This is a genomic window from Monashia sp. NPDC004114, assembly GCF_053603855.1.
Genome location: NZ_JBSGGK010000001.1, coordinates 115,045 through 345,730 on the forward strand (window position 1 = coordinate 115,045; position 230,686 = coordinate 345,730).

194 protein-coding genes, 2 tRNA genes and 3 pseudogenes (1 of these 199 cut by a window edge) are annotated in these 230,686 nt (G+C 68.1%); 78 read left to right on the top strand and 121 right to left on the bottom strand.

Annotation, left to right across the window (positions count from 1 at the left end; all coding sequences use genetic code 11):
* The first annotated feature begins 168 nt into the window (after positions 1-168).
* Positions 169-1,788 (top strand): S53 family peptidase, encoded by a 1,620-nt coding sequence (locus ACWEOW_RS00465; RefSeq protein ID WP_452267177.1) that lies wholly within the window; start codon positions 169-171, stop codon positions 1,786-1,788.
* A gap of 51 nt (positions 1,789-1,839) precedes the next feature.
* Positions 1,840-2,223 carry a VOC family protein gene (locus ACWEOW_RS00470; RefSeq protein WP_452267178.1) on the top strand — a complete coding sequence of 128 codons (384 nt, stop codon included), beginning with the start codon at positions 1,840-1,842 and terminating at the stop codon, positions 2,221-2,223.
* Between the two features lie 26 nt (positions 2,224-2,249).
* On the opposite strand, the gene ACWEOW_RS00475 is transcribed toward ACWEOW_RS00470, so the two are convergent.
* The 4 genes from ACWEOW_RS00475 to ACWEOW_RS00490 form a co-directional block, all read right to left on the bottom strand.
* Complete coding sequence (locus ACWEOW_RS00475) at positions 2,250-3,596, bottom strand: NAD-dependent succinate-semialdehyde dehydrogenase (RefSeq protein WP_452267179.1); 1,347 nt, start codon at positions 3,594-3,596, stop codon at positions 2,250-2,252.
* A 225-nt stretch (positions 3,597-3,821) separates the two neighbouring features.
* Positions 3,822-4,709, bottom strand: coding sequence for a class I SAM-dependent methyltransferase (locus ACWEOW_RS00480; RefSeq protein WP_452267597.1), 888 nt, complete (start codon positions 4,707-4,709; stop codon positions 3,822-3,824).
* Between the two features lie 378 nt (positions 4,710-5,087).
* Entirely contained in the window at positions 5,088-5,339 is a 252-nt protein-coding gene (locus ACWEOW_RS00485) for a type II toxin-antitoxin system RelE family toxin (RefSeq protein ID WP_452267180.1), read from the bottom strand.
* Entirely contained in the window at positions 5,336-5,605 is a 270-nt protein-coding gene (locus ACWEOW_RS00490) for a hypothetical protein (RefSeq protein ID WP_452267181.1), read from the bottom strand. The genes ACWEOW_RS00485 and ACWEOW_RS00490 overlap by 4 nt, the downstream gene beginning before the upstream one ends.
* 186 nt (positions 5,606-5,791) lie before the next feature.
* Between ACWEOW_RS00490 and ACWEOW_RS00495 the strand changes: the two genes are divergently transcribed.
* The gene (locus ACWEOW_RS00495) at positions 5,792-6,652 is read left to right on the top strand and encodes an NAD(+)/NADH kinase (RefSeq protein WP_452267182.1); all 861 of its coding nucleotides are present in this window, start codon (positions 5,792-5,794) and stop codon (positions 6,650-6,652) included.
* Between the two features lie 74 nt (positions 6,653-6,726).
* On the opposite strand, the gene ACWEOW_RS00500 is transcribed toward ACWEOW_RS00495, so the two are convergent.
* The 3 genes from ACWEOW_RS00500 to ACWEOW_RS00510 form a co-directional block, all read right to left on the bottom strand.
* Entirely contained in the window at positions 6,727-9,141 is a 2,415-nt protein-coding gene (locus tag ACWEOW_RS00500; RefSeq protein WP_452267598.1) for a LuxR C-terminal-related transcriptional regulator, read from the bottom strand.
* 234 nt (positions 9,142-9,375) lie between these two features.
* Positions 9,376-11,688: an ATP-binding protein gene (locus ACWEOW_RS00505; protein WP_452267183.1), complete on the bottom strand. Its 2,313-nt coding sequence runs from the start codon at positions 11,686-11,688 to the stop codon at positions 9,376-9,378.
* Positions 11,689-12,000: 312 nt separating this feature from the next.
* The gene (locus tag ACWEOW_RS00510; protein ID WP_452267184.1) at positions 12,001-12,282 is read right to left on the bottom strand and encodes a hypothetical protein; all 282 of its coding nucleotides are present in this window, start codon (positions 12,280-12,282) and stop codon (positions 12,001-12,003) included.
* 354 nt (positions 12,283-12,636) lie between these two features.
* On the opposite strand from ACWEOW_RS00510, the gene ACWEOW_RS00515 reads away from it, so the two are divergent.
* Together ACWEOW_RS00515 and ACWEOW_RS00520 are read left to right on the top strand one after the other, a co-directional pair.
* Positions 12,637-12,780 carry a hypothetical protein gene (locus ACWEOW_RS00515; RefSeq protein WP_452267185.1) on the top strand — a complete coding sequence of 48 codons (144 nt, stop codon included), beginning with the start codon at positions 12,637-12,639 and terminating at the stop codon, positions 12,778-12,780.
* A gap of 201 nt (positions 12,781-12,981) precedes the next feature.
* Positions 12,982-13,263, top strand: a complete 282-nt coding sequence (locus ACWEOW_RS00520; RefSeq protein ID WP_452267186.1) for a DUF6916 family protein — start codon at positions 12,982-12,984, stop codon at positions 13,261-13,263.
* On the opposite strand, the gene ACWEOW_RS00525 is transcribed toward ACWEOW_RS00520, so the two are convergent.
* The 7 genes from ACWEOW_RS00525 to ACWEOW_RS00555 form a co-directional block, all read right to left on the bottom strand.
* Positions 13,256-13,732: a GNAT family N-acetyltransferase gene (locus tag ACWEOW_RS00525; protein WP_452267187.1), complete on the bottom strand. Its 477-nt coding sequence runs from the start codon at positions 13,730-13,732 to the stop codon at positions 13,256-13,258. The genes ACWEOW_RS00520 and ACWEOW_RS00525 overlap by 8 nt on opposite strands.
* Positions 13,732-14,250, bottom strand: coding sequence for a phage tail protein (locus ACWEOW_RS00530; RefSeq protein WP_452267188.1), 519 nt, complete (start codon positions 14,248-14,250; stop codon positions 13,732-13,734). Before ACWEOW_RS00530 ends, ACWEOW_RS00525 begins: the two co-directional genes overlap by 1 nt.
* A gap of 11 nt (positions 14,251-14,261) precedes the next feature.
* Positions 14,262-14,771 carry a phage tail protein gene (locus ACWEOW_RS00535; protein WP_452267189.1) on the bottom strand — a complete coding sequence of 170 codons (510 nt, stop codon included), beginning with the start codon at positions 14,769-14,771 and terminating at the stop codon, positions 14,262-14,264.
* A 15-nt stretch (positions 14,772-14,786) separates the two neighbouring features.
* A complete protein-coding gene (locus tag ACWEOW_RS00540; protein ID WP_452267190.1) occupies positions 14,787-15,299 on the bottom strand; it encodes a phage tail protein in 513 nt (170 codons plus the stop codon).
* A 38-nt stretch (positions 15,300-15,337) separates the two neighbouring features.
* The gene (locus tag ACWEOW_RS00545) at positions 15,338-22,288 is read right to left on the bottom strand and encodes an Ig-like domain-containing protein (protein ID WP_452267191.1); all 6,951 of its coding nucleotides are present in this window, start codon (positions 22,286-22,288) and stop codon (positions 15,338-15,340) included.
* A gap of 416 nt (positions 22,289-22,704) precedes the next feature.
* Positions 22,705-32,043: a toxin TcdB middle/N-terminal domain-containing protein gene (locus ACWEOW_RS00550; protein ID WP_452267192.1), complete on the bottom strand. Its 9,339-nt coding sequence runs from the start codon at positions 32,041-32,043 to the stop codon at positions 22,705-22,707.
* 1,266 nt (positions 32,044-33,309) lie between these two features.
* The gene (locus ACWEOW_RS00555) at positions 33,310-34,368 is read right to left on the bottom strand and encodes an FAD-dependent oxidoreductase (RefSeq protein ID WP_452267193.1); all 1,059 of its coding nucleotides are present in this window, start codon (positions 34,366-34,368) and stop codon (positions 33,310-33,312) included.
* Positions 34,369-34,613: 245 nt separating this feature from the next.
* On the opposite strand from ACWEOW_RS00555, the gene ACWEOW_RS00560 reads away from it, so the two are divergent.
* Positions 34,614-35,153, top strand: coding sequence for an endonuclease V (locus tag ACWEOW_RS00560; protein ID WP_452267194.1), 540 nt, complete (start codon positions 34,614-34,616; stop codon positions 35,151-35,153).
* A gap of 68 nt (positions 35,154-35,221) precedes the next feature.
* Here ACWEOW_RS00560 and ACWEOW_RS00565 read toward each other — a convergent pair whose 3' ends face one another.
* Both ACWEOW_RS00565 and ACWEOW_RS00570 read right to left on the bottom strand, forming a co-directional pair.
* The gene (locus ACWEOW_RS00565; RefSeq protein WP_452267195.1) at positions 35,222-35,443 is read right to left on the bottom strand and encodes a Txe/YoeB family addiction module toxin; all 222 of its coding nucleotides are present in this window, start codon (positions 35,441-35,443) and stop codon (positions 35,222-35,224) included.
* Between the two features lie 258 nt (positions 35,444-35,701).
* Positions 35,702-36,430, bottom strand: a complete 729-nt coding sequence (locus ACWEOW_RS00570; RefSeq protein ID WP_452267196.1) for an alpha/beta hydrolase family protein — start codon at positions 36,428-36,430, stop codon at positions 35,702-35,704.
* Positions 36,431-36,593: 163 nt separating this feature from the next.
* Here ACWEOW_RS00570 and ACWEOW_RS00575 point away from each other — a divergent pair, with 163 nt between their 5' ends.
* Entirely contained in the window at positions 36,594-37,010 is a 417-nt protein-coding gene (locus tag ACWEOW_RS00575) for a hypothetical protein (protein ID WP_452267197.1), read from the top strand.
* Between the two features lie 108 nt (positions 37,011-37,118).
* Here the strand turns inward: ACWEOW_RS00575 and ACWEOW_RS00580 are convergent, their stop codons facing one another.
* The 8 genes from ACWEOW_RS00580 to ACWEOW_RS00615 form a co-directional block, all read right to left on the bottom strand.
* Positions 37,119-37,940 carry an alpha/beta fold hydrolase gene (locus ACWEOW_RS00580; RefSeq protein ID WP_452267198.1) on the bottom strand — a complete coding sequence of 274 codons (822 nt, stop codon included), beginning with the start codon at positions 37,938-37,940 and terminating at the stop codon, positions 37,119-37,121.
* Positions 37,937-39,391, bottom strand: coding sequence for an aldehyde dehydrogenase (locus ACWEOW_RS00585; protein ID WP_452267199.1), 1,455 nt, complete (start codon positions 39,389-39,391; stop codon positions 37,937-37,939). The genes ACWEOW_RS00580 and ACWEOW_RS00585 overlap by 4 nt, the downstream gene beginning before the upstream one ends.
* A 27-nt stretch (positions 39,392-39,418) precedes the next feature.
* Complete coding sequence (locus tag ACWEOW_RS00590) at positions 39,419-39,634, bottom strand: 2-hydroxymuconate tautomerase (protein WP_452267200.1); 216 nt, start codon at positions 39,632-39,634, stop codon at positions 39,419-39,421.
* A 2-nt stretch (positions 39,635-39,636) separates the two neighbouring features.
* Positions 39,637-40,443, bottom strand: a complete 807-nt coding sequence (locus tag ACWEOW_RS00595) for a 2-keto-4-pentenoate hydratase (RefSeq protein ID WP_452267201.1) — start codon at positions 40,441-40,443, stop codon at positions 39,637-39,639.
* Positions 40,443-41,591: a 4-hydroxy-2-oxovalerate aldolase gene (gene dmpG, locus ACWEOW_RS00600; RefSeq protein ID WP_452267202.1), complete on the bottom strand. Its 1,149-nt coding sequence runs from the start codon at positions 41,589-41,591 to the stop codon at positions 40,443-40,445. Before dmpG ends, ACWEOW_RS00595 begins: the two co-directional genes overlap by 1 nt.
* A 3-nt stretch (positions 41,592-41,594) precedes the next feature.
* On the bottom strand, positions 41,595-42,617 hold the full coding sequence (locus ACWEOW_RS00605) for an acetaldehyde dehydrogenase (acetylating) (protein WP_452267203.1): 1,023 nt from the start codon (positions 42,615-42,617) through the stop codon (positions 41,595-41,597).
* Between the two features lie 4 nt (positions 42,618-42,621).
* On the bottom strand, positions 42,622-43,425 hold the full coding sequence (locus tag ACWEOW_RS00610) for a 2-keto-4-pentenoate hydratase (protein ID WP_452267204.1): 804 nt from the start codon (positions 43,423-43,425) through the stop codon (positions 42,622-42,624).
* Positions 43,426-43,578: 153 nt separating this feature from the next.
* A complete protein-coding gene (locus ACWEOW_RS00615) occupies positions 43,579-44,388 on the bottom strand; it encodes an IclR family transcriptional regulator (protein WP_452267205.1) in 810 nt (269 codons plus the stop codon).
* Positions 44,389-44,452: 64 nt separating this feature from the next.
* Here ACWEOW_RS00615 and ACWEOW_RS00620 point away from each other — a divergent pair, with 64 nt between their 5' ends.
* Positions 44,453-45,241 (top strand): IclR family transcriptional regulator, encoded by a 789-nt coding sequence (locus ACWEOW_RS00620; protein WP_452267206.1) that lies wholly within the window; start codon positions 44,453-44,455, stop codon positions 45,239-45,241.
* Positions 45,242-45,393: 152 nt separating this feature from the next.
* Here ACWEOW_RS00620 and ACWEOW_RS00625 read toward each other — a convergent pair whose 3' ends face one another.
* From ACWEOW_RS00625 to ACWEOW_RS00665, 9 genes are all read right to left on the bottom strand, one after another.
* On the bottom strand, positions 45,394-46,473 hold the full coding sequence (locus tag ACWEOW_RS00625; protein WP_452267207.1) for a 2Fe-2S iron-sulfur cluster-binding protein: 1,080 nt from the start codon (positions 46,471-46,473) through the stop codon (positions 45,394-45,396).
* 123 nt (positions 46,474-46,596) lie between these two features.
* Complete coding sequence (locus ACWEOW_RS00630; RefSeq protein WP_452267208.1) at positions 46,597-46,923, bottom strand: phenol hydroxylase subunit P4; 327 nt, start codon at positions 46,921-46,923, stop codon at positions 46,597-46,599.
* A gap of 12 nt (positions 46,924-46,935) precedes the next feature.
* A complete protein-coding gene (locus ACWEOW_RS00635; RefSeq protein WP_452267209.1) occupies positions 46,936-48,483 on the bottom strand; it encodes a YHS domain-containing protein in 1,548 nt (515 codons plus the stop codon).
* A 25-nt stretch (positions 48,484-48,508) separates the two neighbouring features.
* Positions 48,509-48,847, bottom strand: a complete 339-nt coding sequence (locus ACWEOW_RS00640; protein WP_452267210.1) for an MmoB/DmpM family protein — start codon at positions 48,845-48,847, stop codon at positions 48,509-48,511.
* 1 nt (position 48,848) lies between these two features.
* Positions 48,849-49,856: a hypothetical protein gene (locus tag ACWEOW_RS00645; RefSeq protein WP_452267211.1), complete on the bottom strand. Its 1,008-nt coding sequence runs from the start codon at positions 49,854-49,856 to the stop codon at positions 48,849-48,851.
* A gap of 150 nt (positions 49,857-50,006) precedes the next feature.
* On the bottom strand, positions 50,007-50,450 hold the full coding sequence (locus tag ACWEOW_RS00650; protein WP_452267212.1) for a hypothetical protein: 444 nt from the start codon (positions 50,448-50,450) through the stop codon (positions 50,007-50,009).
* Between the two features lie 70 nt (positions 50,451-50,520).
* Entirely contained in the window at positions 50,521-50,970 is a 450-nt protein-coding gene (locus ACWEOW_RS00655) for a GlcG/HbpS family heme-binding protein (protein WP_452267213.1), read from the bottom strand.
* Entirely contained in the window at positions 50,967-51,884 is a 918-nt protein-coding gene (locus tag ACWEOW_RS00660) for a catechol 2,3-dioxygenase (protein WP_452267214.1), read from the bottom strand. The genes ACWEOW_RS00655 and ACWEOW_RS00660 overlap by 4 nt, the downstream gene beginning before the upstream one ends.
* A 2-nt stretch (positions 51,885-51,886) precedes the next feature.
* The gene (locus tag ACWEOW_RS00665) at positions 51,887-52,258 is read right to left on the bottom strand and encodes a 2Fe-2S iron-sulfur cluster-binding protein (protein ID WP_452267215.1); all 372 of its coding nucleotides are present in this window, start codon (positions 52,256-52,258) and stop codon (positions 51,887-51,889) included.
* Between the two features lie 319 nt (positions 52,259-52,577).
* On the opposite strand from ACWEOW_RS00665, the gene ACWEOW_RS00670 reads away from it, so the two are divergent.
* Positions 52,578-52,880 (top strand): hypothetical protein, encoded by a 303-nt coding sequence (locus ACWEOW_RS00670; RefSeq protein ID WP_452267216.1) that lies wholly within the window; start codon positions 52,578-52,580, stop codon positions 52,878-52,880.
* A 78-nt stretch (positions 52,881-52,958) separates the two neighbouring features.
* Here ACWEOW_RS00670 and ACWEOW_RS00675 read toward each other — a convergent pair whose 3' ends face one another.
* From ACWEOW_RS00675 to ACWEOW_RS00720, 10 genes are all read right to left on the bottom strand, one after another.
* The gene (locus ACWEOW_RS00675) at positions 52,959-53,393 is read right to left on the bottom strand and encodes a flavin reductase family protein (RefSeq protein ID WP_452267217.1); all 435 of its coding nucleotides are present in this window, start codon (positions 53,391-53,393) and stop codon (positions 52,959-52,961) included.
* A 71-nt stretch (positions 53,394-53,464) separates the two neighbouring features.
* Positions 53,465-53,938: an aromatase/cyclase gene (locus tag ACWEOW_RS00680; protein WP_452267218.1), complete on the bottom strand. Its 474-nt coding sequence runs from the start codon at positions 53,936-53,938 to the stop codon at positions 53,465-53,467.
* A 4-nt stretch (positions 53,939-53,942) separates the two neighbouring features.
* A complete protein-coding gene (locus ACWEOW_RS00685; RefSeq protein WP_452267219.1) occupies positions 53,943-55,205 on the bottom strand; it encodes an aspartate aminotransferase family protein in 1,263 nt (420 codons plus the stop codon).
* Positions 55,202-56,260, bottom strand: a complete 1,059-nt coding sequence (locus ACWEOW_RS00690) for an SDR family oxidoreductase (protein ID WP_452267220.1) — start codon at positions 56,258-56,260, stop codon at positions 55,202-55,204. The genes ACWEOW_RS00685 and ACWEOW_RS00690 overlap by 4 nt, the downstream gene beginning before the upstream one ends.
* Positions 56,261-56,271: 11 nt before the next feature.
* Positions 56,272-57,405 carry a hypothetical protein gene (locus tag ACWEOW_RS00695; RefSeq protein ID WP_452267221.1) on the bottom strand — a complete coding sequence of 378 codons (1,134 nt, stop codon included), beginning with the start codon at positions 57,403-57,405 and terminating at the stop codon, positions 56,272-56,274.
* Between the two features lie 256 nt (positions 57,406-57,661).
* Entirely contained in the window at positions 57,662-58,354 is a 693-nt protein-coding gene (locus ACWEOW_RS00700) for a DUF899 domain-containing protein (protein WP_452267222.1), read from the bottom strand.
* A gap of 156 nt (positions 58,355-58,510) precedes the next feature.
* A complete protein-coding gene (locus ACWEOW_RS00705; protein WP_452267223.1) occupies positions 58,511-58,942 on the bottom strand; it encodes a DUF309 domain-containing protein in 432 nt (143 codons plus the stop codon).
* Positions 58,943-58,972: 30 nt separating this feature from the next.
* Positions 58,973-59,464, bottom strand: a complete 492-nt coding sequence (locus tag ACWEOW_RS00710) for an adenosine-specific kinase (RefSeq protein ID WP_452267224.1) — start codon at positions 59,462-59,464, stop codon at positions 58,973-58,975.
* A gap of 244 nt (positions 59,465-59,708) precedes the next feature.
* The gene (locus tag ACWEOW_RS00715; RefSeq protein WP_452267225.1) at positions 59,709-60,572 is read right to left on the bottom strand and encodes an ABC transporter permease; all 864 of its coding nucleotides are present in this window, start codon (positions 60,570-60,572) and stop codon (positions 59,709-59,711) included.
* A gap of 20 nt (positions 60,573-60,592) precedes the next feature.
* On the bottom strand, positions 60,593-61,552 hold the full coding sequence (locus ACWEOW_RS00720; RefSeq protein WP_452267226.1) for an ATP-binding cassette domain-containing protein: 960 nt from the start codon (positions 61,550-61,552) through the stop codon (positions 60,593-60,595).
* Between the two features lie 175 nt (positions 61,553-61,727).
* On the opposite strand from ACWEOW_RS00720, the gene sigJ reads away from it, so the two are divergent.
* The 7 genes from sigJ (at position 61,728) to speB (ending at position 71,632) form a co-directional block, all read left to right on the top strand.
* Positions 61,728-62,615: an RNA polymerase sigma factor SigJ gene (gene sigJ, locus ACWEOW_RS00725; RefSeq protein ID WP_452267227.1), complete on the top strand. Its 888-nt coding sequence runs from the start codon at positions 61,728-61,730 to the stop codon at positions 62,613-62,615.
* A gap of 54 nt (positions 62,616-62,669) precedes the next feature.
* Complete coding sequence (locus tag ACWEOW_RS00730) at positions 62,670-65,276, top strand: ATP-binding protein (protein WP_452267228.1); 2,607 nt, start codon at positions 62,670-62,672, stop codon at positions 65,274-65,276.
* A 145-nt stretch (positions 65,277-65,421) separates the two neighbouring features.
* Complete coding sequence (locus ACWEOW_RS00735; protein WP_452267229.1) at positions 65,422-66,690, top strand: MFS transporter; 1,269 nt, start codon at positions 65,422-65,424, stop codon at positions 66,688-66,690.
* Between the two features lie 1,149 nt (positions 66,691-67,839).
* Positions 67,840-68,433, top strand: a complete 594-nt coding sequence (locus ACWEOW_RS00740) for an RNA polymerase sigma factor (protein ID WP_452267230.1) — start codon at positions 67,840-67,842, stop codon at positions 68,431-68,433.
* A complete protein-coding gene (locus ACWEOW_RS00745) occupies positions 68,420-69,001 on the top strand; it encodes an anti-sigma factor (RefSeq protein ID WP_452267231.1) in 582 nt (193 codons plus the stop codon). Before ACWEOW_RS00740 ends, ACWEOW_RS00745 begins: the two co-directional genes overlap by 14 nt.
* Positions 69,002-69,314: 313 nt before the next feature.
* Complete coding sequence (locus ACWEOW_RS00750) at positions 69,315-70,265, top strand: CHRD domain-containing protein (protein ID WP_452267232.1); 951 nt, start codon at positions 69,315-69,317, stop codon at positions 70,263-70,265.
* Positions 70,266-70,567: 302 nt separating this feature from the next.
* Entirely contained in the window at positions 70,568-71,632 is a 1,065-nt protein-coding gene (speB, locus tag ACWEOW_RS00755) for an agmatinase (protein WP_452267233.1), read from the top strand.
* A 95-nt stretch (positions 71,633-71,727) separates the two neighbouring features.
* Here speB and ACWEOW_RS00760 read toward each other — a convergent pair whose 3' ends face one another.
* The 4 genes from ACWEOW_RS00760 to lysA form a co-directional block, all read right to left on the bottom strand.
* Positions 71,728-73,089, bottom strand: a complete 1,362-nt coding sequence (locus ACWEOW_RS00760) for a pyridoxal phosphate-dependent decarboxylase family protein (RefSeq protein WP_452267234.1) — start codon at positions 73,087-73,089, stop codon at positions 71,728-71,730.
* A 49-nt stretch (positions 73,090-73,138) separates the two neighbouring features.
* Positions 73,139-74,059 carry a universal stress protein gene (locus ACWEOW_RS00765; protein ID WP_452267235.1) on the bottom strand — a complete coding sequence of 307 codons (921 nt, stop codon included), beginning with the start codon at positions 74,057-74,059 and terminating at the stop codon, positions 73,139-73,141.
* Positions 74,056-75,501, bottom strand: a complete 1,446-nt coding sequence (locus tag ACWEOW_RS00770) for an amino acid permease (RefSeq protein ID WP_452267236.1) — start codon at positions 75,499-75,501, stop codon at positions 74,056-74,058. The genes ACWEOW_RS00765 and ACWEOW_RS00770 overlap by 4 nt, the downstream gene beginning before the upstream one ends.
* A gap of 115 nt (positions 75,502-75,616) precedes the next feature.
* Positions 75,617-76,876 carry a diaminopimelate decarboxylase gene (gene lysA / locus ACWEOW_RS00775; RefSeq protein WP_452267237.1) on the bottom strand — a complete coding sequence of 420 codons (1,260 nt, stop codon included), beginning with the start codon at positions 76,874-76,876 and terminating at the stop codon, positions 75,617-75,619.
* A gap of 205 nt (positions 76,877-77,081) precedes the next feature.
* Between lysA and ACWEOW_RS00780 the strand changes: the two genes are divergently transcribed.
* Positions 77,082-78,788 carry an amidase gene (locus tag ACWEOW_RS00780; protein ID WP_452267238.1) on the top strand — a complete coding sequence of 569 codons (1,707 nt, stop codon included), beginning with the start codon at positions 77,082-77,084 and terminating at the stop codon, positions 78,786-78,788.
* Positions 78,789-79,114: 326 nt separating this feature from the next.
* Here ACWEOW_RS00780 and ACWEOW_RS00785 read toward each other — a convergent pair whose 3' ends face one another.
* Positions 79,115-81,775: a GH92 family glycosyl hydrolase gene (locus tag ACWEOW_RS00785; RefSeq protein ID WP_452267239.1), complete on the bottom strand. Its 2,661-nt coding sequence runs from the start codon at positions 81,773-81,775 to the stop codon at positions 79,115-79,117.
* A 416-nt stretch (positions 81,776-82,191) separates the two neighbouring features.
* Positions 82,192-82,407 carry a hypothetical protein gene (locus ACWEOW_RS00790; protein ID WP_452267240.1) on the bottom strand — a complete coding sequence of 72 codons (216 nt, stop codon included), beginning with the start codon at positions 82,405-82,407 and terminating at the stop codon, positions 82,192-82,194.
* Positions 82,408-82,598: 191 nt separating this feature from the next.
* Here ACWEOW_RS00790 and ACWEOW_RS00795 point away from each other — a divergent pair, with 191 nt between their 5' ends.
* The 7 genes from ACWEOW_RS00795 (at position 82,599) to ACWEOW_RS00825 (ending at position 94,250) form a co-directional block, all read left to right on the top strand.
* Positions 82,599-83,990 (top strand): serine hydrolase domain-containing protein, encoded by a 1,392-nt coding sequence (locus ACWEOW_RS00795; protein WP_452267241.1) that lies wholly within the window; start codon positions 82,599-82,601, stop codon positions 83,988-83,990.
* The gene (locus ACWEOW_RS00800; protein WP_452267242.1) at positions 83,987-85,147 is read left to right on the top strand and encodes a dipeptidase; all 1,161 of its coding nucleotides are present in this window, start codon (positions 83,987-83,989) and stop codon (positions 85,145-85,147) included. The genes ACWEOW_RS00795 and ACWEOW_RS00800 overlap by 4 nt, the downstream gene beginning before the upstream one ends.
* Positions 85,123-87,195 carry a dipeptide ABC transporter ATP-binding protein gene (locus ACWEOW_RS00805; RefSeq protein WP_452267243.1) on the top strand — a complete coding sequence of 691 codons (2,073 nt, stop codon included), beginning with the start codon at positions 85,123-85,125 and terminating at the stop codon, positions 87,193-87,195. The genes ACWEOW_RS00800 and ACWEOW_RS00805 overlap by 25 nt, the downstream gene beginning before the upstream one ends.
* The gene (locus ACWEOW_RS00810) at positions 87,192-88,142 is read left to right on the top strand and encodes an ABC transporter permease (RefSeq protein ID WP_452267244.1); all 951 of its coding nucleotides are present in this window, start codon (positions 87,192-87,194) and stop codon (positions 88,140-88,142) included. Before ACWEOW_RS00805 ends, ACWEOW_RS00810 begins: the two co-directional genes overlap by 4 nt.
* The gene (locus ACWEOW_RS00815) at positions 88,139-89,047 is read left to right on the top strand and encodes an ABC transporter permease (protein WP_452267245.1); all 909 of its coding nucleotides are present in this window, start codon (positions 88,139-88,141) and stop codon (positions 89,045-89,047) included. Before ACWEOW_RS00810 ends, ACWEOW_RS00815 begins: the two co-directional genes overlap by 4 nt.
* A gap of 135 nt (positions 89,048-89,182) precedes the next feature.
* Entirely contained in the window at positions 89,183-91,054 is a 1,872-nt protein-coding gene (locus ACWEOW_RS00820; RefSeq protein ID WP_452267246.1) for an ABC transporter substrate-binding protein, read from the top strand.
* 37 nt (positions 91,055-91,091) lie between these two features.
* On the top strand, positions 91,092-94,250 hold the full coding sequence (locus ACWEOW_RS00825; RefSeq protein ID WP_452267247.1) for a prolyl oligopeptidase family serine peptidase: 3,159 nt from the start codon (positions 91,092-91,094) through the stop codon (positions 94,248-94,250).
* A gap of 30 nt (positions 94,251-94,280) precedes the next feature.
* Here the strand turns inward: ACWEOW_RS00825 and ACWEOW_RS00830 are convergent, their stop codons facing one another.
* The 6 genes from ACWEOW_RS00830 to larA all read right to left on the bottom strand — a co-directional run bounded on the left by ACWEOW_RS00830 (position 94,281) and on the right by larA (position 102,448).
* Positions 94,281-95,951 carry a helix-turn-helix domain-containing protein gene (locus tag ACWEOW_RS00830; RefSeq protein WP_452267599.1) on the bottom strand — a complete coding sequence of 557 codons (1,671 nt, stop codon included), beginning with the start codon at positions 95,949-95,951 and terminating at the stop codon, positions 94,281-94,283.
* Positions 95,952-96,045: 94 nt separating this feature from the next.
* Complete coding sequence (gene menC, locus ACWEOW_RS00835) at positions 96,046-97,152, bottom strand: o-succinylbenzoate synthase (RefSeq protein WP_452267248.1); 1,107 nt, start codon at positions 97,150-97,152, stop codon at positions 96,046-96,048.
* Entirely contained in the window at positions 97,149-98,042 is an 894-nt protein-coding gene (locus tag ACWEOW_RS00840) for a GNAT family N-acetyltransferase (RefSeq protein WP_452267249.1), read from the bottom strand. Before ACWEOW_RS00840 ends, menC begins: the two co-directional genes overlap by 4 nt.
* Positions 98,039-99,067: a M20 family metallopeptidase gene (locus ACWEOW_RS00845; RefSeq protein WP_452267250.1), complete on the bottom strand. Its 1,029-nt coding sequence runs from the start codon at positions 99,065-99,067 to the stop codon at positions 98,039-98,041. The genes ACWEOW_RS00840 and ACWEOW_RS00845 overlap by 4 nt, the downstream gene beginning before the upstream one ends.
* Positions 99,068-99,805: 738 nt before the next feature.
* A complete protein-coding gene (locus ACWEOW_RS00850; RefSeq protein WP_452267251.1) occupies positions 99,806-100,699 on the bottom strand; it encodes a hypothetical protein in 894 nt (297 codons plus the stop codon).
* 432 nt (positions 100,700-101,131) lie between these two features.
* Positions 101,132-102,448 (bottom strand): nickel-dependent lactate racemase, encoded by a 1,317-nt coding sequence (larA, locus tag ACWEOW_RS00855; protein WP_452267252.1) that lies wholly within the window; start codon positions 102,446-102,448, stop codon positions 101,132-101,134.
* A 64-nt stretch (positions 102,449-102,512) separates the two neighbouring features.
* Between larA and ACWEOW_RS00860 the strand changes: the two genes are divergently transcribed.
* A complete protein-coding gene (locus ACWEOW_RS00860; RefSeq protein ID WP_452267600.1) occupies positions 102,513-103,481 on the top strand; it encodes a zinc-dependent alcohol dehydrogenase in 969 nt (322 codons plus the stop codon).
* 183 nt (positions 103,482-103,664) lie between these two features.
* On the top strand, positions 103,665-104,774 hold the full coding sequence (locus ACWEOW_RS00865; RefSeq protein ID WP_452267253.1) for a glycerate kinase: 1,110 nt from the start codon (positions 103,665-103,667) through the stop codon (positions 104,772-104,774).
* 55 nt (positions 104,775-104,829) lie between these two features.
* On the opposite strand, the gene ACWEOW_RS00870 is transcribed toward ACWEOW_RS00865, so the two are convergent.
* From ACWEOW_RS00870 to ACWEOW_RS00945, 16 genes are all read right to left on the bottom strand, one after another.
* Positions 104,830-106,029, bottom strand: coding sequence for an NAD(P)/FAD-dependent oxidoreductase (locus ACWEOW_RS00870; protein WP_452267254.1), 1,200 nt, complete (start codon positions 106,027-106,029; stop codon positions 104,830-104,832).
* Position 106,030: 1 nt separating this feature from the next.
* Positions 106,031-106,225 (bottom strand): ferredoxin, encoded by a 195-nt coding sequence (locus tag ACWEOW_RS00875; protein WP_452267255.1) that lies wholly within the window; start codon positions 106,223-106,225, stop codon positions 106,031-106,033.
* Between the two features lie 19 nt (positions 106,226-106,244).
* Positions 106,245-108,158: an ABC transporter permease gene (locus tag ACWEOW_RS00880; protein WP_452267256.1), complete on the bottom strand. Its 1,914-nt coding sequence runs from the start codon at positions 108,156-108,158 to the stop codon at positions 106,245-106,247.
* A 3-nt stretch (positions 108,159-108,161) separates the two neighbouring features.
* On the bottom strand, positions 108,162-109,310 hold the full coding sequence (locus tag ACWEOW_RS00885; protein WP_452267257.1) for an ABC transporter ATP-binding protein: 1,149 nt from the start codon (positions 109,308-109,310) through the stop codon (positions 108,162-108,164).
* A 131-nt stretch (positions 109,311-109,441) separates the two neighbouring features.
* The gene (locus ACWEOW_RS00890) at positions 109,442-110,518 is read right to left on the bottom strand and encodes an ABC transporter substrate-binding protein (RefSeq protein WP_452267258.1); all 1,077 of its coding nucleotides are present in this window, start codon (positions 110,516-110,518) and stop codon (positions 109,442-109,444) included.
* Between the two features lie 126 nt (positions 110,519-110,644).
* Positions 110,645-111,529 carry an SMP-30/gluconolactonase/LRE family protein gene (locus ACWEOW_RS00895; protein WP_452267259.1) on the bottom strand — a complete coding sequence of 295 codons (885 nt, stop codon included), beginning with the start codon at positions 111,527-111,529 and terminating at the stop codon, positions 110,645-110,647.
* 253 nt (positions 111,530-111,782) lie between these two features.
* Positions 111,783-113,225, bottom strand: a complete 1,443-nt coding sequence (gene aldA, locus ACWEOW_RS00900) for an aldehyde dehydrogenase (protein ID WP_452267260.1) — start codon at positions 113,223-113,225, stop codon at positions 111,783-111,785.
* A 33-nt stretch (positions 113,226-113,258) separates the two neighbouring features.
* Complete coding sequence (locus ACWEOW_RS00905) at positions 113,259-114,083, bottom strand: amidohydrolase family protein (RefSeq protein ID WP_452267261.1); 825 nt, start codon at positions 114,081-114,083, stop codon at positions 113,259-113,261.
* A 12-nt stretch (positions 114,084-114,095) separates the two neighbouring features.
* Positions 114,096-114,443, bottom strand: a complete 348-nt coding sequence (locus ACWEOW_RS00910) for a Rieske (2Fe-2S) protein (RefSeq protein ID WP_452267262.1) — start codon at positions 114,441-114,443, stop codon at positions 114,096-114,098.
* An 11-nt stretch (positions 114,444-114,454) separates the two neighbouring features.
* Positions 114,455-115,609: an amidohydrolase family protein gene (locus ACWEOW_RS00915; protein WP_452267263.1), complete on the bottom strand. Its 1,155-nt coding sequence runs from the start codon at positions 115,607-115,609 to the stop codon at positions 114,455-114,457.
* Positions 115,610-115,678: 69 nt separating this feature from the next.
* Entirely contained in the window at positions 115,679-117,181 is a 1,503-nt protein-coding gene (gene tcuA, locus ACWEOW_RS00920) for an FAD-dependent tricarballylate dehydrogenase TcuA (RefSeq protein ID WP_452267264.1), read from the bottom strand.
* A gap of 61 nt (positions 117,182-117,242) precedes the next feature.
* The gene (locus ACWEOW_RS00925) at positions 117,243-118,694 is read right to left on the bottom strand and encodes an aldehyde dehydrogenase family protein (protein ID WP_452267265.1); all 1,452 of its coding nucleotides are present in this window, start codon (positions 118,692-118,694) and stop codon (positions 117,243-117,245) included.
* Positions 118,687-120,045, bottom strand: a complete 1,359-nt coding sequence (locus ACWEOW_RS00930) for an MmgE/PrpD family protein (RefSeq protein WP_452267266.1) — start codon at positions 120,043-120,045, stop codon at positions 118,687-118,689. Before ACWEOW_RS00930 ends, ACWEOW_RS00925 begins: the two co-directional genes overlap by 8 nt.
* 14 nt (positions 120,046-120,059) lie before the next feature.
* Positions 120,060-121,667, bottom strand: a complete 1,608-nt coding sequence (locus ACWEOW_RS00935) for a thiamine pyrophosphate-binding protein (RefSeq protein WP_452267267.1) — start codon at positions 121,665-121,667, stop codon at positions 120,060-120,062.
* Between the two features lie 75 nt (positions 121,668-121,742).
* Positions 121,743-122,630, bottom strand: coding sequence for a 2-hydroxy-3-oxopropionate reductase (locus ACWEOW_RS00940; protein ID WP_452267268.1), 888 nt, complete (start codon positions 122,628-122,630; stop codon positions 121,743-121,745).
* The gene (locus ACWEOW_RS00945; RefSeq protein ID WP_452267269.1) at positions 122,627-123,469 is read right to left on the bottom strand and encodes a hydroxypyruvate isomerase family protein; all 843 of its coding nucleotides are present in this window, start codon (positions 123,467-123,469) and stop codon (positions 122,627-122,629) included. Before ACWEOW_RS00945 ends, ACWEOW_RS00940 begins: the two co-directional genes overlap by 4 nt.
* A gap of 285 nt (positions 123,470-123,754) precedes the next feature.
* Here ACWEOW_RS00945 and ACWEOW_RS00950 point away from each other — a divergent pair, with 285 nt between their 5' ends.
* Positions 123,755-124,393 carry a nitroreductase family protein gene (locus tag ACWEOW_RS00950; RefSeq protein WP_452267270.1) on the top strand — a complete coding sequence of 213 codons (639 nt, stop codon included), beginning with the start codon at positions 123,755-123,757 and terminating at the stop codon, positions 124,391-124,393.
* Positions 124,394-124,488: 95 nt separating this feature from the next.
* Here ACWEOW_RS00950 and ACWEOW_RS00955 read toward each other — a convergent pair whose 3' ends face one another.
* The 9 genes from ACWEOW_RS00955 to ACWEOW_RS00995 all read right to left on the bottom strand — a co-directional run bounded on the left by ACWEOW_RS00955 (position 124,489) and on the right by ACWEOW_RS00995 (position 132,839).
* Positions 124,489-124,836 carry a Rieske (2Fe-2S) protein gene (locus ACWEOW_RS00955; protein WP_452267262.1) on the bottom strand — a complete coding sequence of 116 codons (348 nt, stop codon included), beginning with the start codon at positions 124,834-124,836 and terminating at the stop codon, positions 124,489-124,491.
* Positions 124,837-124,847: 11 nt separating this feature from the next.
* Positions 124,848-125,954 carry an amidohydrolase family protein gene (locus tag ACWEOW_RS00960; protein ID WP_452267271.1) on the bottom strand — a complete coding sequence of 369 codons (1,107 nt, stop codon included), beginning with the start codon at positions 125,952-125,954 and terminating at the stop codon, positions 124,848-124,850.
* An 81-nt stretch (positions 125,955-126,035) separates the two neighbouring features.
* A complete protein-coding gene (locus tag ACWEOW_RS00965; RefSeq protein WP_452267272.1) occupies positions 126,036-127,190 on the bottom strand; it encodes an amidohydrolase family protein in 1,155 nt (384 codons plus the stop codon).
* A gap of 109 nt (positions 127,191-127,299) precedes the next feature.
* Entirely contained in the window at positions 127,300-127,536 is a 237-nt protein-coding gene (locus ACWEOW_RS00970; protein WP_452267273.1) for a hypothetical protein, read from the bottom strand.
* A gap of 73 nt (positions 127,537-127,609) precedes the next feature.
* A complete protein-coding gene (locus ACWEOW_RS00975) occupies positions 127,610-128,617 on the bottom strand; it encodes a peptidyl-alpha-hydroxyglycine alpha-amidating lyase family protein (protein ID WP_452267274.1) in 1,008 nt (335 codons plus the stop codon).
* Positions 128,618-128,652: 35 nt separating this feature from the next.
* Positions 128,653-129,486, bottom strand: coding sequence for an SDR family NAD(P)-dependent oxidoreductase (locus tag ACWEOW_RS00980; RefSeq protein WP_452267275.1), 834 nt, complete (start codon positions 129,484-129,486; stop codon positions 128,653-128,655).
* Between the two features lie 133 nt (positions 129,487-129,619).
* Positions 129,620-130,660: a hypothetical protein gene (locus tag ACWEOW_RS00985; RefSeq protein WP_452267276.1), complete on the bottom strand. Its 1,041-nt coding sequence runs from the start codon at positions 130,658-130,660 to the stop codon at positions 129,620-129,622.
* On the bottom strand, positions 130,657-131,883 hold the full coding sequence (fdhA, locus tag ACWEOW_RS00990; RefSeq protein WP_452267277.1) for a formaldehyde dehydrogenase, glutathione-independent: 1,227 nt from the start codon (positions 131,881-131,883) through the stop codon (positions 130,657-130,659). Before fdhA ends, ACWEOW_RS00985 begins: the two co-directional genes overlap by 4 nt.
* Before the next feature lie 266 nt (positions 131,884-132,149).
* Positions 132,150-132,839, bottom strand: a complete 690-nt coding sequence (locus ACWEOW_RS00995) for a GntR family transcriptional regulator (RefSeq protein ID WP_452267278.1) — start codon at positions 132,837-132,839, stop codon at positions 132,150-132,152.
* A 365-nt stretch (positions 132,840-133,204) separates the two neighbouring features.
* Here ACWEOW_RS00995 and ACWEOW_RS01000 point away from each other — a divergent pair, with 365 nt between their 5' ends.
* The 3 genes from ACWEOW_RS01000 to tcuB all read left to right on the top strand — a co-directional run bounded on the left by ACWEOW_RS01000 (position 133,205) and on the right by tcuB (position 136,742).
* A complete protein-coding gene (locus tag ACWEOW_RS01000) occupies positions 133,205-133,903 on the top strand; it encodes a GntR family transcriptional regulator (RefSeq protein WP_452267279.1) in 699 nt (232 codons plus the stop codon).
* 275 nt (positions 133,904-134,178) lie between these two features.
* Positions 134,179-135,612, top strand: a complete 1,434-nt coding sequence (gene tcuA / locus ACWEOW_RS01005; protein ID WP_452267280.1) for an FAD-dependent tricarballylate dehydrogenase TcuA — start codon at positions 134,179-134,181, stop codon at positions 135,610-135,612.
* Positions 135,609-136,742, top strand: coding sequence for a tricarballylate utilization 4Fe-4S protein TcuB (gene tcuB, locus ACWEOW_RS01010; RefSeq protein WP_452267281.1), 1,134 nt, complete (start codon positions 135,609-135,611; stop codon positions 136,740-136,742). The genes tcuA (ACWEOW_RS01005) and tcuB overlap by 4 nt, the downstream gene beginning before the upstream one ends.
* 24 nt (positions 136,743-136,766) lie before the next feature.
* Here the strand turns inward: tcuB and ACWEOW_RS01015 are convergent, their stop codons facing one another.
* Together ACWEOW_RS01015 and ACWEOW_RS01020 are read right to left on the bottom strand one after the other, a co-directional pair.
* Positions 136,767-138,152: an MmgE/PrpD family protein gene (locus ACWEOW_RS01015; RefSeq protein ID WP_452267282.1), complete on the bottom strand. Its 1,386-nt coding sequence runs from the start codon at positions 138,150-138,152 to the stop codon at positions 136,767-136,769.
* 5 nt (positions 138,153-138,157) lie between these two features.
* Complete coding sequence (locus ACWEOW_RS01020) at positions 138,158-138,805, bottom strand: nitroreductase family protein (RefSeq protein ID WP_452267283.1); 648 nt, start codon at positions 138,803-138,805, stop codon at positions 138,158-138,160.
* A gap of 309 nt (positions 138,806-139,114) precedes the next feature.
* Between ACWEOW_RS01020 and ACWEOW_RS01025 the strand changes: the two genes are divergently transcribed.
* The 10 genes from ACWEOW_RS01025 (at position 139,115) to ACWEOW_RS01070 (ending at position 152,088) form a co-directional block, all read left to right on the top strand.
* On the top strand, positions 139,115-140,158 hold the full coding sequence (locus ACWEOW_RS01025) for an ABC transporter substrate-binding protein (protein ID WP_452267284.1): 1,044 nt from the start codon (positions 139,115-139,117) through the stop codon (positions 140,156-140,158).
* 113 nt (positions 140,159-140,271) lie between these two features.
* Entirely contained in the window at positions 140,272-141,645 is a 1,374-nt protein-coding gene (locus tag ACWEOW_RS01030) for an MFS transporter (RefSeq protein ID WP_452267285.1), read from the top strand.
* Between the two features lie 210 nt (positions 141,646-141,855).
* Positions 141,856-143,520 (top strand): amidase, encoded by a 1,665-nt coding sequence (locus ACWEOW_RS01035; RefSeq protein WP_452267286.1) that lies wholly within the window; start codon positions 141,856-141,858, stop codon positions 143,518-143,520.
* A 954-nt stretch (positions 143,521-144,474) separates the two neighbouring features.
* On the top strand, positions 144,475-144,981 hold the full coding sequence (locus ACWEOW_RS01040; protein WP_452267287.1) for a hypothetical protein: 507 nt from the start codon (positions 144,475-144,477) through the stop codon (positions 144,979-144,981).
* Between the two features lie 247 nt (positions 144,982-145,228).
* Positions 145,229-145,882 (top strand): C40 family peptidase, encoded by a 654-nt coding sequence (locus ACWEOW_RS01045; RefSeq protein WP_452267288.1) that lies wholly within the window; start codon positions 145,229-145,231, stop codon positions 145,880-145,882.
* On the top strand, positions 145,879-146,043 hold the full coding sequence (locus ACWEOW_RS01050; RefSeq protein WP_452267289.1) for a hypothetical protein: 165 nt from the start codon (positions 145,879-145,881) through the stop codon (positions 146,041-146,043). The genes ACWEOW_RS01045 and ACWEOW_RS01050 overlap by 4 nt, the downstream gene beginning before the upstream one ends.
* 719 nt (positions 146,044-146,762) lie before the next feature.
* Entirely contained in the window at positions 146,763-149,048 is a 2,286-nt protein-coding gene (locus ACWEOW_RS01055) for a cutinase family protein (protein ID WP_452267290.1), read from the top strand.
* Between the two features lie 320 nt (positions 149,049-149,368).
* Positions 149,369-150,112 carry a GntR family transcriptional regulator gene (locus ACWEOW_RS01060; RefSeq protein ID WP_452267601.1) on the top strand — a complete coding sequence of 248 codons (744 nt, stop codon included), beginning with the start codon at positions 149,369-149,371 and terminating at the stop codon, positions 150,110-150,112.
* Between the two features lie 359 nt (positions 150,113-150,471).
* On the top strand, positions 150,472-150,672 hold the full coding sequence (locus ACWEOW_RS01065) for a helix-turn-helix transcriptional regulator (RefSeq protein ID WP_452267291.1): 201 nt from the start codon (positions 150,472-150,474) through the stop codon (positions 150,670-150,672).
* A gap of 735 nt (positions 150,673-151,407) precedes the next feature.
* Positions 151,408-152,088: a tyrosine-type recombinase/integrase gene (locus ACWEOW_RS01070; RefSeq protein WP_452267602.1), complete on the top strand. Its 681-nt coding sequence runs from the start codon at positions 151,408-151,410 to the stop codon at positions 152,086-152,088.
* Positions 152,089-152,227: 139 nt separating this feature from the next.
* Here ACWEOW_RS01070 and ACWEOW_RS01075 read toward each other — a convergent pair.
* Positions 152,228-152,303 (bottom strand) — tRNA-OTHER (locus ACWEOW_RS01075).
* Between the two features lie 189 nt (positions 152,304-152,492).
* Positions 152,493-153,744 (bottom strand): annotated as a pseudogene (locus ACWEOW_RS01080) (IS256 family transposase).
* A gap of 848 nt (positions 153,745-154,592) precedes the next feature.
* Between ACWEOW_RS01080 and ACWEOW_RS01085 the strand changes: the two are divergent.
* The 5 genes from ACWEOW_RS01085 to ACWEOW_RS01105 all read left to right on the top strand — a co-directional run bounded on the left by ACWEOW_RS01085 (position 154,593) and on the right by ACWEOW_RS01105 (position 159,838).
* A complete protein-coding gene (locus tag ACWEOW_RS01085; RefSeq protein WP_452267292.1) occupies positions 154,593-155,438 on the top strand; it encodes a class I SAM-dependent methyltransferase in 846 nt (281 codons plus the stop codon).
* 300 nt (positions 155,439-155,738) lie between these two features.
* Positions 155,739-156,935, top strand: a complete 1,197-nt coding sequence (locus ACWEOW_RS01090; protein ID WP_452267293.1) for a hypothetical protein — start codon at positions 155,739-155,741, stop codon at positions 156,933-156,935.
* The gene (locus tag ACWEOW_RS01095) at positions 156,932-157,855 is read left to right on the top strand and encodes a hypothetical protein (RefSeq protein ID WP_452267294.1); all 924 of its coding nucleotides are present in this window, start codon (positions 156,932-156,934) and stop codon (positions 157,853-157,855) included. The genes ACWEOW_RS01090 and ACWEOW_RS01095 overlap by 4 nt, the downstream gene beginning before the upstream one ends.
* A 206-nt stretch (positions 157,856-158,061) precedes the next feature.
* A complete protein-coding gene (locus ACWEOW_RS01100) occupies positions 158,062-158,919 on the top strand; it encodes a hypothetical protein (RefSeq protein ID WP_452267295.1) in 858 nt (285 codons plus the stop codon).
* Positions 158,906-159,838: a radical SAM protein gene (locus ACWEOW_RS01105; RefSeq protein ID WP_452267296.1), complete on the top strand. Its 933-nt coding sequence runs from the start codon at positions 158,906-158,908 to the stop codon at positions 159,836-159,838. Before ACWEOW_RS01100 ends, ACWEOW_RS01105 begins: the two co-directional genes overlap by 14 nt.
* Here the strand turns inward: ACWEOW_RS01105 and ACWEOW_RS01110 are convergent.
* Positions 159,829-160,857 (bottom strand): hypothetical protein, encoded by a 1,029-nt coding sequence (locus tag ACWEOW_RS01110; protein ID WP_452267297.1) that lies wholly within the window; start codon positions 160,855-160,857, stop codon positions 159,829-159,831. The genes ACWEOW_RS01105 and ACWEOW_RS01110 overlap by 10 nt on opposite strands.
* Positions 160,858-161,010: 153 nt before the next feature.
* Here ACWEOW_RS01110 and ACWEOW_RS01115 point away from each other — a divergent pair, with 153 nt between their 5' ends.
* Entirely contained in the window at positions 161,011-161,541 is a 531-nt protein-coding gene (locus ACWEOW_RS01115; protein WP_452267298.1) for a DUF5680 domain-containing protein, read from the top strand.
* Positions 161,538-162,110, top strand: a complete 573-nt coding sequence (locus ACWEOW_RS01120) for a uridine kinase family protein (protein ID WP_452267299.1) — start codon at positions 161,538-161,540, stop codon at positions 162,108-162,110. The genes ACWEOW_RS01115 and ACWEOW_RS01120 overlap by 4 nt, the downstream gene beginning before the upstream one ends.
* 436 nt (positions 162,111-162,546) lie before the next feature.
* On the opposite strand, the gene ACWEOW_RS01125 is transcribed toward ACWEOW_RS01120, so the two are convergent.
* Positions 162,547-163,371: an alpha/beta fold hydrolase gene (locus tag ACWEOW_RS01125; protein ID WP_452267300.1), complete on the bottom strand. Its 825-nt coding sequence runs from the start codon at positions 163,369-163,371 to the stop codon at positions 162,547-162,549.
* Between the two features lie 261 nt (positions 163,372-163,632).
* Positions 163,633-164,919, bottom strand: coding sequence for an epoxide hydrolase family protein (locus tag ACWEOW_RS01130; protein WP_452267301.1), 1,287 nt, complete (start codon positions 164,917-164,919; stop codon positions 163,633-163,635).
* Positions 164,920-165,334: 415 nt separating this feature from the next.
* On the opposite strand from ACWEOW_RS01130, the gene ACWEOW_RS01135 reads away from it, so the two are divergent.
* From ACWEOW_RS01135 to ACWEOW_RS01160, 6 genes are all read left to right on the top strand, one after another.
* Positions 165,335-165,910 carry a DUF308 domain-containing protein gene (locus tag ACWEOW_RS01135; RefSeq protein ID WP_452267302.1) on the top strand — a complete coding sequence of 192 codons (576 nt, stop codon included), beginning with the start codon at positions 165,335-165,337 and terminating at the stop codon, positions 165,908-165,910.
* A gap of 552 nt (positions 165,911-166,462) precedes the next feature.
* Positions 166,463-169,210: a helix-turn-helix transcriptional regulator gene (locus ACWEOW_RS01140; protein WP_452267303.1), complete on the top strand. Its 2,748-nt coding sequence runs from the start codon at positions 166,463-166,465 to the stop codon at positions 169,208-169,210.
* Between the two features lie 144 nt (positions 169,211-169,354).
* Positions 169,355-169,804 (top strand): Dps family protein, encoded by a 450-nt coding sequence (locus tag ACWEOW_RS01145; protein ID WP_452267304.1) that lies wholly within the window; start codon positions 169,355-169,357, stop codon positions 169,802-169,804.
* 72 nt (positions 169,805-169,876) lie between these two features.
* Positions 169,877-172,690 carry a helix-turn-helix transcriptional regulator gene (locus tag ACWEOW_RS01150; RefSeq protein WP_452267305.1) on the top strand — a complete coding sequence of 938 codons (2,814 nt, stop codon included), beginning with the start codon at positions 169,877-169,879 and terminating at the stop codon, positions 172,688-172,690.
* A gap of 477 nt (positions 172,691-173,167) precedes the next feature.
* Entirely contained in the window at positions 173,168-173,581 is a 414-nt protein-coding gene (locus ACWEOW_RS01155; RefSeq protein WP_452267306.1) for an FAD-dependent oxidoreductase, read from the top strand.
* Complete coding sequence (locus ACWEOW_RS01160) at positions 173,578-174,336, top strand: SDR family oxidoreductase (RefSeq protein ID WP_452267307.1); 759 nt, start codon at positions 173,578-173,580, stop codon at positions 174,334-174,336. The genes ACWEOW_RS01155 and ACWEOW_RS01160 overlap by 4 nt, the downstream gene beginning before the upstream one ends.
* Before the next feature lie 16 nt (positions 174,337-174,352).
* Here ACWEOW_RS01160 and ACWEOW_RS01165 read toward each other — a convergent pair whose 3' ends face one another.
* A complete protein-coding gene (locus ACWEOW_RS01165) occupies positions 174,353-174,754 on the bottom strand; it encodes a nuclear transport factor 2 family protein (RefSeq protein WP_452267308.1) in 402 nt (133 codons plus the stop codon).
* On the bottom strand, positions 174,751-174,888 hold the full coding sequence (locus ACWEOW_RS01170; RefSeq protein WP_452267309.1) for a hypothetical protein: 138 nt from the start codon (positions 174,886-174,888) through the stop codon (positions 174,751-174,753). The genes ACWEOW_RS01165 and ACWEOW_RS01170 overlap by 4 nt, the downstream gene beginning before the upstream one ends.
* Before the next feature lie 276 nt (positions 174,889-175,164).
* Here ACWEOW_RS01170 and ACWEOW_RS01175 point away from each other — a divergent pair, with 276 nt between their 5' ends.
* Positions 175,165-175,485: a muconolactone Delta-isomerase family protein gene (locus ACWEOW_RS01175; protein ID WP_452267310.1), complete on the top strand. Its 321-nt coding sequence runs from the start codon at positions 175,165-175,167 to the stop codon at positions 175,483-175,485.
* Between the two features lie 104 nt (positions 175,486-175,589).
* Positions 175,590-175,775 carry a muconolactone Delta-isomerase family protein gene (locus tag ACWEOW_RS01180; RefSeq protein WP_452267311.1) on the top strand — a complete coding sequence of 62 codons (186 nt, stop codon included), beginning with the start codon at positions 175,590-175,592 and terminating at the stop codon, positions 175,773-175,775.
* A gap of 264 nt (positions 175,776-176,039) precedes the next feature.
* Here the strand turns inward: ACWEOW_RS01180 and ACWEOW_RS01185 are convergent, their stop codons facing one another.
* Positions 176,040-176,888 (bottom strand): alpha/beta fold hydrolase, encoded by an 849-nt coding sequence (locus ACWEOW_RS01185; RefSeq protein ID WP_452267312.1) that lies wholly within the window; start codon positions 176,886-176,888, stop codon positions 176,040-176,042.
* 246 nt (positions 176,889-177,134) lie between these two features.
* On the opposite strand from ACWEOW_RS01185, the gene ACWEOW_RS01190 reads away from it, so the two are divergent.
* Together ACWEOW_RS01190 and ACWEOW_RS01195 are read left to right on the top strand one after the other, a co-directional pair.
* A complete protein-coding gene (locus ACWEOW_RS01190; RefSeq protein WP_452267313.1) occupies positions 177,135-177,950 on the top strand; it encodes a hypothetical protein in 816 nt (271 codons plus the stop codon).
* A gap of 67 nt (positions 177,951-178,017) precedes the next feature.
* Positions 178,018-178,581, top strand: a complete 564-nt coding sequence (locus tag ACWEOW_RS01195) for a peroxiredoxin family protein (RefSeq protein ID WP_452267314.1) — start codon at positions 178,018-178,020, stop codon at positions 178,579-178,581.
* A gap of 128 nt (positions 178,582-178,709) precedes the next feature.
* Here ACWEOW_RS01195 and ACWEOW_RS01200 read toward each other — a convergent pair whose 3' ends face one another.
* The gene (locus tag ACWEOW_RS01200; protein WP_452267315.1) at positions 178,710-178,973 is read right to left on the bottom strand and encodes a three-helix bundle dimerization domain-containing protein; all 264 of its coding nucleotides are present in this window, start codon (positions 178,971-178,973) and stop codon (positions 178,710-178,712) included.
* Between the two features lie 194 nt (positions 178,974-179,167).
* Positions 179,168-179,839: an alpha/beta hydrolase gene (locus ACWEOW_RS01205; RefSeq protein WP_452267316.1), complete on the bottom strand. Its 672-nt coding sequence runs from the start codon at positions 179,837-179,839 to the stop codon at positions 179,168-179,170.
* A gap of 647 nt (positions 179,840-180,486) precedes the next feature.
* On the opposite strand from ACWEOW_RS01205, the gene ACWEOW_RS01210 reads away from it, so the two are divergent.
* Positions 180,487-180,645, top strand: coding sequence for a hypothetical protein (locus tag ACWEOW_RS01210; protein WP_452267317.1), 159 nt, complete (start codon positions 180,487-180,489; stop codon positions 180,643-180,645).
* A gap of 386 nt (positions 180,646-181,031) precedes the next feature.
* On the opposite strand, the gene ACWEOW_RS01215 is transcribed toward ACWEOW_RS01210, so the two are convergent.
* From ACWEOW_RS01215 to ACWEOW_RS01235, 5 genes are all read right to left on the bottom strand, one after another.
* Positions 181,032-181,628, bottom strand: coding sequence for a hypothetical protein (locus ACWEOW_RS01215; RefSeq protein WP_452267318.1), 597 nt, complete (start codon positions 181,626-181,628; stop codon positions 181,032-181,034).
* Positions 181,625-182,116 (bottom strand): sigma-70 family RNA polymerase sigma factor, encoded by a 492-nt coding sequence (locus tag ACWEOW_RS01220; protein ID WP_452267319.1) that lies wholly within the window; start codon positions 182,114-182,116, stop codon positions 181,625-181,627. Before ACWEOW_RS01220 ends, ACWEOW_RS01215 begins: the two co-directional genes overlap by 4 nt.
* A 303-nt stretch (positions 182,117-182,419) precedes the next feature.
* Positions 182,420-183,286, bottom strand: coding sequence for an alpha/beta fold hydrolase (locus ACWEOW_RS01225; protein ID WP_452267320.1), 867 nt, complete (start codon positions 183,284-183,286; stop codon positions 182,420-182,422).
* Between the two features lie 186 nt (positions 183,287-183,472).
* A complete protein-coding gene (locus ACWEOW_RS01230) occupies positions 183,473-184,342 on the bottom strand; it encodes an alpha/beta fold hydrolase (protein WP_452267321.1) in 870 nt (289 codons plus the stop codon).
* 794 nt (positions 184,343-185,136) lie between these two features.
* Positions 185,137-185,913 (bottom strand): SDR family oxidoreductase, encoded by a 777-nt coding sequence (locus ACWEOW_RS01235; protein WP_452267322.1) that lies wholly within the window; start codon positions 185,911-185,913, stop codon positions 185,137-185,139.
* 378 nt (positions 185,914-186,291) lie between these two features.
* Between ACWEOW_RS01235 and ACWEOW_RS01240 the strand changes: the two genes are divergently transcribed.
* Positions 186,292-187,248 carry an alpha/beta hydrolase gene (locus ACWEOW_RS01240; RefSeq protein WP_452267323.1) on the top strand — a complete coding sequence of 319 codons (957 nt, stop codon included), beginning with the start codon at positions 186,292-186,294 and terminating at the stop codon, positions 187,246-187,248.
* A gap of 35 nt (positions 187,249-187,283) precedes the next feature.
* On the opposite strand, the gene ACWEOW_RS01245 is transcribed toward ACWEOW_RS01240, so the two are convergent.
* A complete protein-coding gene (locus tag ACWEOW_RS01245) occupies positions 187,284-190,262 on the bottom strand; it encodes an ATP-binding protein (RefSeq protein ID WP_452267324.1) in 2,979 nt (992 codons plus the stop codon).
* 20 nt (positions 190,263-190,282) lie between these two features.
* Here ACWEOW_RS01245 and ACWEOW_RS01250 point away from each other — a divergent pair, with 20 nt between their 5' ends.
* The 3 genes from ACWEOW_RS01250 to ACWEOW_RS01260 all read left to right on the top strand — a co-directional run bounded on the left by ACWEOW_RS01250 (position 190,283) and on the right by ACWEOW_RS01260 (position 193,530).
* Positions 190,283-190,933 (top strand): sigma factor, encoded by a 651-nt coding sequence (locus ACWEOW_RS01250; protein ID WP_452267325.1) that lies wholly within the window; start codon positions 190,283-190,285, stop codon positions 190,931-190,933.
* Positions 190,934-191,683: 750 nt separating this feature from the next.
* Positions 191,684-192,667, top strand: coding sequence for an SDR family oxidoreductase (locus ACWEOW_RS01255; RefSeq protein WP_452267326.1), 984 nt, complete (start codon positions 191,684-191,686; stop codon positions 192,665-192,667).
* Positions 192,668-193,095: 428 nt separating this feature from the next.
* Positions 193,096-193,530 carry a hypothetical protein gene (locus tag ACWEOW_RS01260; protein ID WP_452267327.1) on the top strand — a complete coding sequence of 145 codons (435 nt, stop codon included), beginning with the start codon at positions 193,096-193,098 and terminating at the stop codon, positions 193,528-193,530.
* On the opposite strand, the gene ACWEOW_RS01265 is transcribed toward ACWEOW_RS01260, so the two are convergent.
* Complete coding sequence (locus ACWEOW_RS01265) at positions 193,527-193,955, bottom strand: YkvA family protein (RefSeq protein ID WP_452267603.1); 429 nt, start codon at positions 193,953-193,955, stop codon at positions 193,527-193,529. The genes ACWEOW_RS01260 and ACWEOW_RS01265 overlap by 4 nt on opposite strands.
* Positions 193,956-194,014: 59 nt before the next feature.
* On the opposite strand from ACWEOW_RS01265, the gene ACWEOW_RS01270 reads away from it, so the two are divergent.
* The gene (locus tag ACWEOW_RS01270; protein ID WP_452267328.1) at positions 194,015-194,647 is read left to right on the top strand and encodes a Chromate resistance protein ChrB; all 633 of its coding nucleotides are present in this window, start codon (positions 194,015-194,017) and stop codon (positions 194,645-194,647) included.
* A 698-nt stretch (positions 194,648-195,345) separates the two neighbouring features.
* Here ACWEOW_RS01270 and ACWEOW_RS01275 read toward each other — a convergent pair.
* Both ACWEOW_RS01275 and ACWEOW_RS01280 read right to left on the bottom strand, forming a co-directional pair.
* Positions 195,346-195,984: an HdeD family acid-resistance protein gene (locus ACWEOW_RS01275; RefSeq protein WP_452267329.1), complete on the bottom strand. Its 639-nt coding sequence runs from the start codon at positions 195,982-195,984 to the stop codon at positions 195,346-195,348.
* A gap of 33 nt (positions 195,985-196,017) precedes the next feature.
* Positions 196,018-196,452: a hypothetical protein gene (locus ACWEOW_RS01280; protein WP_452267330.1), complete on the bottom strand. Its 435-nt coding sequence runs from the start codon at positions 196,450-196,452 to the stop codon at positions 196,018-196,020.
* 306 nt (positions 196,453-196,758) lie between these two features.
* Here ACWEOW_RS01280 and ACWEOW_RS01285 point away from each other — a divergent pair, with 306 nt between their 5' ends.
* The 3 genes and pseudogenes from ACWEOW_RS01285 (at position 196,759) to ppk2 (ending at position 198,896) form a co-directional block, all read left to right on the top strand.
* Complete coding sequence (locus ACWEOW_RS01285; protein WP_452267331.1) at positions 196,759-196,956, top strand: hypothetical protein; 198 nt, start codon at positions 196,759-196,761, stop codon at positions 196,954-196,956.
* A gap of 144 nt (positions 196,957-197,100) precedes the next feature.
* Positions 197,101-197,421 (top strand): three-helix bundle dimerization domain-containing protein, encoded by a 321-nt coding sequence (locus tag ACWEOW_RS01290; RefSeq protein ID WP_452267332.1) that lies wholly within the window; start codon positions 197,101-197,103, stop codon positions 197,419-197,421.
* Between the two features lie 588 nt (positions 197,422-198,009).
* Positions 198,010-198,896 (top strand): annotated as a pseudogene (ppk2, locus tag ACWEOW_RS01295) (polyphosphate kinase 2).
* Between the two features lie 223 nt (positions 198,897-199,119).
* Here the strand turns inward: ppk2 and ACWEOW_RS01300 are convergent.
* Positions 199,120-199,527 (bottom strand): nitroreductase/quinone reductase family protein, encoded by a 408-nt coding sequence (locus ACWEOW_RS01300; protein ID WP_452267333.1) that lies wholly within the window; start codon positions 199,525-199,527, stop codon positions 199,120-199,122.
* 529 nt (positions 199,528-200,056) lie between these two features.
* Between ACWEOW_RS01300 and ACWEOW_RS01305 the strand changes: the two genes are divergently transcribed.
* Both ACWEOW_RS01305 and ACWEOW_RS01310 read left to right on the top strand, forming a co-directional pair.
* On the top strand, positions 200,057-200,506 hold the full coding sequence (locus ACWEOW_RS01305) for a hypothetical protein (protein ID WP_452267334.1): 450 nt from the start codon (positions 200,057-200,059) through the stop codon (positions 200,504-200,506).
* A complete protein-coding gene (locus tag ACWEOW_RS01310) occupies positions 200,494-200,889 on the top strand; it encodes a hypothetical protein (RefSeq protein WP_452267335.1) in 396 nt (131 codons plus the stop codon). The genes ACWEOW_RS01305 and ACWEOW_RS01310 overlap by 13 nt, the downstream gene beginning before the upstream one ends.
* 342 nt (positions 200,890-201,231) lie before the next feature.
* On the opposite strand, the gene ACWEOW_RS01315 is transcribed toward ACWEOW_RS01310, so the two are convergent.
* Positions 201,232-202,197: an IS110 family transposase gene (locus ACWEOW_RS01315; protein WP_452267336.1), complete on the bottom strand. Its 966-nt coding sequence runs from the start codon at positions 202,195-202,197 to the stop codon at positions 201,232-201,234.
* A 225-nt stretch (positions 202,198-202,422) separates the two neighbouring features.
* Between ACWEOW_RS01315 and ACWEOW_RS01320 the strand changes: the two are divergent.
* Positions 202,423-203,510 (top strand): annotated as a pseudogene (locus ACWEOW_RS01320) (integrase core domain-containing protein).
* A 53-nt stretch (positions 203,511-203,563) separates the two neighbouring features.
* Here ACWEOW_RS01320 and ACWEOW_RS01325 read toward each other — a convergent pair.
* Positions 203,564-203,647: transfer RNA gene (locus ACWEOW_RS01325), tRNA-Tyr, on the bottom strand.
* Positions 203,648-204,019: 372 nt separating this feature from the next.
* Here ACWEOW_RS01325 and ACWEOW_RS01330 point away from each other — a divergent pair.
* Entirely contained in the window at positions 204,020-204,514 is a 495-nt protein-coding gene (locus ACWEOW_RS01330; protein ID WP_452267337.1) for a YajQ family cyclic di-GMP-binding protein, read from the top strand.
* A 104-nt stretch (positions 204,515-204,618) separates the two neighbouring features.
* Here ACWEOW_RS01330 and ACWEOW_RS01335 read toward each other — a convergent pair whose 3' ends face one another.
* The 3 genes from ACWEOW_RS01335 to ACWEOW_RS01345 all read right to left on the bottom strand — a co-directional run bounded on the left by ACWEOW_RS01335 (position 204,619) and on the right by ACWEOW_RS01345 (position 207,135).
* A complete protein-coding gene (locus ACWEOW_RS01335; protein ID WP_452267338.1) occupies positions 204,619-206,025 on the bottom strand; it encodes a malic enzyme-like NAD(P)-binding protein in 1,407 nt (468 codons plus the stop codon).
* Positions 206,026-206,099: 74 nt separating this feature from the next.
* On the bottom strand, positions 206,100-206,873 hold the full coding sequence (locus ACWEOW_RS01340) for a DUF4031 domain-containing protein (RefSeq protein WP_452267339.1): 774 nt from the start codon (positions 206,871-206,873) through the stop codon (positions 206,100-206,102).
* Between the two features lie 28 nt (positions 206,874-206,901).
* The gene (locus ACWEOW_RS01345; RefSeq protein ID WP_452267340.1) at positions 206,902-207,135 is read right to left on the bottom strand and encodes a hypothetical protein; all 234 of its coding nucleotides are present in this window, start codon (positions 207,133-207,135) and stop codon (positions 206,902-206,904) included.
* A gap of 540 nt (positions 207,136-207,675) precedes the next feature.
* On the opposite strand from ACWEOW_RS01345, the gene ACWEOW_RS01350 reads away from it, so the two are divergent.
* Positions 207,676-207,966, top strand: a complete 291-nt coding sequence (locus tag ACWEOW_RS01350; RefSeq protein ID WP_452267341.1) for a WXG100 family type VII secretion target — start codon at positions 207,676-207,678, stop codon at positions 207,964-207,966.
* A 101-nt stretch (positions 207,967-208,067) separates the two neighbouring features.
* On the opposite strand, the gene groL is transcribed toward ACWEOW_RS01350, so the two are convergent.
* The 3 genes from groL to ACWEOW_RS01365 form a co-directional block, all read right to left on the bottom strand.
* Positions 208,068-209,699, bottom strand: coding sequence for a chaperonin GroEL (gene groL / locus ACWEOW_RS01355; protein WP_452267342.1), 1,632 nt, complete (start codon positions 209,697-209,699; stop codon positions 208,068-208,070).
* Between the two features lie 259 nt (positions 209,700-209,958).
* Entirely contained in the window at positions 209,959-210,384 is a 426-nt protein-coding gene (locus ACWEOW_RS01360) for an HIT family protein (protein WP_452267343.1), read from the bottom strand.
* Positions 210,385-210,486: 102 nt separating this feature from the next.
* Positions 210,487-210,966 carry a hypothetical protein gene (locus ACWEOW_RS01365; RefSeq protein WP_452267344.1) on the bottom strand — a complete coding sequence of 160 codons (480 nt, stop codon included), beginning with the start codon at positions 210,964-210,966 and terminating at the stop codon, positions 210,487-210,489.
* Between the two features lie 117 nt (positions 210,967-211,083).
* Here ACWEOW_RS01365 and ACWEOW_RS01370 point away from each other — a divergent pair, with 117 nt between their 5' ends.
* Positions 211,084-211,944 carry an MBL fold metallo-hydrolase gene (locus ACWEOW_RS01370; RefSeq protein WP_452267345.1) on the top strand — a complete coding sequence of 287 codons (861 nt, stop codon included), beginning with the start codon at positions 211,084-211,086 and terminating at the stop codon, positions 211,942-211,944.
* Positions 211,945-212,382: 438 nt separating this feature from the next.
* Positions 212,383-213,603: a M48 family metallopeptidase gene (locus ACWEOW_RS01375; protein ID WP_452267346.1), complete on the top strand. Its 1,221-nt coding sequence runs from the start codon at positions 212,383-212,385 to the stop codon at positions 213,601-213,603.
* Between the two features lie 73 nt (positions 213,604-213,676).
* Here the strand turns inward: ACWEOW_RS01375 and ACWEOW_RS01380 are convergent, their stop codons facing one another.
* From ACWEOW_RS01380 to ACWEOW_RS01410, 7 genes are all read right to left on the bottom strand, one after another.
* A complete protein-coding gene (locus ACWEOW_RS01380; protein WP_452267347.1) occupies positions 213,677-214,645 on the bottom strand; it encodes a type IV toxin-antitoxin system AbiEi family antitoxin domain-containing protein in 969 nt (322 codons plus the stop codon).
* A gap of 173 nt (positions 214,646-214,818) precedes the next feature.
* A complete protein-coding gene (locus tag ACWEOW_RS01385; RefSeq protein WP_452267348.1) occupies positions 214,819-215,937 on the bottom strand; it encodes a P1 family peptidase in 1,119 nt (372 codons plus the stop codon).
* A gap of 35 nt (positions 215,938-215,972) precedes the next feature.
* Entirely contained in the window at positions 215,973-216,437 is a 465-nt protein-coding gene (locus tag ACWEOW_RS01390; protein ID WP_452267349.1) for an N-acetyltransferase family protein, read from the bottom strand.
* 86 nt (positions 216,438-216,523) lie between these two features.
* Positions 216,524-216,820 (bottom strand): DUF3263 domain-containing protein, encoded by a 297-nt coding sequence (locus tag ACWEOW_RS01395; protein ID WP_452267350.1) that lies wholly within the window; start codon positions 216,818-216,820, stop codon positions 216,524-216,526.
* Positions 216,821-217,121: 301 nt separating this feature from the next.
* Positions 217,122-218,507, bottom strand: coding sequence for a pyridoxal phosphate-dependent decarboxylase family protein (locus ACWEOW_RS01400; protein ID WP_452267351.1), 1,386 nt, complete (start codon positions 218,505-218,507; stop codon positions 217,122-217,124).
* 164 nt (positions 218,508-218,671) lie between these two features.
* A complete protein-coding gene (locus tag ACWEOW_RS01405) occupies positions 218,672-219,337 on the bottom strand; it encodes an HAD family hydrolase (protein WP_452267352.1) in 666 nt (221 codons plus the stop codon).
* Between the two features lie 46 nt (positions 219,338-219,383).
* On the bottom strand, positions 219,384-220,541 hold the full coding sequence (locus ACWEOW_RS01410) for an N-acetylglucosamine-6-phosphate deacetylase (RefSeq protein WP_452267353.1): 1,158 nt from the start codon (positions 220,539-220,541) through the stop codon (positions 219,384-219,386).
* A 251-nt stretch (positions 220,542-220,792) separates the two neighbouring features.
* On the opposite strand from ACWEOW_RS01410, the gene ACWEOW_RS01415 reads away from it, so the two are divergent.
* From ACWEOW_RS01415 to ACWEOW_RS01425, 3 genes are all read left to right on the top strand, one after another.
* Positions 220,793-221,470, top strand: a complete 678-nt coding sequence (locus ACWEOW_RS01415) for a uracil-DNA glycosylase (protein ID WP_452267354.1) — start codon at positions 220,793-220,795, stop codon at positions 221,468-221,470.
* Positions 221,467-222,285 (top strand): SGNH/GDSL hydrolase family protein, encoded by an 819-nt coding sequence (locus ACWEOW_RS01420; RefSeq protein ID WP_452267355.1) that lies wholly within the window; start codon positions 221,467-221,469, stop codon positions 222,283-222,285. The genes ACWEOW_RS01415 and ACWEOW_RS01420 overlap by 4 nt, the downstream gene beginning before the upstream one ends.
* A gap of 277 nt (positions 222,286-222,562) precedes the next feature.
* Entirely contained in the window at positions 222,563-224,944 is a 2,382-nt protein-coding gene (locus ACWEOW_RS01425) for an immune inhibitor A domain-containing protein (protein WP_452267356.1), read from the top strand.
* A 98-nt stretch (positions 224,945-225,042) separates the two neighbouring features.
* Here ACWEOW_RS01425 and gabT read toward each other — a convergent pair whose 3' ends face one another.
* Positions 225,043-226,380: a 4-aminobutyrate--2-oxoglutarate transaminase gene (gene gabT / locus ACWEOW_RS01430; protein WP_452267357.1), complete on the bottom strand. Its 1,338-nt coding sequence runs from the start codon at positions 226,378-226,380 to the stop codon at positions 225,043-225,045.
* 287 nt (positions 226,381-226,667) lie between these two features.
* On the opposite strand from gabT, the gene ACWEOW_RS01435 reads away from it, so the two are divergent.
* Complete coding sequence (locus tag ACWEOW_RS01435) at positions 226,668-228,218, top strand: S53 family peptidase (RefSeq protein WP_452267358.1); 1,551 nt, start codon at positions 226,668-226,670, stop codon at positions 228,216-228,218.
* A gap of 84 nt (positions 228,219-228,302) precedes the next feature.
* Here ACWEOW_RS01435 and ACWEOW_RS01440 read toward each other — a convergent pair whose 3' ends face one another.
* From ACWEOW_RS01440 to ACWEOW_RS01450, 3 genes are read right to left on the bottom strand one after another with little or no spacing between them, the layout of a single operon-like run.
* Complete coding sequence (locus ACWEOW_RS01440; protein ID WP_452267604.1) at positions 228,303-228,743, bottom strand: VOC family protein; 441 nt, start codon at positions 228,741-228,743, stop codon at positions 228,303-228,305.
* A 2-nt stretch (positions 228,744-228,745) separates the two neighbouring features.
* A complete protein-coding gene (locus ACWEOW_RS01445) occupies positions 228,746-229,270 on the bottom strand; it encodes an SRPBCC family protein (protein WP_452267359.1) in 525 nt (174 codons plus the stop codon).
* Positions 229,271-229,276: 6 nt separating this feature from the next.
* Positions 229,277-229,630, bottom strand: a complete 354-nt coding sequence (locus ACWEOW_RS01450; RefSeq protein WP_452267360.1) for an ArsR/SmtB family transcription factor — start codon at positions 229,628-229,630, stop codon at positions 229,277-229,279.
* 849 nt (positions 229,631-230,479) lie between these two features.
* Here ACWEOW_RS01450 and ACWEOW_RS01455 point away from each other — a divergent pair.
* Positions 230,480-230,686 carry the start of an acyl-CoA dehydrogenase family protein gene (locus ACWEOW_RS01455; protein WP_452267361.1) on the top strand. The gene runs 939 nt beyond the window's last position, so the window shows 207 of its 1,146 coding nt (coding positions 1-207); it begins with the start codon at positions 230,480-230,482; the stop codon falls past the right edge of the window.

The following is a 230,686-nucleotide window of genomic DNA, read 5'->3' on the forward strand; positions in this document are numbered from 1 at the left end:
GTTCTGGCCGTTCGGCACGTCGAGAGGTGCGATCCGTGCGACCGTGGAGAGGTCGCCGAACAATCAAGGTCGATCCAAAATTGTTCGCATCCCATGGGTCGGGGCCGACATGTGTGATCAGGTGTTCAGGCCCGCAGCGCCCGTGGCCATCCAAAGGTGGTGAGGGCGATGGCTGCCCGCAAGATCTTCTCCGACAGTGTGGTTCCGCTGCCCCCGCCCGACGGCCTCGCCTCCCATGGCGCGATCGTGCAGGCTGCCACTCAGCGACAGCTCGACGACACGATGGAGGTGCTTTTCACGCTGGCACCTGACCCTGAGGCCACAGCAGTGCTCGAGAGCAAGGTGGCGGCGGGCGAGGTCGCCACGCCCGAGGAGATCGCGGCCGCGACGGCCTCGGACGCGGCTCGTACGAAGCTGACGAGTTGGCTTGAGGCTCACGGCTTTTCGGTTGGCAAGCCTTCTGCAGACGGAACCTCGGTGTATGCCACGTCGACCGTCTCCAACATCGCTGAGCAGCTGCAGGTCGAGATCGCCAAGGTCACCCAGGACGGCGTGACCTACTCTGCGGCGCGCACAGCGCCCAGCCTGCCCTCCGACGTCGGCGAGGGCGTGCAGGCCATCCTTGGCCTTCAGCCCTACCGGCAGCTGAACAAGCATTATCGCAAGTACGTCGCACCACCCACCTCTCCCAGATCGCGCGAGATGATGGCGCCCGCCGCAGCCGTCGCAACAGGAACCCCGCCCTATCTCGTGGACGACCTGCGCAGTGCGTATGGCGCCCAGGGTCTTGCTGTGACCGGAGCCGGCCAGATCATCGCGATCCTCATCGACACCGTGCCATCGAGCAAGGATCTCAGGGCGTTCTGGGCTCGCAACGGCATAACCGGCGCGTCCGCCAGCACGAAGCGGGTGAAGCGGATCAACGTGGGCGGCACCACCCTGCCGCCTGCCGAAGGCGAGGAGACTCTCGACGTCGAGTGGTCGAGCGGCATTGCGCCGGGCGCGAAGATCAGAGTCTATGCATCGGGGTCGCTGCGCTTCGTCGACCTCGACCGGGCCCTCGACCGGATCATCGCCGACCTACCGCGCTATCCGGGCATGCGTCAGCTCTCGATCAGCCTGGGACTCGGCGAGACCTTCCTCGGCGGCCCGGGCGGCGAGGTGGCCGCCCAGCATCAGAAGTTCCTCAAGCTCGCAGCGGCCGGGGTCAACGTCTTCGTCTCCAGCGGCGATGCCGGGTCCAACCCGGACGGGTCAGGGCACAGCTCGAGCGGCCCGCTCCAGGTCGAGTACGAGGCGTCCGACCCCGTGGTCATCGGTGTCGGCGGCACGACGCTCGACCTTGACTCCGCGGGTGCCGTCACGAGCGAGACCGCCTGGGCCGGCAGCGGAGGCGGCGTGAGTGGACTCTTCAGTCGCCCACCGTGGCAGACCGGAGCGGGCGTCCCCGCCGGCACCAAGCGCCTCGTCCCTGACGTCAGCGCGGCTGCCGACCCAAACACTGGCGCGCTCGTCATCCTGCACGGGAAGGACAACCAGATCGGCGGCACGAGCTGGAGCGCCCCGGTCTGGGCGGGCATCTGCGCGCTGCTCAACGAGTCCCGAGTCACGGCCGGCAAGCCTGCCCACGGCTATCTGGCGCCGCTGCTCTACCCGCTCTCCGGGACGAACTGCTTCCGTGACGTCACCTCAGGTTCCAACGGCGCCTACCAGGCGTCCGCCGGCTACGACCGGGTCACTGGCCTGGGGTCACCGCACGTGGGCAACCTGATAGCCACGCTCACGTGAACCCGTGGCGGTTTGGGACCGGTGTCGGTGGCCGATGACATCCTGTCCCTCATGACTTCCTCCTCTTCGATCACCGAGCTGCTCGCGTTCACGATCGACACCCCTGACGCGAGCGCGCTGGCCCGCTTCTACACCGACCTCACCGGCGGCGCTGTCAGCGGCGACTATCCCGAATACGGCTACGCCTCGGCGTCCGTGCTCGGCTCGGCCCTGAACTTCCAGACGGTCGAGGGCTACTCGAGGCCGGAGTGGCCGAGCCAGACCCACCCGCAACAGTTCCACCTCGACTTCCGGGTCTCGGACCTCGACGCCGCGACGGAGCACGCCCTGGCGCTGGGTGCAACGGTGGCGCCCGAACAGCCCGAGGGCGCGACGTGGCGGGTCATGATCGACCCCGACGGGCACCCGTTCTGCCTCTGCCCGCCGCGCGACTGAGGCACGCGGCGCCCGCGACGGGCGCGCTACTTCAGGACGCGGATGAGCTTCTTGTTGACGAACTCGTCGATGCCGTAGCGACCCAGCTCGCGGCCGAAGCCGGAGCGCTTGATGCCGCCGAAGGGCAGCTCCGCGCCGTCGAGCAGGACGCCGTTGACGAAGACCATGCCGGCCTCGATCTTGTCGGCGACGCGCTCGGCCTGCATCTGGTCCGTGGTGAAGAGGTAGGAGCCGAGACCGAACGGGATGTCGTTGGCGATCTGCACCGCCTCATCCTCCGTGGCGGCCTTGAAGACCATGGCGACAGGGCCGAAGAGCTCCTGCCGGTAGACGTCGTTGTCCGGGGTGACACCGGTGAGAACGCCGGTCGGGAAGAACGCGCCGTTGCGCTCGCCCGCGGACTCGAGGCGGGCGCCCTGCCCGACGGCGGCGTCGACCTGCTGCTGGAGCCGGTCGGCGGCAGCGACCGAGGACAGCGGGCTGATGCCCTCTGCGCCGGCCTTGACTCCCGCGGTGAACTTCTCGACGAACGGGTCGTAGAGGTCCTCGGTGACGATGAACCGCTTGGCCGCGTTGCAGGCCTGGCCGGTGTTGTCGAGGCGGGCGCTGACGGCGGCCTCGACGGTCGCGTCGAGGTCGTCGGTCGAGAGCAGGATGAACGGGTCGGAGCCGCCCAGCTCGAGGACGACCTTCTTGAGGTTGCGCCCCGCGATCTCGGCGACGGCCGCACCCGCCCGCTCCGAGCCGGTCAGCGAGACGCCGTGCACGCGCGGGTCCTCGATGATCGTGGCAACCTGCTCGTTGGTGGCGTAGATGTTGACGTAGGCGCCCGGCGGGAAGCCCGCGTCGTCGAAGACCTGCATGATAGCGGCGGCGGACTCAGGGCACTGGGGCGCGTGCTTGAGGATGATCGTGTTGCCGATGCACAGGTTCGGACCGGCGAACCGGGCGACCTGGTAGTACGGGAAGTTCCAGGGCATGATCCCGAGGAGGACGCCGTACGGCGACCGGCGGACCAGCGCCGAGCCCTCGCCCTGGAGCAGCTCGATCGGCTCGTCCGCGAGCAGCTTCTCGGCGTTGTCCGCGTAGTACTCGTAGATCGCCGCGCTGAACTCCACCTCGCCCACCGCGTCCCCGAGCGGCTTGCCCATCTCGCGGACGATGATGGCGCCGAGCTCGTCCTTGCGCTCGCTGTGCAGGTCGGCGACCCGCCTCACCAGGGCGGCACGCTCGGCGACCGTCGTCGTTCGGGCCCAGCCCTGGCTGGCGGTCGCCGCGGCGGCGATGGCCGCCTCGATGTCGGCATCCGTCGCGGTGGGGAACTGCTGGAGGACCTCGCCCGTAGCCGGGTCGGTGACCGCATAGAGGCTCACGTGGATCTCCTTGTCTGCCGATGATCGCGAGCCTCACGCTGCTCCATGGAGCGCTCACTCGTCAACAGCCAGGACCGCGGCGCCGGTGGCGATCCGACCCCGCTCAACAGCTCATCGGTTCACCCGTCTCCGCGCCGAGTTCGAGACAGCCTGCCGCTATGGCCTCGACATCGCAGGCGAGCCGCGCCGGGCGGACCGGCCCAAGGATGACGCCGTTCGAGATCGTTACAACCCGTACCCGATGGCGGCAACGACGACACGGGCCAGTTTCTGCATGTCGGAGAACCGGGTGTCCAGGCCGAGCTCGCCGGCGAATGAGAGGTGTTCGATATCGCTGACAACGGACATCTGCTGCGTGGCGAGCAAGGCGTGCATCTGTTCCGGAGTCCATGCGGAAATCATCGGTTCGTGCTCGAACAGGTTGGGCCTGCCCGCAGCTGTGAACAGGGCCTCGAGACTGAGCATGTCGAGCGGGTGGCTGCCGGTGGCGTCGCTGCAGACCGTGTACGTGGCCACGAGCCGAGATCCGGGGGCCGAGGCGCCACAGAGGCCGGAGAGAGTGGCGTGCACCTGGGCCTCCGTCAAGTAGTCCAGCACACCCTCCAGGATCCAGGTGGTCGGGGTTCTCGGGTCGAAGCCTGCTCGGACAAGCGAGTCGAGCAGCGTGTCCTTTCCGAGCTCCACAGGGACGAACACCACGCCCTTCGCAGCTGAGGCCAGCCCGTCTGTGCGGGCCTTCTTGTCTGCCTGGGAGGCCGGCTGGTCGACCTCGAAGACGGTCGTGTCCGCCAGCTGCGGCAGGCGCCACGCCCTGCCATCTAGCCCTGCCCCGACGACGACGACCTGGGTCCCGGGTCTGGAGCCCAACGCGTCGTCGATCGCGACCGTTCTGGTTGCGAAGACCGCCGCCGTCGACCAGAGCAGGTCGTAGACGCGGCGTTCCGGGCCTTCTGGCACCGGGCCGAGTGCCATGTCGACATCGGCCTGTTCATCGGGACGGAGCAACCGTTGGGCCACCGGATCACTGAACCGCCCCGGCGCCAGACGCCCGTGCGCCACAGCCCGGCCCTGGCACACCCATACCGCCGTCCGGCTAGCCTGCAAACCTGCCATGTCCGCACTCCCCTTGTCTTCCCGAGCCCGCGCCAACGCGGACCACCGATCCCGGCTCTCTCATGGCGGTCGATGTACCTCGTTGAGCCCGCCGCCCAGGTCCTTGCTCAGGAGACGGTTGAGTGGGCCGCGCGTGACGGCATATATCGTGGCCGCGGCGTGAGGCACTCACCGGATGCGCTGCCGACCCCGGCGACAGATTGACGGCCTCGCGTCGTTCCGGCCCGAATGGCCGCGAATTCCATTGCAGCCCAAACTAGTTAGCAGTTCCGATGAGTCTAGTTCGTAACAATCCAAGCGACTCCGCGAGGCTCACCAAGGACCACGACTCCCTTCTGCGAGAACTAGACGGCGGCCCAGCCACGATCGTGTCCGATGTCAGCCGGCACGACCCAAATGGATGACCTCGATCCTGACCACCCGCTCGTCGACCTCATACAGAACCCGGTAGCGACCGACGCGGAGGCGCAGCAGGTCTGCATTTCCCCAGGCAAAGGCGCTCGCCGGACGCGGGTCAGTCGCCAGCTCATCCACCGCGTCGAACACCGCGGCCAACCCCTTGGGGTCATCGCCCATGAAGACCTGGGCCGCCGCGAACGCCTCGTCGGCCCAGACGACCTCGTAGGTCAACCCGCCGCGCCCCGCGCCGCCGGAGGAAGTCCCAGAGCTGACCTGGCCTCGGCCTGCGTGACATATGTGACTTCGCCGAGCTGCCGCCGCAGCTGATAGCGCGCCAGCGCGAGCTCATCCTCCAAGTCCTCGATCCGCCGCACTTGGTCCGTGAGGTAGGCGTGGATCGCCTCGCGCGCGACTTCTTGCTTGCTGCGGTTCTCACTACGGGCGCGCTCAGTCAGCATCCGGTCATCGGCCTCGCCCAAGCGCAGAGTCATCGCCATGCCCGCATGGTATCGACAGATACCAACCAGAGGATCGCTTCGAGTCACACGGGATGACACGCGGCCATCCCGAGAGTCGACCTACCAAGGCGTGAGCTGGATGACGACGTATGCCCGGCGGCGCGCAGAGCCCCGCGCTGCCCGCATGGGCACCCGCTCCGCCAGGTCTCCCCCTACATTGACGTGATGGGCATGGTTCACACGGTCGGACTGGTGCTGCATCCGGACCGGGACGCCAAGACGGCCGTGGACACGATCTGCGGCTGGGCGGGCGATCGGGTCACCGTGCTCGGACTTCAAGACGAGATCGGCCGCATCGAGTGCAGGGCCGTGGGGGTGCATACGGCTGAGCTGGTCGAGCGCGCGTCGCTGCTGGTCAGTCTCGGCGGAGACGGCACGATGCTTCGCGCCATGCGGTTGCTCGACCGTCGGGCCACGCCGGTCCTCGGGGTCAACCTGGGCCGGCTCGGCTTTCTGGCGGAGGTCGATGTGGCCGAGCTGCCTGCCGCGCTGTCAGCCATAGATGCGCAACAGTTCACGGTGGAGGACCGCGCCGCGGTCAGTACAACCTTGCCGGACGGTACCGCTGTGAGGGCATTCAACGACATCGCCGTCGTGCGAGTGCCCGGGCACCGCCTCGCCGCTGTGGAGATCTCCGTGCAGGGCTCTCCATTCGTGCGGTATGCGGCGGACGCCGTCATCGTCTCGACGCCGACCGGCTCCACCGCATACAGCTTCTCGGCCGGAGGGCCGATCGTGTCGCCGAACGTGCAGGGCGTCCTTGTGACCGCGGCTGCGGCGCACTCGTCGTTCAACCGCGCGCTGATGCTCGCCCCGCACGAGGAGCTCACCTTGCGCGTCCTCCCGGTGAGCGGCCTCCTGGCGGTCGAGGTCGACGGGATCGTGGCAGGGCACGTGTCCGCGGGTGACACGCTGCCGATCGCCTCTTCGCGTTCCGCGGCCCGAGTCGTGCGTCTCGGCCGGACGACGTTCTATGAGCGGGCCAGGCGCAAGCTGCGCGTCGAAGGCAGCGCGGAAGTCGACTGAGCCTTCGCATTCTGCCTCGTGTGCGGATGACCCACCTCCACCGAGATCACCCGAGACGGCCGATCAAGGCGGTGTCAGTCAGCTGTGCGCCTGTGGCTGGCTGTTGTTTCGTTCTGTGCAGCACCGCCTTTTGCCTGCTGGACGTACCAGCTGGCGATCTTGGCGCGTGACGTGGCGTCGAGCTTGGTCAGGATGTTGCGGATGTGGCCGTGCACGGTGCGTTCGGAGATGACGAGCTTCTCGGCGATCTGGCGGTTGCTCAGCCCATCGGCAACCAGCCCCGCAACCGCCGCCTCACGCGGAGTGAGCGGATCGTATGCCGCACCGTCAGGGGTCGGGGCGGCCGCGGCGCCCTGCCCGGCTGCGACGGCCTGCTCGGCGAACGCCGCCGCAGCGGACGCGTCCATGCCGAGTCCCCGGGCGAATGCGGCGGCATACGCCTCGGGTCCGGCGGCGGCGGTGGCCTGTGCGGCGGCAGCAGTCCGGTACGCGGCGAATGGCGTCGCGTCGGGAGGCATGTGGATGAAGCGCCACAAGCCGTCCGCGGCACCGAGCAGCGTCGCCGCGGCGACCCCACGACCCAGCGCCGCCTGAACCCAGCCGAGGCTCTCCGTGCTTTGCGCCGTCTGGAAGCGGTCGTCGAGCTCCCGGGCACATCGCAGAGCCTGGAGCTCGTGGTTCTCGGCTGTGGCGAGGTCGCCCGTGTTCAGGGAGATCAAGCCCAGCACCCAGTTGCTCGTGGCGCGGTTGACCAGCTCACCGCGGGCCTCGCTCAGCGCCAGCGTCTGGGTGCATACCCTTGTCGCCTCGGCGAGGTCACCGGCCGCCAGGCGCGCGAAGCCGATCACCAGCATGGCCTGCAAGTAGCCATACCCAGCGGCGTGTCCGGTCCGGTCGAGCTCGGCCACGACCGTTGTGTAATGGTCGCCGGCCTCGCCGGGCCCACCGCTGTAGAGCGCCAGAGTGCCCAACCCGAAGAGGTGGTCGGTGCGGACGAGGCACTCGGGCCCCCAGCCTTCCGTGCTGAGGTGGGTGTGCCGGTCGCCGTGCGCGTGCTCATCCAGGATGCCGATGAGGCCCGCGGCCTCGGCGAGCCTGGCTCGCGAGTACTCCAGGTCGAGCTGTGGCGCGGACAGCCACCCAGCCATGGACGCTGTCCGGGCGCGCTCGGCCGGGCTGCCGGTGGGCTGGGCGAGTGCGAGATCGGCCCAGTGCCGGGGCTCGTCAAAGGCGCCCTCAGTAGTCCAGAACGGCTCGAGGTCGCGACACATCCGAAGCGCGGCCGGCGATGTGGCCGGGTCGGCCACGGCATGCTCCAGCGCGGCGCGCAGGTTGGAGTGCTCGCGGCGCAGCCGGCTCATCCATCTGGGTTGGTGGGGTCCGGACCAATGGGCGACCATCTCCGCCGTCAATGACTCGGACCACGCCAGGTGTGCATCCCGCGAGGTCGCCAGGTCACCGGTGTCCTTCGCCTGGCGCGCCCCGTACTGGCGCATCGGCTCGAGCATGCGGTAGCGACCCGGCGCGTCGGGGTCCGCGAAGATCAGCGACTTGTCCGCCAGCGACATGAGAAGCCCGAGAACGTCCGACGACGTGATCGTCCCGGCCGCGCAGACCACCTCGGCCGCGTCGATGTCGAACCCACCGACGAACACGCTGAGGCGCCGCCACACCGCCTGCTCCTCGGGCGTGCAGAACCGGTAGCTCCACTCCATCGACGCCGCCATCGAGTGGTGCCGTGCCGGAGCGTCGACCAGCCTGCCGTCCGCCAGCCTCAGCTCGTGCATGCGCCGCACCATCACCTGCGGCGCCGCGCTCCGGATCCGGGCGGCTGCCAGCTCGACCGCCAACGGTATGCCGTCCAGCTCGCCGACGAGCTCGGCCACGGCGGCCGCGTTGTCCGGGACCAGACGGAACGATTCCGATGCCAGGCGAGCCCGGTCCACGAACAGGGCTACCGCATCGAATGCCATCAGCTCCTCGGGCGACCCCCCTTGACCGCCCGAGTGCCCCAGCGGCGGCACCTGCATGGGGGGCACGTCGTACACCACCTCGCCCGCGAGCCCCAAAGGCATACGGCTGGTGCCGATGACGGCGACACCCGGACACTCACGCATCACGTCCGCGACCAGCGGCGCCATCGACCCCACCAGATGCTCACAGTTGTCCAGCCACAGGAGCGCGCGGCGGTCGCGCAGGAAGTCCGTCAGCACCGCCGCGTTCCACTCCGTGCCAGACACCTGCAGCCCCAGAGCGCCAGCAACCGTGTGCCCCAGCAGTGCAGCGTCCGACAGCTCACCCAAGGCCACCAGGAACGCACCATCGGCGTACCCGGGACCGATCTCGTCCACGACCCGTGCCGCCAGCCTGGTCTTTCCGACACCGCCGAAACCAGCCAGCGTGACCACCCGGTTGACCGCCATGAGGTGACGAAGATCCCCGAGCTCTCGCTCCCTACCGACGAACCGGGTCCCGAACGCGGAGCCCATGCCCACCGGACAATCGTAGACAGGCCCGACAGGGAGTCCCGGCCCAATACAACCAACACAGGCCCAACTGGGCGAAATGTTCCGTGTCGGGTCTATCGCACGAACGGTGTAAGAGGCCCGATCGCCATGAGGGCGAGGAGGGTCGACATGACCCGCGCGCTGAGCCTCGGCCACTGCGGCTCGTTCCCGAGGAGAAGCGGCGAGGCCGGGCGGCGCGCCTGGCCTCGCCGCCTGTCAGGCGTCTGCGTTCTGTCCGGCACCAGCTTCTGTCTGTTGGACGTACCAGCTGGCGATCTTGGCGCGGGATGTGGCGTCGAGCTTGGTCAGGATGTTGCGGATGTGGCCGTGGACGGTGCGTTCGGAGATGACCAGCCGGGCAGCGATCTCGCGGTTGCTCAGACCCTCGGCGACGAGCCCGGCGATGTCGGCCTCTCGCGGGGTGAGCGGATCCAAGGATGGCCGCCTGGCCTCGTTGGCGACGACAGTCGACCGGTCACCGGCGGCGTCCTCGGACAGGGCGACGGTGAGAGCGGCGGGGGTCCCGATCGTCATTCCGTGCGTGTACGAACGCTCGTAGTCCTCCGGCCCGATCGCTGCTCTGGCCGCCGCGACGGCAGCCGCCCTGAACTGTGCGAACGGTTGGGAGCTCGGCAGCGGCAACCGGATGGCCCGCCACATGGTCTCCGCTGCGCCGAACAGGGTTGCCGCGCGTGCGCCGAGTCCGCGAGCCGCGGCGACCCAGCCGAGGGCCTCCAGGTTCATGGCCGTCTGGGTGTTGTCACCCAGCTGCATGGCGATCTGTAGGGCTCGTTCATGGTGTGGCTGAGCGGCGACGACCTCTCCGGTCCCGAGGGCGGTGAGACCGAGGACCCAGTGGACGGGTGCCCGCATGTAGAGCTCGTGGCGGGACTCGCTCAGTGACAGCGACGTGGTAGTCAGTCGGCTGACCTCGGCGAGGTCGCCTTGTCCGAGGCGCAGGAGTGCAAGGACGTACCTGGCTTGCAGGTGGAGATGCTCCCCGACTTGCCCGGTTCGCTCGAGTTCGGCCGCTGCTGTCACGAGGTGCTCGTCGGCGGCATCCAGCTGTCCGTCGTACAAAGCGCTGGTGCCGGCGGCGATGTGGTAGCAGGTATGCGCGAAACACTCGTCCACCCACTTGTGCGCGCCGCCAGGGCGACCTGCGTCGTGGTGCACCATGGCCACGAGCTCCGCGCACTCCGCGAGCCTGGCGTGGGAATAGCTCAGGTCGAGCTGGGCGGCGGCGAACAGGCTCGCCGTGGCGGCAGCCCGGGCACGCTCCGCCGGAGAGCCGGAGGGCTGGTCCAGAGCGAGGTCGATCCAATGCCGGGCCTCGTTGAACGATCCCTCACAGCCCCAGTACGGCTCGAGGTTCCGGCAGATGCGCAGGGCAACAGGCGAGGTGCCTGGATCTGCCACGGCGTGCTCGAGCGCGGCGCGCAGGTTGGGCAGCTCGAGGCGCATCCGGGTCATCCAGGCGACCTGGTCTGGGCCGGACCAGTGCGACCACAGGTCCCCCGTCAGTGCCTCGACCCACGCCAGGTGGGCCTCCCGCGACCGCGCCAGATCATCCGCCTGCCCGGCTTGGCGCGCGGCGTACTGGCGGGTCGGCTCCAGCATTCGGTACCGACCCGCATGGTCGGGGTCCGCCGAGATGATCGACTTGTCCGCCAGCGACAGCAGCGGCGCCAGCACGCTTTCGGCCACCAGATCGCCCGCGGCGCAGACGGTCTCGGCGGCTTCGATGTCGAACCCACCCACGAACACACTCAGGCGGCGCCACACCGCCTGCTCGTCCGGCGGGCAGAGCCGGTAGCTCCACTCCACCGACGCCACCATCGACCGATGCCGCACCGGGGCATCCACCAGCCGTCCGTCCAGAAGCCTCAGCTCGTGCGCCCGGCGCACCATCACCTCAGGTGCCGCCACCCGCACCCTGGCCGCCGCCAGCTCCACCGCCAGCGGGATCCCGTCCAGCACCCCGACCAGCTCGGCCACAGCGGCCGCATTCTCCGGGACCAGACGGAACGACGCTGACGCTGCTTGGGCCCGGACCACGAACAGCTCGACCGCATCGAAACCCACCAGATCCTCAGGCGCCAGTTCGGACCCCTCGGGGACGCCTGTCGGTGGAAGGTCCATCGGCGGCACGTCGTACACGGCCTCGCCCGCGATGCCCAACGGCATACGGCTCGTCGCGAGAACCGCCACGCCAGGACACTCCCGCACCAGCCGCGCGACCAGCGGCGCCACGTCGTCGACCAGATGTTCGCAGTTGTCCAGCCAAAGGATCACCTGCCGATCACGCAGGAAGTCGGTCAACACGGCGGGGTCCCACCCTGACCCGGGCACCTGCAGCCCCAAGGCGCCGGCCACCGTGTGACCCAGCAGTCCCGTATCCGTCAGGTCCGCCAGCGCCACCAGGAACGCCCCATCGGCGAACCCCGGGCCCAGCTCGTCCACGACCCGCGCCGCCAGCCGGGTCTTCCCGACGCCGCCGAACCCGGCCAGCGTCACCACCCGGTTCACCGAAACCAGGTCACGAACAACCCCGAGCTCCCGCTCCCTGCCAACGTACCGGGTCCCGAATGTCGAGCCCATCCCCACCCGACAATCGTAGACAGCCGCGACAGCGAATCCCGACCCATTACATCCAGCAGACGCCCAAATAGGCGATATGTCTTCCCAGCCATGTCCCGATGGTGACCCGACACGATGCGCCCCCTGAACTGGTTGCAGCGCCGCGGCGCCCGCAAGGTCTTCGGGTGAAGATCTTGCGAGCCCGAGTCGCGGCTGTGGTTGGCCTGCGCGGACGCTGCAGGCGGGTACGGGCTTGGTCCGTCAGGGTCCTTCGGAGAGCAGCTGTGCCTCGGACTTGGTGATCATGGGCAGGCTGTCCGCGGCGAGGTTGATCTCGGCTGGGAGCCGGGGGCTGTCTGAGTCGACGCGCAGGTATTTCTGCGCCGGGCCCTTGGCCGCGAACACCCCGGCAGGGCCACCGACGGCCACGTATCCGCCAGCGGGGTCGTTGGCGCCGTGCATGGCCGGTGCGAGGAACAGCAGGAACGGCCCCCCGGACCGCAGTGCCGACTTACCGGTGTTCTGGTCGATGCCCGGTCTCACTACCTCAATCGACTTGTGCGCCAGTGAGCCGGCGAGGATCTTCGTCACGCGCATCTGGACGTACGGGGTGGGAGCTGAGCCACGCGATCGTCAGCCACGCCGCGTGCCGTCGTCGACGCCGCGACCAGCACCTTCAGGGGCCCCGCGCGTGGAGCATCGAGACAGGGCCCTCGATGTCGCTGAACAGCACCGTGCGGTTGGCTCTTGACAGCGGCAGGCCCGCGCCAGGCGGATGCGCGGTGCTGGCCGACGATCGGGGTGAGCGGTGCCCCGGATCAGGCTCGGAGTCAGGTACGCGGTCGCTCTTGGCCGCGGACGCCTCAGACCACCGCCCCCGGCTGGACGGATGAGCCGGTGGCCGGGGTCGAGGTCGTCGCGACCGCGCAGGGCGGCACCGTCGTGGCCAGGCGGCATACGGACTCCTCCGGCAGCGCCGTTCTCGATCTGCCTGCCGGCACGGTAACGCTCACGGCGTCGCCGGCGGCCCCCCGCGCGTGACGCCGCGACCGACGCAGGTGACCGTCGATCCATCACCCAGGCAGACGTTTCAGGAAAGTCGCACATTGCTCACCCCGTGCGGGGCATCTCGCCCGCGCGTGACGCGGCCGTTGCGGACCCGCCCGATCATTCCGTGAATGCTTGGCGGAAAAGCTTCCGCTCGGGGTGTCAGGAACAGCGTGGATGGTATCTTGCAGTGATATGACCGACCTCGGCACGATGACCGTTTCGGACTTCTCCCCGCTGCTCAACGATCGATTTACCATTCGGACCGAAAAACAGTCCTTCGACGCCCTCCTGGTCGAAGTGAATGAGATTTCGCGCGAGCCAGGAGGTCGGGCGCCGTTCTCGCTGGTCTTCCAAGGCGGGCCGAACCCCCCACTGGAACAGCAGATCTTCCGCGTCGAGCACGACAGACTCGGCGTACTAGACATCTTCCTGGTGCCGATTGCGACGGACCGCTACGAAGCAGTGTTCACGTAGCCGCTGGCCGCTCCAGGAAGAGGTAGACGCCCTTGTCCTCGGAGACCGCGAAGCCGAGCCGCTGGTAGAGCCGCAGGGCGGGGTTCGTGCGCTCTACGTGGATCGTGACGCTCTTGCCGCCGGCATCCGCCTCCGCCAGCAAAGCTTCCAGCAGCCAGGTTCCGACGCCAAACCCACGGTGTTCAGGCAGGAGAGCGATATCCACGATACGGATGTCGGTCTCGCCCCTGCGCACGTACAGTCGCCCGGCGGGCTCGCCGTTGAGCACGATGAGCTCGTAGGTAGTACGGGTGTAGTTCTCGTGGTACCAGCGGTCCTGGGCGTCGAACTGCGCGCGCAGGAAGGTGTCCTTCTGGACGTCGGTCCACGGCACGGTCGCGAGCTCGTCCGTGCGTGTGCTCGCATAGACCCGATAGAGGAACTCCCGGTCGCCCTCAGCGACCGGGAGCAACTCGATGACGGCGCTCATCAGCCTCGTGGCGGGAAGACGCCCTGGAGCGCGATGTTGAAGTTCAGTGTCAGGTACGGCTGCATGTTGTTGTGCGGCTGGTCGCCGCCGGTCGGCGCGACCGCGCTGGGCGAGAGGTTCGTCGTCGCTCCCGGAGTCTGGTACTGCGAAACCCCGATCCCCGTCGCGAGGAGCTGGCCCGCGGGGGTGCGCTCAGTGCCATCGCCTTGGGATGCGTTGAGGTCGTGGGGGTGCGACGGCATCTCGCTCACGAGCAGCGTCACTGACTCGCTTCCGCCGGGCTCGCCGAGGTCGTGCAGGGACAGGCCCGGACCCTGACCGGGGTGCATGGGGGCGTTCCCTTGCAGGTTGGGCAAGGCAAAGTTTGACTTTCCGTCACCCCCGTAGGTGGTGCCCAGCAGGGAGAAGAGCGCCGTGTTCTGCGAGAGCGGAAGGAGCTGGCCATCGCAGAATGCCCAGCCCTTCGGGGCGAAGTTGAACGGGAAGATACGAATTTCAGCGATAAAGGGGTCGGCCATCGTCCTTGTCCTTACGTCGGCGACGGGAAGATTCCAAATAGCGAAATGATGAAGTTGATGCAGAGGTAAGGCTGGAAGTTCGTATGCGGCTGGCTCCCGCCCCTGGGCGAGATCGAGCCTGCCTTCAGCTTGGTCAGGGGTTGATCGGTGCCATAAGGAAAGATGGTGGAGCCCGTGCTCAGCGCGAGGATGTTGTTGTTCGGTGAGTTCGTTCCCGCCGTGGTGGTCGACCCGAGGAACGGATGTGAGTGACTCGGAATCTGCTGGATCGTCAGTGTGACCTCCTCGACGCCGCCGGTCTCGGCAAGGGCCATGCCGTTGCCGAAGTGGAGGGGGATGCGCCCACGCAGGTCAGGCATAGCGAATGTGGACTCGCCGTCACCACCATAGGTCGTGCCGATCAGCTGGAAGAGCGTCTCGTTCTCGGAGATCGGCAGCAGCTGGCCATCGCAGAACGCCCAGCCCGCCGGCGCGAAGTTTCCAGCGAACATTCTGATTTCACCGACATACGGTTGTGCCATGATCACTCACCTCCTTCAGGTCTGTGACGGGAAGATGCCCTGCAGGGCAATACAGAAGTTCAGAACAAGGTACGGCTGCATATTCGTATGCGCCTGAGAGCCTCCGGTGTTGGATATGGCGTTTTGGGCCATAGCCGCAAGAGTGCCGGCGGCTATGTACAGTTGCGAGAAGTTCGACTGAGCGGCCATAAAATTCGGATTCGGCGAATTTGTGTTCGCGTCGGCCTGCACAGTCGTAGCGTTCGCGCCGTGAACGTGTTGGGGTAGTTCGCCCAGCGTGATGGTGTGGTTCTGTTCGCCGCCGCGTTCGCCGAGCGTGTGCCCGCTCCCGACATGGATCGGCGTCCGCGTCTGGAGATTCGGAAGCGCGAAGTTGACCCGGCCGTCGCCTCCAAACGTCGTGCCCAGCAAGGAGAACAGACCCTGGTTCTGGTTGATCGGCAACAGCTGTCCGTTACACAGGGCCCACCCCTTTGGCGCGAACGAGAAACTCATGATCCTGATTTCCGACAGAAACGGTTCGGCCACGTCGTGCTCCTTCTAGATCGAGAGGATTGCTGCCGCGGTCACGGCGCGTTGCAGTTGGTGAATCCGGACTGGGCGGACAGCAGCGCTGTGCCGCCGGTGCCGAATGTGCCGCTCGTACTGGTGTTGAGTCCGTTCACATAGTTCTCGACCCCGGGGCTGGCGGTCGCGGCCATGCCCTCGATGCCGAAGGTGTTGATGGCTGGGTCCGTGCCCTGCTTGCGCAGGTTGATGCCGGGCGAGGTGGTGGCGGTTGCGGTGTTCGTGCTTCCGGCAGTGGTGTTCCCGCTGATCTCGAGACACATTGTCGTGTCGCCCGTGGCGGAGCCGGAGTCCACGCGAATGCCGGCACGTGCCGCGTTCGTCGTGATCGGTGCGGCCACGGTGTTGTTGAGGACGCGGGCGAACATCGTGCTGCCCGAGGCTCGGACGATCGGGAAGATGCCCGGGCCGTCGGTGCCCATGACGTTGTTGCCAGAGATCACCGTGCTGTGGGTACCGGCCCCGAGGTTGTTCGGGTCGTCGGTGCCGACCGCGATGCCAGCGCAGCCGACCGCACTGTTCGCGTTGATGAAGTTGTTCTGGACGGTCGAGGTCATGGTGACCGGCCCATCCATCTGCACTTCGATGGCGATGCAGTCGATGTGCTGAAGGCGGTTTGCGGCCGTGCCGTTGTTGGACACGTTGAAGTTGCCCTGGCCGCCGTTGCCGGAGACACCACCGGTGAAGAACCGGTCCGGCTGGTTCCCGATGCCGCCGTTGCCGCCGTTCATCAGGTTGCCCGTGACGTTGATGATGTTCGTCGCGCTGCCAGCCGTGCCGGCGCTGCCAGTGGGGCCTCCGAGGGTCGGGTTGCCGGCCCGCACCTGTATGCCGACACCGGCTCGGAAGTCGGTGATCGTGTTGTTGGCGACGGTGGCCTTCGTGATGTTCGCGGCCGAAGCAGCAAGTCCGCTACCGATGAGCGTGATCGCCGAACCAGGCGTGGCGACGTCGCCGGTGTCCGAGAGTGCGTTGTTGGAGATGTTGGCGTCAGTGATGGTGCCCGCCCAGTTCTCGATATCGACGCCCTCGGCCTCGGTCTGACTGATCACGTTGTTCGTGATCGTGACGGCTCCGGTCAGGTTCGGGGTCGCGGTCAGGCTGTCGTCGAAGGTGATGCTGTTCTCGTCGCTGGCGTCACCAGCGCCCGTGATCGTGCCGTCCGTGAAGCTGAACCCGCTGACCTGCGTGCCGTTGACACCGTTGTTGCCGGTGTTCAGCAGCCGCATGTTGCGGAACGACGGACTCGTCGTGTTCGTCAGCGAGATGCCGTCTCCCGTGGTGGCCTGGATCGTGCCGCCCGAGAAGTCGCCACCCTGAGCGGTGCTGGTGCCCAGCCCAGTGACTGCCAGACTTCCCGTCGCGCCGGTGTTGGTCAGCACGATGCCGTTCGCCGCCCCGTTGGCCGCGATGCTGCGGAAGGTGAGCCCGCTCGCACCAATCGTGGTGTTGGTGACCCCGATCGGGGCGATGTTCAGCGCGGTCCCGGTCGTGGTGTCGATCGTGTTGGGGTTGGTGCCGGTGGTGACGTTGAAGGTCCCGCCGCCGGTGGCGCTGAAACCCGCACCACTGGTGGTGTCGATGTCCAGTCCGCCTCCGCTGAAGGTGATCACCTGTCCGGAGCCGGTCGACGAGAAGGCGGCAGAGGCGCCGGTGTTGAGAGTCTTGGTAGCGCCGCTGAAGGTGGTGGAGCCACCGGTGTTACCGGACATGGTGATCCCGCCGGCTGCGTCGTTGGTGTCGTTGATGTTGCCCGAGAGGGCGATCGCGCCGCCGGTGCGGCCGGTGATGTCGGCAGTGTTGCCGGCGCCGTTGCCGAGCGTGCCCGGGTAGGTGATGTTGCCCGAGCCGCCGTTGATGTCGACCGCGTTCCCAGCCGCGCCGGAGATGGCCCCGCTGGTGGCGGTGAAGGTGGCAGCCCCAATGCTGTCGAGGTTGATGCCCGTGCTCGCGCTGTTGGTGGACGAGACTGCGTCGAAGGTCAGCGTCGAGGCGCCGTTGACGTTCCTCACATCGACGGCCGGGCCGCCGGTCGCGGACACGTTCTCAGTCGAGCCCGACCCGACGCTGATCGTCGGCGCGCCGGTCGTGTTGACCAGGAACCCGGTCAGCCCGGTGGTGTTGATGGTGAAGTTCGTGAAGGAGAACGTGCCGGCCGCGGCGCCGGTCAGTGCGACCCCGCCGGCCGGGCCGGACAGGTTCACGTTGGTCACGGTCGAGCCGCCGGTGTTCGTGCCGGCGATCGCCGCGCCGCCGGTGCCGGCGATGTCCAGGCCCTCGACCCGGCTGCCCGAGGCCAGCGCGACCGTGCCGGTCATGCTCGGCCGGTTCGCCGGTATGCCGCTGGCCAGGGTGTCCGCGCCCACGACCAAGCTCACCGGCTCGCCCAGCAGCCGCTGGCTGGCCAGGAGGTTGAACCCGCCGATCAGCCCGGTGGTGGTCCCGTCACCCTCGTACACATAGATGGTGTCACCAGTCGCGTTGGCGGCCGTGTCGGCCTCGGCGAGGGTGTCGAACGGGTCGCTCGAGCGGCCAAGGCCGCCCGCGGTCGCGGTGTTGTTCACGTACCAGACCCGCGACGCAACCGTGACGGTCACCGTCGAGGTGTTGGTGCCGCCGTTGCCGTCCGAGACGGTGTAGCTGAAGGTATCGGTGCCGGTGAATCCGGCCGGAGGCACATACGAGAACGCGCCGGCCGACGACACGGACACGGTCCCGCCCTGGGCACTGGTCGCCCCGGCGGAGACGGTCAGCGTCTGCGGCGGCTGGTCCTCGTCGGTGGCGTTGGCCAGCAGGTTCCCGGCCACAACCTTCTTCGCCGCTGTCGAGGGTGAGGGCACCGAGCCGTACTCGAGCAGCGTGTTCCCGACCGCGCTGACCGACTCGTCCCCATCGACCGGGGCGTCGTTGACGTCACCGATCGAGATGGTGAACTGCTTCTCGAAGGACAGGTTGGGGCTCCCCGGGTCGTTGACCCGCACGCAGATCGTGTAGGAGCTCTTGACCTCGAAGTTGAAGCTCACCGCGGACTGCAGCTGCGTGCCCGATAGCTGGAAGCTCGAGGAGTCGGGGAAGCTTCCCGAGCATCCCGAGGTGAGCAGCGCGAAGGTATAGGTCTCCCCGGTGTCGGGGTCGCCGACCTGGGAAAGGTTGCCGACCAGTGTGCCGGCGGCCTGGTTCTCGTCGATCGTGCTGTTCGACAGGGAGATGTCGGTCGGCGGCTCGTTCACGTTCGTCACCGTGATCGTGAACTGCTTGTCGAAGGACAGGTTCGGGCTGCCCGGGTCGCTGACACGCACACAGATCGTGTAGGAGTTCTTCGCCTCGAAGTTGAACGACGCTGCGGTCTGCAGCACGTTGCTGCCGGCCCCGCCGATCTGGAAGCTGGACGAGTCGGGGAAGCTGCCCGCACACCCCGAGGTGACCACCGCGAACGCGTAGGTCTCACCGGCGTCCGGGTCGCCGACCTGCGCGAGGGTCCCGACTGTCGTGCCCGCGGGCTGGTTCTCGGCAATGGTGCTGTTGGTGAGGGTGATGTCCGTCGGCGGCTCGTTCACGTTCGTGACGGTGATCGTGAACTGCTTCTCGAAGGACAGGCCCGGGCTGCCCGGGTCGTTGACCCGCACGCAGACCGTGTACGAGTTCTTCACCTCGAAGTTGAAGGCGACCGCGGACTGCAGCTGCGCGCCGGAGATCTGGAAGCTGGACGAGTCGGGGAAGCTTCCCGCGCACCCGGAGGTCAGCAGCGTGAAGGTGTACGTCTCACCGGTGTCCGGGTCGCCGACCTGGGCCAGGTTCCCGACGGTCGTGCCGACGGCCTGGTTCTCGTTGATCGAGCTGTTCGACAGCGTGATGTCGGTCGGCGGCTCGTTCACGTTCGTCACCGAGACCGTGAACTGCTTGTCGAACGACAGGGATCCGCTGTCCGTGGAGCGGACGCAGACCACGTACGAGCTCTTGACCTCGAAGTTGAAGCTGGCCGCGGACAGGAGTGTGTCGTTGCTCGCGCCGCCGATCTGGAACGAGCCGTTGTCCGGGAACGGGCCTCCGCCGCAGCCGGCGTTCTCCAGCGTGTAGCTGGCGGTGTCCACCGGGTCAGGGTCGGTCGTCGTCAACGTGCCGACGGTCGTGCCCGACGGCTGGTTCTCGGCAATCGAGCTGTTCGACAGCGCGATGTCCGTCGGGGCCTGGTTCGTCGCGACGGTGAACGAGAACACGTAGTCCGCGGCCATGTGGTCTGGTGGGTCCACGGTGTCGACATCGCTCACCTGGTTCGCAACGACCGTCACGGTGCAGAGCGCGCCATTCGGCAGGTCAACAGTCGGGTCGAGCATGATCGACGAACCCGGCGAACCGGACACGACGAACGCCTGGGAGGCTCCGGTCGGGCACTCGAGGGTGAACGAGCTGCCGGTCGCGGTGACCGGCTCGCTGAACGTGACCGCGATGTTCGCCTTCTGGGACACGTCGACCGCGCCGTCGGCGGGACTCGTGGTGAGGACGGTCGGGGCCGCGTCCCTGGTCGTGAACGAGAACACGTAGTCGGCGGCCGGGTGGTCCGGCGGGTCCCCGCTGTCGGAGTCGCTGATGTTCGCCGCCACAGCGGTGACGGTGCAGCTGGCGGTGCTCGGCAGGTCGGGGCTGGCGTCAAGAGTGATCGCGTTGGTGCCCGTCCCGGTCACCTGGAAGATCTGGGCGACGCTGTCGCACACGACGGTGAAAGAGCTCGCGGTGACGTCCACCGGTTCGGTGAAGTTGACCGTGATGCTCGCGGCCGGGTCCACGTCCGTCGCACCGTCGGCCGGGGTCGTCGTCGTGACCGCGGGGGCCGCATCCGCCGTGAACGAGAAGGTGTGGTCGGCGGCCAGGTGGTCCGGCGGGTCGATGACATCGACATCGCTGATCTGGTTCGCGACGACCGTGACCGAGCAGACCGTTCCCTCGGGCAGGTTACCCGTCGGGTCGAGCGTGATCGTCGAGCCCGGCGAGCCGCTGACGGTGAACGCCTGCGCGCTTCCGGTCGGGCACTCGAGCGTGAACGAGCTCGCCGTGGCGCTGACGGACTCGCTGAACGTCACGGAGATGTTCGTGTTCACGGCGACGTGGTCCGCGCCATCGGCCGGGCTGGTGTTCAGCACGGTCGGGGCGGCGTCCTTCGTCGTGAACGAGAACACGTAGTCCGCGGCCGGGTGGTCCGGCGGGTCCCCACCGTCGGAGTCGCTGATGTTCGCGGCCACGGCCGTGACCGTGCAGCCGGCGGTGCTGGGCAGATCGGAGTCGGGAGCCAGGGTAATCGTGCTGGTGCCCGATCCGGACACCTGGAACGCCTGTGCGCTGTTGTTGCACGAAAGCGTGAACGAGCTGGCGGTGACATCCACCGGCTCGGTGAAGTTCACGGTGATCGTCGCGGCCGGGTCGACGTCGCTCGCGCCGTCGATGGGCGTGGTGGTCGTCACGGCGGGCGCGGCGTCCGTGGTGAAGCTGAAGTCGACGTTGGCGGCCATCGAGTCAGGCGGGTCCACGGAGTCGACGTCGCTGACCTGGTTCGCGATGACCGTGACCGAACAGACAGTGCCCTGGGGCAGGTCATTGGTCGGGTTCAGGGTGATCGACGAACCCGGCGATCCGCTCACCGTGAAGGCCTGCGGCGACCCGGACGGGCACTCGAGCGTGAAGGAGCTGGCTGTCGCCGTGACTGGCTCGCTGAACGTGACTACGACGCTCGCGTTCACCGCCACGTGCTCCGCGCCATCGGCCGGGGAGGTGGCCGTCACCGACGGCGCCGCATCGGCGGTGGTGAAGCTGAACGCGGTGTTCGCCGCAGGGTTGTCCGGCGGGTCCCCGCTGTCCACGTCGCTGACCTGGGCCGCGACGACCGTAACCGTGCACACCGTCGCCGCCGGCAGGTCGGCATCCGGGTCTAGCGTGACCGCGCTGGTTCCCGAGCCGGACACGGTGAAGCTCTGGCCGTTCCCCGGCGTTGGGCACTCGATGATGAACGAGCCCGTGCTCGCGTTGACCGGCTCGCTGAAGGTCACAACGATGTCGCCGCCCGGGTCTACCCCGGTGGCGCCGTTGGTCGGGCTGGTCGTCACGACCGCAGGTGGGCTGTCGGTGGTGAAGGAGAAGGTGAAGTCCGCGGCCGGGTGGTCCGGCGGGTCCAGTGCATCGGTGTCGCTGACGTTGGCCGCGACCACCTTCACCGAGCAGGTGGTCCCCTGAGGCAGGTCCGTGGTCGGATCAAGTGTGATCGTCGACCCGGGTGAGCCGCTGACCGTAAAGGCCTTGGGCGTCCCGCTCGGACATTCCAGCGTGAACGCACTCGACGACGCTGTCACCGACTCGCTGAATGTGACCGTGATGTTCGCGTTCACCGCGATGTGTGTGGCCCCGTTCACCGGCAGTGTCGAGGATACCGACGGCGCGGCGTCGTTCGGCGTCACCTCGACGGCGAGCTCCGTGGCGTCACATTGCGACGGATCGTTCACGTACCGAAGCACTCCGGTGTCGATCTTTGCGCAGAAGTACACGGTTCCGGTCGTGGGCGGGATCGTCAGCTGCGTCGCCGGCGACTTGCATTTGTTGAAGCTGGAGACCTTCCGCACCGATCCGGACGGCTGGATGCACAACAGCACCGGACCAGGCTTGACCGTGACCTTGTCCTCGCTCTTCTTGCAGTCGTCGAGGCTGGTCACGTAACGCACAAGCCCGTTGCTCTTCAGCGCACACGCAAACTGCAGCGGAACCGGTGGATCGACGGCGAAGGCCGGACTCGGGGCCACCGTCGCGAAGATGACGCCCAGTACTGCAGCTAGAACCAACGACGGCCGCGGGTAGCGCCGAGGGCGCGCATTGATCCCCGTTCGGAAGCCCGCCTGCGCGTTCTCGCGCCTTGGCTGTCCCTGGTCGCTGGAGTTCGAACGAACGCGTCGACCGGCCCAGATACCCATTGCATCCACCCCATGCAAGGCCCCTGCACGATGAACTCGGCCGGCGACGGAGGCGCCGACTAACTGCGAGCGGTTCGTTGGGGCCGTTCGCCACGCTATGAGCGTTCCTGTCGGCCCGTATCGGAAACGGCATGATTTGTGGTTGCGTTTTGGTCACGGAACAGTAAAGAAAGGACAGGTCGGACCACGCTGACGCGTGGCGGACCGATCGCCGAGGCGTCCTACGGGGCCGGTCGACGAAGCGCGTCCCGCGCTGCTTGGGTTCGTCCGGGACCATGGTGACACCGCGCCTGAAGATCGACCGAGTGGGGTGCAGGCCGGCCGACACAGATCGTGAATGTCGTCCGGACTTCCGGGGCTGGCCCGGCGCCACAGCCGTCGCCGGGCGCCCGGGCCAGCCTCACTCACCAGGAAGGTCAGACCGCAAGCACGTCATACTCGGCGACACGGTGCGGTTTGTTGAGAACGAGGTACGCCCGGCCCGCCGCAATATATTGGTTGCGCTTCTTGTTCTTCTTTGAAATCGCTCCGATCATATTCAGATTCGCGGTGGCAGCGTGTTTCATGTACACATAGTGTTCGAGGCCCCGCTGCTCGGCGTAGTTGTTCGTCTTGAACTTCTTCTTGAACGTAATATGCTGCCCGAAGGCTCTTCTGTGCGCGCTTGCGCGTGACGTGAAGTCCGTGGCCCGGCCCGTTCGGCGGACGACGCCACCGATCTTGATCAGGTAGACGCCACCCTTCTTGATCCTGACCCACCCGTCGCGGTCGAAGTACGTGACGGGGTTTCCCTCAGCGAGGGCGTAGGTCGACTGGAGGGCAGGATCGTCGATCAGGCTCAGGGGTTCGGCGTTCAAGAGTGGGTCGGTACTCAGGAAGAAGCCGCCGCGAGGCTCGAACCAGCGCTGCCCGAAGTCGACCAGGCCATGGTCCTCGTCGGTGTACTCCCCGGAGAACTGGTACGGAGTCCGGAAGACAGTGCTGTCCTCGGCGACCCAGGGCTCCCCCGTCGGCAGGTATTCCTGATGCTGGAAGATGACTGCCGCCCGGTCAGTGGCGATGTTGGTGCCGCCCAGCACGTCCTTGTGGAGGAAATAGACCTTCTGCTCGACCACGTCGTCCTGGGAGAACTTCACCGCAAGCCGCTCGTCCCCGGCGAAGTAGTTCTTCCACACCGTGCCGGCCTTGACGGTCACCCACTGGTTCACAAACCAGGTCCGGCCTTGCTCCTTGTCCTCCTTGGCGACCTCACCCTTGTAGTCATAGGTGTAGAACGTCGGCTTCCCACCCGTCCCATTCGGCCGGTCGATCACCATGGTCAGCTTGTCGCGCGCATTCCACGTCATCTCCCGCAGGTTCTCCGGCGACGAGATGGCGCTGATGTTGCCGTCGAGATCGTGCGTGAATGTCTCGCCGCCCTGGGTCGCCAGCTGGTGCTGGTGATCGGCCTGGAAAGTCACGTCGGTGAAGTCGTACGTGTTGTCCTCGATGACGTCGACGCAGTCCTTCTTGCAGCCGACCTTCTCCTCCCAGACCCGCTGGTGCTTCGACGTCGTGTTCCCCGTGGACGCGTCGTAGGTCACGTCGTAGCTGGCGAAGCGCGTGTTGTTCGCCTCCTGCCACACGCCGCGAGCCGCGGTGACGCGGTAGTGCCCGTCGTAGTCGTAGATCTGGGTCACCTTGCCGCCGAAGAGGCTGGGCACGTCCGGTGGGAGGTCGTTGACATAGGCGCGGATGTTGTCGGCCTTGTCGTAGGAGTACGCCAGGTTCTGCTGCATGCGTTCTCCGAACACGGTGGACCTGGCGACGTATGCCGAGGCTGTCGTGCCGCCGGAGCCGCGTTCGACAGTCCATCTGAACTGCCCACTCGTCGCCGTGGGTGCCCGTCCGGTGACCCTGACCTTCTCGGTCCCGATCGTCGCGACGAACGGAACCATCGGGGGCGTGTAGGCCTCGTTGACGACGAGCTCGGGGGCGGCCGCGGTCACCGGCGCTGCGAGCGTGCCCATCCCGGTCAGTGGCTGTGCCGGTGCGGTCGTCACCTGCCGGGTGAGCAGCCGGGTGAGCGGGTCGTGCAGCCACTGCGTGCGGTTGCCGTTCCCCACCTGCTGGAACTGCGGCGCGCCGAACACGTCGTGCTCTGCACGGTCGAGGTAGCGGTAGCTGCACTGCAACGCCGCATCCGTGAGCACCCTCGCGCCCGCCGGGTGCGCGGCAGCCGTCGGCGCAGCTGGGGTGCCGTTGATCCCCCGGTCGACGGTGTACGTCCATACGGCGGGATTGGCGGTGGACGCACGGCCGGTGACCCGGAGCTGCTCACCTTGGATCGTGATCAGGAACGGCAACGCGGGAGCGGCAGCGTGGGGCGTCTCGGTCACGGTGATCGTGGTCTGTGCAGAGCTGACGTCGGCGGTGAGCACGCCGACGTCACGGCACGCCTTGGCCCCGGTCATCCGGTCGAGCTGTCCGCCGTGGTCGTAGCCGTGGGTGACGACCTCGCCGTCCGGATAGGTCAGCGTCGCAAGCCGACCCAGCCAGTCCTGCGTGAAGGAGGTCGTGAGCCGGCCCAGCTTCCAGTCGGCGTCGACCATTTCGGTGGTCTCGGTGGCCACCCGACCGAGCGCGTCGTACGTGAACGCCTGCGAGCGGGCGGCATCCTTGAGCCGGGCCACCCGGCCGGCGGCGTTGCCCGTCGTCGGCACGCCGTCATACCCACCCCAGGCGTACGACTCGTCCCCCGTCCCGTCCGGGTAGTCCACCGAGACGAGGTGGCCGAACGAGAAGTGGTATGCCGTGCGCGACCCCCCGGCGGCGCGCTGGTTCGCCGTCTGGGTGGAGACCTGCTGCCCGGCGGCGTCATAGCCGTAGGCGACCAGGCCACCGTCCTCGGTGTCGGTCGAGGTGCGGCGGCCCAACAGGTCCCAGGTGCTGCGTTCCTGGTCACGGCCCGCGGAGGTCACGGCGAGGAGCTGGCCCATCCGGTCGTAGCTGTACGACGTCCGAATCGGCGCTTCGCCCACGGCGACGTCGTCGACCATGCGCACGTAGTCGCGAAGGTCCGTGAACGTGACCGTCTGACGGCCGAGTGGGTCGACGTCCCGCTTCCGCAGCAGGGTCGTGCCCAGCCCCGCCTGGGCGTCGTAGGCGCTCGACGTGGTCCGGTCACCGGGCAGCGTCTCGGACAGCATCCGGTCACGCAGGTCCCAGGTACGGGTCGTTGCAGGCGTGCTCGCAGACGGCGGAGTGAAGGTCGGGCCGTCGGCGTAGGCCCCGAAGGTCGGCTGCGCCTCGCGGACGACCCGTCCGAGCGCGTCGTAGTCGATCGTGCCGCTGACCGCGAACCCGTGCCGAACCGGCTGGTCGAACCCAGCGAAGACGTCGATCTCCTGCTTCTGCTGAGTGCGTCGACCGATGCCGTCCGCGAAGCTCACGGTCTCGATGAACTCGCCCGGGTGGAACTGGTCCGAGTTTCGCGCCGTGGCAACCGCATACGCCGGGTTGCTCGCGTCGTAGTCGAGAAGCACCCGACCCCCGTCGGCGAAGGTCGTGCTTGCGGGACGGCCCAGTGCGTCGTAGGAGTAGGAGGTCGTCTGGCCGTTGGAGTCGGTGCGGCTGGCGACCTGGCCGGACGGCCCGTCGAACGTCGCGGACGTCTCCAGGCCCTGGTCGCTGGCCGGCGAGAGCTGCGGGTCGAACTGGTCCGTCGTCTCCGTGTCGTCGACTCCGAGGAACGCATCGAGGTCCGCCGGGGCGAGCTCGTACTCCGTGACGCGTGCGACGTCGGACCGACGGTCGGGGTCGTAGCGGTAGAGCACGGCATAGTGCTTGCCGTTCTCCCCCCGCGGCTCGATGATCCGGTTGTAGCTGCCCCACGCGTCATACGCGAGCCGGGTCTCGGCGTAGGACCCGCCCACGATCGTGCCGCTGACCAGTTCTCGCAGCAGCGTGACCGATGAGTTGTCGCACAGGTCTTGGCTGCCGTCACGATGCCGGAGCACGGCGCCGTTCGCGTCACGGATCGTCATGATCGCCGGAAGGCTGGTCCATGTCGGGCACAGGTTGTCCGACCAGAAGGGCGGTTGCGGCGCGTTGCCAGGGTTCGCGGCGTTGCCGCACCGGGCTTTGAGCTCGTCGCTCGCCGCGTTGTCGCAGGTCGAGTAGGCGATCTCGGCCACGACGTCGTCCGCCCCGTCCGTCGTGTCGCCGCGGTCCACGATCGTCGTCGGGTTGCCGAGTCGGTCGAACACGTATGACGTCTCGGTCGTCCGCACGCCGCCGGACTCGAACGACTGATGGCGTTCGGCGGTCATCAAGGCCGTGGCCCACGTCTTGAGCGTGTCGTCAGCCGAGAGGGTGTCGGGAATCGGCTGCTGCGTCGGCCCGTCCAGCACCGCCCACGTGTTCGTGGTCCGCGTCAGGAGTGGGCCACCGACATCTCCGGCGTGCACCTCGACCTGTCGCTCGAGGCCGGCCTCCCAGATCGACCCGTTGCTGTAGCTCGTCTTCGTCGTGCGCAGGGTCGGGCCGCCGGGAGTGCTTTCGCGGGCCACGACCTCGTCGAAGCCGAGGTCCTCGCGGTCGACGAAGTCGTACCTCGGCGTGCCGTAGGTGTAGGTCGTGCGGGTGATGTCGACCCCGTCGCCGGGACGGCCGTCGTCGACCTGGACATCGCTCATGACCCAGATGGAGTCGGGATGCTCCACCGTGTTGCCCTCGCGGGTGTAGTCGAGGTCGAAGCGCCCGCCGAGCGGGTTCTCCACCGACTTCAGCAGGCCGGTCTTGCCCTGCCGGTTGATCCCGACCTCGAGCGACTCGCTGCCGTTCTCGTCCTTGCGCGAGACCGAGTCCGCGTACCCGTCGCCGTTGACGTCGACGAGGTCGACGTCCGAGATGGACTGAGTCTCGTTGAGGTGGGCACCTGGGTTGATGATCAGGTAGCACGCGACCAGGCAGAGCGGGCCCACCGCGACGGTGAAGTCGAACCCGGCGCCGTACGTGACGCTGCTCTGCTGGCGCACCTGGGGGCCGGGGTCGACGCCGACGTCACCAGCGATCGGGATGTCGACCCGAGCGTGGTCGCCGTACTTCGCGCCGTTGAGCACGCCACTGCCGGAACCGAATCCGACGTGGACGGCCGACGAGCCCTTGTGCAAGGCGTCGAGGATGCCGTCGCCGTTGACGTCGACCCACGTGTAGCGCGGGAAGGTAGTGCTGATCGCTCGCGAGATCCCGCCCGAGAAGTCCTTGAAGTACCCGGCGAACCCGAGGAGGTTGGCCGAGAGGGAGCCGGAGTACGACTCGCCGGCCTCGAAGCCGCTGGGTCCGGTCCACTTGACGAGGCCGGTGAACCCGTAACCGCGGTTGAACGCGACGAAGACACCGTTGGGGTTGACCGATACCTTGTCCGGCAGGCCGTCGCCGTTGACGTCGGCCAGCTGGCGCTGCAGCTGCAGGTCCCCGTCACCGGGGCCACTGCCGGGCAGGTCGGAGAAGTCCTGTCCGAGTGGCGGGTCGCCTTCGGTGTCCCACGAGGGGTCGGTGGCGATCGGCGCGGTCCAGCTGCCGTCCAGTGAGATGCCGGCACCGATCTTCGCACCGTACAGGTCGGTCTGTCCGGACTGCCCGCGGTTGCTCTGCCCGCCCGTGGTGCTGTCGCCCTTGCCCTCGGCGTTCTTGCGCGGAACGCTCGGCGACCCGCTGATCCCGGCGTTGAAGCTCACGGAGAAGTCGCTCGACACGGTGCCGGGACCGCCACCCTTGCACGCGGCATACTGCACCGGCGGGCCGAGGCTCGTGACGCAGGCGTGCCCACCGCGCGGGTCGGTGAAGGTGATGGAGCTGTCGGTGACGACGTCAGGGAACCGGTCGCCGTTCATGTCCAGGTACTGGCTGTCGCCGTCTCCCCATCCCGCGCCCAGGGAGAGGGCGAGGGGCCCCGGGCCGAGGGTCAGTGCGAGTGTCGGCTTGGAGCCGCCCTGGATCTTCGGCGGGTCGATGCCCCCGGTTCCAGCTGGAGTCGCTTGTGGCAGTGGGCGGCCCAGCCGTGACACGAGCAGCTGCGCCGCGCTGACCTGCATGCTGTCCTGCGGTCCTTGCCACGCTTCGCGGACCTGTCCGTTCGCGAGCACCTGGTGTGCCGGGTTGAACGGGTAGGCGTCCTGGAACTGGTCTGAGACGGCCTCGGGCTTGAACTCGGGCACGCCTGACGTGGGGTAGTCCGAGGGGATGTTCGCATGGCTGTTGCCCGTCGGGCAGGGTCCACCTGCCAGTGCCTGGCAAGCGGCGCCGGCGCTGTCGAAGACGGGAAGCGCGAGCTTCGACTCCACGATCGGATCGGTTCGCCGGGAGCCATCGGCGCGGTAGCCGACGACCGCCCAGCCGCGGTGGTCCAGCGGCAGCCAGCCCTGGTTGCCGGTCGCGTTGAATGCCCCGTACGGGTTGGTGACATCGGTGAACGTCGGGTTGTTCGAGCTGTCCTTGCCGGTCTCGAGCTCGATGCGCCCGTTTCGCATGAAGCGGAAGAGGCCGGGCTCGCGCACGGTGACGTCGAAGACGTAGGCCACGCCCGCCGTGAGGCTGACGTCGAGCACCGGCTTCGCGACTGGCGAGCCGACAGGTGTGAAGTCGTTCGCCGGGACGGTGAACTGGTCCTTGGCGATGCTGCCGTCCGATCCCTTGACGGTGACCACGACGGTGCCGGCCGGGTGCTTGAGGTCGGACGGCAGCGCGTAGTTGAACGCGACCCGGACGGTCCGCGGCTCGGAGGCGTCGCTGGCTGACGCGGCATACGCCCGCTGTGGCGCGACGACCGAGCGGATCGGGTAGATCTCGGTGTCCACCGGCGGCCGGAACGACGAGCCCTCGATGCAGGGACCGCCCGCGGCCTGCGACTCGGAGTAGCAGATCTCGAGCGGCGTGGCCCAGTGCAGCCTGGTCGGGTCGACCGGTGAGTCGATCTTGAGGTAGGAGCGGACTCGGTCACTCTGGGTCCCGTTTCCGGCGGCGGTCGGCCCGGTCACCTGGACCTCGGCGGAAACCGTGAAGGCCCCCGCCTCCTGCGGGAAGAGCTGTCGGTCGCGGTGGTCGTTCGCGGTGGCCTGGTCAGTGAAGCAGCCCAGCGTCGTAGCCGGGGTCACGACGCAGTAGGTCGTCGTGCCGTTCACGGTTCGCGCTTCGACGCTCCGGACCCGCTGGGCGGCGTCTGCGCCGACCGGGGTCAGCGTCACCGGGACGTCGACGAGGGCCTGGGTCGATGCTGGCACGTGCTCCACCGTGGGGCGCACGAAGTCGGTCGTCGGCTGCTTGTCGAGGACGCCGCTGTAGCGCAGCAAGCCGGTCTGCGGCACGCTGACCCAGGAGTTCGGACGTCCAGCCGTAGTGAAGTCCTCGGCTGCGTCGTACGTGGTCTGGTCCAGGCCGTTGACGTCGACCGCGCCGGCGGCCACTTCCTGGTCGGTCAGGCCGTTGATGTGGACGTATGTCACCTGCGGGTTCCACGTCACGGCGGTCCGGGGCAGGTCGAGGTCCGGGCCGACCCGGAAGTAGAGGAACTGGCCGCGGGTCACGGGCACGGAGTCGAGCGTCCCGCCGGAGCTCCAGTGTTGTCCGGGGTCGAGAGAGCATGTCGCGAGCTCGGTGCCGCCACGCTGCACCGCGAGCCGTATGCCGTTGGTGGCAGCGCAGTCGGACGGCGTGGTCGGAACGGGCGGGACGATCGCCTGGAAGCTGACCTTCACGGTGCCGTCGAACGGCGCACGCCAGCGCCGCACGTTGTCGATGGGTGGTGCCAGGGACTTCAGCAAGGCGAGCGTCTCGGCCTCGGTCGTGTCAGTGTCATGCGCGAGGTCGCGCACGTTGAGCGGCACACGCGTCCCCGCGTCGCTGGTCGAGAAGGTCGGGGTGCACGGCGTGGTGGAGCAGTCGAGCCGGTTGTAGAGAACCGTGTTGCCGTCGACGAAGTCCGGCAGCCCGTCGGCGTTGACGTCAGTGAAGTACCGATCGGACCAGTTCCAGGAGCCGCCCGCGTGGAACATGGCGGCGGGACCGACGTACGACTCCAGTCCGCCGGTGAGCTCGAGGCTGGTCTCGCTGCCGAGCGAGTCCAGGCTCTCGAGGCCCGGGACGACCGGCGCCACCGCGTCGTCGGCGAAGGTGAGCGGCGCGCCCGGCCGGGTGGTGTTGAGCCGGTAGCGGATCTTGTCGCTGTGGAACACCTTGTCCGGCAGGTTGTCGCCGTTGAGGTCCATGAGCTGGGCCGTCGTCTTGGTGTCCGATCCGGCGAACGTCAGCGAGCCGCCGAACGACTCCTCCTTCAACGGGATCTCCGGGTTGAAGCCGACGTAGAGGTGGCCGTCGCCTCCGATCGAGTCCGACATGCCGAGGGAGCTGGCGCGACCCTCCAGGCCGGCGAGCCCGTCTCCGCGGACGTCGACCTGGCTGGACTGGAAGTTGTCGGAGTCGTCGAGCTCGTCGAAGTAGCTGAAGCGGTGGGTGGCCTTGGTCGAGTCGTCGCACGCCGGGCCCGTCGCACAGCCCACCTGGCTGACGGCACGCAGCAGCGTCTTGCCGAAGGGTCCCGCCTGAGCGTGGTTGTCCAGGTCGTAGCGCATCGCGAGCTGCGAGGCGCCACCTGGCTTGTGGAACGTGACCTTCACCTGGGTGAGCAGCTCGACGTCGACATCGACGTAGCCGCCGCGGGCGTCCACGACCGGGTCCGCGCGGCGGGCGCCGCGGATCAGGTCGACCTCGTATGCCGGGGCCTCGGGCTGGTTGCTGACCTCGGCCGCGCCCGTGTAGAAGATCTTCGAGAGGTAGACGTGACGACCGCAGACCGCGCCAGAGGGGCAGTCCTGGCCCGCAGCCAGCACCTGCCACTGCACACCCGACTCCGTGTCGACGGAGCGATAGCGGACGGTGTCGTACTCGTAGCGGATCGTGTTCACACCGACGTCGCGCTGGGCCTTGAGATACCAGGTGACGGCGTTGCCGTTGTCGTCGAACGCGATCGCCGAGCCGGCCTGGGTGCGGTCGTCCTGGGTCGGGCCGTCGTGCCGAGTGCCGGCGTCGCCGAACGGGCCACCTTCGTCGGGGAACCCTCCGTACCAGCGGATCCCGCCGCTCTTGTCGCGGACCTCCCAGAAGTAGTTCTGCGGGTTGTCGCCGTGCCGGATGATGTGCTCGTAGTCGGTCTGCGTCTCGACCTTCCGGGTGAAGTCCGAGCGCTCCGCGGCCCTCGCCTGCAGGTCCGTTCGGGCGGCGGTCGGTGCCAGCAGGTCACCGTCCAGTCGGTAGGTCTCGCTCTCGACGTTGCCGCATATGGGCGCCTGCTGACGGGGACAGAAGAGCGGTACGCCGAAGGTGGTGTCGACGCTGACCTCGCCGACGTTCAGGTCCCAGCCGTAGCCGACCCAGCTGCTCCGCGCACCCGAGTCGTAGGTCAGCTGGAGGTCGGGCGTGATCCCGCGGCCCTGCGGGATCGCGAGCGGGTAGGCGACTGTGGCGTTCCCCGTCGGGTTGGCCTCGGGCTCGTCGACCATGGCGAGCCCAGCCGTGGGGTCGGCATACTGCAGCCCGTCCAGCAACCCGTCGGCCAGCGCCTCCGGGGTGACCTGCTCCTCGCGGACGAGTGACTTCCCGTCCAAGCCGGCGAGGACGTTCGCCTCGGCGGGCGACGCTGTGACCATCACGCTCGAGGCAAGGAACCCGAAGCTGACGGCGAACGCTACGGCACGAAGCTGACGACGGTTGACGCGCATGACTGTTCCCCTGACATCCCTGACTCTGGTGTCTGGCCGCGCAGTCGGCGCCGTCCCTCTCCCGCCAACCTGTCGACGGTCACCTGCCCTTTCGAGGCTAGGTAGGATCAATTCCTACCGCAGGAAAATCACTCAATCCGGTCGCGATAGGTCCGAACCGCCTGAACCTCGGCATCCGTTTGACCTTTGCTTTCAAGCTCAGCGCCGTACCTCGGCTCCCTGCGACCCAGACCGTCCGCTCCGGGGTTGACGTTCGGCGCGAGGCTGCGCCTGGTCGCCGTTGAGCCCATTGTCGTGAGCGTCCGACTCTGCCGGATCGAGGACGTTGCGTGCACGCTGTGCCGCATACAGAATCCAGCCGGAGATGGGCCTGGTAGCCGAATCCGAGAACATCGCCCACAAAGTCCGGCCGCGGCTGGATCTTGTAGCGGGCCCGATGACTTCGCCGATGCCCGGTGGCACCACAGTCGACCAGATGCTCACTTGTCGGGCTACATCAACGCCACGCGCCGCAACAACCGACCGGTTGGTCGACTGTTGTGCATCGTCCTGACCTGCCGCACGTCGTCAATCTCCCGCCCCATCCGAGACGACGACCTCTAGGGTGCAGCCGTGTGGGTATCGCTTGAGACTTGATTGATTGGCGACGGACAGTTCCCTGAAGTGGGGCTGGGCGCAGTCGTCCGTGACTGCGGGCTGCGCTTGAACGCCTCCTACCTGAATGCGTCCGACCAGTTGCTTGCAGGGGTCCGAGAAGTCCACGTCGACGATGTGGGTCGAGTGCGGTACGAAATCACCGGCCGATGTCAGTCGGTGACGGGTCCGATGGCGGCCCTGGTCGTCATGCCGGGCTGGCGCGTGCTTGCTGAGCCCGAGACCCACCGCGCCGTTGGGGGCGCCGTCGACTCTCCCGCTTTCCAACCATGGTCTGAACAGTTCCGCGCTCCGGCTCCGAACGAGATGCTCAAGGCCGAAGGCTGGCTGGCAGTCGTGGCTGATCACGAGTGGGACGCCTTCGCGATACCTGACTCACGAATGGGCTGGCGCCTCGAGGCAATCCGGCTCATCGAGCACCACATGGTGCGTGTGCCCGGAGAGCCGTCGGACACGCGCACGTTCGGCCCTGTTGTCCGGGCCGCCACTATGGAGCGGTTGAGCCGGTCCGCCGACGGAGTGATAGGACTCACCGAGCGCCGCGTACATGGCATCCGGCACATGATCCGAACCCTCATGCCGAACCGTGGGCGTTTCTCGAGGCTGCCCTAATCAACCCAACAGTTTGCGGAGATCTATGGCCAGTCGGGTGGTTTCTTCGAATCCGGGATAGGTGCGCTCGCGCCGAAGCCGCTCGTAAGGCCCGTGCCAATCTTCGGGCGATGCGGTGAAAGCCTCGACGAACGCCTCGGCCTGGCGAGCCGCAGTGTCCATGCCAAGACCAGCCCACGGGTCCTGGGCAGTCCCGGCGTCTCCGACCAGGACCCAGCCGGGGCCGGCCGGCGCCCTCCACACACTGTCAGCGGGCAGCCCGGTGTACGCCCCGCTTGCCCATGCGATGCTCGCGAGGCGGTCGACCATGTGGGGGTTGCGGCGGACCGCACGAGTCAGATGTCCTGCCGGATCGCGGTGCGAGAGCTCATGCTGTGCGACCGGAACACTGACCGCGAGGCAGGCGATCCCGGCATCGCCGGGGAACACATAGGAGAACTCGTCGCCGTACAGCGCGAATTCCGGTCCGACCGTGGTTTGGCTGCGCCATCCAGTCGCGTAGCGGTAGTACATCGCTCGGGCTGGGGGATGCCGTTCCACGTCGACCGCGCCGACGAGGCGCGCGACGGTCGAACGTCGCCCGTCGGCCCCGACCACCACCCGTGCACGATGCACGGTGCCGCGTTGATCCGTGACACCCACGCACACCCCGCCAACCGTCACGAGGTCAACCACCTTGGTCCTGCAATGAATATCAACGCCGATCGTGGCTGCGCGCCGAGCGAGGATGGCATCGAGAGTGTGCCGGCGCACCGACAGGCAATAGCCAATGCTTCCGGGCTCTTGGGGCGGGCCCTTCTCGAAGGGGCTGCCGTCCAAAGAGAAATACTCACACGTCAGTGGCGGCGCTCCTGTTGCGAGTACCTCGTCGAGGACGCCGACCTCGGCAAGTGACCGGACCAGGCCGTCGCCGCGGAAGAAGTGTGTCGACAACGTGTCGGAAGGAAAGTCTCTCGACTCAAGGAGCCGCACCGACACCCCGTGCGAAGCCAGTCGTATCGCGGTCAGACATCCAGCGATACGACCACCGACGACCAGTACGTCCACCTCGCCCGCCACCTGAGCCAGGCTACGGATTCCGGCCAGGGCGCGAGAAGGGAACAGGCCAAACGCTCCTCACGGGCGCGTGCTGCGACCCATCCGTAGCCGCTCTACGGGCGAACGCCCGACCAGGCGCCTTGCACAGCGATCGCGGCGGCCATGCCGCGTTGCGGAGAACGCCTGTGTTGCCGCCGGTCGCACTGTCGGTCGAGCCGGAACACGGACAGCCCACCGGTGCCCACCGAATCGTCCACACTGGGTTGATGGAGTCCTTGCCGCGCAAGTCCGCGTGGGTGGGTGCGGTAGATGTCCACTACAACGAGGTCGGCGGGGCGACCGCTGCGCTCGTCATCTGCAGCGAGTTCGCCTTCGCGACAGTGGTGGCCGAGCACGTCGCCGACATCGGTCACACAGCGCCGTATGAACCTGGCGCGTTCTTTGAGCGCGAGCTTCCGTGCATCCGGGAGGTCTTGGCTCTCAGCGGGCCCCTCGATCTCCTCGTCGTCGACGGATTCGCGACCCTCGACCCGGACGGCCGACCGGGCCTCGGTGCGTATGCCGCGGACGCATTCAGCGTTCCCGTCATCGGCGTCGCCAAGACGCCCTTCCACACCGCGACCCACGCAATAGAGGTCGTCAGGGGTGTCGCGACGCGACCCGTATACGTCACGGCCGCCGGCGGCATCGACATCGAAGAAGCCGCCCGCATCGTCGCTGGGATGGCCGGTCCACACCGCATCCCTTCCGCGCTGACAAGGGTCGACCGACTCGCCCGCGGGCGGGCGCAACCCGTAGTCGTCTGAGCTGGTCGCCGGAGCGTCGGGGAGCGAGCGCGCACCCACGGACGTTTGCTCTTGCCGCAGAGGACCGTCTACCCGTAGTGATATCGGCAGGCGGCGATGCGGACCCGGTCACCCGCGAACGTGTAGACCAGGCGATGTTCGTCGGCGACGCGTCGGGACCAGTATCCGGCGAAGTCGTGTTTGAGCGCCTCGGGCTTGCCGATGCCTTCGTTGCCAATGCGTTGGATGTCGACCAGCAAGGCGTTGATTCTCTTGAGCACCTTGCAGTCCTGTGCCTGCCTTGGAGGCAAGCAGCGGCCTGCGCGGCCGTCGGACGGCGTCCACGATGTGACGCTCCGCGGTCGACTGTTCTTGGACGGCAGCCCGAAGGGCCGAGACGGCGGCGACGTCCACTTTCGTCGGAGTCGTTTGGCTCGTCCTGCTCAAACCGTTTCGGCCGGCTCGTCGGCGTGGGCATGGATGTAGCCGACTTCAAGGTTGCTAGCCGTTGCTGCGTTCCACCTCGGGCCGCAAGATCATGCCGATGCGCGGACGTCGAGCACGGTGACTCAGCGGAGGACCTGGGCCCACCAAGCGATCGAGCGCCGAACCGCGTCTCGCGCATCGTCGGTGTCGTCCACGGTCTCGAATCCGTGGTGGCCGCCGGGCACCTCGATGACGTCGACCTCACGATGCGCACTCGCACAACGCTCGAGCAGCTCAGTGCTTGCCGTGACGATCCACTCGAAGTCGTTCTCGGGCATGACCATCAGCAGGGGAATGTCGCTGAGTTCGGCGGTGACAGTGGCTCGGAGGAGATCGGGATCGTCGACTTCGGGATCGGCGGGGGCCGCGTAGCTCCCAGCCACGGCTGCCACGCCCCATGCGCGCGGGTCGGCGAGCACGGAGCCCATGAAGAGACCTCCGGCCGAGAAGAACCACATCCCGAACCGGTCCGGATCAACCCGAGGATCTGCCCGCAGAGCGGCGACCGCATCGCGTATGTTCTTCTGCGCTGTACCGAGGGCCTCGTCGTCGACGAATCCGTGCTCGAACATCCCGCAGACGAGTCCCGCCAGTGCCAGCAGCGCACCGTACCCGCGGTAAGCAGGCCACTGAGGCGGCCGCACTTCGCGGTCACGCGGAACCGGACCGCCGTGCACCAGCAGCACGGCCGGCGCGGGCGTCGACGCCGGTAGGTAGAGATCCAGCTCTCCAGAGCGGACTGGCTCGACCATCGCGTGGGGCACGACGAAGGGCCGAAGGTGCGGCGGGAGTTCTGGTGCATGGCTGCTCATCGACGTCGATACAACCACGCCCCGGCCCTCGTCGTCGCGCGCCCTTGCCGTCGAACGCGCGTTCATTGCAGCCTCGCCGTCCGACCACGAGGTGCACCAAGATCGTGCCGTGACGGACAGACAAGCGCCTCCACCGGAGAACGTCCCCCGCCGACGAGGGCCCGTGCGCCGCTGGATTCGCGCCCGGCCCGCCGACGTCATCGACCTGTTTGTCTACGTCGTCGTCCTGAACCTGGCGATCGAGTACCTCCCATCGGTGATCAGCGAAAGCTTCACACTCTCGCTGCTCACGGCGGGTCTCCTCAAGATCGCATTGGAGCTGGTGCTCCTGCTCAAGTGCCGCATCATCACGATGTTTCGCGCAGCGAGCACCCCGGCAGGAAAGGCCTCAGCGGCCGTGGCCTTATGGGTGGTCGCCGCTGGCAGCAAGCTGGTTGTGCTCAAGGTGGTCGACGTCGTCTTCGGCGACGCTGTGAGCCTGGGAGGCTTCGTGCCCGTGACGTTGCTCGTCATCGCTCTCCTCATGTCCCGCGCGGCTGTTCGGCGGCTGCTGTATGACACGCCAGCGAGAGAGATCTGACGAGACCGGCTCGGTGTACGTCTGGTCGCGTGCCGACGTCTGCGCGTGCTCGACGTCGGCGCCGACGATGTTCGGCGAGGTGCACCAGCCGCAGCATGAGCCGACGAGTCAGGCGATGAAACGAGTGAGCAGCGAGTTGAAGTCGGCGGCCTTCTCGATCTGGGTCCAGTGGCCGCACCGGCCGAACACGTGCAGCTGAACGTCGTCGATGAGTCGCACCAGCTCGAGCGACGTCTCGAGCGGGATGACCTGGTCGTCGCGACCGTGGATGAGCAGGGTCGGCGCACTGATCGCCCTCAGCTGCTCGGCCGGAAGAGCCATGGCGTCCACCCAACGCTGGCGGGGCGCAGGGAACATCGTCGCGAAACGGGCGTCGGCCCCGTCGGCGACCGCCGCCGCATAACGGTCGCGCGCCAGGTCATCGCTGACAAGCGAGGTGTCATAGGCAAAGGCCCCGAGCAGCTCGCGCATCGCATCGACAGAGGGCTGGAACCCCCAGACCGACTCCAGCCCTTCGGTGATGGCGAACGGCACGCCGACGGAACCCATGAGGACGAGTCGCTCCACCCTGCTGGGATGTGCGCTGGCGAGCCGCAGCGCGACCGCGCCGCCGAACGAGTTCCCTACGACACTGGCACGGTTGATGCCGAGGGTGTCGAGGAGTGCGACAGCGTGTGCCACCCATGACTCCATGGAGTACTCATGGCCCTCAGAGGGCACCGTGCGCCCGAAACCGAGCTGGTCCGCAGCCACGACACGATGGCCCGCCTCGACGAGGGCCGGGATCGTGAGGCGCCAGTTGGCGGCCGCGCTGACGCCCGGGCCTGAGCCGTGGAGCAGGAGGACGGCGGGCCCCGAGCCCAGGTCGTGGACCCACGTCGGAGTGCCGGCGATGTCGACGACGTGCCCGCCGGAGGCGTTGGCGCTCACCCTCGCGCGTCTCGGTCGATCTGGATGACGACGGCCTTGGGCTCGGTGAAGAACTCCCGGCTGAAGGTGCCACCCTCGCGACCGACGCCCGAGTCGCCGACGCCGCCGAAGGGAGCGCGCAGGTCACGGATGAAGAAGCAGTTCACCCAGACGGTCCCGGCCTTGAGGTTCGAGGCGACGCGGTGCGCCCGCGAGAGGTTCTCGGTGAAGAGCATCGCGTTGAGGCCGTACGCGGTGTCGTTCGCGAGGCGTACGACCTCCGCCTCCGTCTCGAACCGGTTGACCACGACGACCGGGCCGAAGATCTCCTGGCAGTACTGCGTCGCCGTCAGCGGCAGGTCCGTGACGATCGTCGGGCGCACGAGCCACGATCCGTCGCCCATGAGGCCGCCGGTGAGGATCTTGCCACCCTGCTCCTCGACGGTCTCCACGTACGAAGCCACCTTGCGGTAGTGCTCCTGCGAAGCGAGGCACGAGAACTGCGTCTCCGGCGCGAACGGGTCGCCGATGACGAGCGCCTCGGCTGCGTCCCTGAACCGAGCGACGAACTGCTCGTAGACCGCCGACTGGACGAACAGGCGCGAGCCGGCGAGGCAGACCTGCCCGGCGTTGCGGAAGATCGACTCGACCGCCCAGTGGACGGCGTTGTCGAGGTCGGCGTCCTCGAAGACGACGTTGGCGCCCTTGCCGCCGAGCTCGAGGCTCACGGGCGTGAGGTTCTGGGCTGCCGCCGACATGATGATGCGGCCCGTGCCGGACTCCCCCGTGAACGTGACCCGGTCGACCCGAGGGTCGCCCGTCAGCGACGAGCCGGCCGGCTCTCCGAAACCGTTCAGGACGTTGAGGACCCCCGGTGGGAACCCGGCCTCGACCGCGAGGCGCCCGAGCATGACGACGGAGGCGGGCGTGTCCTCCGCGGGCTTGATGATGCAGGTGTTGCCCCACGCGATCGCCGGAGCGATCTTCCACGTGGCCATCATGAGCGGGAAGTTCCACGGGGAGATCGCGGCGACGACCCCGGCCGGGCCGAACTCGGTGTAGGCGTGGTGGCCGCTGTCCATAGGCATCACCTCGCCGACGTGGTCGCGCTGGTGGTCGGCGAAGAACCGGAAGTTCCAGACCGAGCGAGCGACGTCGTGCCTGGCCTGGGCGAGCGGCTTGCCCATGTCGGTGGAGTCGGCGCTCGCGAGCTCCTCGGCATGCTCCTCCATGAGGTCGGCGAGCCGGTGGATGAGCCGGGCCCGCTCGGTGCGGCCCATTCGCGGCCACGGCCCCTCGTCAAAGGCCCGGCGGGCGCTGGCGATCGCGCGGTCCGCGTCGGCTGCGGAGGCCTCCGCGACCTCGGCCCACTTCTGGCGGGTCCATGGGTTGACGGTGTCGAAGCGTCTGCCGTCGAGGCTCTCGACCTCTTCGTTGTCGATGATGTGCCCGAAGTAGGGATAGCTGCTCATGGTGGTCACCTTGGGATCACGTGCGGTTCAGGACGAGGACTGGGTATGCCGGGCGGCGACGCGCTCGGCGATCGTGACGTCCCCGGCCGCGAAGTGGGTGGTCGGCACCTCGCGCACGACGACGCGGACGCTCTCGACAGGGGCGTCAACGCTCTCGACGACCGCATGGGTGACCGCGGAGATGAGAGTGCGCAGCTGCTCCGGGGTGCGCCCCTGCGTGAGCGTGATCTCGACAATGGGCACCGTCAGTCACCTCCGTTGAGGAAGACCGACCCGAGATGGGTGAAGTGCATCGCCACCGAGGTCCCCGGCGGTGCGTAGACCGCATCGGTCATCCCGCCGGTGAGCACGATCCAGCCCGGTTCGATGGCGTGGCCCCGGCGCGCCAGGTCGTTGGCAGCGAGTGCGAGGGCCTCCCCCGGATGGCCCTGCACTGCTGCCCCCGTCGCGGAGTCGACGACGACACCGTCGACCTCGACGAGAACGGCCTCCAGCCCAAGGTCGAGCTGCGCGGGCGGCAGCCCGATCGGCCCGGTGACGAAGGCACCCGAGGAGGCGTTGTCGGCCACGACGTCTCCGGCGGTGAACCGGAAGTCGCGGTAGCGCGAGTCGATGAGCTCGGCCCCACCCCAGACGCTCTCGACCGCGGCCATGGCCCGGGCACAGGTCACACCGGGCCCCTCGAGCCGGTCGCCCATGACGAAGACGATCTCCGGCTCGACCCGCGGGTGGATGAGCCGCGACTGCGGGACGGCATCCCCGACGGGGAGCACCATCGCGTCGGTGAGCCAGGCGACGAACGGGACGTGGACGCCCATCCGCTGCTGCTTCGCGCGGCTCGTCAGGCCGAGCTTGACGCCGATCAGCTGCTCGCCGCGATCACGTCGCTTCTCGAGGTTGAGGTCCTGGATGCGATAGCCCGTGTCGAGGTCGAGCCCGGGCCATTCGTCGGTGAAGGGCTCGCGCTCGCGCCGCTCGTCCTCGCAGGCGAGCAGTTCTGCTGCGACGGACTCGATGTCCCAGCCCCGTTCGGGCATGGTTCCGGTCGACATCACGCCACCCCCAGCCCGGCGAGGTCGCCCATCGCGAGCTCGCGCTCTCGCTCCTCGCGCAGCTCGAGGGCAATGTCGATGATCATGTCCTCCTGGCCGCCGACGTAGCCGGCCTCGCCGACCCGCTGGAGGATCGCGTGCGCGGGGACGCCGTATCGGTCGGACGCGCGTTCGGCGTGCAGGAGGAAGGACGAGTAGACCCCGGCATACCCCTGGGTGATGGACGCACGGTCCATCCACGGCAGTCGCGGGATGAAGGGGCGCACGACCTCCTCGGCGGCCGAGAGCACCTCGCCGAGGTCGACGCCGGTCCGGATGCCCAGGCGCTCGAACGTCGCCGCGAGCACCTCCGTCGGGCTGTTGCCGGCGCCGGCGCCGAGGGCGCAGAGCGCCCCGTCGATCTGCCGGGCACCCGCCTGGTACGCGAGCACGGAGTTCGCGATGCCCATGCTGAGGTTCTGGTGCCCGTGGAAGCCGACCTGGGCCTGACCCCCGACCTCCTCGATGACCGCCGCGATCCGCGCCTGCGCCGTGTCGAGGACCAGGGCACCCGCGGAGTCCACGACGTAGACACACTGCGCGCCCGCGTCGACCATGATCCGGGCCTGCCTCGCGAGCTCCTGGGGCGCAACCTTGTGCGAGAGCATGAGGAACCCGACGGTCTCCATGCCGAGGGCGCGCGCTGCCCCGAAGTGCTGGATCGAGACATCGGCCTCGGTGCAGTGCGTGGCGATCCGGGCCACCGAAGCGCCGACCGCGTGGGCCTTCCTGAGATGGTGCACTGTGCCGAGTCCGGGGAGCATCAGCACGGCGATCTTCGCCTGCGTCGCCTCGTCCACGGCCGCCGCGATGAGGTCGAGCTCGTCGACCGTCGAGAAGCCGTAGTTGAAGCTGGAGCCGCCGAGGCCGTCGCCGTGCGAGACCTCGATGACCTGCACGCCGGCGCGGTCGAGCGCGTGCACGACGCCGCGCACCTGGCCCTCCGTGAACTTGTGCTGCATCGCGTGTGAGCCGTCCCGCAGGGTCGAGTCGGTGATGCGGACGTCACGCTCGCCGCCGGCGCCCGGAGTGCGAGCGAGCACGTCCGAGTCGCTCAGCTGCTCGGACACGACGGGCGCGTCCTCCGGACGGATGGTCATGTCACCCATGGGTCAGACTCCTGCCTTGACGTCGGCGGCGGCGGTTCTGGTGGAGCCCGCGGACGTGCGATCGGCGGCCAGCTCGCCGAGGTCGGCCGAGGACTTCCACGTCGATGCGACGCCGAGGCGGTGGGCGACCATGAGATCACCGACCCGGGCCGCGGCGGCTGTGATGATGTCGAGGTTGCCGGCATAGTCGGGCAGGTAGTCCCCGCGGCCCTTGACCTCGAGGGGGACGAACACGCGGGCCTGGCCACGCCACGTCTCGCGCGGCGCGTCGAACTGGACGTCCGCCCGAAGGTGGTAGCCGGGGACGTACTCCCTCACGGTCTCGACCATCCGGTGGATGGACTCCAGGACGGCATCCTGAAGGCTCCCCGGCTCCGCAGCCTCCTCGGGGATGGCACAGAAGACGGTGTTGCGCATCATGAGCGGAGGCTCGACGGGGTTGAGGATGATGATCGCCTTGCCGCGCTGGGCGCCGCCGACCACCTCGAGGGCTGCGGAGGTGGTCTCGGTGAACTCATCGATGTTGGCGCGCGTCCCCGGCCCGGCCGACCTCGACGAGATCGACGCGACGATCTCGGCATACGGCACGGGCACCACGCTTGAAACCGCCTTGACGATCGGCGTCGTCGCCTGCCCGCCGCAGGTGATCAGGTTGACGTTCGTCGCGTCGAGATTGAACTCGAGGTTGACGGGCGGGCAGATGTACGGTCCGACGGCGGCCGGCGTCAGGTCGACCGCGAGGATGCCGGCCTCGGCGTAGCGGGGCGCGTTGACCTCGTGGGCCTTCGCCGACGTGCACTCGAAGACGATGTCGGGCAGCTCGTCCTGTGCCAGCAGCCAGTCGACCCCCTCGTGCGACGCCTCCAGCCCGAGCGAGGCGGCTCGTCGCAGGCCGTCCGATGCGGGGTCGACGCCGATCATCCAGCGCGGCTCGATGAGCTCGCTGCGCCTCATCAGCTTGAACATCAGGTCGGTGCCGATGTTGCCCGGCCCGACGATCGCCGCCATGCCCTTGGTCCTGGCCATGTGGTTACTCCTTGTCGGAGGGATTGGTCTGGAAGCGCGCTGTCACCGAGCCGAGGCCGGCGAAGGTGGCCGTGAACGTGTCACCGGGCGCCACGGGGACCATCGCGCACACCGAACCGGGCAGGACGACGTGGCCCGCCTCGAGGCTGATGCCGCGGGCACCCACCGTGTTGGCGAGCCAGACGAGCGCGTTGAGCGGAGATCCCAGGACGGCGCCACCGGCTCCGGTTCCTACGACCCGCCCGTTGCGGTGGAACGTCGCGCCGGCCAGGCGCAGGTCGACGGCACGGATGTCCGTCGGCGTCGACCCGAGGACCACAGCACCGGACGAGGCGTTGTCCGCGACGGTGTCGAGCAGGCCGATCTTCCAGTCCCGGATACGCGAGTCGACGAGCTCGAGCGCGGGCAGGACGAAGTCGACGGCCGCGAGCGCCTCGTGGACCGTCACCCCGGGCCCCCGCAGCGCACGCTTCAGCACGAAGGCGACCTCGGGCTCGATGCGTGGCTGGAGGAACCGGTCGACCGGGATCGGCTGGTGCTCGAGATGGAAGAAGTCGTCGAGGAGGTGGCCGTAGTCGGGCTCGGTCACGCCGAGCAGCTTCTGCATGGCGGCCGAGGTCAGGCCGACCTTGTGGCCCTTGACGACCCGGCCGGCCGAGGTCAGCTCGTCGATCTGCAGCAGCTGGATCGCGTAAGCGTCCTCCAGCGTCATCTCGGGATAGGTCGTCGTCAGCGGGGCAATCGGCTCCCGTGTCTCGTATGCCGCGAGCAGTTCGCTCGCCGCCCGGGAACGCGCAGCGTCGTCCACCTGTGGATCCCTTCGATCTGCTTGCGGCGCAACGGTCGCCGGGCCCGGGATGCGGGCATCACACCCGCTGTCCGATGCCCACCGTAGGTGGGAGGCCCGGCATACGTCGTGGCCCGTTCCGCTCCCGGGAACGGCGCCGCGGCAGGCGCAAGGTCAGCGGCCGACGCTCTTGCTGATCCGGCGCGAGGCCGCGGTGAGGAGGGGGACGAGCTGGCCGACGGCCGGCTTGACCTGGTCCGTCGGCCCGAAGACAGACAGCGACGCGATGGCGCGACCGCGGTTCATGACAGGGACTGCGACCGACGACGCTCCGTCGAAGGACTCGCCGTGCGACTCGGCGTAGCACTGGGCGCGGGCGGTCTCGACGACGGCGGCCCAGTCCTGGGCGGTCCGGACGGTGTTGCCCAGCCGCGGGGGGAAGCCCGCCGTGACCCGGGCGGCGTATGCCTTCGGGTCGAACGCGGCGATGACCTTCCCGGAGCTCGTGCAGTGGGAGGGCAGGCGACGCCCGACGTGGCCGAGGATGCGGACGCCGTCGCGGTTCTCGATCCGCTCGACGAACACGACGTCGGCGCCCTCGGCCACGGAGAAGTTCACCGTCAGCCCGGTGCTGTACGCAACCTGGCGCAGGGTCGGCAAGGCCGCGTGGCGCACCTCGTTCCGGGCAAGGGCGAGCTCGCCCAGCTCGTAGAGATGGATGCCGAGCCGGTAGGCCCCCGTGTGCGGATCCTGCTCGACGAAGCCGCGTGACACGAGCGTCTGGAGCAGCCGGTGTGCGGTCGACTTGGCCACCCCGAGCTTGCGAGCGATGTCGGAGACGCCGAGCTCGCCGTCCGTGGCGAAGCACTCGAGCACGTCGAGGGCCGAGCCGACGGACTTCAGCCCAGAGCCGAGGTGGGCGTCCTGCGCGGCGGCAGGTTTGCGCGGGGTGGTGGCGCACCAGGCGTGATCAACGATCGTCATCGACCGGCCTCTCATCCGACAGGGTTGACCTGACAGTGACGCGGCGATGCCGTTCAATCAATGCATGCGTTCCACTGATCGGGACGTCGTGAGCGAGATCACCACGGTCGCCGGACCGTCCGGTGTGCTCGAACGCACGCTCGCGATCCTCGAGGCCTTCGACGCTCGCGTGACGAACCTCGGGCTTGGCGAGCTCTCGCGTCGGACCGGCATGCCCAAGTCGACCGTCCACCGGATGGCGGCCCAGCTGTGCCGCGAGCGCCTGCTCGAGCGCCTCGACGACGGCAGCTACCGACTTGGGCTTCGCCTGTTCGAGATCGGCGAGCGGGTGCCGATGCACAGGTCCCTGTCGCAGGCGGCGCTGCCGATCATGGAGGACCTGCGCGAGGCCACCCGACAGCGGATCCACCTAGCCGTCCTCGAAGGCGTCGACGTCGTCTACGTCGAGATCCTCGGCGCGAACCTCGCGTCGGTCGGCTCACGCACGGGCGGCCGGTTCCCGGCGCACGCGACGGGAGTTGGCAAGGCACTGCTCGCCTACTCCCCCGCCGCCGTCGTCCGGACCCGGATCGAGGCCGGGCTGCCGCGGCTGACCGCGCGCACGATCACGACGCCGGGCGCCCTGCAGCGCGAGCTGAGGGACATCCGTTCCAAAGGCTTCGCCCAGGACCGGGAGGAGTCGCACGTCGGCATCTCGTGCGTCGCGGCGCCGGTGTTCGGCAGTGACGCCAAGGTACGGGCGGCCCTGTCGGTCACCGGCCGGACGACCTCGATCGACCCCGTCCGCCTCGGGCCAGCGGTGCTCACGGCCGCACACGCCCTGACGCGCGCCCTCAAGGGGAGCCACCTCTGAGCCATTACATGGGCTCGCTCCGCCCGTCCGGACCCCCGAATCGGCGCCGCGGCCCCCAAATGGATGGGGAACCGCCCGTCCGGACCCCCGAATCCGCGCCGCGGCCCCCAAATGGATGGGGAACCGCCAGCGCGGACCTGGCCAGCGACGAGTCAGCGTTTGATGAGGGGGCTGCGCAGCCCACCCGAGGCCTTGTCGGACTCGTCGAAGAAGTCTTCACGGTAGATGTCGCGCGGAAACAGTCGTCTGGACATCAGGGTCTTCAGCGCGGCCTCCACCATGGGGGGCGGTCCGCAGAGGTAGCCGGCTCCGCCGCTCAGGGTGGCGTGGTCTCCGGCGATGACGTCGGTGACGAGCCCGTAGCCGTAGCGGTCCGCGTCCTCACCGACGTCGAGCGCGGTCTCCTCCGACAGGCATGGCCGATACGTGAACCGCGACGGGTGCTCCGCCTCGAGGCGTCGGAACTCCTCGACGTCGTAGAGCCACTCCCGCGACCGGCCGCCCTGGTAGAGCGTGATGTGCCCTGCATACGCGCCGTTCTCGAGGGCATGCCGGATCATCGACTTGATCGGGGCCAGGCCCGTGCCGCCGGCGACGAGCACCGCGTCGCGGTCGTCGCCGACCTTGAGGACGAACCGGCCGTACGGCCCCGACAGGCGGATCGTGTCGCCCACGCTCATCGTCGAGAACACCCACCCGTCGGACGCGAGACCCCCCGGGGTCCGCCTGATGTGGAACTCGAGCACGCAGGGCTCCGTCGGCGGGCTGGCAATGGAGTACGTGCGGTCGGCGCCGCTGCCCGGCACCTCGAACTTCAGGTACTGGCCGGCATTGAACGCCATCGGCCGGTCGAGCCGGACGAGCAGGCGGCGCGTGTCCGTAGCGATCTCGTCGAGCGCGACGACGGTGCCCGTGAAGTCCTGGACCGGGTGCACCTCGATGTCCTCGTCGACGTCGATGTCGGCCTCGATGGTGACGTCCGATCGGGGCTTGGCGCAGCAGGCGAGCATCCGGCCCTCATCGCGCTCGAAGTCCATGAGAGCGAACGAGCTGGCGTCTCCGTGGTCGACGTCGCCCTCGACGATGTCGCACTTGCAGGTCGCACACGTGCCGTGGGTGCACGAGTGCGGGAGCCAGACTCCGTTGCGCAGACAGGCGTCGAGGATCGTCTGGTCCTCGCGGCAGGCGATCTCGCGACCGAGCGGCTCCACGGTGATCGTGAAGGTATCCATGGCCGGACTCCTCGAGCGGGTTGGGTCGGTGGGCAGGGTGGATGGAGCGACCGAGGTCGCGAGGGAACAGCCAGGGGTATGCCGGGTGGCGGGCCACCCGGCATACCCTCGCCGCAGACCTGGCTAGGCCAGAACCCTCGTGCCGATGACGTCCTTGTGGACGACGCCGATCTCGGCGAGGGTCTGCTCGTCGCGTGGCCTCAGCTCGGCGCCGTGCAGGGTCCAGGCGCGCGCTGCCGCCGGGTCGAAGTCGGGGTCCTCCTCGGCGAACGGGACGACGAGCTGGGACCAGAAGTCACCCCACGTCATCGACATCGGCGCGCGGAAGCACGCCGCGGCGCAGAACCACGGGTTGTCTTGGAACCACACGTGGACCAGCTGGTCGTCGCCGTACAGCTCCTGCCGGGACCGCGACGGGAAGTCGTACGTGCCGATGCTCTTGACTGCCATGTCCTTCTCCTCTCAGGCCTCGGAGCCGAGGCGGTCCTCGGCGCGGTCTGCGGCTACGTGCCATCGATGCCAGTTGACGTCGTCGCGGGAGCCGTAGTGCTCGCCTCCGTCGCCCTCCTCGATGCCGTACCAGGCCAGCACGTCGGGGACCGTCGGACCTCCGCAGCTGCCCTGGTAGATCTGGTGCACGGGCAGCCACGCCTGGACGTACTTCTCCGGCTCGCGCTCGAAGATCCACTGGCAGCCGTCGGAGCACATCTGGAACTTCTCGCCCCGGTACTCGCTCTCGCGTTGGCAGATGGTCGTCGGGTCGCCCGGTTCGGTGAAGCCCATGGGGATCTGGCAGACCTGGCACAGCTGCGGCAGGCCGCGGACGAAGTGGCGTCCGCCTGCGACGTTGTTCCGCTTCTCCTTGTCCCACAACGGCCGGTAGTAGCGGTCGAAGGTGTCGGGGTAGGTGCTGGACAGCCACTGCAGGTGCTCGTCGTCCGGCACGCTCGTCGTGAACGAGGCGGCGTGCGAGAACTGGTAGAGGATCCAGTAGACCTGGTGCGACAGGATCTCCTTCTCCGCGATGGCGTCGTCAACATGCTTGGGCGGGCGGATGCCGTAGAAGGCAAGGTCCTCGAACAGACCCTGCATCATCTGCTGCTCGAAGTAGAGCTCGAAGGCCTCCTTCCAGGACATGACCTTGCGCGGAAGCATGTAGTCGAGCATCTGCGCCACGAGGCCGGTCACCCGGTAGCCCCGCCAGAACCACTTGTCGATCCACGCCTGCACGATCGGGACGTTCTTCTCGTCCTGCTCCAGCAGGAACTTGATCGCCTCGAGCCCGAGAGTCATGTGTCGCGACTCGTCGGACTGGGCGGAGAACCCGAACGTCATGGTCGGCAGGTCGCCGTTGAAGCTCGCACCCGACATGAACGGCACGAACAGCAGGTTCGTCAGCAGGTACTCGAAGGAGAACCCGATGGCGATGAGGAACTCGAACGGGCCGGAAGACAACGCGTCGTCGAAGAACGACTTCGGCACCGAGAGGTACCAGACCCGGTCGTGCATCTGCAGGTAGTTGTGGAACCCGCTGTAGTACTTGTTGTAGTTCGACAGCGTGTGGACCTCGGTCTGCAGGTGCCGGATCTCGTCGATCGACTGGCATAGCGCCGCGAAGCGGGGCCCGGGGCCGGCCAGGTGGCGGGCCAGGTAGGCGAAGTTGCGGTGGGCCTGGTACTCCAGCGGCGCGACGCCCTGCAGGAACAGCTTCATCGCGTTGAGGTACGACGCGTCCGTCAGGGACAGGTGGCCCTGGCCCTGGGCGAAGCCGTCGAGCACGGCATACAGCCGCTTGTCCTTCTCCGCCTGGTACTTGCAGTACGCGTCGACGGTGAGCCGGAACGGGTCCTCCCACTTACTCCAGTCGTGGATGGTGATCCCCTCGAACGTGAGGTACGGGAACATCTCCTCGCTGGAGACGTAGCTCGGCTCCCAGTCGAGATCACGGGTGAGCGCCTCATACCGCTGCTTCATCGACAGCTTGCGCGGCGCCTTGGGGGCGATGGTCATGGTCGTCTCCTTGTCGACGCTCTGCTCAGTGGTCCCAGGCGATGACGATCTCGTCGTCGTCCCAGTCCTTGATGTGGCCGAAGTAGGAGACGATCGCCATCTGGAACTCGTGCGTCTCCCAGTCCCGCCCGAGGCGGCCCTCGACCGTCGTCCGGTTGACGACGAGGCGCCCGGGTGCGGTGATCCGAACGAGGCCGGGCAGGTGCTGCACGGCGCAGTCCGGGTTGTCCGCCTCGATCGCCTCGACGACCGCGCGGTTCGCTTCCGACTCCTGGATGTCCACTCCGACTTGGCGCCGGGTGGCCGGCGTCGTCGGGGGAACGGCGGGCGTCCCCGTGCTCGTGGGGGTGCTGGTCTCGGTCATCTCAGGCCTCCGTGGGTGCGGGGTGGGCGGCTCGGACCTCGTCGCCGAGCCGCGCCAGCGTGTTCGAGCAGCTGCTCCCGACCAGCAGGTCGGCGCGAGCAGCAAGCGGGCGCAGAGCGGTCACGGCGCGGTCGACGGCGTTCGAGACCGTCGCGGCCAGCACGCGGGCGTTGTCCGCGCCGTGCTCGGGATCGCTCGTCCAGGCGCGGTAGAGCGCGTCGAGCCACCGGCGCTGGTCGGCGAACCACTCCGTGAGGTGCTGCGCGGCCAGGCTGAACGCCGGCGCCCCACCGGTGATCGCCACGTCGTCGAGGTGGGCGAAGAGCGTCCGGTAGAGAAGCGTGTCGGTGACGTCGAGGGCGACCAGTGCCAGACCCCAGTCCTGCTCGACGATGGTCTCCTCGACCAGTCGGCGCAGCTCTTGGAGGGTCTCGCTGTCGAGCCACAGCCGCTTCGCGTCCTCGAGAAGGCCGGCGGTGCCGCCGTCGAGCGCGATGCCGAGCCGGCTGATGAGCTGGGCGTTCCCGATCCGGTCGAAGGCGGCGTACGCCGCACACTGGGTGATCGACGTGCCGAACCCGAAGCGCGCCGCGGCCGTCGACACGAGCTGCGCGCCCGACTCGTAGTGGCGCAGCGGGATGACGAGCTCGGTCATGAGCTCCCGCCAGGCCTCGGGCAACCGATCCAGCAGGCCCCGGCTCTCGATGTAGCCGAGCGTCGCGCCGAAGGCCTCGGACATCGCCGCGCGGGAGGTGACGTAGGGCGCGTAGTAGAACTGGCGCGGGTCGGTGAACGAGTACGGGTCCGTGAGGCGCAGTACGGTGAACGCCTCGTCGTAGATCTCCACGGACGGCTTCCACAACGGCCGATAGTGGAAGTTCTCCTTCGCCTGGATGTCGATCGTCCCCTCCTCGTAGCGCGAGGCGGGTCGGTCGCCGTACCGCGCGACGAGGTGGTCGAAGGTCTTGCGCTGCGGTTCGATGACCTGCGTGCGCAGCTCGTACTGCACGTCGGTCTCCTTTGCTTGGTGTTCGACGAGTCGGACGCGGGCGCGCCGGCTGGTTCCGGTCCGCGTTCAGGGGCAGGCCGGCATGGAGGTCTGGCGCCGCCGCCGATGACCTCCCCTGAGGTGGTGACCGCTCGGGTGAGCGGGCGGCGCTCAGGCCGCGGGGTGGTGCGTGGCGTCCGACTCCACGAGGAGCCGAACGAGCAGATCGGGCAGTGCGTCGGGGCCATCCAGCTCCCGGGGAACCTCTGACTCGAAGCCGTCCCCGACGAGCCGTGCGTATGCCGTCCCGTCCTCGAACGTTGTCGACACCCGGACGGCGCGGCCGCGGTAGGTGACGTTGAAGGCGAGCTCGCTGGGCAGCGTCTCATCGAACAAGGTGAGGTGGTCGTCACGCGGTGCGAGTGTCGAGGACAGGACGGCGTTGGCCTCGCAGACCAGCTGCTCGGCGAGTGAGCGGATGGCGACCTGGCGGTCGGCCCCCGTGCTCGTCGCGATGCGCTGGCTGATGCGGGTGGCCGGCATCGGCGCGACGGGCTCGACGTCGGCCTCCCGCGCGCCGGCGAGGTCGGCGACCTGGAGCATGAACGGCGTCATCGGCGTTCCTTGTCTCGTGTGGTTCTGGTGTGGATCTGCTTATGCGGTTCGATGGGCCTGTGGGACAGGACTAGTCAGCGGAGGCGAGGGCCGTTGCGCCGGCTTCGGCGATCTCGCGGTCCTGCTCTGCGGTGCCTCCGGAGACGCCGACCGCGCCGACCACCACCCCGTCGACGGTGACGGGGACGCCGCCGCCGAAGACGACGAGGCGGTCCCGATGGACGATGCCCTCGCGCAACGCGGGCTCGTGCTCGATGAGCGTGAAGAGGTCATGGGTGGCCACGCCGTTGAACGCCGCAACGGTCCACGCCTTGTCCTGGGCGATCCCGGAGGAGAGCAGGGCGGCCCCGTCCATGCGGGCGAAAGCGAGCAGTGCTCCCGCCGGGTCGGTGACAGCGACGTTCACCGGCACCTCGAGCGCCGCCGCGCGGTCGAGGGCGGCGTCGAGCGCCGCACGCGCTCCGGCATACGTCATCGTCGGCTGGACCCGCACCCGCGCGGCGGTCGCGACGGTGGTCATGTCGAGACGGTGGTGAAGCGCTCGTTGAGCTCGCGCGCGTGGTAGAAGATGCCCTTGGCGATCTGGTCCGGGGTCCACTTGACGGTGGGCCGGTCGGGGTAGGCGAGGTAGCCGCCCGCGAAGACCTCGTTGCGGTTGCCCGAGGGGTCGAAGAAGTAGATCGTCTGGCCGCGGGTGATGCCGTGGCGCGTCGGGCCGATGTCGATCGGCACGTCGTCCATCGCGAAGAGGTCACCGGCGTGGCCGACCTCGGACCAGTCCTGGAGCTTGAACGCCACGTGGTGCAGCTTGCCCTGCGGGCCCTCCAGGACGGCGAGCTGGTGGATCTGGTTGTTGCTCGTCATCCACGTCGCGATGTAGTGGGCGTCCTTGTCGTCGAGGTCGGTCTGTACGCGCTCGGTCGCGAAGAAGCCGAAGACCTCGCGCAGCATGTTCTCCATGAGGCGGACGTCGTCGGCCAGGATCAGCGAGTGGTCGAGGCCCGGCACACCGACGCCGACGAGGTGACGCGGGAACGCCTCCGGGTTGTGGGTTCCGACCTCGGTGCCGATGAGGGTCTGCGAGTGGTAGACCTCGAACACGTGGTCGGACGGTGCCGTGAACCGTATGCCGTCGCTGACCTCGGGGTTCTCACCGGCGGACATCCGCTCCATCGTCAGTCCGAAGGCCTTCCCCTTCATCTCGATCACGTCGAGGTCCTCCGGCCTCTCGACCTTGAACCCGAACTTGACGAGGCCGACCCCGCCTTCCTCGATGACGAGCGAGTGGTGGTCCCACTCGTCCCAGCCCTTGTAGTAGACCCGACCGTCCTGCTCCAGGGTCTCGTAGAGGCCGAGCGTGTTGGCGTAGTGGTGCTTCGCCTCGGCAAGGTCCGTGACCCGCACATGGGCGTAGCCCATCCTCAAGATTCCCACTGTTACTCCTTCGTGATGGTGCCGGCTGCCAGGGCCTCGGCGCGGAGCCGGGCCTTCTCGTTGATCTGGCGCAGGAACGGGTTGACGAGGCGCACACACTCGGCGCGCAGCTCGATGGTGAGATCTGACTCCGGAACCGCCCGGCAGCTCAGACAGGTGCCGTCGCTGCGCTCAGACACCGAGATGACGGAGTCTGCGACGGGCCGGTTGTAGGTGAAGGACCCCTCGTGGACGTCCACCTTGCAGATGGCACAGCCACCGCGCTTGCAGCCCACGGTGTACGCGTATCCCGCGTTGAAGAGCCCGCCGAGCACGGTCTCGCCCGGCTCGAGGTGGATGACCTCGCCCGTCGGGTTGATCGTCAATGTCGGCACCGGCGCTCCTTTGCGGACAGTCCGTGCGGCACTGCTGATGCCGCCTGGATACGAGAGTCACCTCCGGCGGGCCCCGACGGCAGCGGCGTTCCTCACTCCGGAACGCCCGACCACCCCCGTGGCGGCCGATGTGGAGGCGCGCGGGCGCAATGGTCATGAACGCCCTCGAGCACACTGGTCGCGGGGCGGAGTGGCGCGAGGCCTGACAGGCCTTCAGAGATGGGCCTTGCTACGCTCGCGGAGAGGCCGGCCACGAACGGCGCCGGCCTCTCAGGCGATCCAGGGCGGCGGCGCGATGAGCGGTAGTGGCACGCGATCAATGACATTTCAGGCGACGTTGCCTGAGGTCTTCTCGGCGCTCCAGGAGGCGGCCCGGCGCACAGGTTTCCAGTACCTGTCCGGTGACGTGAGCAAGGGCACCGCGGTGTTCACCTCGGGGAGGTTCTTGCTGGGCTTCGGCGAGAAGGTCACTGCCCAGATCAAGGAAGTCGCCCCGGGGACCGTTCAGGTGACGCTGTCCTCGGACCCGAAGTTCGGCGTCGCAGGCTGGTCGGGTCGCCACGGTGCGAGTGCGGAGCGTATGACCGAGGCGCTGAGCGGGCTACTTCCACACATCGGATAGGCGATCCGCGGTCGGGCACCGTTCCGTGGCGGCCTACCGATCGTGCTGGCCCGGCGATGGCTGAACCGGCTGTCCGAGCTAGCCGGCCAGCTCGGCGAACGCCTGGTCGTGCCAGAGCAGCGGCCGGCCGACTCCGATGTGCGTGGCAGCGACCGCACCGATGACCAGGGTGTGGTCGCCGTGGGCGTGCTCCGCCTCGAGCAGGCAGACCGTCCAGGCGAGCACGTCGGTCAAGACGGGGACACCAAGGACGGTTCGCACGGTCCGGTCGCCGACCTGGCGGTCATCCTGTGCGGCGAACCGCAGGGCCAGGTCGCGCTGGTCCTCACGAAGCAGGTGCACGCCGAAAGCGCGCCGGGAGCGGATCGCCGCCAGGGTCCGCGACCTGTTGCCTACCGACACGAGCAACAGAGCGGGCCGCAGCGACACCGAGGTGACGGACGAGGCGGTCATCCCGGTCAGTGGAGCGGCAGGGCCGTCACCACGGGCCGTGACCACGCTCACCCCGGCCACCAGTCGACGGTAGAGGCTCAGCGACCTGGTCAGCCCTGGGCCGCCCTCGTCCGCGAGCTCGGCGCCCCACATCACGGCCCCGACAGGCCTGGCGCCGACACGCTCTCGGCGACCTCGCCGAGCAGGCCCTGCACGATCAGCCGGATGTTGCTGCGCAGCGTGCTCTCTGCGATCGGGTTGAGAATCGCCTCGAGACTCGCGATACCGAGGTCGAACGCTGCGTCGAAGACGACGACGGTGCCACCGTTCGCTGCCGGGCTGATCCGCCACTGCCCGCTGAAGCTGTGGAAGTCGCCCTCGAGCTGAGTGAAGGTGATCGTGGTGGCGACCGGGTCGAGCACATCGCGTTCGGTCCACTGCAGCAGGCCGCTACGGAAGGCGACCGTCCAGCGGGACACGACGGAGCCGTCGGCCTCGGGCTCCTCGACGACGACGTGTCGAACCGTCTCGACCAGGCTCGGGTAGCGGGCGAAATCGCTGAGCCGCGCGTAGGCCTGTCGATGGTCGACATCCGGGGCGTGCAGGTGGATCGCGACGTTGGGCATGGGTCTACCTTTCGGTTCCGAGCGCAGCCATTGCCGCACCGAAAGCTGTGAGGAAGTGCCCGATCTCGCGGTGATCGAGTATTGCGGGAGGGGTGAAGCGGAGCACCCGAGAGGAATTGAGCGAGTGGCAGGAGATGACACCGCGCTCCAGCAGCTGCACGGCCAGCTCGCCCACCGAGCCAGGGTTGGAGAACTCGAGACCGATGAGCAGCCCGCGCCCGCGGACTTCGACGAGGTCGGCGGGTCGCAGCCGCCCGCAGATCGTCCGGATGCCCTCCAGAAGCTCGGCGCCGACCTGTTCCGCGCGCCCGACGATGTCCTCGTCGTGGATGGCCGCGATGGTCGCCAGCGCGGCGGAGCATGCCAGCGGCGAGCCGGCGAACGTGGACGTGTGCAGGTACGGGTCTTTCGCGAACGGTGCGTACGCCCGCTCCGTTGCGACGATGGCTGCGATCGGCACGACCCCGCCCGACAGGCCCTTGCCCACCAGCAGGATGTCTGGCACGACCTGCTCGGGTTCGACTCCCCACCAGGTGCCGAGCCGGCCCATGCCGGTCTGGATCTCGTCGACGATGAGGAGGGCGTCGGCCGTCTGGCAGAGCTCGGCTACCGCGCGGAGGTAGCCGGGGGGTGGGATCACCACGCCGCCCTCGCCCTGGATCGGCTCGAGGATGACGACGGCCCGCTCCGGAGCCGACGCGAGCGCCGCGGCCATCTGGCCGATGTCGCCGTAGGCGACGTCGGTGACGCCCGGGAGCAGCGGGCGGAAGGGCTGCTGGTAGACGGGGTTCGCGGTGACACTGAGCGCCCCGAGGGTCTTGCCGTGGAAGCCGGACGTCGCGGTGATGACCGACCTGCAGCCGTGGATCCGGGCGAGCTTCAGAGCCGCCTCGGTAGCCTCGGCTCCGGAGTTGACGAAGTGGACGAGGTCCAGGCCCTCAGGGGTCGTCGCCGCCAGGGCGGCCGCGGCCGCGGCCGTGACCGGCTCGAGGAAGGTGCGGCTGGCCAGCGGGTGGCGGTCGAGCTGCTCGTGCACCGCACTGATCACGAGGGGGTGCCGGTGACCGAGGATGAACACCCCGTAGCCGCCGAAGTCCAGGTACCGGCGGCCGTCCGCGGCCTCGATCCAGGCGCCGGACGACCCGACCTCGACCACCCCGCCGAGGAACTGCCCGACCGCGGCGCGGCCGGCGCCCAGGTGACGGCGGTACGTGGCCAGCAGGCCGCCCGTGACGTCCACACCCGGAAGACCCGAAGTGAGCGTCATGACGCCAGCACGGGCTCGTCCGCGCCATCGTCGAGGGCAGACCGCAGACCCTTGGCGTCGGCCCAGAAGCCCAGGGACAGGTCGAAGGCGCTCTGCAGCCGGTGTCGGGTCACCGCGGCGCCGAACCCCAGCCCGGGTAGGGATGTCGGCAGTGCAGCCGGCATCTGGAAGAGCCAGGTCATCTCGAGGAGCTCGGCGAACATCTGCTGCAGCTCGGCACTGATCGCTCCGGACATGAGTGGCAGCAACAGCCGGTTCACCGCCTCGGCGGGGATGAAGCGCGGTGCCGCCGGGCTGAGCCCGAGCTCGTGCCCGAGCCGCAGCGAGCTGCCCACGATGTCCCCCGCCGTCATCGCGGTCGAGCCGGCGGTCAGCCAGACCTCGCCTTCGGTATGCCGTTCGCGGACCAACACACCGATCGCGGCGGCGAGGACGTCCAGCGGGACGGTGTCGACGAGTGCGTCCTCGTCGCAGGCGATCAGGGGCACCATGCCTTGGGCGATCAGCCCGGCCACGCGGTGCAGCCCTTGGAAGGCAGCAATGTGGCCGTCGTGCGAGTCGCCGATCACCAGCGAGGGCCGGACGATGACCGTGGGAACGGCGCTGTCACGGGTGGCCTGCTCAGCCTCGGCCTTGGAGGCGATGTAGGCGCGTGCGCTGGCGAACTGACCCTTGGCACCGCCAGGAGGGTTCGCGACGAACGCGGTGCTGACGTAGACCATGGGCGCTTCCGCGCGTTCGGCCAACGCCAGCATCGTCCGGGTGCCGGTGAGGTTGGTCTCCCTGATCGCCTCCGCGCTCGCCTTCCAGTTCGTTGCTGCCCCAGCGTGGACCACCAGGTCCACCCTGGCGGTCAGCCGGTGGTAGTCGTGCGCCGTCAGACCGAGCTGCGGCTCGTCCAGAGAGCCGGTGAGCTGGTAGACCCGCGGGTCGGCAAGGTCCCGGCGGTGGCGCAGGCAGACAATCCGATGGTCTGGGCTGAGCTCGTCGATCAGGGCCCGGCCGACGACCCCGGAGGCCCCGGTGAGCAGGACGGTCGGATGCTCGATTCGCATGGAATGCCTCCTCAGGCGATCTCGAGAGGTGCGCCGGCCAGGTAGCCGAGCAGGGGGGCCGCCATCTTGGTGCGGGCGGGCGGGTGGAAGCCGAGCCCGTTGACGGCGGCGGCAAGGTAGCCGGTGTCGTCGGAGCTGATGAAGTTGAGCCCGCCGAGCAGCTCGACCGCCTGCGGGACGATCCGGGCGATCGCGCCCTGGACGGCGTAGCGGACGAAGAGCGACTCGGCCAGCAGGTCGCGGTCACGCTGCCGCTCCGGGACCTGGCGGGCGATGTTCTCGACGGCCGCGACGGCTCCTATGAGGTCAGTGACGACGCGGGCCCGTTCGGCCTCGGGCACCCGCTCGTTGTCGAGGACCCGTTCGACCAGGGCCGCAGTGGCGCCCAAGTACGACGCCATCATCAGCAGCTCGAACCAGACGAAACCTGTCGTCTGCACGTCGTCCAGCCGCTCCCCGGGCTGCAGCTCGGTCCGCACCAGCAGCTCGGGCGGCACGAAGACGTCGGTGAGGCTGACCTGGTCGCTTTCGGCGCCGGCGAGGGCGAAGGTGCTCCAGAACGGGGTGACCTCGATGCCCTCGCTGGCAGCCGGGATGAGCGCGACCGCCAGCTGGGTGCCGTTGCCGTCGAGACGCGGCACCTGGACGCTGGCTGTCAGTAGGTCCATGGACCGCGCGAGCGAACATGGCCGCTTGACGCCACTGACCCGCACACCGCCGTCTGCATTCGTGGCGAGCATGGTGGGCTGCAGGATCGCACCCCCGGGGCGACCCTCGGCGAAGCCAGAGGCGACCAGAAGGCTGTTGGTCGCGATGCCCTCGAGAATCATCCACTCCATACCGGTGGACACCTCGCTGAGCGCGACCAGGCTGGCGACGGAGAAATGGTGCATCGTCGTCGCGACCGCCAGGGACGGCGAGCGCGAGCCGATCGCAAGCTGCACGCGGATGGCGTCGAGCGCGCTCGCGCCGCGTCCGGAGTGTTCGGCCGGCACCAGCAGCGCAGGGCCCCCGTGCTCGCGGAAGGCGGCGATGCCCTTGCTCTGCGCGCTCTCCAGGTCCACGAGCCCTTCGCCGCACAGGAACTCATCAAGCCCGGGTAGATACGAGCACAGCGCTGCACGCTCGTTCGCCAGCAGTTTCATCGCCCATCCTCGGGTCGGCACATCGTGCAAAGAGGAGCCGTCCGGGGCCTCGATAGATACATCGCAGCCCTCCCCACATGACGACGGCGCCGACGTGGATCGAGGCATCAACCAGCGAGTCGGGTCAGGTCATCTACCTGCCTGGCCTTGTGCAGTGTCGTGACCCAGACCGCGGGGTGCCTGCGCTGCAGGGCCTCCCCGTACAGCCAGTGGGTGGTGGCCATGACGTCCCCACGGCCCGGGTTAGGCGGGCTTCCTACGCGTCCTGGCCGTACGCATCGTGATAGTTCCACCACTGGTATGCCGGGGTCTGCGGGTAGTCCGCGGGCGAGTCCTCCCACGACTCCTGGCGACCCAGCGCGGTGATGTCGAGATAGCTCCAGGTGCTGCCCATGGCCTCGTCACCACGGTTGTTGACGAAATAGGTGCGAAACACCCGATCCCCGTCGCGGATGAAGGCGTTCGTGCCGTGCCACTCATCGACTCCGAAGGCGGCATCGAAGTCGTCGGTCAGGGTGTACCACGGGATGAGCTCCCAACCGTTGCGGGCCTTCAGGTGATCGATGTCCGCCTGCGGGGCCCGCGAGACGAACACCAAAGTGGTGTCGCGCACATTCAGATGCGCCGGGTGCGCTACCTGGTCGGCAAGGAGCGAGCACCCGACACAGGCACGGTCGGGGTAGGAGCCACCCTCAGCGAAGGTGGTGATGTCCGGGGCGTAGAAGGCGCGGTAGACGATCAGCTGGCGGCGGCCCGCGAACAGGTCGAGAAGGCTCACGGGCCCGTTCGGCCCTTCGAAGCGGTAGTCCTTCTCCACGGCCATCCACGGCATACGCCGGCGTTGGGCAGCCATGGCGTCGCGAGCACGCGTGAACTCCTTCTCCTTCACCAGCATTCGCTCCCAAGCCTCTTGCCACTCCTGCGGGGAGACGATCGGAGGTGTCTTCATCGCCTGGTCCTCCTTCAGCCTGTCGGTGACCGCGTGAGGCAGTCGGGGCTGAGCGGCTTGGATGAGCCATGGTCGGCCGGTTTGCCCCGGCCGTCTTCGCGAGGCCGGCCCGCGACTGCATGTCACCCGCGGCTCAGCACGACGCTCCGCTCCAGACTAGAACTTCCCGACGTGACGTCGCGCCTGCTCAACGACCGCGTCCAGGTCAAGGCCGTAGGCCCGGCGTCCTGTGGCCGCAAACGTTGCCAACCTCACCGCGGCCCGCTCGAAGAGTCGATCGGCCCCGACCCGATTCCCGCGGGCCGCGTGCGTGATGGCGACGCAGAGTTGGGCAAGGCCCTGCCACAGGTCGCGTTCCTCGGCCGGCCCGGCCTTCCACCGTGCCTCGAGGACCTCGTGCGCGGCGAAGGGACGTCCGTTGTCCACGAGCTCTCGAGCTGCCCTGAGTGTCTCGGCCGGCGGCAACGGCTCCTCCGACACCGGCTCGACCCCTTCGGCGCCGTAGGGCAAGGGCCGGCCCAACGCGTCGCGGGGCCTCGCCTGGCGAGCACGACCTTGGGAGTCCCGGTCACGATCAGATCCCGTCACAGCACAAGCCTCCCAAGAAACGAAGCCCGCTCAGAGCTTGTACCCGATATCGCGAAGGAGGGTCTTGCGGGACCGCTCGTCGTCCTCGTCTTCCACTCCCAAGGGCGGCTCGCCGTCGACGACGCCGAGTATGCCGCGGCCCTGGGAAGTTCCAGCCACCATCACCTGGACGGGGTTGGCCGTCGCACAGTAGACGTGGCAGACCTCGGGAACCGCCTTGAGCTGGTTGAGGACGTTCACAGGAAAGCCGTCGCGCAGGAACACGACGAACGAATGGCCCGCGCCGATGGCCAGGGCGTTCTGCACCGCGAGGTCGACGAGCGTCGTGTCATTGCCTGCTCGCCGGACGAGGCGGGGTCCGGAGGCCTCGCAGAAGGCGAGCCCGAAGCGAAGATGCGGCGAACTGCCGATGAGTGCCTCGTAGAGGTCTTCCACGGTCTTGATGAAGTGCGCCTGGCCCAGTATGACGTTCGCGCCCTCGGGCACGTCGATGGCGACGATGTCGATGGTGGGCTCGCTCATCGCGAATCTCCTTCCTACCTGGAGGCGGCCTGCTCCGGTCGCCGAGGGCTCTCTGACCCACGAACCCTTCCTACCGGCCCGCGCCAGACACGAACAAGCGAGGGCATGCAGGTTTCTTCGTCGGCGGCGCGAGTCGCCATCCTCGGAACCTCCTCGGCGACCACCGCGGCACCAAACTGACCCTCGGCCCCGACGACGGGAGCGGCCCGGCGTCCGTGAATCTGGCTGCGCCGGTGGGGCGAGCTCAGTGCACGGCGGCCTTGGCGAAGACGCGAACCGAGATGGCGGTGAGTACGACAGCCCAGCCGGCGACGACCGCGAGGCTCATCGCCGCCATCGCATTCGCATTGCTCATTCCCCAGATGTCGTGCAGGCCGGTGGCGTGGCTGTCGAGGAGGCCGTACCGCATCAGCGCAAGAGCGTGGGTGAGAGGCAGGGCCTTGGCGACGCCACCGAGCAGACCGGGCAGTGCGCTGATCGGGAACAGGGACCCGGCGAGGAACCAGGGAAGGATCGCGACGGCGGGTGTGGCGCCGACGTACTCCTCCTGGCTGGGAATCCGGTTGGCCATGATCTCGGCGATCGCGTAGCTCGCAACCATGAACAGGAGCGCGCCGCCGACGAACCAGGCCACCCCCGCGGGACTCGTGTGGAAGTGGGCACCCCGTGCGATCGCCGCGACCACGAGGGCGGCGAGCTGCAGGCTGCTGACCGCAAGCGCTACGAGGAAGTTCCCGCCGACCATCAACGAGCGTGGCACGGGCGCGGCGAGGAGCTCCCGCCGGGCACCGGTGTCGCGGTCGACGATGACCCCGATGCCGGCGAACATGCTGCTCAGAGGCACGAGCAGACCGACCGTTCCGACGGCGACGTAGGTCTGGTAGTCGAGTCCGTTCGTTGTGGTCACCATGGTGGCTAGCGCGGGCGCGATCACCAGTGCGAACAGGATCGGGGTGAGCAGCGGGACGACGATCTCGCGGGGAGTGTGCGCCGAGAGCAGCAGCCGCCGCCGAGCCAGAACGCTCAGCGCGGTGCGCCTGGCCACGGTGCGGGGGACGGCGCGTGTGCTGTGAGCGGAAGTGCGGTGGGTGATGTCGATAGTGGTCATCAGGGTCTCGCTTTCATGAGTCATGCGGCCAGGCTTGCGCCGGTCAGCTGGAGGTAGACGTCGTCGAGGGTGGGCCGCCGGGTGGAAACCGCCAACGTCGCGACATCGAATGAGCTGAGTGCCGCGATGACTGACTGCGCCGATCGCGCATGGAGCGGGATCGTCAGCGTGGCCCCTACGGCGAAGGCATCCCCGCCCGCGAGCCCACCACCGCGAAGGCGTTCGAGCGACACGACTGGATCATGGCTCACCCGGATCTCGACGATCTGATCCCCGAGTCCCCCGAGCAGGTTCGCCGGGGAGTCGAGTGCGACGATGCGGCCCTGGTGCACGACGCCGATCCGGTCACACAGGCGCTCCGCCTCGTCGAGGTAGTGCGTGGTGATCAGGGTCGCCATGCTGGTGCTGGCGCGCAGCCCGGCGATGAGATCCAGCAGTTCGTAACGGATCCGAGTGTCGAGGCCCACCGTCGGCTCGTCCAGGAACAGGACCTGCGGCCGCGACACGAGTGCTCTGGCGATCTCGACACGTCGTCGTTGGCCGCCGCTGTAGGTGCCGACCGGCCTGTCTATGACGTCGGCGAGTCCGAATCCCTCGATGAGGTCTTCGGAGCGCCGCCCGGTACCAGGCCGGTCCGCGTTCCAGAGTCGTGCATGCATCGTGAGGTGCTGGCGTCCGCTGAGACCTCGGTCGACCGCAGCCTCCTGGAAGACGACGCTGCTCACCTGCCGGGCCGCGAGCGGGTCACTCACGACATCGTGGCCGGCGATCCGAGCAGTACCTGAGGTCGGGAGGATCGTTGTGGTCAGCATCCCGATCGTCGTCGACTTGCCTGCCCCATTGGGTCCGAGCAGTCCGAAGACCTCTCCGGGTTGCACGCTGAAGTCGATTCCCTTGACTGCCTCCACACCGCCGGCGAAGGTCTTCTGGAGCCCGCTCACCTCGATGGCGGCAGCTGCCGCTCGGGTCCTGCCGTTCATGTCGTCCTCACTCACTATGGATGATCTGTGTCGACGCCGGATGCGCCGTGCTGCAAGGGAGGACGTTCGCCGAGCGGCGTACGTGACCGTTCTCCAGAATGTTCGCGATCCGGTCACAACTCGTGGTCGCCGTGCGTCCAACAGGTAAGGGTTGGTGTGGCGTCAGGAGGATCAAATGGACGACCGAGATTGGCTCGCGGCACAATTCGACGAGCTGCGTCCGCGCCTCCAGACGGTCGCGTACAGCATCCTCGGATCCGTCTCCGATGCCGAGGACGCCGTCCAGGAGTGCTGGTTCAGGCTCGATCGCAGCAACACCGCCGATGTCCAGGACTTGCAGGCTTGGCTCATCACCGTCGTCGGGCGCATCTGCTTGGACATGCTGCGTCGGCGCGGACATCGGCGCGAGTATCAGCTGGGCGAACGACTCCCGGAGCCGATCGTCGAGTTCGAGGAGACCGGACCCGAGGCGGACGTCCTGCTCGCTGACTCGGTCGGGCTCGCGCTCCTTGTCGTGCTCGAGACCCTCAGCCCGCCCGAGCGGCTGTCGTTCGTGCTGCACGACGTGTTCGGGTTGCCTTTCAGCGAGATCGCCCCTGTCGTCGAGCGATCCCCGGAGGCGGCGCGGCAGCTGGCCGCTCGTGCCCGGCGGCGGGTCAGGGCCGCGCCCACACCAGATCCCGACCTGGCGCTCCAACGGGTCGCCGTCGATGCGTTCCTCGTAGCCGCCCGATCGGGAGACATGGCCGGTCTGCTGGAGGTCCTCGATCCAGACGTCGTCTTCCGGGCCGACGCAGGCGCAGCCGCACCGGCGCTTCCGTTCCCCGTCCGCGGTGCGCAGGCTGTCGCCCGACGGGTCCTTCAAACGGCGCCGAGGTTCGCTCCATACGCGACGCCCGCGATCGTCAACGGCCAGGCCGGCGCGGTGTTCGCCCCGGACGGAAGCCCAGCCGGGGTCATCGGCTTCACCGTCGTCGCTGGCCGCATCGCCGCCATCGATCTCGTCGCCGACCCGATCAAGCTGCAGCGTCTGACCTGGAAGTCGCCTTCCGACGAGAAATAGTCAAGACCAGTGGATCGGCCCTCCTGACTGTGATGCTGGTCGCATGGTGACGAGATGACCGGGCGGCTCCTGGAACGGAGCGAGGAGCTGCGGATACTGGCCTCGGCGGTGCGCGCCGCCGACCAGGGTCGAGGGTCCGTCGTCCTGGTCTCCGGGGAGGCGGGCGTCGGCAAGACGTCTCTGGTGCGGGCGTTCCAATCCTCGGTTCGCACGAACACCCGCGTGCTCACCGGATACTGCGACGCCTTGTCGACGCCTCGGGTTCTCGGGCCGGTGAAGGATCTCGCGGCGAGCCTGGGCCCCGAGTTCCGCACCGCCGTCCAGTCAGGCGACCGCGACCTCGTGATGTCGGCACTGCTCGCGGCACTGGGCGACGGTCCGACCACGGTCATGGTGGTCGAGGACCTGCACTGGGCCGACGAGGGCACGCTCGACGTGCTCCGGTATGTCGCGCGTCGGCTCGCTTCGCTCCGCGTACTCCTGCTCGTGACGTTCCGCGACGACGAGGCGACTCCGGCGGGACTGGGCGCTTTGGCGGCGGCCGCATCCTCGACCGCCATCTCCCTCCACGTGTCGCCCTTGTCGCCGGAGGCGGTCAGCACCCTGTGCGCGGGACACGACGTGGACACCGACGATGTCTTCGCACTCACCACGGGCAACCCCTACCTGGTGACCGAGATTCTGGCGAGCCGGACGACGACGACCCCGCTGTCCGTCGTGGGGGCGGTGGCCGAGCGCCTGGCACGCCTGCCCGAGGACACGCGCGCCCTGGTCGAGCGACTCGCGGTCGTCCCCGGCTCCGTCGAGCCCGCACTCGCGACCGCGCTCGTCGACGGGGCCTGGGAAGCCCTGGCGCCCGGCGAGCAGTCGGGTCTGCTGACCGTCGTCAACGCGGAGGTGAGGTTCCGGCATGAGCTCACCCGCATGGCGGTGCTCGGGGGCGTTCCCGGAGCGCGGCAGACGATCCTCCACCGCAGCGCCCTGGACGCGCTGCTCGGGCTCGGCGACGCGGACCCTGGCCGCCTTGTGCACCATGCCGTGGCGTGCGGTGACATCGCGACAGTCATCGCGCAGGGGCCGCGTGCCGCCCAGGAGGCGGCGGCATCCGGGTCGCACCGGGAGGCGATCGCCCACTTCCGGACAGTGCTCCGGCATGAAGCCCTCATCCCTCCGGAGGACCGCGCCGACCTCTGGGAGGCACTCGCCATCCAGCTGTACCTCTCGGGTGACACGAGTGGCGTGACGGCGGCCGAGCGCGCCGTCGACCTGCGCCGCGGTGGTCTCGACGAGGGGCGTCTGGTCCGAAGCCTGTGCTGGCTGAGCCGGCTCGCGTGGGTCGCCGGCCAGCCACGGCTCGCACTGCAGTCCGCAGACGAAGCCGTGAGTCGTGCAACCGGCTCCGCCCACCCGGGTACCCAAGCGCTCGCCCTGGCCAACCGCTCCCAGATCGCGATGCTGTATGGCGAGTACCTGCCCGCCATCGAGCTCGGCAGGCAGGCGGTCGCGTACGCCACCGAGGCCGGCGACACCCTGACGACGGCGCGCGCCCTCAACAACGTCGGCGCCAGCTTGATGGTGATCACCGACGGGGGCGAGCCCGAGCTGCGCCGGTCCATCGAGCTGGCACTCTCGGTCGGGGACGCCGATGCCGCCTGCCGCGGATACGTCAACCTGGCATGGAGTCTGGTGGGGCGCTACGCGATGGTCGCCGCCGACACCGCTGTCGCCGACGGGCTGGCGCTGGCGATCGAGGCGGAGCACCAGCTGTACGAGACACACCTGACCGCGATCCGGTCCCGGATCGCGATGGCCGACTGCGACTGGCGGCGTGCCGCGGAGCTCGCCGCGACCGTCCCGGAGTCCGCGCATACGAGTCGCGGTGTCACGCTCGTGGTCGAGGCTCTGCTCGCCGCCCGTACGGCCTCGCCGGGCCACTTCGAGAAGCTGCAGGAGGCCTGGCAGGTGGCCGAGCGTGCGGATGAGCTGCAGCGTCGGGGACCTGTCGCGGCCGCCGCTCTCGAGGCGGCGTTCCTGGCCGGCACGGTTCCCCCGATCACCCGGGCCATCTCGGTCTACCGCGAGGCCGAGCGGCTCGGTGACCGCCGGCTGCAGGCCGAGCTGGCCTACCGCCTGCGCGCGGTTGGTTACCCCCGACCCGACGACGAACTCATCCACCTGCAGCAGCAGACGGACTCGGCGTTCGCGCGGCAGGCCGCCGGTCGATGGCAGGAGGCTGCGGAAGGCTGGCGCGCGCTCGGACGCCCCTACGAAGAGGCTCAGGCCCTGGCCGAGGCGGGCGACGAGACCACGCGGCTCCGGGCACTGGCAATGCTCGACCAGCTGGGCGCCGTCGGTCTCGCACGCCGAGTCCGCCGACAGCTCCGCGATGAAGGGTCCACGTCCGTGCCCAGGGGGCCCGTGGCCCGCACCCGGGGCAACCCCAGCGGACTGACCGATCGCCAGCTGGCCGTGCTCGCGCTGGTAGCGGAGGGGCTCACGAACGCGCAGATCGCCGACCGCCTGGTCCTGTCGCGGCGGACCGTCGACACCCACGTCTCCGCCGTGCTGGCCAAGCTCGGCGTCACCTCGCGGCGTCGCGCCTCGGAGGCCTTCCGCGCGTTGGCCGACACGGCTCCCGATCTCGGTACTCCGCCAGCCTGATCTCGGTATCCGGTACCGACGCGGGGGGTGCGGCACCGTCCATAGAACTGCTTGGTCAGGCGCTGATGCGTGCAGACCAAGGAGAGACGCAGATGGACGACCAGTTGCTCCACGACTTCCTGACCCGCGCATCCTCATGAGCACGATGTCCCGCAGCTCTGACCAGCACCGGTCCTTCGTCACCGCGATGGCGATCGACTCCGTGGCGGCGGGCGTATTCCAGCCAGCCACCGTCATCTTCCTGCTCGCGACCACCCATCTCGGCCTGCCCACGATCGGCACGGCGATGACCGTTGCCGGACTCCTCGCCCTTCCGGTCGGCCTGTGGTCGGGCCGCGTCGTCGACGAGCTGGGACCCAAGCCCGTCCTCATGTTCAGCAACGTCGCCCAGACCGTCGGCGTGGCCGGTTACCTCGTCCTGCACTCCTTCTGGGGCGTAGTGGCCTGCGCCTGGGTCGCCAGCTCCGGACGGAACGTGTTCTTCGGGACCTTCGGGGTCGCCCTCAGCGCAATTGCCGGCCCTGGCGAGCGCGAGCAGTGGTTCGGGCGCATCGGCGGCATCCGCAACCTCGGGCAGGCGGCCGGCGGCCTGGTCGCCGGTGCCGCCCTCGCCGTCGGCAGCCACGCGGCATACACGGCCCTCATCGTGCTGACCGCAGCGTCGTTCCTCGGCGCGGTCCCCTTCATGAGACAGGTTCCCCGCCCCGTGCCAGAGGTCGACGCGCCAGCGGTTGCCCAGCAGTCGTGGACGACCGTCCTGCGCGACCGCCCGTACTGGATCGTCGTGGCGCACTGGATGACCTTCGCCTTCTCGGGCTCGGTGCTCACCGTCGCCATCCCCGTATACGCCGCCGTCGTGCTCGGCCTGCCCGGCTGGGTGGCCGGGGCGGCGTTCACCGTGAACACCTTGCTGATCGGCTTCGGCCAGAACGGCGTCGTCCGCCGGCTCGAGGGGCGGGTGCGCAGCCGGGTGATGGCAGCGAGCCACCTCGGGTATGCCGCTGGCTACCTGGTGCTGTTCGGCGCGAGTCTCGCCCACGGGGCCGTCGCGGTCGCGATCGTCATGGTCGGTGTCGCTGTCTACACGTTCGGCGAGACGATCGGCTGGCCGGTCAGCTCCGCCCTGGCGGCCGAGGCCGCACCGGCCGAGCTTCGCGGCCGCTACCTGGCGCTCTTCCAGCTGTCGGGCAGCAGCGTCGGCGCCGCTGCACCCGTGATCCTGGCGAGCCTGCTCGCTCTCGGCGCGGCCGCGACCTGGCTCCCGCTGCTCGGGGTCTGCGCCGCTGGTTCCGGGCTCGCGGCCCTAGCGGGCCGGCGCGTCCCCGTGGCGGCCTCCAGCATCGGCCGGCGCACCACGCCTCGGGATGAGACCGGCCTCCTCCCGACCGCCAGCCCCGGGAGCCCGGGTGACTGACTGTCCCTTCGCCGTCTCTGTCGGAGTGGCCGCCGGGTCGTGTCGGCCCCGAACCTCCGATGCTCAGGCTCCTCGCCTACGCCGCCACTGGCGGTCTCATCATCCCCACGACTCCTTCCCATCGGGCTCTGGCCTTCGGGCCGCTCCCGACCTCCCTACCCGAGGTGACCTATGTGGCCTGCAAAAGCACTGATATATGCATCGAAGGACGCGCCGGTTCTTGCACCCGCGCCGCTGAGGTGTCGGGCACAGGACTGGCGGGTATGGGTCCGTTGGCTCAGGCCCGGAGAAATCGGTTCCCTGCTCGAGATTTTCGCCGGTCCAGGTCCCCGGTCGCGCGAGCTCCGGTTCGGGACACCCAGGCTCCGGCTCACGGCCGCTGACGTTCACCGGCTCACGGACCTCGACGGCCACGACGATGTGGCGCTCGTTGTCGAGTCTGCCGACGGCCGTCTGGTCGGAGTCGCCGGCTTCGTCCGCAATGAGCACGACGACAGCTCAGCGGACGTCGTGGTGAGGGTGGTCGATCCCTGGCCCCAGCACGGGGTGGGTGCGCTGCTGGCCTCGACGTTGGTCTACCGAGCGCGTCGGGGTCGGCAACGCCGGTTCCCCCTCGTCAAGCGGCGGGCCAACAAGGCCGCCCAACGGCAGCTGCGCCAGCTCTCCTGCGACATCGAACGCCTGGCCCTCGACCGAGATGCCGCGGAGTGCGCGGCCATCGCGACCGGACCAGACCTCCCGAGGACTGGCTCCGACAGCTTGGAGGAACGCTCTGGAGGAGACCGGCCATCGGTCCCGGGCTCGGCATGACCCCTCACACGCACGGTCACGCCGGGCGAAACACCTGCGACAGCGCTGCCACGCGCTTGAGCCAAGGCACAAGGAAAGGAATCGTCATGGATCGTCAGATCATCGTCACCACGGACGCCCCGGGCTCGGCCCTGTACAGCCGACCTCCGCGGCTTCTACGGCGGCATTCACGCTCAGGTTCCGTCCCGCGATCCGGTGCCGGATCCGGGCGAACCGACCCGGACCCGGCTGCGTAGGCAAGGTATGAGACGCAGCGCGACCGCGACCGCCGCGACTCCCGCACAGCCGCACACCACAGAGGCCGCCGGTGAATCCTGGTCTAGCGTGACAACCGTGGCCTTGGACGACGCCGAGCTGGCGTCTTGGTTCGCTTCTGGAGACGCGGACTCGGTCCGGGTCGTCTACCAGACCTACGGTCGGCTGGTGTTCGCGATCGCGTTCAGAGTGCTCGGCGATACCGGCCTCGCGGAAGACGCCACTCAGCAGACGTTCGTGCAAGCCTGGCGTGCTGCCGGAAGCTACGACCCGAGCCGAGCGCTCGCGGCCTGGCTCACCACGATCGCGAAGCGGGTGGCCATCGATGTGCACCGGCGCGAGCGCCGGCACCGCAACCTCGACAACATCGACACCTCCGACGGCGCCTCGCTGGTCACGCTGCCGCCATCTGCCGAGCAGATCAACGACGTGGCCGAGGTGCGCCGGGCGTTGGACGCGCTGACCCCCTCCGAACGCGATCTGATCCGGATGCAGCACTTCGACGAGCTCAGCCAAGCGGAGATCGCGGACAAGCTCGAGATCCCGCTCGGCACAGTCAAGTCGCGGACCTTCCGGGCGCACCGCCGGCTGGCGAGTATCCTGCACGGCCTGCGTGCCGAACCGGCAGCCTCGGCACCCGCTGACCCGCGCGAAGGAGGCTCGGATGTTGGACGATGACCTGACGCCGGCGGAGCGCGCTGAGATCGAGCGGGTTCATGGCGTGCTTGCGGACCGGGCCGTGTGGGCCGAGCCCTCGCCCGACCTCCAGGAGCGAGTGGTGGCCGCGGTCGGCGCGGAGGCCCGCCCCGGCCGGCGTCCGCGATGGATCCGCGGTTCGATCATGGCCGCGGCCGCCGCGGGCGTCCTGGCGGCGGGCGTCACCGTCGGCCTGCACGCGACTCTCGACCAACCACTTCAGTTCGCTGCGTCGCTGACGGGGACCCGGCTCGCGCCCGATGCGGCCGGGAACGTCACGCTGACCAAGACCGACAGTGGATGGAAGATCGAACTGCACGCGACCGGACTCCCTCGGCGCGCCGGCGCAGAGTTCTACCAAGCCTGGCTGAAGGGCGACGCAGGGCTTCTCGTTCCGATAGGTAGCTTCAACGAGGGCACCGACGTCACGCTCTGGTCCGGCGTCAGCCCGAGCGCGTTTCCAACGCTGACCGTGACCGAAGAGGTCGCCGACGGCAACCAGGCGTCGTCGGGCCACGTCGTTCTCACCGGTCAGGCGAACAAGTCCTGATGCTTGCTCAGGCCGTGCCGACCTGATCTCATGCAGCTTGCCCTGCGCGCTCACCGGAGACGGAAGGCGCGCATCGTCGTGTCCGGGCGCCCACCCACGCTCGTCCCAGCCTGCTGCCCGGCACCCGGGCGCCTTCGGCGGGATCATCGCCAGCGGCGAAGCAGCGGCATACGTAAGACGGGCTGATGCGGTTCGCCCGGACGGCTGTGACCTTCTCCGCATGTCCCCGGCAAAACGACCGCCCGCTGCGCTGCGTTGTAGTCCATGCAGGCCGAGCAAAAGGCTTCGGTCGCAGAATCGAGAGGGATCACTCATGACCAGCAGCACAAAACGCCGCGTGGCCCACGGCATTGGCGCTGCCATCGCGGCCGCGGCCTCGTTCGGCACGTTTGGCATCAGCGCGGCCTCCGCGGACAGCGACGTGACCCCGCTGGCGGGCATCACCGTGCCGGGTAACGCGACCGCGGCACCTGCCACCCTGGTTGCCAGCCTGGAGGGTCGCAACGAGGTGACTTCGGGCGCCCCGGTCGGGCAGGCGTTGGAACTGATCGGCATTCAGGGCGACACGCTCAGCTACTCGGTCTCGTGGCGCGGCATCGACTCCCCGACCAGGGCCGACATCCACGCCGCGGGTCGAGGAGCAGACGGCCCGGTCGTGCTGACCCTCTTCGACACGCCGCGACCGACGGACGGTTTCGCGTCCGGCACGGTCACCGTCAACGACCCGACGCTTCTTGCTGCGCTGCAGTCCAACCCAGCTGGCTTCTACACCGATCTGCACACCAATCAGTTCCCGGACGGCGCGGTGCGTGCCCAGCTCCATTCGCTGAACCACGCCGTCAGCACCAGCGGCGTGGCCGCCTTGCAGGAATCGGTGGTCTTCGGCAGCCAGATCTACGCCTGCACGCTGCAGGGTGACGGGTCGTTCGCCTTCGCCCAGCACGACGTCGACGCGCACCTGACCGGCGGCATCCACCACACCTTCATCCGGCCACTCGCGGGCACGCCGCAATGGCAAGCACCCGACGGCAGCGCGGTCAGCGGCAAGCTGGTCACCAAGAACGCCAACGGTGCCGGCAATATCGCTGAGCTGAACCTGGACGCCACCCAGATCGGCGACACCACCGGACTGCTCGCCCACGCTGTCGAGGTGCTCCGCCTCAACACCGTCGGGGGCCTCGCCCCGACCGGGACCTGCGACCCGCAGTCCACGCCGACCGTCAACGTCCCGTACCAGGCCGACTACATCTTCATCAACCGCTAACACGTACCGACAGCAAAGATGCCGACCTAGCCGCTGAGTGGCGCCTCTGATCTAAGGCAGGCGGCGCACCAGGATGGGCTTCGACCTTGACGGGCGAGGCCCATCCTGTCTTTCGTGGGGCGTCTGTCAGGACAGCAGGTCAGCACCCAGATCAACGTCGAGCGGGCGCATCCACCTCCCCCACAGTGGGTCCGGGCAACGCCTTCTGCTCGAGACAGGCCAGGGTCACCTCGTTGACATCTGTCGGCGAGCGCCAGACCAACGGTCATTGACTCATTCCCACCGCGCACAAACACTGAACCATGACCAGGTACGGCCAACAGTTCGGTCCCGACTTCACGTTCCTCGGCGTGCCTATGTGCGACCTCGACGACCCGTCGACGTATGCCGACGCGCAGGTCGTGATCTTGGGCGCACCGTTCGATGGAGGGACCTCGGCGCGGTCCGGAGCACGCTTCGGACCGATGGCTATCCGGATGCGCGACTACCTTCCGCACGACGGCGAGCGCCCGAGCCTCGCCCTGCGCACCGATGGCTTGAAGGAACTACGCGTCGTAGACGCGGGCGATGTCGAGATGTATTCCGGCGAGATCGAGGCGGCGCTGCCGGCGCTGGAAGCGGCCGTCGAGAAGGTCACCCGGTCCGGCGCGATCCCGGTCACCCTTGGCGGCGACCACTCGGTCACCTACCCCGACGCCAAAGGCGTGGCGAACGTCCTGGGCCACGGCCGGATCTCGATGATCCATTTCGACGCGCACGCAGACACCGGCGACATCGAGTTCGGGTCCCTGTGGGGGCACGGCCAACCGATGCGCCGCCTGATCGAGTCGGGTGCGCTGCGCGGTGACCGGTTCCTCCAGATCGGTCTGCGGGGCTATTGGCCGCCGCCCGAGACGCTGGCATGGATGGCGGACCAGAATATGCGCTCCTACGAGATGACGGAGATCGTGCACCGCGGCCTGGAGGAGTGCCTGAGCGAAGCGTTCGGCATCGCGATGGACGACTGCGACGGGGTCTTCCTGTCCGTCGACATCGACGTCTGCGACCCTGGGCATGCCCCTGGCACAGGGACGCCCGAGCCCGGCGGGCTCACTGCCCGCCAGCTGCTCGACGCGGTGCGCCGGATCTGCCTCGAACTTCCGGTCGTCGGGATGGACGTGGTCGAGGTAGCACCGGCCTACGACCACTCGGACATCACTGCGGCACTGGCCAACCGCGTTGTCCTGGAGGCGTTGTCGGCAATGGCTCGGAAGCTGAAGGACGAGCGCGACGGGACCAGATGGGACCCCTCTCAGCCGCTGCTCGATGCCCGGCCGCCATTCGAGCCCGACCAGTCTCACCACAGCAGCCACCTCGGTCACCATTGACTGCCCGAGCTGCCGTACACCAGCGCCGAGCCGTGGAGTCGCCGACTGATCGCCGGATCGGGACCGGTGTTCAAGGGACCACAAGCCCGCCGTTCTCAGGTAGTGCGGTCGAGAACCTCCCGCACGATGTCCATCGTCGTGTGCGGGTGGAGGAAGGCGAATCGGCCGACAGTCTCGCCTTCCCACTTGGTCGGTGGGATGAACGCGACCTCGTCCTCATGCAGTGACTGCGCCCAGGCGTCGTAGTCCTCCGCGGTCCAGCCGATGCGACGGAAGAGGACGACCCCCAGATCGGGCTCGCAGATGAGTTCGAGGTGGGGGGTCTGCCTGATCAGCGCCGCAGTCTCGCGGGCCAAGCTGGCCGCTGCCTCGATCGCCTTGCGGTAGGCGCCTGTCCCGTTGACGGCCAGCGAGAACCACAGCGGCAGCCCGCGCGCGCGTCGGGTGAGGTGGTAGGCGTAGTCGGTGGGGTTCCACTCGCCTTCGGAGACGTGGATGACATCGAGGTAGGACGCGTCCTGGGTGTGAGTGGCGCGAGCCAGTCCGGGCTCCCGGTAGAGCAGCGCGCAGCAGTCGAACGGCGTGAACAGCCACTTGTGTGGGTCGAGGATGAACGAGTCGGCCCGCTCGATGCCGTCGTACTTCGCCCGCAGAGACGGTGCGAAGATGCCTGCGCCCCCGTAGGCACCGTCGACGTGGAACCACCAGCCCTGGTCCTTGGCCAGGGCGCCGACACCCGCAAGGTCGTCGATGATGCCGGCATTGGTGGTGCCGGAGGTGCACACCACCGCCACGACGTCGTCAAGGTCGTCCTGCGCCGCCAGCGCAGACTCGACCGCACCCGACGTGAGCCGGTGGCCGGGGGTGTCGACGACGAGGGCGTCCATCTCCAGGAGCTTGAGGGTGTTGACGATCGAGGAGTGCGCGTCGGTGCCGACCACGACCCTGAGCCGGCGCCCGGCAGCGGCCGCGCCGAGGCGCTGCTTGGCGGTTTCGCGGGCGACGGCGAGGGCCGACAGGTTGCCCGCGGACCCGCCTGAGACGAAGCAGCCGCCAGCCGTTCCCGGAAGCCCTGCCTCGTCCGCGATGAGCCGCAACACCGAGTTCTCAGCAGCGATGGCGCCCGAAGCCTCGAGCCATGAGATCCCCTGGATCGAGGCGCACGAGACGAGCATGTCGAACAGCAGGCTCGCCTTCGTGGGAGCGGCGGGGATGAAGCCGAGGAACCGAGGGCTGTCAGCAGAGATCACCGACGGCGCGATGATCGAGGAGTAGATGCCCATCACTTCGTCGGGGAGCCGGCCCTGCTCGCGGATCACGCCTTCGAGCCGTGCGTTGAGCTCTGCGGCGGGCAGCGTGCCCTGGTCCAGGGGGACCGGTTCCATGGTCAGCCGGTTCTCGGCGTAGGCCAATACGCTGCGGATCATCTGCTGGGTGGTCTGGTCTAGCTCGTGCATGACTCCTCGGACCCTTCTGCGAGATCGGAGCGTGGCCGCCGTCCGGAGGTCAGGTGGGCCCCGTCTGCCCCGCGAGCTCCTCGGCGACCACGCTGGGCAGTACCACAACGGGCACCGGCGAGTGGCGGACGATCTTGGTCGCCCGCGACCCCAGGAACACGTGGGCGACCGGCCCGAGTCCGCTCGAGCCGACGACGAGCACGTCGCCCGTGTCCCAGTCGACGTCTTCCATCGCCTCGTCCCAGGTCTTGCCGATCCCGACGACACCATCGAGATCGCGTGGCACGTGGGGCCGCTCGCGGATGGTCGTGATGGCTTCCTGGGTGGCCTCGCGCATATCGCTCAGCCACTCGGACAGGACTGTGTCCTCGCCGTCCGCTCCGAGCCGTGTGGTGTATGCCGGTCGCTGCCACACCGCGAACGTGGCGATCCGCAGCGACGCGCCCGCTTGGGCCGCGAGGGCGGCGGAGGCGACCACGACAGCCTCGGCGCCGTGGGAGCCGCCGTAGGCCGCGGTGATGCGCCGGACCGCGACCCCGGGCGGGGCCCGGAAACCCCGGGTGGCGAGGGCTATGGCCAGCGGTGAGCTGTGCAGCAGGCGACTGGTGACGCTACCGAGCGCCACGTGACCGAACACGCCCGCTGACGACGATCCCAGCACGATGAGCTCCGCGTCGTGCTGATCGGCGAGTTCGAGAAGCCCCGCCGGGGCCGAGCGTGCCTGATGGCGCACGAAGCTCGCCTCGACGTCGGCGGGGAGGTTGGCCCGGGCGTAGGCAAGCGCGGCGTCGGCGTCGTGGTCGAGGGCCACGTGGTACTCGGCGTCGACCTTCGCCATGCTCGGGTACCAGGGTTTGGGGACGACCGAGCAGACCACGAGGGGCTGTCCTGAGGAGCGGCTCAACATCGCGGCCAGGTGTAGGGCGGCCTTGCCCCGCTCCTCCGGCGAGTAGCCCACGAGGTAGGTCATGGGACCTCGTCGTGGATGAGGCCCACGTGCTCGTGACGGCCGAGGTGGGAGTGCTTGATGCCGTACACGAAGTACCACACCAAAGCGATGGCGACCCAGATGACGAAGACCCAGATCGTCACGGCTCGGAGGTCCTTGATGATCCACAGGCAGCCCAGGACGGAGAGCACCGGAGTGACGGGGTAGCCCGGGACCTTGAACCTGCGGGGGAGGTCAGGGGCGGTGCGGCGCAACACGATGACGCCGATCGACACGACCAGGAAGGCGACCAGTGTCCCGATGCTCGTCATCTCGGCCAGGAAGTTGATGGGGATCAGACCGGCGAGGAGAGCAATGACGCAGGCGACGATGATCGTGTTCGTGACCGGGGTCAGGGTCCGGGGGTTCACCCTGTGGAACACCTCAGGCAGCATGCCGTCCCGCGACATCGCGAAGAGGATGCGGGTCTGCCCGTAGAGGACCACCAAGGTCACGCTGAAGATCGAGACGACCGCACCAGCGGCCAGCACGGTGCCGGGCCACGTGGCGCCCGTCACCTGCTCGAGGATGGCCGAGAGTCCTGCCTCCTGGTCCTTGAACGCGGTGGCCGGCTGGGCCCCGACCGCGACCACCGTGACGAGCATGTAGATGGCCGTGACCGCTACCAGGGCGATGAGGATCGCCAACGGCATGTTGCGGTGTGGGTCCTTGACCTCTTCGCCGGCGGTCGACACCGCGTCGAGGCCGATGTACGAGAAGAAGATGATGCCCGCGGCCGATGTGATCCCGGAGAGCCCGAACGGTGCGAAGTTCGAGAAGTTGTCGGAGTTCCATCCCTGGATGCCCAGGACGACGAACAGGACGAGAACACCGAGCTTGATCATCACCATGACAGCGTTGGTCTTCGCCGACTCGCTCGCTCCGCGGATCAGCAGCAGGGTGCAGAGGAAGATGAGAACCACCGCAGGAAGGTTGATGATGCCGCCTTGCTCCGGAGCCTGAGACAGCGAGTCGGGCAGAGTGAACCCGAACAGGTTGTCGAGCAGCTCGTTGAGGTACTGCGACCACCCCACCGCCACCGCGGCAGCGGACACGCCGTACTCCAGCAGCAGACACGCGGCGACGCCCATGGCCGGGAGTTCGCCGAGCGTTGTGTACGCGTAAGAGTAGGACGAGCCCGACACGGGCACCGCCCCCGCCAGCTCGGCGTAGCACACGGCGGTCAGCCCGGCCACGACACCCGCGATGACGAACGACCAGATGACCGCGGGCCCAGCCACCGGAACCGCTTGGGAGAGAACGAAGAAGATGCCCGTCCCGATCGTCGCACCGATGCCGAACATCGAGAGCTGAAACAGCCCGATGGTTCGGGCGAGCTCGCTCTGGCCGGTATCAGCGCCTGTCTCGTCCTCCATCTCACGAACGGGCTTGCGGCGTAGGACCTGTTCGCGCAGCGACGCCATGACCCCTCCTGCCGGCGACTCAGCGCGACCGCGGATGACCGCGCAGCAGCCACAGGTTGAAGTCTGGCACTAGGCCTTGCTCGCAGGAAGATCCCAGCGATGGCTCGCGTGTTCGTCAGTCGACGTCGCGCGCGGTCAGGTCTTCCCACGTCTCGCGACGTACGGCTAGGCGCGCCTGTCCATTCCGTGCGAAGACGACAGGGATCCTGCGATTTCCGTTGTAGTTGTTGGCCATCGTGTAGCAATACGCACCGGTGGCGGGTACGGCGAGCAGGTCGCCCACACTGGTGTGTGGCAGCCGGATCTCGTCGATCAACACGTCCCCGCTCTCGCAGTGCCGACCGACGACGGTCACGGCCTCTCCGTCGCCAGCCTGCAGCCTGTCGACCAGCCCTGCCTCGAAGCGCTGCTGGAAGAGCGCGACCTCGAGGTTGTCACCCATCCCTCCGTCGACAGCGACGAAGGTGATGGCGTCGCGCTTCACGGTGGTGACCGTGTAGAGGGTCGCCGCTGATGACGCCACCATGCTGCGCCCGGGCTCGATGACCAGCTGGGCCTCGGCGGGCAGCTGGGCCCGGGCAGCGTCCACCAGGGCGTCGAGGTATGCCGCGACGGACGGTGGGTTGTCGGCATACGTGTATCGGGCGCCCAGTCCTCCACCAAGGTCGTAGACGCGGAACTCTCCGAGAGCGGCGACGGGAGCGACGGAGTCGGCGAACGGCTCGACGTCCATGATCTGGGAGCCGACGTGGACATGGAGGCCGTGCATGTCAAGCCGCGGACTTGCCTCGATCCGGCGGATGAGCTCGACCGCAGCGGCGGGCGCGAGGCCGAACTTGGATCCCTCGTGGCCGGTGAGGACGTGGGCGTGAGTGTCCGCCGTGATCCCGGGAATGACACGGACGAGGACGGCCTGCTGTCGCCCTTGCGGCACCGTGGCCTCCAGTCTGTCGACATCGTCGGGACCATCGACGACGACGAGCCCGATCCCGTGGTCGACCGCCATCCGGATCTCTTCATCGCTCTTCGCGTTGCCGTGCAGCACCAGCAGGGCCGGGTCCGCACCGGCCTTCAGGGCCGTCAGGATCTCGCCGCCACCGGCCACATCCAGGCCGATCCCCTCCTCGACCATCACGCGCTGGACCGCAGTGCACGGGAAGGCCTTGGACGCGAACACCACGCGGGACTTCGCCCAGCGCGCGGCCAGCTCCGCGGCATACTCGCGCGCCCGCGCCCGCAGGGCGTCCTCCGCGACAACCATCACCGGGGTCTGGAACTGCGCAGCCAGGTCATCGGCGCGGCACCCGCCGATCGTGAGCATGCCACCGCTGCTGATGGCGCTGCCTGGGGGAAACAGGGACAGGAGGTCGTCCATGGCATTGTCCTTCGGCCGTGCGCAGCCAACGCCGGCGGAGCCGCGCGCACCGCCATCGTGTCACGGAGGCGGGTTGCACGGGCCACCCCGGGCACCACGCGAACCCCGGAGGTCAGTATGCCGCTGGGCGCGGTCGACATGCCGCTGGGCGCGGTCAACCGGCATACCGCGTGCACTCTGGCCCGACAGGAAGGATCATGCCTCCATGTTCGATGTCGTCGAAGCCTCTGTCGCAGACTTGCAGCAGGCCCTGCGCCAAGGGCTGGTCACGTCCCTGGAACTGGTCGAGGCGTACCTGGCCAGGATCGAGCGGTACGACGCTCCCGGCACAGCGACCGCGCTGACCTCGGTCGTCGTGCCCAACCCCCGGGCACGCCAGGAGGCGGCGACTTCGGACGAGAGACGGCGGCGCGGCGACCTGCTCGGCCCGCTCGACGGCATACCGTACACCGCCAAGGACAGCTACCTCGTCCGCGGACTCACGGCGGCCGCCGGGAGTCCGGCGTTCGCCCACCTCGTGGCGCAGCGGGACGCGTTCACCATCGAGCGGCTGCGGGCCAGTGGCGCCATCTGCCTTGGCCTGACGAACATGCCACCGATGGCCAACGGCGGCATGCAGCGCGGCGTGTACGGCCGCGCCGAAAGCCCATACAGCGCAGACTTCCTCACGGCGCCGTTCGGGTCTGGCTCCTCCAACGGTTCCGGCACGGCGACGGCGGCGAGCTTCGCGGCGTTCGGGCTGGGCGAGGAGACCTGGTCGAGTGGGCGGGGCCCCGCCTCGAACAACGCGCTCTGCGCCTACACGCCCTCACGCGGAGTGATCTCGGTGAGAGGCAACTGGCCGCTCGTGCCGACGATGGACGTCGTCGTCCCGCACACACGCACGATGGCCGACCTCTTGGCCGTCCTCGACGTGATCGTCGCCGACGATCCCGAGACCCGAGGCGACCTCTGGCGATCCCAGCCCTGGGTGCCGGTCCCGGCCGCGTCGACCGTCCGGCCCGACTCGTACCTCAGCCTGGGCGACGGCTCGGTCGCGGCCCTGAACGGGACCCGCATCGGCATCCCCCGCATGTACGTCAACGCCGATCCCGACGCCGGCACCGCGCCGTCACCGGGCATCGGCGGACCCACCGGTCGGCGCATCGAGACCCGCGAGTCCGTCGTGGACCTGTGGCGGGCGGCTCGCCGTGACCTCGAGGCCGCCGGCGCCGAGGTCCTCGAGGTCGACTTTCCCGCCGTGACGAACTACGAGGGCGACCGGCCCGGAGCGCCGACGGTGGCTACCCGGGGCCTGGTCAGCCGCGAGTTCCTGAGGCGCGAGATCGTTGACCTATCCGCGTGGGCCTGGGACGACTTCCTCGCGGCGAACGGCGACCCGTCGCTCTCGTCCCTCGCCGACGTCGACGGGGCGCAGATCAGCCCACACCCCGAGGGCGCACTCCCTGACCGCTACACCGGCTTCGACGACGACATCGCCACGTACCCCGACCAGGTGCGCCGACATCCGTACCAGTCGCCGCAGGACATCCCGCACCTCGCCGAGGGGCTGCGTGGCCTCGAGCGCACCCGCGAGCTCGATGTCGACGCATGGATGGACGGGCTGAGCCTGGACGCTGTCGTCTTCCCGGCCGTCGCCGACGTGGGCCCCGCAGACATGGACGTCAACCCAGCCTCGGCCGACATCGGTTGGCGCAACGGCGTGTGGGTCGCCAATGGCAACCTCGCGATCCGCCACCTCGGCATCCCCACGGTCACGGTGCCGATGGGCACGATGCCCGACACAGTTATGCCGGTCGGGCTCACCTTCGCCGGCCGCGCCTATGACGACAACCGGCTGTTGCGCCTGGCCGCCGGCTTCGAGGCGACCGGCTCGCGTCGCACCGAGCCTCCGCGAACGCCTCGTCTGTAACGAACGTTCCATCGACGACCGGAGCCAACCCTGTGCTCCGGGTGTTCCAGCACGTCAACCTGCTCGACTCGCGGACCGCGGCCGAGAACATCGCGCACCCACTCGAGATCGCCGGCATTCCCACGGGCCCAGCGGACATTGCCCTGACCTGGGCTCGGGCAGGGCGATGTCCGCGTATGGAGCAGTCTGTACTGGGAACGCGCGTCATTGGCGAGTCTGGTCGTCTCTACCTAGGCAAAGCGCCACCTTCCAACATAGGAAGATCCTGCACCCGGCACCGAGATAGGCGCTCCGGCCGGCAGTACACCCACGAGGGCGAGGACTGCCTACCCAGTGCCGGCAGATTTCACAACTCTCACGTCCAGGACGACGTCCGACACCTCTTGACCGTCCTTGGCATAGGTATGGATTCTGATCCTGAACTGCCCGGTGGCAGCCCCACTGGCCACTTCAATCTGGTCGGTCCCGACATTCTCAGGTGGCACCCTGAGTGTTCCACTCGCGGACGAGAGGGTTATGCCGGCCGGCACGTCAGCCTTCCACGTCACATCCTGTGGATCATGTGTAACATTCTGAGCCGCCACAGTGACCGTCGTCCTGTCATTCTGGCCCATGACGAAGTCACGGCTGGGCTCGGTGAACGCCATCGTCGTTTTCTCACCATCCGAGTAGGAGGGTGGGACTGCGTTCGCGCCTGTTGCCCAGTCCTTGTTCGGGACCGTGCCGAGGGTGAAGTCGAGGGTGCCACCGTGGTCGAGCAGCGATGAAGGCAGGTATGCCTTTGGCCAGGCGCTACCGTTCAGCTTCAGCTGCTGCACGAACGGCGCATCGGGAGCAGCGCCCCGGCCGTTGATCGTGATGGTCGTGCCGTTCCCGCTGTGCACCACGGCGCGCGGGAACGCCGGGCTCCCGAGCACCAGGTCGGCAGTGCCGGGTGTGATCGGATACATCCCTAGCACGGACCACACATACCACGAGCTCAGCGAGCCACCGTCGTCGTTTCCGGGAGAACCACTGGGCTGGTCGGTGTAGAGCTCCGTCTGGATACGCCGCACCACTTGCTGAGTCTTCCATGGCGCATGGGCGTAGCTGTACATCCAAGGATTCTGCCCGCTGGGCTGGTTGCCGTGCCAGTTATGAGCGATGATCGGGCCGACGTTGAGCTCCGTGAACAGGTCGTCAAGGTGGCTGGTAAAGCGCTCGTCACCTCCCACTGCGTTGATCAGTCCACGAACATTGAACGGGATCATCGGTGTGTATTGCGCGGAGTTGCCTTCCGTGAAACCTCTCCGCTTGTCGGGCGTGAATCCGGACTCCCACTGGCCGTCGCCATTCTCGTTCTTGGGCTGGACATATCCGGTCACTGGGTTGAGGACGTTTTGCCAGTACTGGGCGCGGGTCATGTACGTGCCATACATGTCCTCGTGTCCAAGCGAACGCGCGAACTGGGCGATGGAGAAGTCATCGGTGGCGTACTCGAGACTGAGACCTGGCCAGCGTGGCACGTACTGGTACTGCAGCCACAGATCCCCGCGGTCCCTGACCGGATGGCCACCGGACTGCGTGTCGACCGCGGAGGCGCCGAGGTCCATAGCGCGGAGGGCGCCCTCCTGGTCGAAGCCACGTGCGCCGAACGCGTATGCGGCTGCGATGTAAGGAGCCGCATCGTCTCCGACGTTACCGGCAGAGTTGCGGTTCGCCTGCACCCAGCGTGGTAGTCCGGGCCCGTCCTGTTCCGCGTCGCGAATGAGCGACTGGATCACGTCGCTGGCGACATCGGGACGCAACAGCGCGAGCAGCTGGATGAACGATCGATACCCACCCCAGGTGTCGATGTCGGAGTAGTGCACGTGTCCTGGTGCGACGGCGTGCACGACGTCGTCGAAGCCGCGGTACTCTCCATTCACGTCGCTGAATACGCTCGGCTCGATGAAGAAGTGATAGAGCGCCGTGTAGAAGACCCGCTGGGCGGCCTCACTGCCACCGGAGATCTCGATGGTGCCGAGCACGTCGTTCCATGCCTTGGCCGTGCTGTCCCGGACGTCCTGGAGATCCTTGCCCGCCACCTCGCTCTGGAGGTTGAGCTCCGCGTTGTCGATGCTCACGTAGGACACCGCGGTTCGCGCGACCACCGCCGAGTCGTCGCTCGCGTCGAACGTCAGGAACGCACCCGACTGCGGAGCGCTGGCCGAGGTCGTCCCGGGGCGCAACGCGGCCCCTTCCCACGTGCCGTACACATCGAAGCTCCGGCTGAATGTCGTGGCGAAGTAGATGGTGTACCGCTCCTCTCCGCAACCCACCGTGGACGTGGCCGAGCCCGTGACGAGGTTGCGCGCCGGGTCGATGTCGACACTGGCCGCGACGGCGCCGTTCGCACCACCCCCAGCGTCGATGAGCAGGCTCGCCTGCGGCTGGCCGGCGTAGGTGAACACACCAATCCCTGAACGCGTCGCCGCAGCCAGCTGCACGCGGTTGCCGGAATCCAGGGTCACGTCGTAATAGCCGGGCGACGCATGCTCGTTCGCGTGCGAGAAGGTCGACCGGAACGCTGTCGGTGCGGCGACGGGAGACTTCGTGACGCTGCCGGATACTGGGATAAACGGGAAATCGCCCTGATAGGCGCAGCCTCGGCCGCTGAAATGCGTGAGGCTGAAGCCGTCGATGGCGGTGTCTGGATACCAGTACCCGCCCGGCACGGCAGTGGGCGTGTCTGGCGACCATGCCAGCATCCCTTGTGGGGCAACGGCGCCCGGGAACACATCCCCGCGAATTCCGTTGGGGTTCACACCACCGGCGAAGGCTTCACGACTGTCGGCGGTGCCGATAAATGGATCGACATACATTGACGGATTGTCTTGTAGGGTCGGTTCGGCGTGCGCAGTGCTCGTGACGGCCACAGTGGCTGTAGCCATGAAGAGCGGGGCCGTCAGCGCAATGGCGACCAAGGCACTGCATGCCCGCCGAAACACATAACGACGTGCGTTCATACGATCCTCATCTCATCCGTAGTGCGGTTCCCAGCACGGAGGGTGCTGGCAAACGCCAAACATCGAGCCTGCACCCGTTGAGGAAGCCCTGACCGCGTCATGGAAGGCGCCCCCGTCGGCAGCACCTCGCGACCCACTCTGGAGCCGTCCTCGTGAATAACGATCTGCGCCCAGAGGTCTGACCTCTGTCATCCGGACATTAGTTGGCCTCCGTAGGCCTGTCAACGCCAACCTGCCGTCGTCAGACGTCAGCCGCATCGGTGACGAAGCCTTGTCGCTGACCTGACGCCCTACGGGCGCCTCCTCGATGGCGACCCGCCCCACTCGAGTGGCCACTGCGCCTCAGGCTGAGCCTCACCGGCGTGAGACGACGGGGCCACTCGACTCGGTGCTGCCCCACTCGAGTGGCCGCGGCGTCACGCCGGGACTGACGATCGGAGCGAGCCAAGATTCCGGCTAGTTCCCAGGCCCACAAGGCCGTCCGCCGCGTAGGTCCATCCGACACGCACGGCGGGCCCGACCGCGTACCACCAGGAGCCCGGGCCGATGCCCGAGCCCTTGAGGGTCTCGAAGTCGCCGCCGCGGTGGTAGCTCACCTCGCCGGAGTCGACGTTCGAGTGGGAGTAGTTCACCGGGGATCGATAGCGGGTGGTGGTCGACCTTGTGCGGCACAGTGTCCAGTCCCGGAGGCCTTCTGGGTTGCCGCACTGGACGAAGGGGCAGCCCAGCGTATGTGGCGCCGAACCAAGGGATGTGAGCGGCCCGCGCCTATCCTCGTCGCGACCGGCGCGAACTGGTGCCGAGGCGCACTGCGGAGGTGACAGTGGCAAGGCTGGATGGCATCGATGCCTGGCTGGAGGAGCACCTGCCGAAGCTGCTCGTCGAACACAACGTCCCGGCCGCGTCGGTCGCCGTCGGGGCGGGCCACGAGGAGGTGGCACATGCCTTCGGCACCTTGAGCGCCGAGACCGGGATCGAGGCGACCAGCGACGCGATCTTCCAGGTCGGCTCCATCACGAAGGTGTTCACCGCGACCCTCGTCCTGCAGCTCGTCGAGGAGGGCCTGATCACCCTGGATGACCCCCTGCGAACCTGGCTCCCCGAGTTCGAGCTTGCTGATGCCGACGCCGCTGCGCGCACCACTGTCCGCCACCTCCTGTGCCACACCGCGGGGTTCGACGGGGACATCTTCACCGACACCGGCAAGGGAGACGACTGTCTGTCGAAGTACGTGACGCTCTTGGCGCAGACCCCGCAGCTGTTCGCCCCGGGACAGCTCTGGTCCTACAACAACGGCGGGTTCTGCCTCCTCGGCCGCCTGGTGGAGGTAGTCCGAGGACGGGCGTACGACACGTGCCTCCGGCACCACCTGCTCGACCGGCTCGGTGACACCTACGCTGCCGTCGACCCGTACGAGGCTGTCGTGCATCGGGTGGCCGTCGGTCACGTCCGCACGTCCGCGGGGGGTGAGTTGCAGCCGACCAAAACCTGGGCGATGGCTCGCTCGAACGCCCCCGCGGGTTCGATGCTGGCCATGAGAGCCACGGATCTGCTGGCCTTCGCTCGGGCCCATCTGAATCATGGCCGGGCGGCCGCCGGCAGGTTGCTGAGCGCTGGCACGGTTGCGGCGATGCAGGAAGTCCAGGTGGCCCTGCCGGACATCGCCCAGGGCAGCGCCTGGGGACTGGGCTGGGAGCTGTTCGATCTCCCGGGTGGTCGCCTCGTGGGTCACGACGGGAACACGATCGGTCAGTCTGCGACGCTGCGCCTGTTCCCAGAGCGGGACGTGTCCGTGGTGGTACTGACCAACGGGGGCGCGGCAGATCCGGTGCAGCGAGCAGTCCTGAGCCGGGTCCTTAGCGACTTGTGCGGTCTGGAGCTGCCGGGGCCGCCGGAACCGAACTGGATTCGACCGGGACGCAGGTCGGGCAGCGATCTCGATCGGTGTGTGGGCCGGTACACGTCCGTGGTCAGTGACACCCTGGTGAGCCAGGACTCCGAAGGTCGCCTATGGCTCGAGCGCACGCCCATGGGGATGCTGGCCGACCTCGACGAACCGCCTTACCGCACAGAGCTCGTCGCCTGGCGGGGCGACTCCTTCCTCCCGCTGCAACCCGAAAACGGCAGGCACCAACCGGTGGCCTTCCTGGGTGACGACGGGACGGGCCGCGCCGCCTTTCTCCACGCCGGCCGAGCCGATCGGCGGGCGCCATGACGAATGCGCTCGACCTCCACCGCGACGCCGTCGTGGCGGATGCTCACAACGACCTGCTGTGCGCTGTCGTCCACCGTCCACCTGACCGCTGGTCGTCGTTCTTCCGCGAACGATGGCTCCCCCAGCTGAAGTCGGGCGGGGTAAACCTGCAGACCCTGCCCGTCTTCGTCGAGGACGCCTACCGTCCAGAAGCTGCGCTGCGGCGGACCCTGCGGATGGTCGAGGCGGCGCACCGCCTTGCCGAACGCAACGACGACCAGGTCGCGCTGTACGTCGACGGAGCCGACATCGACGAGGCCCTGGCCGGTGGCCGGATCGCCCTCGTTCTCGCGCTTGAGAGCGCCCCGGGCGTGGGGGACGACATCGAGCTCTTCGAGACCCTCTTCCGACTCGGTGTCCGGGTCGCCTCCCTCACGCATTTCGGTCGGACATCGCTCGCCGACGGCAGTGGTGAGGACGAGACCGGGGGTCGTCTGACCCGATCTGGACGCGATGCGGTGGCCGAGCTGGAGCGGCTCGGCATGCTGGTCGACGTCACCCACCTCGGTGTCGCCGGGGTCGACCACGTGCTTGAGCTGAGTAAGCGGCCGGTCATCGCGACCCACTCCAGCGCGCGCGCTCTCTTAGATCACCACCGCAACCTCACTGACGAGCAGCTGCGAGGGATCGCCGCCACCGGTGGGGTCGTCTGCGTGAACTTCTTTGCACACTACCTGCACCCCACCGACCACGCTGTCGACCAGCTGGTGAACCACCTCGAGCACATCGTCGGCGTAGCCGGCGTCGCGCACGTGGGGCTGGGTCCCTACTTCCTGCAGGAGGTGCTGGCGGAGACCACGCCACCCTGCTGCGAACCGACCACGGTCGCGGGGGTACCGGCTGGCGCCTACCTGCCCGGTCTGGAGGGGCCCGCGGGACTCCCGCTGGTCACCGAGGCCTTGTTACGCCGCGGCTGGTCAGCGCCCGACGTCCGAGCCTTGCTCGGAGAGAATGTCCGAAACCTCTGCGTGGCCGATCTCGGTCGGGCCGAGCCGCACGAGGGAACGCGCTTGGTGCGCGCCGACAAGGTGGTGGCCTCAGATCGGGTCTGGGGAACCAACCACGGGAGCGACACCCGCCCGACGATCGACCAATGGCACAGGAGATCCAAGCCGTGAGCGCCAGCCCCGAAGAAGCTGCTGGAGCATCGGCGCTGGGCGGAGCAGGCAGCCTGCTGACTGTCCGCGACCTCGCGGTGGAGATCCGCCGCGGAGACCGGCTGGTGCGGCCCATCCACGGCGTCAGCCTGGAGCTGCGGCGCGGCGAGACGCTGGGCATCGTCGGCGAGACCGGGTCGGGCAAGTCCATGACGGGCCTGGCCATCATGGGCATGCTGCCGTCCGGCGGAAAGGTCACCGGCGGATCCATCAACTTTGCCGGCACTGAGCTCGTCGGGTTGGCATCGTCGCGCTACCGCGTCATCCGGGGCAACGACATCGCCATGGTCTTCCAGGACTCTCAGACCTCGCTCAACCCGACCCGCAAGATCGGGGACCAGGTCGCCGAACCAGTCCAGCTGCACCGTGGACTGTCACGGAGCGCGGCCCGCAAGCGCGCAGAGGAGATGCTGGCCCTGGTGGGCATCCCGCGCCCGGCGGAGCGAATGAACGCCCATCCGCACCAGCTCTCCGGTGGCATGCGTCAGCGGGTGATGATCGCGATGGCCCTCGCCTGCGAGCCCAAGCTGGTCATCGCTGACGAACCCACCACGGCGCTCGATGTCACCATCCAGGCAGAGATCCTGGACCTGCTCGACGACCTGCGTTCCCGCTTGGGCATGGCGATGATCCTGATCACGCACGACATGGGTGTTATTGCGCGCCACGCCGATCGCGTCGGGGTCATGTATGCCGGTCGGCTGGCCGAGTCCGGCCCGACGGCCACCGTCTTCGACAGCACCCGGCATCGCTACACCCAGGCGCTCCTTGGCTCGATCCCATCGCTGACCCACGACCGCCGTCACGAGCTGTCCAGCATCGGAGGAGCACCGCCGGACCTCGCGATCCGCCACGAAGGCTGCCCGTTCGCCCCGCGCTGCGCAGCAGCGACCCAGCAGTGCCTCGACGAACGTCCACCGACGACCACGGAAGGGCGGCATACCTTCGCCTGTTGGCACCCAGCGACCGGGCCAGTGGACAGGGCACCCGTCCGGCTGGTCGAGCGCGTCATTCATCAGACAGGCAATGCCGCCCGGCTTCAGGTGCTGAACCTCCACCGTGAGTACCCGACGGCCGGCGGCCGCTTGGGACACCGCCGCACCGTCAAGGCCGTGTCCGGGGTCAGTTTCGAGGTCGCCGACGGTGAGACGTTCGGGCTGGTCGGAGAGTCCGGGTGTGGCAAGTCCAGCCTGGGCCGGATGTTGGTGGCCCTCGACCGGCCCACAGCCGGGGCGGTGGTGTTCGAGGGCGCCGAGCTCGGCGCCGGGACGCGAAGAGCGCTGGGCGCCAGGCGCGCCAAGCTCCAGATGATGTTCCAGGACTCCAGTGCGGCCCTGGACCCCCGCATGAACATCGGGACCAGCCTTCGAGAACCGTTGGCCGTTCAGGGTGTCGGCACCCGCGCGAACCGGACGGCGCTCTCTAACGACCTGCTCGCCGAGGTCGGGTTGCCCACCTCGGTTCTGGAGCGCTACCCGCACGAGCTGTCGGGCGGACAACGCCAGCGGGTCGCCCTCGCGCGTGCCCTCGTGCTCGATCCGCTGGTGCTGGTCGCGGACGAACCCGTCAGCGCGCTGGACGTCTCGATCCGTTCTCAGGTGCTCAACCTCATGCGGCGGATGCAGCGCGAGCGCAACCTCAGCAGCGTGGTCATCTCGCACGACCTCGCCGTCGTCCGATACCTGGCGGACCGGGTGGGGGTGATGTACCTGGGGAAGCTGGTCGAGACTGGGCCGGTGGATCGGGTGTATGCCGGACCGGCACACCCATACACAGCTGGCCTGCTTGCCGCGGTCCCGGAGGTCAACGGCGCGGTCGCGCCCCGCCAGGCGCGGGTCCGGGGCGAGCTGCCCAGCCCGATCGACCCACCCAGCGGTTGTCGGTTCCGCACGCGCTGCCCGCTCGCAACGCAGCTGTGCGCAGAGGTCGAGCCGGCCCTGGAGACGGTCTCCGGTGGCTGGCAGGTGGCCTGCCACTTCCCCTTGCAGCCGAAGGAAGGATCCCGATGACCAGGTACATCCTGCGTCGGCTGGCGGTTTCGCTCGTGGTGTTGATCGGCATCTCGGCCGTCGTGTTCTTCATGCTCCACCTCGTCTCCGACAGCCCTGGACGCGTCGTGCTCGGCCAGCGCGCCACGCCGCAGGCGGTGGCCGACTTCAACCAGCAACACGGCTTCGACCGGCCCGTGGTGATCCAGTACGTCAGCTACCTCAACCAGCTGGCGCACGGAGACCTGGGCCGATCCTTCAAGCTGAACGAGGACGTCAGCACGGTGCTGCGGCAGAACGCGGCCCGCAGCGCGATGCTCTCGCTGTCCGGCCTGGTCCTGGCGTTGGCGATCGCGGTGCCACTCGGAACGGTGCAGGCGATCAGACGCAACGGCTGGTTGGACCGCATCGCCACGGTCGTCATCTACATCCTGTACGCCACGCCGACCTTCCTGCTGGGCCTCATCCTGATCGCCTTGTTCAGCCAGCGGTGGCCGGTCCTTCCCGCGGAAGCCTCGCAGTCGCACTCGCCGTGGGTTGTGTTCACGGACCCGCGATCGATGGTGCTGCCGGTACTCACGATCGCCGTGACGAGCATCGCGATCTACTCGCAGTACCAGCGGTCGTCCGCCGTGGACCAGCTGGGGCAGGACTACATCACGGTGGCTCGGGCGAAAGGTCTGCCGGAGCGGCTGGTGATCCGACGGCACGTGCTGCGCAACGCCAGCCTGCCGATGATCACCCTCGTCGGGACGATGATCCCGACCCTGCTGGCGGGCAACCTGATCGTTGAGTCGCTGTTCAACTATCCGGGACTGGGGTTGCTGTTCCTCAACAGCCTGCAACGTGAGGACTATCCCGTGCTCTTGGCCTACACCCTGATCGGTGGCGTACTCACGGTCGTCGGCAACTTCGCCGCCGACATCGCCGTCGCCTTCGCCGACCGCAGGATCGAGCTGGCCCGATGAGCATGGGCGGTGTGGCACCCCCGGGCCCTGGAACCGCGGCCGAGGCGCTGTCGTCGTCCTCCTCCCGAGGGCGGACGAAGGCGACGCAGCGATGGCTGCGACACCACCCGTCCGGGGCGGTCGGTCTGGTGCTGCTCCTTCTCATTCTGGCGTTCTGCTATCTCGGGCCGCTGCTGTGGCACACCAACCAGACCGACGTGAACGTGGTGGACGCTGCGCTGCCGCCCAGCCCCGGACATCCGCTCGGCACCGACACGAACGGGTTCGACGTCCTGGGACGGCTCATGGCCGGCGGCCAGGTGTCGCTGCAGATCGGCCTGGTGGCGGCCGTGATCGCCACCACCTTCGGTACGGTCTACGGTGCCGTGGCCGGCCTGGCCGGCGGTGTGGTCGATGGCTTCACGATGCGACTGGTCGACGTGTTTCTGTCCGTGCCGTTCCTCTTCTTCGTGCTCATCCTGTCGGCCCGCTTCCATGCGAACGCCTGGACGCTGAGCCTGGTCGTCGGGAGCTTCTCCTGGCTGATCTCGGCGCGCCTGGTCCGCGGTGAGGTGCTCACTCTCCGCGTCCGCGACTACGTGCTGGCCGCCCGCGTCATGGGCGCGTCGAGGCGGCGAATCATCTTCACTCACCTGATCCCCAACTCGATCGGCGTGGTGATCGTCAACGTGACCTTCCAGGTGGCAGACGCCATCCTCGTGGTCGCAGCCTTGGGATTCCTCGGCTTCGGGCTGAGCTATCCCACGACCGACTGGGGCAGCCAGCTGGCCGACGGCGTCAGCTACATCTCCGCCGGGTACTGGTGGCTGATCTACCCCGTCGGCTGCTGCATCGTCCTGACCGTCCTTGGTCTCAACCTGCTCGCAAACGCCCTTCGCGACACGTTCGGGCGCACCGCCCACTGACGAGGCGGCAGCGAGCACCACCTCTTGTGCAGCCAGACCGAGGGCGGCACCGGAAACTGTCACACCGACCAAACCGAGGCGAAGACCGCTGGTGCATCGTCTCATTCGAACAACCGACAGACATTGGAGCCAGCCATGACCCACATGCCACGCCAGCGCCGCGCGCGCACGGCAGCCGCGGCAACCGCTGCGGGAATCGCCCTACTGGTTGCGGGCTGCTCCGAGAGCAGCAGCGGCGCACCGACGAAAGACCTTGCGGGCAGCTACAACAAGCTCCCCGATGAAAGCGGCAACCCGAAGCCCGGTGGCACGGTGGTGGTCGCGCTCACTCCCGGCTTGAGCCCGAACTACATCTACCCCTACCCGCCTGCTTCGGCGAACGGCACGGTCATCGCGCGCGGTCAGTTGTGGCGGGCCCTCTACCGGCCGAGCGGGACCGGTGACCAGGTCGCCGACCTGACCCACAGCCTGGCCGAGCCCCCCAGGACGAGCAGCGACCGAAAGACCGTCTCCATCAAGCTCAAGGACTATTCCTGGTCCAACGGGAAGAAGGTCGTCGCGGACGACGTCGTCTTCTCGCTCGACCTGCTCAAAGCAGCTCTTCGCAAGAGTCCGGGAAACTGGAGCTTCTACACCCCCGGTCAATTCCCGGACGGCGTCACCGCGAAGGCCTCGGCCCCGGACACGGTCACGCTGACCCTGGACAAGGCGTACAACTCTTCGTACCTGCTGTCGATGCTCACACTCATCTACATCATGCCGTCCGCGGACTGGAGCATCGCCCAGACCGGCGGACCCCACTTGGACTTCACCGACCCGAAGAACGCGGCGGCGATCTACGACTACCTGACCAAGCAGTCCGAGGACCAGTCGACCTTCACCTCCAACCCGCTGTGGCAGATCGTGAACGGGCCGTACAAGCTCAAGTCTTTCGACCCGACCACCGGCTCCTACTCGCTCGCGAAGAACGAGAAGTACAGCGGACCCGGCGCGAAGGCGCTGGACGAGGTCGACTTCAAGTCGTTCACGTCATCGGCGGCGGTGCTCAACCAGTACAAGGCCGGCACCCTCACGGTGGGTTCGCTGGACGCCAGCTACGTCAACCAGGTCGACACGCTGAAGCGAGGCGGCTACCACGTGTTCGGCGCGCCGGCGCCGGCACGGTTCGACTCCATGACCATCAACTTCAAGAACACGGTCAACAACTTCGACAAGGTCATTGCGCAGCCGTACGTTCGGCAGGCGCTGCAGAAGCTGATCGACCAGGGGACCTTCGTCCAGAGCCGGGGCATCTACAACGGCGCGGCGTCGCAGAACTACAGCGTGGCCGGGGCTGACTCGCCCTACCCGCCGTCCTTCGGCGACAAGGCGACCTACGGCTACGACCCAGCCGGCGCGGCCGCGTTGCTCACCGCCCATGGCTGGAAGGTCGACCCGGACGCCGGGACCACCTGCCAGGCTCCCGGCACCGGCCCGGCGCAGTGCGGAGCCGGCATACCCAAGGGTCAGACGATCAGCTTCACCCTGACCGCCGCGAACACCCCCAACTACGTCGCGGCTCGCGACGTCGCCTTCGCCTCGGAGGCCAAGAAGCTCGGCGTTACGGTCAACGTCGTCACGAAGTCGCTCAACTACATGTACGAGAACTACGGCAACAGCTTCGCGCCGGCGAATGCCAACCAGTGGGCCATGGAGGACTACGGCGCGCTGTACCTGGCCGCGGGCTACCCGAGCACGAACACGATCTTCAATACGACGGGAAGCTTCAACCTGGGCAGCTACTCAAACCCGGAGGCCGACCGTCTGATCGACGACTCGACGTTTGGCGCGGACCCGGCGGTGCTGGCCAAGGAGACCACCGCCGTCTCGCTCGACCTGCCCGTGCTGCTGGTCCCGACGCCGCACACGCTTGTGGTCTGGAAGGACACGCTCTCGGGCCCTCCGGAGTCCTTCCAGTCCTTGCTCAGCTACATCTACTCACCGGAGCTCTGGTACTTCCACAAGTGACCATGACATGGATGGCCCGGCCGGCCCAAGGAGTGCCATGCTGATCGACCCGACCTGGCTGCGCCGCGTGGTCGGCGGCGCGCGGGTGGTTGCCCTCGGTGAGGGAGCGCACCAGATCGTCGAGTTCCACCAGCTCCGGGGCGAGATCCTCCGCATCCTGGTCGACGACCTCGGTGTCACGGCGTTGGTGCTGGAGTCGGGCTTTCCCGAAGGCCTCGAGGTCGACGCGTGGCTGCATGATCCGCCTGAGTCGGGAGTCACCGCGGCGCAGGTCGCACGCGATGGCATCTCGTACGGCTTTGGGCAGAGCGCCGCCTTCCAGGAGCAGCTGTCGTGGATGCGGGATGCCGGTGTTCGGCTGTACGGCATGGACCTCGGGGGTGATGCGGTGTCAGCCGGCCCGGCCGTTCGAGCACTCCTGAACCGTCTTTCGCCGATGCCCGGGGACGAGGACCTGTTGCGGCGCAGCGACCTGGGGCCCCGCCCGTTGGCCCCCCGCCGGTGGGCCGCCCTGGCCTCCGACGAGCAGCTGTCGCTGCTCGAGGACCTTGCGGCGCTCGTTGCTCGGGCCGACGGCGTGGACGATCCCGTGGCCGAACGATGCGCCGCGGCTGTGGCCGGCTTCGTGGCCGAACGGACCTGCGAGGGCACCGGGACGCCACCGCGCGAGTTCTTTATGGCCGACACGGTCCGCTGGGTGCTCGAGCGCGAGGAACGAGTCCTGGTCAGTGCCCACAACACCCACGTGCAGCGCGGTCCGTTCCACGGCTCCCCGATGCTCGGCGGGCTGCTCGCACCCCACCTGGGTGACGACCTTGTCGTGATCGGCATGACGTACGGGGCCGGCCCGGAGGTGCGGTATGTCGAACGGTCGCCCCGGCCGTTCGACTGGGCGGTGGAGGTGACCGACCGTGTGCTCCGGCCGGACAGCGTGGAGTCCCGACTGGACCCCATGGGCGACCCCCTGTCTGCGGTCGATCTCCGCGGCATACCCGCGGGCTTCCTCGACGGGGTTAGCGGGACGCAGGCCGCGGGCGGGCTCGACCGATGCGCGAGCCTCGGCACCGCCTACGACGCCATGGTGCACGTGCGGCGGGTGCACCGGGTTCCCGGCAGCATCACGCGGCTTCGGTCCGAGCTCGCCGGCTACCCACCCACAAGAACGGTGGACGTCATGAACCACCTCGCCGGGCTCGAGGTGCCGGACCCGTACCGCTGGCTGGAGGGCGAGAGCGACGAGGTCACTGAATGGCAGCGGTGGCAGGCGGAGCTTGCCTCGATGACGATCTTCGAGAGCCAGGATCGCGGCGCCTGGCGCGCGCTCGTCGAGCGGTACGACATTGGAACGCGTGCGGCTCTGCCGCGGTACGCAGCAGGTCGGTGGTTCCGGGCGGTCGGTGACACCGTCGTCGAGGCGGACGAACCTCTCGGGACCGGCCGCCCTGTTCTGCGGCTCTCTGACCTGGTCGGCGCGGGCGAGCAGGCAGTGCTGTCCTGGCTCGAGCCCTCTCCGGATGCTCGGGTGCTGGCGGTCGGGGTCTGCTCCGATGGCAGCGAGCACAACCGGATCCACCTCGTCGAGGTCGCAAGCGGGACCGTGCTTCCTGCGCCGGTCCAGGTGCTGCACAGCGCCTGGGCCGGTGGCGTGGCGTGGGCGGCCGACGCGCGCGGGTTCTGGTTCTTTGCCTTGACGGGAAGCCCCGAGGAGTTCGTCCAGGCCGTCTTCCACCATGATCTCGACTCGGGCATGACGACGGTCGAGCCGGTGCCGGTGCCGGCCGGTTCCCGCGAGTACACACTCGTCCAGCCGTCGGCGGACGGTCGCTGGCTCGTGGCCAGCCACAGGATCGGCAGTCCGATCCCGGTGGCCGTGCGTGATCTAACCAAGCCGGCCGAGGGCTGGCGACCGTTCGTGACCAGCTGCACTGGCACCGTGGCCGGACACGTCGTCGGCGACCGGTACGTAGCCGTGACGGACGTCGGAGCCGCTCGCGGTCGCGTCGTCGCGATCCCGCTGGGCGCAGAGGACGCGAACGACCATTCCATCTGGGTCGAGCTGGTCCCGGAGAGCGATATCGTCCTCCGTTCGCTCACCCCGGTCGGCGACCACCTCTACCTTGGCGGGCTGCAGGACACCTTCGCCCAGCTACGACTGCTCGATGCTCGGGGTGTCGTCGTCGACTCGGTTCGCTTGCCTGGGCGCGGCACGGTCGCCACGCCGTTCTTCCCGCTCACTGGTCTGGCCGTGGGTGCGCCCGTCCCGGAGCTGGTGTTCGCCTTCTCGACCCTGACCTGCTCGTGGGGGATATACCGGCACCGTCCGGGCGACCCCGAGGTGACCGTGCTGCAGGAACCTGCCGTGAGCCTCGACGCGACGGTGGAGATCGGGTCCGCAACGGCGTCCGACGGAACCCTGGTGCCCTACCACCTGGTCCGCCTCGCCGGGTCGACGGGCCAGGACCAGGATCCGGAGCCGACACTGATCAGCGCATACGGCGCCGCGAACATCGCGACTCTCCCGGAGTACCGGCCGGATCTCGCGGCCTTCGTGGCGGCCGGTGGGACGCTGGTGCAGGCATACCTGCGCGGCGGTGGTGAGTTCGGGCGGGACTGGTATCTCGCAGCGCACCGTGAGACCAAGCACGTCCGTGACGACGACCTTGTCGCCGTTGCGGAACACCTGATTGCGAGCGGTCGGACGACGAGCTCGGGGCTCGCTGTCACCGGAGGCTCCGACGGTGGGCTGATGTGCGGGGTCGCGGTCACCACGCGGCCGGACCTGTGGCGCGCGGTGCTCCCCCGAGCGCCCCTGCTGGACCTTGCCGCGGGGATGCGCGATCCGTACCTCGACTTCGTGATCCGCAAGGCATGGGGCGATCCCGATGATCCTGCCGACGTGCGACGGATCCTCGGTCGTTCGCCGTACGAGCTCATCCGCCCAGGGGTGTTCCCCGCGATGTACGTCCAGGCTGGCGCGAACGACCCGCGCTGCCGACCGTGGCACGCGCGTAAGTTCGTGGCCCGCCTGCAGCGCGCCCAACGGGGCGGCGCACCGATCCTGCTGCACGTGTTCGAGGACGCCGGTCATGGTGCCGCCACCAACCGGGAGACCGCCCTGGAGCAGGACACTGAGTGGCTGGGCTTCCTGGCCAGAGAGCTCGGTCTCACGCTCCTGCGTGGCGTTGTCATCGGGTAGTCGACCCGACCGAGGACGCCTTCTCCGCCCTCATTCGGTCCCGGCGGTCAAGTCCATCAGTCGCAGCTGCAGCATCGCTGCGAGGCGGGCGTTGGGGTCATCGAGGTCGATGGCGCCGACCTCGGTCGCGCGCCGAAGTCGGTAGCGGAACGTATTCGCGTGCGCGTATATGGCGGACGCAGCGACGGGCACGTCGCCGAACGTGTCCAGCCATGCGCGGAGGGTCTCGAGCAGGCTGCTCTGATGCTCGCGGTCGTAGGCGACGATCCGGGCGATCGGGCCGCTGGGAATGTCCCCCTGCTCGAGGCGGTCGGCCAGCTCCAGCAGCAGGGCTTCCAGGTGCACGTCGTCCAGCCGGGCTACCTGCGGCGACGAGCGCCTCGATCGCAGCACCCGCAGGGCACGGTCTGCGCCGGCCCGGGACCGATTTAGTGAGGCGGCACCGCCGACCACCGGTCCAACGCCCGCCAGCGGGCGCTGCCTGGAACCAACCCTACGAAAGAACTCCGTGGCGATCTCTAGAGCCCTGACCTCGCCGCCCGCGCGATCCCTCGGGACCGGCAGGATGCCGTACGTGACGTCCCCCACCAGGCCGACGGCGCTGCGGGGGTGAACGGCCGTGAGATGCAGTGCGAAGGCGTCGGCCAGGCGCTTGCGTTCGACGGCCAGCTGGGCCGGCAACGGGTGCTCGCCCTCGGGGCCGACAACCGTCATTGCCAGGACGACGGCCGGCTCGTCCTTGAGCCCAAGCCGGCCCATCGTGTCGAGTGCTCGGGGGCCGCCGTCAAGCGCTGTAGCGAGCAGCTCGGCCCGCAGCCGGCGCTCCTGGTCGGCTTCGGCCCGCTGCCAGACCATGTGCATTGCGACGAGTGCCGCACCGTGTTGCAGCGCCTGACTCCCCTCTGGTCCAAGCGGTTCGGCGACTGCCGCCCAGATGGTCCCGAGGATCTCGTCGGCGGCTCGGATCGCGATCACGGCACGCGCACCCCGTCCTTGCGGCTCGTCGTCTGAGATCGGCGCGACATACACGGGCTTGTTGCTCCGGTAGATCTCCTGGAACACCCCGCGCTCCTCCAGCACTCGGGTGTACTCCTCCGGCACCTGACGTCGCAAGATGGTCTGCACCCGCCACCGGTCGGTGTTCTCCTGGCGACCGGAGAACGCCAGCAGTCGAGAGCTGCGATCCTCGATCGTGATGGGCGCACCGACCAGTGCGGCGACCGCGTTGGCGACTGCGAACAGGTCTCCGAGCCCTGACTGGTAGCCGACGATCTGCCGCTGGCCGGCTCCCGGGCGGGCGAGCTCGGGTGCAGGGGGCGCGTCGATGGTCAGCGAGCGAATCATCTGCGCCAGGTCCGTCCACGACGCTCCCCGCGCGAACGCCAGCACCGCGACCCCGGCCCGCCGTTGTGCGGCGATGAGGCCCTCGGTGGGCTCCACGGGGGCCCGCAGGATCAAGGCGGTGCCGCCACGCTCACCGAGCCGCTCGACAACGGAGGCGATCTCGTCAGGGTCGTCCAGGCCCACCCCGAGCACGACGAGTCCTTCGGTCAGCTCCGGTTCGTCCAGGGCGTCATAGATGGCGATCCCCTTCACGGGCCCGAGGTCGCCGGTCGGTGAAGGCGAGTCACCCACCGCCGTCAGTAGCGTGGCGCCGAGCTCCTCCAGGACCCGCGCCATTCCCGGCTGCGGGAGGTCCATGACCGTCACGCACCCGACGCTAGCCGCGCCGAACACGTGCGGCGCTTGTCGATCACGACGAAATGATCGCAGAAGTTGGTCCGTTCGCACCAACTCAGGTCAGCGGAAGCCACACCCGATCGACGACGACTTCCTCGAGGACCTCCGGCAGCGGCGCCGCTCCGATCCCCGGGCCTGTAGGAACCGTGAGGTGCCCGTCGTCGAGGACGAACGGCTCCGTCAGGTCCGTGCGGAAGTAGCGTTCCGAGGCTGAGGTGTCTCCGGGCAGGCCGCATCCGGGCAGGGCCGCCAGGGCCAGGTTTGCCGCGCGGCCCACGCCGGTCTCGAGCATGCCACCGCACCACACCGGCACACCATGGGCGACACACACGTCGTGGACCCGGCGCGCCTCGAGATAGCCGCCGACCCGGCCAGGCTTGATGTTGATGATCCGACAGGCACCGAGCGCGATCGCATCCGCGGCTGAGCGGGCCGAGAGGATCGACTCGTCGAGGCAGATCGGGGTGCTGAGGCTCCGAGAGAGCTCGGCGTGCCCGAGCAGGTCGTCCTCGGCCAGCGGCTGTTCCAGCAGAAGCAGGTCGAAGGCGTCGAGGCGGCTCAGGTGGCGTGCGTCGCTGCGCTGGTATGCGGTGTTGGCGTCGACCTGCAACGGCACGTCGCCATACTCCTCGCGGACGGCCCGCACGGGCTCGATATCCCAGCCCGGTTCGATCTTGAGCTTGATCCTCAGGTACCCATCGGCCAGATAGCCACCGACGATGTCCATGAGCTCCGGGATGGAGCCAGGGATACCGACGGAGACCCCGCACGGGACCGTCGTCCGGACAGCGCCCAGGGCATCGGCCAAGGACTCACCGCGGGTGCGCAGCTCGGCGTCGAATACCGCGGTCTCCAGCGCGGCCTTGGCTGTCCGATGGCCCTTGAGGTGCGCCAGCGCCGGCGCCACCTGATGGGCGCCAACGGTCTCGAGGGCCCCCAGGGCCGGCACGAGGAAGTGCTGCAGGACGTGGACGGCCTGGTCGGCATACTCGGGCGAGTAGTAGGGCCCGGCGGCAGCGCCACACTCGCCCCACCCCTCGGAGTCGGGCGACATCGCGCGCACCAGGACGGCACGACGGACGTGCTCGGTGCCACGCGAGGTGCGGAACGGCGTGACAAGCGGTAGCTCGATGGTTAGGACCTCGACGCCGCTGAGCCTCACTGGTCCGGCCTGTCTACGACGTACCAGCCGGCTCGGTCGAAACCTCGCACCGTCGCCCCTTGGTCGAGCAGGCCGCCGAGCACCTCTCGCAGCGCCGCGCGCCAGTCCGCCGCGCCCCGCGGATCATCCAGGCGGAGTCCCTCGATACTGTCAGGTACCCCGACCAGTACCGTTCGCCCCCGCGCCGGCCGGCTAAGCGGGCCACCGGAGGCCGCGACCTCGAGAGCGACGGTCGCTCCGGCATCGCGCAAGGCGGCCGCGTCGATGGCTCGAGCGGTCCCGGCGCAGGCTGCGGCAACAGCGGGAGCTGTCAGCGGCCAGCACACCAGCACGCGGTCGGTGGGGTCGGCGCGGTTGATGTCGTCGTCCATCGGGCCGTAAAAGTCCGGCAGGTACTCCGCCACGTCCGCCGACAGTTTGGCGAGATTGAACCAGGCGTTACGCCGGACCAGCGGGTCAAACGTCCAGGTGATCTTGTGGCCACCGTTCGCGAGGGTCCAGGCTCGCTGGTGCAGCTTGAGGGCTAGGCCCACGCCCCGGGCCTGCACCTGCGGGTCGACCCCGGCGATATGGCTGTGTAGGGCGCGCAAGTGCGGTGGAGCAAAGAACCCGAAGCACGCGCCCACGAGCTGGTCGTCCCGGTAGGCGCCGCTGACATAGCTGCCCCCCTTGACCATGGCCCGCAGCAGGTCGGCCGTCACCGGCGGGTTCTGGGCTCCCGTGCGCCAGATCCGCTCGTAGAGACGGCGGACGTCCTCCAGCTCACCGATGTCGTCCAGGACCCGGACGTCGACACCCGCCGCGGCGATCGCGATCGCCGCGTCGGTGCGTGCGGCCTCGACCAGCTCGGCCCGCTCTGACCCGGCCGCCAAGCCCGTGCTTGCGATCACGAGTGCTGCTCCCTAAGAAGGTCGGCGACCAGGGCGGTGAGCAGCCGCGTGCGGTCGACCAGCTCAGAAGTCAGCACGTGCTCGTCATCGGCGTGTGCGCCTCCGCCCACCGCCCCCAGGCCGTCGAGGGTGGGGGTGCCCACACCGCCCGTGAAGTTGCCGTCGGATGCTCCCCCGACCGCCGCTGCTGTGAGCGGTAAGAGGTGCAGGTCTTGCGCGAGCCGCCGGGCGCGCTCCAAGAGGTCGTGGGTCGCAGCCAGAGTCAGCGGTGGTCGATTGGGACCGCCGAGGACCTCGATCTCGGCGCCGGTGAGCACAGGGCTCAGTCCCTGCATCGCGGCATGGATGCGCTCCTGCTCTGCGGTGTCGGAGACCCGAACGTCGACCAGGAAGCCGGCAGCCGCTGGGACCGTGTTCACGGTGGTGCCGGCGGCAAGGCGGGTCGGCGTCACCGTGGTACCGCGGGCCGGGTCGGCCAGCGCCGCCACCGCCTGCACCTGGTGTGCCACTTCGATCGTGGCATTCACGCCGCGCTCAGGGTCAAGCCCGGTGTGAGCCGCACGTCCCTTCACCTGTACCTCGTAGCGCGACACACCCTTGCGTTCGGTCTTCAGAGCGCCGCCCGGGCCGGCCGCCTCGAGCACGAGCGCCGCAAGGCACCCTCGCGCCTCCCGCTCGATCAACGTACGAGAGGACGGCGAGCCGAGCTCCTCGTCCCCGGTGACCAGCAGGGTTACGCCATCGAGACTGTCCAACGCGGCGAGAGCGTGCAGTGCGATGACAATCCCCGCCTTCATGTCAAAGCAGCCGGGACCGCGAAGCACGCCGTCATGGACCTCGAAGGGATGTGACCGCAACGATCCGATCGGCCAGACAGTGTCGTGATGCCCGAGAACCAAGACGCGCGCCGGGCGGTTGCCGAATCGCCAGAGCAGGTGGGTCCAGCCTTGCAGCACCATGCGTTCCGGCTGGGCGCCTAGGATCCGGCTGCCCAGCGCGGCGAGCGCCTCGGCGCTGCGCGCCACGGCGGCGGTGTCCTCCGTCGGCGACTCACATCGGACAAGCTCCTCGATGTCCGCGACCATAGCCGCGAGTTGCACAGGGACGCGACGTTGTGCCTGCTGATGCATGGCCCAAGCATCGGGACTCGACGGACCCCGCGGCCTGTCCGGCGGACCAAGTTTCCGATGCGGAGTTGGGCGAGGCGGATGAACACCCCGGTGCCGCTGGCGACCAGCGGGCGTATTCGTCGACGAGGTAGGACGTAGACGGTTCGGTGAGTGCGCCCGTGTCGGTGGCCGCGGCGTCGCACGAAGGTTGCCGGCCGAGCTTCGACACGAATTCGCGACCCACGCTCGTCGCCGGCCGCGCTCAGCAGGTCACGACTGGAGGCGTGCAAGAGGCCCGCGCATGCGTCGCTGCACCAGGCGACCTTGACCGCGGGGTCGACTCGCTAGTCGTCTGCCAGCCGCCGTGGCAGCGAGCGGGACGTAGGACGCGGGCTGGCCGGTCGCCGTTGACGGACGCGTGGACAGGCGGACATGAGATGCAGACCGGTCGTGCCCTATCAGCGTCGGCCGACCGCGCCCTCGAGATGCCGCGCGGTGGTCGATGAAGGGGTCGCCGGCTGTGCGGCGTTGATGGACGTGTGGCCAGTCAGCCGTGTGAGTCCCGCTGAGTGGTGGAGTTCTCTCGACACCGTGCGGGAACCGCCCGGTTGTAGTGAGCGGGGCCGCCGTGGGTTGGTGGGCGCTGGCATCAGGTCATGGAGCCGAGGCGGACCGGTCACGTCGAGGCGGACCCGCGGCGGCCGCCGAGCCATCGGTCGCGCGTCCATCCCGGCCGTTGGCGCGAAGCATCACGACGAGCGGGACGGACCCGACAATCGCCAAGACGAGGAACGGGATCACGCCCGCCGACGACACGACCGTCGACTCTGGGTCGGCCTGTGCGCCGTACCACTGGTCCACGGCGATGCTGATGCTCTCGATGACCCACATCCCCAGCATCGCTCCCACGAGGATCGCGCCACGCGCTTCGTGTCGTGCCAGCCAGACGCAGGCCGCGGCGGCGAGCGGAAGCCAGATCGCGAGATCCTGCACGTAGATGGCGTTCGTCATGACGCCCGTTCCCGCGAGCATCTTCGTCGGATAGGGATCGTCGAGTGCGGGGACGATGACCCTGAGCCACGCCAGAGCGTTCAACGCAACCACGACCCCCACGTAGATCGACAGCCCTCTCACTGGTGCTGCACACGCGATCCGCGCCCCGGCGTGCCACAGGTCGCGGGCGACGGCGAGGTACCCCAGGGACCACAGCGCCAGGCTGAGCATCGCGACGTACAGGAGGAATGCCGCGTTGAACGGCGTGAGGAACAGGAAGAGCACAGCGTTGTAGACGATGTAGAGCAGTGCCGCCGCCCAGAGCAGCAGAGCGCTCGACGATCCGCGCTGCGCCGCCCAGATGGCCCACGCGAGCCACGGCAGGGCCACGCAGACGAGCACGAGCGCGGTGCCACGCGCCGACCCCTGCATGGCCTCGGGCCCGAAGAGGAGGCCGGGGTCGGCGAAGGTCCACAGGCCACCCACCAGGCTCACCCCACCAGTCGCGATGGCCAGTCTCCTGGCCGTCCTCGATGCGGTCGGCGTTGCATCCATACCGGACACGATGGCCATGAATCGCGTCGGACGGCAGGGTCATAGGTCCCACCTCAGCCACCACGGCGGAAGCCTGACGTGGCTCTCCCGCCCGCAAGCGAAGGAGCCGATGGGGAAGGACGTGCACGTCCAGAGCCACCCGGGTCTACGACGGGGCGGCGCCCGGCCAGGGGCGTCAGCTCCAAGGAACCGGCTCTGGTCGTGGGGCCCTCAAGGTCGACCGGATCGACGAGTGGCACCTCGCCCGACGCCTGTTGGCACACGGAGCTATCGTCGGCGCCGCGCTCGTGCTGGCATCGCCTGAGCCCGCCAACGCCGTTTCATCCCGAGGACGTGCAAGCACACCGAGCGTCCGCCGCCCAGTCGAGAAGGTCGCGACACCTCGGGCCGACCTCGCGTCGCTGGGAGTACGGCCGAGCAAGTCCACCCCGCTCATGACGTACCCCCCACTCTGGCCGGCGCAGCGCCATCGGCCACGTATGGGATGGTCTGTGGGCCTTCTGGCAGCACGCACACCCACGCGTCCGGGCCCGACGCCGCAAGCCGCGCCGCAACCAGCTCGGCGATGTCCTCGACCGGCCCGAGGTGGGCCGAGCGCAGGTCATCGGGGCTCAGATAGTCCGAGTAGACCCGGACCTCGGCCATCGTCTGGACCTTGGCCTGGATCTGCACCTGCCACTGGTCCGGGGTCGTGGACTCTCTCGCCGCGATGTCCGCGAGCAACGCGTCGGGCGAGGACGCAGAGGCCAGGACCTCGCGGTAAGAGCCATGGTCCGGGAAGCCGTCGCGACACTCGGCCGCACACACGATCAGGCCGCCAGGCCGCACGACCGTCGCGGCCGCAGACATGCCCTTCACCGCCTGGTACAGGTTCTGGTCGAGCGGGTAGCCCGAGTTCGTCGTGACGACTACGTCGGCCCTGCCGGGGACCGCCTGCATGCTCAGCCTTCGGGAGTGCTCACGGGCCACGCGGTGCATCGGCACCAGCTCACCCGCGTAGGCGGCCACGATGGCCTTGTCACGGTTGAGGATCACATCGAACGCGAAGTCGACCCCCGTCCCGACCGCCACCGCCCGGATGTCGTCGTGCACCGGGTTGCCCTCACACACACCCCATCGCGCGTCCGGGTGCCCGATGCGCTTGGCGTCATGAAGCACCAGCACCGTGTCGAGCCCCGCAAGCCCGGGCGCACACAGTTTCGGACCCCCGGAGAAGCCCGCGAAGAAGTGCGGCTCGACGAACCCGGTCGTGATCCGAAGGTCCGCCGCGACCCACTCCGAGTTCAGCCAGACCGGCACCCCGTCGCCGTGGACGCCGCACCACGTAAGGCGTGACCGGTCCCGCGCGTCATGGTTCACCACCCTGACCGATTCGAGGATCTCCCGGCCCAGCATCACCTCTAGCTCCCCGAGCGTGTTGCCCCGGTGGGTGCCGGTGGCGTTGAGGATGACGATGTCATCGAGGTCCACGATGCCGTCCAGCTCGGTGAGAATCGCTCGCACCATCGCCTCACGCGGCTGCGGCCGGGTGATATCGCAGACCGAGATGGCCACCTTTCCGCGGCCCTTGGCGCGTTCGTGCAACGGCGGCCCGGCGACCGGATGCCGCAACGCCTCGCGCAGCGCGGCATCGGGATCGTGAACGCCCGGATGGAACCGCGGCTCGACCACCACGGTGCGGCCCGCCGGAAACGCCACATCGAGCCCGGTCTCGCCGTAAGCCAGCCGCGCCGTGGCCCTGTCCTTCATCCAGCCTCCTGTCACCCCGGTCGCTGACCCAGCGATTGCATACGCTAGTATACGAAGGGTGACCATGTGGGCTTACCGGCTCTCGGAGCCTGGTGTGCTGCAGAGGGTCGAGACGCCGGAGCCTGCGATCGACGCGGGAGAAGACCGGCAGGTCCTTGTCAGAACGCGTGCCATAGGGATATGCGGAAGCGACATCGCACGCTTCCGAGGGACCTCCACGCTCTCCGCCGTTGCGTTGCCCGGGCCGCCGGGTGTGCCGGCGCACGAGATCGCCGGGACTGTCACCGCGTCCCGCGACGAGGCCCTGCCGGTAGGCAGCGAGGTCGTGGGCTGGGCATCGGGCAGCAACGGCTTGGCCGAGTACGTTCTGACCGGCGCCGACAGACTCGTCACCTACGACCCCGCGCTCGACCCCCTCACGGCTGTGATCCTGCAGCCGCTGGCCTGCGTGCTCCACGCGAGTGACAAAGTAGGGGTCCGCGACAGACATGTCGCCGTCATCGGGCTCGGGCCCATAGGCCTTCTTTTCGCACATGTCGCTCGATCGCGCGGTGCTCGCCGCGTGAGCGGCGTCGACCCGGTCGATCGCAGCGACGTGGCATCCGTTCTCGGGGTCGACGACCTGCAGAAGACGACGGCAGCGGAATGGGCGCGCCAACTACCGGCAGCTGACCGTCCCGATGTCTGCATCGAAGCGGTCGGGCATCAGACCGACATCTTGGGTGATGCGATGCGAGCGATAGCGGACCAGGGAACGGTGCTCCACTTCGGGATTCCTGACGAGCGCTACTACCAGCTGGACATGGAGCGCCTGATGCGCGGCAATCTGACGCTGTTGGGCAATGTCACCCGCGACCATCGCCAGGCTCTTGACTCGGCGAAGACGTATCTGGCCGAGAACAGCGAGCTGGGCCCAGCCCTCGTCAGCCACATCTTCGGATTACGTCAGGCCCAAGAGGCCTTCACCACCGCTGCCATCGCCAGAGCGGGCCGGATCAAGGTCCTCATCGACGCAGAGCGAGATGAGCGCTGATGGACGGACTGCCCGCACGCTGTACCCGACCGCCATCATGATGCTGAACTCTCCGTCGTCCGAGGGTGACTCATGTCCGGGTTGTGAGTTCGTGCGGCTCGGGTGTGTTCGGATGTCGGTCAAATGCGCTGGGAGGCAGTCGATTTGACTATGTTCCTCGGCAGGCCGACGCGACAAGTCATCGTGGCGCTCGATTCGTTCAAGGGGTCGATCAGTGCGCGGGATGCCGTCGCCGCCCTGAGCGCGGGCATCACGGCGGTCACCCCTGGCCCCTCCGTCGTCCAGTTGCCCATTGCCGACGGCGGCGAGGGCACCGTCGATGCACTGCTAACCAGGGGCTTCTCCCTCCGGCCCTACATGGTGGCCGGACCGCTCCTGGCACCAGTGCAGGCAACCGTGGGGGTCCGTGGGAACGAGGCCGTCGTCGAGCTCGCATCTGCGGCCGGCGTGCACCTACTCCCCGGCCACCCGAACTCCGAGACGGCGCTGCGCGCTACCACGTTCGGCGTCGGGCAGCTGGTATCCGCCGTGGTCGCTGCTGGCGCCACGCGGGTCGTCATCGGGCTTGGCGGCAGCTGCACCACCGACGGCGGCTCCGGTCTGGTGCAGGCCCTGGGGGTAGAGCTCCTGGCCCACGACGGTCGTCGCATCGGGCCCGACGGTGGCGGGGCTCTCTCAGACCTGGACAGCGTGATCCCGCCGCCCGGCTGGCCCTTGCGTGGAGTCCAGTTCGTCGCGGCCACCGACGTCACCAACCCGCTCCTCGGACCCGATGGCGCGGCCGGCGTCTTCGGCCCCCAGAAGGGCGCAGGGCCTCGCGAGGTCGGTCTGCTCGAGGCGGGACTCACGAAGTGGGCCAACGCCGTTGACCAGACCACGCGGACGGACCGCCGCGATCGTCCTGGCGTCGGTGCCGCCGGCGGCACCGGCTTTGCCCTCGCGGCACTGTTGGGGGCCGAGCTGACCAGCGGCATCGACCTCGTGCTCGACCTATCGGGCTTCGACGAGATCGTCGACCGTGACACGCTCGTCGTCGTCGGCGAGGGCTCCCTCGACCGGCAGACCCTGCAAGGCAAGGGCCCGTTCGGCGTAGCGCGGCGGGCGGTCCGGGCCGGAGCGCACGTCGTCGCCGTGGCGGGACGCTGCCGACTCGACTCGGCCGACCTGGCGCGCACAGGCATTCGGGCGGTTCACACGCTCGAGGACCTCGAGCCGGACGTCGCTCGCTCGATGGCAAACGCAAGCACCTTGTTGTTCGAGATCGGCCGGACGCTGGGCCGAGCCCTCTCCTGACGCTAGACCGCGTTCCACCCTGGGGCGTCCCGGCGCCATCGCCGGCCCGCTCGCGTCACGACGCGACCGGCGGCCACAGGGCGGCCTGCTGGCTATAACGGCGTAGCAGCTGCGGCGCCTGGATCAGCAGGTACCCGGTCTCGACGCCGTGGCTGACCGCCGCCACGACCCGCCCGCCACGGGGGAGCTCGCTCTCGGTCACGTCCACCCACTGGCTGTCCGGCTCGCGGTGCCCGACGAAGTGCACGAGCCGCCCGTGCTGCTCGGTCCAGAACATCGGCACGGTGTCGAAAGGCCGAGGCTCGTCGTGGGTGAGGTTGTATGCCGCTGCCGCACCCTGCTCGAGGGCGACGGCCCAGTGCTCCACCCGGGCGCGCCGGCCCAGCCGCGCCGAGTGCCAGTCGGCAACATCGCCGGCAGCGGCGATATGCCGGTGACCGGGGACGAGCAGCGTCTCGTCGACCTCCACTGCGCCCGATGCCGACAGCGGCAGGCCCGACCCGTGCAGCCAGTCGGTCGCCGGTCGGACACCGATGGCCACGACGGCATAGTCGGCACGCAGCACTCGCCCGTCGTCGAGGACCGCCTCGACGCCTGCGCCGTCCTGGTCCAGACTCACCACGAACCTGCCGAGATGGGCGCGCACCCCGTGCTCGGTGTGCCAGTCTCGGCACAGGGCGTCCACGTAGCTCCCAAGAGCCTTGTCGAGCGGGGTTGTCGAGGGGTCGACCACGACGACGTCCGCGCCCGACGCAGCGAGCGTCGAGGCCGCCTCGGAGCCGATGAGGCCGGCGCCGATGACCAACACCTCTGCCCGCCCGCCTGAGCCTTCCAGCCAGCCGCGGACCCGGGCCACCTGGGTCGGGTCGTCGACACTCCCGATCCGACCGCCCAGCAGGATGCCCGGCAAGGATCGGGGCACCGAACCGGTGGCGATCAGGAGCCGGTCGAAGCCGACGTCGGTGCCATCCTGAAGGGTCACCACGCGGCCCTGGAGGTCGAGCGAGACGGCGGCAGATCCATGCCGGTGCACCGCGGGGTCAACGGCAAGGGACCGGCGCACCTGGCCGAGGTCCTGCGCCCCCGAGAGCAGCTGCTTGCTCAGCGCCGGCCGGTAGTACGGCCCGTCGGGCTCCGCCGCGACAAGGTGCAGCTCACCCGGATAGCCCTGGCTCGCCAGGGCTCGCAGAGCGCGCGAACCTGCGGCACCCGCGCCGACGACCACGAAAGTGCCGGGCGCGCCGCCTGCGCCCACCTCAGGTCTCCGCGAGCAGGATGGCCTGCCGCGGGCAGATCATCGCCGCCTCGCCGAGGGTGTCCTCGTCATCGGGGTCGACCGACTCCCGCAGCAGGACGAGGTCTCCACCCTCGTCGAGCTCGAAGTACTCCGGTGCGACGCCGACGCAGACGGCAAAACTCTGACACAGATCCTGGTCCACTCTGACATCCATGGGCTCGTGTCTCCTCCTTTCAGGCCTCGGGTCGCGACCCGTCAGGCCGACCCGGGCGGGCGTCGACTCCCGACGCCGCAAAGCCCGACTGCTCCAGATCCCTCAGGCCGCTCTTGCTACGGAAGAGTCGCCGCCACCGGCTCTGCCGCTTGTTCAGCCGACCGGTGGCACCGCGGGACTGCCCGATCACCAGGACGGTCCCGGCGACGACGAAGTTGATGACCCCGACGAGCACCGCGAAGGCGGCCAGCTGGCCGTAGAAGCCACTCTCGAAGATGTCGATCATGATGAACCCGGCGACCGGGTGGTTGGGACTGGAGAGGAGAGAGGAGGCGGTTGCCTCGCCCAGCATGTGGGCGAACAGCAGGACCCAGGCCGCACTGAGGCCCGGCACCATCAGTGGCAGCGACACCTTCCTGAACGAGCGGCCCGGCGAGGCGCCGCTCACCGCAGACGCCTCCGACAGCTCGCCACCGACCCGGCCGTATGCCGCGCCCACGGCGATCAGCGCGTTCGGGCTGTACAGCACCAGATAGCAGAGGAACAGAATCCACCAGGTGCCGGCCAGGCTGATGGGCGCTGCGCCCAGCCCGATGATGAAGCCGACACCGATCGCGACATGGGTGATCGGACCGGGCGACTTGAGGATGCCGTCGACGGCCGGAGCGAACTTGCGGTGACGGTCCATGAAGGCGGAGGCGACCGCCGCGATCAACACGCCGACCGTCGCGCCGATCAGGGCAAGTGACAGGCTGGTCTGCATGGCCAACGGCAGGCGGGACTCCTCGAACACCGACTTGAACTGGTCCATGGTGAAGTTGAGGCTGAACACGGGACGCCAGAAGGGCTGCAGGGCGACGTAGAGCAGGCCGATCAGCGGAAGCACGCTGGCGACCAGCATGAACGTGATCATGAAGACCCGGGCGACGTACCGCCACCCGCCGAGATCGACGATCGAGCGCGAGCTCGACTTGCCGCCGATCCGGGCGAACCTGGCCTTGCGTGCGACCCGTCGGTCGAGATACCAGAGAATGGCGACGAAGCAGGCCAGGAACAGCGCCCCGACGACGGTGACATCGAGCTGCGGCGGATAGACCGACCGGGTGGAGTCGATGACGTAGACCGACAGCGTCGAGATGCCCGCCGGGGTCCCGAGGATCACCGGGATGCTGAAGATCGCCGCACCGATCATGAAGCAGAGCAGGGTCGCGCCGAGCAGTGCGGGCTTGATCAGTGGTAGCGAGATCTTCCACAGCGTGCGGACCGCACCGGCACCGGTGGTGCGTGATGCCTCCTCGTAGGAGGAGTCGATATCGCGCAGCGCCACCGAGATCATCAGATAGGCGAAGGGGATCAGCTCGACGGTGTAGACGAAGATCAGCCCCGGCCACGAGTTGATGTTGAGTGGGCCGGTCTCGGAGTGGTAGCCGAACACGCCGAGGATGGGCCGCAGGATCAGGACGTTGAGGAAGCCCGCCCTCTCGTCGGCAAGGAACTTCCACCCGATGCAGACCGCAAGGCCGGGAATGAGCAAGGGGATGACGGGCAGGATGGTGGACACCACACCCATCCGCGCGTTCGTCCGTTCGTTGAGCCAGGCGAACAGGGCGCTGACACCGATCGCGATCGGCACCGCGACGACCAGGAGCCGGGCCGTGGTCCACGCGGCTTCCCAGAACAGCGACGAGGTGAAGACCCGGTGAAACGCCTCGGAGTTGAACGACCCGTTCACCCACAGGATCCGGATCACGGCCCGGATCAAGGGGTAGGCGATGAGCAGTGCCATGGCCACCACAACGATCACCGCAACCGCGTCGAAGGGCCCGAACTTGCGGCCGGACACGCGCCACGGGCGCCGGCGTGACTGCGGGTCGCCTGGGGCCTTGGGGGCGCTGCCCGGTGCGAGATCTGCGCTGACGGTCGTGTTCGCCATCGCTCAGTCCTTCAGCAGGGTCAGCGTCGCCGGGTTGACGACGAGCGTGGCCGTGTCACCGGGGCGCATCCACGCCTCGGCCGGCGTCGACAGACCGCTCAGGCGGCGGTCCTCGCCGACGAGCACTGTGAACTCGACGGTTGAGCCCGAGAACATCACCGTCTCGACGACCACCTCAGCCAGGCCGGGTTCGCCCGGACGGGCCAGGCTCAGAGTCTCGGGACGCGCCGCGAGATACTGGTATCCCCCCTCCACGACGTCCGCTGGAGCTCGATCCAGAGTGAGATCTCCGACATCGGTGCGGACCCGTACGCGTCCCGCCGGGTCCCTGCTGACGTGGCGGACGTCGAGGATGTTGGACGTGCCGACGAACGTCGCCACGAAGCGGTTGACGGGACGGTTGTAGACCTCCATCGGCGTCCCGATCTGCACGATCTTGCCCCGCCGCATCACGGCGAGCCGAGTGGCCATCTGCATGGCCTCGTTCTGGTCGTGGGTGACGTAGATGCCCGCGAACCCGACCCGCCGCTGGGCTGCCAGGATCTCGACGCGCAGGCCCTGCCGGACCTGAGCGTCCACGTTGGACAACGGCTCGTCGAACACGACGGCCTGGGGGTCGGTCACCATGCTGCGGGCCAGGGCGATCCGCTGCTGCTGCCCACCGCTCAGCTGTCCCGGGTACTGTCCCTGCATGTCCTCCAGCCCGACCGAGGCCAGGGCACGCCGGACCGCCTCGCGGCGTTGTGCCTTGGGAACCTTCCGGTTGACCAACGGGTACTCCACGTTGCTGCCGACCGTCATGTGCGGCCACAGCGCGTAGTGCTGGAACATCATGCTGATGCCGCGCTTCTCGGGCGGCAGATCGACTCGCTCGGCCGAGGAGTACACCAGGCGCCCGTTCGCCGAGATGATGCCGGACTCCGGGGTCTCGAGGCCCACCAGGCTGCGCAGCAGCGTGGTCTTGCCGCACCCACTCGGACCGAGCAGGACGACCATCTCGCCCGGCCCGATCTCGAGGTCTACGCCATCCACGGCCGGGACGACCTCACCACCCTCGCGACGGAAGGTCTTGCACAGGCCCTTGACCTCGACGACCGACGGTCCGGCCTCGGGGATTGCCGCATCGCTCGGTGCTTTCCGCTTCAATGTCATCGCTCCTGGCACGTCCACTGTCCCTTCGTGTGTGGCCACCACTCGTGCTGCGTCGACCGACCGAGCTCGGCCTCAGTCAGTTTCAGCGGCGGGCCGGGCGGCTCTTCTGCCGCCCAGCGCGCCGCTGCTGGTCAGCTTGTCTTGGGCTTCAGGCCGAGCAGGCTGAGGATGTGAAGGTAACGCTCGTCCTTCGGGGAGAGGTTCTTGTTGCCCTGGATGGCCTCCTTGCCGGCCGGCTTGGTGTAGCAGCCTTGGACGGGCTCGGTGAACGGCGCCGCGAACCCGGTCTGTCCGGGAGGCCCGGCCGCGATGCACACGGCCGACATGCCCTGGGGCGAGACCCTGAAGTTGGCGAACACCCGGGCGGCGTTCGGGTGCGGCGCGTCCTTGAAGACCGCTAGCTGGCCGGGCACCTCGACGAGGGGGTCGGTGAGCACGCGGAACGCGATCGGCGCGCCCTTGGTCGACAGGTCGGCGATGAGCATCGACGACTGGGGAAAGCTGACGTCCTGGGCGCCGGCGGCGACGTCCTGGGATGCCGGTACCGACCCGCCCGCCTCGATCTTCGGCTGGAGCTCGTAGACCTTCTTGACGTAGTCGTCACCCAGGGCGTTGCTCACCGCGTCGAGCCACGAGATGTTGGTGGAGGTCGCGCGCGGGTCCGGAAGGGTGACCGTTCCCTTGAACTCCGGCTTGAGCAGGTCCGACCACGTGTTGAGGCCGTCGCCCTTGACCTCGGCGGTGTTCCAGGCCACGCCGAGGTACTGGACGTACTTGGCGACCCAGGTGTTGGTCTTGCCGATCATGTTGGCGGGCCAGGTCTGCTCTCCGAGGGTCGGCAGGACCGTCTTGTCGAGCGGGATGAACCACTCGGTGTTCTCGACGAGGTCCTGGAAGCCAGTCGACAGCACGTCGCCGGAGTTGATACCCGACTGCTTCTCCGTGGACACGCGAGCGGCGATGTCGGGCCCCGCCTTGACGAGGTTGACCTTGATGTTGGGGTACGCCTTCTCGAAGGCATCGACGACCGCCTTGTTGATGCTGTCGGAGTCGCTGGAGTAGAAGACGACCTCCCCCTCCTTGTTGGCGGCATCCACGACAGCCTGCCAGCCGCCCGCCCCCGCTGCCGTGCCGCTCGACGCCGCCGGGGCGTCGCTACTGCAACCCGCGAGTACGAGCGACAGCGCCGCGACTGCTGCCCCGGCCACGCCGTGAACGGCTCGACGTCGCGGGTGTGAGTACCGTGCTCTTCCGAGCCCCCTCGAACTCTTCATCGCTTCCCTTTCTTGGTTCGAGATCGGCGCCAGTGCCGAACTCGTCTTGCCCGTTCTCGTCTAGCTGCTGCGGAACGGATGCAGCTCCAGGCCCGCGACCGGCCAGTCATCGACCACCGCGACCTTTCCTGCCCCCGCAGCCGTGATGACGCACCGACGGTCCGAGCTGATCGCGACGTTGGTCACGACCTGGCCCAGGTGTGGGTCGAAGTTGTCGAGCGACTCGCCGTCACGAGTCCAGGTCTGGATGCACCCGGACTCGCCGTCATCACCGATGGCAGCGATGACGATGTTGCCCTCGCTGTCGAAGCAGAAGCCGTCGGGACGCCCGCGGTCCATCTGCACGACCACCTCCTCCTGGCCCAGGCCCGAAGGCGAGAGCGGGAACCGGAGGATCCGGGAACCCCTTGTGTCCGCGACATACACGGTGTCGTCCTCGGGACCGAACGCGATCCCGTTCGGATACCACGGCACTGAGCAGAGCAGCTCGGCCAGCCCCGTCTCGACATCGACGCGGAAGACCCGTCCGTCGGTACGTTTCGGGCTGCGGGTCGGGTCTGTGACGTACAGCAGGCCATCCGGACCGAAGGCGAGGTCGTTGGGCGCGATCGGGTCCATGGTCAGCCAGCTCACGACCCCGCGGGGGTCATAGACCAGCACGCCTCCGGTGGAGGTGAGCAGGCCCTTCGTCGCCCCGCCGCGCCCGCCGGCCTGGGCGAGATAGACCACGCCGTCAGGGCCTTCGGTCGCTCCGTTGACCCCGCCGCCCACCGTGGCGACCCGCACCGCTCCGCTCGGACCAGCGCTCGCCGCATCGTCAACGGCATACACCGTTCCGTGGTCGATCGACACGAAGAGGATTCGGCCGTCGCGCAGGAACACCGGTCCCTCGGTGAAGCCGACGTCCGATGCCACCACCCTCGCCTCGCGGTCCGCTGACGTCATCAGGGGAGCTCCATCCTCAGGGCCACACCGTCTTTGGTATGTCTGGGTATACGACTGCATACCCTCAATTCGTCGAACATACGCGCAGGACGGACGGGGGCGCAATAGCTGGTCGAGCCGGGCTTCGCAACGATTTGACCTTGCGATCGGCAGGGACAGAGGGCCGGTCATCAGCCGGTCCGGTTGCCTCTCCAGCACGCGGCCGCCGACGCCCGAGGGCCGCCCCAGGGAGCAGGTTTGCAGGGTCATGAGGTCACCCGTAGCGGTGATACGCGGTCTTCACGTGGGTGTACTTGAGGATGCCCCACTTGCCGTCCTCGCCTCCGATACCCGACTCCTTCAGACCCGCGTGGTGGGCATGGACGGACTCGCCCAGCGTGCGGTTGACGTAGATCTCCCCGAACTGGAGCGCGTCAACAGTGCGCATGACGGATGAGTAGTCCGTGCTGAACACGTACGCCGACAGCCCGTAACGGGAGTCGTTCGCGACCGTCAATGCATCGTCGAGAGTGTCGATCGGCACGATGGGCGTGACCGGACCGAAGGTCTCCTCGCGAAGGATCGCGGCGTCGCGCGGGACATCGGTCAGCACCGTCGGCGCGAACCAGTACCCGGCGTCGTATGCCGCCCCCTCGGGCTGGCCTCCCCCGGTGCGGAGCGAGGCGCCCTCCTTGAGCGCCCGCTCGACTGCCGTCGACGTCTTGGTCACCTGCGCCGCACTGGCCATGGGGCCCATGTCGACCGTGCCGCTCGGGTTGCCGACGACCAGCGCCTCCGCGGCCGCGACGTATCTTTCGACGAACGGCTCGACGAGGTCTCGATGGACCAGCACCCGCTCGGCGGACGTGCATACCTGTCCTGAGTTGGTATGCCGCGCCCGGAGGATCGCCGGCACGGCGACATCGAGGTCGGCGTCCCGCAGGACGATCGCCGGTGCCTTGCCGCCGAGCTCGAGGGCAACCCGGGTCAGGTTGTCCGCGGCACTGCGCATCACGGCCTTACCGGTATCTCGGTGGCCGGTGAAGGACACCATCGCGACACCGGGGTTGGCCACCAGCTGGGCCCCCACCGCCGGTCCCCCGCTGACCAGGTTGACGGTCCCCGTTGGGAGGTCGAGGTGCCCGTCGACGAGTCGGACGAGCTCCAGCGCCGTGAGCGGCGTGACCTCGCTCGGTTTGACGACGACCGTGTTGCCCGTGAGCAGGGCGGGTGCGAGCTTGCGGCAGAGCACCGCGAGCGGGAAGTTCCACGGACAGATCGCGGCCACGACCCCCAGCGGCACGCGAAGCAGATGGATGACCTCGCCGGGCGAGTCACCGGCGAGGATGTCGCCGGACAAGATCCGGTCCCATCGGGCGTTGTACCGCAGGAACTCGACCGCGAAGCCGACCTCGGCCAGCGCCTCGGGCAGCGGCTTGCCCACCTCGGTGACCAGCAACCGCGCGAACCGGTCGGTGTCGGCCTCGATCAGGTCGGCCAGCCGACGCAAGGCGTCGCCGCGCTCGACGATCGGCACCCTGGCCCATGCTTGCTGGGCGGCGGCGGCTGCCGTGACCGCCGCCGCGACATCCGTCGACGTCGCGGCAGCCACCGTGCCGATCACCGACTCGTCGGCGGGGTTCAGGACATCCAGCGTGCTGTCGTCGGCGGCGCCACGCCAAGTTCCGGCGACGTACAGGTTGGCGACATCACTCATGGCATATCTCCCGACGGCGCAGTGCTGCGCGTTCTAGAGCGGGGCCGGGCTCCAGCCCAGCCATCTGGTCAGAGCGGTACCGAGCACGAGGTCGAGCTCGTCCTCGGACAGGTCCGCGAGCGCCTCGCGAATCATCGCGATGGCCTCGCCGTAGGTGCAGGGCTGCCGACTCAGGTCGGTGCCGAAGAAGCATCGCTCCGGTCCGAAGGCCTCGACGACCCGGCGAGCCGGGTCGTACATGTCTGCGAAGGGTGCGCCTTGTCGCGAGAACAACGGCAGGCTCGAGAGCTTCACCGACACGTTGGGCAGGTCGGCCAGGGCGATGACGCGCTCGAGCTGCTCCTCGTTGGGCACGTCGACCTCCCGGTCCGGCGGTGCCATGGCGAGGTGGTCGATCGCGATCGAGACGCCCGGATGGGCCCGGGCGCCGGCGGCGATCACGTCCAGCTTGGACCCGGGCCCGAACGCCATGACGGGCAGACCCGCTTTCTCGACCTCGGTCCACAGCGTGTCCAGCTCGCCACTGTCCACCCACGTGGCGCACGGCTCCTGACGGCATGGAAGCCGCAGCCCCCACATGCCCTCGTCGCGCCATCCGGCTAGTCGGTCGCTGAGGCCCTCCAACGAGTCGATGAGCCCCATGACGACGAACCGGTCGGGGTGCTCGCTGGCCGCGTCGATCGAGGCCTGGTTGCCCTCCGGGTCCCAGCTGGTCGGCACCAGGGCCGCACCGGCGACCCCGGCCTCACGCATCAGCGGGAGCATCACGCCCGCGTCGAACGGCCCTTCCCGGTGCGCAGTCATGCCGGGCAGAACCGTGCGCCAGGCGTGCAACTGCGAGTCGACGATCAATCCCACGAAAACCTCCGCTCAGAAGTGGACGCTGACCTCGCCGTCGTCCACCGACACCTCATAGCTGCGAATACTGATCTCCGGGAACGTCAGACACCGCCCCGTGGGCACGTGGTACTCGATCCCATGCCACGGACACGCGATGATCTCCTTGTCGAACGCCCACTCGATCGCCCAGTCGTTCTCCACCCGCGACTGCGTCGTCCCCGTCACCTTCCTGACCTCGCACAACGGCCCGGTCTGATGCGGACACAGGTTCGGCAACGCATGCAACGTGCCCTTGACGTTGAACACCCCGATCCTGCGACGCCCCACCGTCACCACCCGATGACTGCCCTCGGGGAACTCCTCCAGCTTCCCGACCACATGCCCCTCGTTCACCGCGACGCAGCCTCACGCGACAGCGACAGCCGTCGGCACTGGGCGTCCATGTTGAACATCCGCAGCGCGTTCCCGCCGAAGATCTTGGCCTTGGCCTCGTCCGAGAACGGCATCTGGTGGATCTTGTTCGGGTGGTCGAAATCGTGGTGCGGCCAGTCGGACGCGAACACCGTCTGGTCCTCGCCGTCGTAGAGATTCATCAGGCGGACCATGTCGACCAGGGACTGCGGCTCCTCGATGGGCTGGGTCGCATAGAAGAAGTTCCGGATGTACTCGCTCGGCGGCTTGGTCAGGGACGACAGCTCGTCGCGACCCTGACGGTAGGCCCGGTCCATCCGCATCATCACGAACGGCACCCAACCGACGCCGGCCTCCGTGAAGCAGATGCGAAGGTTGGGAAAGCGCTCCTGGACCCCGGTGCTCACGATGTGCACGGTGTTGGCCATCATCGAGAACGTATGCGAGGTCGTGTGCCGCCCGAATCCACTGGTGAAGCCGTGGGTGTTGAACGGGTACGTCGGGTGGACGATGCCCACGCTGTGCAGCAGGACCGCGAAGTCCGCCGCTTCGGCCGCCCGGAAGATCGGGTCGTACTTGCGGTCGCCCCAGAGCGGGTCGACGGCGGCGCCGGGCAGGTAGACCCCCACCACGCCCGGGTGCTTGGCGTACTTCTCGATCTGCGCGGCAGTGTCCTCCGGGGCCTGCGGTGACGCCACGAGGCAGCCGACGAGACCGTCCTCGGGCCGGCACCACGTCTCGACGAGCCACGCGTTGTAGGCGCGGGCCAGCGCAGCGGCGTACTCCTCGTCGGTGATCGTGGCCAGCTTCAGCATGCTGTCCGGGAACAGGATGCCGATGTCGACGTTGATCCGGCTCAGCTCCTCGCGCATCGCCTCGGGTGTCAGCACCACGCGCAGCGCCTCGTGGCTCGAGGGCCAGACCGGCCCGAAGCTCGAGCCGCTCGCACCGGGCGAGAAGGCCGGGACGTCGAGATACCCGATCTCCAGGTACTTCTGCGCGTTCGCGGCAATGGCCTCCAGGGACACCCGCCACGGCATGTCGATGTAGGGAATGAGGTCGTAAGGCATCTCGTGCACATGCACGTCACAGTCGACGACGACGAAGTCATCGAGAGTTGCTCGCTTGGCCATCACCAGGTCCTTTCCGCTGGGCACATTTCATGCTGCTGAGCTCACGGCGCGGTCATCTCTGCCCCCGCGTCACGCCAGGCCGGCCGCCCGGTCGCCGGCCGAGCTCCCGGCGAGGCGTCCGAGGACGGTCCCGTTGGAGAGGCCGGACCCGCCCGGGTAGTTGAAGTAGAAGAGTCCGCCGACCATCTCACCCGCCGCGAAGAGGCCGGGGATGCGTGCGCCCGCGTCGTTGAGGACGTGCGCCTCGTTGTCGATGCGCAGCCCGCCGAAGGTGAAGGTGATCCCGCACGTCACGGCATATGCCTCGAACGGCGGCTCGTCGATCGTCAGCGCCCAGTTGCTCTTGTTCGGGTGGAGCCCGACCGTGCCGTGCCCGTCGAGGATGTTCGGGTTGTACTCGCCGTCGTCCATGCGGACAGCGCCGTTGTACTCAGCGACGGTCTTGATGAATGCCGTCTCGTCGATGCCGACCATCCGGGCCGCGAGCTCGGGGATGCTGTCGGCGCGCACCTTGGACACCTGACGGATGCGGTACTCGTCGCGCAGCCGGTCCAGGACCTTGGCGTCGAAGACCTGCCAGGCCACCTGCCCCGGCTGGGCGAGGATCTCCCGGCCGTACTTCGCGTAGGTGTAGTTGCGGAAGTCCGCGCCCTCGTCGACGAACCGCCTGCCGTCCCGGTTCACGACGATCCCGAGGGGGTAGCTGTGCTTCTGGAAGGAGTCGCCGATCTCCAGGACGCCGTACTCCGGTGCGTTGTAGTCCCAGGCCACCGCGTGGCACCCCGACCAGTGGCCGGCAGGACTGGCGCCCACCGCCAGACCCATCTCGATACCGTCGCCGGTGTCGTACCGGGTGCCGCGGACCTTGGCCAGGTCCCAGCCCGGGCCCAGGTAGCGCGCCCGCCAAGCGGCGTTCGACTGGAAGCCACCTGCGGCGAGCACCACTGAGACGCACTCGATGTCCTCGATCCGTCGATGGTCGTCGGGGTCCTGACGCTCGACCCGGACCCCCACCACTCCGCTCGAGTCGACCATCAGCTCGCGGGCGCGTGCGCCGTACAACGTGGTGACGCCATTGTCGCGACAGGCACGCTCGAGATACGACACGAGGCCGCGCCCACCGCCGCTGACCTCGAGGGTGAGTCCGCCCCAGAAGGTGAACCGGTTGTCGACCTCGTAAGCCTGACGCCCGTAGATCGGCAGGAACCTCACGCCCTTGGACTTGAGCCACCGCACGGCCGGCTGGCTACCGGTCACCAGGACCTCGGCGAGGTCGGGGTCGCATCGGCTCTCGGTCACGCGCGAGAGGTCGTCGTAGAACTGTGACTCCGGATACGACCCGAAGTCGGTCCGGGCCAGGGTCGCGTCGTCGATGTCCGAGACGATCTCCAGCAAGTCCTGCACCCCGTCGTAAGCGAAGCGCATCGCCCCGGCCGTGAAGCCCGTATTGCCTCCTCGCTCCGCGAACGGGGCCCGTTCGAGCAGGAGCACCCGCTCGGCCCGCTCGGCGGCGGCGAGCGCCGCACTCATCCCGGCGTTTCCGCCCCCCACAACGACGACGTCGTACCTCACGAGCACAATGGTATACGTTCGTATGCAATGGTGCAACGGTCGACGGGCGAGCCCCGTCGGATCAGGGCATCGGACTCGTCGGGAGCCACGAGACCAGCCGCTGCTCGCTCATCTCACGCACGGCGTAGCGCGGTCCCTCGGTCCCGTGACCGCTGTCCTTCACACCGGCATACGGCATGAGGTCGAGGCGACTGCTGGATGTCTCGTTGATGTGGACCGAGCCCATCCGCAGGGCCTGCGCGGCGAACATCGCCTCGCTGAGGCTTTCGGTGAAGACGCCCGCGGCAAGCCCGAACGGCGTGTCGTTGACCTCCTCGACCGCATCGCTCAGGGCGTCGAAGCCGCGCAGCACGACCACCGGACCGAAGATCTCCTCGCGCATGACGCGGGAGCCGAGCGGGACGTCAGCGACAACCGTGGGCTCGAGCACGTTCCCGATGCGCCCGCCGCCGTAGGCCAGCCGTGCGCCGTCCGCCACCGCCTCCTCGAGGATGCCGCTGACCCGGTCGGCCTCGGCCGGTGCGATCAGCGGGCCCACGAACGTGTCGTCGCTGCTGGGATCTCCCGCGACCTTGCCGCTGAGAGTCTTGGCGAGGCGCTCGGCCACGTCGTCGAGGACGCGCTGCTCGACGTAGAGCCGCTGGATCGACGTGCAGACCTGGCCGGCCTTGCGGAAGCCCGCGTTGACACACAGCTGGACGGCCCGGCCAAGATCGGCGGAGGCCGTGATCAGCGTGCTGGACAGGCTCCCCAGCTCCAGCTGGGTGGGCCGAAGACCGACCGAGGACTGCAGGGTCCGGCCCACCTCCGTGCTCCCGGTGAAGGCGTAGTAGGCCAGTCGCTCGTCTCGCGTGAGCCAGGTCCCCACCGTGGAGCCGCCGCCGTAGACGACCGAGACCAGGCCTCCCGGCACCCCGACCTCGAGGAGGAGCCGGACGAGTGCGTCGGCGCTCTGGGGCGTCTGGGTCGCGGGCTTGAGCATGACCGCGTTTCCCGCCGCCAGCGCGGGACCGACCTTGTGCGTCACGGTGTTCAGCGGGGAGTTGAACGGGGTGATCGCGCACACGACGCCGCGCGGGTGGTACGTCGTGAATGCGACCCGGTTCTCCTGGCCACGCACACCGCCGACAGGCACGACCTCGCCGACCAGTCGCCTAGCCTCCTCCGCGCACAGCTGCAGGGTGTCGGCCGCCCGCGACACCTCCCGGCGAGCATCGGTGATCGTGAAACCCGTGTCCGCGACGACCAGCCGGGCGAACGCCTCGGACCGCTCGCGCAGTGCGAGGGAGGCCGCGGTGAGCACCTCGGACCGGTCGGCGACCGGCCATGCCGTCGTCGCCTGGGCGCGCACTAACGAGCCGACGGCCGCCTCGACCTGGTCCGACGACACCTGGGACACCTCGGCGGCCGGCGCGCCGGTGAACTTGTCGTCGATCGTGACCATCGTTCCCTTGCCGACTCGGAACTCCCCGTCGATGAAGGGGTCGATCCGGACAACGTCTGCGTCAGTCATCGTGTGCCTCCGTGCCGAGCGGGATCATGCTGAGGTGCTCGAGGTCGGAAAGCCCGGTGAGCGCCTCGTGCAGCTGCGCCGCCGCCTCCACACCGACCACGGGGACGACCATGCCGTCGAACTTGGTTCGACGCTCCGCGGCCGACAGCGGGCTGTCAGGGTCGCCGCGGCGCGTCGAGCGCTCGGCCTGCCAGGTCCTGCCGTCCTCGTCGACGACGACGACGCGGGCCTGCCGACGGCCGGGGAACGTGGCATTCATCCGGTCGTCCGCGGCGAGCACGGTGGACTCCGCGAACCGGCGCAGCGCGGGGTCGCTCAAGTGGCTCGCGTCGAAGGCGTCCATGCCGACCGTGCCCAGTGTCAGCGCTGCACCCACGCAGTAGCCGATGCTGAACTTGGCCTCCCCGGCGGTCTCCACGGAGGTCCCGCCTGCGACGTCGATCGCGACCTGGTACGTGCCCACCTCGACCGACCGGACGCGTCGGGGATCCAGGCCCTCGGCGCGCAGGTCCAGCGCGGCGTCGACCGCGGCGAACGTGTGGCCGCAGCACGCGTGCGGCTTGACCGTGACCTGCGAGACAGCCGGCGGCCGGTCGGTGAGGTCCACGACCGCGGACCAGTCCGGGGCGTCGGACATCGCGACGCCGAACCCGATGTCCCCGTCGAGCACCTCGGGTGTGCCTCGGTACCCCTCGGAGGCGAAGCTCGCGGCCAGCACCCCGGCCTCGGCGGCGTGTCCGGCGTGCAGGGGCTTGCTCATCGAGCCGGAGCGGAACGCCTGCTGAAGCCCGGCCGCCATGGACGTAGCCACGGCGAGGGCGTGCGCCAGCCGCTCCTCGTCCAGCCCGAGCAACAGTCCGGCAGCCGCAGCGGCCCCCATCGTGCCAACTGTTCCCGTCGTGTGCCAGTAGCGGTAGTGGGCCGGGTTCACCGTCTCGGCGATCCGGCATCCGACTTCGTAGCCTCCGGCGACCGCTGCGAGCAGGTCCCCACCGGTGGCGTCCAGTCCCTCGGCGACGGCGAAGGCGGCCGCAACGGTCGGCGAGCCCGGGTGGTACAGGCCCTCGCGGTAGATGTCGTCCATCTCCGCCTCGTGCGAGAACAGCCCGTTGAGCAGCGCGGCCGTGCGGACCGATACGGGCCGGCCGTCGGGAACCAGCCTGGCCCGGCCGGGCTCGTCGAGGAACGGGGCTCGCGCCGCGATCTGCGAGGCCTCCATGCCCCGGCCCGCGACGGTGGCGCCGAACCAGTCCACGACGGCGTCGCGGGCGGGAGCCTGTGCCTCCGGCGCCTCGGCCGTGACGCGGGCCAGATGGGCGAGCCGCCTGGTGGCGGTCTTGGTCGACGACACGAGTCCTCCGTGGATCAGAACTGCGAGGTGTACTGAGCCGGGTCGATGCGGGCCTCGACCACCAGGGGGCGGTCCAGGGAGCCGACGTCGGCGAGGACCCGCTCGAGCTGCGCGGACGTCTCGACTCGAACGCCGTGGCAGTCGTAAGCCTCGGCGACCTTGGCCACCGCGGTATCCGGCACGCGGGTGCCGACGCTCGGATACCCGAGGGCCGTCTGCTTGATCTCGATGCGGTTCAGGCTCTGGTCGGCCAGCACCACCACGACGATGCCGAGGCCGCGGTCCGCCGCAAGACGCAGCTCGGACGCCGACATGGCGAAACCTCCGTCCCCGATCATGGACACCACCGGGGAGTCCGGCCGGCTCATCTTCGCCGCCACCGCGGCCGGGAGGCCGAAACCCATCGAGGACAGGCCGTTGGTCATGAGGACGCCCCGGGGTCGCGTCGCCCGCCAGCCTTGGCCTACGAGGAGCTTGTGCGAGCCGACGTCGGTGGAGACCACGGCGTCCGCGACGGTGTTCTGCTGGACGACGTCGATGACGTCCGTCGGGTTGAGAGCACCGGCCACGCGACCCGCGTAGTAAGCGGCGGTGAGTCCAGCACGGTATGCCGCGAGCTCAGCCTGGGTCCAGCGCGCCTCGCCGTGGAAGGAGTCGGCGAGCCAGCCGACGACGGCCGCGACGTCCCCGACCACCTCATGCGCGCTGACGTAGATCTGGTCGGTGTTCTCCACGGCGTCGATGTGCAGCACCGGCGCGGTCACTCGCCACGGCTTGATCAGCTCGACCGCGTCGAAGCCTGCAGCGACGACGAGATCCGACTCGGCCACGAGCTGCCACACCGTCGCGTTGCAGGCCATGTCGAGGATGCCGGCGAACCACTCGGAGTCCTCTGGGACCACACCCTTGGCCATCGGACTCACCACCACGGGCATGCCGACCACGTCGGCCAGGCGCAGCAGCTCGGTCGTCGCGCCGCTTCGGACGGCCCCGATGCCGGCGAGCAGCAGCGGGCGGCGGGCGGCGTGCAGTGCCGCGACCGGGTCGGAGTCACGCGTCGAGGAGACCACCCGAGGGATCAAGCGGGCGGGCCGCATGGGCGGAGGCGTCGGGTCGACGTCGTCGACCTCGGTGGCGAACACATCACTCGCAACGCTGAGGTGCACCGCCCCAGGACGCTCGGCCACGGCGGTGCGCAAGGCCTTGCGCATGGTCACCTCGACGGCCTTGGCCTCGACGCGACCAGCCCACTTCGTCACGGCGCCGAACATCCGCTCGTGGTCGACGACCTGGTGGGTGAAGGTCGCCTGTCGGCTGGTCTCGATCTGGCCCGAGAAGGCGAGGACCGGGACGCGGTCGAGGTTGGCCGCCGCGACTCCGTTGACCAGAGCCGTCGAGCCCGGGCCCAGCGTGGACAGACACACGCCGAGATCACCCGTCAGCATGGCCTGCGCCTCGGCCATGAAGGCGGCGTTGGCCTCTCGGGTCGCCGAGATCACGTCGAGCCCGGCCTCACGGCAGCGCTCGACGAACTCGATCGTCGGGTCCCCCGGATAGCCGAAGACGGTCTTCACTCCGACCTTCGCCAGCATGATCGCCAGCGCGCCAGCCACGTTCGTCACAACCCGACCCTTCGTCGCGCCAACGGAACACCGAGGAGCGTATCGCGGCATACAAAGGTATGCAATGGGCCTCGATCAGTCGGACCCCTCCCCGAAGGAGAGCTCCCTGGCCAGCTTGAGCAACGCGGAATGGTCGAGCTCTCCGTCGCCGCGCGCGACGAGGGCGGCGACGAGCTGGGCCACCGCGGCCCCGAGCGGGATCACCACACCCGCCTCCCGTGCGGCCTGCGTGACGATGCCGAGGTCCTTGTGGTGCAGCGCCAGCCGAAAGCCCGGCCTGAAGTCGCCGGCCAACATCGCTGCGGACTTGCGGGTGAGCACGGTGCTACCGGCGAGCCCACCGCCGAGGACCCTGACCGCCGCCTCACGGTCGACGCCCGATGCCTCGAGGAAGACCAGCGCTTCGGCCAGGAGCTGGAGATGACCCGCCACGATCAGCTGGTTGGCGGACTTGACGGTCTGGCCGGCACCGGACGGGCCGACGTGCACGATTGTGGAGCCCAGTGCCGCGAACACCGGCGCAGCCACCTCGACGTCGGCCTCGGCGCCTCCCACCATGATCGACAGGGTGCCCTCCACGGCTCCAGCCTCTCCGCCGCTGACGGGTGCGTCCAGCGTCGAGACGCCGGCGGCGGCGCCTGCCGCCGCGATCTCCCGCGACACGTCGGGGCGGATCGTGCTCATGTCGATGAGCAGCTGGCCGGGGCGGGAGTGGGCCAGCACGCCGTCGGTGCCGAGGACCACCTCGCGGACGTCCGGCGAGTCGGGCAGCATCGTGATGACGACGTCGGACCCCTCGACGGCGTCTCCGGTCCCAGTCGCTCCCCGACCGCCCCGGGCGATGAGGGCATCGACCTTGGCGCGGCTTCGATTGAAGCCGACCACGTCGTAGCCGGCCGCGACCAGGTTGGCGGCCATCGGCCCGCCCATGATGCCGAGCCCGATGAAGCCGATGGTCGTCATACGTCGCCCGCCGTCCGAGTGGCAGTTCCGGCGTTCACGCCGCGCTCCGCGGCCCGCAACCAGGCGAAGGGGTCTCGACCTGGCGTCGGGAGGTACTCGAGGCCGACGCCGCCCTCGTAGCCACCACGCTCCAGGTCGACGATCCACTCTCGCAGCGGCAAGTGGCCGGTGCCCGGGGCCCCACGACCGGGTGAGTCCGCGATCTGGACGTGGGCGATGAGGTCCCGGTGGTCGTCGATGGCCCGAGCGACATCCTCGCCATTGACGGCCAGGTGGTAGAGATCGGCCAGCAGCCCGACGTTCTCGACACCGGCGGCCTTGAGGCGGTCCAGAACGGCGCGCGCGTCGGCGGCCTTGGTCAGCGGAAAGCGTTCGGCACCACTGAGCGGCTCGATGAGGACCGTCGATCCGAGGCGGGCTATCGCTCGCGCAGCCAGGGTGAGGTTCTCCTGCGCCAGCTCGTCCTGCTCGGCCGGCGCGACGCCTTCGAGCCGGTTGCCGTACAGGGCGTTGAACACTCGGATGTCCAGCTGTTTGCCGAGCTCGACCGACAGCTCGACATTCTCCCGGAACTCCTGCTCCCTACCGGGCCACGAGACGACGCCGCGGTCGCCACCAGGCATGTCGCCGGCGAAGAAGTTCAGACCGACCAGCTGCACGTCGGCCTCCAACACGGCATCGACGAAGGCCTCCACCTCGGCGGAGGCGGGAACAGCCACGGGGAACGGCCACCAGAACTCGATGCCGTCGAACCCCGCGGCCCGCGCCGCAGCCGGACGATCCAGCACGGGCAGATCGGTGAAGAGGATCGAACAGTTGACGAGATAGCGAGCTGTCATGCCCCGCCCTTTCGAAGATGAGATCCGACGCGAGCACTCCGCCCGCTCGGTCGTGGCGCGTGGGTCACTCCGACGCAGACCCGAGTCCCATGCGAGCGAGTCGGTCGTCCGACCGCGACGCACAGGAGCGGGTTCCCGGCGCTGTATACGATCGCATACCATGATGCTAGGCGCACCGGCATGCCCTCGGCAACACACGCGGCCCGGTGGGATGACTCCGGATGACTCGCCTACACCAACCGCGGGCCACAGAAGCGATGGAAGCCACAGAACAGGAGCGTGACCATGGAGCCACTGTCCGCGGACGAGGTGCTGACGACGACCCGCGCGGTCCGCCGGCGCCTGGACCTGACCAGGGCGGTCCCCCAGACACTCGTCGAGGAGTGCGTCGAGGTCGCCATGCAGGCGCCCAGCGGCTCGAACCGTCAGGACTACGGCTTCGTGTGCGTCTCGGACGCGGCCGTGCGCAAGAGCCTGGCCGACATCTACAAGCGCAGCCTGCTCAACGCCGTCAAGACCCCGGTCGACTACGAGCCGGGTGACGTCCGTCGGCCGGCCCAGGACAGGCTCCAGTCAGCCGGCGAGTATCTGCGCGACCACCTGGCCGAGGTCCCCTGGCTCGTCATCGCGACCATCCGCCGCAAGCGCACCGCGAACGCCGACAGCCGCGAGCTGGCGAGTCTGTACGGGTCGGTGATGCCCGCGTTCTGGAGCTTCATGCTCGCCGCGCGGGCCCGGGGGCTGGGCACCTGTTTCACCACGCGGCACCTCACCTACGAGCGGGAGACGTCCGAGCTGCTGGGGATACCGTTCGAGGAGGTGACCCAGGTGGGCATGACGCCGGTCGCCTATTTCACCGGTTCCCGCTTCAAGCCCGCGGCCCGCATCCCGGTCGAGGAGATCTTCCACCACAACCGCTGGTGACCCCGGCGGACGCCGCGCTCGCGCCACGCACGAAGGTGGCCGTCGACTCACCTCGCGAGTCGACGGCCACTCTCGTCGGGGAGGACGGCACTCCTTCAGAAGTGGACGCTGACCTCGCCGTCGTCCACCGACACCTCATAGCTGCGAATACTGATCTCCGGGAACGTCAGACACCGTCCCGTGGGCACGTGGTACTCGATCCCATGCCACGGACACGCGATGATCTCCTTGTCGAACGCCCACTCGATCGCCCAGTCGTTCTCCACCCGCGACTGCGTCGTCCCCGTCACCTTCCTGACCTCGCACAACGGCCCGGTCTGATGCGGACACAGGTTCGGCAACGCATGCAACGTGCCCTTGACGTTGAACACCCCGATCCTGCGACGCCCCACCGTCACCACCCGATGACTGCCCTCGGGGAACTCCTCCAGCTTCCCGACCACATGCCCCTCGTTCACCGCGACGCAGCCTCACGCGACAGCGACAGCCGACGCCCACGCTCGTCGATGTCGAAGAGCCGCAGCGCGTTCCCGCCGACGATCTTGGCCTTGGCCTCGTCCGAGAACGGCAGGGCGAGGATCTGCCCCGCGGAGTCATAGCCGTCCTGCGGCCACCCCGAAGCGAAGACCATCGCGTTCTCGCCCTCGAACAGGTCGACCATCGTGACGAAGTCGTCGGGGTTGGGTGCATCTTCGAGCGGGAAGGACCCGTAGAAGTAGCTCTTGAGATACTGACTCGGACGCTCGGCCAGGAAAGGCACCTCTCGGCGCTTCTCGAGGTAGACCTTGTCCAGGCGCAGGCTCAGGAACGGCATCCAGGTGACGCCGGCCCCCAAGACGCCCACCCGCAGGTCGGGGAAGCGCGCCGGGACCCCGGTGGTGATCATGTCGATGAGATTGACCATCATCGAGAACGGGTCGGACGTGGTGAACCGGGCCAGGCTCGTGTCGAACCCGTGGGTGTTGAACGGGAACACCGGATGCATGACCTCGACGCTGTTCAGCAGCACCGGCAGGCCGGCCGACTCGGCGGCCCGCAGGACCGGGTCGTACTTGCGGTGGCCCCAGAGCGGGTCGACAGCGGCGCCGGGCAGGAAGACGCCCACGACGCCCGGATGATCCGCATACTTCTGGATCTGAGCCGCCGAGTCCGCCGGAGCCTGCGCGGAGGCGACGATGCACCCGAGCAGGCCCTGCTCGGGGCGCAACCAGGTCTCCGTGAGCCACGCGTTGTAGGCCCTGGCCACGGCCGATGCGAACTCGGCATGGGCGACCATCGACAGCTTCTGCAGACTGGTCGGGCACAGGACCGCGAGGTCGACGGCGCGCTCCGTGAGGCTCGCTCGGAGCTCCTCCGGGGTCGCTGTGGTCGCCTCGCCGGGCAGACCCGGCGGCCACAGCTCGGCGCCGATTCCCGCCGTCTTGGCGTTGTCCGCAATGGATTGGAGTGCCGGCCGCCAGGCTTCGTCGCAATACGGCAGGAGATCCAGCGGACCTTCCTGCACGTGAACGCTGGCGTCCACGATCAGATGCTCGCCGAGGCGTGCATGGTTGGCATCCATTGGTTCTCCTACAGTTCTGCGATGGGCAGGGACGTTTCGGCCTCGAACAGTTCGCGCGGCGGCATCCGTCGAAGGGCCTGGTCAGGCGTCGGTGGAGGTCAGCCCGGTGCGATGGCCGGTGGCATCGAGGTTGAGCAGACGCAGAGCGTTCTCACCGAAGATCTTTCGCTTCACGTCATCAGAGAAAGGCGCCTGGAAGATCTTGTTGGGGTGGTCGAAGTCGTGGTGAGGCCAGTCCGAGGCGAAGATCGTCTGGGTCTGTCCCTCGTAGAGGTCGACGAGAGTGACCAGGTCGCGGAGGTTCTGGGGCTCCTCGATGGGCTGCGTGGCGTAGTAGAAGGAGGTCATGTACTCGCTTGGCGGCTTGGTCAGGAAGGGCACCTCGTGCCGGCGCTCCCGGTACACCCGGTCCATGCGCATCATCAGGAACGGCACCCAGGCGACGCCGGCCTCGGTGAAGGCGATCCTCAGCTTCGGAAAACGTTCGGGGACACCGGTGCTGATCATGTCCACGAGGTTGGCCATCATCGAGAACGTGTGCGAGGTCGTATGCCGCGCGAACCCGCTGGTGAACCCGTTGGTGTTGAACGGGTATGCCGGGTGCACGATGCCGACGCTGTGCAGCAGCACCGCGAAGTCGGCCTCCTCGCAAGCCTCGTAGATCGGGTCGTACTTGCGGTTGCCCCACAGCGGGTCGACCGCGGCGCTAGGCAGGTAGACGCCGACGATTCCAGGGTGCTTGGCGTACTTCCTGATCTCGGCGGCAGTGTCCTCCGGGGCATGCGGGCAGGCGCACAGGACCCCGAGCAGGCCCTGGTCGGGGAAGCACCAGGTGTCGGCCAGCCAGGCGTTGTACGCGCGGGACAGCGCGGCGGCATACTCGTCGTCGGTCAGGGTCGGGAGCTTGAGCAGGTTGTTGGGAAACAGGACCCCGATGTCCACGTTGATGCGGCTGAGCTCCTCGCGCATCGCCTCGGGTGTGCGCACGATCCGGTCGGACTCGTGACTGGTCGGCCAGATCGGCCCGAAGCTGAAGCCACTTGCGCCCGGCGCGAACGCCGGGATGAAGTTGCCGGATCGGTCCTTGACCTGTTCAAGCGCGACGCGCCAGGGCATGTCGATGTAGTCGATCAGATCCTTCGGGAGCTCGTAGACGTGCACGTCGGTGTCGACGACCAGGACGTCCTCGAGCTTGGCTCTACTTCCCGCGCTGCGCTCCCGCGTCTGCACCGACATCTGCCCTGCGCCTCCTGAGGCTCCTGAGTGACCTGTCGCTCAATGCTGTGACACCCATGCTACCGACATGGCATGCAATTGTATACCACTGTTCAGAAAGTCTGACGCCTTACTCGTCGTGCTCGATCTGGGCACGCAGACGGATGTTGAAGGTGTGCGCCATGCTCGTCGCCCACTCGCGGGCGTCGAAGCCGGGCGCCTTCTCGAAGCGGGCGAGCCAGTCGTCCGCGCGACCTTCGACCACGACGTACCAGGCGTCGTCCGCCTCATGGGCCGAGAGCGGATACTGCAGCGGCAGCTCCGCATCGGGACCGAGCGTGCGGGGCGGCGGCAGACGCTTGCTCATCTCCCGAGTCTCCGCGGTCGGCCACGCCGCCTTCGCGCGCTGCTGCTCATCGCCGCATACCTCCCGATCAGCATCATCGCACCAGCGCGAACTTCTGGACGGTGTGACAGTTCGCGGCGTCGCGACCACGTCGGCTTCGCGACGTGTGGCTGACCTCCGCGATGTAGAGGTTGTGCGCTGAGTCGATACACAGACCGTGCGGAGCGACGAGGTTGCCCGCTGCGCACGGGTCGTCCCCGACGTTCCCCCACCGATCGAGCAGCGTCCCCTGGTCGTCCAGGATGCTGACACGTGGTGTCAGGTCGTCCGCCATGAGTCCTCGGGCGATCGACTCGTCCCCCTTCCAGAGGCCCGACTCCAGGACATAGACGAGCCCGTCGCGAGACAAGGTGGTGGCGGTCGGACGCTGCAGACCGGCCCACTCCTGGATGAAGGCGCCGTCAGGATCGAAGACCTGCAGGCGGTCGTTCTCGCGGTCGGAGACGAGCACGCGACCGTCGGACAGCACGCTCACGCAGTGCGGCAGGTTGAACTGACCCGGCCCAGAGCCGGGCTCACCCCATGAGCGCACCAGCTCGCCGTCGCTGGTGAACTGGTGGACCCGTGCGTTGCCGTACCCGTCGGAGACGTAGAGGTCGCCCGAGGGCGCAATGGCGACCTTGGTCGGCCGGTTGAAGGGGCCGGCGCCTCGTTCGATGCTCTGGATCCGGTGGTAGAGGCTGGGGTTGGAGCTGTCGACGCCGGTCTCCGAGGCGACGCCGGTGCCGATCACCCCCAGCCCCTCACCCTCAGGCGTGAACCTGCGCACCAGGTGGCTCCCCTCGTCGACGACGTACGCGACGCCGTCCGGCCCCAAGGTGATCGCGTGTGGCCGACTGCTGAGGACGTCGCTGCCCCACGTGCGCAGGAAGCGGCCGTCGGCGTCATAGACGATCACCGCGGGATCCTTGCGGGCGAGCACATAGACGTTGTCCTGGTCGTCGACCGCGACGTCCGCGACGTCCAGATGGACGAGGCCCTCGGGCAGCTGTTCCCAACCGTCGACGACCTCGAACGGCCGGTCCTGGCTAGACGATGTCATCCGGGACTCCCTTCGTAGACAGCGTGATCGATGGATCAGAACCGGACGGTGTTCATCTCTCCGCCGTCGACGAGGATCGTCTCTCCCGTCAGGGCGCCGGTGAGCGTGGAGCTGAGGAAGACCACGACGCTGGCCACGTCGTCCGGCTCGATACGTCGACCGATGACGAGCTCGGCGCGAGCTCGGCGGTCCATCTCGTCGTAGGAGACCCCCTCGCGCTCCGCTCGCCTGGCGAGGTCCTCCGAGCGACTCTCCGCACGGCTCTTGCCGTCCATGCGGGTGTGGCCCTCGGTCCATACGATGCCGGGCTCGACGAGGTTCACGGTGATGCCGTCGTGCCCCAGCAGCCAGGAGAGCCTCTTGGTCAGGTTGATCAGACCGGGCTGCGTGGCACCCTTGGCCCAGCCGGCCGAGTGGACCTTTCGCGCTGAGCTGCCACCGATGTTGATGATCCGCCCCCAGCCGTTCTGCTGCATGATCGGCGCGACGAGGCGGATGAGCCGAATCGGTGCGAACAGCTTCATGTTCATCTTCTCCTGCCAGTCCTCGTCCTGGAGCTCGAAGAACCCGACGTCTCGGGTGATGAGGTCGGCATTGTTGATCGCGATGTCGATCGTGCCGAAACGCTCGAGCGTCTCCGCGACGAACCGCTCGATGTCATTCGGCACCAGGACGTCGGCGACGACCGGCAGCACCGGTGTCCCGGTCTCGGCCTCGATCTGCTCGGCCGTCTCATGGACGATGTCCTTGGTGCGGCCACAGACGGCTACGCGGACGCCTTCGTTGGCCAGTCCGTGGGCGATTGCTCTGCCGATTCCCTGGCTGCCGCCAGTCACGAGGGCAACCTTGCCCTCAATGCCAAGATCCATTGCGGTTTCCTTTCCCGCTGGTCAGAACGTGGTTTGTGCTCGGCCCAGACGGCCGGCCAGGCCACCGCCATCGGCACGGCATACTAACGAATCCAACTGTATACCGGGCTGTCGGTATGCCGCTGCGGGCAGGCTACGCTCGCCGCTCCAGCTTGACGAGCCGCCCGCCGATCAGCCACTCGCTGACGTAGAGGTTTCCCTGCGCGTCGGCCGTCAGCCCGTGCGGGCTGTTGAAGTACCCCGGCCGCAGGCCACTTGGGCGGTGTGGGCGATGCTCGTGGTCCAGCTGGTTGGGAAACCCAGGCCGGACGGCCGCCTCGTCGTCACTGCCGAGGTGGCCGAGGAGCTGGTCGTCGGGTCCGAGCACCGCAAGGCGCGACTCGAGATCGGCGACCACGAGGAACTGGTCCACGACCGTGAAGGCGCTCGGGCGCCTGAAGAGCGACGCGTCGCCGACCACGCGCTTGAAGACACCCTCGAGATCGAACACCTGGAGCCGCGCGTTCCTGCGGTCCGAGACGTAGAGCTCGGGCTCGCCCCGGCGATGGTCCACCCACACGGCGTGCGGGCAGTCGAAGCGCCCGGCGCCCTCGGTGCCCGACAGCGACATGACGTAGGTTCCGTCGCCGCGGAAACGATGGACGTAGCTCTGGCCATAACCGTCGGCGACCCAGACGTCTCCGGTCCCGCCGCTCCCGTCGTCCACCGCCACCCCGGTGGGCTTGAACCTGTTCATGCGGTACGCCTCGATGTCCGGGGCGGGGATGGACAGGAGCACTTCCCCGGTGAGGGACATCTTCACGGCAGCGGGCCTAGCGGCGCCGTCCTGGTTGAGGTACTCGCCTTCGGCGTCCTGCTCGCGACGCGCGCCGTTGTCGGCGATCCAGAGCACCTCCTGCCCATCGCTTTCGGCGACGAGAAGCCCGTGACCCTGCGTCACTCCGGTGTCGAAGCTCGCCCGCACCGAGCCGTCCGGCGCGAGGAGGACGGCTAGCGCCTGGTCGTGACTCACGACGACGACATCCCCGGACCGTGTCGAGGCGATGCCCGAGTGGATCCACGCCGACGACTCGTGCTGCGGGCGCGAGGCGAGCCAGTCATTGAAGGGCTCGGTCCAGGCATACTCCGGCCCGTGCTCGACGCCGAGCACGGGTCCCGCCAGGGAGGCGGTCATGCGGCGCGCTTCGCCAGCTCGCCGTGCGGGTCCAAGACGTACTTGCGGGAGGCTCCTTGGTCGAAGTTGCGGTAGCCCTCGGGCGCCTGGTCCAGACCGATGGGCGTGGCGTTGACCGCTTTGGCGATGTGGACGCGGTCATGCAGGATCGCCATCGCGAGCTGGCGGTGGTACTTCATGACGGGGCACTGCCCGGTTGTGAAGCTGAGGCTCTTGGCCCATCCGAGACCGAGCCGAAGCTTGAGTGCGCCGATCTGGGCATCTGAGTCGATGCCACCTGGGTCGTCTGTGACGTAGAGGCCTGGGATGCCGAGGCTGGCACCCGCCCGGGTGATGCCCATCAGAGAGTTGAGCACCGTCGCGGGGGCCTCCGTGCTGGCCTCGGCGCCGTGGCCTCGAGCCTCGAACCCGACGCAGTCGACGGCAGCGTCGACCTCGGGAACACCGAGCAGCTCCTCGAGCTTTCCAGCCAGGTCCTCGCTGCGCAGGTCGACGGTCTCGCACCCGAAGGACCGTGCCTGCTCGAGCCGTTCAGGGACCAGGTCACCGACCACGACGACAGCGGCCCCCAACAGCTGGGCGGACGCCGCGCACGCCAGCCCGACGGGCCCGGCGCCGGCAACGTACACCGTGCTCCCGACTTCGACGCCTGCCGTGACGGCACCGTGGAAACCAGTAGGGAAGATGTCGGAGAGCATCGTGAGGTCCAGCAGCTTGTCGAGAGCCTGGTCGCGGTCGGGGAAGCGCAACAGGTTCCAGTCGGCGTACGGGACCATGACGTACTCCGCCTGGCCGCCGACCCAGCCACCCATGTCGACATAGCCGTATGCCGCGCCGGGCCGTGCCGGGTTGACGTTGAGGCAGACTCCGGTGAGCCGCGCCTTGCAGTTGCGGCACCGGCCGCACGCGATGTTGAACGGCACCGACACGATGTCGCCGACCTTGACGAACTCGACGTCGGAACCGGCCTCGACGACCTCGCCGGTGATCTCGTGCCCAAGGACGAGCCCGGGCGGGGCGGTGGTGCGACCTCGAACCATGTGCTGGTCGCTCCCGCAGATGTTGGTCGCCAGCACCTTGAGGATGACGCCATGCTCGCACTTGCGTCCGATGTTGCCCGGGTTGACCCCGGGACCGTCCCGCAGCTCCAGTGCTGGGTACTCGGTCGACTGCACCTCAACCTGGTGTGGACCCAGGTAGACGACACCGCGATTTCCGCTCACCGATCTCTCCTCTGCCGCGCCCAGGCTGGGCTATACACTTGTGCACAAGAGTATACGGCGATGTGCCGCGGCGGTCGAGGCCTCATCGAGCACGCCGAACGCGCGGAGGTGCCACGCTCGGGTGCGGGCCCGCGTCACCGCCCTCCCGAGCGGGGGCGCGCGAACCTGGGATGAAGGCCGTCGGGCCAGAGCCTCCGTACTGGCTTTCCCGGAGTGAGGTTGCCGGAGGAGGCCGCAGACGCGCCGAAGGAACTGGCTCTCGTCGCTCAGAACGGCCCGGTGAGGCTGCCCGAGGTCATCTCCTCGAAGATGGTCAGGCGGATGTCGCGGGCCTCCGCGAAGTGTTTGGTCGCGATCTCCTCGGCCCGGTCGCCGTCTCGCGCCTCGATGGCGTCCACGAGCTCCCGGTGCTCGCCTCGGGCCTCGGCCCATCGCCCGGCGACAGCGAGCGTGGTCTCGGGGTAGCGGGCGAGATGAAGGTTGAGGCGCTCGAGGACGTCGATGAGGGACTCGTTGTGGGTCGCTCGCCAGATCGAGGCGTGGAAGCCGAGGTTTGCCTCGACCAGCCCCTGGGAATCGGACGTGACCTTGTCGCCCTGCTCCAGCCACTTGCGCATGGCTCGGAGGTCGTAGTCGGTGCGCCGGTCCGCGGCCGTCCGTCCCGCGAAGCCCTCGAGCACCAGCCGCGTGTCGTAGATGTCGAGGATGTCCTCGGGGCTGCGCTCCTTGACCACCATGCCGCGCTCGGTGCGCGCGATGAGACCATCTTGCTGGAGCCGGCGTAGCGCTTCGCGGATCGGCGTGCGGCTCACCCCGGCCCACTCCGCGAGGTTGGCCTCCACCAGCTGCTGCCCCGGCTGAAGCTCACCCTTGAGGATGGCCGACCTGAGCATCTCGTAAGGCTGAACCGTCCCTCGTGCCTGGCTACCCAACGTTGCGGCCTTCAGCTTGGGCACGTTCCGCTCCCTGTCGCTAGCTAGGTCTTGTACTCACCAGTATGCACGAACGAGGCGGTGATGGTGGGATCCGCGCACCGCGGCGCGGTAGCGCGCGGCTCCGCATGTTCCGGAGAAGTTGGCGCAGGCGTCATCTGTCGTTGGCCCGCTGACCGTTGCCGGGCCCGGCGCAACGCCTGCGCTCGGTCGCGGATGGCTGGATACAGTTCCGGAGGCATCCGGGCTCTCGCCGATCGAGGCTCGCAGAGTCGTCCCCAGTCCTCGCGTTGAAGCTACGGCGCCAAGGTGCGAAACTGGCACACCAGGGGATACCGATGCATGCATAGGCCGGTCCCCTGGTCCGATCAGACCGAGAGGGAGCAGACATGGCCGTGACCGCAGGTCGGACATCCAGCAAGGATGAAGCGCCGGCCAGCCCTCCGCGCAGCGAGAAGCGCGTCGCTCCGTACGAGATGCTCAAGCAGGCGATTCTCAGCGGTGCTCTCGAGCCCGGCGAGCCCCTGGTCGAGACGGCGCTTGCCGCGTGGTGCGGCGTCAGCCGGACGCCGATCCGTGAGGCGCTACGTCGGCTGCAACAGGACGAGCTGATCGAGCGGAGCAGCCGCGGGTTCACGGTGCGGACACGCAGCCCGGAGGAGATCCTGGACGTGTACTCCGTGCGCACGGTGCTCGAGGCGACGGCGGCGGGGATGGCCGCTGAGCGTCACGATGAGCACGACCTCAGACTTCTGCAGTGGGCGCTGGGCAAGGGGGCACAGACCGCTGTCGACAGCGTCGACGAGCTCGTCGAGGCGAACCAGGCCTTCCACCACGCCGTCTGGCGCGCGAGTCACAACAAGCCGCTGGTGGACCTGCTCGAGAGGCTGCACCTGCACCTCGGTCGTTACCCCGGCACCACACTGAAGGTGCCGGGGCGTTGGGAGTCGGCTCGCGACCAGCACCAGGCACTGGTCGACGCCATCGAGCGTCGTGACGCACCGGCCGCACACGACATCGCCATGCGGCACTTCCAGGACGCGCGCGACATCCGCCTGTCGCTGTTCGCCGCCGAACAGCTCCGCTGATACGGCGGTCGGGCCCAGCCTGCGACACACCACAGGTCGGAAGCCCCGGGCCGTCGCCGGCATAAGTCCGCCCAATGGGATCGACTCCATGTCCCATCTTCTCGTCGTATGCTGCGGTATACACACGTGCGCTGATGCGCACCGCCTAACTGGCGGCCGAGCCCGAAGGAGGCCCCTTGACCACGTCCAGCGTGTGCGACCGAGCCGCCGAGCCATCCCCCGGAACGCGGCCTGCCCACCCCGGCACCCCGAGCGGCGCCGCTGTGCAGACAGGCATGACGAGGCGCCCACCAGGAGCGCCCGGATGGGCGGACACCGTCTGGGACGTCGTCGTGGTCGGTGGCGGCAACGCGGCCCTCGCGGCGGCCATGTCCGCAGACGACCTCGGCGCGCGGGTCCTGGTCCTGGAGCGGGCCCCGCAGTACATGCGCGGAGGAAACAGCCGGCATACGCGCAACATCCGCTGCGTGCACGATCAGGACGAGTTCCACCCCGGGGCGTACAGCGAGCAAGAGCTGTGGCAGGACTTGTGCAACGTGGGTGAAGGCCCGAACGTCGAGGAGCTCGCGCGCTTCACGGTCAGGGACTCCGAGTCCATCCCGGCCTGGATGTACCGCCACGGCGCGCGCTGGCAGCATCCCCTGTCCGGCACGCTCCAGCTGGGCCGGACCAACCGGTTCTTCCTCGGCGGCGGCAAGGCACTGCTCAATGCGTACTACCGCTACATCGCCACTCGGTCGGACATCACCGTCGCGTACGACGCCAAGGTCGAGGACTTCGAGTTCGACGGGGATGCGTGCCAGGCGGTGATCGTGTGCTTCGGCGGGGTCCGCCATCGCGTGCGCGGGCGCTCGTTCGTGTGCGCCAGCGGAGGCTTCGAGGCCAACATCGACTGGTTGCGTCGCTACTGGGGCGACGCCGCGGACAACTACATCATCCGCGGCACCCCGTACAACGACGGCCACGCACTGGCGCAGCTGTATGCGGCGCAGGCTGCGTCGGTCGGCCACCAGCGCGGGTTCCACGCCATCGCGGTGGATGCCCGGGCTCCGCGGTTCGACGGAGGGATCGCGACTCGGCTGGACACCGTCCCCTTCGGCATCGTCCTGAACAGCCGGGGAGACCGCTTCTACGACGAGGGCGAGGATGCGTGGCCCAAGCGCTATGCGACCTGGGGCCGGCACATCGCCGAGCAGCCCGACCAGATCGCCTACTGCGTGTGGGACGCCAAGGTCAACCACCTGTTCCTGCGGCCGATGTACCCCACGGCGTCGGCGGAGACCTTGGGCGACCTCCTGCGCACGTTCGACCTCGACCAGCAGCGCGCCGCGGCGACGGTCGAGGCGTTCAACGACGCCGTCGTCCCGGGTGAGGCGTTCGACATCTCGCAGCTCGATGGCTGCCACACCGAGGGCCTCACACCACCGAAGTCGAACTGGGCACAACCCATCGACACGCCGCCGTACTACGGGGTGGCCATGCGACCCGGCGTGACGTTCACGTACATGGGCGTCTCGATCGGGCCCGATGCGCGGGTCGTGCGGACCGACGGTTCGGCCTTCACCAACGTCTATGCCGCCGGCGAGATCATGTCGGGCAACATCCTGAGCACCGGGTACCTGGCCGGCTTCGGGATGACGATCGGCAGCGTCTGGGGACGCCGAGCCGGTGCTCAAGCCGCCCAGCACGCGAGCGAGGGGCGGAGATGACCGTGCTGGACCAGTCAGGCCCGGGCGGCCGTACCTCGCTGCACCTGCTCGTCGGGGAGGCAACCCGTCAGCTCACGGTGTGCAACTCATGCCGCTACTGCGAAGGGTACTGCGCGGTCTTCCCTGCGCTCGGGCGCCGGACCGTGATCGAGCAGGGCGATGTCAGCCAGCTCGCGAACCTGTGCCATGACTGCCGGGCCTGCTACGACGCGTGCATGTACAGCTCGCCGCATGAGTTCGCCGTCGACCTGCCCAAGGCCCTGTCTGCCGTCCGGGTTCACGACTACCGCCGCTACATGTGGCCTACCGCGGTGCCGCGTCTGTTCTCCGGATGGACGGGCGTGTTCTCGGGAGTCGTTCTGGCAACCGCCATCGTCACCCTCGCCGCCCTGCTGCATGCCGGTCCGTCCGGACTGGTTGCGACCGGGGACGGCGCGCAGTCGCCGTATGCGCTCATCCCCTATCCGGTGCTCCTGCTGCTGATCCTCGTTCCGACGCTCTACAGCACCGCGGTGGCGATGGCTGCGGGACGACGGTTCTGGACGGAGGTGGCCGGTGACGGCCGGGAGATGAGGGTAGGCCACGTCTCGCGCGCCGTCTGGTATGCCGCGACGTTGCGTTACCTTCGAGGCGGCGGGCAGGACTGCTACTACCCGCAGGACACCGAGCCGTCGTCGAAGCGACGCGTCCTGCACGGCTTCGTCTCCTACGGCTTCGGCCTGTGCCTCGTCTCCACGACGTCCGCGGCGATCCTTCAGGACGTCCTCCATTCGCCACCTCCGTACCCGTGGCTGTCCGTGCCCGTGCTGACCGGGACCGTCGGTGGCCTATCCATGGTGATCGGGTGCACCGCGCTGCTCGTGCTCAAGACGCGAGCATCGACCGTCACCAGCTACGCACAGATGACCGTGAAGGACTACGGCCTCCTGGTAGCCCTGGAGTTCCTCGCGCTGTCCGGGCTGGCCGTGCTGCTGCTGCGCACGACGCCGGCGTTCGGCATCGCGTTCCTCGTCCACTTCGCGGCTGTCGTCCTGACCTTCGCGGTGGCTCCCTACAGCAAGCTGTCCCACGCCATCTTCCGCTTCCTCGCGATCGTGCGGGACAACGTCGAGCGCTCGGGCCGGACGTGACAGGACGCTAGGCCCGACGGGTCCCTACTCATGCGGGCGGGCCCCGTCGCGCAGCAGACGTGAGATCTCGGAGACACTCTGGTTGCCTTCGACCGCGGCACGCAGCTCGCCGAGAACGCTGACGGCTGAGCCCCCGAACCGGCGGGCTAGCAGTCCGAGTGCCTTCTCGCTCAGCTGCTCCCGGGTCAAGGGGTTGGCCGCTTCACCAAGTGGTGTCACAACGGACGCCTCGATGCTCTGGCCGTCCTCCCCCGTGACCTTCACGGTCACCGGACTCCCCTCCGGGTGGTCGAGCTGCAGGGCCGGGTCATGGACCACGACCGTGGCACGGCTCAGACGCCTCACCTCCTCGTCGTACAGCGCACCTTCCTCGAGACGGATCACGCCGGTCCTGCCGCGGCTCAGAGCCACTGCGCAGAGGAACGGAATGCTGTAGCGGCCGGCGAAGAGGTTCGGTGGGGCGACCGCAGTCAGCCGAGCGGCGGCGGGGCTTGCGCAGCGGATCTCGATGGCGCGGATGTCGCGCGTCGATGCCAGCTCGTCGGCCAGAGCGGCGGCTGCGTCGATCGCCGACGCGGCGTGAGCGCAGACCGGGTACAGCTTGATGTAGCCGTCGAGGACAGCGGGGTGCGCGGGCTCGGTGCGCGTGATCTGGGCCCAGTCGACGGTGAACCTCGGAGAGCTCGTGCGCGGGACGAAGAAGTCCTCGAGGGTGCCCGGGACGGCGGTCCAGCCCAGGCCCGCCATCGCGCCGGCAGAAACGGCGATGCCCGCGCCGAGGCCGATGACGAGATGGTAGACATCGGCGCCGTGACGGCCCAGCGCGAACGGGCCTGACACCGCGAGGCCGGCTGCGGCCTCGATCGCACGAGCGATCGAGGCCGGCTCCCCTCCACTGACGAGGTGGGCGACACCGGCCGCCGCACCGATGACACTCCAGCCGCCGTTGGGGTGGAGCTCCTCGCGCATCGTGCCGACGGCCAGCCCGGCCCGGGCAGCCGTCTCGTACCCGACGAAGAGCGCGCTCATCAGCTCGTGGGTCGTCGCGCCGATCTGCTCCGCCGCTGCCAGAGCCGCGGGCACCACGTGGATCGCCGGATGACCACCCGGCATACGCAGCCCCTCCCCCAGCAGCTGGGCGTTCCCGCAGCAGGCGTTGGCGATCGCAGCCCCCACGGCGGCGGCAGTTCCGCCGGTCGCCAGGACGGTGCAGGGTCCATCAGGGCTGTGCCCGAACCACCCGGACTCGGCGAGCTCACGCTGGCGGGGCTCCCGACCGCCTCCGACCAGGACAGCCACGGTGTCGATGAAGACCTCCGTCACGCGCTGCTGCGCGGGCCCGGGCAGGTCAGCGAACTGGATGCCGCCCCACAGCTCAGCCAGTCGGGTCGCGGCCGTTGCCCGCGCCATCGCGGTCACTGGTCCCAGCGGTCGTAGTGGACGATCTCCTCGAGGGGGAGCCGCGCGGCCGGCTTGAAGGTGGTGCCGGTGTAGTGAGCGACGGGCGTCATGCCGACCTGCGTGACCTCGTCGAAAGGGATGCCGAGAATGTCGGCCGCCTCACGCTCGTAGGCCAGGTGGCGAGTGGTGAAGCAGGTGCCCAGGCCCCTGGCGCGCGCGGCGAGCATGAAGCTCCAGAAAGCCGGAAGCACGGAGCCGTAGAGGCTGGCGAGCTCGCGACTGTCCGCGTCCGCTGATCGCTTGCGACGGATCGCCGGCACCACGATCCAGGGCACGTGGCCCAGGATCTTCTTGAAATGCTGGCCGGTCGCCAACAGGCGTTCCTGCGCGGGACCGCGGATGTCACCCGCCTCGTACTGGATCGGCACCTTTCCCGCATTGTCGTAGGCGCGCCGGTAGACATCGGCGATCGCCGCTCTCTGGTCCGGATCCGAGACGCACACGAAGACGTAGTCCTGGCGGTTGGAGCCGCTCGGAGCCTGCATGGCGATCTCGAGGCACTCCTCCAGCAGCTCACGCGACACCGGTCGGCTGATGTCGAGACGACGTCGAACCGCTCTGGTGGTCCGCAGCACCTCGTCGGCGGATGGTTCACCTGACATATGTGGTCCTTTCATTGGCCAGCCCTTTCATCCGCCTCGTGGACCCCGGTCGCCCCGGTACACAAGCGTATGCATCTTGGTACGTCTGTATCTTGCGGCGGTCGAGCCACATGGCTAGCGTAATGGCATGCATCTGTATACGAGCGTATGGTGTAGCTCGGATCTCCTCACGGAGCTAGGGCTCTCGGCCTGCCGGCCGATCCAGGCGCGGGCGTGCAGCCCAGCGCTGAAAGGCTGCGTCCGATGAGGACGCGCAGCCTGACACGTGGTCCCGGTGGCCGGCGTCGGCTTGCCGGCAGTGTGGCCGTGGTGAGCGCGTCGCTTGCGCTCGCCGGATGTAGCGGCACCGAAGTGCCCGAGAGCACCGGTGGCACGGCGCGGGCCGCTGGCTGGGCGGCCATCGAGGCCGCCGCGAACAAGGAGGGCGAGATCGTCTACTACTCGACGGACTCCGCAACCCTGAACAACGCTGTGGTCAAGGCCTTCAACCAGAAGTACCCCGACATCAAGGTCCAGGTGCTCCAGGGCAGCGGCGACCTCGCCGCGAGGGTGTCGACGGAGCAGGAGTCCGGTATCCATGCACAGGATGTGCTGGCCAGCGGTTTCCAAGACCTGCAGTCGAACAAGGACTGGTTCCTCAAGCTCGACCCCTCGGTCATGCCGGTGCTGGCGTCCGAGAAGTGGCCGTCCGGTATGAAGTCCGACACCTGGGTGGCGAACAAGCAACAGTTCCTGGTCGTGACGTGGAACACCGACAAGGTCAACGGTGACGAGCTGAAGACCTGGTCCGACGTGCTCAAGCCCGAGTTCAAGAACCAGGTGGCGATGATCGATGTTCGCGGTTCGGACACCATGTTCTCGTGGGTCGACGCGGTCGCCTCTACGCTGGGCGACGACTTCGTCCGTAAGGTCGCCGCTCAGAACCCGCAGATGGTGAACGGCGGGACGCCGACCGCCCAAGAGATCGCAAGCGGTGCACATTCCATCGGGTTCCCACAGTCCGGCATGCTCATCACGGATCTGTCCAACAAGGGCGCCCCGATCGCGTTCAAGGTACTGACCGACCCTGTCGTGCAGTCGATCGGGTTCCTGAGCGTGTTCAAGAACGCGCCACACCCCAACGCGGCTCTCGTCTTTGCCAACTTCCGCGAGTCGCCCGAGGGGATGGCGGCGATGTGCTCGGCCGTGGGTCCGCCCGGACAGACGGGAGTAAAGGCTCCGTTCGAGAGGCCCATCCCGCAGTGTCAGGCCGCCCCGACGGGCAAGATCGTGCAGGGCAGGAAGCTCGTCGCGACCGACCCTGACTACGCCCGCCTTCTCGGCCTGCTGGGGATGAAGCCACAGTCCAACTGAGGCATCGCAGCAGCGACTGTCCCGGGGTCGGCGGGTAGCCCCACCTCCACCTCGGGACAGTCGCGAACTCGGCAAACGACGTGACGAGATGATGATGACCGAAACGACAGCTCGTGAGGAGTCCGCCGCCCCGACCATCCGCCGCGCCGATCGCTTCTCGGGACGGGACGGCGCGCACACGCCGGGTCCCTCCCGTTAGCCGGCGGCGGGCAAGCGGCTCGGCCCGCGCGTCGAGCGGTCCGTTCCGGGCTCTTCGGCACCACCGCTTCCTCACCTTCTGGAGCGGCGCCCTGGCCTCGAACACAGGCACCTGGCTTTCGAACCTCACCGTCCCCTTCGTGCTGTTCGACATCACCCGCAGCGCGCTGTGGGTCGGGGCGGCGACGGCTCTTCAGTTCCTGCCAACATTGCTCGCCGCACCGCTGGGAGGGGCGCTGGCCGACCGCTATGACCGTCGGCGGATCCTCACCGTGTCCCAGTCGGTCATGGCCTTGGCCGCCGTCGGCCTGTTCCTCGTGTGGGTCGCGGGGGTGCGCGCCCCACTGGCCATCGTCGCGTGCGTCGCCGTCAGCGGGACCGTGCAGGGCCTGAACATGCCGAGCTGGCAGGCCTTCGTCAACGACCTCGTGCCACGTGAGGACCTGATCTCGGCCGTCACCTTGAACTCGCTCCAGTTCAACGCAGCTCGTGCGATCGGGCCGGCCCTGGCCGGTGTGGTTCTCGCTGGTCTCGGGGCGGGTTGGGCCTTCATGCTCAATGCGTTCACTTTTGCGTTCGTCATCGTGGCCCTCGTCGCGGTGGGGCAGGGTCCTGAGCCCGCGGGACTCGTCTCGTCGCCACGGGTGGGCGTGGTTCGTGGCTTCGCAGCCGCGGTCGCCTACGTCCGTGCTCAGCCCGGCCTGCAGGTGGCGATCGCGATCTCGCTGATCATCGGCCTTGTCGGTAACCCGATCTTCGGGTTCACCGTGGTCTTCGCCAGCGACGTCTACCAGGTCGGCCCCGTGGCCCTAGGCATCTTGAACGCCCTGCTCGGGGTTGGTTCCCTGATCGCGGCCCCGTTGGTCGCTGGTCGCCGTTTCAGCCGCGCCCTGCTGGCCGGAGTCGCCGTGCCGCTCTACGGGCTGATGGAGGTGGTGTTCGGCCTCGCCCGCCACGTCCTGGTCGGCAGTCTGGCGCTTCTTGTCGTGGGCTCGTGCTTCCTAGCAGGGTTCGCGGTCGCCAACACCGCAATGCAGACGATCGTGGCGGATCATCTACGCGCGCGCGTCCTCGCCGTCCGCATCATGCTCGTATCGACAAGCTTCGCGATCGGAGCCGTGGTCCAAGGCTGGATCGCGGACCGGGTCGGACCACGAGCGACCGTCACCGGGGCGGGCTTGGTCATCCTGGTTTCCGGACTCGCGTTGGCGGCCTGGGGCCGCGGTGAGCTGATCCGCCGAATCGACGACCCTCATGACGAAGCGCCCCCCGATTTCCGGGTGCCCTGACCCGTGCGCGGGAACGGCATGACTCGGCCGCGGGATCGTCGTAGGCAACTCGAGGACGAGGCAGGCCAGGCCGAGCTCGTGGGTCGGGCTTTGGAACCTGCGAGGTGAGATCGACGAAACCTGTGGCGCGATCGCCTTTAACGGCAGCGCAATCGGGCGTCTCTAGTGTCCGAGACGTCACACTCTTCCGCCGATCAGGAGACGTTACTCATGGACAACTCAAGGCGCAGGCGCCGAACCGCCACCGTCGGGATCGCCGCCAGTGCGTTTCTCGCCGCCGGCGTGCTCGGCGTCGCCTCCACCGCCAGCGCGTCGGCTTCACCCGGCGACTCCGCGTTCGGACAGTCGCAGGGCAACGGCTGGGGCAACCTCGCGTTTCCCGACCCCACGACACTCACCCTCGCCGAGACTCTGAAGGGGCTGGAGACCGGCAAGTTCACCTCGGTCGACCTGGTAAAGGCCTACCTCGCGCGCATCGAGAAGTTCGAGCCGTACTACAACGCCTTCACACAGATGAACCCCAATGCCCTGGGGGACGCCGCCGCGTCCGACGCGCGTCGCAAGAAGGGAAAGGCAGACGTGGGCGCGCTCGACGGTGTGCCGATCGTCATCAAGGACTCGATGGACGTCAAGGGCATGGCAACGACCTCTGGCTGGCCACTGACCTCGCCCATCACCGGCGGCATATCGCTGATCCCGGAGAAGGATGCACCCGTGGTCGGTCGGCTGCGTGACGCTGGGGCCGTCTTCCTCGGCAAAACCAATCTGCCGATTCTCGCGGGCAGTGGAAACAACGCCAACAACAGCGCGTACGGGCCGACGTACAACGCCCTGAACAAGGCGTGGGCGCCGGGCGGTTCCTCCAGCGGGTCGGCCATGTCGGTGGCAGGCGGCTTCGCCGTCACGGGCCTCGCAGAGGAGACGGGCGGTTCGATCCAGAACCCGGCTTCCGCTGAAAGCCTCTACGCCGTCAAGCCGACATTCGGCTTGGTGCCCACGACCGGGAACTTTCCGCTCGCCGGCGCCTGGCGTGACGTGATCGGTCCGCTCGCGCAGTCGCCTGAGGACGCGGCGTTGATGCTCGATGTCATGGCGGGCCCGACCACCGACGACCCGAAGACCGGCGGCGCGATCGTGCCCGATGGTGGCTACACCTCGCAGTTGTCGACTCATGCGCTCGAAGGAAAACGGATCGGCCTCTTCGGCCCCGGCTGGCGCTCGGGCAGCACGGGGCAGCTGTCGCCGGAGACGGCAAGGCTCTACGCCGACGCCGTGGCAAAGTTGGAGGCGCAGGGCGCGACCGTCGTCGAGGACCCCTTCGCCGGATCTGGCTTCGCCGAGCTGCGGACCGCGAGCCCCTCAACGTCGGGGCTGAACAACCCGGGGATCGAGCAGTACCTCGAGCGGCTCGGCCCGAGCGCGGCGGTCCACTCCGTCGAGGAGCTCAACGACTGGGCGGACACCCATGGCTTCGCGAGTGACACTCGGATCAATGGGATGCTCGCGGGCGCGCATGTGGCGCCCGACCTGACCGCCGTTCAGGCCTACCGCGACCAGTACCTGCGGATCTTCAACAAGGTCATGGACGACAACCATCTCGACGCGCTGATCTACCCCCAGCAGTACCAGGAGCAGGGCCCGATCTTCGGAGGCACCATCGCCGCGACCACCGTCTCGGAGATCAACTGGGCCCAGCTGCCGGGCGTCGTTGTCCCGGACGGCTCCTACGCCAGCGGCAAGCCGTTCAACCTGATCATCGTCGACAAGCGGTACAGCGAAGCCGAGATGCTCGGATACGCCTACGACTTCGCCCAAGCGTACGGCGGCAGAATCATCAACCACGACCTGAACACGGTCCCGGGACCGACACAGTAGGTCCTGTCACCCTGCCGGGGGCCCGGCCATCAGCGCGGGCCCCCGTAGCTCACAGTCGAGCATCCGCAACGGGCGGGCCCGCTATCCGCGGCTGACTACGTGTTTCATCGACGGTAGGACCGGTGCCCGCGCAGGCTTGGTCTCAGCTGCTTGGGTTGGTCGCTCGTATCAGCGGCTGTCCTTCCTTCGAGTCCGTGACTCTCATTGGCAGCGTCGCCCGGGCGCCGCAGAGACAGAGGGGCTGAAGAAGGGAATTCGCTGCCGGAAGTAGCGGGCCGGCGTCCCAGCTACGCAAGTCGCTGAGTGGGCCGGACACAGCGTCAACGTGCTGCTGCGCGTCTACGCCAAATGCGTGGTCGGACGGCAGGAGGCGGCGAGGCTGCGCATCTCCAGGGCTCTCACAGCCGCGTGGGGCGAAACCCAGGCTAAGGAGGTCCACGCCAGCCCGGATTCTCCGCGTTATCTCCGCAGACACCCGTAGACGACCCCGCCGGACCGCTCACAGCCGGACAGGAGCCGAAGGGCCTCCGACCAGCGTTTACGCTGGTCAGAGGCCCTTTCTGAACACATGGTGGCAGGTGAAGTGTCCGGTCTCAGGACGTCGGCGACACTCTGTCTCGGGTCACGAGCGACCGGTTTGGGCGGCCTGATGCTCAGCCATGTCAAAGGGCTCGACTTGTCATCGCCGCCTTGCTCACCGATGGCCAGACCCCTCGCAGGTGGCCGCCCGGTACGGCGTGCACAGCTCACGCGCAGTCGACCGTGCGTTCCTCGAGTCCCTATCGTCCGTGAGCTGGTCAAGGAGGGCAAGCTGGTGTGAGCACGGCCCATGATCCCGGGCAGTTGCGTGCTGGTGGGCTCATTCCCTGGACCGCGTGAATACGTTCTGGACACGGAGGACACTGACGAGTAAGCCTTGCCAAACCAGAGAGATGACAAGACGGAGGTGCAGGCGTGGATATCCCGGTCTTCGTGTCCTGCCCGACTGACCTGAGTCCCGCGCAGTCCGAGTCACGGAAGCTGGTCGAGCGCCAGCTCCGCCGCTACAGCCTGGAACCGCGCGCGCTCGGCCGTTCCGACTACCCGACCGAGTTCCCCCTGCGCGAGGTGCTCATCATCGCGAGGCACTGTGCCGGCGGAATCATCCTCGGCTTCGAGCAGTTTCTGGCCGACGACGGCACCTACAAGCGTGAAACGCAAGATGAGCGCCGACACGGCAGCAAGAGACCGTTCCCTACCCCGTGGAACCATCTCGAAGCCGGGATCCTCTTCGGCCTGCGCCTTCCCCTTCTCATCTTCAAGGAACCAGGCATCGACGGCGGCGTATTCGACGCGGGAGTCTCCGACGTCTTCGTGCACCTCATGCCGCAACAAAGTGATACTCGATCGCAGGAACGGTCGTTGTCCGACGTCTTTCTCAAGTGGCAGGCCGCCGTGCGGCAGTACTATTACGCCACCTGAGCCGGGCCCGGCAGGGCACCTGGCTCGGGGCTGTGCCGCGGTCACGCTGCGAGTGGGCTCCTCGAGCAGCTCTCGCTCGCGCGCGTGGTGACCTTGGTCGCGCCTTCTGCTTGGTGCTGTCTGTCGTCAGGCGACGCCCATATTTGGCGGATTCCTCCACTAAGGTTATCCGGTCGCGGCTCAGCGAAGTGGCGAACGCGCCGCCTTCGTTGCCGTCTTGGTGGCCTTGGCGGAGTCAGATCTGCGAGTGCTCGCCAACCCGAACGACCCCACCGGAGCGGCATACCCCAACCAAGGCGTCGGCTTCGACCACGACTCCCTTGGCCACTTCCAGCAGCGGCCCGGGTGGGGCACGGCGGCCCAGCGCATGAGTCCGATCGAGTCGACTCAGCTCTTCCTCGACGCGCTGCTGGCGCTACCGGGCTGGCAGGACATGACGCCCTGGTATGCCGCCCAGATGGTTCAGCGGTCAGCGTTCACCGCAGTGCCCACGCAGGCCAACGGACGGTCCAGCGTCGTCGGCGAGAACTACCAGCGCCAAGCCCAGCGCGCGGCCGGCGTTCTCTCGTCGATGACCGGCGACACCCCCGAACTCGCCTGCGATGCCGCCGAACCCGGAGCGGTCCCACCCGGGATCGACGGATCCCATGGGTTGCCCACGGGATACGCAGTCCCCGCTGGCACCAGCCCGCAGGCACAGATGGCCGTCACGTTCGCTCTGGCTCAGCCCGGCAAGCCATACCTGTGGGGCGGGAACGGACCCGCCGCATACAACTGCTCTGGCCTCACGCAGCAAGCTTGGATCCGCGGCGGCGTTCCATCGGCAGGGTCGTCGGCCAACAGCTTCGAAACGGCATGCCGACCTCTCTCGCCGCCTTGCTTCCCGGCGATCTCGTCATGATCTCCGGAGCCCTCGGCACCATGGCGGCTCCAGGACATGTCGGGATGTACATCGGCTTCGGCCTCATGGTCAACGCGCCCCCCACCGGCGACGTCGTCCGTGTCGTCTCCCTCAAGTCGTTCATATCGGACGGTCTCGCGGGCCTTCGCCACGTCGCGTAGGCGGGTTACACGCCGTCCGCCCGTACTCAGTGGTTGCAGCGGACTGCACAAGGCGACGCCCGACTAGACGGCCGGGTCGCTGGCCCCCGTCAATGGAGTTGTCACGCTCCACGGAGAAAGGCGTACGCGGCAGAAAACGCACGGAGGCGCGGCGCCCTTTCTTCGTAGGATGGTCGTGTGTCGAGCGCTGAGAAAGGCCGGGTGGGGTGGTCGCCAGAGCGGCTCGAACGGTAGTGGGTCTTGCACCCCTTGCTAACGGGACTTTCGTGAATGGTTCCGATGGCGCCAGGCGAGGAGTCGACCGCCGGCCTTCCGTTTTCGGGTAGAACTCGATCGCTCACCCATCCCTTGCGTCCCGCGCGCCACATTCCGATGGCCAGGGCGTCGGGTGTCAGTACCGCGAACCCGCGCAGAGGGGTGCCATCCGTGGCGGCCCTGCCGCTGGTCCGTTCGGGGCGGCCCATCGATGGTGAGGGCCTCAGCGGACGTGGCTCAGTTCGCCCACCTCAGCAGGCTGCCGTTTCCAGCCCTGAAAGGTGGCTGAGGCGACGAGCCACCCTCACCGATGTCGTCCGAAGTGATACGCGACCCTGATGAGCGGCGCTACTCGAGGTAGGGTGGGCCGCCCAGGCCTTTGTTGGGGATATTGGCAAACCTGTGGCATGCGTTCCGAGACTGTGGTTGCCTGTGCCTTGCCGAAGCGATGTGAAGGGGGACCAATGCTTCGACTGCACAGGGGCCGTGCGGCGTTCGCCGCGATTGCCAGCTCGCTGACGTTGGCAGTGTCCACGCTTGTGGCAGCTTCGCACGCGTCGGCCGATATCGGACAGCATGCGGTAGGCGCCGAGTGTCATGATGTTGTGCTGCTGGGCGCCCGCGGATCTGGGCAGGCTGCAGATCTCGACGGAGGCTTCGGCCCGGAGGTTCAGTACGCGGCGGACAAGCTCGTGTCATATCTTGTTGAGCAGGGTGACGAGCGCGATGTCGGCATGCAATGGGTCGAGTACAACGCGAACCCGACTGACTTGATCTGGCCCGGTCTTGACCTTGCGCAGTATTTCGGCGAACTGAACCATGGCCGAGATCTGGTCGTGGACTGGCTTGAAAACCGCGCGGACGAATGCCCTTCGGAACAGTACGTGTTACTCGGTTATAGCCAGGGCGCAATGGTCATGCACCGTGTGCTTCAAGCTGCTCTTCACGATCCCGACCGGATCGTCGCTTCCGTTCTCATCGCGGATGGGGATCGCGTTCGCGGGACCAGGATGACGTTGTACGGCAGCGCCAAGTTGACTGGCCAGGGCATCGCAAACTCCCCGATCGGAGCGGCCATCGGACAGCGAGTCGGCGAGATCCTGGCGACCCATATCCCCCAAACCGTCACGGTGTGCAACGACCGTGACGTCATCTGCGACTTCCGTGGAGACCTGAGCAGTGCGGCCAGGCAAGTCCACGGCAGCTACACGGGGTCGGTCGAGGTCCGCACCGCAGCAAGGGTCGCAGGGAGCAAGGTCCGTCGTGTCGCGGCCCCCAGGTTCGGACACGTGAACGCCACGGTTGACGTCCCGATTGCCTACCAGCTCCAGGCTGACGGCGTGAGGCCCGAGAACATGCGCTACCGGCTGGTTGACTCGTCACCGGCACCGGCGTGGTTGACCCTGTCCAGTTCGGGGCTGGTCACGGGCACACCACCTCGGGCCGGGACCAGCTTCATCGACATCGAGGTCGCGGGCGAGGACGGTCGGTTTATCCCCGGCGAGCTGCGGATCCTGGTCTCCAGCCCAAGCCCACCTCCGCCGCCACCACCGCCCCCGCCTCCGCCGGGACTGCCGACCGGGCCGGAGCTGGCATCACTAAGCCCCAGTGGTTGGGCATCGTCGTACTACGCACGGTGGCCGTCCTTGTCGGGCGACGGGGCGAAGGTTTCCTGGATCTCGTCCTCGCCGGAGCTGGGCCAAACGCCTGGAACCACCGGTTGCTTCGTGACCGACATGACGACCCGCAACGTCACGCTGGCATCCCTCGCTGCGAACGGACAGCCGTTGCCCCACGGTGTCGAGAACAGTGGCTGCCCATTATCGGTCGACGGCCGCCGCGTCATCTTCGGTGCTTCTGGTGAGGACGCTCCAGACGGAAGGACCGCACCAGGCGAGCAGCTGTATGTGCGGAGTCTGGACACTGGCGAGGTCGAGCTGGTGACTTCCAGCTCGGCTGGGACACCTGCCGACCGGGGGACATACCTGGATCACAACGTTCGACTCTCACACGACGGGCGTTATGCGTCCTTCAAGTCGCAGTCGACGAATCTGGTGTCGGGGGGCGTCGCGCGGTCGGGTCTGTACGTGAAGGACGTCTCCACAGGCGAGATCACCCTCTTCGAGAACCCTTCCCTTCCGTATGGCGGCTGGTACTCGATGTCCGCCTCAGGCTCAGTCGTGGCTTCCATGTCGTCCGACTTCCGCAACAACGGCCCGGCGAAAATAGCCGTATGGGACAACGGAACTCGTCGCGACATTAGCGCGGTCATCACCGATCAGGACTGGGCTCTGCAGAACGCCGACGTTTCAGGTGATGGCCGCTACCTCTTGGCCGGCGTTCGTGTCCTGGCCGGCGACGGTTCCGACACGACCTACACGAGCAAGCTCATCCGCATCGACCTCCTGACCAGCGAGGCCGTAGAGCTCTCATCGGAATCCAGTGACTGGGCGCCGGCCTGGGTGACCTCGTCCTGGGACGGGTCGGTAGTCGCCTACATAACAGGCCGAGCAGCCTCCCCCGGAGGTGCGGAGCGTGAGGCCGTCGTCATGTGGCGCGTCGCTGATGGCGTCACGACGCTCTCAACCAACGGCTCCTCCCTCTGGGCCATGACCTTCGACCCCGCCATCGCGGCAAATGGGTCCTCGGTCGGTGTATCAACACTCCAGCCCGGAGTTGGCGGTCGGGTCGACACGAACTTCGACATCGACGTTGCCTGGATCCCCGTGCCCGCCACAATTGATGATTAGTGACCTCGGCCTCCAGGACGAGATCTACCGCGCGATCGTCGAGCTCACCGACACCGGCGTCCAATCCGGATCATGCATGCCCACCTTTCGTGCGCGGGATTCGTGCGCACAGCGCCTCGAGCCAAGAGTGCTTCATGGTGTACCTCCTCGAGTTGTCCTTGACTCCTGTTCAGGAGTGCATCGGGGCACTAAAGGAGGCATGTCGGGATTGTTCAGAGGTCCTTCTGGCAGCTAGGGTCCCTACCCAAACACAAGCAAACATGAGCATCAGGACACTACGCATGGACGAGCGCGGGGCCTGACTGCCCAAGTACCACCGGATCGCGGACGACCTTCGCGACCAGATCCGCGAGGGTGCCCTCCGCGCCGGCGACAGGCTGCCAGCAGAGACCGCCATCGCCGCCACACACGGGACGAGCGCCCCCACCGTGCGGCACGCCATGAGCGTTCTCCGCGCCGAAGGGCTGATCCACTCGCGCCACGGCATTGGCACCTTCGTTCGGGACAGCCAGCGGCTGCGGCGCTGGGCACGGAACCGTTACCGCGAATCCGGCGGCCGAGTCGACTGGCTCGACGCGACCGTCTGGCTAGAGCTGACATTCGCCGGCACCGCCCCGCTACCAGAGCACATCGCCTCGTGCTTCACCGTCGAACCGGGCATTCCGGCCGTGACCCGGACGTCTCACCTGTACGACGAGACGAACAACCTCGTCGAGATCGGCACCAGCTACCTGCCCTCAAGTTTCGCCTCCGGCACCATCCTCGAAAGGCCGGAAACCCCTCCCAAGGCTCTGTTCCTGATCGTCGAGGAACTCACCGGACGGACCTACACCGCAGCAGTCGACGAGGTCACCGCGCGACGCGCCACTGACGCCGAGGCCGAGGCCGAGGAATTCGACATCCCTCTCCACTCCCACGTCCTGCATCTGGTCCACACAGCCAGCGACGAACACGGCGACGTCCTCGAAGTATCCGAGTTGATCTGGCCGGCCGACCTTGTCACGTTGGTCGACCACTACGCCATCGCTGCCGCTCGGACCGAAGGCGTCGGCTCCGAGAGGTGACCCAGCGGCGAGCTGACGACATGCCCGCCCGATCAGTGGCCTATGTGGTCGATGCGCACGTCACACCTCGCTACCCACGCTCCCGAGTCGACCATCCCGCTCGACGAACGGTGGGGCTGTGCGCTGAAGACCTCGCACCGCCAGGTGGCGTCGCGTTGCCGACTCATCGACCGCCTTGACTAGGCGCGTCGTTGGTCCCACGGAGACGCCAGCGGCTGCCACAGCCAGAGACGATGTGGCGCCGACCTCAGCTGCCCGACTTCGGCTGCAGCGGATCGCTCACGGGCAGAACCGCTCGACCGCTGATGGTGACCCATTCCCGACCGTTGCCGGAGCACGACGACGAGCCAGGAGTAGCGATGACCATCAACCAGAAGATCGAGGCCAGACACATGTCTGTCAGGGACGTTTGCGAGGAGCTCGGCGTGGCCCGCTCGACGTTCTACGACTGGCGTGCAGCCCGGAAGGCTCCGCCGTGCCTGAAGCTCCCCAACGGAGACCTCCGGATCCGAAGGGCCGACTTCGAGCGATGGCTCGAGTCGCTCGAGCAGTCAGCCTGAGCATGCCGACCGGCTCGGTCTCCTATGACGTTCGTGTCTGGTCCCCGCGGAAGTACAAGGGCTCGCGGGGGACAACCCACAACGTTCGGTGGCGGGTAGGCCACAAGTCGCAGAGGCGGACCTTCGCCACGGCCAAGGCAGCCGAGACCTTTCGCGCCGAACTGCTTTCAGCCCACAGGAACGGTGAGCAGTTCGACATCCAGTCTGGCCTGCCTCGTTCGATGCAGGCCGCCCTCCGTGAGATCAGCTGGCTGGAGCACGCTTGCGAGTTCGTTGACTCCAAGTGGAGGCAGTCGTCCGCGCGTCATGAAAAGGAATAGCCGAGGCGCTGACCACCGTCTCGATGGCCCTGTGGGACACGCCCCTAAGGAGCCACGATCCTGACCTTCTGCGTCGAGCGCTCTATGGGTGGATCTTCAACTCCTCGCAGCGAGGCGGCTCCCTCGAGGATGCCGCGCGGCCTGACGAGTCCGCGAGTGCAATTGCCTGGATGTTGAGGCACTCCCGTCCGCTTAGCGATCTGGAGGACCCGACAGTCCTGCGGCTGGCGCTACGGGCCTGCGCGACAAAGCTCGACGGGACCTCGGCCGCATCCTCGACCGGGGCACGTAAGCGCTCGGCCTTGTACAGCGCGCTCGCGTACGCCGTCGAACTGGGGGGCTCCCGAACAATCCGATTGACAAGGTCGCCCGGCGCAGGGAGCCGCACGCCGAGGTGGTCGATCGTCGCGTTGTGGTGAATCCAACCCAAGCCAGGCAACTTCTCTCCTCAGTCCGACGCAGGAACCCATCGCTGGAAGCGTTCTTCGGGTGTCTGTACTACGCCGGGCTCCGTCCGGCCGAAGTTCGGCACATGCGCCGTTCGAATCTGCACCTGCCTGCAAGCGGGTGGGGGGAGCTCACGCTCGAGGGTTCGACCCAGTCGTCGGCATCGGCATGGACCGACACGGGCGCCGGCGATGAGGACCGCTCGCTCAAGCATCGTCCGCGCAAGGAGGCACGCCAGGTTCCGGCACACCCAGAGCTCGTCGCGATCCTGCAACGCCACCTCGCGAGCTTCGAGTGCAGTCCCGACGGGCGCCTCTTCGTGAGCAGAACCGGCATCATGGGCAGACCACTGCCTCGCCCCTTCTCCAAGCCGTTACCGATGGGCACCGTCTACCGAGCGTGGAACCAGGCGCGCAGCGAAGTTCTCACGCCGCACGAACTCGCCTTCCCTCTGGCCAAGCGCCCTTACGACCTACGCCACGCGTGCGTCTCTACCTGGCTCAACGCGGGCGTGCCTGCCACCCAGGTGGCCGCGTGGGCCGGACATAGCGTCAATGTCCTGCTCAGGGTCTACGCGAAGTGCGTCGTTGGACAGGACGAGCTAGCGCGCCGACGCATCGACAGCGCCCTGCGCGGCAGCTCCGACTGACGATGTCGGCGGCCAAACTTTTCCACGTATTTGCCACAGACACCCGCAGACGGCCCGGCCGGCCCGACGACGACCGGACACGAGCAGAAGGGCCCCGGACCGGCGTTTGCGCTGGTCAGAGGCCCTTCTGAGCACAGAGTGGCAGGTGAAGGATTCGAACCTTCGTAGCTTTCGCGACGGATTTACAGTCCGCCGTCTGCATGCCGCTGACCTGCGCGAACGTGGCTCCCTCATGAACTTCTCCACGAATTCCGCACAGATACTCGCTGTCAGTCGGCGCGTGCCGAGGACGCCCGCACACCGACGTGAGGCTGCCGACGGTCCGGCAACCTATGACCGGCGAGGCGGAGACGCAGTCGTGGCGTTGGGTGCCGGGTGGCGTCCCTTCGAGTGGTGTAGCTCGGTCACCACGAGGTCTTTGCTGGTGCTGAGTATGCCGTGAGTTGTTCTGGTGTGGCTACCTTCTGGACAGCAGCAGTGGTTGTGAGGGCGGTGATCGAGCCCTCAGGCAGGAAGCGGCGCTCGGTCACGGCACATTCGTCGTGGGTCTCGACCAGGACGGACCCGGCGAGCCGGAGCAGTGCCTCGGGTTGGGCAAGACGCCGACGACGCCGGTGCGGCGCTCGATCTCCTTGTTGACCCGATCGAGCGGGTTGGTCGACCAGACCTTGCGCCAGTGCGGTTGCGGGAACGTGGTAAACGCGAGGATGTCCTGGGTCGCGTCGGCGCAGCATTGCCTCGACCCGGGGCAGCTGCCGGCCGAGCATGCCGGCGATCACATCGAGCTGCTCGTGGACATGCTGGCTGTCGGGTTGGGCGAAGATCGTGCGGATCGCGGCCGCGACCATCTCGGCGTTGCCCTTGGGCACCTTGGCCAGCACGTTGCGCAGGAAGTGGACAGGCAGCGTTGCCACCCGGCTCCGGTGAACACCGCGATGATGGACTGCTTGAGTCCTTCGTGGGCGTCGGAGATGACCAGCTGCACCCCCGCCCAGGCCGCGCGCCTTGAGCGAGCGCAGGAACCCGGTCCAGAACGCGCCGTCCTCGCTGTCCCCGACGTCGAACCCGAGGACCTCGAGGTGCCCGTCGGTGGCCACCACGACCGCCATGCCGAGAACTGGACACGACCCGCCGGTCCACCCAGGCCTTGCAGTAGGTCGTTTCGAGGAGCACGTACGGGTAGGCGGTGTCCTTAAGGGTGCGGTTGCGGAACGAGCCGACCTCCTGGTCCAGGTCGGCGCAGATCCGCGACACCTCACTCTTGGAGATCCGGTGTCCGCGCCCAGCGCCTTGACCGGGTCGTCGACCCTGCGGATGGAGACCCCTGCAGATAGGCCTCCATGACCACCGCGAACAGGGCCTGGTCGACCCGGCGCCGGTGCTCAAGCAGCGCCGGGAAGAACGAGCCCGTGCGCAGCGTGGGGATCCGCAGCTCCAGATCACCGGCTCCCGTGGTCAGGACGCGGGCGCGGTGCCGTTGAGCTGCGCGGTCCGCTCCTCGGTGCGTTCGTACGGAGCGGCGCCGATCACAGAGGTCAACTCGGCCTCGATCAGCGCCTGGCACACCGTTTCCGCCGCCTAGCGGACCCGGTCGGTCCCATCGGCCTCCTGCAATGCGGACAGCACCTCCAACAGGGCAGACCGGTCCAGGGCCATCGCGTGATCTCCTTTCACGTGGACTTGGCGGTTACACCCATAGACTCACGCGATGGCCCCCGCACGCGTACGGGGGCGCGCCGTCGACGATCAACAGCCCGGAGTTACACCACCCGGCGGGACGTCACCCGTCGGACCCGCATCGCTGGCCCATTCTTGACCCGACGCGTTGTGCCACCTAACCTGATCGTGCAGTATCGAGACAACGATCTGGCCTCTGCCCAGATCATCGTTACTCCAAAGGACTGACGGACGGTCTCATCCCGCGACTTAGCGGGGTGGGGCCGTTTTGTGTTTTTTGGCAAACGCAAGGTCTCATCGCGGACGCTGACTGGCGCACCGCGGTGAGACCTTGCTTGTCTTGAAGGACGGAAGAATGATCAGGAACCGAGAGCGCCTCACCCACGGGGGCCCAGACGATCCACGAGTCCGCCTGCCTCAGGGCGAGACTGCTGGACCCACGCTCGCGGCAGCCGTGACGCTCGGCTGGTCGCTGATCTCCGCGGTCGCTGTGCTTGCAACACCAGGTGCGCAAGGCGCTTGGTGCCTAGTCCTGACTGCGGGCCAAGTGCTGGCCATGCAGGGCGCCAGCCGTGACCGCCGATGGGGCTGGCTGCTCGGGCTCGGGCTCCAAGCTCCCTGGGGAGCATACGCGCTCGCCACCGACCAGTTTGCGTTCTTGGCGACGTGCGTCTTGTGTGCGGTGGCGCAGGTTGGTGCACTACGTCGGCTCGCGCGTGGCCGACGAACCGTCCGGAGGCCAGATGATCTCGACGAGACTTGGTCGACACCGAGCATGCCACGGGATGCTTTGAGCACCCCCACCAACGAAAGGGCGAGAGAACCAGATGAACAAGCGATTTGAAGAGTTAACGCCGACGTCGCCTGACGAACCGACGATCGAGTCCTACACGTGGCCAGGGGGCACGGCGCGAGGCTCTCGGCCCCTGTTCGGTGAGTCGGCGAAAGAGTACGACAACGTCCGCCCTGGGTACGACCAGGCCCTCGTCGCAGAAGTGCTCCTCTATGCCCAGCGACCGGACTCGGCGGTCGAGATAGGCGCTGGAACAGGCAAGGCGACAGCCGCCTTCATCGCGGCCGGGATCAGTGTGGCCTGCGTTGAGCCCGACCCTGCAATGGCCGATCGGCTCGCCAGCAAGTTCACGGCAGAACACGTGGTCGTCCATCGCCATGCCTTTGAGGATTGGTGGCCCTCACAGTCGCAGGCGCTCATCTACTGTGCACAGGCTTGGCACTGGCTCGATCCCGAGGCCAGATGCCACAGGGCTGCAGACGTCTTGGCGCCTGGTGGTGCTTTGGCCCTGTTCGGACACCGGTACCTTCTAGCTGACCCCGAGATGGAGGCCAAGATTGACGCCGTCTACAGGGATGTCGCCCCTCAACTGCTTGGGGACCCTGAGCTGCGTGGCGTGCCGGCCGATAGGTACTGGTATACGGATGAGTTGCGTGAGTCCTCCCTATACACAGATATCCAGACGGCCGACTTCCGCAGGGTGATCCGTTTCGACGTCGAGACATACCTGCGTCTCGTTGCGACGTTCTCCTCACACCGACAGCTCGATCCGATGGTGCTGACGGTGCTCCTTGAAGGAATCGGGCGGGCAGTGGACGGTGGCCACGTAGATGTCGACCTAGCCACGGTGCTCGCTCTCGGACGGACTCCGCGATCCTGATAGGCGAGCATCCCGCGTTGGCCGAGGACCGTCGCGCCTGAGCCTGAACGAGGGGCGGTCCGCAACTGGCTCGAGCGAGACTGCTTAAACCGCTTGACGAACGAGCGCGCCACACCTACCGTTTTAAGTGCAAGACGAGACGCCGAGTCGACCATCAGGGCCGACTCATCGCCGGCCCCGACCGGGCAGACGCAAGGTCTCATCACGCAGGGCCAAGTTTTGGCGGCCGCGCGTGGTGGGGCCTTTTTTGTTTACCCGGAAGAGGTCGGCAGGCGCTCGACGCTTCGCCTAGGAGGACCGATGAAGACGGTGCCCGCTCATCTGCGAGCTGACAACTCGCAGCCGCACACGACATCGCCAGTGGCCCTCGAACCGTTGCGCGACATCATTTGGAACGTCACGGCTATCTGCGGGTGGAACTGTGCCACCTGCTGCGTGGCGGCGACGCACGTGAAGCAAAAGAACGGCGCGGTTCTGATCAGCTCTCCCGAACTCGACCGCTACGAGGTGATCCAGGACGACGGCGAGGGCGGCAACCCATTCGATCGTGCGCTGCGATACCGTCAGCGCCGCGGCATGGAACTCACCCTCGCCGAGAAGCTAGTGATCCTCGATCACCTGGCCGGGCACAACGTGCGGTTGGATGTCTCCGGGGGCGACGTGCTCTCTCCGCGCGAGAACTACGTATTGCTACAAGAGGCGGCGCGTCGCTTTGGAAAGAATGCGATAACCCTCACAGCGACGGGCGCTGGCCTCGCTCACTACGACATCCCCGCACTGGCAGAGATGATCAGTGAACTAAATTTCACGTTCGACGGGGAGCCGGACGAGACTGACCCGTTGCGGCCCTCGACTTACGCCCGAACGAACCTCCAGCGCGCGCGCAAGTTCGCCGCCGCGGGTGTGGCAACGCGAGCTGAGTGTCCGCTAAGCGCACAGAATCTTGAGCCCGAGGCGCTCGCCCGCCTCTACACACAACTACACGAGGCTCGTGTCGACAAACTGCTCCTCATGAGACTTTTTCCTGTGGGCCGCGGCGCCATGGTACCGGACGCAATCCCGACGAACGACCAGTATCGGCGTGCGATTGCCACCCTGCGTGCCCTCGAGGAGCGTTACGAGTTTCCCAAGGTCAAACTGCAGTGCGCGCTGCGGCTGATGGAGGGCCCTACTGCCGTGAACCCATGCGACGCGGTCACGGAAAGCTTCGGGCTCACCTGGGACGGGATCCTGCTCGGCAGCCCATGGGCGATCAACAAGTCCGGCAAGCCCGCAGACCCCGCTTGGGTGCTTGGCAACCTACGCACGACGAGTCTCACCGAGATCTTGTCTAGTGAGAAGGTGCAGAGCATGCAGGCTCGGGCTGCCGAGAACCACGGACACTGCAAGATCTTCAGCTGGCTCAACGGAGAGAGTGTCCACTCCGAGGACCGCATTTTCGAGCGCGCTGATCCGATGTACACCGACGTCGTGGACGCCGCGGGGGGAGCCGCATGACGCCGACCCTGGTAGAGATTCCGAGACGTAGGCTCGGGCCGGCAACCGTGCCCCGATTGTTCCTCGGCGACCACGGATATCTGGCCAAACTGGACTCAACGCTGACCGTCGACCAGGTGGCGGAAAGCATGCGCTCGATGCTCGCCACAGCCTCGGTGGGACTCTCGGCGGGCGAGACGCGTGTCATTGATACGGCCGTTAACGTCCTTGCTGGTCGCGAAGACCGGAGCCTCATGATCCACTCGGACCTCCACGCTCTCCTCCGCGGCGAACGGATCCGCTACCGCCATCTCGCCGCGACGACCACCGAGCGGCTCTCAGCACACGGCCTGGACCTCACTCGCGACCCCGTCCTCGGCTTCCTGTACGACATTGGCGGCCGGGGATCCACCATCTCGCTCCGGCACCACGCAGGCCTTGAGCTTGACGCCGATGCACTCCAGGGGTCGCAGAGCGAAATCAGGCGCGCGAAACCATGCCTCGTCTCGGTGGGTGGCGACTGGCTGGACCTACTTCTGTTGATGGGCCGTGGCGACCTTGCCGCCGCGGGCCTGACCCAGTTGGCCCACACCGCGCGGTCGATCGGCGCCGCCGTGCTTGCGACGACTTACGTCGGTGCCGTAATCGCACCAACGGCCATCGCGCCGATCATCGACTTGGTCGATGGCCTTCTGGTCCCGTTGAACCGCTCTGGGTTCGGCATGCTGCCGAATGCCGCGGAACACCTGTCCTGGCTCGCTGGAGTGGACAAGCCCGTCCTCGGCATGCACGTACTCGCAGGAGAGTCCACGCCGGCGAGCGCGCTGATGTGGCTCGACCTGCCAATGGTTGCGGCTCTCGTGATTGGCGCGTCCTCCGCCTCGCACCAACTAGCGCTCGTCGCTGAGGCGAACCGATACTTCGGCGGAGCGGTCCGGTGAACGGCTCTCGCGGCCGTTGGGGCATGCCAGCGATCGTGCCGGCGACGGCGAACGTGTGTGCGGTTGAGTTGGCAACGCTCAGCGTCTCCCTACGACTAGGGCTTGGCATAGCAACAATCGGCGTCCTGTTCGCAAGCTTCCATGCGGGCTATCTGCTGGCGGACCCGTTGCGGCGCCACGTGAGGTTGAGGGGGAGTGCGCTCGCGATGAGCACCATGCTGGCGGCGCTATGCCTGTGTGTCCTAGGGCCCGCTTGGTCAGTGCCGCTCACTGCGATCACGTTGCTCGTGTTCAACAGCGTCGCGCAGGCTGTCCGACGCTCAGTCAAGGCTGTACAAAACGTGCCCACCCGCATGAAGAACACGGGCAAAGCGCTCGGCATGATTCTAGGCGGCGCGGTGGGCGCCACGCATCTGGGGCCCGTCGCCCTGGCGGTCTTCGCGGTCTACTTCGTCTGGCAGGCGGTGCCAACGATTCCGCCTGGCCCTCGCATCGAGCGCGGCCGCCTCGGCCTGCGTGACCGAACGCTGCTGTGGGGCGAGTTCGTCCACCATGCCCACTACTTTGCGTACTGCTACAGCTTCTGGTACCTAGCACCAGCACTGATCTCTCCCTGGACTGGCCTCTGGTTTGTGGTGGGTTGGGTCGCCTACTTCGCGCTCGAGCGCATCTGGCGAGAAGGTCGTCGCGCGTTCGCACCAAAGGTCATCGCAGTCGGCCATGTCACGGTTGCCGCAGCCCTCCTTATGATGCCTCACATGAACGCATCCGGCGTGCTGGCCGCGTGGTTCGTCACAGGTATCGGTGGCGGGACCGCCTACATGCTGGGCAGTGCCGCAGGCCAGGGTCCCCGAGAGAGGTTCGAGGACTGCGGGCACGTCGCCGGAGCCGCCATCAGCGTGTTCGTTGCCGTGTCGGCTGCCGACAACCGCAGCGCCGCCCAGCTGACTGTCATCGCAGCCGCGATTCTATCAGTCACGACTGCCATCATCTTCTCGTCGGTCTCGCGCCTAGCGCCAGACCGGACAACTCAAAGGATCGGTGAAACCAATGCGCGTCGTTGAGGTCGAGGCGAAGTCCATCCTGGTGCCCAGCAAGTTGCCGGACGCGGACTACGTGATCAACCCCTACACAGGGTGTGCGTTCGGATGCGCCTATTGCTACGCGAGCTTTATGGGCCGTTATGTTAGCGAGGAGATCTCCTCGTGGGGTGACTACGTGTACGTCAAGACGAACGCGGTCGATCTTGCCCGCAGCGACGTCGGATCGATCGGTATCGGCAAAAGGAACTCAACCATCCTGCTCTCGTCGGTTACCGACCCCTACCAAGGCGTCGAATCTAAGTACAGGTTGACGCGCGGAATCCTGGAAGTTCTGGTCGAGGCACAGTGGCCCGGCCGAGTCGGGATCCTGACCAAGTCGCCGCTCGTGACCCGTGACATCGATATCTTGAGTCAGCTCCCCCGACCGGAGGTGGGACTCACAGTTACCACCACCGATGACACCATCAGCAAGTGGCTCGAGGTCCGCGCTCCGAAGGCATCCGCGCGGCTACGAGCACTCCGGGAACTGAAGGATGCCGGTCTCCCCGTCTACGCGTTCGTCGGGCCGCTCCTGCCGCACTTCCGTTCCAGGCCTGACCTGCTAGACCGGCTGTTCGCGGGTCTCAGCGAAGCGGGAGTAGAAGATCTTTACATCGAGCACATCAACCTCAAGGCCTATATTCGGTCGCGGCTCGAACCCAGACTCACGTCCGAGCCTCAGGCCGTGCGCGATGCCTACGAGGACGCCCGGCGCGACGACCACCGCGCCGCGCTCGACCTGCTCGTATCGGAACTTCGCCAGAAGTATGGACTTCGCCTGCGCCTCGACGAAGTGCTGTACCACGAGACCGGGGTCGCCGCAGCCGCCGTAAAGTCGGCTCCCGCCTCGCTCAAGTCTGATGGCGCGGTCGCACCGCTGCCGGACAGCCGTCAACCGTGATGACGCGCCCGAAGGGATGCGCTGACCTGCTCGGCATCCGGCCACCCCGGGACCAAGTGGCCGAAGATGGCCCGCGTGGCGAGACCGGAGTCGAGCAGCTCCTGCTCGACGCGATGTCGATGCGATTCCGCCCACGAGGCCTCCGTGGGCAACCGAGAATAGCGGCCCAGACGCACGAGGTCGTCGAGCCAGTCGCGTGCATCCTGACTCAGACTCGAGGCCTTCGCGCGGAGCGCGTCGGCCAAGCCAACAAGGTGCTGGACCGCTACCCCGGCCGGAACGGATGCGCGCATAGCCTGGTCGAACCTCCGCCGGTAGCGGTCAACGGCGTGCCTGTCGCTCGTCATGAAGCCCTCGATGGGTCGCTCGCCAACGGGAGCCTCTTTGTACCGTACGAGGACCTTCCGGTCCGCCAAGTATCCTCGAGTGCGGGTCAGCAGAGCCTGCGGGCCAATGAACAACTCAACGCCGGACTCCAAGTCGCGGCGGACAATATCCAGACCATGCTCATACAGTTCGTCCAGGTCCGTCACCCGGGTGTAGCGGACGCCCTGATCCATTTGCGCGACCAGAGGTGGCCAGAATTTGGCGGCGCCAGAGACCTTCGGCGAGGCGCTGATAGATCGAATGTGGAACTTGGCGATCCTGATCGCCTCGATCGCAAGCTGCGCAAGGGCCTCGGCGTTGTGCGCCGGACGCGATTCCTCGTGACTCGGAACCCTACCCGTCCACAATTCGACGGCCGGTATGGCCGCCTGCCGGAGAAGTTCGCTGCGGGTGTCAACCTGCGCGATTCCAGTTTTTGGAAGCCTGCTGACATGTGTCAATGTGGAAGACACACTCCAGGTCTCTTCGGCGGCCAAGCTCAGCCACGCCGTCGCAGGATCCGCCGCATACCACGCATTCCTCTGGCGCAGGCGATAACCCACGATCAGCCCAATGAGACGCAGTTCCTTGGTTATCGCAAACCCCGACGCCTCACTCAGTCCCGTCTCCGCTAAGAGCACGACATGTGCCATGGGTCCTTTCGTCAAGAGTCGGACATAGACCTTGACGGAATCCTCCGAAAACCCAAGCCGCGTCATGAACAACAACAGCCGACTGATCTCGACTCCCCACTGACGGCTTCCAGGCTTTGTTGGCACTCAACCTCCAAGGGACGGTACCTGGCAATGGAAATCCACGAACTCGAAGACTTCATCAACGAGGCGATTGCGAACGGCTGGCCCTCGAACACGGTACCCCGCACGGACGCCGACTTTCCAAAGTTTCACGGAGGAAACTACCTCCGCGGCCCCTGGCGCTGCCTGGATGTCTGGTCAGGCGCGACCACCGACGCCGGCATGCTCGTCGTCTTCCTGGAGGAATCCCCGGTCTGGACCTGCGTCTACCGCGGGGGGCTACTCGTCGGCAGCCCCTATCTGAAACAGACAACAGTGCCCGACAACGAGCTGTTCGACTTCCTTATCACAGCCCTGAGTAGCCCAAACTCAGATGCATTCAAGCTCCGCGGCCCCTCCCGGCTAGACAGTAGGGACGGGAGATGGACTTACCGCATGGCCCTGCAGGGAGACGTGCAGTCCTTCGTAGCAACTGAGCAGATCCTCGAACGGGGCAAGCTCGCCTACGAACGCATCTTGGCCGGGGGCCTAGTCGGTGACGGCGCTGCCTACGGCCCCAAGTCGTTCGACGTCCTGAGATGAAGAGAGCACGGATCGTCGGCTTGACAGGGCCTTCAGCAGCGGGAAAGTCCACGCTGGCTCGCCAGGCCATGACTGTCCACGGAAGCGCGGTCGTTGTGCAACAGGACTGGTACTTTAGGAACTCTTCCGAATGCCCAATCGACGCTAACTTCTGCGAACTTAGGTGGATGCACGTCGACGACTTCATCCGTGACGTCACTGACCTGGCGCATGGTACGCCCATTAATGCGCCGTTTATTGACTTCTCAACGTTCGAACGCCAAGGCACCGTGCGCATCGATCCGGCTCCCTTGGTGATTGTCGAGGGCATGACGATTCTGCGCGTCCCGCAAGTCGATATACAGTTCGCGCGCCGCTTCTACCTAGACATAGAAATGGCGCAGATAGCCTCACGCAAAAGGACTCGAGATATCTTCGAAAGGAGCAAGTCCCGCGAAATCGTGGAGTCCCAGTTACGCTGGATCGCGGAGGAGTACGCACGAGACGAAACGCTTAGGTCCCGCCTCGATGTCACAGTGCTCCACGCGGACGAGCCTACCGACGAACTGGTAACCGCACTGCTGGCGTAGACGTCGCCACCCATCGCACACGACGAGACCAGGTTGCCACGGGCTCACCCACCGGGACAATATAGGGGCCAGTCTCACGACACGGGAATGCACGGGCTGGAAGGCCTCTCGGGGCACTCCTGACTCGAACCACGAGGCTGCTCGAAGGGGAACTCGGCAGTGATGGAGCCGTCATGGTCACCGGGGGTCACGGGATCGGCCGTGCGGCGACGATTCACCGGGCGGCCCATGCCTGGGTCGCAAGGTCGACGAGGAGGCTGGCACTTGCCGAGATCCATGCTGGGCTGGATGGGTCCGGCTTGGCCGAGGCCCAGCACAGGTCGACGCTGCACTCATCGAGCCGGCCCCGGGCTCGACGCATTCATGTGGGCTCGCCCTATCCGGCGGCGAGCCCCGGACCAGGGTCCCAGGGCTCGTCCTCAGGTCGAGACCACGCTCAGGATTCGATGAACTCCAACAGGTCCTTGTTGATGATGTCGGCGTTAACAGTGCACATGCCATGCGAGAAGCCCGGGTACACCTTGAGGGTCCCGTGCTGCAGGAGCTTGATCGACAACTCGGCCGAGTCAGCGATCGGCACGACCTGGTCGTCGTCGCCGTGCAGCACCAGAGTCGGGACGGTGATGTGCTTCAGGTCCTCGGTGAAGTCGGTCTCCGAGAACGCCTCGATCCCCTCGTAGTGCGCCTTGGCCCCGCCCATCATGCCCTGTCGCCACCAGTTCCAGATGACGCCCTGCGAGACGATGGCCCCGGGCCTGTTGAAACCATAGAAGGGCCCCGAGGCGACGTCGAGGTAAAACTGGGAGCGGTTGGTCGCCGTGCCTTCACGGAACCCGTCGAACACCTCGATCGGCAGCCCGCCCGGGTTGGCGTCGGTCTTCAGCATGAGTGGCGGGACCGCGCCGATGAGAACTGCCTTGCCCACGCGTCCGCTGCCGTGACGGGCGACGTACCGCGCGACCTCGCCGCCCCCGGTGGAGTGCCCAATGTGCACGGCGTCGCGCAGGTCGAGGTGCTGGACCACCGCGGCGACGTCGGCGGCATACGTATCCATGTCATGCCCGCCTGAGGTCTGGGTCGACCGGCCATGGCCGCGACGGTCGTGTGCCACCACCCGGTAGCCGCGCTGGACGAAGAACATCAGCTGCGCGTCCCAGTCGTCCGAGCTGAGCGGCCACCCGTGGTGGAACATGATCGGCGGCCCGCTGCCCCAGTCCTTGTAGAAGATCTGGGCGCCGTCGTTCGTTGTGACCATGGGCATTGGTCTGTCCTCCTTGATTTGCAGTACGGACCGGCTATGAGGCCCGCAGGCCTCTTGGGCACCGTCGCGCGGCGTGTCCACGAGCGCTCGTCGTCACACTTCTGTCCGAGCCTGGGAAATCAGCATCCCAGAACTTCGTGGCTGGAACAGGGCTGTTGATATCGAATCCCGCCAGGACTGACTTTGCCGTCCGGATTCCCGGATGGTGCGTCCTCTATATGCATAGGGACACGCATGTCTCGGACGCCGAGACTGTCGCAGTTAGCGGAGCGACCGGAACGCGGTCCGGATTTCTTGTGCGAACAGCTCGGGTTCCTCCCACGCGGCGAAATGGCCGCCCTTGTCGGGCTTGTTGTAGTACATGAGGGTCGGGTAGGTGTTCTGGACCCAGCTCTGCGGGGCCTGGAAGATCTCGCCAGGGAAGGCACTGAAGGCTACAGGGACCGTGACGGGCGGGGGGACCTGGCCGCCGCCAGCGGCTCGTGCGTTCTCCCAGAACGAGCGGGCGGCCGAGTCGCCGGTGCCGGTCAGCCAGTAAAGGGTCACGTTGTCGAGGATGTGGGTGCGAGTCAGGTTGCCCGTCGGGGGCCCGCCGAGGAATGCCTGGGAGATCTTCGTGTAGCTGTCAGTGTCGTGATCGAGCATCCAGGCCGCCAGTGCGACGGGTGAGTCCAGGAGCGCATAACTGATCGTCTGCGGTCGCGTGGCCTGCTCGATCAGGTAGCCGTTGCCGGTCCTGTTGAACAGGAGAAGGGCGGCGGCCGCGGCGCGCTCCTCGTCAGTATTCATCGGTTGGGGGGCTCCTCCCAATGCAGATACGAGAAGGTTCAGGTGGATGCCGACCAGCCCCGCCGCCCTGATGCGGGCCATCGCGTCGGTGACGCCCGCCCCGACATCGCCGCCCTGGGCGACATACCGGGTGTAACCGAGACGGCCCATCAACTCCGCCCAAGCGCGCGCGACCCGGCCGGCGTTCCAGCCCATTTCAGTCGGCTGGCCGGAGAAGCCGTAGCCCGGAATGGACGGCAGCACCAGGTCGAACGCGTCCGCGGCGCTGCCGCCGTAGGCGGTCGGATTCGTGAGCGGGTCGACGGTCTCCAGCAACTCGATAATCGAGCCTGGCCAGCCATGCGTCATGATCAGCGGCAGCGCCCCGGCGTGCGGTGAGCGCACGTGGATGAAGTGGATGTTGACGCCGTCGATCTCGGTCATGAACTGCGGCAATGCATTCAGCTTCGCCTCGAACACGCGCCAGTTGTAGTTGGTCGTCCAGAAACGGGCCAGCGCCTGGGCGGTCGCAAGTTGCACGCCCTGCGAGCGGTCGGCGACGAGCTCCATGGTGGGCCAGCGAGTCGTGGCGATGCGGCCGCGCAGCGCGACGAGCTGCGTGGTCGGAACGGCGACTTGGAAGGGCTGGATCCCGGTGGGGTCCGTCAATCCCTCGCGGAGACGTCGCGTTCTCGTGGGCTGCGCCGCGGCCGCAGACGTGTCCCCGAGTCCGCCGGTTGCCGCGACGGCGAGGGTCGCGGCAAGCCCGCCGTACAGCACATTCCGTCGCGTGGGGCCGGACGCTGTGATCGACGCCTCCGGAACGCGAGGCGCCTCGATGGCTGCGCGACCGGCCTCCGCGCGAGACCGTCCGTCAGAAGCTGTACTCATGTGCCTCTCCTCTTCGTGAACCGTGGAGCTTCTGTGTGGTCAGAAGCGTGCTCGGTTCACTCGGAACGGCGCGCCAGTGAGCACCCTGGTCTTCTCACGGGCCTGCGGGATGACTCGGTCAGCGCCCGGGGCCGAACAGGGTCACACCTCGGGTGTGAACGGGTCGGTCGCTGACCCCTTGGAGCCCCCGCCCCGGCCCCATCGGCCAGGGAGACGACCAGGGTCGACCCTGGTGTCAGGGACTGTCTGGTAGAGCCACCTTGGTAGGGCCAACAACAGCCCTACAACTGCAAGGAGACCTCTCATGCCGGCGAAACTGTTCCTCGTCCGTGGCGTCATCGCCATTGCGTGGGCCGCGGCCTTCGCGACGATGTTCGACGCACTCACAACCGGCACCGCGGTGTTGCTGGTCATCTACCCGCTCGTGGACGCGGTTGCCTCAGTGGTGGATGCTCGCAACCAGTCCGGCGGCACCCGGCGATGGCTACTCATCAACGCGGCTATCAGCACGGTGACAGCGGCGCTGCTCGGCATTGCCGCTACTGGTGACAAGGGTGACGTCCTCGCAGTGTTCGGCGTCTGGGCCCTACTGTCCGGAATCGCCCAGTTCGTAGTCGCGTGGCGTCGGCGCGCGACGTTCGGCTGGCAGTGGCCGATGCTCGCGGCGGGCTCGGTCTCCACCATCTTTGGTGTCTTGTTTGTTCTGATGTCCGGTGCCTCGAACCCGACGCTGATGCCGCTTGTGGTCTACGCCGGCACCGGTGGGGTCGACTTCATCATCGAGGCGTGGCTGCTCCGGCGGCGCTTCCGCACGGCCAGCATGTCCACGCGGGATTCCGTGGACGCGAGCACGTCACCCCTGACGCCCCAGCAACCGTGAGTGATCATGCTCAACCCCGGCCGGCACGTCAGAGCCGTGTTTGCAGATGCCTTCGCGCCCAGGGAGGTCGGCGCTCTGGCCCGCACGGTGCCGGGCGTGGAGCTCGATCTCGTCGTCAGGCTCCCGGCCGCAACCAGCGAGATGTTTCGCGTCCCGCGAGCAACCATCGACCACGTGAGCCTGGAGACGGCCCGTCAGGCCCGTAACGAGGCACGGACTTCGTCGCTGTCGCCCGCCAAGCGAAGCGCTCCCCGAGCTGGCGACGAACGAACTCGGCATCACGAACGTCGCAGCGATCGATGCCATCGACAACGGCCGGTTGGGCCTTCTTTCGCATGCCTGCCAAGGCTGGTTGACAATCTGGGCAGTGCTTTCGTCACGGGCACTACTTGCCCCTTCATGTCGCGGCCAGGTCGGCCGGACCCGACGGCCAGCACCTTGCTGCTCGTTGGCTCGACTGCCGCCCGCCGCGCTGCTCTTGGGCCCCGTTCGCGAGACAGGCCGCCGCCGACAGTTGAGGCGATCGCCGAGCGTCGGCTGTACTGTCGCGTCGTGGGTGCGGAAGAGCCGCCGTTTACGGGGCGTGACCATGAGTGCAGGTTGCTTGAAGACGCACTGCAGCGCGTTCGGGCTGGTGAGAGTGCGGTTCTCGTCATTCGTGGCGAGGCCGGCATCGGCAAAACCGCGCTGATGACGTACTGCGGAAGCGAAGCGACGGACTACCTCGTGGTTCAGATCGCCGGCATCGAGTCGGAGCTGGAACTGCCCTTCGCCGCTCTGCATCAGCTTTGCCAACCGTTCTTGAACCACCTCACGAAGCTCCCGAAACCCCAGGCGCGTGCACTCAAGGTCGCGTTCGGCTTGACGGCTGAAACCACTGCGGACCATTTTGTCGTCGGCCTCGCTGTGCTGAGCCTGCTCGCCGAGGCGGCTGGCAACCAACCACTCCTGTGTCTGATCGACGACGCACAGTGGCTGGACGAGGCCTCGTCACACGTGCTCGGAATCGTGGGACGGCGCCTGCGGGCGGAATCACTGTTGCTGTTGGTCGCGGTTCGGGAGGAGGGTGCTGAGCGCACCTTTCCGGACCTGCCCAGCCTTACCGTTGGGGGCCTATCGGAGCATCACTCTCGAGTCCTCCTGACCGCAACCGTCGCAGGCCCACTCGATCACCAGGTTCGCGATCGGATCGTCGCAGAGACGCGTGGCAATCCACTGGCCCTCTTGGAGCTTCCCAAGGGAATGACTCCCACCGAGCTCGCGGGGGGGTTCGCGGTCCCAAGTACGGCCAGCGTGCCCGGACACATCGAGGCGCAGTACCGGCGGCGAATCAAGGCCCTGCCGGCTGCGACGCAGCGACTCATGTTGCTGGCGGCTGCTGATCCCACCGGAGACGCAACCCTCCTGTGGCGCGCGGCGCACATACTCGATGTTGGACGGGATTCAGCCCTCCTCGGAGACCAGCTGCTAGACGTAGGCTCCCGTGTCCGATTTCGTCACCCGCTCGCCAGATCGGCCGCCTACGCCGTCGCCTCACCTGAGGATCGTCGAGCTGCCCACCGGGCACTGGCCGCAGCGACAGACTACGAAGTCGACCCGGATCGTCGCGCGTGGCACCTTGCCCTCGCCGCCACCGGACCCGACGAGGAAACGGCAACCGAGTTGGAGCGAACCGCCGGCAGGGCGCAGGCACGCGCGGGTCTGCCTGCGGCAGCCACACTCCTGCAACGCTCAGCGGCCTTGACCGCGAGCCCCGCGCGGCGCGCAGAGCGCGAAATGGCTGCGGCCTACGCGCACGTCCAGGCTGGTTCGTTCGACACAGCACTCGGGCTGCTGGCCCGGGTCGAGGCGGACGCCGCCAACGATGTGCAACGTGCTCGCGCGGAACAATTACGGGGGCAGATCCAGTTCGCGATCAGCCCGGGACGTGAGGCGCCGATCATGCTGCTGCGCGCGGCGCGCCGACTTGAGGCGCTCAACGTCTCGCTCGCCCGGGAGACGTACCTGTATGCGTGGGTCGCCGCCGTGATGGCTGGTCCTCTCGCCGAGTCGGGCGGCGGTCTCGTCGATGTCTCGCGGGCCGCGCGATCCGCGGACCGTGTGGACCCCGTTCGACCCTCCGATCTGTTGCTCGACGGGCTGGCCGCGATGGTCCTGGATGGGCGTGCGCAAGCCCAGGAGGACCTTCGACGTGCAGTGGACGCGTTCGTGAACGGAACGGTGTCTGCGGACGACTGGCTGCAGTGGGGCATTCTCGCTCAGGTCGCGTCGATGGCCTTGTGGGACTTCGACAGCTACGTGCTTCTGAGTCGTCGGCAAACGGAGGTTGCCCGCGAGTCAGGCGCGCTCTCTCCGCTGTCGATTGCTCTGGCTGCGCATGGCGCGGTCCTCACATTGTCTGGCCACCTCGAGACCGCGACCGCGCTCTTGCATGAGTGGGAGGCGGTGAACGAGGTGACCGGAGCGCAGGCGGCCACGTCGCACAGCTTGATTCTCGCGGGATACCGCGGTCGGCCGGCAGATGCCCTCCCGCTCCTGTCGGCGACAATCGTCGATGCGAGTGAGCGCGGAGAGGGGCAGGCCGCCCAGTTGGCCAACTGGGCGATGGCTGTTCTCTGCAACGGCCTTGGGCGTTACGAGGACGCCCTTACCGCGGCCGAGGCTGCCTGTGCAGATATCTACGCGCCCACGGGCGACATGCTTGTTCTCCCTGAGGTGGTCGAGGCGGCCAGAAGGACGGGCAACTGGGGAGCAGCACGGGACGCGATGGACCGTCTGACGGCGATGACTGTGATCGAAGGTGCCGAGTGGGGGAAAGGTCTACAGGCGCGTTGCCGCGCACTCGTCAGCGAGTCTGATGTCGCCGAGCAGTGGTACACCGAAGCGATTCGGCGACTCCGCGACACCCAGCTCGGGCCGGACCTCGGGCGCGCGTACTTGCTCTACGGCGAGTGGCTCCGCCGCGAGAACAGACGCCTCGACGCACGTCATCAGCTGCGTACCGCTCACGAGATGTTCGTGTCCATGGGCGCAGAGGCATTCGCTGAGCGAGCGCGCAGGGAGCTCGTGGCGACTGGTGAGCGGGTTCGGCAGCGAGCTCCGGACCAGCGGAGCGGTCTCAGTGCGCAGGAGGAGCACATCGCCCGCCTGGCTCGCGACGGACGCACCAATTCTGAGATCGGCTCTGAGCTGTTCCTCAGTGCACGAACCGTTGAGTGGCACTTGCGCAAGGTGTTCATCAAGCTCGGCATCAGTTCCCGCCGGGAACTCCAGGAGGCACTGCCGCCGTCGAGTGGCTAGGGCGCGCCCGTGCCAACGTCGACCAGGGTTAGGCCAGGGATCCTCCCTGACGCGAGCCACAGTACTGGGTTGGATGCTGGCCTTGGGGGGTCAGAACAAGGGGACACCATGTCGAGGAACACACGTGACGGGTCTGAGGGCACGATGACCGTTGACGAGCAGAACCCGCAAGCGGGCGCGCTGGATGGCTCTCTGGCCGACATGCTTGACCTGGCGCTCCTGGCCAAGCAGGCGCATTGGAACCTCGTCGGCCCCCGCTTCGGGTCGATGCGTCTGCTGTTCGATGAACTGGCGGGAACGGCGATCGTCAGTGCCGAACGCATTGCCGAACGATCCGTGATGCTCGGCCACTACGCCGACGGGCGCGCCGCGACCGTCGTCGCGATGAGCTCACTGCCACAGCTGGAATCTGGTGCGCTCCACGACGCTGAGGCGATCAAGGCGTTCGGCAACATCCTCGAGGCAGTGATGAACCGTGTCCACATTGCGTTGGAAGCTTTCGAACACGACGTCGTCACCGTTGAGCTGTTCACCCACGTCCTCACAGCGATGGAAAGGTACGCCTGGATGTTGCGCGCTCAAGGCACCGACTGATGCCCTGGGCAGGCCATGACCAGGGTCGTTCCCTGGCGAATCCGCGGTCCCGCTGCCAGCACGATGTATCGCATGACTGGGATGACGACTGGGGCGAGCAAGTCCGACGTAGGCCTGCGAGGACGCACGCGCGAGCAAGGGGCCTTGGACCAGCTCCGAGCCCGGGTCCGGTCCGGTCTGAGCGCAACGGTAGTTCTGCGCGGCGAGGCCGGCATCGGGAAGACCGCGCTGCTGCGCTACATCGCGGACCGGGCTGCCACGGACTTCCGAGTGGCCGAGATTGCCGGGGTGGAATCCGAGATCGAGTTGCCGTACGCGGGCCTCCATCAGCTCTGCCATGGCATGGTCGACCAGCTCGAGTCGTTGCCAGCGCCGCAACAGGCCGCCTTGAGCGTCGCACTCGGCCTGGCTGACGGCCGTGCGCCCGATAGGTTTCTCATCGGCCTCGCCACGCTGAGCCTCTTGGCGCAGGTTGCAGAAACCCGACCCCTCATGTGTGTCGTCGACGACGCACAGTGGCTCGACGACGCATCGGCACAGGTCTTGAGCTTCGTGGCGCGCCGACTCGCGGTCGAGTCCGTGGCGATGGTGTTCGCCACGCGCGACCGGCGTGGTAGGCCCCCGCTTGCCGGTCTGCCCGAGCTACAGATCGGAGGTCTGTCCCAGCGGGACGCGCGCGCCCTACTTGCCGGGGTGGTGCCAGGTCGGCTCGACGAGCGTGTACGGGATCGAATCGTTGCGGAGACGGGAGGCAATCCGCTGGCCCTTTTGGAGCTACCGCGCGGCATGACCTCTGCCGAGCTGGCTGGCGGCTTCGGCCTGCCGAACATCGCCGAGATTCCCGCCCACCTCGAGGATCACTACTCGCGCCGGATGCAGAGGCTGCCGGCACCGACGCAGCAGCTGATGCTACTGGCCGCCGCGGACGCCATTGGCGAACCATTGACGGTGTGGCGCGCCGCGGAGGCTCTGGGCATCACGATGGAGGCTGCCTCTGCGGCGGCACGCGAGGAACTGCTCGAGATCGGGACGCGAGTGCGGTTCCACCACCCCCTCGTCCGATCGGCCGTATATCGGTCCGCGTCTGCCGCCGAGCGACGAGCTGCACACCGTGCGCTCGCCACGGCAACTGAGCGCGATCCGGACGCTGCTCGGTGCGCGTGGCATCGGGCACACGCCGCCGCGGGGCCCGACGAAGCGATCGCGTCCGAGCTTGAGCGGTGCGCCAGCCGTGCTGATGCACGCGGAGGCTCGGCGGCTGCAGCCGCACTGATCGACCGATCGGCGAACCTTACCCCCGACCCCGTAACACGCGTAGAGCGAAGACTGGCTGCGGCCCAGTTCAATCTCGAAGCGGGCGCGTTTGATGCCGCGCTGGGCCTTTTGGCGGAGGCCGAGGCCGAGGTCTCCAACGAATTTGCGCATGCTCGAGTCGAGTTGCTGCGCGGCCTTGTCGCCTCGGCGTCGAACGCCGGCAGCGACGCGCCGCTGCTCCTGCTGGCCGCGGCTCGGCGGCTCGAGCCTCTCGATATCCAGGTCGCGCGCCAGACGCTGCTTGACGCTTGGGGGGCCGCCTTGTTCGCCGGACATCTCGCGAGTCCCGGCGGTGACCTCATGGAAGTGTCCCGCGTCGCGAAGGCAACGCCACTCACACAAGATCCGGTGGGCCCGTTCGACCGGATGCTCGACGGCTTGGCAACGCTTATCACGGACAGTCGTGCCGCAGCGGCGCCGATTCTCCGGCAGGCCGTTGACACCCTACTTGCTGACGACGTCGCCGCCACGGACTGGCTTCACTGGGGTGTGCTCGCATCATCGGCGGCGGTCACGCTGTGGGACTTCGAATGCTGGAACGCGACCAGCGATCGTCAGATCGAGCTGGCCCGCAAGGTAGGCGCGCTCTCGATGCTGTCCGTCGCCTTGAACGGTCAGGCGATGATCGCCGCTTGGCGCGGCGACCTCGATGCGGCAACCGCATTTGTCGCAGAGGACGACGCGATCAAGCAGGCAACCGGTGCGCAAATCGCCCCGTATGGAGCAATGCTTCTCGCCGCTTATCAAGGGCGCGTCGCGGACGCGAGCGCACTCATCGCATCGACCATCGAGGACTCGACCCGCCGCGGCGAGGGACTGGGCGTGGACCTCGCTCGCTGGACTGGTGCGATTCTCAACAACAGCGTCGGCCGCTATGAGGAAGCCCTCGCCATGGCATCCCCGGCGAACGCGAACCTACCCGGAATCTACATCTCGACATGGATGCTGCCGGAACGAATCGAATCTGGCGTGAGATGCGGCCAGCTCGAAGCAGCCGCCGCCGCGCTGCACGAGTTCAGGGAGTCAGCGAACCCCGGTGAGAGCGAGTGGGGGCTCGGGGTCGAGGCGCGCTCGCGAGCGATGCTCGCTGAAGGCGAGGCCGCCGAAGCCCTCTACCGCGAAGCGATCGACCATCTCGCGCGAACGCCGATCCGCACCGAACTAGCACGCGCTCACCTCGTGTTTGGCGAGTGGCTGCGACGCGAGAACCGAAGGGTCGATGCTCGCGAGCAGCTGCGCACAGCCCATCTGATGTTCAGCCTGATGTCAGCCGACGGCTTCGCGGAACGGGCGCGGCGTGAGCTCGCCGCCACCGGCGAGCACGTGAGAAAACGCCGAGACAGACCGGCAGCGCTGACATCGCAAGAGGAGCACATCGCCCGATTGGCACGGGATGGTCGCGCCAACCCAGAGATAGCAGCCGAACTGTTCATCAGCACACGAACCGTCGAATGGCACCTGGGGAAAGTGTTCACAAAGCTCGGCATCACCTCGAGGAACAATCTCCGGGACGCGATGCCGGCGCCAGGCCGGGCCGCGGACACGGACACGGACACGGACACGGCAACGTAACCCTGCGACCACTCGGACGCCGCGACACGTCCCTCGCCGATGGACAAGGGCGGTCCTTCAGTACTGGCTCCTATGTCCGGTCGAAAGCCTGCGGAATCCGTTGCCCCAGACACCCCACCGGGTATAAAGAAGCGCTCCACCGGCGTTTGCCGCTGGTCGGCATACGTCTTGCTTCTCCCGAAGACCAGCGTCGCCGAGTCGTCGGCTGGAGTCACGTCTTGGCTGGCTCCGCGGCGTCCGGCGGCCATGGAGTCCGTCACGCGAAGGAAGGCTCACGTCCGCGACGCACTGCTGGGCGCTCGGACAGTTATGTGAGTCGCGGGCGGCAACACTGCCCGGCTCGGCCTTGACACTCCACCGCTGCGTGCTCTTGCATCGGTCGAGACGAGGTGGTCCCGACCGGCACCATGCCGCACTCGGCGCCGGCTGACAGGACCGCGTCGCACTGGGTTGGGACCGAACGGAACGAGGCGCAAGATGAGCGGCGACTTCGACGTTATCGTCATCGGCGGCGGCTCGCCGGGCGAGCACTGTGCCGGCGCGCTGGCCGAGGGCGGCCTCCGCGTCGCTGTCGTGGAGCCTGAGCTGGTCGGCGGGGAGTGCTCCTACTGGGCCTGCATTCCGTCCAGGACGCTCCTTCGCCCCGGTGAGGCGGTCCACGCAGCGCGTGACGCCGAGTCGACGGCGGCCGTCGACGTCGAGCGGGCCTTGGCCTGGCGCGACTTCATGGTCTCGGACCACACCGACGCGGGCCAGGAGCGCTGGCTGGCCGACAACGGCATCCAGCTGCTGCGGGGCACCGCAGCCCTGAAGGATCTACGCCAGAACATCGAAGCGCACCGCCGCTCCGGGGTTCCGCGAGCTCCGGCCGCCGGTCGAGGGACGCCATGACGGACGACTCGACCAACCAGGCACCCCCGCACGCGTCAGAGCTGCTCGGGCAGACCGTCGTCGTGATCGGCGGCAGCGCCGGCATCGGGCTCGCGACCGCGCAGCGAGCGCGCGCCGCGGGCGCCCAGGTCATCCTGACCGGACGCGACCCCCAGAAGCTGGCGTATGCCGCCGAGCAGGTGGGCGCCCAGTCGACCTCGGCCTTCGACGCCCACGACGACGCTGCACTCGACGCGTTCTTCGCCGGGCTCACGAGTCCCGTCGACCACGTGATGGTGACTGCGGGTCGACCGTACTACTCCCCTCTCGCCGACATGGACCTCGACGAGGTCCGCCAGGCGATGACCGCACATCCGGTGCTGATGCTCGGCGTCGCACGCAACGCGGTCGGCCGGGTCCGACCCGGCGGCACGCTGATCTTCATGGGCGGCACCGGTGGTCGGCGCCCGGGCATCGGTCTCAGCGTCATCGCGGCCGGCACCGTGGCGCTCCAGGCGCTGACCGCGAGCCTGGCTCTCGAGGTCGCCCCGATCCGGGTCAACCTCATCGCCGCCGGCTTCGTCGACACCCCCCTGTCGGCGTCGCTGCTCGGAGACCACCTGGACCAGCGGCGCGCCCAGCTGCGAGACACCCTGCCGATCGGACGTGTGGTCCAACCTGCCGACGTCGCCGCGCTCGCGGTCCACCTCATGGCCAACACCGCGCTGACCGGGGCGACCTACGACATCGATGGTGGCCAACAGCTGCTCTCCTGAGCCGACGACTCGTGACCTACCCGAACGAGGTGACCGACACGCCGACGTCGTCGTAGAGCCGCAGCGCGGCGAGCCTCCCGGTGTCCCCGCGTGCGAAGACGCCGAGCGCCGCCTGCGGCGCCAGCTCGACCGTTCCCCAGCCGACGAGGTTGCCTTCCAAGGCGCAGGTCTGCCCGTCGTCGACGACGGCGCACCCGTCCCACCCTATGCCGCCGCTGCGAGTGAGCAGCTGCGCGTGAAAGGCGCGAACGGCGTCTCGGCCATGGCCCTCGTCGCGGGGGCTCGACGGTTGGCGCACGAAGGCGTCAGGTTCGAACGTGTCGACGACGGCGGCAAGGTCGCCCCCGAGAGCGCCTGAAGGAACGACATGCCCGATGTACTCGACGGACACCTCTTCCCGGCTGAACCATGCCGTCATTCTCGGACGTAGGACTCGAATGCCCGGACGCCCCTGATCCGCCCCCGGACCGGGTCGTGCACCCCGGGCTCTCCCGCGAAGGAGTCCACCAGCGCGTCGAGCTCTCCAGCCATGAGCCCGGAGAAGAACGGCACCGCAACGAGCTCCTCGCGTCGTCGGCGCCCGCGAAGCCCGCTCGAGCGCCGGAACGCTGGACAGCTCAGGTGCCCACGGCATACGACCAGCGTCCCGCACAAGCTCCGGTGCTCTCGACTCGCGAGGACTCGGGAACTCGCCCAGACGACCGGGTTCGGGCTCGCTCACGACACCGCTGTTGCCTCAACCGACTCGGATCAGGTTCCGGGAATCCCCTTGGAGTCCTTGATGTTTTGTTGACGCACGATCTGAAACGGCGTTCAGGAGGTCGAGTGATGGAGTTCCTCGTGACCATGACCACGGTGGTCCCGACCGGCACCCCGGAGGACCAGGTCGCCCAAATGCGGGCCCGCGAGGCGGCGCGGGCTGCGCAGCTGGTCGATGAGGGTCATCTCCTGAGACTGTGGCGACCGCCACTTGAACCGGGGCAATGGCGTACCTATGGGCTGTTCGCCGCGCCCGATGGCGAGACGCTGGAGAAGGTACTCGCGTCTATGCCGTTGCGCGCCTGGCGGACCGATGTCGTGACCCGCGCTGCGGGAGCACGGCAACGATCCGGCAGGTCGCCCGGGGGCCAGGACGGCTGTTCCGGGTAGCGAGTTCTTCACCTGGTTCACCTTCGTTCTTCCGCCCGATGCGACGGCGGAAGAGATCTATTCCGCGAACGCGGCCGAGGCGCGTCGTAAGGCGGAACTGGCCGATGAGGGCCGGCTGCCAGGTTGTGGATGCTTCCCGGGGAGGGGCTTGCGCCGGGCTCTGGGCCGCTGCCTCCGCCGAAGCGCTGCAGGCGGATCTCGAATCGCTTCCCATGATTGCCTGGCTCGAGGTTGCGACGAGGCCGTTGTCAGTGCACCCGAGCGACCCGGCGCGCCCGTTCGGAGGCTAGGCCCCGGTCCGCACCTCATGTTCGTGCGCAACCTGAAGCAGACAAGGCGAGCTGGCTCGGCGACGTGCGAGCTCACTGGTCGTTTCCGCGGGACCGTCTCCTATGGATTGCCTTCACCTGATGGCCCCTTCCTCCAGAGGAAGCGCGCAGGGATGAGGTCCCGGTGGCTTCACACAGCGATTGCCAGGCAGGCTCTCTGGAGCCCACCGTTGCCGGGAAGGAACGAGGCCAGATGCACCTTCCCGGTAGATGGCTAGGCACGGATCACTGGGCAGCTTCCTCGATCACACGTGCCACCTCTGCGGAGTGAGACAGGGCCACGAGGTGTGAAGCACCGGCGATCTCGACGACACGTGCATCTGCCCTGAAGGCCATGAATCGCTCGGCAGCCGGTGGGATTGCGCGGTCACCCGTCGGAATCACCGCGTAGGCCGGGATCGACGCGGGCGCGCTCGAGGGCACCGTTTCCGTGAAAACACTGCCTGCGACGGGACGTTGGGACGCGGCCAAGGACGCGGCAAGGCGAGCCGGCAGGTCTTCCGCGAACACCGCCGGGAACGATTCCTGCTTCATGGCCACATCGACACCTCCCGGGTAAACGATCGTGGTTGTCGTGTTCGGACCGATCTGGCTACCCGGGAACTGCGCATTCAAGGCACCGAGAGTCTCACCGGCGCGCGGGATGAACGCCGCCACGTAGACCAGGGACGTGACTCCTGGGGCGTCCGCGAGCTGGCTGACCAGCGCGCCGCCATAGGAATGGCCGACAAGGACCTTCGGTCCCGGGAGGCCGTCAAGCACGCCACGCAGATACGCAGCATCCGAGGCGATGCCACGCAGCGGCACCGCCGGGACGACCACGGGATAGCCGTCGCGCTGCAGCCGGCTCGTTACTTCGGACCAGCTACCCCCGTCGGCGAAAGCACCATGCAGCAGGACGATCGTCGGCTTCGGAGCGTGCTGGGTCGACTGTCCGACCGCAGCCGACGCCAGGGTCAGGAGGAGAAGGAGACCAGCCAAGGCAGCAAGCAAAGGCCGGCGGATGGTGCGGGAAGAAGTCGTCATGTTTCTGCTCCTCTTCAAGGGGGACGACACGTCTGTGTCGAACCCCACGGTCTCCGAGTCAGCAACCGTTGGCACCCGTGATTTGCCCTGGCTTACGAACACCCGGGGGTCCCGGGCATGAGGCCCGTGGGTCTTACCGGTGCGAGCAGCGGCCAGCGGCGCGAACGTGGGATGCAACGCAGCGTCGGATCTGCAGTCGAGACGAGGAGATTCGCGATGAGTACTTCACCTGGACTCGGAACTCCGGCCCGAGCGGCTCCTGCGGCACGTCTCACGCCGCTGGTGGTGGTAGGGGTGGATGGAGCAAGCGAGCGCACTGACGCACTGGACTGGGCGGCCGCGCAGGCATCGGTTCAGGGGGCGGCACTTAGCATCGTGCACGCGTTCCACGTCCCCTCCATCTTCGATCCGTTCGTCCCGGTCGGCGTCGTTGATGGGCATACGATCGATGCCGCCTCGACAGTTGTGCGCGAAGCGGCGGCTCGCGTCCACGACATCGCGCCGGAGGTCGCGGTGAGCACACAGATCGTGCCAGGCTCCCTGGCGTCCGCTGTGTTGCAGAATGTGCCGCCGAGCGCACTCGTGGTTCTGGGACATCCAGGATCGGGGTCGGATGGCCGCACACTCGCCAAGCTGCTGCGCCACTCGCGCGGTCGGGTGGTCGTGGTGCAGCTTGTCGGTGATGGGCATCGAGGACCGTCAGCAGGGCGGGTCGTGGTGGTCTACGACGGAGCGCGCGCGTCCGAGACTGCCATGGATGCGGCGTTCGGCGAGGCGCGGCAACGGAGCGTAGACCTGACCGCACTGCTTCTCAGTGCGGAGGCACGTTACAGGCTGGCCCAGTGGCAGCGGCGGTATCCGGACGTCGTCGTGCACCCGATCGCTGTGACCGGGCCGCTCGAAGGCGAACTAGCCACCGCTTCGGAGGCCGCCGCTCTGGTCGTGCTCCCACAGCGGCGGCGTCGACGCGGACCGTTCCGGCGCAGGCTCCGACCATGGGCTCAAGCATTCGTCCGATCGGCCACAAGTCCGGTCCTGCTCGTACCGGACCGGCATCAACAACCCATTCGGGCCGACGGCCCGGATAGCCCTGACCCCCTGACCCGCTGACCCGCTGACCCCTGACCCCCTGACCCCCTGACAGGAGAACTCTCTCTCACCAGCAACAGGAGATGCGATGCGATCCGACATCAGGCCCGGCGCCACATTCCCGGACTACGAACTGCCCGACGAGACGAGCACCATGCGAAGACTGAGCGACATCCAGGGTGAGGACGCCATGATCCTCACGCTTGCCCGGGGCCACTACTGCCCCATGGAGCACCAGCAGCACCTCGAGCTCGCGGCGTTTTACCCGAAGATCGCCGTGGCTTACACCCAGATCGCGACGATCTCGACCGACGAGCACCGCACCAGTCAGGAGTTCCGTGCCTCCGTCGGAGCGCAATGGCCGTTCTTGGAGGATCCGGGTCGGATCGTCCAACAGAATCTCGACATCGTGGAGTACACCGACCCCGAGCACAACCCGATGATCCCGCACACGTTTGTCCTGAAGCCGGGGATGGTGGTCCTCAAGGTTTACAGCGGTTACTGGTTCTGGGGCCGACCTTCGGTGATGGAGGGGCAGGATCTGCGCGAGGCCAGTGCGGAGTCGCGCCCCGACTCGGATCTGGCCAAGCCAGGCCTACGGGGTGCCTGGGATGCCGTCGAGCTGTCGTCCTTCCATGGGTGGAGCAAGTGACACCCGAGCGGATCGAGGAGGAGTGGGCGGGCATCGCCGCGGATCGCGAGACGAAAGGCGTCGACAGGCAGGCATGACGCGCCTAGAGACGCGCGACTCCCTCGGGTGCCCGAGGCGCTCGCACCTGGTCAGGATGGCCCCGTTTCGTCCTCGTCGACCTCTTCCGAGGCCATCTCGAGATCGGCGCGTGAATCAGCCCGTTCCGCCTGGGGCGAGTCCGGCCGGTCCGCGAAAGCAGCGATGCGATCGCGGGCCGCGTGCTCGACCAGGACCGGAACGTAGTCACGAACCGGACCCTCGAGCCCTTCGTGTGCAACCCTGACCGCGGCCTCAATCACCTCGAGGGCGACGCCGGGAAATCGCTCGCTCAGCCGAGCGACGACCTCCTCCATCGCCCTCGACTCATGCGGATTCGCCGACTCCCCCAGACGACCGGGATCGGGCTCGCATGACACAACTGTTGCGGCAACCTGATCGCTCGCTCGCACAAGCCCGACCGCGCCGACAGCGGGGGATCTCGCTCGCGCCCGCTGCGGACGGCGTCTTGACACACACAAGGGAGCCAGAAGCGGATGTTGGGATCGCGTCATCCGGTGAACGCCCACGCCACCATCAGCGGGAACTCCTGCTGTGCGAACGCGTCGCCGTGCTGGCCGGTTCGCTCTATCATGACGACGTCACCGCCCGCGTCGCGCAGGGCCGTTGCCCAGCGTGTCGTGTTGTCGAGAAAGAACGGCTCCTGCGTTCCGGCAACCAGGTAGGCACGAGGAAGCGGCACGGGCATCTGCTCAGGCGGGCGGTAACCCGCGCCCACCGACGAGCAGAACACGGCGCCGAAGACCTCACGATGTCGCAAGCCCAGCGCGAGCGCCAGCTCTCCACCCGCCGAGACGCCGAGCGCCGCCGTGCGCGCGACAGGCAGCTTGAGGCCAAACCTCGCCCGGACCCAACCTCGGACGTCGTCCAGGACGAACCTCTCGTGGGCACCGAACCGTTCCGGGTCGAAACCTGGCGAGTACTCGTAGAGCCGCAGCTGCTCATCGCTCGAGCTGTGCACTCCGACGACCATCGTGGACGGCAGGTCGAGCGTCTCCAGGGCCGCGCCCCAGCGCGAGGTGGCCCGACCGTCACCGGCGAACACGATCGCCTCGGGCTGATGCGGCGGGACATACACCGTCACGTCACGTCCATCGTCGTACGCGAAATGCTCGGTGACGAACTCGCCCACAGGTGAGCTGCCCCCGTCATGACCATCCACGCCCTCACCACCCCGATCCGCCAGCCTCGGCCTCCCGAATCGTCGCATCGCTCACGCTCGAACGCCCAAGAAGGTGTTCTTGGCGTGGTCGATGTCCTCCGGCGTGGCTCCGATGCTGATGAGGATGCGCTCCTATCGGTCGTGCCGTCGGGTGTCTAGGAGTGCGGCTCCTTCGGCGACGCTCGTCGCGCTCGCGGCGGTGTCGCGTTCGTCGATGCGGGTGGCGGTGGCGGAGTGTCGGCGCGGGGCGTGGCGAGCACGCCTTGGAGGACATCGACCGGGTCAAGCGGCTCGATCTGGTCGTGGGCGGTGGCAAGGTCAGGGTCGCAGGCGGTGTCGATGTGGGGCTGATTCCACTCGCGCCCCGGGTGGCCATCACATAGTGCGGTTCGCGGCAGTGGTGCAGCTGATGGAGGCGTGGGGTGTCGACGATGCGTCCCTGGGCGCGGTGTGGGTGGTGGCGTAGCCGAGCTCAACATGATCGTGTACGTATGCCGCGGGCAATGTCACGGTATTCCCGCCGCTGTGTCGCCGGACCCGCGGGGACCCATCGCGGTGGGCTCGGGTCACGTTGCGACTCCGCTGGATCGACGCCACATGCTGGCATTGAGGGCGGGGACACCAGTTGCACCGATCGGTCGTCGCTCATGATGCGCACCTCGCTGTTCGCCGGCGCCGTCATCGTGTTCGCCCAGTGGACCGTGGACGGCCTCGTCGTCTTCGTCGGGGTGGTCCTGATTGTCCGCGGGATCTTCACGATGTTCAGCATCCCGGTCGACAGGTCGCGACGATCTTTGGGTGACTGATCACCACGACGTGGGAGGCACCCGACACTCGACGACCTTGCGTGCGTTCGCGCGGCTGTACATGAAGCGTTCGCACGCGGGCGCAATTGCAGCATTTCCGCCGGCTAAGGGAGCATCTCATCCCGCACCCGCGGGCATCGATCAAACAGCCGCTATTCGACAGGCCGGATCGCGGCCATGAGCGGACGTTGAATCGACACCGCGACCACGCGTTCCCCTTTGCAAGGGCTCACTGTTTGTGTCGCTCGCCAGGTGGGACCGTGGGTCAGCTGCGTCGCCCGCCCGACCGGAGGGCGGCACCCGCGCTCGGCGGGGAGCTTCACCACATGGCGGGGTGGGCTTGACGAGTCGTTCGTGGTGCCCGTTCCGCCGTCACGGTGCACCGATCACTTCTGCGGCTCGGGTACCTGCGCGGCAGGGATGCAGCTCGTGGTGGAGTCGTCGACGAGGTTCGCTCGGACGGTGAGCCCGGCGACCTGGCCCCCCGCGCCAGGTCGCGGGAAGACCCACAGGTTCAGGGTCGTGCCCGACGGCAGAGCCGAGGGCTGGATCACCATGACCGCCTCGTCCGAGCCGGACACGATCTTGCCGGTCACGCCGTGGGGAACTGGGATCCGAGAGCTGGTCGTGTCGTAGTACACGCACGCATCGGATCCGAACTCGACATGAGCTGACAGCCCGTGAGCGAGCAGGGATGCCTGAAGACCGGCGGCATCGGACATCTCGCGGACGGTGATGGTGATGACACCGTCCTCAGCCTTATCGACGGCCCAGGCGGACGGCGTACCGAACGGACCGGACGCGGGCAGGAACACGGGAGCCACGAGCGCCAACGCCAGAGCGGTCACGCCCACCACGCCGGTCGCAGCGAGCCGGCGACGGCGCCGCAGCTGGCGACCGCGGGCCACGACGGCCTCGACCGGGGTCCGCATCACCGGGTTCGCGACACTCTCGATCTTCGCGAGCAGCAGGTCATCGTTCATCGGGGCACATCCTGGGAGTCGACAGGGGTAAGGGACTGGCGCATCGCGGTCACACCGCGGTGCAGATGCGCGGTCACGGTGCCGGGTGTGATCCCCAGTACACGTGCGGTCTCGGCCGTGTCGAGATCCAGGAAGATCCGGCACGCGATCACCTCGCGCTGGCGCCGCGGGAGGGCTTGCCAGGCTGCCGCCACCTCGGCGTCTGCGTCGGCGACCTCCGGAGCCGGTGAGTGCCGCGGCGGAGTCTCGTGCGGGATCTCGCGGCGACGCTTGCGCCACTGCGAGACCCGCTCGTTGAGTGCGGTTCGCACGACCCACGCCGCAGGATTCGGGTGCCGGCTGACCTTCGCCCAGTGCAGCCAGGCGCGAGCGAACGCCTCGGCCACCAGGTCCTCCGCCAGAGCCCGATCCGCGCACGAAGCCGTGACTACCCGCAGGCACGGGTCCCGGTCCCGCGCGTAGAACGACTCGAAGGTCAAGGTGCTCACGTAGGTAACACGCTTTCAGCGACTGGCTCACTTACCTGTCCCCAGTCTGACCTTCCGCCGCCGGCGCATAAGGCCCATTTGAGGAGCCACCGACATCGGTAACATCGACCAGGCGACCAGCGGCCAATGAGGACGCACCGACACCCCGCGGCCATTGATCGCCTAACGTCCGAGCCATGAGACTTCGCGAACCGCACTGGCTAGCGCGGCAGCTTCGGGACGCCCTGTCACAGGTGCAGCATTACCCTGAAGGCGCGGCGCCCTCCTGATGGCGGACGCCGCGCTCGCATTGCTTCGCCGCCGTCAGCGAGTCACCGTCTTCGCGGCCCTCTCGATGATGCGGGTGACCGTGCCGGGGTCGGTCATGAGCCCAAGATGACCGGCGGAGTAATCGCTGATGGTCGCGCCTGCGTTCAGGGCCATTGCGCGCTGCGCGCTCGGGGGGATGATCTTGTCCTGCAGGCCGATGAGATACCACGACGGGATCGTGCGCCATGCGGGTTCACCCGAGACCTCGCCGAGACCGCCCAGCGCTGCGGGTCGTTGGGTCGCCCAGGCCATGAGCTTGTCCGCCGAGCTCAGACCTGGGGCGAATGAGTCGAACACGATCGACTTCTTCAGGTATAGGTCGGTGTTGGGCCCCGGCGGGAGCGTGGCAGGAACGAAGTCGAAGACTGTCGTCGGATCCGCAGACAACGCCGAGTCCGGCCCCAGCAGCTGGGCCGGGGACTGCCCGGCGTCCGGGGCGAACGCGTTGACGTAGACCAGCGCTTTGACATTTGCGGCACCCGTCGCGGCGTTGGTGATCACAGCGCCACCGTACGAGTGTCCGACCAGGACGACGGGACCCGACAGTGTGTCGATGAAAGCCCGGACCGAGGCTGCGTCGCCGGAGAGCGAACGCAGTTCGTTGGGGATCGCCCGGACGGTGTAGCCGTCGGCCTGGAGGCGGGACGCGACACCGCTCCAGCTCGAAGCGTCTGCCCAGGCGCCATGCACGAGCACAACAGTGGGCTTCGGCGGCTGCCCCGCACCGACCGTCGCGGCGGTGGGGCTGGCCGCAGCCGTCGTCAAGGCCACGCCCGTGACCAGGACTGCCAGTACGGTCGCTGTCGCCCAGCGGCGCCGTCTCCCCGGATGCTGCACGGCATCCGCGTTGTCTGTGTTCATGTCGCTTCCTCCAGTTCTCCGTTGAATCGACCCGATGGGCTGCCGCGACCGTTTCATCGCATCGGCAGTTTCGGGTTCTGGACGAGCCGACCCTCAGGAGATCGACTCACCTAACCGACCGGGCGGAGTAGGTCTGCGTGACACCCCTACGGATCGGGGGCCCATCCCTCCGGGATTCCGGACATGTCAGTCGCGACGGATCTCGGTATCGGACCCATCCACCGGCCAGGCATGCGCCGCGTCGTTGACCGTAGGGTTCAGCGCCCAATCCAGGGCAAAGTCTGCGATCGTCTTCCAGTGGGGCACTGCCGGCAGCAGGTGCGGTCCGTCGAATTCGATGATCTCGGTGATGGTGTTCGACTTGTAATGATTCACGTTCGAATGCCCGACCCTCGGCGGGAAGAGCGGATCCTGCCGTCCGGAGATGAGCAGCAGGGGGGCCCGGGCATCGTTGTGGTAGTTGACGTATGTGTCATCGTGGCCAGGGTGGATGTTCGCGAGGGCGCTGCCCCAGAAGATCGCACCCGATGCCGGGATGTGGTACCGATCGTATAGCGCGAGCGATTCCGCCTGGGTCATCGTGTTCGCGAAGATCTCGAACCACTGCTTGGGCGTGAGGCCGACCGCCTTGTGCCGGTTCGCGGGGTTCTTCAGAACGGGGAAAGACGACTTGATCTCTGAGAACGGGATCACCTTCACGCCCTCCGTCGGAGCTGAGTTGATTCCAACGCCGGCAGCGCCGCACCCGTGATCGAGGAGGATCTGGGTGAAGGCGCCCCCGGCAGAGTGGCCCATGATGATCGGCGGCTTGTCGAGACCTCCGATCAGTTCCTCCAGGCTCCCGATGATCCGCGGAACACTGAGCTGCTCGATCGGTGTCGGATTTGCGCGTAGAGCCTCGACCTCGACCTCAAGGCCGGGGTATGCCGGGGTGAGCACGTGGAAACCCCGGGTTTCATAGTGCGCCTTCCAGTTCTCCCAGCTGCGCGGGGTGACCCAGAACCCGTGGATCAGCACGATCGTGTCGGGAGCGGAATGCGATGCTGCACCGTTCATGGTTGCTCTCCTTGTCCTGCGTGGCGGGGGGTGCGGCGGGGTCGCCGCGCGGATTGGATCGCGCTGGGGTGACGTCCACCTCTCGGTGAGGGGGTCGACAGCACGGTCGCCTGCTTCTATCCATTCGTAATTGGTCGTCGAGGTGAGAGTGGCGCCCTCGACCGGGAAGGAGCGCCCGCTCCCCGGGGTCGATGCCGAAGTTACGGGCGAGCGGGTCGATGACGAGACCCTCGTGTCGGAGCGTGCCCTCAGGTTTCGGTGCACGAGATCGTCGAGCCGGAGTCGCTCGGGTCCTGCGAATTCGACCATGGTGTTGCGCGCTTCGTCCTCGGCGACTTCGTCGGCGAAGATCGGCTGGATGAGGGGCCGTCGCCAGCCGCACGACGTCCCGATCGGTTCCGGCATCCGCGATCAGTGGGATGAACTCGTAGAACTGCGTGGCATGCACGATCGTGGACGGCCGATCGGATGCGCAAACGAGAGGCTCCTGCGCTGCCTTTGCGGCGAAGTATCGGCCTTCTGAGCGCGCGAGCCGCTCGGTGCCCACACCGGACAGCGCGACATGATGAGCGACTCCGGCCGCCGCCCTGTAGGCGATCGGATTGAGGGTCGAGCCGTAGAAGAACTCGTTCACGGCGGCCTCAACGAGGTCGCCGGAATCGGACACGTCCACCAGCGTCTCGACACCGGTCGCACGGAGCGCGACGACCACGCCGTGTCCGGAGGCTTCGAGCCGCGGACAGACGGGATCCGATGAGCCCTGTGCCGCCGATCACCGCGACGCGCATGATCGCCTACTTCGCCGCCATCGATCGGCCCGCGAGCCACTTCTGGCCGGCGACCCACTGGTCGAATGTCAAGGTCGACAGGCGTGCGTCCGGTCCGGGCGTCAGCTCGTTTCCCCGCAGGAGCGTCCCGAAGTATGACGCCGAGGGGTCACCGACGACGACCCTGTGGTCCCCCCGGGCGGCATAGGCCCGGCGCACGAACTCGTCTTGGGTGATCTGCTCCGGACCGCCGGTCTCGATGATGCCGCCGACAGGGTCGCTCCACGCTGCTCTCGCGACCGCGAGGGACACATCTGCGGCGGCTGTCGGCTGCATCAGCCCGGTGCTCACACGGGCGACGCCATCTGCCGTGACCTCGTCGCCGATGCGGGTCGCGAATTCGTAGAACTGGGTCGCACGGACGATGGTGAACGGCTGGCCCGAGTCACGGATGACCCGCTCCTGGGCGACCTTCGCGCGCAGGTATCCCGCGTTCGGCAGACGGTCGGCTCCGACGATCGAGAGTGCGACGTGGTGCCGGACGCCGGCGGCATTCTCGGCGTCGAGCTGGTTGCGGGTCGACGTGGTGAAGAACGCCATCACGTCGTCGTCGGCGAAGGACGGCGAGTTCGAGACGTCGACCACGACGTCGGCCCCCTCGAATGCGCCGGGAAGCCCCTCGCCTGTGATGGTGTTCACGCCCGAGTTCGGCGAGGCGGCGAAGGCGAAATGCCCATGCCCGTTCATGAGCTCGACGACCCTCGATCCGATGAGGCCGGTGCCCCCGATGACGACGATGTTCATGTTTGTTCCTTCCCTTGCGGCGACTTGGCTTCGCGTCACAAGCACCGACCGCATAGCCGTCGCGTTCGTGACGCTCGTCGTCACATCTGCATGCACGGAATGCGGTGCGCACAGCACATGCAGTGGTCCGGAGTTGGAACACAACGGGGGCTGGTTCAGGGACTGCCGGTTGTCCCGGTGCCTCGCGAGGGCTGCCGCTCGCGCCCCCGATCAGCCACCCCGCTGACCAGCCGATCCCGGTCCGCAAGGCGCCGTCCAAGCAGACTGGCGGGAACCTATTCACCCTGAACGTGCGGGTCTGTCACAGCATGATCCGATGCCCGGTCGACACAAATGAGCGCAGACTTCGCGCGCCGGATCCCCACTAAGGAGCAGATCATGACCGAACACGTCCTTCAGCCCGAAGCCCAGGTGTTCGCCGACGCCGCCGCCAAGCCCCCATTCATATCCGAGCTCGGTGTGGCCGATGCCCGCAAGGTTCTCGATGACGTGCAGGCCGCACCGGTCGACCTGCTCGACATCGACGAGGAGTGGGTGACGGTTCAGGCAGAGCTGGGTGAGGTGCAGGTCCGGATCGTTCGACCGGCGGGTGTGTCCGGGCCTCTGCCCGTGGTGCTCTTCACGCACGGAGGCGGGTGGGTCCTCGGCAGTGCGGGCACCCACGACCGGCTCGTGCGCGAGCTGGCCGTCGGGGCGGATGCTGCCGTGGCCTTCGTCGAGTACACCCGATCGCCGGAGGCTCGGCATCCCGTCGCGATCGAACAGGCCTACGCGACAGCTCGCTGGGTGATCGAGTCCGGAGCCGAGCACGATCTCGACGCCACGCGGATGGCCATCGCCGGGGACTCCGTCGGGGGGAACATGGCCGCCGTTCTCGCGATCCTCGCAAAGAGGCGAGGCGACGTGCGGTTCATCCATCAGTCGCTGTACTACCCGGTCACGGACGCGGGGATGGCTACTACCAGCTACCGCGAGTTCGCCGAGGGCTTTCACCTGCGGGCTGACGCGATGGCATGGTTCTGGGACTGCTACCTTCCCGATCCCGACGCACGGACGGACGTCACCGCCTCACCGCTGCGTGCCCCGCTCGAGGAGTTGGCTGGTCTCCCGGAGGCTTTCGTGATCGTCGACGAGAATGACGTCCTGCGCGATGAGGGCGAGGCCTACGGGCGTCGGCTCATCGAGGCCGGCGTCCGCACAACACTGCTGCGCTACGACGCCACGATCCACGACTTCATGATGCTCAACCCGCTCCGGCCCTCGGCCGCGACGAGCGCCGCTGTCGCGCAGGCGGCGGCTGCGCTGCGGGACGCCTTCGCCCGCTATCAGCCGTGACTGGCCGAAATCAGGGCGGACAGCGCATTGGGCGTTCACTCCAGGCCGCGGTCGGCCAACGCGCCACGGAGCTCCCACCGTGAACCGATGTCCAGCTTGTCGAACACCTTCCGCAGATGCCACTCGATCGTGTGCCGGCTGAGATAGAGCTCGCTCCCGATCTGCGCGTTGGTGTGCCCGTCGGCGGCCAGACGTGCGATGTGGATCTCCTGGACCGTGAGCTCATCCGTCCGGCGCTCGGCCCGCTTCTCTGGCCCGGCGCCGGCCGCGAGAAGCTCGAGCCTGCTGCGCTCCGCGAACGCTTCGGCGCCCATGTCCGAGAACATCGCGTGGGCGACGCGCAACTGCGCACGGGCATCGCCGCGGCGACCCTGGCGTCGGAGCCACTCGCCGTAAAGCAGGTGGCCGCGAGCGAGCTCAGGGCGGAGGTTTGTCGCTTCGAGATGCTGGATCGCCTCACGATAAAGGGCCTCCGCCTGCACACCCTCGGCGATCAAGGCCCTCGAACGAGCGGCGATGCCGAGCGCCCAGCCGGTGTCTGATACGTCCGTGCTGGCGATGACTCTCTGCACTGCCAACTCGGCGAGGCCGGGCTGACTAGTTCGAACCGCCGCTTCGGCGAGCTCGACCATGGACCAGACCGAGACGAAGAGATCGGGCCACATCTCCCATGCCTTCTGGGCGGCGTCGACCGCCTGGTCGTACAGGCTGAGGCTGTTGCAGAGGATCGCCATCGCCCAGTGCCCGATGTGGACCGAGGCCCCCCGTCGAGCCGCGACCGCATCCGCGCCTTGGGACTTGATGGAGATCATGGACTCGCTGTTGCCGCGGAAGGCAGCGAGCAGCATCCGTCCAGCCTGGGAGACCTGTGTCCCAGTCGCATCGCTGATCATCTGGGCCTCGGTCGTGGCGCGATCGGCACCCGCCAGGTCGCCGGACCATGACAGCACCAGGCCCATCCCGGTCAAAGCGATCGCCAGCGCGCCCAATGCGCCTGCGTCTCGCGCGGCCTGTGTTCGCGTCGTCACTATCGCGACCCAACCCTCGAAGTCCCATATCTCCATGGATGCGATCGCCGCGATGACCGTCCATCTCATCTCGCTGTCCGCACCCTGCGGTTCGTTCAGCAGCGCCTGCACCGCGCGGCGCAGGGTGGGTGCCGCCGCTGCGCGGCCGTGAATCATGAGGCCTGAGATCCCGGTGAGGAACAGTTCGACGCCGTCAGGCTCCGCGCTTCGGGGAGAAGACGTGGTCGCGGCCTGTGCGACATCGAGCATCGTTGTCTCCGCGAATCCGTCGGCGAAGAACGCCCCGCTCCACGCATCGAGATATGCCTCCCGCGCGAGCCGGGGGTCGAAGCGATCCAACTGACGTGCCGCGCCGAGGAGCATGGTGGCAGCCAGGCCGGCTTCGCCCGACGCGAGCAGCACCAGGCCGCGCACATGATCGGCATGCACCTGGAGATGTTGATCGTTGAAGCTCTCCGCCGGCGCGAGTATTTCGAGAGCGATGTCGAACTCGCCGGCCTGCAGACTGGCGCGTGCCGCGGATATTGCGCGCGTCGCTCTTCTCGCCGGGTCCTCGGTCAGGGCGGTCGATCGGCGAAGGAATGCGGCGGCAGCGGCCATGCCACCGCGGGCCTGTGCGCGGTCGGCTGATGCCTCCAGCTCGTTCGCGACCTGTTCGTCGGGGCCGACCGTGCCGGCCGCAAGATGCCAGGCGTGCCGATCGGCGTCCTCGGTGCGATCCAAGGAGTCTGCAAGGGCGAGATGGGCGCGCCGGCGGTCATCGGCCGATGCGGATCGATAGGCGGCGGATCGCACGAGCGGATGCCTGAACCGGACATGCTCGTCGAGCGTGAACAGCCCTTCGGCGTCAATGACTGAGGCGGCCTCCGGATCCAGCGACAGTCGGCGCGCGGCTCGCCAGACAAGGAGGACATCGTCGCCTGGTTCCGCGGCCGCGACGAGGGCGAGCATCTGCGCATTCGAGGGAAGCCTGCGGAGTCGCTCGACGAAGGCATCCTCGATCGACTCTGCGAGCTCCCCGGCGGCCGGCGGCCCGACCCCGCCGGGGAGCTGGGACGGACTCAGTCGGCGGGGAAGTTCGAGAAGCGCCAGTGGGTTGCCGTGTGCCTCGGCAAGGAGCCGGTCCCGCGCGCCCCGGTCCAGCCTGCGAAGGATGACCGATCCCAGCAGCTCACGTGCGTCGGCGTCATCCAGTCCTTCGAGGTACATGACGGGAAGGCCTCGCAGGTTGCCGTCAGACGCCGGAGTCCGCATACCGAAAACCACCGCGACGGACTCGCCGAGGAGCCTGCGCGCCATGAATCCGAAGGCCTCCTGCGACGCCCGGTCGAGCCATTGTGCGTCATCGATGACGCACAGGAGGGGCCTGGTCGCGCCCGCTTCGGACAGGAGGCTCAGACCACCAAGTGCGACCAGGAATCGGGATGGCGTCTCTCCCTTGGTGAGCCCGAGCGCCACTTCGAGTGCAGCACGCTGTGGTGGCGGGAGCGCAGGAAGGCCGTCGAGAAGCGGGGCGCAGAGCTGCTGGAGCGCCGCAAATGGCAACTCCATCTCTGACTGGACTCCGGTGGCCACGACGACTTGGAAGTCCGCTGCCTGTTCAATGCAGTACCGAAGTAGCCGACTCTTGCCGACGCCGGCTTCGCCGCGCACGACGAGTACCGACCCGAGGCCGCCGCGCACCGTATTCAACACTCCGTCGAGCACGCTGCGCTCCGCAATCCTCCCCAGGAATGCGGGCTCATGAGGTGGCTGTATCGGCAAGATGCCATCCCGGATTCTTCGTCGGCACGGTTCGGCGGCGCGCCCGGCGAGAACCAGTTTCGCGGAAGGCATGTCTCGGGTCCATACCGCGCCGGGTCGGGTGGCCGACACCGCGGACGGGCGCGCTGTCTGCCGCGCATCGGTGGAAACCCCGGGGTCGACTACGGACTTCAAGGGCGCGCTCGCAGCTCGTGCCTGTGAGGCTCGGCGCGTTCCGATCATCACCACTCCGGGAGGTCGACATGCCTGGACTCAGCGTCTCTGCCGACAGGGTGAGCTGCGCAACCGATCCGCCCCCGATCATGGCGGCCGGCCTTGAAGACGCATCGAGGATCTTCCTCGCCGAGCGCAGCCGTCTGCTCAGTGTGGCCTACCGAACCGTCCATGACCTCTCGACCGCAGAGGACGTCGTGCAGGATGCGTGGGTCCGGTGGCAGCGGACCGACCGCGGTGAGATCCGAAACCCGGCGGCGTTCCTGACGACGACCACGACGCGTCTCGCGATCAACGTCATCGAGTCGGCGCACCATCGCCACGAGGTGTCGCTCCCACCCGACTGGTTGCCGCATCGGGGGGACAAACATGCCGGCGACCTCGCACGCACCTTCGAAGTCGAGCAGGCGTTGATGACGTTGATGTCGAGACTGAGCAGGCCCCAGCTCGCGGCCCTGGTTCTGCGCAAGTGCTTTGACTTCGCGTACGGGGAGGTCGCGAAGATCTTGGGTACGACTCCTTCCAACGCCCGTCAACTCGTTCGGCGCGCGCGGATCAATGCGTTACGCGCTCAGGAACATCAGGTGGAGAGTGGCCGGCGCCAGCGGATGGTCGCAGCGTTCGAGGATGCGGCCGAGAAGGGCGACCTCACGTCTCTGATTCAGGTCCTCGTACCGTAGGCAGCGCGGCCGCTCGCCGAGCCGCGCGATCCTCTATCGCGCGCCCTTCTCCGAGTAGGTGGCTGCCCGCTGCGCTGAGCAAGCGTCGTAGTTCGGCTCGGCAGGAGCGGCCATGGAGCGCGACGCCGTCTGTCTCCTGATCCGCACAGCCGCTCTCGTCCTCCCTTACAAGCTCGCCATCGAGACCACGCGGATCCCTCTCGCTGGATGCCGGGGCTAACAGACGCCACCGGCCGAAACGCCTCTACCCAGAGGCCCACCGCGACCTCGTCCACCACGAGGCTGCCGCGCGGTTGACGCCAAAGGTGGCGTGGAGCTTGGCCGGGGAGCCATGAGGGTCGCCTCGGGGCCGGCCCGTGAGGACGCTCCCGGACTCGCCGGCGTCACAAAGTCACTCGCACCGACACCTTCTAGCTGTGACGGCGGCCGTCGCTGCGCCTTCACAAAGGCGGTGTTCTTCGCCGATGACGACAGTCGTCAAAGCCGAGTCTGACATCCGGGTTCACGACCACACGACCGCCGTCGGGGCAGGTCGGCGCAGGGCACGACGAGGTGCATCTTCACGAGCGGCTGTCTCGCGCACTCGGCCAGGCAGTGGTGCGCGCGTGCCTGAGCCCAATCCGATGACCGTGGGCGAAGTCGCGCGAGATCCTGGGTCAGCTGCCGGAGCCTGTCACAAGCAGGCCGGCTGTCCTGTCTTCCTTACGACGGGCGGCGCAGCACGGTGCCGACACGAGGGAGAGGGAAGCGATGAAGATCGTCGTCATCGGTGGCACCGGGCTGATCGGGTCGAAGCTGGTGGCCAAGTTGGGAGAGCACAGACACCAGGCGCTGGCGGCGGCACCGACTACCGGCGTCAACACGCTCACTGGCGAGGGGCTGACCGAGGTCATGGAGGGTGCCGACGTCGTGGTCGACGTTGCCAACTCGCCGTCGTTCGAGGCAACGGCCGTCATGGACTTCTTCAAGACCTCGACGCGCAACGTGCTCGCCGCGGAGTCCGAGGCGGGGGTGAGGCACCACGTCGCGCTTTCCATCGTGGGAACCGAGCGGATGCCGGAGAACTCCTACTTCGCAGCCAAGCTGGCCCAGGAGGAGCTGGTCCGGAGGTCGGGCATCCCCTACTCAGTGGTTCATGCGACGCAGTTCTACGAGTTCGTCCCCGCGATCGCGGACGCGGGCACGGTCGGCTCAAGTGTGCACGTCGCAGCGGTTGCCTGGCGGCCGATTGCCGGTGACGACGTGGCCGCCAACGTTGCTCGCACGGCCGTGGGCAGGCCGCTCAACGGCCGCATCGACGTCGCCGGGCCGCAGGAGTACCGGATGGACGAGTTCTTCCGCACCGCGCTCGCGGCACGTAGCGACCCGCGCGAGGTGGTGACTGACCCGCACGCGCGATACTTCGGCTCGGAGCTGTCCGAGAGGTTCCTGGTCCCGATCGGTGACGCGATCTTCGGCGAGATCCACTACGACGATTGGTTCGCCTCGACCAAGCCGACGGGAGGCGCGATGAACGAGAAGGAGTTCCTGCACACCCTCGAGGTGGACGTCAAGACGCGGCTCGACATCGTCGGTTCGACTCTGACCGAGGCCGAGGCCGAGATCGCCAGCCCGGCGGCGGAGTGGCGGTTCGACCCCACAGAGGTCGTCGAAGAGGATGTCGCGCTGCGCAGTCTTCTCGGTGCGGTCAAGTCCCTCGAGGCGGACTCCTCGGTGACGCGTCCCGACAAGTGACGCAGTGACCGACGACCTCGAGGAGGCGGCCGCTCAGCGATCCGCTCGTTCGCCTCCTCATCCGCAGCCGCCAAGACGATCCGGGCACGCCCCGCCAGACCAGCGGGGCCGCCGTCGACCGCGTCAACCGCACCAGCTCGGCCCTATCGCCGTCGTGCGGAACCAAGGCCGGGCAGGAAGATTCGCCATGCGGATGTACCGCACTGAACTGCCGCGCCCAGATCCTCAGGTTGGCCGTGCAGGCCAGTCTTGATATCCGTTGCTCCACAGGCAACCGTGGCGCGGTGTGCGACGTCGACGGGGCATGAATAATGCTCGGGTGGATGGTCACGGGTGGTGGTCGGACCGCCTTGGTGATCGGTGGTTTGGTAGGACCTGGCGATGCGCAAAGACACCCGCCAGACTGCTGGAGCGGGCATGATTTTCGCATGCAGGGTCCGGGATCCGCGTTTGCACCGTCGGCCGCGGTCGACATGGGCGGCCAGGTTCCGGTCCAGTACTTCCAGTCCGTCATCGCCGTCGAACTGGCCGTCGCCGGAGCGCTCTTGTTCCAGGTCCACTACTTCGACCGGGACCGCGACGCGAACCCCAAGTCCGACCCGTGGACGCTCCTGTTCATGGCGATGGTCATCGCCGCGACGCTGTTCGGCTGCCTCGAGGCCATGCGCGAAGGCTGGGGCTCCCTGGCGGCGGTGCTTGTGACAGTCGGGCTCGCAGTGTCGGTGCTCCCGATCCTGCTGAGGGTCCTTCCGCCGATCACCAGGGACCTCGAGACCCAACAGCACGACCCACACAGGTGGGTCACGGTGGTTACCCTCGCGCTCTACGTGGCGGTTGTGACGGTGATAGTGCTCATCCGCTAAACCCCAGGACGCCCGGATGGCCGGCTGGTGTCATCGAGATTGGCGAGCTTGAACACTGCCGCAAGGCCCTCCGGACTGCCGGGCCAGTGTCGCGTCACGACTTCGGTACCGGCATGGCGCACCACCGACCGCAACGCCGCGACGATGATGACGGCATCGTCGGCGTACCCGATGATCGGGATGAAGTCGGGGATTAGGTCGATCGGCACGGCGAGATAGGCAAGGAGCAACCACAGCCGGACCCGGACACCCCGCGGCACTGTGGCGTCCGTGGCGATGCCCTTCAACATCCGAAGCAGGTCCGGCAAGAGCCGCAGCGCTCCCTTGAGCGTCAGCTCGTCGGGCTTGAGCCGCCAGATCATAGCGATCAGCAGGCCCCAGACCAGAAGCAGGCCGATCGCGATCCCGGCCAGCATTTCCCACATATCCACACGACTCACCTCTACAGCGCATGTACACTCAGATTGAAACGATCGTAACAGCGATGGAGGCACGGACTGCAATGGCGGGTCAAGGCTCCGAGCAGCAGTGGCTGCTCGTGACCATCAGCACCGCGGGTGCGCCGGCCGCTACACGGGTCGCGGTGTGGCGACGTCTAAAGTCTCTCGGCGCCGTCTACCTGCAGCAGTCCACCGCCCTGTTGCCGGCCACCCCCGCCACCCGTCGATCGATGTCGTCCCTAGCGGATCGCGTGATCCACGACGGCGGGACCGCGCGCGTGCTCCGGATCGTCATGAGGGACCCACACGGCGAGGCCCAGCTGATCCAGCAGCAGCGCGCCGACCGGGACGGCGAGTACGCCGAGGTGCTCGAGCGGTTCCCGGCCTTTTTCGCCGAACTCGACCAGGAGGCGGCCCGCGGCAGGACCACTTACGAAGAGCTCGAGGAGTCCGAGGCCGATCTGGCCCGGTTCGCCGCCTGGCTCGGCAAGATCGCCGCACGAGACTACTTCGACGCCCAGATGGGTCAACGGGCGCGGCAGGAGCTCTCAAGGGCAGAGTCGGAGCTGGCCCGGTTCGCCGAGCTCGCGCTCGCGTCGCACAACCCAGGTCAGCCACCGAATGGCCTGGACAACCAGACCCGTGAGCAGGCGGACCCGACGACGGACTTCGATTGATCCAATCCTTGGCAGCTGAGGACGCGGCCGAATGAACCAGCCGGAATCCGCCCAGATTGGCTGACACGTAACCGCCAATGGCGGTTCGCCAAGTTCACGTGGACGGGGCCGCGATAATCGGTGGAGGACCCAGCAGTCGCGTCTGCCATTGCTCGACGGCGCATGGCCGAGGCCCCGGAGCGCGCAGCACGCGCATCTGAACGCATCGCCGAACTGCGAGACCTCGTCGGCCGGCTGGAGTCCGGCGAGGAGCTGACTGAGGCCGACCTGCGGCACGCGAAAGCGCCGTGCGTGAGTCGACCGATGCAGCCCGAGCCGCACGCGGGCATGATCGCGACGCACGCCTGCAAAGCGCCGCCACCTACAGCGGGCTCGCCGAGCTCCTGAAGCGGAGGCGTCGAGACGCCCAGGCGACCAGCCGCATCCGGGCCGCCGAAGCAGATGAGCTCGCTGCACGCGACCTCGAAGAATGACACTCTGAGAATCCCGGGGCTCCGGCAAGCCGTCGACGCGACGACGAGGTAGGACGGAGGAGCGCAGCACCAATCGCCGCGCGCCTAACCGGCTGCCGCTTCTGCCGACTTGGTGGAGCATCGCGCCCCGACGACGGCTCGTGGCGGCGTCGAGCCTGAGCGGGCGGGGCGGCATACATTGCACGTCCCGCCCGTGTTCACGGCTCGGTGGGTGTCACGGATCGGTCAGCTGACCGGCCCCAAAGGCGCGCTCGTGCCGCCCTGCCCGACGGTGCCGGTGAGCTCTTCGAACCTCTTGGGCAGGCTCCTGACGACGAACGCGACTGTGATCTCCAGCACGCCGTACAGCATGGCCGAGAAGCCGACCGCGAACACCGCCGCCAGGAGCGTGATGTCGGGCCGGGTCAGTAGGTAGTAGGCCACGAAAACCTCGAGGATGCCGGCGACGAGCACCACGCCCCAGTAGGGCAGCACCTTGCGGCTGGTGATCGACCCGACGATGGCCATCGTCCCGCGGAAGAACAGCAGCCACCCGATCGAGAAGGCCACCACGAGCAGCGCGGGCCCGGGCCAGATGAACACGCCCACGCCGACCGCGGCCTCGACGATCCCCAGAACGATGGACCACATCCGCAGCGACCCGTCTACCGGGATGCTGAAGATGGTGAAGATGCCCCGGACGATCAGGACCGTCCCGACGAAGATGACCAGGTTGTCCACCGTCCATTGGGTGAAGACGATGATCACGCCGGCGACGATGCTGATCACCCCGGTGGCCAGCAACACCCACCACCCCTTGCTCACGGCTTCGATCTGCCCGCGGGTCCACGTGCGCAGCTCGTCCACTGGGCTGGTGACGATCATGGGTACTCCCTCCTTCCTTCCGCCCTCCTTTCCTCAGCTCGACGGTGTCTTCTCAGCGAGCTCGTCGGCCTGCATGCGAGCCAGGGTCGCCTGCAGGACGGCGTAGTCCGCCTCCTCGACGGCTGCGTACGTGTAGTCGATGACGTAGGCGGCGTATGCCGCGGCCTCGTCCGCGTCCCGCTGGGCGGCCATGAGGTCGTGCTTGGCCGACTGCTCCTTGATCCGCTTGCGCATCTTGGTGAGGTTCTCATCCCAGGCGCGCCCAACATCGGTCCACCAGGCCGAGACCTCGGCTTCGGCGGCGACCGCGGAGTTGCGCAGCTCCTCGGCGTTCTTCTTCGACGCGGCTTCGGCCTTCGCGACCTCCTGCTCCAGGTCGGCCCGTGCCTTCTTCCGGGCGGCCGCCGCGTGCTCTTCCAGCTGCTTGGTGCGCTCGGCGAGGCGGCTGAGCTGTTCTGACAATGCCATCTCCGGTTCCTTCCTGTTCATTCGGCGACAGAATCGACGATCCTCGCCCAAAGGTGCCGCCCGCTACCTGTCGATCGACGGGACTTTTCGGCCACGGATTCCCATAGGCCTCCGCCCGACGCGCCTGGACGACGGAGCGCACCGGACCCGGGATACGTCGGCTTGGATTTGTAGGCCATCAGACGGCATCGAGCCATGCTCACGGTCCGCCCTGTTCGCGGCAGCGTCTCCGGGTGGCGCTACTCCTGGCCGGGCCCGCACGCGGCACGTTGCCCGTCAGCGTTGTCGTGATGGACGATGTCGGGCGTGCTCACCCAGGGTGTAACCGCAGCGTTGGCTGACGTTCAGGTGCGCGTGCAGGAGAGCTTCCCGTTCGTGGATGGGACGGTCGTCGAGGCGGCGGTGCGCGTTGCACACGCGAACGTGACCAGTCGCGAGGGCGACCTCGTGCCTGCCTTGGTGGAGTATGAGGCGCGCGGGCGTCTGGAGGCGCTGGTCTCGTAGCGGTTGAGCCGGACGAGACATCCATCAGTCACGGAAGGCGGCGCTCTCCGCGCCCGCACCAGCGCATCCTCGCCAGGGCGCTGGGACCTCGCGACGGTCGAGCGCGCTTGCCCTAGCCACCAAGCAGGGCAAGCCTTATGGGTCATGGACCAACAGCAGGAGGCCAAGGAGATCGACGAGGTGATCGGGCGCCTCGCAGAACGCTTCCCCCACCTTGACCACGACACGATCGAGATCGCGGTACGACAGGCACACGCCGAGATGACGGGCAACATCAGGGACTTCGTCCCGGTTCTGGTCGAGCACACAGCTCGCGATCGGCTCGCCGAGTCTGCTGCCGTGGGCGAGGACGCCGGGGCGACACCGACCGCGGTGCTCGAGACCAACAAGCAATCAGGCACGCCGGCCGAACCACCGCAGGCAGCAGAGAGCGGTCCTCACGGGAGTTCCACGAGCCAGACTTGAGTCGACCAACAGATCTCGACGACCTCCGCGAGGAGCGCGGTGGCACACGCCAGCGCGATCAACCTCCAGCCTTCCTTCGTGGGACACACAGCACAGCAGTAGAGCGTGATCGACCAGGCTGCACGGTCGACACAGTGACCCTCCGGAAAGACTGACGCCAGAAGCAGCCAGGTGCGTCCGCGGCGGCCGGCTGAGCGGTGCCCCCAGCAGCACTCCCGACCGTGTCCTCGACGGCGGCGTACCAGCGGCTCACGTCGGCCCAAGTCCCGATACCACAGATGACGAGCGCGCTGGTCACGGAGGATCCGGAACTGACGCGGAAGTCGCCATGGCGCGCGACATGCTAGCAATCGAGGCCCCACCGCACGGGCTCTGGTCCACGGAGGCCGGTTATCGGGTCGAGGCCCAGGTCTACCAGTCAGTTGACACGTGACCATCGCGACCTGCCCAGGCAACCCTCACTCCGGTGCTGGAGGGGGTGATCACCGCATCGAGCGCCTAAGTGCCACATTGCGGCCTGGGCCGCGGTCGACAACACCGGCCCCGGGGACGCACGAGCGGTCCACCACGCGAGGCTAGGCTGAAGTAATGCTGCAGGATGTCCGCGAGTACATCGACCGGCTTCAGATCGAGGGCTCTCGATCGGCGAGGACCACGACGACGATCCCGTCCTGATCGATCCGGACGGGGCGCGGTGGACACCTGGCGCGAGAACTACCCGTACGCGGAGCGGATGCCGCGTGAGCAGTGCGACGAGCAGAAGTACCTGCTGCAAGTCGACTGCTGAAGTTCCAAACCTGGTGCCCCGACACCGGCAGCAAGCACGTCCTGCTCTTCGAGGGGCGCGACGCGGCCGGCAAGGGCGGCACCATCAAGCGGTTCATGGAGCACCTCAGCCCGCGCTACGCCCGCACCGTGGCGCTCACCAAGCCGAGCGACCGCGAGCAGAACCAGTGGTACTTCGAGCGCTACGTGCCGTACCTGCCGACCTCCGGCGAGATGGTGCTGTTCGACCGCTCCTGATACAACCGGGCCGGCGTCGAACGCGTGATGAGGTTCGCTACGCCATCCGACTACGAGCAGTTCATGGCCCAGGCGCCACTGTTCGAGCGAATGCTGGTCGACAGCGGGATCTCGCTGACCAAGTTCTGGTTCTCGGTAACCAGTCCGAGCAGCGAACGCGCTTCATCATCCGCCAGGTGGACTCGGTCTGGCAGTGGAAGCTCTCCCCCATCGACTTGAAGTCCCTCGACAAGTGGGACGAGTACACCACCGCCAAAGAGGCGATGATCCGGCGCACCGACACCGAGTGGGCGCCCTGGACCACCGTCACGAGCAACGACAAGAAGCGCGCGCGGCTCAACGCGATGCGCGCCTTCCTCTCCCGGTTCGACTACGACGGCAAGGACGCGATGATCGTCGGCGATCCCGATCCGAAGATCGTCCAGCGTGGCATCGATGCGGTAGGCGACTAATCGATCGACGATGTCTTCGAAGGCGCTGAGGCGGGCTTTGTGGAAACGTGCTCCATCGCTCCGGCGGCAAGTCGGCGTCGCAGCAGCGCAGGTCGGGCGCAACCTCCAAGCCGAGGCCAGCCAGCGGCGATCGTCGAGCGTCACTCGCCCTGGGAACGGTGCGACGTGAAACCCGTCCGCGGATTCGCAGCGCGATGAGCCGCCCGCCCGAGGCACACTGTCGTCAGCGCGGGACGTCCCGTGGTTCCAGGATCACCACGGCTGTCTTGGAAGATCGCAGCGCAGCGTAGTTGTCAAGACGCTTATCGGTTTCGCGCCACCTGGCCCACAGCCGTGACCGTTCCTCGCCCTCGGCGGCACGTGCTCGCACCGCCCGCGACTCGCCAACCAGCTCGACGATCGCGTCAGGATGCGCCTGCAGGTTGAGCCACCAGGCCGGCTCGGGATCGGCCCAACCGTTCATGGCCAGAGTCACCACGTTCGGGCCGTCCTCGACATATCCGATGACGACTGAGCGCGGCTGGCCTGAACGCCGCCCGGTTGTCGTCAGGCGTGCGGAGCCCCATCCGCCGTGCTTGGGACGCCACAGCCCGATCCGGTGACCGCTGACGCGGAGCAGTGCGCGGTGCATCGACCAGGCGAGGCGGGACGAACCCGCGCGGCGGAAGCCGCACGGACCGCGTCTGATCCTCGGACACTCTCACCACCCACCTGCCTGCCCGGCGCCGTCGAGTCGGCCGGTCCCAATCCACAACGTACGACCGTTGGGATGAGCGAGCACACCCGCCCGTTAGGTCGGCGGGCTAATTCGCGGATACTTGTGCGGACGTCTCAGACGAACGGCCTATCTGACGTCGTGGTCGGTTTGGGTTTGTCCGCTTCTGGGCCTTGCCGGCGTGTTCATCGGGGCAGTACAGGGCGTCCGGCGCGGTCGACGCTCATCGTCGGCGAACGTCTCTAGCTAACTCAGCCGCAGTTGCGACTTGCGGCAGAAGAGTGCGTTCTAGTGGCGAGGGCCCAGTTCGCACTCGCTAAAGCGTAGGTTCTGCCTCTTGCGGCCCCAACGGCGAGGTATCTTGCGTGTACCAGCAGGACCGGAGCGAGCTCGGAGGTCCCAGATGTCTCGATCACGTGGATTATCTGTTCTTATGGCCGGGGCGTTGCTCACGATCACGGCGTGCGGCTCAGTCCCTGCACCGACGCAGTCGGTGATACCCGCCAGCACGAGTTCGCCACTCGAAGCCAGCACCGATGAGTGGGCACGCGAGGGAACCAGCCTCATCGCCGGGAAACAGGCTGCGAGCAAAGAGAACCCCGACATGCTCAACGCCGGTGATTGGGCGTACCAGTCGAACCCGGTCGACATCACCGGTGACGGCAAATATGTATTGACCTTCACCGTGCAGAAAGACTTCGTCATATCGCCGACAGCGGACCGACCCGTCATTGGTGTAAGTTTCACCTACCCTCGGGACCAGGCGTTCCGGATCCGCCAGGCAGGCCCGCTCGAGTTGACCCAACAGGCCGACGGAACCACCAAACTAACGGTCCCCTTCATGGTCTCAGACGTCAGATCTGAGTACCCCGGCTACTCGGTGTGGATCTCATGACGCGCCGGAGGCTGTATCGCCGGAGACTCGCGGCGCTCACATCAGCGACGCTACTGAGTGCGGCGATGGTCGCCGGCGGTCCGGCATCGCCGGCAAGTGCCTACGTCTGTGCAGGCGTGGTTCGCGAGGGCCAGGTTTGGGGCACATGGACGGGCTATGGCTCCGCGAGTGTCGTGCTCAACACCACGACCTACGGCGTCTTGCAGGGTGACTTCAACGCGAGCAACGCCGTGTACTCAGGCGACCTCTACAACGTGGATAACTCTAGTTATACCGTCTACGGCTCGGATCTTTATGAATACGTCGAGGTGACCAATTACCTGGACCCTTACGGAACTCAAACTCAAGCAGGATGGTTCAACGTGACCTATTGCGCCAAGTGAACCGCGACCGCCTGCAGAAGTTCCGCATCTGGTCGGGACTCCGAAACTAGATCGTCGCATGGCCGGGCGAAAGCGCGAGTATCGAGACGCGAGGTCACCGGCAGAGTCGGGTGTTTATCTCCGGCCGTCGCAAGTGGCCCTGCGTTTGAGGTCTTCTTACGGTTGCTGAGGCCGTGGCCTCTCCTTGGCAGTGCCCGATGGCACGGACACCCTTTCACGGGGAGACTCCCGGAAAGGTTGAGCCCCTTGGCCCAGGACGCCAGCGAGGCTCAGAATGTGCACGCGTGCGTGCCGCAGGCGGCAGCACGGTGAAGTACTCACATCGGCAGAGTCGGACGCTCACTACCGCCGCGCGCCCGGTGCCGGGCAGGCCGGGTAGCGGCTAATGCGCCGGTCGCCCAAATCTTGCGGTCTCTGCCGGTGACCGGTCCTGTTTCCGGCCGTGTCGGGGATTGCGTGTCGGCTAGGGAATGAGAGCCGCGAGCCCTGTTTGGTGATCCGGCCACGCCGCACGTGGGTGTCGGACTCGCGGTGCTTCGGGGTGAGGCCGGCCCACGAGGCCAGGTGCGCCGCGGAGCGGAACCGGCCGACGTCGCCGATCTCGGCAACGAACACCGCCGCCAGCACCGGCCGATCCCGGGGATCGTCTGCACGGACCGGTAGCCCGGGTCGGCGGCCAACCTGCCACGGCCCAGCCGGGCGAACAGGTCGATCTCGACGTCCAACTCGTCGATGAGCCGCTGCATCGACTGGATCCGCGCCAGATACGGGGCCGGCGCATCCAGGTGCTCGAGCAGTCCCAGCCCACGCTCGGCGAACAGGTCGCTCATCGGCACCGGCACGCCGAGCTTGGCCAGCACCGCGTGAACCTCGCACTTGCAAGCCCGAGCGGAGCGCGACCAGCTTGGCCCGGTGCCGGACCAGCTCCCGCAGATCCCGCGTGGCAGGCGGCGCGATCCACGCCTGCGGAAGGCGGCCCATCCGCAACAGGTCGGCCAGGTCGGCCGCGTCCCGCACGTCGTTCTTCACCCGCCGGTACGCGAACCCCTTCACACCGAGGGGGTGCGCCAGATGCACATTGGCGCCGGCTGCCTGCAGGGCGTCGACCGCCCAGTACCAGCCGTACGTCGCCTCCAGCACCACCTCCGGCGCCTCACCCGCGCGAGACTGAACCGAAACGAGCGAGTTGACGTCGTTGCCGACCCGCACCGCCTCCAGCGGATCACCCGCGTCGGTGGTCCGAACGATCACCGATCTCCTACGGTGCAGATCGATCCCGACGAACTGCCGACCGGCATACTCAGACATGAGGGGCCTCCTCGAATCCGATGGGATGTGAGCACCTCCCAGCATCACGCTGGGAGGACACCCACGAGGAGCGGAGGCCCCGCTCCTACATCGCATCAGAGGCCCTTCTGAGCACATGGTGGCAGGTGAAGTGTCCGGTCTCAGGACATCGGAATGGGGTGTCTCACGACATCGGAATAGCGTGTCGCGGGACATCGGAATGACCGGGCTCGGGCAGGGTCGGCGGTGTCGAAGCGTCGTCTTGTCATCACTGCCGTCCTGTCGGGTTCCTCGCAGTCGGAGGTGGCCCGCAAGTACGGGGTGTCGCACGGGTGGATCAGCCGGCTCATGGCCCAGTACCGGGCCCAGGGCCAAGCGGTGTTCCAGCCGGCCTCGCGGGCCCCGAGGTCGCATCCGAACGCGACAAACCCACAGACCGTCGAGCTGATCCTGCGGCTACGCCGGGAGCTGGCCGGCCAAGGTCTGGACGCCGGCGCGGACACTGTGCGCTGGCACCTGAAGCAGCACCATCACCTGAGGGTCTCTCGCGCGACGATCCACCGGATCCTGGTTCGCGCCGCCGCGGTGAGCCCGGCACCGCAGAAACGGCCCAAGTCCTCCTACATCCGGTTCGAGGCCGAGCAGCCGAACGAGACCTGGCAGTCGGACTTCACGCACTACCGGCTGACCCATCCCGACGGGCGACCCGGGGCCGATGTCGAGATCATCACCTGGCTCGATGACCACTCCCGGTACGCGCTGCACCTGAGCGCGCACCGGCGGATCACCGCCCCGATCGTGCACGCCACGTTCGTGGAAACCGCGGCCAAGTACGGCAACCCGGCCTCCACCCACCCGACCACCTGCGGCAAGGTCGAAACGGTTCCAGCAGACGCTGAAGAACTGGCTGCGCGCCCAACCGGCCCAGCCGGCCACCACCGCCGAGCTGCAGGGCCTGCTCGAGGCGTTCCGCCACGAGTACAACCACCACCGGCCGCACCGGTCCCTCAAGCACCGCGCCACCCCGGCCGCCGTGTACACCACCGGACCTAAGGCGACCCCCAGCACGACCGCACCACCGACACCCACGACCGGGTCCGCGAGGACCGCGTCAGCAAGACCGGAAACGTCACCCTGCGCCACAACGGCCGACTGCACCACCTCGGCATCGGGCAACCCACGCCGGAACCTACGTCCGGCTCCTGGTCCAGGACCTCGAGATCACCATCGCCGACCTGGTCACCGGCGAAGTCCTGCGCGAGCTCACCCTCGACCCCACCCGCGACTACCAACCCACCGGACGACCCCGACCACCACGACCACCAAAACAATGAGCCGGACCTACGATCCGTAGGTCCGGCTCATTCCGATGTCCTGAGACATCACATGGTGGCAGGTGAAGGATTCGAACCTTCGTAGCTTTCGCGACGGATTTACAGTCCGCTTCCATTGGCCGCTCGGACAACCTGCCGTGGTGCGTCTGGAAGGATAGCAAGAGATCGGGCGGGCTCCGAATCGGGTCCGACGAGGCTCCGGGCCCGTCCCGCCGCAGCCTCTCATCGAGCCGCGACGCGCCAGCCGCGGCCCGCCGGCTCGAGCCACGCCGACCGTGAGACGCTCCGACAGCCCGACGAGCCGACAGCCCGACGCCCCGACACCCCCGACAGCCCGACGCCCCGACAGCCCGACGCCCCGACAGCCCCGACAGCCCGACAAGCCCTCGCCCGACCCGCACGCCAAGCAGTACCAGCGCACGCCACGCCAACGCCACGCCAACGCCACGAGACCAACACCGACACCGACCACCGACCACCGCACGCAACCTCCCTAAGGAGCCACGACCATGGCCGACGCCTCGTTCGACATCGTCAGCAAGTACGACAAGCAGGAGATCGCGAACGCCGTCAACACGGCGAGCAAGGAGATCGCGACCCGCTACGACTTCAAGAACGTCGGCGCGTCCGTCGAGCTCGCGGGTGAGGTCATCAAGATGAAGGCGAACACCGAGGAGCGCTGCCTCGCCGTCCTCGACGTGGTCAAGACGCACCTCGTCAAGCGGAAGGTCAGCCTCAAGCACCTCGATGTCCCCGAGGCGGGCCCGCGCGTCTCCGGCAAGGAGTACCACCTCGACGCGCCGCTCAAGGAGGGCATCAGCCAGGAGAACGCCAAGAAGATCAACAAGATCATCCGCGACGAGGGCCCGAAGGGCGTCAAGTCCCAGATCCAGGGCGACGAGCTGCGCGTCACGAGCAAGTCGCGCGACGACCTCCAGGCCATCCAGCGCCTGTTGCGCGAGGCCGACCTCGACGTCGCGCTGAACTTCACGAACTACCGCTGACCCGAGGCCTCCGCACCGGTTCGAGGTGTTCCGGTGGAGGTGACAGGTCGCCCCTTTCGACGACCCGATACCTCCATCGGAACAGCTCGAACCGACGCGGTCCCCTACACGACTGCCTGAGCGGCGTCGTCGGCTTCGACGGCGCGGCGGACGGCGGCAGCCACGGCGGGCGCCACGACGGGATCGAAGACCGACGGCACGATGTAGCTGACGTTGAGCTCGTCCGGTGACACGGAGTCGGCGATCGCGGTCGCCGCCGCGATCATGACCTCCTGCGTGATCCGCGACGAACCGGCGTCCAGCATGCCCCGGAAGAAGCCCGGGAACGCGAGCACGTTGTTGATCTGGTTCGGGAAGTCGGACCGTCCGGTGGCCACGACCGCAGCATGCTCCCCCGCCACCACAGGGTCGACCTCCGGGTCCGGGTTGGACAGGGCGAAGACGATCGCGTCGGGCGCCATCACGGCGATGTCCTCGCCGGTCAGCAGGTTCGGCGCCGACACGCCGATGAAGACGTCCCGCCCGTCCATCACATCGTGCACGGAGCCGGTCTCGCCGGCCGCGTTGGTGTGGTCGGCGATCCACTGCCGGTCTGGGTCGCTGTAGGTTTCGCCGCGGTGGATCACACCCTTGCTCCCGCACGCCACGATGTCCGTCGCCCCCTGCGCGAGAAGCAGCTCGATGATCGCGTGGCCCGCGGCACCGACGCCGCTGATGACGATCCGGATCGAGTCCATGGACTTGCCGACGACGCGCAGGGCGTTGGTCAATGCCGCCAGCACGACGATCGCCGTCCCGTGCTGGTCGTCGTGGAAGACGGGGATGTCGAGCTCGGCGCGCAGGCGTCGCTCGATCTCGAAGCACCGCGGTGCGGCGATGTCCTCGAGGTTGATGCCGCCATAGACCACGGCGATCGCCTTGACGATGCTGATGATCTCCTCGGTGTCCTGCGTGTCGAGGCACACGGGCCACGCGTCGACCCCGGCGAACTGCTTGAACAGAGCCGCCTTGCCCTCCATGACCGGCAGCGCGGCCGCCGGGCCGATGTTGCCGAGGCCGAGGACCGCCGACCCATCAGTGACGACGGCGACCGTGTTGCGCTTGATCGTCAGGCGCCGCAGGTCCTCGGGATGCTTCGCGATCGCGAGGCAGATCCGTGCCACGCCGGGCGTGTACGCACGGGACAGGTCGTCGCGGTGCCGCAGCGGGACCTTGGGGTTGACCTCGAGCTTGCCGCCGAGGTGCATGAGGAAGGTCTGGTCGCTGACCTTGCGCACCGTCACCTCGGGCAGCTCTCCCAGGGCCTCCGCGATCCGGTCGGCGTGCTCCGCGTCCGACGCGTTGCAGGTCACGTCGACGACGAGCCGGTTGTGCGTCGACTCTGCGATGTCGAGCGCGGTCACCGACCCGTTCTCCTTCTGGATGGCCGCCACGATGCCCGCCGTGGCGTCGGCGCGGGCGGGGACCTCCACGCGGACCGTGATCGAGTAGCCGGGGCTCGGCAGTGCCATGACTTCACCTCTCTGTGTTGTCTTCTGCGGCTTCTCGCAGGCGACGAGTCGCCACAAATGTTCGCGCGACTGGCTCAGGCGCGCAGGTCGGGGAACACCTCCGCTGCGAGCGGCCACCAGAACAGGTGACCGCACAACACGGCATACTCCTCCGGGGTGACCCATCGTGTCTCGTGGATCCCGTCGTCACCATCCGTCAGCGGTGGCCGCACGTCGTCGAGGCGCGTCCGGTACACCTGCAAGAACGGCACCTTCGGGTCGATGACATTGTCATCCTGTCGGGGCGTGAATCGCTCGTAGCCGCAAGGGAATACGCTCGAGTGACGGAGCCTGAGCCCGGTCTCCTCGAAGGCCTCTCGCACGGCGTTCTCGACCGGCGTCTCGTCCGCCTCGCGCCACCCGCCCGGCGACCCCCACTCGGCGCGTCGGATGCTGTGGACGACGGCGAAGTCACCCCGCCGGTCGCGCACGAACACCATCGCCGCGAAGACCTTGTCCGCCGAGATGGGGTCGTCCGACGCCACCAGGTCGACATCGCTGGACCCGTTCGGAAAGGGCACGTCGAGAAGCCGCGCGAGCCCACGGTCGCCCTTGCGCTTGCGCAGCCGCAGCCCCGACGCGTTCAGCCGGCGCGTCAGGTCGGGGCCGTCGGTCGGGGTGGCCCCGGCGTCGACGACGTGCTGCCAGCGCTCCTCCGGCACGTCGTAGTGGTCGCCGTCGAACGCCCTCGGGTGCAGTCCTGCCGCACGCGCCACGATGTGCAGCTCGTCGTACGACAGGTCGCTGACGAGATGGGCGAAGAGGCGACCGTGGGCGGGCCAGATCGGCTGGTCGATCCACACGGTCACCCGGCCAGCCTAGAACGGAACGCCTGAGCTACCGCAGCGACGCGACGGCATACCCGTTGCTGCGGGTGCTCACCTCGGCGGCATACGCCTCGGATCGGTTGTAGGACCACAGCGCGGCACGCCACGGCCCCGCCTGGCGCAGGTCGCCGCCGACCGCGCACAGATAGCGCGTCGCGGCGAGCGCGGCGTCCGGCGGCGCGAACGGGTTCGCGACGCCGTCGCCGTCCGCGTCGGGCCAGCGCCACCCACGACACGGTGGCACCCCGGGTTCTCCTGCGCGAGCCGGAGCTCAGCCGAGCCGTATGCCGCGAGCGCCGTCTCGGGGATCCCCACCTTGGGTGCCATGCAGGCGGCCCACGGCCGCACGTCGAATCGGCTGCTGTCCGGGCGCCGCTGGGCAGCGGGCTGCCGCCCGGCTGGCGTCTGGGGAGCGGTGCCCGGAGCGGCAGTCTTCTGCTTGTTTGCGCCGGCAGGCGACGCTGCGCTCGCGACCGCTGGACACCTCGCAGTCGAGGAAGCCCGGGGTGGCCACGCGGCCGGGCCGCAGGTCCTGGGCGCTACGGCCGGGCCTCGCGCAGTCTCGCGCAGCCGGGGCGACCCACCCGGCCCGGCGGGGTGAACGACCGACGCCGGCCCGATGAACGAACGGGTTTCCACTCTCGCGGCTCGGTCCGGCCCCCTCAGACGGGCGCCTGCCTGTGGATGACCTCGGACGGCGGTCCGCGATCCCGCCTAGCCTCGAGCCACCGAAACCAGCCGGGCCGTCGCCGCCGCTCCGGCGCGACCTCAAGGAGTGAGACCTATGACCCGTTCAGTCGTAGACACCGACCGGATCGCCGCCGCTGCCGGCGACATCAACCGCCTCGCCGACACGATCACGTCGAGCACCGCCGAACTGCGCGGACGCCTCGCCGGGCTCGGCGCCGACTGGCAGGGCCCGGCCAAGATCGAGTTCGAGCGCGTCATGCACGACTACCAGCGCATCCAGACCCAGATGACCGAGTCGCTCGCCGAGATCGGCCGCCTGACCCTGAAGGCCTCGGCCGCCTATGCGGAGCAGGAGCAGGCCACGAGATCGCTGTTCCTGCGCTGAGCCCGCCTGTGCTGCGGGTGCCGAGCAGCGCGAAGGGCGGCTCCCCAGACGGGGAGCCGCCCTTGGCGGTTCGGTGCAGCGTGGCGACCGGAGCGGTGGGCTCAGAAGCCCATGCCGCCCATGCCGTCCATGTCGCCGCCACCCGGCATGGCCGGAGCAGCCTTCTCGGGCTTGTCGGCGATGACGGCCTCGGTCGTCAGGAACAGCGCCGCGATCGAGGCGGCGTTCTGCAGCGCCGAGCGCGTCACCTTGACCGGGTCGATGATGCCAGCGGCCAGCAGGTCGGCGTACTCACCGGTGGCTGCGTTGAGGCCGTGGCCGGCGTCCAGGCCGCGGACCTTCTCGGCCACGACTCCACCCTCGAGACCGGCGTTGATCGCGATCTGCTTGAGCGGGGCCTCGGTCGCGACGCGCACGATGTTGGCACCGGTGGCCTCGTCGCCGTCGAGCTCGAGCTTGTCCAGCGACTTGGCGGCCTGGATGAGCGCGACGCCGCCACCGGCGACGATGCCCTCCTCGACGGCAGCCTTGGCGTTGCGCACGGCGTCCTCGATGCGGTGCTTGCGCTCCTTGAGCTCGACCTCGGTCGCCGCCCCCGCCTTGATGACGGCCACGCCGCCCGCGAGCTTGGCGAGGCGCTCCTGGAGCTTCTCGCGGTCGTAGTCGGAGTCGGACTTCTCGATCTCCGCCTTGATCTGGGCGATGCGGCCCTCGATGGCGGACCGGTCGTCCTGGTCCTCGACGATGGTCGTCTCGTCCTTGGTCACGACGACCTTGCGGGCCTTGCCGAGCAGGTCGAGCGTGGCGTTCTCGAGCTTGAGGCCGACCTCCTCGGAGACGACCTGTCCACCGGTGAGGATGGCGATGTCACCGAGCATGGCCTTGCGGCGGTCGCCGAAGCCAGGGGCCTTGACGGCAACCGACTTGAACGTGCCACGGATCTTGTTGACGACGAGCGTCGCGAGGGCCTCGCCCTCGATGTCCTCGGCGACGATGAGCAGCGGCTTGCCCGACTGCATGACCTTCTCCAGCAGCGGCAGCAGGTCCTTGACCGAGCCGATCTTGGAGTTGGCCACGAGCACGTAGGCGTCGTCGAGGACGGCCTCCATGCGCTCGGTGTCGGTGACGAAGTACGCCGAGATGTAGCCCTTGTCGAAGCGCATACCCTCGGTCAGCTCCAGCTCGAGGCCCATGGTGTTGGAGTCCTCGACGGTGATGACGCCTTCCTTGCCGACCTTGTCCATCGCCTCGGCGATGAGCGAGCCGATCTCCTCGTCAGCGGCCGAGATCGAGGCGGTCGAGGCGATCTGCTCCTTGGTCTCGACCTCCTTGGCCGAGTTGAGCAGCGACTCGGAGACGACCTCGACGGCCTTCTCGATGCCGCGCTTGAGGGCCATCGGGTTGGCGCCGGCGGCCACGTTGCGCAGGCCTTCCTTCACCATGGCCTGGGCGAGCACGGTCGCCGTCGTCGTGCCGTCACCGGCGACGTCGTCGGTCTTCTTGGCAACTTCCTTGACGAGCTCGGCGCCGATCTTCTCGTACGGGTCGTCGAGCTCGATCTCCTTGGCGATCGAGACGCCGTCGTTGGTGATCGTGGGGGCGCCCCACTTCTTCTCCAGCACGACGTTGCGGCCCTTGGGGCCGAGCGTCACGCGGACGGCGTCGGCAAGGGTGTTCATGCCCCGCTCGAGACCGCGGCGCGCCTCTTCGTCAAACGCAATGGTCTTGGCCATTCGGGTGGTTCCTCCCACGCGAATCGAAAGGTGGTTGGCCGCATGCCGCCCGCGACGGACGGGACCAGACCCCTCAGCTCATGTCGCTGCGGGACCCCAGCCCCTCGGCATACGGTCCGTATCTGTCACTCCCGCACGGAGAGTGCTAACGCCATTATTGGCACTCTCCCATGGCGAGTGCAAACGCCCGTCCACCCACCATGACGTCGAGGTATGCCGCCGCGCCGGGTCGGGCGCGTCGCGCTGGGTGCGCTCGGGGTCAGGCGGGCGGCCGCGCGGCGAGCGCCTCGGTGAGGCGAGCGGCATACTCGGCAGCCTCCGCGTCGGAGGTGTAGGTCGTGCGCGGCCAGAAGAATCCCCGCAGGCCGTCACCCTTGGTGCGCGGCACGACGTGGACGTGCAGGTGCGGCACCGACTGGCTCACGACGTTGTTCATCGCCACGAAGCTGCCCGTCGACCCCAGGCCCGCGACGACGGCTCCGGCGAGGCGCTGGGCCGCGGCGACGAGGCCGGCATGGAGCGAGGCGGGAAGGTCGAGCAGCGTCTCGACGTGCTCCTTCGGCACGAGCAGCACGTGCCCCTTGAACACCGGCCGCCTGTCGAGGAAGCCGAGGAAGTCCGGCTCGTCGAGCACGACATTCGCCGAGACCTCGCCGGCCACGATGGAGCAGAAGACGTCGTCCACGGTCCCAAGGCTGCCACGCGCCACTTCCCGACCACCCCGCGGTTCGAGGTATTTCATCGCACGTGTATCGCGCGACGGGATACCTCCAACCAGCCGTGCGGGTCAGCAGATGACGCCGAGGAGGCAGCCTGAGTCGTTCTGGGTCGTCGTGGGCGAGGGCTTGCCGGTCGGTGGCTTCGGCTTGTGCCTGCCCTTGCCGTTCGTCGACGTCGGCGACGGGGCTGGGGTCGTGGCCGGCGCCTGGGAGGTCGCTCGAGGGGACGTGGCGGGCGGCGCGGGACGGGGCGCGGTGCGGGTGGGCACCACCGACGGCGTGGCCCTGGCCGGGACCACCGTCGCCGTCGGCGCGCCCTCCGTCGCGCCGGCACCTGCAGCCGACGGGTCGGCAGACGTGGACGCGTCCCAGCCGCTGACCGGCGGCGCGGGAAAGACGCCGGCGATCGCCTGGTCGCGCCAGCTCTCTCCTGGCCAGAGGGCGACGACGACCGCAGTCAGAACGGCGAACGCCGCGAGGGCAGCCGCCACGACGAGGTCCCGTCGTGGGTTCGGACGGTGACGCTGCGAACGGCTCTCGATCGACATGGTCCACAAAAATAGACGAATCGGACCAGCCGTGGGTCCGTGGGCCGGGCGCCACTACGGTGGGTCCATGCGTCATGAGACGTGGATCACACGGCTCCGCCCGACGGGTCCGTAGCCGTGAGCGCCGGCTTCATCGAGGTCGCCGACCGCGTCTTCGTCGCGCGGTACCCACAGTGGGACGTCAACGTCGGGCTCGTGCTCGGCCGCGACGGGGCAGTCGTGGTCGACACGCGCGCCAGCGACATCGAGGGCACCGAGGTCCTCGACGACGTCCGCCGCCTCGGTCGGGACCTCACCGTCCGCCACGTCGTCAACACCCACGTCCACTTCGACCACACCTTCGGCAACCTGGCCTTCGACGTCGCCACGATCCACGCCCACGACAACGTCGGCCGCAGCTATGTCGCCGACGCCGAGCGGATCAAGGCAGCCTTTCGGGCCGACCCTGGCGACGGCCCCGAGATGGGGTACACCGCCAAGGACGCCGCCGAGGTCATGGCCACCCAGGTGCGCGGCCCCGACCGGACCTTCGCGACGAGCGCCACGATCGACCTCGGCGACCGCGTCATCACCATGACGTATGCCGGCCGCGGCCACACCGACGGCGACGTGGCGGTCTTCGTGCCGGACACGGATGCGATGTTCCTCGGCGACCTCATCGAGGAGAGCGCACCGCCGTCCTTCGGCGGCGACTCCTGGCCGCTCGACTGGGCGGACACGCTGACCTCGCATCTCGTGTGGCTGGCCGACGCGACAGTGGTCGTGCCGGGACACGGCCTTCCGGTCGACACGGCGTTCGTCACGCGCCAGCGGGACGAGGTCGCGATAGTCGGCGACGTGATCCAGGAGCGGCAGTCCGCCGGCGTCTGGCTCAAGGACGCTCTCGCCGAGCCGGACGCCCGGCTGCCCTACCCGGTCGAGTGGCTGCAGCACGCCTTCCGCCGCGGTTACGAACAGCTCGCTGCCCGCAGCCTCTGACTGGGACGTAGCGCTCACTCGACCAGAGCCCCCCACCCTCCCCGTCGAGTGGGCGCCCCGTCGCCAGCCGCGTCCGCTGCCCTTTTCAGGTCGAGTGGGCGCCCCGTCACCAGCCGCGTCCGCTGCCCTTTCAGGTCGAGTGGGCGCCCCGTCGCCAGCCGCGTCCGCTGCCCTTTCAGGTCGAGTGGGCGCCCCGTCGCCAGCCGCGTCCGCTGCCCTTTCAGGTCGAGTGGGCGCCCCGTCACTCCAGTCACGTGACGGGTGGGTGCGCGACGGGTGGGACCGGGCGCTCACTCGACCAGATCCGGAAGGGCCTGCCCGCGCCGTCACTCCCCGCGGCGTTCGCCTTCGAGCACGCGGACTTCGGCAGGTACGAGCCACCACAAGGCAGCGGGTCGCCTAGAGTCCGGCTGGACCCAACGACGCGAAGGACGTGCCGTGCCAGACCTGCCGCCCAGTCTGAACCCGACCTCCCAACAGCCGACCACCGCCCCGGTGGAACGGCTCTCGTGGGTCGCTCGCGCCCGGAGGAGGGCACTCGACGCCGCCGCCCAGCGGGTGCACGACAGGATGGCCGCCTCAGGCGAGTCCGGCTTCTCCCCGTCGTCGGCCGGGCTGTTGACGTTCTGCGTGCTGGTGCTGGTCGTCGCCGTGGTCTGTGTGGCGTGGCTCGTGTGGGCCACCTTCCAGCCGAAGAACGTCATCGGTTGGATCGCAGTCGTGCTCGCATGGGTTGTCGTGTACGAGATCTTCCCGCGGCGCGAGCACGCTGACGTCCGCGAGCTGCCCTCGCAGGACTTCCCTCAGGTCGACAGGCTGGTGCGCGACCTCGCGAACGGAGTCGGAGTCGCGCCCCCTCGCGTCATCGCCGCCAGCATCGAGTTCAATGCGGCGGTCGCAAGCCTGCCTTGGCGCCGCGGCAGCATCCTCGTCATCGGTCTGCCCCTGTGGACCTGCCTGCCGTCGGAACAGCGGGCCGCCTTGCTCGCCCACGAGCTCGGCCACCTGCGTGGACGGGACACGCTGCGCGCCAGGATCGTCGCCGGCGCGCATACGATCCTGTTCGGGCTCGCAACGATGCTCACCCCGCTGCCGAGCGACGCCTACTCCGAGTTCTACGCGGACTACCCGAACAGAGAGTCCTCACAGGCCTTCAGCAACGCGATGGGTTCGGCGATGCTGCGCATCGTCTCGCTGCCGTTCGTCGGGCTGCTCCTCGTCTTCGAACGCCTCGCGGCGGTGGAGAGCCAGCGGCGCGAGTACCTCGCCGACCTCAACGCCGCGCGCGTTGCCGGCACCGACGCCACCGTTCGCCTTTTTGCCAGCGTCACGAACCTCGCCGGTTTGCACACGCTCGCCGGCGCCGCCGTGCGACGTCGCGAGGACCCTTTCGCCGTCCTCGAGCAGGTTGCAGCTCGGCCTGCTCTGACCGGGTCGGAGGTGGAGGCAGCGCGACAGAGAGCGAGGGCGGCCGAACGTCGCTGGGACGACACGCACCCTCCTGACGACCTGCGGATGAGCCTCCTCCTGGTTCGCCCGGTGAGCCCGTCGACGGCAGTCCTCGACGCGATGCCAGGGGCCGTCCGGGAGCTCGCGGCTCTTCGTCCTGAGCTGGCGGGCCAGCTGAAAGCGGACCTCCTCGAGCAGTACGTGTCCTGAGACCATCCACGGCACCTCAGAGTCGGGGAGCTCTTCGCGCACCACGTCCACGGAGAACTCCCGGACCCGGCCGTCATCCAGCATCCACGGCACAGGCCGGACTGCATCGACGAGGCGAGCCGAGCCAACCCCTGCTGGCCAGCAAGCGCGCCAATGCGGCGGCCGTACGGCACGGGTCGAGGGCATGGACCCACCCCACGCGCACCGTGACCCCGCCCTGCACCGCAGTATCGACGTCACGGAGAAAGTCCAGCCACGCAGCGGCCGCCGTCTGGTGCACCCAGCGACCGTCGAGCTCGACGGTCGTTGCGAACTCCTCGTAGTCGACATCTCGGAACGTCACTCCCCGACGCACGACGACCCGCCGCTGTCGCCGAGCGCGCGGCAGTCCGTGTCGGCGCTCGACATCGACGAGGTAGCGCTGCTCCAGCACCGACATCGCGCCCTCGGCGACGTCGCGCAGCGCTGCGAGAAGCACCCGGCGTCGCGGCAGTCGACGACGCCGAGCCAACGCCTGCCGAAGTCGCTCGGCCGTGGTGCGCCTTTCCTGACATGCGTCAGCGAGCAGGCCGATGGCACCCCGGTCCGACCGGGCCCGAGAGGCCACGTCGAGCAAGGCCTCCTCCAGACGTAGGCGCGGCGGGCTGAGGTGGGCCTGGACGACATCGTTGAACCCGACACGCCGCGAGACGACAACCCCCGGCGGCGCTGAGACGCGGCGGCGGTGGTCGACGACGACGTGGATCGGCTCGTCACTGACGACCCGCAGCGGCGCGGACTCGCTCCGCATCCGGTGCGCCCGCAGCGCGGACTGTCCCGCAAGCGCGGCCGGTGCATGGAACAGGACCGCGGCCCAAGCGCGCTGGAGCCACGTCAGCGGGCCGGTGTGCGAGACGTAGATGCCGTCATGGACCCGCGCCCATTCTCGCCGCCGCACTAACCTCGCGATGTCGGAGTCAGTCAATCCGCAAGCGAGAGCCTGGCCACGGGAGACGACACCATCCTGTCCCGCCGCGAGATCGTCGAGCCGGGTCCGGTTCATGGACGCCAGCATCACTGCGCAGGACCGAGCAGACACCTCCGCTCGCCGCCACTGTGGACGAGCAGCCGCTGTCGCCAGGGGATGTGCACAGCCGCCCGGCGAGGGTCGGGGAGTTCCTCAGGCACCGGCTGCGTGAAGGACTCCCCGAGGTGGAGGACGACGCGCGCACTCCGCTAGGAACGGTGCGCGGACGGGAAGGCGTCGGACCACGAGCGCAGTGCCAGTCCCCCGTCCGCCGAGCGGTCGACAGAGGTCGCCGCGAGCAGGCCGTGCACGACCGCGCGGGCGACGCAGTCGGCCCCGGCCTCCATGAGCAACGCGAGCTCGGCGGGGTCCGGGGTGTCGCGCGCGCCCGTCGCGAGTGCAAACAGCGTGTCGCCGTCGAAGAGTGTGTGAACGGGCTTCAGCGCACGGGCGAGACCATCGTGTCCGACGCCAGCAGCCTTCTGGCACTGGGCTTTCGACAGCGTCGCGTCGGTCGCGATGACGCCGATGGTCGTGGCGAGCCCAGGTACACCGGCGGCCCGGTCCGGCAGCTCGGCGGCACGCGCGCGAGCCTCTTCGAGCTCGGACTCCGACGGCCACCCGACATGGTCGAGCTCGCCCGGCAGACCCAGCCCGACGGCATACGGCCGGCCCGTGGCCTCGTCGACCGCAGACCCGACCGCGTTGACGACAACGAGCGCGGCGACACTCGTCCCGGAAGGCAGCACGACGCTCGCGGAGCCCACACCTCCCTTGAACCCGCCGACCTTGGCTCCCGTGCCGGCGCCGACATTCCCTTGTGCCACAAAGGATCCCGAGGCAGAGCCGTATGCCGCTCTGCCGTCAGCCGCGCCCGGACGGTGGCCCCAGGTGCCTCCGCGGCCGAGGTCGAAGAGGATGGCCGCGGGCACGATGGGCACGACGCGCTCCGCGTCGGGCGGGTCCGCCATGGGCCAGCCCAGCCCGTCGGCGAGCAGGCCGTCCATCACGCCGTCGGCCGCGGCGAGCCCAAACGCGGAGCCGCCGCCGAGCACGACGGCGTTGATCCGGTCGACGAGGTTGCGCGGGTCGAGCAGGTCCGTCTCCCGGGTGCCGGGGCCACCGCCGCGTACGTCGACACCAGCGACCGCGCCACCTGGTGGAGCCACGACCACCGTCACACCTGTCAGCCAGCCCCGCTCGTCGCGTGTGCAGTGCCCGACTCGGATGCCGGCGATGTCGACGAGCGAGTTCGTCGGGCCCGGGACCGCAGGACCGGTGGCCGCGGCATCGTCAGGCCCGGAAGGGTTGGTCGAGGCTAGGTCCACGAACCGACCCTAGAGCGGCACAGCGTGAAAGCGGGTCACGAGGGGTCGCGCAGGTCGAACTCCATCAGTCGACCGGGCGAGCTGAACCCGAGCCGCTCGTAGAACTCCTGCGCGCGTGCATCCGGGGCGTTGAGCCGGATCCACTTCACGTCGGTCGTGCGGGACCACTCGATCATCGCCTCGGTGAGCGCCCGGCCGACCCCACGGTCGCGACAGGCGGGCGCGACGAACAGGCCGCCGACATGCAGCCAGCTGACGTCCTTGCGGCCGGGCCACGGCAGCGCCCGGATCCGCCTCGTCTCGAGGATGCCTGCGTGCTCGCCCCGGCTCTCGGCGATCCACGTCGGGCGATCCGGCCGCTCGGCCAGCCACGCGTCGACGAAGCGGTCGAGGTATCCCGGCTCGGACGGCATACCGAGCTCGCGAGCGAACTGGAGGTGCAGCGCTGCGACGACGAACGCGTCGTCGGCCCCCGCGCGGCGGATCAGCACCTCGGCCATGTGGGAAGTGAACCACTTACGGGTGAACGAACAGGCCGGATCGCCTACAGATGGCGCCAAACCGGGCCGAACCACAGCCCCGCAGGTCAGACGTTGATGCCGAGGCGCCGGCTGGTGCGCGCCCGCTGCCGGCTCGCCCGCATGCGGCGCAGCCGCTTGATGAGCATCGGGTCGGCCTCGAGGGCGTCGGGGTCGTCGAGCAGCGCGTTGAGGACCTGGTAGTACCGCGTGGAGCTCATGTCGAAGAGCTCCTTGATCGCCTGCTCCTTGGAGCCGGCGTACTTCCACCACTGGCGCTCGAACGCCAGGATCTCGAGGTCACGGGGCGTCAGTCCGCTCGGCTCGTGGCCGGGCGACTGGGCCGTGGCGTGGTCTGTGCTCATGTCCTCGTCTCGCTGAGGTGGTGCTGGTGTCTCGTCGGCCGCGTTGCTCGAGTCGGTACTGCGTGCGGTGCTGGGTGAAGTGCTGGAAGCGGGGCGGCGTGGCGGGTTGCTGGTTACGAGGGGTGGCGTTGGCTCCGCTCTCACCCTAGACCGAAATAACATCGGTGTCATTCAGCTCCGCGCCTCCCCACGGGGGTGTCGGACGTTCGTGCGGGCCCCTTTGCCCCACCTGTCACAGGCGTCTCACGAGCCCCGTGCTGGGCGCTCCCGACAGGGGTCCACGCACCGGAGCGCGTGGACGTCACGCCATCGTATCCAGGATCGCGTTGACGTCCTCCTTGGTCGTGTGCGGGTTGACGATGGCGAACCGGGTCAGCGTCTCACCGCGGAACGACGTCGGCACGACGAACGCGAACTCCTGCGCCAACAGCCGGTCGGTCCAGGCCTGGTAGTCATCCGGTGCCCAGCCGAGACGCCGGAAGACGACCACCGACAGGTCGGGCTCGCGCACGGCTTCGAGGTACGGCCGCCGTGCGATCTCCTCGGCCGCGAACCGGGTCACCTCGAGCGTGCTCTCGATCGCCTCGACGTAGGCGTCGGTGCCGTGCACGGCCAGGGAGTACCAGAACGGCAGGCCCCGAGCGCGGCGGGTCAGGCCGATCGAGTAGTCGGTCGGGTTCCACTCGGTGGACTTGGTGATGACGTCGAGGTAGCCGGCCTCCTGCGTGTGGGCGACGCGTGCCAGCTCCGGGTCGCGGTAGAGCAGCGCGCAGCAGTCGAACGGCGCGAACAGCCATTTGTGCGGGTCGACGATGAACGAGTCGGCGTGCTCGATGCCGGTGAACAGGTCACGCACCGACGGCGCCGCGAGGCCCGCACCGCCGTAGGCGCCGTCGACGTGCAGCCAGATCCCGAACTCCTGGCACACCTCGGCCACGGACTCGAGGTCGTCGACGACGCCGAAATTCGTGGTCCCGCTCGTCGCAACGACGGCGAAGAACGTCTCGGGTCCGTACTTCTCGAGGGTTCGCCGCAGCTCGGTGCCGGTCATCCGCAGCTCGTCGTCGACCGAGACGCCGCACACCTCGGCATCCATGACGGCAGCCATGGACACGACGGACGAGTGGGCGTTGTCGGTCGCCGCGATGCGGAACGGCCGTGGGGCCGCGCGGTCGGTCACGCCGCTCTCCTCGTGGTCGGCCACCGCACGAGCGCGAGCCGTATGCCGTGCCACCACGAGCGCGGACAGGTTGCCGACGGTGCCGCCGGGGACGAAGACGCCGCCCGCCGAGTCCGGCAGGCCTGCGAGATCGGCGATCCAGCGCAGCGCCTGGTTCTCGGCGTATACGGCGCCAGCGCCCTCCATCCAGGAGCCGCCGTAGATCGAGGACGCGCCGACGACGACGTCGAACGCGGCGGCCTCACGCGTGGGCGCGCACGGGATGAACGACAGGTAGCGCGGGTGGTCGGTCGACAGGCAGGCCGGGGCGAGCGTGTGCTCGAAGAGCTCCATGGCCCGCGTCGCGCCGAGGCCCGACGGAGTGATCGTCTGGCCGGCAGCAGACTGGAGATAGTCCTCGGTCTGGGCGCCGTCGAGCGGGATCGGGTCCATGAGCAGGCGCTCCCGCGCGTAGCGCAGGACCTTGTCGACGGCGAGGTGGTCGGCGTCCTTGTCGAAGCTGTGCACGCAGAGACTCTAGGCCCTGCCGGATCGCGGAACGCCCGCCCAGGCTCTCGTCGCCGGCTCCCCGCACGCCCCCGGGTCGCCGCAGAGGCACGTACAGCCCGGTGCACGCGCGGAACCCGGCGCCGGGAAGGGCGTCGACAGGGTGCCGCGCGGCATACGTCCTGTCAGTCGACCCGTACGACAGCGCCCAGAAGGGCGCCGCGCAGCTCGTCCGCGGAGTTTGCGATCGCGCTCGGCCGGACCCCGTGCAGAGCCTCGGGAAGGCCGGCGCCCCACGTGACGGCGATGGTGTCCATACCGGCGGCCTTGCCCGCGAGCACGTCGACGACGGCGTCACCGACGTATACGGAGTCGTTCGAGGACCGGCCCATCCGCTGGAGGGCGAGCAGCAGCGGGGTCGGGTCGGGCTTGTGCCGCTCGGTGTCCTCCATGGCGACGAGCACCTCGACGAACTCGCTCAGCCCGAGCAGGTCCATCGCCTGCTGGGCCGACTCGCGGCGCTTCGAGGTCGCGACGGCGACGTGCACCCCGGACTCGGTGAGGTCGCGCAGCAGGTCCCGCACCCCGTCGTAGCCGCGGATGAGCCGCTCGGTGTTGTCGGCGTTCCAGGCGAGGTACGTCTCGTAGAGCTCCTCGGCATGCTCGGGCGAGTGGTCGTGGAACGCACTGATCAGGGGTCGGCCGATCCACGACCGGATGACGGCGGGATCCTCCTCGCGACCGAGGATGCTCCGGAAGGCGTGCTGGTACGACTCCACGATGAGGTTGATCGTGTCGGCCAGCGTCCCGTCCAGGTCGAAGACGGCGGTGGTCCAGCGGGGTGAGGTCACCGAGCGAGCCTAAGCCCACGAACGCGGTGGCCCCGACCGCCTCCCATCAGTCGAGCCACCGTCCAGCACGCATGACGCGGGCCGGGCGGGCGTCCTCTCCGACCAGGAGCAGGTCGGCCCGCGCGCCCGCGGCCAGCACGCCGCGGTCGGTCAGGCCCAGCGCTCGGGCCGGGGTGCGCCCTCCGCAGCGGGCGGCATACGCCAGCGGGACACCGGCGGCGACCGCACGGGCGACGATGTCGGCGACGTGGCTCGTGCCGCCGGCGATCGACCCCGGCGACGTGCCGTCGGGGTTGTGGGTGAGTCGCGCGACGCCGCGCTCGACGACGACGGACAGGTCGCCGAGGACGTACGCGCCGTCGCCGACCCCAGCGGCTGCCATCGCGTCCGAGATGAACGCCACCTGCCCCGGCCCGACGAGGTCGAGGACCGTACGCATCGAGTCGTCGGACAGATGGGTGCCGTCCGCTATGAGCTCGAGCGTGACCTCGCCGCGCGCGGCCGAGCGGAGCAACGCGGCGACCGCGCCGGGCTTGCGGTGGTGCCATGGGTCCATGCCGTTGAACAGGTGCGTACCGATGTCCGCGCCGGCGGCCACAGCCTGCTCTACCTGCGCAAACGTCGCCGTGGTGTGCCCGACCGCAGCGTGGACGCCGGCACTCGTGAGCCACCGGACGAGGTCCAGACCGTGGTCCCGTTCGGGCGCCAGCGTCACCTGGCGGAGGTGCCCGCGCCCGACGGACAGGAGGCGCTCGACCTCCTCGAGGCTCGGGTCCCGCAGCAGCGCCGGGTCGTGCGCCCCGCACCGCGCCTCGGACAGCCATGGCCCCTCGAGGTGAATCCCGTCGACGATCCCGTCGTCGGCGAGCTCGGCGAGCATCGCGACTCCGCGCTCGAGATCGCGCGGGCTCATCGTGACGAGGCTCGCGACGACCGTCGTCGAGCCGCGCTCGTGATGGTGCCGCGCGGTCGCCGCGGCGGACTCGTCACGCAGGTCGGTGAACGCCGTCCCGCCGCCGCCGTGGCAGTGCATGTCGACGTATGCCGGCACGATCGTCTCGCTGACGACCTGCGCTTCGGGCGGTGGTACGGCCGTGCGGCCGAGTGGGGTGACCGCGGTGATGCGGTCGCCGTCGGTGCGCACGACGACATCGGGCAGGACGGAGTCGCCGACGAGGGCCGGGCCGCGGAGCGTGACGTTCATCGGCCCGATTCTGTCGCATCCCCCACCTCAAGTGGCCCCGCCACCCCACCAGCCCCACCTCGAGTGGCCCCGCCACCCCACCCGCCCCAGCTCGAGTGGCCCCGCCACCCCACCCGCCCCACCTCGAGTGGCCCCGCCACCCCACCAGCCCCACCTCGAGTGGCCCCGCCACCCCACCAGCCCCATCGGTCGTGTGACCGCGGGGCCACTCGAGGTGATGGGCCGGCGCGCACGGCGGTACCTTGTGGTGCGTGTCTGCGCGACCCCTGAGCGAGCTCGTCCACCCGACGTGGGTCCCGGCGCTCGAGCCGGTCGCTCCGACGATCAGGTCGATGGGCGACTTCCTGCGCGCCGAGCTCGTGGCCGGCCGCGGGTACCTTCCGGCCGGCCCGGCCGTGCTGCGAGCGTTCTCCCGACCACTGCCCGACGTCCGGGTACTCGTGGTGGGGCAGGACCCGTACCCGACGCCAGGCCATCCGGTCGGCCTCAGCTTCAGCGTCGCTCCTGACGTCCGGCCGGTCCCCCGCTCGCTGCAGAACATCTACCAGGAGCTGGGCACCGACCTCGGCCTGCCGACGCCGGCCAACGGCGACCTGTCGCCATGGTTCGAGCGCGGTGTGATGCTGCTCAACAGAGTGCTCACCGTGCAGCCCGGCAAGCCCGCCAGCCATCAGGGCAAGGGCTGGGAAACGGTTACGGACCAAGCGATCTCGGCGCTCGCGTCACGCGGTGGTCCGCTCGTCGCCATCCTCTGGGGCAGGCAGGCGCAGTCGCTCGGCCCGTTGCTCGGCGGGGTCCCTCGCATCGAGAGCGCCCACCCGTCACCGCTGTCCGCACGGTCCGGTTTCTTCGGCTCGCGGCCGTTCAGCCGCACCAACCAGCTGCTCGCCCAGCAGGGTGCTGCACCGATCGACTGGAGCCTGACATGACCCAGCCCATTCCCGGCGCACCGGCCGGCCGCATCTGGGCCCGCTTCGTCGCCATCGGCGACTCGTTCACCGAGGGCATGTGCGACGACGACCCGACGCTGGCGCACGACGGGGAGTATGCCGGCTGGGCCGACCGGCTGGCGGCTCACCTGTCGCTGTTGGCGAGGGCGGACGGGCAGGACTTCGGCTATGCGAACCTCGCGGTCCGCGGCCGCAAGCTCGCCGACGTGGTCGGGCCGCAGCTCGACATGGCCCTCGCCCTCGAGCCCGACCTCGTGAGCATCGTCGGTGGCGGCAACGACATCCTGCGGCCCAAAGCCGACCTCGACGGTCTGGCAGCCCGACTCGAGGACGCGGTCGCGAAGATCCGCTCCACCGGCGCCGACGTCCTCATGGCCACGCCCGTCGACCCCGCGGATGCCCCGCTGGTCAAGGCGACTCGTGGGCGGGCCGCGATCCACACGTCGAACATCTGGAGCATCGCCCGAAGGCACGGCGCGCATGTCATCGACCAGTGGGGCCTGCACGCCCTGCGCGACTGGCGGATGTGGGCCGAGGACCGGATCCACATGACGAGCGAAGGGCACCGGCGCGTCGCGCTCGCCGCCCTCGAGGCACTGGGCCACCCGAGCGAGGACCACGACTGGACCCGACCGCTCGACCCCGCGCCGCCGATCAGCCGGCGCGAGGCGCTGCAGGCCAACGCCCAGTGGGCGCGTGAATACGTCGGCCCGTGGGTGCACCGGCGGCTGACCGGACGGTCGTCAGGCGACAACCGCCTCGCCAAGCGCCCCGACATCACCCCGCTCGACTGACCTCTCCGTCCCCTCGCCTCACTCGTCTCGGGCTGCGGGGGCCGCCGAGGAGGGGTGCGGCATACACCTGCTTCATCGGAACTCGCCGAGTGCACCCTGAAAAAACCACGAGAATGGGCGATTTGTCCTCTGGCGCGCACGAGCCCGGCGATGGAAGTCTCTCCCTCGGGCTGCGCGGGGAACCGTAGGCCCATCCATCAACCAGGACGTGCGACCTCCGAACGGGGTCGCACGTCGCGCGCACCGGCGGCAACACACCGCCGATCGAGGAGGATCCGTGCGAAGGACGTCAGTGGGGCTGCTCAGCCTCGCGCTGGCAACCGGGGTGGGGGTGACCATCGGAGCACCCTCAGTGGGCGCTGCGCCGGCGGTCGCGCCCGCGGTCAAGGCGGCAGACCAGCAGCCGCAGTCGAGTGACGAGCTGTCGAGCCCGCCCGAGACGAAGCGCAGGGCGCTCAAGGAGGAGGCCCTGAAGGAGGTCATCTCCGGGAAGGTCAAGCCGGAGAAGGTGGGTAAGAGCACCGTCGCCAAGCTCGCCAAGGGCACGGGCGGCGGCGGCAGCGACGAGTACGTCGAGCTCAGCCGCGAGGGGACCGACAAGATCTTCGTCATCCTCACCGACTTCGGCAACGAGCGTGACTCGAGGTACCCCGACCAGGACACCGACCCGAACACCCCTGGCCCGTTGCTGTTCGACGGCCCGCTCAACAACCAGATCCCACAGCCGGACCGGTCCGTCGACAACTCGACGAACTGGAACGCCAACTACAGCCGCGAGTACTTCCAGAACCTCTACTTCGGTGACGGCGGGACGATCGGCGAGGGTGGCGCGCAGGAGACCGTCAAGCAGTGGTACGAGCGTCAGAGCTCAGGCCGCTACAGCATCAATGGCACGGTCTCCGACTGGGTCAAGGTCCCTTACAACCAGGCCCGGTACGGCCGGTCGAACGGGTTCCCGTGCGCGAGCAACGTCTGCACGAACACCTGGGCGCTCGTTCGCGACGCCGCGAACGTCTGGTACAACGACCAGATCGCCAAGGGCCGCCCCAAGGCCGAGGTGATCGCCGACCTCCAGTCCTACGACCAGTGGGACCGCTACGACTACGACGGCGACGGCAACTTCAACGAGCCCGACGGCTACATCGACCACTTCCAGATCGTGCACGCCGGTGGCGACCAGGCCGACGGCGACCCCTACTACGGCGAGGACGCCATCTGGTCGCACCGCTGGTACGTCAACCAGATCTTCAACGGCACCGTCGGCCCGGCCTTCAACCCGTTCGGTGGCTTCCAGATCGGTGACTCCGGTGTCTGGATCGGCGACTACACGATCCAGCCGGAGAACGGCGGCATGTCGGTCTTCACGCACGAGTACGGCCACGACCTGGGCCTGCCGGACCTCTACGACACCACGACGGGCGCCGACAACGGCGTCAACTGGTGGTCGATGATGTCGCAGAGCCGCCAGGCCGGCCCGAACGACCAGTCCATCGGCTCGCGTGGCTCCGACTTCGGCGCCTGGGAGAAGCTGATGCTCGGCTGGCTCGACTACGACGTCGTCGTCCCCGACGCTCGCCCGGTCAAGACCGAGCTCGGGCCGCACGAGTACAACTCCGCGAAGAAGCAGGCCGCCATCGTCGTGCTGCCGGACAAGACCGTCACCACCGACCTCGTCGCACCGGCGGTGGGCTCGAAGTCGTGGTGGAGCGGGCGCGGCAACAACTTCACGCACACCCTGTCGCGTGAGGTGACGCTCGGCCAGGGCGCCGCCACCCTGACGTTCCAGGCCAACTGGGACATCGAGGACTGCGGTCCGGACCCGTGCGACTACGCCTACGTCGAGGTCAAGGACGGCTCGGCTCCGTGGACCGTCCTGGCCGGCTCGATCACCAAGCCCAGCGAGGGCAACGGCATCGACGGCACGAGCTCGGGCTGGGTGCCGGCGACCTTCGACCTGTCGGCGTATGCCGGCAAGACGGTGGGCCTGCGCTTCCGCTACACGACCGACCCGGCCGCCGGCGGCAAGGGCTTCTTCGCCGACGACGTCAAGCTCGTGTCCGGCGGCTCGACGGTGTTCCAGTCGGGTGCCGAGTCGGGCGCCGAGGGCTGGACTGCCGACGGCTTCTCCGCGGTGGGCGCGACCATCGAGGCGGACTACCCGAACTACTACATCGCCTCGCACCGCGACTACGTCTCGTTCGACAAGTACCTGCAGAGCGGCCCGTACAACTTCGGCTGGCTCAACAGCAAGCCCGACCTGGTCGAGCACTTCCCCTACCAGGACGGCCTGCTCATCAGCTACTGGGACCTGTCGCAGTCCAACAACAACACGGGCGAACACCCGGGTGAGGGTCTGATCCTCCCGGTCGACGCGAACCCGACGCCGGTCAAGCTGGCCGACGGCACGTTCCTGCGGGCCCGCGTGGCCGGCTACGACGCGCCGTTCTCCAAGGAGAAGTCGGACTCGTTCGTCTACCACAAGAACGGCGTGGGCTACCCGATCAACGGTGCCGTCTCGCGCCCGCTCTTCGCGGACAACGCGCAGTTCTGGTTCGCCGACACGCCGTACACCGGCGTCAAGGTGCCGAACAACGGCGTCAACGTCCTTGTCGAGTCGCAGAGCGGCACGTCGATGACGATCAAGACGTGGCTGCGCTGAGGCGGATCCCGTCCTAGCAACACGTGAGGCCCGCCCCCGACCGGGGGCGGGCCTCACGGCATACGTGGGCTGGCCAGAGGGTTGTTCAGACGGGCTGTTCAGACGGACGTTGCGAAGGCCTGCTCGAAGATGTCGAGGCCCTCGGCGAGCAGCTCGTCGCCCGCGGCGAGCGGGGGCAGGAACCGGAACACGTTGCCGTAGGTGCCGCATGTGAGGGTGACGAGACCCTCGGCGTGGCAGGCCTTGTTGACCGCTGCGGTGAGCGCGGCGTTCGGCGTGAGGTCTCCGCCGCCGTTGACGAGCTCGACCGCGAGCATCGCGCCTCGGCCGCGGATGTCGCCGATCTGCGGGTACTTGGCGGCGAGCGCCGTCAGGCGCGGCATGAAGATCGCCTCGACCTGGCGAGCCCTGCCGCACAGGTCCTCCGCCTTCATCGTCTCGATCGCGCCGAGGGCGGAGGCGCAGGCAACGGGGTTGCCGCCGTACGTGCCGCCGAGCCCGCCGCCGTGGACCGCGTCCATGATCTCGGCGCGCCCGGTGACCCCGGCGAGCGGGAGGCCGCCGGCCATGCCCTTGGCGGTCGCGATGAGGTCGGGCACGACGTCCTCGTGCTCGCTCGCGAACCAGTCACCGGTGCGGCAGAAGCCGGTCTGCACCTCGTCGGCGATGAAGACGATGCCGTTGTCGGCGCACCACTGCGCAACCTGCTTGACGAATCCTGGTGCGGGGACGATGAACCCGCCCTCGCCCTGGATCGGCTCGAGGATGACGGCGGCGACGTTGTCCTCGCCGACCTGCGCGTGGACCTGCTGGACGAAGACGTCGAACGACTCCTTGGCACAGTCGGCGGGGCCGCCCGGCCAGCGGAACGGGTAGCTCATGGGAGCGCGGTAGATCTCGCCCGCGAAGGGCCCGAACCTGTGCTTGTACGGCATGTTCTTCGCCGTGAGCGCCATCGTCAGGTTGGTGCGGCCGTGGTACGCGTGGTCGAACGCGACGACGGCGTCGCGGCCGGTGTAGTGCCGGGCGACCTTGACGGCGTTCTCGACCGCCTCGGCGCCGGAGTTGAACAGGGCGGACCGCTTCTCGTGGTCGCCGGGGGTCAGCTCGTTGAGCGCCTCGCAGACCAGGAGGTACTCCTCGTACGGCGTCACCATGAAGCACGTGTGGGTGAAGTCCTGGACCTGCTCCGTGACGCGGTCGACGACACGTGGCGCGGCGTTGCCGACGGTCGTCACGGCGATGCCGGAGCCGAAGTCGATGAGCTGGTTGCCGTCGACGTCGACGAGGATGCCGCCGCCGGCCCTCTCGACATAGACGGGCAGGCCGGTGCTCACCCCGGCCGACACGGCGGCCGCCTTGCGTGCGTGGAGGGCGGCCGACTTGGGGCCGGGAATCGCGGTCGTGAGGACCCGCTTCTGGTCGACGTTCGTCATGGGCTCAGTATGCCGTCGGGCGTGCTGGGCCGTGTGCCGGTCGGTCGTGCCTGTGGATATGCCGCCCGGGTGAGCACTCGGTGCACGGTGCGCGTTGGGTGGGAGCCAGATGGGAGTTTGCCCAGAATCCCTGGTGAACGCTGGTGACGGCCTCGCCGCGGGGTTTGGCTGAGCGGGTCGACTGTCGGCGCTGACGGTCCGCTCGAGTCTCTTGGTCGAGGGCTGCGCCGGCCAGCCGAAGGGTCAGATCCACCGATCACGTCCACTCGGGGAGCTTCGGAGAAACCATGATTCATACCCACCCCAGAGCCGTGGCCGCCGCCGGCGCCCTCGCGCTCGCCACACTCGGCCTCGCCACGAGCGGCGCCGTATCGACCGGGTCGGCGTCGCAGGCATCCGCCGCGACCTCGGCCTCCGCCGCGAAGGCCGCCTACCCGGCCCTGCGGCCCTCCGTGTCCGACTACCAGCAGATCTCGACATCGACGACACCGCCGACCCAGGCGCAGTGCATCTCGGTCGGGCGCCGCTGCTTCACGCCCACCTCGACGCGGGCGGCATACGACGTGCAGGCGCTCATCGACCATCACCAGGACGGCCGCGGCATCACCATCGCCATCGTGGACTCCCACGGCAGTGACACGATGGCCCACGACCTGCATGTCTACGACCAGGCTTTCGGCCTGCCGCCGATGTGTGGTGAGGAAGGCGTGAGCTGCGCGGGCAACATGCCGACGTTCAGCCAGCTGGCACTCCAGGGCACACCCGCGACCAAGGCGCCGCCGTCCACGAGCAACAGCCCCGGCCTGCAGGACAAGTCGGCGTGGGCCCTCGAGGTCTCGCTCGACGTGGAGACGGCTCACTCGATGGCGCCGGGGGCCAACATCCTCCTCGTCACGACGCCGAACTCCGAAACCCTTGGAGTGCAAGGCTTCCCGCAGATGATGGCGGCCGAGCAGTATGTCGTCGACCACCACCTGGCCAACGTCATCACGCAGAGCTTCGGCTCGGCCGAGGACGCTTTCGGGAGTGCGACGTCACTGCTGAACCTTCGGCACGCGTTCATCTCCGCCGCGCAGAACGGTGTCACGGTGCTCGCATCCTCCGGTGACGACGGTTCCTCGGGCACGATGAAGGCGCCGGTAGGCGGCCCCAACGCAGGCCCGGTCATCCCGGTCCCGGTCGTCGGCTGGCCGGCCTCCGACCCGCTCGTCACCGGCGTCGGCGGCACCTACCTGTGCACCGACGCGCTCGCGACGTCGGGCCGCGTGGTCGACAGCGCCCACCCACCGACCGCCTGCACGAGCCACCCCGGCGCCGCCGAGGTCGGATGGACGTTCTCCGGTGGTGGTTTCAGCCACGTGTTCGACAAGCCCGACTACCAGGCGACCCTCCCCGCTGGGAGTACGCCCATCGGGACCAAGCGAGGCGTTCCGGACATCGCCCTCCAGGCGAGCGCCGGCACCGGCGCTCTGGTCTACCTGACGCTGCCCCCGGACGGCCTGAGCGGCTTGATCTGTGGCTCAGCGCCGTGCAGCACGGGCTGGTACGACATCGGCGGCACGTCGCTGTCGAGCCCTGAGTGGGCCGGTCTCGTCGCCATCGCCGCCCAGATCAACGGCGGCGGGCTGGGACCGATCAACGACGGTCTCTACCGGATCGGCAGCGATGCCGGACGGTATGCCGCGGACTTCCACGACGTCACGCTCGGCAACAACACGGCCGCGGCCGGGGTCCCCGGCTACCCGGCGACGACTGGCTGGGACCCGGTCACCGGGCTCGGCACGCCTGACGCCGCAGTCCTCCTGCCGGATCTCGTCAACGCGGTGCACGGCCACTGACGACGCCAGACCCGAGAGCAGGCTGATCCGCAGGCGCAGATGCGTCTGCGGATCAGTCTGCGCGTGAGTCCGCGTGCCGTCGGCTCAGAGCTCGACGCCCTCGCCGAAGCGGCCGCGGTACTCGTACGGGATGAGCGGCCGGTCGGCGCGCACCTTGAGCTGCTGGACGGCCCACGAGTTGCCGTCGGGATCGGAGAAGCCGAAGAAGGTCCCGCCGTCGCGAGGGTCGATGACGGTGATCTCCGAGCACTCGACGCCCCGGCCGACCAGCTCGGCGCGCGCCGCCTCTGCATCGGCGACGACGAGCTGAACGCCCTTGAGCGAGCCGGGGGCCATCTCGTTCTGCGCAGGCAGGTTGCCCAGGACGATCGAGCAGCCCGAGCCCCGGGGCGTCAGCTGGGCAAAGTGCATCTCGCCCATCTCGGTGTTGTGGTCGAGGTCGAACCCGACCTGGTCGCGGTAGAAGGCGATCGACGTGTCTAGGTCGCTGACCGGCACGATGACCACCTCGAGGGTCCAGTCCATGGTCACGCCCCCGTGCTGTCGGCCGTGGCTCCCGCGAGCAGGGCGTCGAGTCGCGCATACCCCTGCGTGAGGCCCTGCTCCATGCCGCTCTGGGTCATGCCGTCGCGGGACTCCTGGTTGGGGTAGACCGAGTGGATCCGCAGGCGGGTGCGGCCGTCGCCGAGGTCCTCGAAGACGAGCGTCTCGAGGGCGACGACGTCCGGGACCAGCTCGAACTCGAAGGTCTGGATCGCCAGCTCGTTCTCCCGAACGGCGTGGAAGACACCGTGGAAGGCGAACGCCTCGCCTGCCGGGTTCGTGTGGACGTACCGGTAGCCGCCACCACTGGTGAAGTCGTAGCGGTCGATCCGCATGTCGTAGCCGTCCGGGCCGAGCCACTGGCAGATCTTCTCGGGGTCACGGTGGGCCTCGAAGACGGCGGCCACGGGCGCGTCGAACTCGCGGGCGATGTCGAAGTAGAGCTCGCCCTCGGGGGCGGAGATGGACAGAGAGTTGGCGGTGCTGGGGGTGCTGGGCGTGCTGGTCACTGCGGGTCACTCCTTCGTGGTTTCAGTGTGCGAGGACGCCCCCTCGGCGAGGAGGGCGTCGAGCTTGCGGTACTGCTGCTCGTGGATGAGGCGGTAGCGGTCGATCCAGGCCGTCAGGGCCTCGAGCCGGGCTCCGTTGAGATGGACCGGCCGGCGCTGCGCCTCACGGGTGCGGGTGACCAGGCCGGCGAGCTCGAGCACCTGGATGTGCTTGCTCACGGCCTGCTTGCTGATGTCGAACGGCTCGGCGAGCTCGTTGACGGTGAGCGGACCCCGGCTGAGCCGGGCCACGATCGCGCGACGAACCGGGTCGGCTAGGGCCGCGAACGCGCGGTCCAGCTCGGCCTCGGACGTCGGCACGAACAACATTATCAATCAACTCCTTGATCAATCAGTTGATTGATTACAACACTCCAGCTCACCCCCGTCAACCCCTCCCCCATCCACCGTCGAGTGGCCGCCCCGCCCCACCAGCCCCACCAGCCCCGTGACGCGAGTGACCAGAGTGACCACGCGCCCACTCGACGGAAGGCGGAGGCCCCCGCCAGAACCTCCGCGTCGAGTGGGCGCCCCGCCCCACCAGCCCCACCAGCCCCACCAGCCCTGTGACACGAGTGACCAGAGTGACCAGGCGCCCACTCGACGGAAGGCGGGGCCCGCCAGAACCTCCGCGTCGAGTGGGCGCCCCCGCCCCACCAGCCCCACCAGCCCCACCAGCCCCGTGACGCGAGTGACCAGCGTGACCAGGCGCCCCACTCGACGGAAGGCGGAGGCCTCCGCCAGAACCTCCGCGTCGAGTGGCCGCCCCGCCCCATCAGCCCCACCAGCCCTGTGACACGAGTGACCAGAGTGACCAGGCGCCCACTCGACGGAAGGCGGGGGCCCGCCAGAACCTCCGCGTCGAGTGGGCGCCCCGCCCCACCAGCCCCGTGACGCGAGTGACCAGAGTGACCAGGCGCCCACTCGACGGAAGGCGGGGCCGCCAGAACCCTCCGCGTCGAGTGGGCGCCCCGCCCCACCAGCCCCACCAGCCCCACCAGCCCCGTGACGCGAGTGACCAGCGTGACCAGGCGGCCACTCGACGGAAGGGGGTGGCGCTCGGGGGCAGAGTGGAAGGCCGAGGAACGCTTCGGGAGCGGCGGGCCGCGCCAAGCTCCGACCCATCTCGCCCTTTGGTCAAAAATGCTCGGACGTCCTAGTATCTGGCCCATGCCAGCAACGCGGCTGATGCCCACCGACGACGCAGCGGACCTCATTGAGCTCACCCGCGAGATCTGCCGCAAGGACCTCGCCCCCAGGGTCGACGACGCCGAGCGGGCTCGGGTGTTCCCGGAGGAGACCTTCCGGACGCTCGGTCGCGCGGGCCTGCTGTCACTGCCCTACCCGGAGGAGTTCGGCGGCGCCGACCAGCCCTAC

Coding starts and splice junctions, on each gene's coding strand:
- ACWEOW_RS00730 (WP_452267228.1), top strand. CDS start 62,670: ATGACCGGGCGGCTCCTGGAACGGAGCGAGGAGCTGCGGATACTGGCC.
- ACWEOW_RS00745 (WP_452267231.1), top strand. CDS start 68,420: ATGTTGGACGATGACCTGACGCCGGCGGAGCGCGCTGAGATCGAGCGG.
- ACWEOW_RS00520 (WP_452267186.1), top strand. CDS start 12,982: ATGACCGACCTCGGCACGATGACCGTTTCGGACTTCTCCCCGCTGCTC.
- ACWEOW_RS01115 (WP_452267298.1), top strand. CDS start 161,011: ATGGAAATCCACGAACTCGAAGACTTCATCAACGAGGCGATTGCGAAC.
- ACWEOW_RS01250 (WP_452267325.1), top strand. CDS start 190,283: ATGCCTGGACTCAGCGTCTCTGCCGACAGGGTGAGCTGCGCAACCGAT.
- ACWEOW_RS00605 (WP_452267203.1), bottom strand. CDS start 42,617: ATGGCCAGGACCAAGGGCATGGCGGCGATCGTCGGGCCGGGCAACATC.
- ACWEOW_RS01000 (WP_452267279.1), top strand. CDS start 133,205: ATGGCCGTGACCGCAGGTCGGACATCCAGCAAGGATGAAGCGCCGGCC.
- ACWEOW_RS00685 (WP_452267219.1), bottom strand. CDS start 55,205: ATGACGCTCACTTCGGGTCTTCCGGGTGTGGACGTCACGGGCGGCCTG.
- ACWEOW_RS01135 (WP_452267302.1), top strand. CDS start 165,335: ATGCCGGCGAAACTGTTCCTCGTCCGTGGCGTCATCGCCATTGCGTGG.
- ACWEOW_RS00535 (WP_452267189.1), bottom strand. CDS start 14,771: ATGGCACAACCGTATGTCGGTGAAATCAGAATGTTCGCTGGAAACTTC.
- ACWEOW_RS00850 (WP_452267251.1), bottom strand. CDS start 100,699: ATGGATGCAACGCCGACCGCATCGAGGACGGCCAGGAGACTGGCCATC.
- ACWEOW_RS00630 (WP_452267208.1), bottom strand. CDS start 46,923: ATGGCAGTCAAGAGCATCGGCACGTACGACTTCCCGTCGCGGTCCCGG.
- ACWEOW_RS00670 (WP_452267216.1), top strand. CDS start 52,578: ATGACATTTCAGGCGACGTTGCCTGAGGTCTTCTCGGCGCTCCAGGAG.
- ACWEOW_RS00950 (WP_452267270.1), top strand. CDS start 123,755: ATGGAGCCACTGTCCGCGGACGAGGTGCTGACGACGACCCGCGCGGTC.
- ACWEOW_RS00940 (WP_452267268.1), bottom strand. CDS start 122,630: ATGACGACCATCGGCTTCATCGGGCTCGGCATCATGGGCGGGCCGATG.
- ACWEOW_RS00810 (WP_452267244.1), top strand. CDS start 87,192: ATGACCAGGTACATCCTGCGTCGGCTGGCGGTTTCGCTCGTGGTGTTG.
- aldA (WP_452267260.1), bottom strand. CDS start 113,225: ATGAGTGATGTCGCCAACCTGTACGTCGCCGGAACTTGGCGTGGCGCC.
- ACWEOW_RS01380 (WP_452267347.1), bottom strand. CDS start 214,645: ATGAACCGGACCCGGCTCGACGATCTCGCGGCGGGACAGGATGGTGTC.
- ACWEOW_RS01150 (WP_452267305.1), top strand. CDS start 169,877: ATGACTGGGATGACGACTGGGGCGAGCAAGTCCGACGTAGGCCTGCGA.
- ACWEOW_RS00715 (WP_452267225.1), bottom strand. CDS start 60,572: ATGACCACTATCGACATCACCCACCGCACTTCCGCTCACAGCACACGC.
- ACWEOW_RS01105 (WP_452267296.1), top strand. CDS start 158,906: ATGCGCGTCGTTGAGGTCGAGGCGAAGTCCATCCTGGTGCCCAGCAAG.
- ACWEOW_RS00735 (WP_452267229.1), top strand. CDS start 65,422: ATGTCCCGCAGCTCTGACCAGCACCGGTCCTTCGTCACCGCGATGGCG.
- larA (WP_452267252.1), bottom strand. CDS start 102,448: ATGAAGGACAGGGCCACGGCGCGGCTGGCTTACGGCGAGACCGGGCTC.
- ACWEOW_RS00815 (WP_452267245.1), top strand. CDS start 88,139: ATGAGCATGGGCGGTGTGGCACCCCCGGGCCCTGGAACCGCGGCCGAG.
- ACWEOW_RS00700 (WP_452267222.1), bottom strand. CDS start 58,354: ATGAAGACACCTCCGATCGTCTCCCCGCAGGAGTGGCAAGAGGCTTGG.
- ACWEOW_RS00985 (WP_452267276.1), bottom strand. CDS start 130,660: ATGACCGCCTCCCTGGCGGGACCCGTGCTCGGCGTCGAGCACGGGCCG.
- ACWEOW_RS00980 (WP_452267275.1), bottom strand. CDS start 129,486: ATGGATCTTGGCATTGAGGGCAAGGTTGCCCTCGTGACTGGCGGCAGC.
- ACWEOW_RS01195 (WP_452267314.1), top strand. CDS start 178,018: ATGCGATCCGACATCAGGCCCGGCGCCACATTCCCGGACTACGAACTG.
- ACWEOW_RS00530 (WP_452267188.1), bottom strand. CDS start 14,250: ATGGCCGACCCCTTTATCGCTGAAATTCGTATCTTCCCGTTCAACTTC.
- ACWEOW_RS00560 (WP_452267194.1), top strand. CDS start 34,614: ATGGAGTCCTTGCCGCGCAAGTCCGCGTGGGTGGGTGCGGTAGATGTC.
- ACWEOW_RS01330 (WP_452267337.1), top strand. CDS start 204,020: ATGGCCGACGCCTCGTTCGACATCGTCAGCAAGTACGACAAGCAGGAG.
- ACWEOW_RS01165 (WP_452267308.1), bottom strand. CDS start 174,754: ATGACGGCATGGTTCAGCCGGGAAGAGGTGTCCGTCGAGTACATCGGG.
- ACWEOW_RS01180 (WP_452267311.1), top strand. CDS start 175,590: ATGAGGGCCGGCTGCCAGGTTGTGGATGCTTCCCGGGGAGGGGCTTGC.
- ACWEOW_RS01095 (WP_452267294.1), top strand. CDS start 156,932: ATGACGCCGACCCTGGTAGAGATTCCGAGACGTAGGCTCGGGCCGGCA.
- ACWEOW_RS01015 (WP_452267282.1), bottom strand. CDS start 138,152: ATGGCGCGGGCAACGGCCGCGACCCGACTGGCTGAGCTGTGGGGCGGC.
- ACWEOW_RS00830 (WP_452267599.1), bottom strand. CDS start 95,951: ATGGACCTCCCGCAGCCGGGAATGGCGCGGGTCCTGGAGGAGCTCGGC.
- ACWEOW_RS01290 (WP_452267332.1), top strand. CDS start 197,101: ATGGACCAACAGCAGGAGGCCAAGGAGATCGACGAGGTGATCGGGCGC.
- ACWEOW_RS01235 (WP_452267322.1), bottom strand. CDS start 185,913: ATGAACATCGTCGTCATCGGGGGCACCGGCCTCATCGGATCGAGGGTC.
- ACWEOW_RS00780 (WP_452267238.1), top strand. CDS start 77,082: ATGTTCGATGTCGTCGAAGCCTCTGTCGCAGACTTGCAGCAGGCCCTG.
- ACWEOW_RS01410 (WP_452267353.1), bottom strand. CDS start 220,541: ATGAACGTCACGCTCCGCGGCCCGGCCCTCGTCGGCGACTCCGTCCTG.
- ACWEOW_RS00720 (WP_452267226.1), bottom strand. CDS start 61,552: ATGAACGGCAGGACCCGAGCGGCAGCTGCCGCCATCGAGGTGAGCGGG.
- ACWEOW_RS00495 (WP_452267182.1), top strand. CDS start 5,792: ATGGGCATGGTTCACACGGTCGGACTGGTGCTGCATCCGGACCGGGAC.
- ACWEOW_RS00500 (WP_452267598.1), bottom strand. CDS start 9,141: ATGGGCTCCGCGTTCGGGACCCGGTTCGTCGGTAGGGAGCGAGAGCTC.
- ACWEOW_RS00585 (WP_452267199.1), bottom strand. CDS start 39,391: ATGAGCAGCTATCCCTACTTCGGGCACATCATCGACAACGAAGAGGTC.
- lysA (WP_452267237.1), bottom strand. CDS start 76,876: ATGGACGACCTCCTGTCCCTGTTTCCCCCAGGCAGCGCCATCAGCAGC.
- tcuB (WP_452267281.1), top strand. CDS start 135,609: ATGACCGTGCTGGACCAGTCAGGCCCGGGCGGCCGTACCTCGCTGCAC.
- ACWEOW_RS01120 (WP_452267299.1), top strand. CDS start 161,538: ATGAAGAGAGCACGGATCGTCGGCTTGACAGGGCCTTCAGCAGCGGGA.
- ACWEOW_RS00620 (WP_452267206.1), top strand. CDS start 44,453: ATGCGTTCCACTGATCGGGACGTCGTGAGCGAGATCACCACGGTCGCC.
- ACWEOW_RS00680 (WP_452267218.1), bottom strand. CDS start 53,938: ATGCCCAACGTCGCGATCCACCTGCACGCCCCGGATGTCGACCATCGA.
- ACWEOW_RS01255 (WP_452267326.1), top strand. CDS start 191,684: ATGAAGATCGTCGTCATCGGTGGCACCGGGCTGATCGGGTCGAAGCTG.
- ACWEOW_RS01065 (WP_452267291.1), top strand. CDS start 150,472: ATGACCATCAACCAGAAGATCGAGGCCAGACACATGTCTGTCAGGGAC.
- ACWEOW_RS01200 (WP_452267315.1), bottom strand. CDS start 178,973: ATGGAGGAGGTCGTCGCTCGGCTGAGCGAGCGATTTCCCGGCGTCGCC.
- ACWEOW_RS01125 (WP_452267300.1), bottom strand. CDS start 163,371: ATGCCCATGGTCACAACGAACGACGGCGCCCAGATCTTCTACAAGGAC.
- ACWEOW_RS01055 (WP_452267290.1), top strand. CDS start 146,763: ATGCTTCGACTGCACAGGGGCCGTGCGGCGTTCGCCGCGATTGCCAGC.
- ACWEOW_RS00545 (WP_452267191.1), bottom strand. CDS start 22,288: ATGGGTATCTGGGCCGGTCGACGCGTTCGTTCGAACTCCAGCGACCAG.
- ACWEOW_RS00820 (WP_452267246.1), top strand. CDS start 89,183: ATGACCCACATGCCACGCCAGCGCCGCGCGCGCACGGCAGCCGCGGCA.
- ACWEOW_RS01035 (WP_452267286.1), top strand. CDS start 141,856: ATGGACAACTCAAGGCGCAGGCGCCGAACCGCCACCGTCGGGATCGCC.
- ACWEOW_RS00805 (WP_452267243.1), top strand. CDS start 85,123: ATGGCACAGGAGATCCAAGCCGTGAGCGCCAGCCCCGAAGAAGCTGCT.
- ACWEOW_RS01395 (WP_452267350.1), bottom strand. CDS start 216,820: ATGAGCACAGACCACGCCACGGCCCAGTCGCCCGGCCACGAGCCGAGC.
- ACWEOW_RS00710 (WP_452267224.1), bottom strand. CDS start 59,464: ATGAGCGAGCCCACCATCGACATCGTCGCCATCGACGTGCCCGAGGGC.
- ACWEOW_RS01300 (WP_452267333.1), bottom strand. CDS start 199,527: ATGCACCGCGCACTGCTCCGCGTCAGCGGTCACCGGATCGGGCTGTGG.
- groL (WP_452267342.1), bottom strand. CDS start 209,699: ATGGCCAAGACCATTGCGTTTGACGAAGAGGCGCGCCGCGGTCTCGAG.
- ACWEOW_RS00965 (WP_452267272.1), bottom strand. CDS start 127,190: ATGTCGGTGCAGACGCGGGAGCGCAGCGCGGGAAGTAGAGCCAAGCTC.
- ACWEOW_RS00650 (WP_452267212.1), bottom strand. CDS start 50,450: ATGACGCCGTTCATGCTCCAGGTCGCCGACCTCGCCGGCGCGCGGGAG.
- ACWEOW_RS01110 (WP_452267297.1), bottom strand. CDS start 160,857: ATGGCACATGTCGTGCTCTTAGCGGAGACGGGACTGAGTGAGGCGTCG.
- ACWEOW_RS00550 (WP_452267192.1), bottom strand. CDS start 32,043: ATGCGCGTCAACCGTCGTCAGCTTCGTGCCGTAGCGTTCGCCGTCAGC.
- ACWEOW_RS01335 (WP_452267338.1), bottom strand. CDS start 206,025: ATGGCACTGCCGAGCCCCGGCTACTCGATCACGGTCCGCGTGGAGGTC.
- ACWEOW_RS00625 (WP_452267207.1), bottom strand. CDS start 46,473: ATGGATACCTTCACGATCACCGTGGAGCCGCTCGGTCGCGAGATCGCC.
- ACWEOW_RS01210 (WP_452267317.1), top strand. CDS start 180,487: ATGATGCGCACCTCGCTGTTCGCCGGCGCCGTCATCGTGTTCGCCCAG.
- ACWEOW_RS00880 (WP_452267256.1), bottom strand. CDS start 108,158: ATGGCGAACACGACCGTCAGCGCAGATCTCGCACCGGGCAGCGCCCCC.
- ACWEOW_RS00875 (WP_452267255.1), bottom strand. CDS start 106,225: ATGGATGTCAGAGTGGACCAGGATCTGTGTCAGAGTTTTGCCGTCTGC.
- ACWEOW_RS01230 (WP_452267321.1), bottom strand. CDS start 184,342: ATGAACGGTGCAGCATCGCATTCCGCTCCCGACACGATCGTGCTGATC.
- ACWEOW_RS01145 (WP_452267304.1), top strand. CDS start 169,355: ATGACCGTTGACGAGCAGAACCCGCAAGCGGGCGCGCTGGATGGCTCT.
- ACWEOW_RS00960 (WP_452267271.1), bottom strand. CDS start 125,954: ATGGATGCCAACCATGCACGCCTCGGCGAGCATCTGATCGTGGACGCC.
- ACWEOW_RS00635 (WP_452267209.1), bottom strand. CDS start 48,483: ATGACCATCGCCCCCAAGGCGCCGCGCAAGCTGTCGATGAAGCAGCGG.
- ACWEOW_RS00800 (WP_452267242.1), top strand. CDS start 83,987: ATGACGAATGCGCTCGACCTCCACCGCGACGCCGTCGTGGCGGATGCT.
- ACWEOW_RS00770 (WP_452267236.1), bottom strand. CDS start 75,501: ATGGCGTCGCTGCGCGAACAGGTCCTACGCCGCAAGCCCGTTCGTGAG.
- ACWEOW_RS00895 (WP_452267259.1), bottom strand. CDS start 111,529: ATGACGTCAGCGGACCGCGAGGCGAGGGTGGTGGCATCGGACGTCGGC.
- ACWEOW_RS00750 (WP_452267232.1), top strand. CDS start 69,315: ATGACCAGCAGCACAAAACGCCGCGTGGCCCACGGCATTGGCGCTGCC.
- ACWEOW_RS01175 (WP_452267310.1), top strand. CDS start 175,165: ATGGAGTTCCTCGTGACCATGACCACGGTGGTCCCGACCGGCACCCCG.
- ACWEOW_RS01440 (WP_452267604.1), bottom strand. CDS start 228,743: ATGGACTGGACCCTCGAGGTGGTCATCGTGCCGGTCAGCGACCTAGAC.
- ACWEOW_RS01050 (WP_452267289.1), top strand. CDS start 145,879: ATGATCTCCGGAGCCCTCGGCACCATGGCGGCTCCAGGACATGTCGGG.
- gabT (WP_452267357.1), bottom strand. CDS start 226,380: ATGACGAACGTCGACCAGAAGCGGGTCCTCACGACCGCGATTCCCGGC.
- tcuA (WP_452267280.1), top strand. CDS start 134,179: ATGACGAGGCGCCCACCAGGAGCGCCCGGATGGGCGGACACCGTCTGG.
- ACWEOW_RS00925 (WP_452267265.1), bottom strand. CDS start 118,694: ATGACTGACGCAGACGTTGTCCGGATCGACCCCTTCATCGACGGGGAG.
- ACWEOW_RS00695 (WP_452267221.1), bottom strand. CDS start 57,405: ATGAAACTGCTGGCGAACGAGCGTGCAGCGCTGTGCTCGTATCTACCC.
- sigJ (WP_452267227.1), top strand. CDS start 61,728: ATGGACGACCGAGATTGGCTCGCGGCACAATTCGACGAGCTGCGTCCG.
- ACWEOW_RS01100 (WP_452267295.1), top strand. CDS start 158,062: ATGAGCACCATGCTGGCGGCGCTATGCCTGTGTGTCCTAGGGCCCGCT.
- ACWEOW_RS00525 (WP_452267187.1), bottom strand. CDS start 13,732: ATGAGCGCCGTCATCGAGTTGCTCCCGGTCGCTGAGGGCGACCGGGAG.
- ACWEOW_RS01315 (WP_452267336.1), bottom strand. CDS start 202,197: ATGTCTGAGTATGCCGGTCGGCAGTTCGTCGGGATCGATCTGCACCGT.
- ACWEOW_RS00970 (WP_452267273.1), bottom strand. CDS start 127,536: ATGAGCAAGCGTCTGCCGCCGCCCCGCACGCTCGGTCCCGATGCGGAG.
- ACWEOW_RS00615 (WP_452267205.1), bottom strand. CDS start 44,388: ATGACGATCGTTGATCACGCCTGGTGCGCCACCACCCCGCGCAAACCT.
- ACWEOW_RS01280 (WP_452267330.1), bottom strand. CDS start 196,452: ATGGCATTGTCAGAACAGCTCAGCCGCCTCGCCGAGCGCACCAAGCAG.
- ACWEOW_RS00570 (WP_452267196.1), bottom strand. CDS start 36,430: ATGAGCAGCCATGCACCAGAACTCCCGCCGCACCTTCGGCCCTTCGTC.
- ACWEOW_RS01435 (WP_452267358.1), top strand. CDS start 226,668: ATGATTCATACCCACCCCAGAGCCGTGGCCGCCGCCGGCGCCCTCGCG.
- ACWEOW_RS01265 (WP_452267603.1), bottom strand. CDS start 193,955: ATGTGGGAAATGCTGGCCGGGATCGCGATCGGCCTGCTTCTGGTCTGG.
- ACWEOW_RS00975 (WP_452267274.1), bottom strand. CDS start 128,617: ATGACATCGTCTAGCCAGGACCGGCCGTTCGAGGTCGTCGACGGTTGG.
- ACWEOW_RS01270 (WP_452267328.1), top strand. CDS start 194,015: ATGGAGGCACGGACTGCAATGGCGGGTCAAGGCTCCGAGCAGCAGTGG.
- ACWEOW_RS01350 (WP_452267341.1), top strand. CDS start 207,676: ATGACCCGTTCAGTCGTAGACACCGACCGGATCGCCGCCGCTGCCGGC.
- ACWEOW_RS00765 (WP_452267235.1), bottom strand. CDS start 74,059: ATGACCTACCTCGTGGGCTACTCGCCGGAGGAGCGGGGCAAGGCCGCC.
- ACWEOW_RS01275 (WP_452267329.1), bottom strand. CDS start 195,984: ATGATCGTCACCAGCCCAGTGGACGAGCTGCGCACGTGGACCCGCGGG.
- ACWEOW_RS00595 (WP_452267201.1), bottom strand. CDS start 40,443: ATGTCGACCGGAACCATGCCCGAACGGGGCTGGGACATCGAGTCCGTC.
- ACWEOW_RS00915 (WP_452267263.1), bottom strand. CDS start 115,609: ATGGCCAAGCGAGCAACTCTCGATGACTTCGTCGTCGTCGACTGTGAC.
- dmpG (WP_452267202.1), bottom strand. CDS start 41,591: ATGGGTGACATGACCATCCGTCCGGAGGACGCGCCCGTCGTGTCCGAG.
- ACWEOW_RS01245 (WP_452267324.1), bottom strand. CDS start 190,262: ATGATCGGAACGCGCCGAGCCTCACAGGCACGAGCTGCGAGCGCGCCC.
- ACWEOW_RS00690 (WP_452267220.1), bottom strand. CDS start 56,260: ATGCGAATCGAGCATCCGACCGTCCTGCTCACCGGGGCCTCCGGGGTC.
- ACWEOW_RS00480 (WP_452267597.1), bottom strand. CDS start 4,709: ATGGCAGGTTTGCAGGCTAGCCGGACGGCGGTATGGGTGTGCCAGGGC.
- ACWEOW_RS00655 (WP_452267213.1), bottom strand. CDS start 50,970: ATGACCACCGTCGCGACCGCCGCGCGGGTGCGGGTCCAGCCGACGATG.
- ACWEOW_RS00785 (WP_452267239.1), bottom strand. CDS start 81,775: ATGAACGCACGTCGTTATGTGTTTCGGCGGGCATGCAGTGCCTTGGTC.
- ACWEOW_RS01240 (WP_452267323.1), top strand. CDS start 186,292: ATGACCGAACACGTCCTTCAGCCCGAAGCCCAGGTGTTCGCCGACGCC.
- ACWEOW_RS01420 (WP_452267355.1), top strand. CDS start 221,467: ATGACCCAGCCCATTCCCGGCGCACCGGCCGGCCGCATCTGGGCCCGC.
- ACWEOW_RS00640 (WP_452267210.1), bottom strand. CDS start 48,847: ATGACCGAGACCAGCACCCCCACGAGCACGGGGACGCCCGCCGTTCCC.
- ACWEOW_RS00945 (WP_452267269.1), bottom strand. CDS start 123,469: ATGACAGCTCGCTATCTCGTCAACTGTTCGATCCTCTTCACCGATCTG.
- ACWEOW_RS01225 (WP_452267320.1), bottom strand. CDS start 183,286: ATGAACACAGACAACGCGGATGCCGTGCAGCATCCGGGGAGACGGCGC.
- ACWEOW_RS01160 (WP_452267307.1), top strand. CDS start 173,578: ATGACGGACGACTCGACCAACCAGGCACCCCCGCACGCGTCAGAGCTG.
- ACWEOW_RS01085 (WP_452267292.1), top strand. CDS start 154,593: ATGAACAAGCGATTTGAAGAGTTAACGCCGACGTCGCCTGACGAACCG.
- ACWEOW_RS01365 (WP_452267344.1), bottom strand. CDS start 210,966: ATGTCGATCGAGAGCCGTTCGCAGCGTCACCGTCCGAACCCACGACGG.
- ACWEOW_RS00825 (WP_452267247.1), top strand. CDS start 91,092: ATGCTGATCGACCCGACCTGGCTGCGCCGCGTGGTCGGCGGCGCGCGG.
- ACWEOW_RS01215 (WP_452267318.1), bottom strand. CDS start 181,628: ATGAACGATGACCTGCTGCTCGCGAAGATCGAGAGTGTCGCGAACCCG.
- ACWEOW_RS01090 (WP_452267293.1), top strand. CDS start 155,739: ATGAAGACGGTGCCCGCTCATCTGCGAGCTGACAACTCGCAGCCGCAC.
- ACWEOW_RS00860 (WP_452267600.1), top strand. CDS start 102,513: ATGTGGGCTTACCGGCTCTCGGAGCCTGGTGTGCTGCAGAGGGTCGAG.
- ACWEOW_RS00760 (WP_452267234.1), bottom strand. CDS start 73,089: ATGCACGAGCTAGACCAGACCACCCAGCAGATGATCCGCAGCGTATTG.
- ACWEOW_RS00465 (WP_452267177.1), top strand. CDS start 169: ATGGCTGCCCGCAAGATCTTCTCCGACAGTGTGGTTCCGCTGCCCCCG.
- ACWEOW_RS01155 (WP_452267306.1), top strand. CDS start 173,168: ATGAGCGGCGACTTCGACGTTATCGTCATCGGCGGCGGCTCGCCGGGC.
- ACWEOW_RS00490 (WP_452267181.1), bottom strand. CDS start 5,605: ATGGCGATGACTCTGCGCTTGGGCGAGGCCGATGACCGGATGCTGACT.
- ACWEOW_RS00470 (WP_452267178.1), top strand. CDS start 1,840: ATGACTTCCTCCTCTTCGATCACCGAGCTGCTCGCGTTCACGATCGAC.
- ACWEOW_RS01260 (WP_452267327.1), top strand. CDS start 193,096: ATGCAGGGTCCGGGATCCGCGTTTGCACCGTCGGCCGCGGTCGACATG.
- speB (WP_452267233.1), top strand. CDS start 70,568: ATGACCAGGTACGGCCAACAGTTCGGTCCCGACTTCACGTTCCTCGGC.
- ACWEOW_RS00885 (WP_452267257.1), bottom strand. CDS start 109,310: ATGACATTGAAGCGGAAAGCACCGAGCGATGCGGCAATCCCCGAGGCC.
- ACWEOW_RS01020 (WP_452267283.1), bottom strand. CDS start 138,805: ATGTCAGGTGAACCATCCGCCGACGAGGTGCTGCGGACCACCAGAGCG.
- ACWEOW_RS01390 (WP_452267349.1), bottom strand. CDS start 216,437: ATGGCCGAGGTGCTGATCCGCCGCGCGGGGGCCGACGACGCGTTCGTC.